Origin of the sequence: Pseudoalteromonas sp. Ld20, assembly GCF_045064175.1 — a bacterium.
GTDB classification, from domain to species: Bacteria; Pseudomonadota; Gammaproteobacteria; order Enterobacterales; family Alteromonadaceae; genus Pseudoalteromonas; species Pseudoalteromonas neustonica.
In genome coordinates this window covers 1-230,686 of sequence record NZ_JBISHB010000033.1, presented here as the reverse complement: position 1 = coordinate 230,686, position 230,686 = coordinate 1, and the positions used below count along the sequence as shown (strand labels likewise).

The window sequence follows — 230,686 nt, the reverse complement described above, 5'->3', positions numbered from 1 at the left end:
GGGATGGATAATCATACCGGGATCTTGTAATAACGGATTTAAATCACGGCCTTCAACTGGATAGTAAGGTAAGAGTAGCTCAAATGGACTAGACATTAAGAGCGTATAAAGCATAAAGCCTACCCCTAAAAAGCCTAGCACGCCAAGCACGCGAGCCCTGAGTATCCAAGGTAAAGAACCTGAACGCATCGCCACGACAGCAGTCCAACCAGCTTGCATGACTAACCACAATAAAATTGCGCCTTCATGTCCGCCCCATGTAGAGGTGATTTTATAATACCAAGGTAATGAACTACTTGAATGGTATGCGACATACGCCACAGTAAAATCATCGGTTAAACTTGCATAAATTAATGCTGCAAATGAGATTAAAACAAAAACGAATTGACCAATAGCCAATGAAGGCGCTGCACGCATTAGGCGTAAATTGCCTGTATGCGCACCCCACAATGGAAAAATACACAGTAAAACACTCAGCACCATAGCGAGTGTTAAAGAAAAATAACCGATTTCAGGGATCATATTAATAGTCACTTCCTAAGTTGTACTTCGGTTTCTCGTGTTTAATTCCTTTTACTGCCTCAGCAACTTCAGCTGGCATATACTCTTCGTCATGCTTGGCAAGTACTTCAAAGGCTTCTATCACATTAGGTTCAACTAATAACCCTTGCGCCACAATCCCTTGTCCCTCGCGAAATAAATCCGGCAAAATACCTTGATAACGTATAGTCACTAAAGGCCCAGTATCAATTAGCTTAAAGCTCACTTCTAAGCTCGTTTCATCACGGACCACTGAACCTGGCACTACCATGCCACCGATACGTAATTTTTGGCCTATATACGGCAACTCTTTATTCGGTCCTTTACCTTCTATTAGTTCACTGGGGGTGTAAAATAAATTAATATTCTCTTGCAGTGCATAAAGCACTAATCCAATAACCGCACCTACACCAAATACAATTGCAGTGACTGCTAATAAACGTTTTTTACGTCTTGGGTTCATACTTGCTGCTCCTGTTTAGCCTGTTTTATACGTGCTTCACGGTCAACCTGTTGCTGAACAGACGATAAAATGCGTTTAGTGTCGTTTAACGAGCTGAGTAAAATACCTATTAAAATCAGCGCGCAGGAACCAAAAGATAACCAAACATAAAAGCCATAACCACCCATGGCTATAAAATCAGAAAAAGAATCAAACTGCATAACTAGCCCCTATTTAACAACTGACGAACCCAAGGACGGTGTTTTTCACGTTGTAAAATTTCATTTTTAAGACGCATTAAAGTCACAGTGCCGACGAATGCAGCAAACGCAACAATATTTAACATTAGTGGCCAAAACATACTTGGATCAATGGCATTAGTATTGAATTTAGTAATACTTGCTCCTTGATGTAGTGTGTTCCACCATTCAACTGAGAAATGAATGATCGGTAAATTTATAACTCCTACAATGGCAAGAATAGACGCAGCTCGACCCGCTGCTTTCTTGTCTTCAAAAGCGTGGTACAACGACAGCACACCTAGGTATAAGAATAATAAAATTAACTCTGAGGTTAAACGCGCATCCCACACCCACCAAGCACCCCACATAGGTTTACCCCATGCAGCACCAGTAATAAGTGCGATAGCTGTAACACATGCGCCCACAGGTGCAATTGCAATAACGGCAAGCTCTGCATTACGAAGTTGCCATACAAGTGCCACGATAGCGGCTATGGCCATAGAAGAATATGCTCCCATTGATAAAATTGCTGAAGGAACATGAATAAAAATAATACGATAGCTGTCTTTTTGTTGGTAATCAGCCGGCGCGTACGCCAAACCCCAAACCCAACCAACAATCATACACACAACCGTTATTACGGCAAAATAGGGCAGTAACGTATTACATAATTGATATGCACGATCTGCTTTAGCGTAGGGATGTAACCACTTCCACATATTAACTTACACTCACTTTTAATGCTGACGATATGGCAATTGGTGCGCTTAATATAGCAACGACTAACATCGCACCAAGGATGGCAAGCTGCCCACTATAATCCAGTGACATTGTACTGGTATCAATAGCAGACGTTGCAAAAATCAAAACCGGAATATACAAAGGCAGTACGAGCAAACTCATTAAAATCCCTCCCTTTTGTAATCCGACAGTTAAACCCGCGCCAATAGCGCCAATAAAACTTAATAATGGTGTGCCCAACAATAAAGTGAGCACTGTTGCGATTAACGCATTCGTGTCTAAATTCAGTAATAGCGCAAATAAAGGTGTCATTAGTACCAACGGCAGTCCTGTAATAATCCAATGAGCAACCACTTTTGCTAACACCGTAAGCGGTAGCGGGTAAGATGATGCTATTAACTGCTCAAGACTGCCATCGTGATAATCATCACGAAATAATTTATCCAACCCCAACATAGTAGATAACAGCGCAGCAACCCAAATAATACCAGGAGCTATACGTGCTAGAAGTCCTGGCTCAGGACCAATTGCTAACGGAAATAACGTAATAACTATTAAAAAGAATAATAATGGATTAACAATTTCTGCGCGTTGGCGAAAGGCTAACTGTAAATCTTTTTTACAAACAGCACTAAATAGCTGCCAATAAGAATGCTGGCGTATCATCAGTGTCTATACTCCAACGTGACCGTTTGTAAATCATTAAAGTGGGTTGTTAAATCTTGGTGGGTAGTTAGTAAAATAGCCCCCCCCTGCTCTAGGTGGGTTATAAAGCGTTGCTGTAAAAAGGCAACACCAGCTTTATCTAGCGCAGTAAATGGTTCATCTAAAACCCATAACTTTGCGCTATTTAACCATAATCTAAGTAAGGCAACACGTCGCTGTTGTCCTGCAGACAACATTCGAACGGGGACATCTTCAAGGCCAACTAAACCAATTTTGGCAAGTAACGCATAAAGGTCTTGGGTATCGTTATAGCCTTGTATCTGTAACCAAAACTGTACATTTTCCAATGCGGTCAACTGACTGTTAACGCCCGTTTTATGGCCAATAAATAAAAGCTCACGCGCAAATTCGTCATAGTTCTTAATTATCGACTTACCTTGCCATAAAACATCCCCTTCATCGGGGACTGAAAAACCCGCGATAATTCGCAATAATGATGTTTTACCTGCCCCGTTAGGGCCAGCTAACTGCATAATTTGTCCCGATTTCAAACTGAAATTAAGATCCTCAAACAAACAGCGCTCTTGCTTGATGCAGGTGACGGACTTAATGTGTAACAAGATGACGATTCTCTATCCCCAAAATTAGGTGTTAGTCTACCATAATGATAGGGTAATACGAATAATCCGATGAAACCGATTAATGATAATTTGATTTAAAATAATGAATAAACCTACACAGATATCTTTAGCTAACTCACTGACTGTTAACCAGCCTGCAGTCGGTGCTACGCAGCAAACAATCATCTCAGGTGAACAAACACTCAGCGCGAAAAATATCGTGTTTGCTAAAGGCTCTGTACAGATAGATATACTTGTTGATAAACACTGGCAAACGTTACGCTTAGCAACCACTCAATCTCCTGAGCAGGCGCAAAAGATTTCCAGTGCGCAAGTACAATTAAGTGCTGATGGTAAACAACTCACCATTTTACCAACGCAACTAAATATCCCTTTAACACAACATAAGCAGCTACAAAGTTTATTAAATTTCATAAACACTGGCAGTCAGTTAGACAATAAACCGTTCCCGGTTAATGTGATTACTGCGCCAATTGCAAAATTACTTATTAGCCAATTGCACGCCAGCTTACCGCTTAATAAAGAAGTCGCTCAGTTATTACAGGCAGAGCAACCTTTACAAGCGCTCATTAATGTCCAAGATAAAAACTTTAGGTTAACCGTAATTAATCGCTTTGCCGACAACCTCCATCAGCAACCTATTAGCCAAGGAAAACTAGCAACATGGCTTGCGAGTCTTGTTCCTCTAGCACAATTAAAAACGGTAAATAAAAGCGTACAATTAACTATCCCACAACAAAAAAATGCATTTAACATTCCAGTAAAAACTGAGCATGTACATCAACTCAGCAATACGATGCAAAAAGTCACTCTTGCAGCAGTGAATGAACAACTACAGATTAAAACGCATGTACCCAGTGTTGATCTTGTTTTAAAAAATTCTCTTACTCATACATTTAATTCATTACTCAGTGCTCAGCATTTAGCAAAGACAACTGCACTTTCGCAAGCAAATACGGTTACCTCAAGCCCTTCACTTTCCAGCAATAGCCCTATTAGCTCATGGTTGCAACATAGTTTCGCTGATTTAAAAACACGTATTAAAGATGCTGTGCAATACTTTGAAAATAAGCCGTTTACTAAGCCAAGCCCCTTTTTTAACAAAGACGAAATGAGTCAACCTGCATCATCGCATACAATCAAAAAAATGGAATTGGCAACCCTATTACCTGAGTCATTGCGCAGAATTAACTTAACAGCCCTTGCTAATAATAATCTAGACCCACTACAAGCTGATATCAGTAAAGGGTCTTCGCTACCTAAACATTTTCATTCATCGCCTCCCTTAGTGCAATTTTTCCAACAAGTTAAAGCTGCGCTGAATACGTTAACAACACCAATACAGCCAGCGGTAGCAAACACTCAACATGCTGCCACTGAATTACCACTAAATAAATTAGACTCATTAAAGACTGTAAATACCCAGATGCCAACCTCTTCAACCAGTAACCGGCAAATAGCTGAGACGGGGCTATTTTTAACGCAAACAACCTCTAACTCACAAACAAAAATGGGGCAAGCTAATACGGGCAAGGGATCGCAGATTACACCGACCGAAAAAATTCAGACTCCTGTGCTTAAGGAGCCTTCCATACCGTCTTCTATAAAGGATGACGCGACTGTTCGAATACCGAAAAGTGTGCCTATGAATGAACCTCTGATAACTAATTCAGCACAATCTCGAGATAAGAGTAAAATAAAAACACCTATTAATGAACTCGTTCAGAAACCCCTCCCCATCGACGATAATAAAAATAAATCGACACAAACGAGTTCGCATTACGGCACAGTCAAAAACGTTGAAGTAGTAGAATCAAATAAAGTAACGCTTAAACCTGCTCATGCTCCTATACACAGCTCAATAGACTCAATGAAGCAAAGTCTTACTGCTAACATCAAAACAACACCACAAATGCATAACCCCTCAATACCGACGCTAAAAGCACCACTAGCAGTATCGCCAATAGCAAGTCAATTAAGCCTACCCATTGAGGCAAAACTACTAGCCCCTTTATTAAATATACCGATAGAAAAAACACCTCCTTATACACTATCGCATATATCACACAGTGAAAAAAATTTACTGTCTCGTCAAATACTCTCAGCAAAAATAGAGCAGTTAGCACAACCGAAATTTAGTGATAATGTTGATCTTAACCGCCTTGTTAATCAGGCCTTTAGCCGTATGATTGATAGCCAATCACATCAACCCTTGACCATTCAACGGGAAATCCTAAGTATAATTCAACCACAAAGCCTCCCCGCAAGTGCACTACACACGAGTTTTAGCCAAGCCATTGAGCACTTAACTGTTAGTATTTTAGCCGCACCGGCTTTAAATACGATCAGCGCATTGACGTTTAACGGCCAAAACTCTGTTGATGCATTATTGCAGGTGCTTGTACCAAACTTCAAAGCGGTTAATAGCCAAAAATTACAAGAGCAGCTGCTGCAAGCAAATAGCCAAGTTTTAGCGGCCGACTTGAGTCAAATAAAAACAGCACTAAACCAAGTAACGACAACTCCAATAAACCAACAGCCAGACACCAACCCACTGGTGCAATTTTTACTGCCTATGCGGCTGCCACCAGAAGCAGCACAAACAGAAATATCACTTGGCCAATATAAAAAACCCAGTAAAGATAAGTTAGAGGCCAAGAGTGTCTGGTTTGTACGTTTAAATTTTGACTATGCCACATTAGGTCAATTACAAATTACTGCGGAGTTAATGGATAAAGCATTAGACTGTAAGTTACTCGCATCTAGCCAAGAAATAACGGCTATGGCGCATCCGCATATAGAGAGTCTTCGGCACAAGCTCACAGCGCATGGTTTACAAGTGGGAGAGCTTAACCTTAGCCAAGGTGCGCCACAGCATCAAGCATTTTACCAATCCCACGCCATTATTAATATTAAAGTGTAGTTATGAGGTGTAGTTATGAATGAAGAGCCAAAACAAAAGTCGGCAATAGGCTTACTCTATGAAGCAGGCCGAGCACCTACCGTTAGCAGTAAAGGTTTTGGGGAGCTTGCAGATGAAATAATTAAAGCAGCCCAAGAAAAAGGTATTTTAATACATAAAGACGAAGCGCTGGCAAAAACACTGTCTCATTTAGAGCTTGGTGAAGAAATTCCAAAAGAGCTTTATTACGTTATTGCAGAGCTTATCGCATTTTCATATGTTTTAAGAGGTAAGTTTCCGCCAGGCTGGCAAGACTTCCACGGCAAATTAAATATAAAAGCTTAAAACCCTTTATTCATTGCTGATTGAATTTTCTGTCGCATGCTTGCTATTTAAATATAGCAAAATCTATGTAGTGTGATTACTTCATATAAAAAGGTGATAACACGGTATAACTACCAAACACGCACTGCTTGAACATTTTACTTAAGAGATATTGGCTTCTTGTAGCTCAATTATTACTTAGCCCACAAGTCTCATTCCGTGATTAAGATTGAAAGTTCACTCATTAAAGTATCTGCTGTCCTTAAACTTATATAAATAAAAGGCGCTAACTAGCGCCCTTCTGTTGATGTAACGACATGAGTAACTCAGCTTCAGCACGCGGCAATTCGCATTCTCGAATGATCTCTTCTATATCTGCACCAAGTTCAACCATTTTCACTGCGCGTGAATAAATTTTCGCATCAGGGTCATCGTATTTTTGCGCATCTTGTTGCTGTGCAAGCTCTTGATTACGCTGCTCTACAGTCACCAAGCGCTTACCGATACTAAGCATACCAGTTCGCATTTCTGCAACTTCACTTCGCAAAATATTGGTTTGCTGTAGTACATCGCTCAATTTTTTTTGATGTAGAAATTCAATCTGAGATATTTTTCTATTCATGACATATAAAACAATAAAGCACACTAATATCAAAATTAGTGCGCCACAAACTAAAGAGAGTAACAACATAGTTTATCTGTAAGCGTTAAATATCGCTTAACTCATCCCACTCTTCATCATTTAGTAATTTATTTAAATCAACTAGAATGAGTAACTCACCATCACGGTTGCTTACACCTTGAATAAATTTAGCACTTTCTTCAGTGCCTATATTTGGTGCGCTGTCTATTTCTGAACTTCGAAGGTAAACAACTTCTGCAACGCTATCAGCAAGAATACCAATAACCTGCTCTTCCGCTTCAATAATCAAAACACGTGAGTTATCAGTAGTTTCCGCTGACATCAAACCAAAGCGTGAGCGAGTATCAATAACTGTCACTACGTTACCGCGTAAGTTAATGATCCCCAACACGTAACTTGGCGCACCAGGGACTGGGGCTATTTCAGTGTAACGCAAAATTTCTTGCACCTGCATTACATTGACACCGTAGGTCTCTGATTCAAGTTTGAATGTTACCCACTGCAATACTTCATCATTGCTATCGGCATTTCTACTGCTTGATAATACTCTTTTTTCGCTCATGCTATTACTCCGAATATCGTTACTGCTCACGGCTATCTAAGCCTTGCTCCAGTAATTGATTTAAATTTTCAACATCAATTAAGGCACACATTTTTTCTTTAATAACACCGGCAAGCCAAGGGCGCTTGCCATTTTTTGTCCGCCACTTAACATCTTCACTACGCAGTGTAATATTATTAACTAACTTTTCAGCTAACAACCCCCACTGGCTATCACCTAACGTGATCAGGTATTGGTAATTTAGCTTATCTTCTAATTCTTGTGTATACTTTTCAGGCATTACCCATCGAGCAGTATCCACAACATTTAGGTTTTCCTCACGGTTTAACATGACTCCTTTAAACCATTTTGGTTTCCCAAACAATTGATTCACTTCGCTTAACTGATGTATACCACCTAGCGCTTTTAACGGTACGGCAAGCGTTAAACCCGCCACTTCAAAGAACAACGCTTGAAATTCACCATCAAAATAATCCTCTTGACGTTGAATAGGGGTTTTCGGCTGCGTTGTACTAAGTTTCGGCTCAGTATTTGCTATACCTTTGATCTTAGCTTGGATCTGTGGTTTCTCAAGGACGGGGTTTAATTGTTCAGTAATTTCTTCTTCATGAGGCTTCACATCTTCAAGCGCATCCAACATTATAATTGGTTGTTGCGATGCCTTTGCTGGTAAATCTGTATTCTTTTGAGTTGAAGTAACTTGCTCAAGCAATTTAGCTACAGGCTGTAAATCAGTTGAATCTTCGTCCTCGCACAGTAAAGCCCCCAAATATTGGGTCATAACTTTTTCATTAGCAAATAACTGCTTGCTCATTAATTAACCTTGTTCAATCAAATAATCGAGTAATGCACGATAGGCGTATACACCACGAGATCGTGGACAATACTGAATGGGCACCTGTTGAGCAAGACTCGCATCACGAAATTTAGTATCTACTGGTATTACTCCAGGCCACACTTTTTCTTGATATGTTTGTTGCAGTGTTTTGTATGCTTCAAGAGAAGCATTAGTTCTCTTATCATACATTGTAGGGATAATGGTATATTGATACTGCTTTGATTGCGAGCTTTGCATTAACTCCATAGTTCGCATCATTCTATCCAGCCCTTTTAATGCTAAAAACTCCGTTTGTACCGGAACTAAAATACGCTCACTTGCAGCCAAAGCATTCACCATAAGAACACCAAGTACTGGTGGACAATCTAAAATAGCGTAATCATAATGATCACTAATTTTTGCTAAGGCTTTTTTTAATATCAACCCCATACCTGTTCTATTACCCATACTGCGATCGAGCGTCGCAATTGCCATGGTGGCCGGCAGGATATCTAAATTATCTATATTAGACGGACATAAAGCTTGTAAAATTTCTTCACTTTGCATCGAGTTACCCCGTGCAAAAATATCGTAAACACTGACTTCTAAATCTTCAGAGTCAATTCCAAAATAATAAGTTAATGATGCATGAGGATCAGTATCAATCAATAATACTCGCTTTCCCTGCAGCGCTAAAATACCAGCAAGACTGACAGCAGTGGTTGTTTTACCCACTCCGCCTTTTTGATTTGCCACCGTCCAAATTTTCACATCACACCTTATTTTTTTTCGTTGCGCGTTGTAATTCGTATTCCACCATGTGGTAATTGGATCACTTTAATAGTGTTATCGTCCGATGGCAACTCAATTGATTCAAGTTCGGGCTCTTCGATTGCTGGGCCACCTTCTACTTTCAGTATTTTTGGCGGTAATCCATATTTAGATAAGGCAACAACCACTTTACGATTTTCAGCGCGGCCTTGTTCTGTATCATTATCAGCAAATGGCGAATATTGACCGTAACCCTCAATTGCCATTCTGGCAGGGTTTATACCTAGGACTTCTAACTCGACTAAAATAGAAGTTGCACGAGATACTGATAGCTCCCAATTAGAACGGTAAATTTCGTTCTGTATAGTCTCATTATCCGTATAGCCGCGCACTCTTATATAATTATCAACGGGCGCTATTATATCTTTAACGACACCGATCACCGTTTTCGCACGACTATGTGCGACAGCACTCCCGCTAGAAAATAGCATGCCTGAACTTAACTCAATAATTAACCAATCTTGATGTAATTCTAAACTTGCTTCACCATCACGAATTTCATCAATCAGTGCTGATTGCAATTTAGTTAACAAACTATCTAAGGGTTTGCCTAAATGTTTTTGTTTAATGTTACTAGTCTCACTTTGCCCATCGAGTAATTCAGGCCCAGCTTCTTGTTTTTGTATGCTTTCACCAAACAACAAGTCATTTTCTGGCGTAACGCGGTCAGTCAATAATCCTGTGCCTGTAACACCTTTACCTTCTTGACTATGTTGGCGAGCTGATTGATCAAACACCTGCTCCAATGAATCTGATAGTATTTGAAAGCTTTCATCTTTATTGATTGCTATTGCATACATAACAACAAAAAACGCAAACATAATTGTCATGTAGTCAGCATAAGATACAAGCCAACGCTCAGTGTGCTGATTGCTTGCTGCTGAAGAACGAAGACGACGGCGGATCATAAATATTACTCTTGCATCAAGTTAGGGCGCTCAACGCGATATGCTTCTAGCTTTAATTCAATATTTGCTGGGCTGTCACCTTGGCTCATTGCAATGATGCCTTCAGCTAATAGTTCATGTAAAAGCATTTTTTGTTCAACTTGATATTTTAGCTTATTCGCCATAGGTAAAAATAAAAGATTTGCCAAACCGACACCGTAAATAGTTGCAATAAATGCCGTAGCGACACCTGCGCCAAGTTTTTCCGGTTCGGTAAGAAATGACATTGCCTGAATCAGGCCAAGCACTGCCCCCAGAATACCTATCGTGGGACTGTAGCCCCCTAAAGCCTCATAAACTCGACTTGATTCAAGTAGACGATCTCGCTCTAGTAATAAATCGATTTCAAGTGCATCACGAAGCTTATTCTCGCTTGCACCATCAATGAGCAAACTGAGGCCTTTCGCCGCATAGGGGTCCGGGTGGGTAAGAGCTGCATCCTCAAGAGCTAAATACCCCTCCTGACGAGCTTTATGAGACCATGCTTTTACTTGCTCAATCGCACTATCTATATCGCGTTTTGGCGGGAAAAAAACCCAATGGCTAATTTTTAAGGCTTTAATGAAAGTACTTGCTGGAGATTGCAACATCACAGCACCTAATGTACCACCGAGCACTATAACTAAAGCAGGACCATTGAATAAGGCACTAACAACGCCTCCCTCTAGTACATAACCAAAAGCAATCGCGCCTAACGCGATTGCTAAACCAAAAAAAGATAACTTATCCACAACCTATCTCTCGAACGATTCGCCCTGCTACTTCATCGAGCGCAAGACTTGCAGATGATAGACCTGCATTCGCAACGGCTTGTGGCATACCATAAACAACACTTGTTTTTTCGTCTTGTGCCCAAATAGTTGCCCCTGCTTGTTTAAGCATTCTAGCACCGTCGCGGCCATCAGCTCCCATACCAGTCAACACAACTGCTAATACATCACCTTGGTAAGCTTTTGCAGTACTTGCAAAGGTTACATCTACGCTTGGCTTATAAGTGATCCTAGCACTATCGTCTTCAAATACCTTTAATGTTCGACTGCCACCACGCCCCTCAATCAGCATTTGCTGACCTCCTGGCGCGAGGTAGGCGACACCAGGTAACAGTCTGTCACCTTGTTGTGCTTCTTTTACTTTAATTTGACACAACCCATTTAAACGAGCCGCAAAAGCAGGTGTAAACGCTGCAGGCATATGCTGTATCAGTAAAATAGGATGAGGGAAATTGGCTGGTAACTTTGTTAAAATTGCTTGCAATGCAACGGGTCCACCCGTTGATGTTCCTATCGCGACAATTTGGTATTTTTTTCCTGATGCACGTAAACTATTAGATGACGCTACAGAAGGACTGGCAGGTCTACTGCTAAAAGTACGATCAGGCTGAGGAGTTGTTAACGATCGCGCTGAAACTCCACCGACCCTTGTTGGTGTTGTAGGTGCTGTTGGTCGTGTTTGAGCTGTTGGCCTACTAATACGTGATAGGCGCCTGCGGCTAATTTCTTTTACTTTATTTTGTAATAACTTAACTGCGTCTTCATTATTACGAGCGATATCTTCAAATTTTTTCGGTAAAAAATCCAAAGCTCCAGCATCAAGCGCATCTAATGTTGCTGTTGCACCATCACGGGTTAATGAAGAAAACATTAAAATAGGTGTAGGGTTTGCAGCCATGATTTCTTTCACAGCACTAATACCATCAAGCACAGGCATTTCGATATCCATGGTGATTACATCTGGACGTAACTGACTGGTCTTTTCTACTGCTTCACGGCCATTAACCGCAAAACCAATAACTTCAATATCCTTATCTTGCTCTAGTATTTCACTCACACGGCGACGAAAAAAACTAGAATCATCAACAACTAATACTTTAACTGCCATTGGTATTCTCTTGTTAAGTTTATCAACGGGAGTAATTTAGACTCCCGTATTAAGATAAATATATGGTTATCCTGCGTAATGCTTCAATAGATTAGGAACATCTAAAATCAAGGCGATACCACCGTCTGAGGTAATTGTTGCCCCAGCCATACCAGGTGTCCCTTGCAATAAAGCATCCAATGGCTTGATTACTACTTCTTCTTGGCCTATTAAAGAATCCACCACAAAACCAACTTGCTGAGTTCCGATTTGCACAATAACCACATGGCCTTGTGCTTTTCGTAATGATCTATCAGCCCCTTTGACCAACCAATGCTCTAAATAAAACAGCGGTATCGCTTTCTTACGAACGATAATAGTCAACTGACCATCAACCACATTCGTTTTAGTTAAATCCAAATGAAATATTTCATTTACACCGGCCAAAGGTAAAGCAAATGTTTGCTCACCAACTACCACCATTAATGTGGGTAGAATCGCTAAAGTTAACGGCACTTTGATTTCAAGTATAGTGCCAACACCTAATTCCGATTGGATATTAACGGAGCCATTAAGCTGCGTGATTTTGGTTTTCACCACATCCATTCCAACACCACGCCCTGATATATCTGAAATCTCTTCTTTGGTAGAAAAGCCTGGTGCAAAAATTAAGTTATAGGCTTCAGTATCAGATAATCGACTCGCTTGATCATGATCTAACACGCCTTTATTAATCGCGATCTTTTTAAGTTTCTCTGCATCCATTCCTGCGCCATCATCTTTGATGGTCAGTAAAATATGATCGCCTTCTTGAGAAGCTGAAAGTGTGACTGTACCTGTTCGAGATTTACCACTTGCTTCACGCACGTCTGGCATTTCAATCCCGTGGTCAACAGAGTTACGTACTAAATGCACTAATGGGTCAGCTAAAGCTTCAACTAGATTTTTATCTAGGTCAGTTTCTTCACCAACAAGTAATAAGTTTATATCTTTTTTCAAACTACGCGCTAAATCTCTTACAACTCGTGGGAAACGACCAAACACTTTCTTAATCGGCTGCATTCGGGTTTTCATTACGGCACCTTGTAAATCAGCCGTAACGACATCGAGATTAGAGATAGCTTTACCCATAGTTTCGCTATCAGTATTTGTTGCTAAGCTTACTAAACGATTACGAACCAATACTAATTCACCGACCATATTCATTATTTGGTCAAGGCGCTTAGTATCAACACGAACTGTTGTTTCTGCTTGCGTTGGTGCTGGTTTTTTAGCTACCGCAGCTGGTTTATCAGCAACTTTTGCAGGCTGACTCACTGGTGCTGGCTTAGAAACTGGCGCAGGAGCAGCAGCTTTAGGTGCTGCGGGTGCTACTTTTGGAGTAGCCGCTGCAATAGGTGCTTCTTCTGTCGCTTTTGGAGCACTGCCTTTACCATGTAATTCATCAAGTAATGCTTCAAATTCATCATCACTGATTTCATCATCGGTTTGACTTACCACGGGTTTATTTACCGGTGCTATTGGGTCTTTTGGTGCTTCAGGTTTGCTGACCGGAATATCATTACTAACAGCACCAAAACTACCTACACCATGTAATTCATCCAATAAATTATCAAACTCGTCATCGGTTATATCACTACTATTAGCACTACTTGCCGTCGTACTTGATATTATCGGACTTTGTCCTTTGCCATGAAGTTCATCAAGCAAATTTTCAAATTCATCTTCCGATATATCATCAATTTGTGTATCGGCTTGCGGGCTATCTACTTGTCCATCAAATAACAAATCAAATGCAAATGGATCGTCACCTGAAGCTGACTCATCATTTACTTCAGCTGGTGCTTCTGTAACTTCGATGGCGCTTTCTTCATCAGCTGTGGGCGGTTGCCCCAATCTATGCATTATCGCTAATAATTCAGGATCAGCAGGGGTCGGCTTTTCTCTACTTTGAATTGTAGCGAACATCTCATTTATAGTATCTAATGCTTGTAGGATAACATCCATCAGCTCAGAATTTACTTTTCGAACACCCTGGCGTAACAAATCAAAAACATTCTCTGCACCATGACAAGCATCAACTAACTCGGTCATGCTTAAAAAACCGGCGCCGCCTTTAACCGTATGAAATCCACGGAAAATTGCATTGAGCAACTCGGTATCATCAGGGTTATTTTCAAGTTCTACTAGCTGTTCTGATAAAAGCTCAAGAATTTCTCCAGCTTCAACTAGAAAATCTTGTAAAATATCTTCATCGACTTCAAAGCTCATGCAGTCTTCTCCTCTTAGAAACCCAAGCTTGATAACAAATCATCAACTTCATCTTGTCCTGAGACAACATCATCACGTGATTCTTTATCAATTATTGGCCCTTCAGGACCTGCAAGTGTATCTTCAGCAGGCGGTGTTTCAATGGCTTGTTGTTGTACTTTAGTGTCGCCATCATCATGGGTACCAAATGCAGTAAGCAAATGGATTAAGCTATCTTCAACTTCTCTTACAAGTTCAATAACACGGCGAATTACTTGCCCAGTTAAATCTTGATAATCTTGTGCCATCAATACATTGGTCATTAGACCTTGTAATTCATCAGTCTTAGAATGCGAGTTATTCATAAACTTATCTAAGCTATGGCAGAGCGTTTTAAACTCGCCCAATTCAATTTCACGGTTCATCAAACGATCCCATGTGGGTTTGATATGTGAAATTTCATCTGCTAGTTGCTGAGCTATAGGTAAACTAGCCTCTACCGCATCCATCGTTTTATTAGCAGCACTTTCTGTCATTTCCATAACATAATTGAGCCGCTGTTTAGCATCCGGTAAGGCTTCGGTGGTTAAATCAGCTAGACGTGTATCGAGTTCAAAATTTTTCAGCGCATCATGAAGTTGGCGAGTTAACTTACCAACTTCTGCAAAAAGTTCTGACTGCTCTTTTGACGCCGCATCTAGAATTAGTTGATCAGCTTTGTCTTGTTCACCGTTTTCTAAGTAAACCACAAGCTGACGGGCTTGCTCTAAACTGATCTGAGGCGCAGCAGGTGCTGACATAAGCCTCTCCTCTTTATTTAACCTAAACGCTCAAACACTTTTTCCAATTTGGTTTTTAGTGTTGCTGCAGTAAATGGTTTAACGATGTAGCCGTTAACGCCGGCTTGTGCAGCAGCTACAATTTGTTCTTTTTTAGCTTCTGCGGTTACCATTAACACTGGAATATGCTTAAGCGTATCATCCGCTCTGATTGCTCTTAGCAAATCAATACCTTGCATTCCAGGCATATTCCAGTCTGTCACAACAAAATCAAACTCTTGATTTTGCAGCATCGGCAAAGCTGTTGAGCCATCATCAGCTTCTTGCACATTAGTAAAACCTAAATCCCTTAACAGATTTTTGATAATACGTCTCATCGTCGAAAAGTCATCAACAACAAGAATTTTCATGTTTTTATCCAAAACATCCTCCGGTGAGGTCTGAACCTATATTTACTTACTACTAGTTTATCCAGTCATTGATTTTTGCTTTAAGCTTAATCATCGCCTGACCATGTATCTGACTCACACGCGATTCACTTACATCGAGTATGTGCCCAATTTCTTTTAAATTCATTTCATCATTGTAGTAAAGCGATAGCACTAAACCATCTCGTTCTGGTAAAGACTTTATTGCCTCTAGCAATGATTGATTAAACTTATCATTTTTAACATTATTAAAAGGCTTATCTAGTGCTAAATCATGTCCAACTGGTGTAATTACATCTTCATCAACACCAAGGTCTTCAATGCCTAGTATTTTACTAGAATTCACATCATTAAGAATATGATGGTACTCATCTAGCGTAATATCAAGTTTTTCAGCAACTTCAATATCTTTTGGTTCACGATTAAGTCCACTTTCTAACTCTGATATCGCTTCTGCAACCATACGACTATTGCGATGCACCGATCTTGGAGCCCAATCACCACGCCTCATTTCATCAAGCATAGCACCACGAATACGAATACCTGCAAATGTTTCAAAACTGGCGCCTTTAGTGGCGTCAAAGTTTTTCGAGGCTTCAATTAAACCAATCATTCCTGATTGAATTAAATCATCCAACTGTACACTTGGTGGTAAACGAGCAATTAAATGGCACGCCACTTTTTTGACTAATGAAGCATGGCGCTCAACAATCACATTTAAGTTCTGTGTAGATTGATATCCCATCGCTTTATTCACCGATGCCGTCATAATTAGCCGTTTACTAATTTTTCTATGAAAAATTCTAAATGGCCAGATGGTTGATTAGGTATAGGCCATTTTACTGCTTTTGTCGCGAGTGTTTTAAATGCAATTGCAGCTGGTGAGCTAGGAAACAGCTCTACGATTACTTTTTGACGGCGCGTAGACTTTCGCATATTTTCATCATAAGGCACCGTTGCAACTAGTTCCATCGACACATCTAAAAAACGATCTGTGACTTTAGATAACTTTGCAAATAACTCATGACCTTCACGTATACTGCGTACCATATTAGCGACTATTTTGAACTTGTATACGCCGTGTTCACGACTTAATATTTTAATAAGCGCATAGGCATCAGTAATTGAAGTGGGCTCGTCACATACGACAACCATCACATCTTGTGCGGCGCGCGAAAAACTGAGCACCATATCTGAAATACCGGCTGCAGTATCAACAATTAATATATCAAATTCGGTATTTAGCTCACTAAAGGCACGAATAAGACCGGCATGCTCTGATGGCGATAATTCAACCATACTCTGCGAGCCGGAGGTAGCGGGAACTATTTTTATCCCTGCGGGGCCTTCAACTAAAATTTCATCGAGCTCACATTCACCCGACAATACGTGAGACAAGTTACGCTCAACACGTAATCCTAACATCACATCACAGTTTGCTAGGCCTAAATCGGCATCCAATACTAATACTCTGTTTCCGAGTTGACCCAAAGCAATCGCAGTATTAAGTGAAACGTTTGTTTTACCAACGCCTCCCTTACCACCAGTGACAGCGATAACCTTAACGCCGTTATTATTGTTTTGACTCATTTTACGCAGGCCACTTGCTTGATCTAATACTGTGTTAATCATACATCCCTACTGTGCTTGACGCTACTGCTTGACGTCGCGAATGTTGTGCTTTTGTTCTTTTTAAATACAATTGTTCAGCTTTTTTTACTAATTTCTCTGCATTAGCCACCCGGATGTCCTCAGGAACTCGCTGACCATTAGTAAGATACCCTATTGGGAGGCGATTTTGAATCGCTATACTAATTATCTCACCTAAACTTAGTGATTCATCTAATTTGGTGAAAATACAGCCACTTAATTGTACTTTTTTAAAGTGTCTTACGGTTTCTTGTAAAACGTTAATTTGCGCTGTTGCACTAAGCACCAAGTAATTGCGAATATCAACTCTTTGATTGCGCATTAAGGTGTTTAATTGCTCTGTTAAACGTAAATCACGCTGACTCATTCCCGCCGTATCTATTAATACTAGACGCTTATTTCGTAAATGGTATAAAACTTCAGCTAATTCATTAGCATCTTTAACTTGCTTAACACCACAGCCGATAATACGTCCGTATGTAGCTAGTTGCTCATATGCACCAATACGGTATGTATCAGTTGTGATCAGTGCCACTTTATCAGCACCATACTTTTGTGCACCCAACGCAGCAAGTTTTGCAACTGTCGTCGTCTTACCAACCCCTGTTGGACCTACTAATGCAAATACACCACCTTGACGTAATATTTCATTATTAGTTGTATGCATCTGATTTTCAATCATTTGCAATAAGGCTTGCCATGCTTGTTGACGTGATACATCGTCAGGAATAAAGCATGCCATTTGGTCTGCAACTTCACTATCAATCCCCATACCTATCAAGCGATCTATCATGCATGCTCTTGTTGGGTCACGACGAGCCATATCCTGCTGCATTAAACCTGATACTTGATGCTCTAACAACTGACGCATTGCGGCCATTTCATCACGCATTGCTGTTATCTCATCTGTTTTTGCAACCTCTTTAGTAGGCATTGAGGTATCTAGATCATCAAAATCACGGTCTAAGTCGTCATCAAAACCTAAGCTATGAGCTTGAGTTTGTGGGCGTGACACTGGCGCGGTATCTCGATGATAAAAATCTTGTTTAGGCTTTACTTCACTGTGTTGACGAGCACTGTGTTTTTGTTCTTGGTATTGGCTGCCTGTATCAAATCCAGATTGACTAAACATTGATGCAAGTTCAGGTGAGCGTGGACGTGGTGTTTGACGCTCTAACAATGCTTGCAAGCTATCTGCAACTTTTGCTTGTGGTTCAGGCTGAGAGCGCTGTGGTGCTGGCTTTACAAAGTTTGAATTTGTTTGTGCCTGCGCAATAGCTGGTTTTGCTTCAGGCGCTTTTGGGGCTGCTTTGTCATAATCAACAGCGGCAACGATTTCAACACCGTTCGCAAGTTTTTTATTTGACATAATAACCGCATCAACACCTAGTTCATCTTTTACTTCTTTAAGTGCCGTGCGCATATCTTTAGCAAAAAAACGTTTAATTTTCATAATTCAACCCCTTTAAAATCCGATTATTGGCCTACTGAGCTGACAATCTTGATCTGTCTTTCGTCTGGTACCTCTTGATAAGACATCACCCGTAACCCTGGTATGGTGTACTTAACAAAACGAGATAACACAGTGCGTAACATTCCTGACGTTAGCAATATCGAAGGTTCACCTGCCATTTCTTGATTTTGATGCGCTTCATTTAATGATTGCTGAAGTCGCTCTGCAAGTCCTGGTTCAATTCCGGCACCTTCGTCGCCTGCATTCTGTAGTGACTGATGCAACATCTGTTCCAACTCAGGCGCCAAGGTTATGACAGGGATTTCTGATGACATACCAACAGCGTCCTGAACAATTAATCTACGCAGTGAAATTCGCACTGCAGCCGTTAATACATCAGGGTCTTGGCTACGTGGGCCATACTCTACTAGGGTTTGTACTATTGAACGCATATCGCGTATTGCGACACCTTCATTTAATAAATTTTGTAAAACTTTAACGATTGTTGTCAACGGTAATACATCTGGGACTAAACCTTCAACTAAACGAGGGTGACTCTTAGCTAGCATATCAAGTAAATTTTGTACTTCTTCATGGCCAAGTAGTAAAGCTGCACTATTTGTAAGTAGTTGACTAATATGGGTCGCGACGACAGTGGCAGCATCTACAACGGTGTAACCTAATGATTGCGCTTCATCTTTTTGATCGGGTTTAATCCAAACTGCATCTAAACCAAAAGCAGGGTCTTTCGTAGCAATCCCTTTAATCGCTCCAAACACTTGTCCCGGGTTAATCGCTAACTCGTCACCATGTTTAAGCTCCCCCTCACCACTTGAAACACCCATCAGAGTAATTCTGTATGCGTTTGGATCTAATTCTAAGTTATCGCGAATGTGTACTGGCGGTACCAAAAACCCTAACTCTTGAGAAAGCTTTTTACGTACACCTTTAATTCGATTTAGTAGCTCACCACCTTGTGATTGATCAACGAGCGGAATTAAACGATAGCCCACTTCCAAACCAATTACATCGACTTGCTGAACATCATCCCAGCTAAGTTCTTTTTGCTCTTTTTTATTTGCAACACCTGTTCCTGATGCACCACCATTCGCTGTTTCAGCTTCTTTTTCCGCTGCGGCTTTGATCTTACTTTGTTGAGTGTAATATGCTAAATACCCCAGTAGTGCACCAAGGCTTAAAAATGCAAAGTGTGGCATGCCTGGCACTAAGCCCATTACAATCAAAATGCCTGAGGCGATAAATAGTGACTTTTCATTGCCAAGTTGTTTCTTAAATTGATCACCCATATTGAGCGATTCATTTTGACGGGTTACTACAATGGCCGTACCAATTGAAAGGAGTAATGAAGGTAATTGAGCAACTAGGCCGTCACCAATAGTAAGCAAAGTGTATACTTCCATTGCATTACTAAAACTTAAGTCATGTTGGATCATTCCAACAAATAAACCACCTACAATATTGATAATCAAAATAACGATACCGGCTATGGCATCGCCTTTTACAAACTTACTGGCACCATCCATAGAACCATAGAAATCAGCCTCGCGAGTAACCTCTTCACGACGGTCACGTGCTTGCTCAGCGCTTATAAAGCCTGCGTTCAAATCAGCATCAATTGCCATTTGCTTACCTGGCATTGCATCAAGGGTAAAGCGTGCAGATACTTCTGAGATACGGCCCGCACCCTTAGTGATTACTACAAAGTTGATGATGATCAGAATTAAAAACACCACTAGACCAACTGCGTAATTTCCGCCAATTACTACGGAGCCAAAGGCTTCAATAACTTTACCTGCAGCATCGCCTCCATTATGGCCTTCTAAAAGTACAACTCGAGTGCTGGCAACATTGAGCGCTAAACGCATGATGGTTGCAATAAGAAGTACAGCTGGAAACATGCCAAATTCTACTGGCTTCATGGTGTAAACTGTCACCAATAACACAACTAGTGCTAAAGCTATATTAAACGAAAAAAGAATATCGAGTAAAAATGGCGGTAACGGTAAAATCACCATTCCCAGCGCAGCAAGTACCAGTAAAGGGGTACCTACACCTTTTAAATACTCTTTTTTATCTCTATTAAGTTGTTGTAATACAGCTTTAAATTCCATAACTCTACAATTTCAAAAAATTGACACTACACGGAATTTGCAATAACTATTCCAGTTATTAATTATTTATTAAAATAGGTTAATAACTAAAAATCAATGCTTGTAGGCATCGGGGATGGGGAGGTTTTTATTAAGTTTTGTCGGGCGTTTACCACGGCCTTTTTGAAAGCGCTTAAGCTGAAAGACAAATGCGAGCACTTGCGCTACAGCCGTAAATAATTGATCCGGTATTTGATCGCCCACCTCAGCGGTATGATATAACGCACGCGTAAGCATTGGGGATTCTACAATTGGCACTTCATTACCTAATGCTACTTTTCTAATTTGCATAGCCATCTCATCCACACCTTTAGCAAGCACGATTGGTGCACCTGCACGCTCTGTGTCGTACTTTAATGCAACAGAGTAATGTGTTGGGTTAGTAACAACAACGTCAGCATCGGGCACATCTTGCATCATTCTACGTTGAGACATTTGTCTTTGAGTTTGCCTAATCCGCGCTTTTATTTGCGGATCACCTTCGGAGTTTTTATATTCATCTTTTACTTCCTGTAAAGTCATTTTAAGTTGTTTATGATGAGTATGACTTTGATAAGGAGCGTCTATTGCTGCAATAATTGCCATGGTGCATGTGAGTCCTAAAAACATCCACGCTAAAATTTCTAAAGAATGAAGAATGTTCCCGGGCGCCCCCTCAATACTCAGATGTAGAATTTCATCAAAAAAGGTATTAATCAAAAAAACAGCAAAACCGGCGACCACTGTAAATTTTAAAATAGATTTAATCAATTCAACGCCTGCTTGCGGCCCAAGCATGCGTTTAATACCTTTAGCTGGGGACATTTTACTCGCTTTGGGTGCCGCAGCTTCCCAGCTAAAATTGAAGCCGCCTAACAGTGTATTACCAATAATACCCGCTAAAACAATAATAAAAACAAACATCGCCATTGGAAAAACAAGTGCATCGGCAACTTCAGCCCAAACAGAGAACATCTTTGTTGTATCGTATGTTTCACTGCGATTTAAACTAAGCATTCGGCCCATAATATTATACAGACCTTTACCTATATCAGGGCCGTACATTAATAAGGAGATTGCAGAAAAAATCAGAACGAACATGGTACCCAACTCTTTTGAACGGGCTACTTGGCCTTTCTTTTTCGATTCATCAATTTTTTTACCCGTGGGTTCTTCTGTTTTTTCTTGACCTGAATCTTCAGCCATCACTGCCTCCTATGGGGAACAACCAACTAAAGTACACATTAGCTCAACCATTTTTAACCATTGAAATTCAAATTGAGTCATAAAGTTACCAAGGGTAGCCCAAATAATGACTAAACCGGCCACCAATGTAAACGGAAAACCAATTGAGAAAATATTTAACTGCGGGGCTGCTCGGGTCATCACGCCAAATGACAGGCTTATAACAAGCATTGCAGTTAAAGGTGCAAGTGAAAGAACTAATGCAGTGGTAAACATCCAGCCCCCCCAAGTAACAATATCCCAATAATGATCAACCGCCCACCACGTACCATCTATTGGTAATACTTGAAAACTATGTACCACCATTTGAATCATCATTAAATGACCATTAAAAACAAAAAAGAGTAAGGTGGCTAAGATTAAATAAAATTGCCCTACTGCTGGCACACTCATACCGTTTGAGGGATCAACTACCGACGCAAAACCAAGGCCTGTTTGCATTGCCAATATTTGACCTGCTATTACAAAGGTATTTAGCATAAGCAGCGAAGCAAACCCAATTGCAACCCCAATCAACATTTGTTGGATCACCACAAGAACCATTTCAAATGAAAATAAATTATTGAAACTAGCGGGGGGCAGTACTGGGACAACAAGAAAAGTAGTGACTACAGCAAGACCCATTTTTATACGTGTAGGGACATTTTTTGCACCAATACCCGCCATTACCATGATCATTGAGCTAATGCGTACTAGTGGGAGTAAAAAATCGCTGAGCCATTGAATTATTACTGAAAAAGGAAATTCCATATTAACCTGCAATTTCAGGAATTATCAGCACCATGCGTGTAAAAAAATCCATTAACTCTTGCGTTAACCAATGCCCACCGACGATCAGGGCGCTAATCGTAATTAATAAACGTGGTAAAAAACTTAATGTTTGCTCATTAATTGACGTTGCAGCTTGAAACACGGCAACGACTAAACCTATTATCAGACCAGGTACAACGATTGCCGAAACTAATTTAATAACAAGAAACAAAGCGCCACTTAAAATATCAACAAATACTTCTGGTTCCATACTAGCCTCTTAATATTTAAAAGCGCTTCTATTAATAAACATTGTCATTCGCCAAGACCAAAACTTTTTGCCAATGTCCCCATCACTAAACTCCAGCCATCAACAAGTACAAACAACATTATCTTAAATGGCATGGATACAATCATTGGCGATAACATCATCATACCCATGGCCATTAATACTGATGCAACCACTAAATCAACAATCAAAAAAGGAATGAAGAACATGAAACCGATGATAAATGCAGTCTGTAATTCACTGGTGACAAATGCGGGGATAAGTACTATTAATGGTGTATCTTCGGGTGAATCTAATTTATCGTAACCGGCTATTTTTGCAAACGTTTCAATATCTTTAATACGCACTTGTGACAGCATAAATGCTTTCATTGGTTCTTTTGCAAGCTCAAGGGCTTGTACGGATGTTACTTGCTCATTGAGATAAGGCTCAATCGCTTGCTCGTTCACCTTTTGATAAACCGGCGCCATGATAAAAATACTTAAAAATAGTGACATACCTAAAAGTATTTGGTTTGAAGGCGTTTGCTGCAACCCAATTGCTTGACGCAAAATAGCTAATACAACAATAATACGAGTAAATGAAGTCATCATAATAATTGCCGCTGGAATAAAACTCATGGCGGTCATTATCGCAAGTACTTGCAAAGTCACAGAGTATTCTTGTGAACCATCAGCATTGGTAGTGATGTTCAGGGCTTCAATCCCTTCGGCACTTACAGAGGGCACAAAAACAAGGGTAAGAAGAATAAGCAGCCACTTAGTCATATTATAGATTCTTTTTATTTTGATTCGATTGTGGGTTTAGTAACTTGCCAAAGCGTTGTACTAATGCCGGTAACTCTTTTTCTGTTAGCGGGGTTTCGAGTTTATGTAAGTAATTGATGCTATGAGGAGTTACCCCTAGTAAATGCTGACAATTATCAATTTCAACCACCATTAACCGCTCACGAGTACTAAGTGGCAAACTTCTCACAATTTTAAATTCGTCACTGTTAGCAATATTCGGGTTGAGCTTTTTAACCAAAAAAGCCAGTATCACTATCAATACTAGCACCATGACTAATGACATAACCATCGAGATTAAATCGCCAGAAGCGGCAGCTTTCGGTATGACTGAGCTGCTCGCTGTTGATAATAAAAGCCAACTGCTCATCGCAGTTTTTTAATCCGTTCAACCTGGCTTATTACGTCAGTTAAGCGAATACCAAATTTATCATTTACGACGACAACCTCTCCATGCGCGATCAAGGTACCATTAACGAGTACATCTAATGGTTCACCCGCAACGCGATCTAGTTCAACAACCGAGCCTTGGTTTAGCTGAAGTAAATTACGAATATTAATTTTAGATCGCCCAACTTCCATTGAAATTGTAACGGGTATATCTAAAATAGTATCAAGCTTGCGCTTTTCATCGCTGCTCATTTCATGCTTAGCATCACTTAACTCATCAAGTTCAGCAAGTTGTGCATCGCCGCTATCATCGGTGCCTTCTGCTTCAGCTAACGCAGCAGCCCACTCATCCATTGTATCTTGGTCATCGCTCATACATTTAACCCTATTTCTTTACCAGTCTAAATCTACACCATCTGAAAGGTGTAAGTCATCTTCTAGTTCTGCTAATTCTGCATCTGAATCAAGTTTTTTGCCACCTTTAGTAAAGACGTGCAGTTCTGATTTAACTGATTCAGGACGTTTAATTTTTTCACTGATTTGTAAAGCTACATTATCGCGAGAGCGACCCATTTTCGCCCTATAGGTAGGTAAGTCTTCAACAAATACAGTAATATGTTCAGGCATTTCAACTGGAATTATATCGCCAGCTTTAAGTTCCATAATTTGCGCTAAAGTTAAATCAACTTCAAGTAGTTGCGTTGACATTTCAACTTCTACATCCATTATTTCATCGCGCAGCGCCTTACTCCAGCGAAGATCTGTATCTTCTGTATCTGATTGCACACCGGCATCGAGTAGTTCACGAATAGGTTCAAGCATGGAATATGGAAGTGCAATATGAAAATCCCCGCCGCCGCCATCTAATTCAATGTGGAATGAGCTTATTACCACCACTTCTGTGGGGCTCACAATATTCGCCATAGCAGGGTTTACTTCTGAATCAAGATATTCAAATGAGACATCCATAACCGGCGCCCATGCTTCTTTATAATCTTCAAAGATTATTTTTAGTAGCATTTGCACAATACGTCGTTCGGTGGGAGTAAATTCACGGCCTTCTATTTTTGCATGGTAACGGCCGTCACCACCAAAGAAGTTATCCACTAAAATAAATACTAACCGTGCCTCCATGGTGATCAATCCAGTCCCTTTTAGAGGACGAAAACGCACCATGTTCAAACTTGTTGGCACAAATAAAGTGTGGATATATTCACCAAACTTTATCATTTGCACGCCATTTATGGATACTTCTGCCGTACGTCGCATCATATTAAATAAACTGATCCGCATATGGCGAGCAAAGCGCTCGTTAACAATTTCCAACGTTGGCATGCGGCCACGAACAATACGGTCTTGTGAGGAGAAATCATATTGGAGTGTATTACCACTACCATCTTCACCATCTTGTATATCTTCCTCTTCAACATCATCAACACCATGTAAGAGGGCATCAATTTCGTCTTGGGATAATAAATCGCTCACGCTGACCCCTTATTGCATCACAAAGCCGGTGAATAATACCCGCTCAATAACTTTGCTTCCTTCAACATCAGTGAGCGCCGCTTGCACCTTATCAAGGGCAGCAACGCGAAGCGTTTCTTTACCTTCGCTCGTTCCTAACTCATCAGCTGTAGTGGTTGAAAGTACACCCAAAAGTGTACTTTCAATTAAGGGTATATGTTTTTTAGCTGTTTCTTCATTTACATCACCACGTACTAATAATTGTACTTTTATTTGCACTATGCGGTCTCTGCTAGCTCCTGGGACGTTAAATACAAATGGTCGTGGCATTGCAACATATAAAGCACTGCCAACAGAAGCCCCCGATGTTGAACTTTCAGCTTCTTGAGTTGTAACCGTTTCTTCAGCTAATGTTTCTTCTGGTGAATCAGAGCCAGACATTAAGAAAAATCCAACGGCACCACCGATAACAAGCACTGCAGCAGCAATAATAATTATTAGCTTTTTCTTACTCTTACCGCCATCTTCAATTTCTAAATTTGCTTCTTCTGCCATGATGGTTTCCTCTATGCCTTAATAATGGGCATATTACGAGTATCGTATGCCCATCAAGTTATTTATTCTTATGCTTTTATAATAGCAGGTGTTAGGCGTAGTAATCTATTGATGATGTCGATTGTTGTCCTGACATTCTCGTATTTTGCTCAGCTAATGTACTTTCACTCTCATTTTGCTGCTGATTATTTGCATGCTGACTACTTTGCGATTGCTCATCCGCTCCAGATCCATTTTGGCTATTACCTTGCTCAATACTGCTTTCACCTAATTCAATACCTTGTTGAGCTAACATTTCTCGTAATTTTGGCATTGATTGTTCGAGTGCTTCTTTAGCTTGTTGATTCTGTACTACAAAGTTAATTTGTGCTTGCTCTGCGTCGCTGCGAATACGTATTTGCATGCTGCCCATTTCTGGTGGATCAAGGCGAATCTCAGCTTCTTTATTATTGATACTTAATAAGGCACTCACTCGCTCTTGCAATAATTTTGCGGCATCACTTTTCACTATGTTTAATGCTTGGAGTAATGTTGGATCCAAGTTCACTTGTTTTGTTTGCGACGTTGGGCTTGCCTGTTGAGCTTGTAAAACCTGCATATCTGTAATTTCTTGCTGATAACGCTGCTCACTACTTTCAGCTATTGGCGCTGCAAGTGTTGCGACCTGCCCTGTAATTTGTCCAAATAACTGATTGATACGCCCTACTGCTGACTCTCGCGGTAAAACCTGTTCTTTGTTATGACTTTCAAGCAATGCATCTTTTATCACTGCTTGTTGCGTCTCTGATTTTACTACGGCCTCTTGTGTAACTGACTTAATCAATGCCTCTTGCGAAGTCTGAGCTTTGCTAGCCTCTGGACTTGTTACAATGCTTGCAGCTGTACTATTTAAAACTTGAGCACTTTGGGGGGGGATCACTTTTTCTGATTTTTGAGTGTCCGCGGCCACGTGCAATTGATCAAGTTTATCAATAACCGCCGTCACATTATTTAATGCCGCGCCTTTTGGCTGTGCCGTTGCTAAAAACTGTTGTAATTGAGTCCTCAAGGCCTGCTTATCAGCATTATTTAACTGTCCAATCGCAACATCAAGCTCTTTACTTACTTTTTCTGATTGCGACATTAATAATGGTTTTTCAACTGTATTTTGAGCTACTTTTTCATTTTTGTTTACTAACTCAGTAATATATTGTTTAAAGGTATCAAGTTTAGCCGGCGTCACCCCCTCCTCAACTATCACAGCAGCTTGACTCTGAAGGGTTTTACGCTGTTCATCTGTTAGATTAGCTAATACAGGGTTACTTTTTATCTCTGTCGCTGACTGGCTATTAAGTAGTGCTTTACTTGCTTTTTCTATCTCAATATCACTTGGTAATATATTTGCTGCCTTATCCGCAATAGCTGCTTCCTTAACTAAATACTGTGAAGATGATGCCACCTGATTTTTAATTTCTTGCGCTGTATTTGTAAGATTGTTGCTAGTCATTACGCGTTTATCTAGGTTATCTGTAGATGTGTTATTTAGTCTATCCGCTGCGTTATTATCTTTATTAGGCACTTCAACTTTATTAGGTACTTCAACTTTCTGTGTTTTATCGCTTGGTAATATAGAAGCTGTCTGTGTCGCTTTATTTTCGGATACTAATGACGCTGTACTTTGTAACTTATCAAGAGGTATAGGCTTAGCATCTTCCTTAAGCACTAAACCACTTTTATTGTCAGCAGTGTTAGTCTCAACTTGATTTGAGTTGTGAGTTTTTCTTCGTTCAATCAATTCATCTTTTTCATTACTTACTTGAGCACTGACTGTTGGTGCATCTTTGGTGCCTATTGCTGTTATTTGCGGTTCTGCTTTTGCAGTTTGCGTTGTAGTATTAATTACATTTGCTTCGCCATTATTCACTACACCTTGAGCTGTGTTAACAGGCACGCTTTGCGCTGCATCGCCTTTCTCTTGAATATCGCCAACAATTGGTTCAACAGGTATTGGCGTAACAGTATCACCTGGTCCTTTATTTATCTTTACATTCAACTGCTTATCAATTGCCTCTGAAATGATAGTCTTCCCACTGATTACGGCTAATCTAGGATCAAGTAATTCACTAGTATCGTCAGCGGGTACAGGTTCAATAATAGGTGTAATATCGTCAATCGGGCGAGGCGCTTTAATATAAGGGATTGAAGGATCAAATTTTTCATGTGTTGCGCGATCTAGCAAATTTCCAATCGAGTTTGCATTGGCCACTTTTGGTGAATTAACTCGTGTATCGATGCTATTAGCTGCATTTATATGAGCAAGCATAGCGTCACCAGAACTATCTACTTTATCATCACTTTCAGCGCTGCTCGCTAGTATATCGCTTTCAATTAATGTAAGTTTTTCTTCGGCCGAGTTTGGTTTAGCTTCAACTGAGTCAGCCTTTGTTTCATCTGTCGCTCGACTAGCCTTCACCTTTAACGTATCAGCATGGCCGCTGGCATTTTGCAAAAGACTAAAAAAATCACTTGCTGTACTTTGCGGATCTTTGGCTTCACTGCCCTTTTTAGTTAGCTGGACATCTTGTTCAGTTGAAATGAGTACTGATAGATCACTAATCGCCATAATTCACCTACATAATAAGTGGCAACTTGCCGCCGCAGCTTGCCAGAATAAATACTTCACTGATAAATAAAGCAAGTTATGTGCCTAAGGTAAAAAAAGCAGAAAATAACTTAGCCTCACTATTACTGCACTCGTTATAAAGCGCGGCGCCTTTGATAAAATTGATTTGACGAAAATTCATCTAACATTTTCTGTTCATTTTTTTGAGCAATAACATTTGCTTTAAGTTGCTGTTTTTCTATTAATTTAGCTACTGCCTTAGCTTTAATTTGTTGCTTTAACCATAGGCTTTGTCGCTGTGATACAACTTGTTTTGCTGTATTTACAGTATTTGCTTGTTGGCGTATTGCTTCTTCTATTTTTGCGATAAAGGCATGATACTGACTAAAACCAGCACTGCTTAAACCTGACTGACCTTTTAAGTGAAGTTGTTGCGTATACTCCAACCGAAAGTCATTCAAACCTTGCAGCTTTTGTTGATTACTTTGCAGATGTTGCTGCGCCTGCAGATAATTCATCCTTAGTGATTCTTCTTTCTCAGTTTCTAGTCTAAGCACTAAATCAAGTTTATTTTTCGTCATTATGCTTGTCCTAATAATTGAGCCAGCCCTTGCAGACCTTCGTCATAGCTGATCACATCTTTCATGCCTTGTTGCAAAAAAGCGTTTACTCTTGGCATCATATTAATAGCTTGATCGAGCATCTGGTCCGTACCTTTTTGATATGCTCCTAAAGTGATCATATCTTTATTCTGTTGATACATAGAATAAACTTGTTTAAGTACTCGAGCTTGCTGCATGTGTGGCTCAGACACAACTTGTGGCATCACCCGTGAAATCGATTTTTCAATATCAATGGCAGGATAATGCCCACTGTCAGCGAGCTCTCGCGATAGTACGATATGCCCATCTAAAATCGCGCGCGCAGCATCCGCAATAGGATCTTGCATATCATCGCCTTCACTCAGCACAGTAAAAAATGCAGTGATAGAACCCTGCCCTTCGCCACCATTACCAGCGCGCTCAACCAAGGCAGGTAGTTTCGCAAATACTGATGGTGGGTAACCCTTTGTGGCAGGCGGCTCACCAACCGCTAACGCTATTTCACGCTGAGCCATTGCATAACGCGTAACAGAATCAAGTAATAGCAAAACATTTAACCCTTGGTCGCGAAAATACTCCGCGATTGTGACGGCACTTTCGCACCCTTTTAGACGCATTAAAGGTGACGAGTCGGCTGGCGCTGCAACCACAACTGAGCGCTTTCGTCCCTCGACGCCTAAAATTTCCTCAATAAATTCTTTAACTTCTCGTCCACGCTCACCAACTAAACCAACCACAATCACATCAGCCTCAGACCCTCTGGTCATCATCCCTAGTAATACTGATTTACCGACACCAGAACCTGCAAACAAGCCCATTCGCTGGCCTTGCCCTACTGTAATAATTGAATTTATGGCACGCACCCCCACATCCATCGGTTGACTGATAGGTCTGCGAGATAAAGGGTTTATCGAATTTTGTGCAAATTTAAGATGATGTTCAGCATTGATCGGACCAAGTCCATCTAATGGGCGGCCTAATCCATCGACAACTCGACCAAGTAGACACATTCCAACTGGAAGTCCGGTTTCATTAACTTGAGGTATTACTCGTGCGCCAGGTAACACCCCTGAGATGTGATCATTAGGCATGAGATACAATGTTTGGTCGTTAAAACCCACAATTTCTGCATCAACAAAACCATGCATGGTTTCAATTTTACACTGGCTACCTACTGGCGCGCGCAAGCCTTTTGCTTCTAAAGTTAAACCAACAACACGCGTTAAAATACCTGCGACCGCAGGGACTGGTACGTGAATATGCTTTTGATATTTTTGTAAACGTTCACTTAAAGGGCGCGATTGACTACTCATAGCAAGCCAGTAATATACTTAGATACCACTACTATGCAAAAAGCTATCCAACGTTTCTTTGACGCGGGTTTTGACTGTCATATCAATTGATGATTGTGCTGTTTTAACTTGGCAACCACCACGTTCTAAAGTGGGCTCTGGTATTAGTTGCCAACCACTCACTGCCAATGCCTCTTCTGTGTAACTATTTTTAATAAGCTCTATGTCTTCTGGGTTTAAATGAATACGTATATTCGGTTGCTCTGTACCCAGTGCATCTATGCATTGCTTTAAACTATGAAGAACAATATCTGGTGACGTTTTTATTTCTTGATAAATAAGCGCTTGTGCAAGCATTACTGCTAGTTGCACAAGCTGTTTTTCAGCTGCGTCATCTACTTTAGCTAATGGTTCACTCAAACTATCTAGTAGACTTCGCAAGCTTGTTAATTGCTCTTCAATTAATGGCTTTACTTCCTCTTGACCTTGAGTTTTACCTAACTCTACGCCTTCTTTGTAACCTGCTTCTTTTCCTTCACCGACGCCTTTCTCAAAACCATCAATATAGCCTTGCTCATGACCTTGTTTTAAACCTTCTTCGTAAGCGTCTTGGCGAATACGCTCTAATTCTGCCATCGTTAACGAAGGGAGTTCAGGCTCTTCAGGTTCAACCTCTGGCTCACTCCTTTGTTGCTCTTTACGATACAGATCAGCAAGCGGTGTACCAAAAGCAGTTGAACGTCCATCATATTTACGCGTATCTTGCGTTACATCTGGAATTGGCCAATTTTCTAATAATTCATCAACCGCTTCTCTTGCATGAAGCGGACGACCTTGATTTGAGCGTGAGTTACTCATCGTTTATAGGAACTCCTCGCCACCGCCACCGCCGAGCATGATTTCACCTGAATCAGCCAAACGTCGCGCAGTTGATAATATTTCTTTTTGTGCCGCTTCAACTTCACTTATTCGCACAGGTGCCATCGCTTCTAAATCATCAGCCAGCATTTCTGCCGCACGTTTAGACATGTTACCCAAAATTTTCTCTTTCAGTCCTTCATCTGTGCCTTTAATTGCTTTCATCAATACGTCTTGCTGCACTTCTCGAAGAATGGCTTGGATACCACGATCCTCAACTTCCATTAGATTTTCAAACACAAACATAAGATCTTGGATTTGTTGTGACATTTCTTCATCATGCTCACGTATTGAGTCCATTAACTGACCTTCAACATTCGTATCAAGGTAGTTCATAATATCAGCGGCTGCTTTCAAGCCACCCATTTTCGCAGCTTGCGCGCCAGCTTGACCAGCAAATTGTTTCTCCATAATTTCATTCAATTCTTGCAATGCAGCTGGTTGAACTTCTTCAAGATTAGCAATACGCATGGTTAAATCTAAACGCACCTTTTCAGGGAATTGCGCTAATATCTCAGCCGATTGTTCTGGTTCTAAATACGATAAAACAATGGTTTGAATTTGCGGGTGCTCATTGCGGATAATATTGGCAACTTGCTTAGAGTCCATCCACTTAAGAGAGTCAAGGCCTTTAGCGCCGGATCCCATGACAATCTGGTCAATAAGGCTTGCCGCTTTATCTTCACCTAAGGCTGCTGTTAATGCTTTTTTAATAAAGTCTTCTGATTGGAAGCCTATCGTGCTAAAGCTTTGGATTTGCTCTATAAACAAGTTATGTACTGCGCTGATTTTAGCTTGCGATAGGTCATCTACCGCAGCCATTGCCATACCCACCTTTTGAACTTGCTTAGGTTCAAGATGTTTTAATATTTGCGCAGCATCTTCTTCAGATAAACTCAGCAATAAGATTGCGGCTTTATCTACACCGTCTAATTTATCAACATCAAACGCTGTTGGTAGTTGTTTTTGTTCTTGGTCTTGATCAGTCATCTTCTGTTAACCACGCTTTCACAACTTGTGAGGAGAGTTCAGGTTCATTAGCTACAAGGGCACGTACAGCTTTGAGCAAGTCCTCGTCGCCATGTAGGTCTGGTAACTGTAGTGTACCATCACTTGAGAAGCCAACCGAAGCAGAATCAAAATCTTTATTTAGCATATCCAGCGTATTGTCTCCAATATCTACACCTGAACTAAGTGCGTCATCATCATACTCTTCAAGCGTATCATCTGGGTAGATTAAGCGTTTAAGCATTGGTTTAACAACGGCCATTATAAGCACAACAATGACTAAGAAACCGAGCACTAAACGAACGATCTTCATAAACCAGCTTTGCTCCCAAATTGGTACTTCAATCGCTAACCCCATTTCCTCTCGAACAAAAGGAACGGTCACAACTTCAAGCGCATCACCTCGTTGTAAATCAAAACCTACACCACCTTGCAATAAACGACGAATATTTGACAGCGCTTCGATTGAGCGAGGCACCATGGTCGTTTCACCATTTTCCCCTGCTGTTGCTAAGTAATCTACCGCAACAGAAACACTGATACGACGTATCACACCTGTTTGCTGACGTTTATGAGAAATTGTGGTATCTAATTCGTAATTTCTTGTTGCTTCTTTATGACTACGACTTGGTGAAGTGCCTGAGCCAGCTCCGCCTTGACCTGCTACTTCTGGTATGTCTGAATTTGCAGGAGGTTGGTTTGACAAAGCACCAGGTATGCCGATTGCAAGACCACCGATGTTACTTTCTTCAAATGTTGTTTCACTTCTCACTGCCGGTAAATCAGGATTATAACGTTTTTGGGTTTCTTCAATTGAACTGAAATCCATGCTTAAATCTACTTGCGCAGTATAATTGCCCAAGCCCAGTACCGGAATTAGAATGCTATCAATTTTTTCGAGGTATTCCTGCTCACGTTTGCGCTCTACTTCATATTCTTTACGTGAGCGTGACGCAAGTGAACTTTGTGAACCAGAATTTAATAATCGACCATTTTGATCTGTAACTGTAACTCGTGCAGGTTCCAAGCCTTGAACCGCTGACCCTATAATATCAACAATAGAATCAACTTCTTCACTACTAAGCATACGTCCACGCTTAAGTGTTAGCACAACGGTTGCTGATGGTTTTTTCTCACGACGAGCAAACACATTTTCTTTTGGGATGGCTAGTAATACTTTGGCGCGGGTAACATTTTTTAGTTCTTCAATAGTTCGTGCAAGCTGTTGCTCACGACCGTGCTTTAAACGTTCACGCTCTAAACGTTGGCTTACACCAAAACCCATATCTTGCATGATAATATCAGTACCAGAATTTGGGGATTGCTCTAACCCTTCTCGAGTCATTAATAATTTAATGCTTTGATATTCGCCTTCTTCAACAGAAATAACGTTACCATCGAGCTGATATTCAATTTTTTGTGCATCTAAAAAGTCGAGAGTTTGGATAAGCTCTTCTGTTGGCATTTTTCCAAGTGGTCGCATATCTGGTTGTTTTGCCCAAATAATCACAAAAATTGCAATCGCAAGACAAATAGCTAAAGCAATCAGCAGTGTTGCTTGACGTAATATATCAACACCATTAAGAGCACTTAAATAGCCTGACTTTTGTTCTTGTTGCTCTTCACTATCGTTTTGGTCGATACCGCCACCAGCTAAAGCAAGATCTGTTGATTGATTAGATTGCGCCACAATAATTCTCCACTACCTAGTTAAACAGGCATGTTCATGATTTCTTTGTAAGACTCTACAAGCTTATTACGAACCTGAACGGTCGCTTCAAAAGCGACAGATGATTTCTGTGATGCGATCATCACTTCAGCTAACGAAACACTGCGGTCCCCCATTTCTAAGGCCGTCACCTTTTGTTTCGCTTCTTTTTGATGGCCATCGACCGTATTTAACGCGCTAGTAAGTAAATCACCAAATTGTGCTGATGACGTTGGTTGCGCTTCAGTTGGTATGTTATTTACTTGATTACCACGGCTTGTTTCAAGAGCCATGGATTGCATTTCTTGGAATAATGCACTGTTTTCAATTTTCATAATGATCTCTGACGATACAATTTACTTATAACTAGATAAAGCACAAAACGTGCCACAAAATAGTCATTTAAATACAGTTAGTTACAGTTTAATTTAACTTGTCAGAGTTTTGACGGAAGAACGCTCAGTGAGCACTGAGCGTATATTTATAAAAGTTAGGCTGGTAATGCAATACCTAAGTCACGCATTTGCGCCAATTTATAGCGTAATGTTCGCGGACTGATCCCTAAAGTCTCAGCAACATCTTTTCGCTTACCTTGACAGCGAGAAAGCGTTTCTAAAATAATGCGATGTTCTTTATCTTTTAATTCATCTTTGTAGCTGCCAGAGTCCGTACTAAGCAATGGCTCACTGTGTGTTGCTTTTGCTTTAATTGTCGGCACTTGTACGTCGTAATACGCTTCATTACTCAATGAGCTTGCTGTGTCAGCAGGTAATGGATTGCTAGCTAAAGCGGTGGTTAATGGAGCCGTTGTTAGATTTTCGATAAAAATAGCATTTTCATCGATCACATCACCGTGGCGCAGTATTAATGCGCGCTGGATCACATTATCAAGCTCACGCACATTACCAGGCCAAGCATGTGATAATAATTTATCCTGCGCTGATAGACTAAGTTGTGCCATTGGCTCTTTGCTTTTACTAATATGACGCTCAATTAAATGCTTTGCCAATATAATAATATCACCAGGGCGCTGACAAAGTGGGCGCCACATCAATGGAAACACATTTAAACGGTAATAAAGATCTTCTCTAAATTGATGCTCACTTACGGCCTCTTTTAGGTCACGGTTACTAGTGGCTAATACTCTAACATCCAATTTAATCGTTTTTCGACCACCTAAACGTTCAACTTCACGCTCTTGCAGTACACGTAGTAGCTTAGCTTGCAGGCTTAAATCCATTTCGGTGATTTCATCAAGTAAAATCGTACCACCTTGTGCTTGCTCAAATTTCCCAGGGCAAGCTTGGATTGCACCTGTAAATGCGCCTTTTTCATAACCAAATAAGGTCGCTTCAAGCATATTCTCTGGGATCGCAGCGCAATTTATTGCGACAAAAGGCTGATCTGCACGATCTGATTTATCATGAATAAACCGTGCTAATACTTCTTTACCTGAGCCACTTGGGCCTAACACCATTACACTGGCATCAGATTTAGCAACTTTACAAGCAAGCTCTAATAATTGAATACTGCTCGGATCTGCGACAATTGGGCCATCCGTTTCTTTTTCTGGTTCTGGTAAATAGCGGCTCACCATATTGAGTAACACTTCTGGCGCAAATGGCTTAGCCATATAATCAATCGCACCTAAACGCATTGCCTCAACCGCATCATCGATTGTTGCATATGCTGTCATCATCAATACTGGTAAATCAGGGTGATTTAAATTAATGCTCCGCAATAAATCAAGACCACTCATCGCCCCCATTTGCACATCACTTACGACTAAAGAAAAGCTATCTTTTTTCAATAAAACCATTGCTTGTTCAGCGCTATCAGCCGCAACACAATCAATTCCTGACATTTCTAACGTGTCGATCAAAGCCTCTCGAAGCCCTGCATCATCTTCTACAACTAAAATCGTATTGTTACTCATATGACCTCCACTGACTTTGATTCTGCACAAATAGGCAGCAGCAAGCTAAAGCAAGCACCGCCCTGTGTATTATTAGCAACATCAACTCGCCCTTGGTGAGCAATTGTCACTGAGCTAACCACTGCTAAGCCCAACCCTGTGCCTTGGCTTTTAGTGGTATAAAATGGTTCAAATAACTTATCAGCTTGCGTTAAATCAATACCGGGACCATTATCATTAACACTGATCCGAACAAACTCAGGCTCATCTTCATCACGTTGCGCACTTACGTAAACTTTCGCGCCAGCACCAATAACTTGGATACTATTATGAACAAGGTTTTGAATAGCACTCGCCAACGCCGTTTTATTACCGACAATTTCAACATCAGGATCCGGTAGGCTAACCTCAAGTTCGCAATTGTTTAGTGCAACCATCGCATCAGCACCCATTTTCACTTCTGTTAATAGCTGCTGCATAGACACCTGCTCTACCACTTGCTGATCGCCGCTTTTTGCAAATAACAGCATATCGTTCACCTGCGTTTCGAGATCTTTTAACCGTGACATTAATTTTGTATGAAAACTGCCTCGAGAGCTTTCAGGTAAACGCTTGGATCCTAAATTAGCGGCATATAACATAGCCGCAGATAATGGTGTACGCACTTGATGAGCTAAAGATGCCACCATTTTACCCAGTGCACTCAAACGTTGCATATGTGCAACTCGTGTTTGTAAACGACGCGTTTCAGTTAAGTCTGTCATTAAAATTAACTGTCCAGGCTCTGGTGTCAACGCCGTTATTTCTAATTTAATTAAGCGACCATCTTTGAGAGATACTTCATGACCATCATCCTGCTGAGGTCGAAAAGAGCGCTGGATCACGCTAAACCACTTTTCACCTTCAAGTGGCTCGCCAAGCATATCAATCGCTATTTGATTGGCTTTTGCGATCATGCCTCTGGCATCTAGCACCACAACTCCCGCAGGCATAGTATCAACTAAGTGGCTTAACCAGCTGGCTTGTTGACGCAGCTCACTAAGCTCACCCACATACTCTTCTTGCTGAAGGCATGGGTTATATTGGGTAGCTGTGATAAATTGTGGTTTCAAGACATTAGCTAAGGCCATAATCGATACTCTTATAAATCGTTTCTAACGAGTTAAATGCACGATTCATACCACTATTATTAATGTTTATTTTCATAATGTTAGCTTTAAATTTGCGCGACAAAAAAATGACATCGGTTTTAAAAGAAAGGATTATTCAATGAGTAAAGAAAATGTATGTCGCTGCCCTTGGCTCGATACCAGTAAAGAAGACTATGTTAAATATCACGACGATGAATGGGGCGTGCCACTTTATAATGACCAAAAACTGTTTGAGTTTATTACCCTTGAATCAGCACAAGCAGGATTAAGTTGGTATACAATTTTAAAAAAACGCAGTGGCTATCGTCGTGCTTTTTTAGATTTTGATGTAGAAAAAGTCGCGTTAATGAACGAACACGATATTGAACGATTAATGCTTGATGAAACAATTGTTCGCAACCGGCTAAAAATTGCTGCGACAATAAATAATGCAAAACGTTTTATCGAAATTCAGCAAGAGTTTGGTAGCTTTAGTCACTACCAATGGCAGTTTGTGGGTGGTAAGCCGTTAGTGAGTGATTTAGACAAACTCAGTGACTACCCCGCGATTACCGAGGCATCAACTGCGTTTGCAAAAGATTTAAAAAAACGAGGTTTTAAATTTTTAGGGCCAACCACTGTGTACGCCCATATGCAGGCCTGTGGCATGGTAAACGATCACAGTAATGACTGTTTCCGCAAAGCTGAGATTATTGAGCAATACTAGACGCTAGAGAGTATTGTCTTTGTACAAAATAGCTTTAAGCTATTGAGTAAAAAGAGTTTAAAGAAGAAAACCCTAGGGCGTGTTTTAGCGCGTTAGGTTAATTTTCAACAAGCAAGACATATGAGAAACAAATTTCCGTCTATGGGGTATATACCCAAGCCACCTCAAGATGCAGACTTCAGCGTTTCACAGGGGCTTAATATCAAGGCGTTACTTTGCAACAATGGCAGTCCCTTTTAAGAAGTAACAACGATGAGAGTAAGCGCCTGTGAAACGCCCAATGGGTTGGTTTAAAAGCGATTTATACTGCGTATTGAGGTGACTTGGGTATAGTAGGCTCAGATTTATCACGCGCTTGCTTACGGTTCGCTATGTAAAATCGCAGCTACTGAGTCGAACTTCAGTTACTAAGAAGATGAAAACTACCCCGAATTAATCTCGTGATAAGTTATATTTTTTCATCTTTTCAACTAAGGTTGTACGGCGTACCCCTAAAATTTCGGCTGCACGTGCTACCACATAATCGTAACGCTCTAAGGCTTGAGTGATCAGGCTTATTTCTAATTCTGCCAAATAATCCTTTAACTCAATTCCCTCATTGGGAAGTAAATCAACTGAAGACTGACTAACTTCAACATCAGGTTCATCATCATAATCACTAAAACCTGCGCTAAAGATATCATTAAATGCATCACGTTCCATTAATTCTTCTGGGTACTGTGGTTCGTATGCTTCTACTTCAATATAACGGTATTTGGCTGGTAAATCGGGGATATCAACGACTTTATCAGGGAACATTATGACCATACGTTCCACTAAATTTGCTAGTTCACGAATATTACCTGGCCATGCATGTTCCTTTAAGCTATCAATTGCCCGCTCTGTAAATTTAGCAGTTGTACCACTTTGTTCATTTACACGACGCATTAATTCTTTCAGTAATAATGGGATGTCATCTGCGCGCTCATTAAGCGATGGGTTTTCAATTGGAAATACATTTAAACGATAATATAAATCTTCGCGAAAGCTCCCTTGCTCAATCATCATCTCAAGGTTTCTATGCGTTGCCGCGATTACGCGAACATCAGCTTGAATTGCCTTAGTGCCACCAACCCTTTCGTAACTTCGCTCTTGTAACACACGCAAAAGCTTCACTTGCATTTGCAGCGGCATATCACCAATTTCATCTAAAAAGAGTGTTCCGCATTGAGCAAGTTCAAAACGCCCTTTACGAGCAGAAATAGCCCCCGTAAACGCCCCTTTTTCATGGCCAAACAATTCACTCTCTAATAACTCGGCAGGTATGGCACCACAATTGACTGGTACAAATGGTCCTGAGTTGCGCTTAGAAAGCAAATGTACATTACGAGCCACAACTTCTTTACCTGTGCCTGACTCACCTAATATAAGTACGTTTGCATCAGTTTTCGCCACTTGCTCAATCAAAAAACGCACATCTTTAACAGCTTCTGTTTCACCGACTAACCCATCAAAGGTTTTATGTGGTTTTGCGTGCTTATGTTCATTTGGCAGCATCCGTTGATACTGTTGGCAATCATGCAGTAATTGAGTAGTCACATCATGAGTAAACGGCTCACAGATAAGGCCGACTACATTAGCAATACTTAGTAATGGTTTAAGTGTTTCGCCAATCAATAAAAAGGGAAGTGTCGGGTACTTTTTAATTACAGCTTCATGCTCAAGGTCATTGAGTGCACCAAGAATAACCATGCACTCTTTTTTATCAAAGCTGGAACATATCTGCTCAAAATTTTGTTCATCAAGTAATTGCACCGCTTCACCAATGAAAGTAAGCGCCGCATTTAAGCCTATCGCACGATTATTATTATTATCTAAAATCAAGATCATTATTGGCGAGCCACAATTACTACAAAAAAGATTGATACATTAAATTGTAAGCGACTTTGGGAGGGATGCAAGCACTAAGCGGCAGTTTTTTGACATCAATGCCAAAAAACAGACGCCTAGTTAACTATAAGTAATACTTAATAATTACTGTTTCAATATAACGGTTATAACAAACCTAAAATAGATTCTGCAGATTGGTTTGCTTGCCCACGAAGTGCAATAGATGCTTGCGCTAAAATATCGTTAGATACCTGCTGAGAAATAGCCTGCGCATAATCGGTATCTTGAATTCGACTTTTACTCGCGGCAATATTTTCATTTTGCTCGCCCAGTCCGCGAATGGTACTTGAAAGCGTATTTTCAAATGCACCAAGCTCTGCACGCTGACTATTAATTTCATCTGCAGCTTGATCACTAATATCAATCGCAGCTTGCGCGCCAGCTTGGGTCGAAATGTCAATACCCGCAACCACGCTAGCAATACTCCCATTGCCAGGAGTTACACTTTGCGTAGTATTCGCATCTGGCCCAACTTGAAACGATACTGCCTGACCATCAAATAATGGTTTACCACCAAATGATGCATTCTCAAAGGTGTCTGTTATTTGACTTTGTAATTGCACAACTTCATCTTGTAAAGCTGCGCGATCATTATCATTCAACGCGCCACTACCTGCTTGAATAGAGAGTTCACGAATACGTGACACGGCATCATTAACTCCAGATAAATTAGATTCTGTTGCTTGTGAGTAAGAAATGCCATCATAAGCATTACTCACGGCTTGCCCATACCCATCTTGTTGGGAGGTCAAACGGTCTATAATCTGTAACGCAGCTGCGTCATCTGCCGCAGAGTTTATTTTTTTACCCGTAGCGAGTTGTTCTGCAAGCTTATTTCCAGTTTGCTGTGTTTGGTTTAAAAAACTAGTAGATGGTGATTGAATTTTCATAGCAGGCTCCGACACACTGATTGGTTAAATTATAGCTTAATTTGCCAAATTTTACACTTTGTACCATGGTTAAATTAAATTAACTTGGCATCTTGCTTGCTAACCAACTAAGTTAATAGGTAAAGTACTGAGATGTGTAATGAATTTCACTTTTGCGTATTTAACTTTTATAAACAACTACGCCAATGATAAATAACTTGGGTAACACTATGTTCGATAACAAAACAATTTTAATAACCGGTGGTACCGGATCATTCGGTAAGAAATACGTAAAAACCTTGCTCGAGCGATATAACCCTAAAAAGATTATAATTTTCTCTCGTGATGAGCTAAAACAATTTGAAATGCAACAAGAATTTAATCAACCATGTATGCGATATTTTATCGGCGATGTTCGCGATAAAGATCGCTTAAGAAGAGCCATGCGCGGTGTAAATTATGTTATTCATGCAGCAGCTCTTAAGCAAGTTCCCGCCGCTGAATACAACCCAATGGAATGCATAAAAACAAATATCAACGGCGCTGAGAATGTAATTGATGCAGCGCTGGACAACGATGTTGAAAAAGTTATTGCTCTATCTACCGATAAAGCAGCTAACCCAATTAACTTATACGGCGCCACTAAATTGGCGTCGGATAAGCTATTTGTTGCCGCCAATAATATTGCTGGCGGAAATCGCACCACATTTTCAGTTGTGCGTTACGGTAATGTTGTTTGTTCACGCGGCTCTGTTGTCCCAATTTTTCAAAAGTTTATTGAGCAAGGCCAAGATCACATCCCCATAACACATGAAGAAATGACGCGCTTTTGGATAAGCCTGCAACAAGGTGTAGATTTTGTTTTAACGAACTTTGAACGCATGTTAGGTGGAGAAATATTCGTCCCTAAAATACCGTCAATTCGCATTACCGACTTAGCTAAAGCAATGGCGCCTGACTTACCCGTTAAAATTATCGGTATTCGCCCCGGTGAAAAATTGCATGAAATTATGTGCCCATCTGATTTATGTTTTGATACCTATGAGTTTGATGATCATTTTGTGATTGCTCCTGGTATTAAATTTAGTAGCCGGTGCAATGATTTCGACACCAACGCATTAAATGAACAAGGTAAGAAAGTCGAGGTTGGGTTTGAATATAACTCTTTAAGTAACCCTCATTTCTTAACGATAGAAGAAATAGATGCTTTTAATATTCAGGCACTTATATGATCCAATACGGTAAACAATTTATCGACCAAACTGATATTGATGCGGTAGTCGATGTTTTAAAGTCAGATTGGCTCACTCAAGGCCCTAAAGTGCCAGCATTTGAAGATGCTGTTGCTAGTTATTGTAAGGCAGAGCATGGTGTAGCTGTTAATAGTGCAACATCAGCATTACACATAGCTTGTTTAGCGCTTGACGTTGGTAGTAACGATATAGTGTGGACATCCCCTATTTCATTTGTTGCTTCAGCAAACTGCGCTTTGTATTGCGGAGCTAAAATTGATTTTGTTGATATTGACTTAAACACTGGCAATATGTCAGTTTTTGAGCTTGAAAAAAAATTGCTTCTAGCAGAACAAAACAATTGCTTACCTAAGGTAGTGATCCCCGTTCATTTAGCGGGTCAATCATGCGATATGCAAGCTATTCATAAACTTGCTCTAAAATATGACTTTAAAATTGTTGAAGATGCCTCTCATGCTATAGGTGCTAAGTATTTAGATAAACCCGTAGGCTGTTGTGAGTTTTCAGATATTTGTGTATTTAGCTTTCACCCTGTAAAAATAATCACAAGTGCAGAAGGCGGCATGGCCGTCACCAATAATCAAGAGCTAGCAAAGCGCTTAAGAAAATTAAGAAGCCACGGTATCACATCTGATCCAACCGAAATGACCGAACCAAGTCATGGCCCTTGGTACTACCAACAAGTAGAACTTGGTTTTAATTACCGAATGACTGATTTGCATGCCGCATTAGGTATTAGCCAGCTAAGTAAAGTTGATGAGTTTGTTAACCAGCGCCACTTTTTAGCTCAGATATATGATACACACCTAGATCTTAATCTGATCCGCCCATTACATCAAAGTGATACCTGCTATTCCGCTTATCATTTATATATAGTTCAACTTAAAGATAGCGATATAACTCGACATAAAAACGCTATAACCCAACTTCGGGCTGCCGGGATTATTGGCCATCTGCATTATATCCCAATACATTTACAGCCTTATTATCAAGCTATGGGCTTTAGTGTTGGTGACTTCCCTAATGCTGAAAAGTATTATCAAGGTGCAATCACCCTTCCCTTGCATCCAACGTTGCAAGAACAAGAAGTACATTTTGTACTTAACACCTTACAGCAAATCTTAAATTAAAGTTTTTAACTTTTTTGACGATATAAAACATATCATTTAATGAAACATGAGGCTGCTATGCTACACACTCACCCAACGTTCAAACTCGCTTTTATCGGTGGGGGTAACACGTCTGCGGTTGGATACGTACACTTTTGTGCAGCACACATGGATCATAAGTTTCAAGTTGTTGCTGGTGCTTTTTGTCGTAACCAAGAAAACAACAAAGCGACAGGCATTCATTGGGGTATATCTTCAGATCGTGTCTACGATGATTGGAAATACATGGTCGAAGCTGAAAAAGATCACATTGATGCGTTTGTAGTGCTCACTCCAACACCTCATCATTTAGAAGTTCTACAATACCTATTTGAAAAAAAGCTTCCTGTGATCTGTGAAAAAGCCATGGTTTGCGGCCCGAAAGAAATAGCTGCACTAAGGCCATACTATGACCCTGAAAAGCAATTTTTAGCGGTAACCTTTAACTACAGTGGTTATGCTATGGTGCGGGAGTTAAAGCACCTAATTAATTCAGGAAAGTTAGGGGAAATTCAAAAAATTCATTTAGAAATGCCACAAGAAGGCTTTCGCCGACCTCCTGATATTGCCGGTAAAACGTCGCAACCGCAAGCCTGGCGCCTGCAAGACGCTGAAGTGCCTACAATATGTCTAGATTTAGGTGTACACCTTCACCACCTAAGTAGTTTTTTATTAAATGAAGAACCAAGTCACACACTCGCAGAGTTTAGTAACCACTCTCAATATGCTAATTTAGTCGATGACGTACACATGCTCGTAAAATACGCCAGTGGCATTAAAGGTAGCATGTGGATGTCAAAAACAGCTATTGGTCATCGTAATGGGTTACAAGTTAGAATTTATGGCGATATTGGCAGTGCCAAGTGGCTACAATTAAACCCTGATGAATTAGAACTTAACTTTAACGATGGTAGACGAGAAATCCTCGACCGTGCAGGTCAATGTGATTATGCTCATCAATTTAGATATAACCGAATGAAACCAGGACACCCAACTGGCTTTGTTGAAGCGTTTGCCAATTTATATAGCGATATAGCCCAAGATCTCGTGTCTTTTCAACAAGGTCAAACAAGCAGCAACTCATACGTGTTTGGTTTAGAGCATGCCGCTGATGGCTTAAAGCTATTTGCTGCCGCAAAGCGCTCAACACAAACGTTAAGTTGGGAAGATGTGTAATATTACACTTTACCCTGAAAGTATTTATGTTTGATACTTGGCTTATGAATTTTACCCATTTCAGTTTTCGGTAAAACTGCCATATCAAACAAAATCCGTGGTTGCTGATAGTCAGTTAGTTCTTTTAGTAAATGCATTTGTAATTGGGCTTTTGCATTACTAGGGGCATTTTTACTGCATACAAACGCTAATAAAATAACTTCACCAAATTTATCATCGTCCACCCCAAATGCGGCACACTCATCAACCCAAGGTAAGTAATTAGTCACTAACTCTATATCACTTGGGTAAACATTGATCCCACCTGATTTGATCACTTCTTTAGTACGACCAACATAATAAAGATAACCATCGCCATCAAGATAACCTAGATCGCCTGTGAAAAAATAACCCTCATCATCATAACTTTGGGCAGTTTGCTCTGGTAAATTATAGTACTGTGCAAATGCAGTAGGCGAGCAACAGGCAATTTCACCGATACTTCCTGTAGATAAAAGATGACGTTCAGAGTCACATATTTTTATTCTCAAATTTGGTAAAGGCTTACCTACACTATTAATCGGCACATTAGGTTGAGTTATATCAAAATCACTGATCACACCCATTTCTGATGCCCCGTAACATTCATGGAAATGGCAATTTAAGGCTGATAATAGTAGTTTTTTATCGTCACTTTCAAGGGTTGCAGAAGATGATACAACACATTTCAAGCTTGTTAATTGCGCCTTTTTTAACTCAGGAAGTAAGGCCTTTAATTGGCTTGAAACAGCGAATAAAAAACTAATTTTATGAACTTCAATCGCATCAAGCCAAGCACCTACAGAAAACTTGGGTAATATAACCACACTCGCACCCAACATTAATGGCATAAGCAATGAGCGCTGTGCTAACGAATGATATAAAGGAGTTGAAACTAACACTACATCAGTTTTATCTAATTGGTAATAATGAGCCGTTGCGTCAAACGCGCGGACAATTTTGGTCGCTTGAGTAAATACGATTGGCTTAGGTTGACCCGTTGAACCAGAGGTCATTGTAAGAATAAAAGGAGCGTTAATATCTGCAAGAAAAGAATCACAATGCTCACCAGACAATGACATTAGCGAAGCCATGTCCTTTGCCCCGTCAATATGACCGCCTAACGAAATGATTTTGTCGCTAGGCAATACATCGTTTTTTACTAGTTGATTTGCAACACTTACCCATGCAATCGCGTAACTGCAATCAGCTACCTGTAACGCTTTTGATAATGCATGCCCTTTAAGCGTCAAAGGCAATGGAGCCAATGCTACTCCCAGTTTAGCTGCCGCTAATAGGCAATAAGCAAACTCTAAATTGTTTGGACAAAATAACGCCAACTTATCACCTGATTTTATGCCAAATTGTATTAAACCTGCCGCTAAATGATCTACCTTATCAATTAACTGCTGATAACATATGGATGTATTTTGGTATACGCAGGCTATCTTATCGGGTTGGCTCACTGCATGAGATTGAACTAACTGGTAAATATTATTATTATTATGCATTTGGATCCCACATCACAAAATTAAATTGTTCATCGGCTAAAGGGAATAACTGTTGGGTTGTAGTATATTCAACAGAGTCGATAGGCGTTGACACAAACCCCATATATTTATTGAGCAAATTGACGAATTTATTATCTTTGTGGATCACGGCAAGCCAAATAGCGTTGGGATGACTGGCTTTACAAAAATCAAGCTGCCATTGAAGGGTCAACATAGCCAAATTAAAAGGCACATCATTGCGTGCTGTAAACCAACCACCATATAAATAATCATGCGAGTTTGCAGATACATACTGGTGCCATACATACATAGCAGGAATACCTATTTTCTCAACAACATACGATTTTCTTTCACTTCGAAACCACCATAAGTAATGTTCAAGCCTCGGTATATCTGCGTTAATGGTCATCTTTTGTGAATTACTTGGTAAATTCCTAGCAATTAAGTAATTATTTACATCGCTATCCTCAACCTCGCGTACTGCGTATTGCGTGGTAAGTTGGGCAATGTGGTTTGCGTCCCTTACTTGGCTACTTATGTCAGTTACGTCAAACTCCTGCGCTTGCAAAATTGCAGCAACTCTCTTTACACCTAAACCATCAACAGTAACAATTGCATTATGGCGTAGCTTTTTAATACGAGGTAAACAACAAATAAAGCCACCCAGCTGAGCGCCTAATAAACATGCTTGGGAATCTGTGAATTCATCTAGATGTAAAAAGTGCCCTAATTGCTGTAAGTGAGTTATATCATTTTCTTGATTAGCTGCGATAGAAAATGTAATTGCAGGTACTTTTAATGCAGCCAGTTCGTATAATGATGTACCCAATGCTCCAATAAATAAATCAGTATTGCGATATTCGTTTGCTATAGATAAAGGAGAACATAAAATCGTTATGTTTTTAAATTTCTCCCCAAGGCGAGTAATAACCTGTTTATTTTCAGCTTTAGGACCAACTACAAACGTAAATTGGATCTGACTATGTAGCTCATTAGGTACTGAATTAACTAATGATGCAAAAATGCTAAGATCGCCACCACCACCTAAAGAACAAAGAATATTCGTTTTATTTTTACTTTGTGAAACGTGCGTATTCAAAGTTTGGCTAAATGGGGGGGCTAATAATGAAAAGTCAGGCCCTAAAAAGTGACGAGTTTTTACTGGTGATTTTTTATCATAGCGTTTGTGGGTTAGCTCTCCCACCCACTTAGCATCGAATAAAAAATCACAATCATGATCTCTGCCTAAGTCATCAAATACCGCTAATTTTGCGCCTACACTACCAATTTGTTTTTCATATTCAATATCTAAATCGTAATGATCGAGTATTACCAAATCAGCATTTGAGGTTTTTATTACGCTTAGTAAAGTAGCAATATCTTGTTTGGACGCCGTTTTAACAAAATGTATATCATCACATATCAGCTCTTGTATAAAAGGCGCTATATCAGCTTTTTGAATATCCAAAACCAAAGTGAGGCTAGCTTGAGTATTTGACTGCAACTCAAGCAGCAACCACTTTATACGCATTAAATGGCCAATACCTAAACACGTAGAAACTCGAGCTACAATATTCATTGCTTCCTCAATAGCGTTTCAATCAAACCACCCACAGTTGCATTATTTTCATCCATGAGTTCATCAGGGCTCAGATGAATATTAGTAAGCATCTCAAGCTCCATAATCATGCTAAGAATTTCAAATGAATCAATGCTACCTGAACCAGTAAAATTAAAGTGATTAATATTTTTCTTTGAAATACTAATACCGCGTGCGATTAAAAAATCACAAAAAAAACCTTGTAATAACTCTTCATTTATCATGCTAATTATTCCATATCCTGCCAACATAGCTGTGTACCACGAGGTAAAAATAGGCGCGCCTTCCTACCAATAACATTCGGTAATTCTTTTGGGGCTAACTCACCACCACCCGGTCGAAGATTCGCAACATTATCAACGGTTAAAATCTCTCCTGATTCAATATCTTTAGTCGTGTATAAGCAACGGCGATTAGGTGAAGGTTTAAGGGGATAATGTACTGTTCCAATCGCTTTTTCGACTTGTCGAACACCATATATTAATGCTTTAAGTTCATCTGGTGTCATTGAAAAAAAGCTATCAGCCGTTTCATCATCTTTGCTTAATACAAAATGTTTTTCGATAACATGTGCGCCAAAAGCGACTGATGCTATGGGTACATCATTACCTAAAGTATGATCTGAAAGCCCCACTGGACACTTAAAACTATCCGCTAGATGAGGAATTGTGGCTAAATTTATTGACTCTGCAGGGGCTGGATAAGTACTAGTACATTTTAATACGCACAACTCTTTCACCCCCGCTTGCTCTGCAACTTGAACCGCATCAGTTATTTCAGCAAGGGTTGCACCACCGGTTGACATGATCATCGGTTTTCCAGTTGCTGCGACTTTTCGAATCAGCGCATGATCAATCAACTCAGGTGAAGCAATTTTATATGCCGGTGAATCTAACGATTCCAATAAATCCACAGCAGAGTCATCAAATGGAGAAGAGAAAATTGTTATACCTATTTCATTTGCCAATTGGACCAACGGAGCATGAAAATCCCATGGCATATATGCACCTTCGTAAAGATCATATAAGTATTGCCCTTTCCATGGCCCAGTTGCTTCAAAGTGCGGTAATTTACAATCCATCGTTAAAGTATCTGCACGGTACGTTTGCAACTTGATTGCATCCGCTCCAGCCTCTTTAGCCGCCCTTACCAACGCCTTTGCCTGCTCTAAATCTTGCCCGTGATTAGCTGACATTTCGGCAATAATATACACAGGGTAGCCTGACCCGATAGTTCTACCATTAATGGTAATTTCAGAATTAAACGCCATTTACGATCCCTAAATTGCACTGTCAAAAACCATTACATTTAAGCAAACTTTATACCTAAACCTATTCGACTAGCTTATAAATTAATAAATCACATTGATCCAAAAGGATTTTAACCTTTAAGTTATGTGCAAGAGTGTAATGATTTGCTATATTTATCTCAATAATAATTATGATTACCATTAAACATGTCTGATGTATTAGTAATAATTCAAGCACGTATGACATCAACTCGATTGCCTGCAAAAGTGATGTTACCACTGTGTGGCAAACCCGTTTTACAAGTTATGCTTGAACGCTTACCTAGTTGGCATAAACATATCATTATTGCAACGACGAATGATGGAACTGAACAACCCATTTTAGATTTGTGCGCGCAGTTAAATATAAAAACCTATCAAGGCGACACGCACGACGTGCTAAGTCGTTATTATTTAGCTGCAAAGCATTATGGCGCAAAACCATCAACAACCATAGTCAGGTTAACCAGTGATTGCCCCTTGATTGATGAAGCGCTTTGTACGCAAGTCATTAATGAAAGAACGAGTCAAAATTATGACATGGTTAATTTAGGCCCGCACAGTGGTTACCCTAGAGGGCTAGATTGTTGTGCTTTTTCTTTCAAATTATTAGAAAATACTTATTTAAAAGCCACATCACCCGCCGATCGTGAACATGTGACGTTAGGCATGGCAAAATTTAATACCATAACGACCCACACATTCAGTGCGCATGAAGATTATAGCCACTTTCGCCTAACACTTGATGAACCAGACGATTACAAAGCAATTACCGCTGTTTATGATCATTTTTTGAATAAAGTTGATTTTTCTTATAATGATTTAATAAAAACATTAAAGGAAAACCCTTACCTCACCGATATAAATAAACACGTAGAGCAAAAATCTACTTAAGTTAGGCATAATAATTGTATGTCATTGAACATTATATTTATGACTACCAAAGAATTAGAGAATATTAAATGAATCCAAAAACAATATTAGTTACCGGTGCAACTGGCTATAAAGGAACCGTATTGGTTCCAAAGCTACTGGCTTTAGGCCATCGCGTAATCGCATTTGACACCCAATGGTTTGGTAATTTTTTGCCCTCTCATGACAACCTCTCAGTCATTAAAGGTGACGTACGCGACACTGATACGATTAACTTAGACGGTGTGGATTCTATTATTCATCTTGCTTCTATCGCAAACGATCCCTGTGGTGATTTAAACCCTAAATTAACATGGGAAGTGAGTGCGTTAGCAACTATGCGCTTAGCCGATAAAGCAAAGCGCTCTGGGGTGAAGCAGTTTATTTATGCGTCATCTGGTAGCGTATACGGTATAAAAGATGAAGAACATGTAACTGAAGACTTAACGCTTGAACCTATTTCAGAATACAACAAAACAAAAATGGTTGCAGAGCGTGTTTTACTTAGTTATGCCAGCGATATGGCGGTACAAATTGTTCGCCCAGCAACCGTATGCGGCGTATCTAAACGTATGCGTTTAGATGTTTCTGTTAATATGCTGACAATGCAAGCTCTGAAAAATGGAAAGATTACGGTTTTTGGTGGCGATCAAGTCAGACCAAATATTCATATTGACGATATCACGGATCTCTATATTTATATGTTAGATAATCCAGATAAAGTCTCAGGTGTGTTTAATGCAGGGTTTGAAAATATTTCAATTATGGATATTGCAAAAATGGTGCAGGCTAAAATAGCGTGTGAGATTGATGTAACGCCTTCAAATGACCCTCGTTGTTACCGTATTAACTCAGATAAATTACTCGCAACTGGTTTTACACCCAATAAAAATGTCGACACTGCCATTATCGAAATTATTACAGCTTACAAACAAGGTTTACTAAAAGATGAAGATCATTTTTACAACCTTAAATGGATGCAAAGAGAGGTTCTATGATTAACAACCAGCGAACCCCAGCGGTACCTAATGATTTAGTAGAAGACCTAACAACAAACTATATAGCCAGCCTAACGGCTGTGCTAAAACAGCTAGATAGCAAAAAAATTAAAATCCTTGTTGATGCTTTGCTAACTATGAAAGCAAATAATGGCACGTTGTATTTATGTGGAAATGGTGGTTCGGCTGCAAATGCAATCCACCTAGCAAATGACTTTACATTTGGTATTAGCCCAGAAGGTAATGCACTCAAAGTTGAAGCGTTACCTGCTAACAGCTCTGTTTTAACTTGCTTAGGTAATGATATTGGTTATGAAAATATCTTTGCACATCAGCTAAAAGTTAAAGCGAATAGTCATGATATTTTACTAATTTTATCTGGCAGTGGTAACTCTGAAAATATAATTAGAGCGACTCAACAAGCACTCGATATTGGTATGAAAACAGTCGGTATTTTAGGATTTTGTGGCGGTAAAGTTAAGCCAATGCTTGACCAAGTTTTCCATTTTGAAATCCAGGATATGCAAATATCAGAAGATACCCAAGTTATTGTCGGGCATATTTTAATGAAAGCTCTTTATCTGGAATTACAAAATGACTGACTCACCAATTATTGTTATAGGAAGTAATTCTTTTTCTGGCGCCTCTTTTTGCTCTCACATGCTAAAGCAAGGTAAAAAAATCCTCGCGATCAGCCGCTCTAGTGAACCCGTTAATGCCCTGTTACCTTATAAATGGCAAGATTGCCACACAACGAATCTAGCATTTAAACAACTCGATTTAAATCATCATTTAGATGACATATTAACACATATCAAACAAGAGAATGTTGGCGCAGTTTATAACTTTGCAGCCCAAAGTATGGTAGGACAAAGCTGGGAATACCCAGAGCATTGGTTTATGACCAACGCAGTGTCAACTATCAAATTACACAATGCACTTCGTCAACTCGACAGTTTAGATAAATACATACATATCTCTACACCTGAAGTGTACGGCAGCTGCGAAGGATTGGTTCCTGAGCATAGAAACTACCAACCAAGCACGCCCTATGCTGTATCACGAGCTGCTGCTGATATGAGTCTTCATACATTTTCTGATGTTTATGATTTCCCTGTTGTTTTTACTAGGGCAGCCAACGTGTACGGTGAAGGACAACAACTGTATAGAATAATTCCAAAAACAATACTGTCTATATTATTAGGCAAAAAGCTACCGCTTCATGGTGGCGGCCACTCTACCCGCTCATTTATCCATATTGATGATGTGTCTAGTGCAACACAGTTAATTGGAGAGCAAGGACGTAATGGCGAAATTTATCATATTTCAACAGAGCGTATGATCACAATCCGCGCAATTGTGGAGATGTTATGCAAAATGTTAAACGTCTCATTTGAACAGACATGTGAAATAACAGGTGACCGACTTGGTAAAGACGCTGCTTACCTGCTTGATACTCAAAAAATCAGATCAGAATTACAATGGCAAGACAGTATTTCACTCGAAGACGGCCTTGCCAAAACAATTGATTGGGTCAAAAGCAACCTTGATACTCTAAAAACACAACCACATAACTATATTCATAAAGCCTGAGGTATTCATGCTAGGAAAAGAATTAGATTTATTAAAAAACTACCCTAAATCAAAAAGAGACACCAAGGGAAGAGCCAATGTAATTACCGAAGCTGATAGAGAAATTGCTCGCCAATATGGTAAAGATTTTTTTGATGGTGATCGTACCTATGGATACGGTGGTTTTAGCTACATGTCTCGCTTTTGGCAACCGGTTGTTCCTGATCTTCAATCTCACTTTCAATTAACAAAAGAAAGTTCTTTACTGGATGTAGGTTGCGCCAAAGGCTTCATGCTCTATGACCTGCAACAGCATATCAAAGGTATAAAATTAGCTGGGTTGGATATTTCTAGTTATGCTTTAGAGCATGCCAAAGAAGAAGTTAAACACTTACTTCAACAAGGGGATGCAAAGAGTTTACCTTTCGATGACGATAGCTTTGATGTCGTTATGTCAATCAATACTATCCATAATTTAGATGAAAAAGAATGTGCTATCGCGTTACAAGAAATTGAACGTGTAAGTAAAAGAAAGTCATTTATAACTGTTGATGCCTATCGAAATGATGAAGAAAAAGAACGTATGCTCGAATGGGCATTAACCGCAAAGACCATCATGCATGTTGATGATTGGAAGGTATTCTTTAAAGACCATGGTTACACTGGCGATTTTTACTGGTTCATACCATAGAGATAACTATGAATTTAGAGCAAATAGCAGCAAAAATACGATACACATTATGTGACGTATCGAGTAAAACAAAAACCCCACACTTGGGTAGTTCACTGTCATGTACTGATATATTGACAGCACTTTATTGGCAAGTACTCAATGTAGAACCATCAACACCATCAATGCCAAGCAGGGATTACTTCTTGCTTGGTAAAGGCCATGCTGCAAGTGCACTTTATACCACACTTGCCTATAGGGGTTTTTACCCAGTGGCAGATCTTTATCAACACGGCCAAACCGACTCTGTTTTTGAAGAGCACCCCGGCATAAACTCCCCTAAAGGAGTTGATACCGTTTCGGGATCACTTGGCCATGCGCTTTCACTTGCAACAGGTATGGCATTAACCTGTAAAATTCAAAAAAAAACTAATCGCTTTTATGTCCTCATGGGCGATGGTGAGCTCAATGAAGGAACGATTTGGGAAGCGGCCATGTTTGCAGCCGGTAAACAATTATCCAATCTCGTTGCAATCATTGATTTTAATAAACTTCAAGGCACTGGTGAAAGCTGTGAAATAATGCACCTTGAACCATTAGAAGAAAAATGGCGGGCATTTGGCTGGCACACAATTCGCCTTGATGGTCATGATATTTCGGCTATCAGCGACGCTTTAAAGGATGCGCAATCTTACGACAAACCGGTGTGTATAATCGCTGATACAATTAAAGGAAAAGGTATTTCTTTCATGGAAAACGATAACAACTGGCATTATCGTATACCAACCCAAGATGAAGTTGAAAAAGCAAAACAGGAGTTGGGGCTAAAATGAGAAATGCATTTGCAAATTGTTTGACCGAATTAGCTAAATCCGACACCAGTTTAATGCTTTTCTACGCTGATATCGGTAATCGTTTATTCAATAATCTAAAAGAAGTTGCTCCCGATAGAACAATCAATGCAGGCATCGCCGAAGCAAATATGGCATCAATGGCTGCGGGCTCCGCAATGATGGGCCAAAAACCGTTTATTTATACCATTACGCCATTTACTACAGCGAGAAACTTTGAACAAATAAAAATAGATATCGCTTACCAAAACCAACCCGTTATCATCGTTGGCACGGGCTCAGGCTTATCGTATGCTAATTTAGGGCCCACCCATCATTCGTTTGAAGATATAGCATTAATGCGAAGCTTGCCAAATATGAATATTGTATGCCCTGCCGATTCAGACGAACTCAGCGTATTAATGCCCCAATTAATCAAACTCAACCAGCCGTGTTACTTTAGAATTGGTAAAAAAAATGAGCCAAAGGTTCACAAAATTTTACCTAACCTAAAGTTTGGACATGCATATACAATGCAAGAGGGTCAAACAGTCGCAATATTAGCAACGGGCACGATTATGCCACTCGCGCATGATTTGCTCATTGAACTTCAAAGTAAAGGCATTAACGCCGAGCTTGTTAGTTTTCATACGGTAAAACCACTTGATACTCAATATTTAACCTTAGCCTGTGAGCGCTTTGAACATATAATCACTCTTGAAGAGCACAATGTGAATGGCGGCTTTGGCAGTGCCGTACTTGAATATATTAGTGAACAACCTAAAACACCAAGAGTGCACCGTTTTGGTATCCCAGATAGATTTATTGATCAAGTTCATAGTACTGAAGATGCACGTAAAAAAGCTGGTTTAACTGTTTTAGATATAATAACAACACTAAAAAATAGAGCTGTAATATGATTATCGGTATCGATTTTGATAATACTATTGCTGACTATACAGGTGTGTTTCATCGCGTTGGAGTGATATTAGGCTGGCTTCCAAAAGAAGTGGGACAAACAAAAGAAGATGTGAAAGCATACTTTATTAATGCTGGAAATGAACCAAAGTGGACTGAATTACAAGGTATCGTATATGGGAAAGAAATTAACCAAGCTAAACCTTACCTAGGTTGCCTAGAGGCAATAAAAAGCTTAAAAAAAGAAGGCCATAGTATTTTCATCGTGTCGCATAAGACTAAATACCCAATTATTGGTGATAAAACTAACTTTCATATTGCGGCCACTAATTGGCTAAAAAGTCATGGTTTTACTAATTGTACCGATGGACCTATTGCCTCTGAAAACATATCATTTCATGAAAAACAAGAAATAAAAATAAATCGGATTTCAACTCTCCAATGTGATTTTTTTATTGATGATCTTAGTAGTGTCTTAAATAGCGCTTTATTTCCATTACCAACAGAAAAAATTCTTTTTAATCAAAAGCCACATCCGAGCATTGAGTTAAATACGAGTGATTGGAAGAAAGTTCATCCAATGATTAACTCTTTCATAAATAGGAGGAGTTAAAATGGTGATTTGGCTAACAGGTCGTCAAGGTGCAGGGAAGACAACCTTGGCAAAAATATTGCATAACATATTGGATGAAAAGTTAAACAAAGTAATCCTTCTTGATGGAGATAAACTGCGTGAGGTTTTGGGTAATCAAAATTACGATAACGACTCTCGCTCAGCACTAGCAATGACTTACGCTAGGCTATCAAACATGCTATCTCAACAAGGAGCTACCGTTATTTGTGCAACAGTATCCATGTTTCACAGTGTCAGGGAATGGAACAGGTCAAATAACGCACAATATTTTGAAGTGTATATTAAAGTTGAACCTGACGTATTAATTAAAAGAAACCAAAAACAGCTATATTCCGAAGCTGCGCTAAATAATAAGAATTATCTACATGGGTATGATATTCCTTTTGAAGAACCATTAGCACCGGATTTAATACTTAATAATAACGGTCTAGAAACGCCGCTTGAAGCAGTCAACAAAATTGTAATGGAATTAATAAAATGAAAAAAAAACTTGGTGATTTCACTGGCCTAGCAAAAAATTACTCATTATATAGACCTAGTTACTGCCCTTTAGTATGTAAAGCCATTTTAGGGTTAATCGATAAGAATAATAATGAGATCGATTTTGTAGATGTCGGTGCTGGTACTGGTATTTGGACTCGTATGATCAACCACGCTGGCTTAAATAGTACTGTCGCAATTGAGCCTAATGATGATATGAGAAAGCATGGTATTTTGGACAGTCAAAAAACAAACATCACCTGGGTAAATGGCTCTGGTGAAAATACAACGCTAAATGACAACAGTGCCGATTTACTTTCCATGGCTTCATCATTTCACTGGGTAGATTTTGAAAAAGCAATAAAAGAATTTTCTCGAGTACTACGCCCGGGCGGTTTTTTTACAGCAGTATGGAATCCTCGACATATTGAGTGCAATCCATTACTTGTCGAAATTGAAGAAAAGTTATATGAAATAGCGCCTCATATAAAACGCGTGTCATCTGGGAACTCTGATTTTACCGATACACTAACAGAACGTCTAAGAAATGCCGATGTATTCTCCGATGCTATTTACTTAGAAGGGTTTCATACTATAAAACAAACACCTGAAGAGTATTTAGGCGTCTGGTGGTCAGTGAACGATATTCGAGCACAAGCAGGTGAAGATAAATTTATGCAATTTATGGCTTTTGTCGAAGAAAAAACAAGTAACTTAGATTTTATTGAGACAACTTATAAAACAAGAGCTTGGCTAGCTAGAGTCCGTTAGAATGATTTTTACTACCAAATCGCAAAATCTAATCTCTTTACAGAACATTTTAACAACTGCGAAGATACTCCCGCAATTTTGTTTTACAGCAGAACAATGGAAAAATGAATCTAACGATGTTCTGAATAGTTTTTTTACATTATATAAATGGAGTAATAAAAAGCTAATTGTAAGAAGTAGTGCTGTCTGTGAGGATAGCGCCTTTCAATCATATGCTGGTTATTATGACTCCATACTCAATGTCGAAGGAGTGAAAAAACTAGAAAGTGCGATAGAAAGTGTTTATCAATCATTTGAAAACTACACCCCTAATGATGAAATATTCATTCAACCAATGCTGGAAAATGTAGACATTAGCGGAGTCGCTTTTACAAAAGATCCTTCTAACAATACGCCTTACTATGTTTTAAACTACTCATTGTCCAGTTCAACTGACGCCATAACCGCAGGTACTTCCAATGAGAATGTCAGTTATATATCAAAGCAATTTGATGGATTAGATAAAGAGTCTTGGCAATTTAAATTATGCTCTCTATGTAAAGAACTCGAAAAAATATATGGGCTTGATGCACTAGATATTGAATTTGCAGTTGATAAAAATAAACATTTATACCTATTTCAAGTTAGACCCTTGATAATTAAAAGCCTAGATAATTTTTGCGATCAAGAACATTTTAAAATATTAAAAACGCTAGAAGCAACTATAAGTAGATTCATAAAGCCACACCCTTATTTAAATGGAGAGCGCTCTGTTTTAGGCATTATGCCTGATTGGAATCCAGCCGAAATTATTGGTGTTCGACCTCGCCCACTCGCTCTTTCTTTATATAAAGAGTTAATTACCGATTCAACATGGGCATATCAAAGAAATAATTATGGTTATAAGCAACTAAGAAGCTTTCCTCTTTTACTTTCCTTAGCTGGCTTACCTTATATTGATGTAAGAGTAAGTTTTAATTCATTTATACCTAAAGATACACCTGATAGGCTTGCTGAAAAATTAGTTAATTATTATATAAACGAATTAAAAAATGCCCCCGAAAAGCATGACAAAGTTGAGTTTGATATTATATTTTCTTGCTTTACTTTAGATTTGAACGAGCGTTTAAAACGCTTAAGTGAAGCTGGATTTTCCGAATCTGAATTAATAACATTCACTGAATCACTAAAAAAATTAACAAATAATATAATTAAAAATGATGGCTTATGGAAAAAAGACATCGAAAAGATTAACACACTCCCTAATCGTCGAATAAAAATATTAAGTAGCGACTTATCTAAAGTAGAGAAAATCCACTGGTTGCTGGAAGATTGTAAAAGATATGGCACACTTCCATTTGCAGGGCTTGCGAGAGCTGGTTTTATTGCGGTGCAATTTTTACGCTCAATGGTTGCTAAAAATATAATAACAGAGCAAGACTACAATAAGTTTTTGTCTTCAATTGCGACTGTTAGTTCCACATTAAAACAAGATTTCATTAACCTCCCTCTATCAAGTTTTTTACAGCAGTATGGGCATCTTCGCCCAGGCACATACGACATACTTTCTCCTCGTTATGACAAGGCACCAGAGCGTTACTTTAATCAATCAGATAAAAATGTTAAAGAGCAAACTTTCGATAACTTTACTTTGAGTTTAGAACAGCTTTCCGCTCTTAAAGAGTTATTAGAAAAAAGTGGTATTGAACATGATGTGATATCTCTGTTCTCATTTATAAAAGGTGCAATAGAGGGAAGAGAATATGCCAAGTTTATCTTCACTCATAGCCTAAGTGATGCTCTTGAGCTTATTACAGAGTTAGGACTTGAACATCAGTTAAATACAGATGATATGTCATATGTTGATATATCATCCATACTTAAAACTTATTCAAGTAGCGATGATCTACTAAATATTATTAAAAGCTCTATCGATACTGGGAAAAAAAATCACCTAAAAGCACAGCAGATCACACTCCCGCCACTAATATCGAGTCCATCTGATGCATACTTTTTTAACATGCCTGAAGGTGAACCTAACTATATTACACAAGGTAAAATAACTGCCGAAACAACGATGAATCCAGCTGCATATGAAGAACTGGCAGGAAAAATTGTTTTTATTCCTTCAGCAGATCCTGGATTTGATTGGTTGTTTTCTCATCCAATTGCAGGGCTTATTACTAAATATGGGGGATGTAATAGCCATATGGCGATTAGAGCTGGTGAGCTTAATATACCTTCAGTTATCGGCGCGGGTGAAATTTTATATGCAAAATGGCTTAAAGCCGAAAAATTAGAGCTAGATGCAAACAATAAAAAAGTGATAATTATCAGATGAAATTAATTGGTATAACACAACGAGTTGATATTCATCCAACCTATGGTGAACGTCGTGATGCTTTAGATCAGCGATGGTATCAATTCTTTTTATATTGCGGATTCATACCAATTCTAATCCCTAACTGTATAAAAACTTGTCGTGCTCTGCTTGCTAGAGTCCAGTTAGATGGCTTTGTTTTCACAGGAGGCAATTCGCCAATGCACTATGCTGGGGATGCCCCAGAAAGAGATGATGTAGAGGCTTTTCTAATAGAACATTGCGAAACTGTAGGCTTACCTATTCTAGGCGTATGCAGAGGGATGCAAATGATACAACTTCATTATGGTGGCTCGTTAGACTGTATAAAAGGCCACGTTAATAAGATAATTGAAATAAAAACGGATGAAGAGCAGTTACCTAGATTTGTAAACTCATATCATACTCTAGGGACCACTACAACAAAAAAGCCTTTATTAACAAAAGCTAAAAGTAGTGACAATATAGTCAAAGCAATAGAGCATAGCCGCTATAGTATCTTTGGGATTATGTGGCACCCTGAAAGAAATACCCCCTACTGCGATGAAGATATACAACTTTTCAAGGATATATTTTAAAATGAAAGCCATTATACTTGCCGCAGGTACAGGTTCAAGACTCGAGCATTTAACAACAGATAAGCCAAAGTGCTTAGTGGAGTTATGGCACGAACCATTGCTTAAAAGGCAATTACGCCAACTCAATTCTTTAGGAATAAAAGACACATTAGTCATCACTGGGTTTAAAAGTGAAGCAATATTAGAGTATACAAATAACATTGTGATTAATACTGAATACGATAGCTCGAATATGGTATTTAGCTTAGCTAAGTCAATCGATTGGATTAAAAAACATGCTGACGAAGAATTCATTGTTCTCTATGCAGACATTGCCTACCATACCGATACATTAAAAGAACTAATTAAGCATAAGTCTTCATTCCCTTTAACTGTCCTTGGTAATTTAAAATGGCAAGAACTTTGGGAAATGCGTATGGAAAACCCATATGATGACGCTGAAAGCTTTATATACAATGATCAATTAACATTAACAAATATTGGCAATAAGCTTACAAGTCAATCACAAGCAATGGCCCAATTTATGGGGATGTTTAAAGTAGAAGCAACAGTGCTAATAGAGCAACTGCAACTATTTATTAATGAATCTCATGATTTTAGTGTAAAAAATATGTATATGACTTCGCTTTTACAAAAATTAGCGAACCAATATTTCGTCGACGTACTTTTAATCGACGGTCGCTGGATTGAACTTGATACATTAGCTGATTACACTCTTTATAGTACACAAAATCGCCTTTTCTTTGGCTTAGACTAAGAATAATAAATGTATACAATAATATATGGTATAAGTTCACCGACAGAACTATTTTTAAAATCTTCAATCAATACAGGTAATAATCTATTTGCTTGTACGGATGGTGGAGAGTCCTACAAAGGCACTCAAGCTCTTAGCCTTGAAGATTTGGCGTTAGTCCCTCATGATCAAATTGATAGAATTATTATTTGTTCCATGTTTGTTTCTGAAATATGTAATGGTTTACGTGAAAAAGGCCTGCCATTAGAGCGCACTTATTTTTTTGACCATACAAAGAAAAAACTAATTCATTACAATGCATTATTAGCTAAGCAAGTCAGTAGTGAAGATATCTTATATGCCGTTTACGACCTATCAGTTCATTTAGCATGTTTTGATGTAATTAACTTTGTGGTGTTAGCTGAAATTGCGAGAATAGAGCAACATAAAACACATATTCAATTTATTTTAGTCCACGATCGTTCAACAGTCGGTGAAAACTTTAATACACTTCGATTTCATGATGCTGATGATTACGCATGGCGGATTGAGAAAATAGTCAAAACAGTTTTTACCTGTGTTCCTAGCTACATATCTATTACTGAATTTCCTTTTAAAGAGGACGCTTTTATTTTCCTTGCAACAAAAGAGAACGTCTTCCCTGAATCGTATTATACAAATAAAAAGTCACCCGCTATCAACACTCTCTTACTAAGAAGTGTACCTTTGAAATATGATATGAGCGTCCTCAGCGCACCTTTAGTAGGTAAAAATCTTGCTGCATCTTTTTTAAATTCATTACCCGATAATAAAAAGATCATCGTAATAACACTTCGAGAATACGAAGCGCAGCCAAAAAGAAATAGTGACATTGCTCAGTGGTCTGCATTCCTTGATTCACTTGATTTGACAATATATTGCCCTGTGATTATAAGAGATACATATCAAAGCACTGAAAAACCTGACGACAGGTTAAAAAAATACATCCACTGCCCCCAGGCTTCAATGGACTTTTGTGTCCGTTTAGCACTGTACGAACTAGCCTATATTAATATGGGAGTCTCTAGTGGGCCTAACTACAGTATTAGCTTTGTTAAGGGTGCCCGCTCTATAATTTTCCAAATGATTGATGAAAACAACCCTGCGAGCTCATCTTGGACAGCAAAGCGTTCGGGTTTAGAAATAGGAAAAGATTTTTTCTTTAATGATAGTAAACTTCAAATGACTATTTGGGAAAAAGACGACTTGAATCATCTACAGCACGCTTTCGATCTATTAGTAGCGCGTATTAATAAATTAACAAAAATCAATCCCCAACAAGCAGGTCAGTAATATGAACTTTAAAGTCGCGGTCGGAGTATGCTATGGCAGAGGGGGCTCTTTTTTTCTCCACTCACTCCTTGATGGGCATCCAGAAGTCATTAGCCTCCCCCCTTATATGATGAACTTGGCTCAGCATATTTTTAATACAGCGGATCTTGAAAATAAAGAATTTACCGAACAATTCATCTTAGACTTTAACAATCTATTTGTTGAAAGTTACTCTCAGTGTGTTAGTAACCAGTATATTAACTTTAATAATAATATGGCTAGAACGCAAACAGGGTTACTAAATTTAGATAAGAAAAAGTTTAAAGAAGCGCTTATTTTAGAGTTAGAAAATAAGCCTAAAGCATTCAATATTCGATTTATAGCTATTCATATTATTATATATCAGCTTCTAGGCATTAACACTTCAGATAAAAAAGTTATTTTTTATCAATTACATACTCCTAATTATACTGTAATGAGGAAAATGTATGACGAGTTCAATCACTTATTAGTTTGCCATTCAGTAAGAGATCCTATCGCGTCTTTTATTAGGATGTCTCTTGCTCATTGCAATGACTTGCAAAAGTTACCTGACTATGAAATATCGTTAGGGAGATCTACGGTTGAGTCATGCTTTAGACATTTCTTATATGCTGGAAGCGATCTAACTGGATGTGAAAACAGTAAGAGCCTAGCGATAAAGTTAGAACAACTCCATGCAACCCCTCAACAAACACTTCAACTGGTTACCTCATTTTTACAAATAGGATGGCATGATATTTTACTTGCTGAGACGATTAATCATGGTCAAAATTGGCAAGGGATCATCGGGGATACTACAGGCTTTAATCTTGAAAAAACATTAAACAATAATAGAAAGTATCGCTCTTATGTTGATGAATATGACTTAATTCGATTAGAAAAAATTGCTCGCCAACGTTTTTTAAAATGGGAATACCCTCTGCAATATGAAGATATCACAGAAAAATTAGATTTTGAAAAACCCTATGCTTTCGAGACGTTTTCATTAACTGTATCGAATAAAAATAAAAACCTAACAGATAGAAATGTTGATGCCGATATAACAGTCTGTAGAGGCGAATTACATACAGCCATCCTTAAAACGATCAATTATATGCCAGAGCAATTTGGTGCATTTACCTCAATTTCAACAAATGAGTAATTATTATGGATAACCAAGAACCAACTTATATAGAAGACTACCATGACTTTTTAGACGAAACAGAGCAATCAAAGTTGGGGCTAATGAGTAATGGAACATGGGATCTGGATCCAAGACGCCTCGGTATTATGCTTTCACGATATAAATTTGTATCAAAGATGCTCTCTGGACATAAAAAAACGGTGGAGATTGGTTGTGGTGATGCATTTGGTAGTCGTGTCGTCAGACAAGAAGTTAAGGAACTAACCGTTGCCGATATAGAGCCTCGTTTTATCGAAGATATTATTAAACGTAACTCTGTTAAATGGCCATTAATCCCTGTTGTACATGATATTTTAGAGAAGCCATTTGAGAGCACATTTGATTCGGCCTATTCCTTAGATGTACTTGAACATATTCCAGCAAAATTTGAAGATACATTTATCAATAATATAAAACTATCGCTCAACAATGACGGGGTTGTCATTTTAGGTATGCCATCGTTAGAATCTCAACAATATGCATCACCAGCAAGTAAAGCAGGCCATATCAATTGTAAATCTGGCCATGAATTTAAAGCGCTATGTGATAAGCATTTTAAGCATGTGTTTTTATTTTCTATGAATGATGAAGTTGTCCATACAGGCTTTTATCCTATGGCACACTATTTACTTGCTTTGTGTGTTAAGTAATTAAATGAACGATTTTTTATATAAGCATTTAAAAGCTCCCTGTCATATAAATGAAATTTCAGGCGGTGCAAATAGTCGTGTCTTTAATGTTAAAGATAGTGGAAATGAGTATATATTTAAGCAGTTTTTTACTAAGAACAATGATTATAAAGTTAAGTGTGAGCGAGAATTTTCATTTTTAAAGGCACTAACCCAATATAAAGAAAATAACACAGCTACACCAGTTGCCTGCGATATTGAGTTGGGTTATTTACTTATGTCAAAACTACCTGGTGAGAAAGTAACTCAACCAACAGAACAAAATATAAAAAGTGCATTTAGTTTTATTGTTAATTGTAACTCTCAGCAGCAAAAATTACAGATAATAAATGCAAAAGATGCGGTAAAAAAATTAGCTGACTTTGAATTACTTGTTACTAATCGGTTTTCAATAATTCAAAAGCAAGAAGTTATTTCATCAGCTTTTTTAAGTTTAGTTGAAAATAAAATAATGCCTTTTTTTTATAAAGTACAAAAAGACAACCGTCAACTTAATGGGCAAATGTCGCTTGACTGCAATTACTTATCGCCTTCAGATTTCGGTTTTCATAATATTTTAATAGATCAGAATGAGCTTTATTTTTATGATTTTGAGTATGCTGGCATCGACTCACTTTGGAAACTTACAGCCGATTTTTTCTCTCAACCTCAAATCCCTGTGCCTATTGATAAAATAAGCATTATTAAAGAGTTGCCGTTATTTGGTTTTTTAACTAAAAACAAAAGAGAATTTATAACCGCTTTTCAAATGACTAGAATTAAATGGTGTTTTATTATTGGTAATGTCTTTATTTCAGAAATATATAAAAGAAGGGAATTTGCGGATAAAGCACATATTTTAGATGAAGAAAACACCATAGAAAAAATAGAACGTTATTTAATTGAAACGCATTTTCAAACAAAAATATTAGAAGATATTCTTTAAGGATTATAGCTTGTGAAATGTATCATTTGTAATAATGAAATATCCTCAAGTGTGGATATGTTACATATTAATAAACCAATTGCATCTGATTGTCGAAACGTAAGTTTTACTGCTGATATTTTCCAATGCCAACATTGCCAGCATTATCAAAAGAATATAGATGCTCATTATTTAAATAACATAAATGAAATCTACACTCACTATCGACCTTACTCAGTTCAAAATGGTAAAGAGCAGCTTAATTTTACTGCAGATATCCCCTTTACTCGTTGTAGTGAAATACTAAAAATATCAGAGGAATTTTTGCCTCACGCAAATGCTCAATTTATTGATATAGGTACTGGCAGCGGTGTAATGTTAGAGGCTGTTTCACAGCGTTATTCAAACTGGACTAAAAGTGCATATGATGTATCGGGTGATTACCAGTTAAACTTAACTCAGAAATATAACCTTGCCTCTTTTTATAAAGGCGACTTAAGTAAGATAGATCATCGTTTTGATATAATTACATTGATTCATGTTTTAGAGCATATTACTTCACCACCTCAATTTTTAGATAGTATTAATGCCTTATTGTCTAATAATGGCATAGCCGTAATTCAAGTGCCTAATATTGCCGAGAATGAATGGGACTTTTCTATTTATGATCATGTTTCACATTTCACAAAACATACATTAAAAACACTACTTGATCAGCATTTTAAAAACGTATTCTTTCCTATCAAACAATTAAATAAAGAGATTACTGTTTTAGTATCAAACACCCATACCTTCCCAAAACAAGCGACAAGCCCAATAAAAAATGAGCAGCCACTTTTAGAATCATTTAATCTAAAAATACAGCAGCTGAAAAAATTACCAGCCTGCCACATCTTAGGGACGGGTCCAGCAGCGAGCTTTTGTGCTCATTTTTTAGGTGAAAAATTTCTTGGCTGGGTCGATGAAGATCCTTTAAAAATAGGCAAGGTTATGGCAAATAAAACGATACAAGATGCGAGTGAGCTTCATACATCTCCAATCTTTCTACCTTACCCCTTGTCACAAGTTGAGCAAATAAAAAATCGACTTCCGCAAAATAATTATATTTACTAAATGGAAATACATAAATGAAAGCTGCAGTGTTATTTAAAACAGGAGAGCCTTTAAGAGTGATAGATAACCTCGTTGCTCCTACACTCATAAGAGGGCAAATAAAAGTAGATATTATCTATACTGGGTTATGCCACTCACAACTAATGGAAGCCAAAGGGCTTAGAGGTGAAGATAAATACTTACCTCATTTATTAGGTCACGAAGCTGTCGCAAAAGTAAAAGAAATTGGTCCGCAAGTAAGTAAGGTCGCGATTGGCGATATTGTTGTGCTTGGTTGGATAAAGGGGGAAGGAATAGATGCCCCAGGTGGTATTTATACATACAACGACATTAAAATTAATGCAGGTAGCGTAACCACATTCTCTGAAGAATCCATTGTCTCTGAAAATAGAGTCGTTAAGCTTCCAGAAGGTATGCCATTACAGCTTGCTATACTGCTGGGCTGTGCGTTACCAACAGGTGCAGGGCTAGTTTTAAATCAACTAAAGCCCAAAGAAGACACTAATATTGCCATATTCGGTCTAGGCGGCATTGGCCTAAGTGCACTGATCACAACAACATTATTCAAACCAAATAAACTGATTGCTGTTGATATTGAGCCTGAAAAGCTTGAGTTGGCTAAAGCCTTAGGTGCCACTCACTGCTTTAATGCAAATTCACCAACTTACCTAGAAGAAATTAAAGAGTTAACTTCGGGCGGATGTGATTATACCGTTGAGGCGGGGGGGACATGTCGCTCCATAGAAGCCGCCTTTGAAGTAACAAAAGAGCAAGGAGGTGAATGTATTTTTGCCTCTCACCCTAAAGAAGGTGAAAAGATAAGCTTAGAGCCACACGCCTTTCATCGTGGAAAAAAGATATCTGGTAGCTGGGGTGGTAATTCGTACCCAGACTCTGATATACCCAAACTAGTAAATTTATACAAAGAGCATAATCTACCTCTTGATAAACTACTCTCAGCTAGCTACTCATTAGATGACATAAATAATGCGCTGAACGACCTCGATGAACGAAAAATAACTCGTGCATTAATTTCTATCAACCCACAATTAGATCCAATTAATAACTCATGAATATAGATAACCCAACATTAATAATTGGCGGTGATTCTGTTGTTGGTCGTTATCTACGTGATAAAAATCCCGATTACTTTTATACCTCTAGAAAAGAGAATAGCGAAGCTATTTACTTCGACTTACTCCAGCTAGATAGTTTCAACATAATTGAAAAAGCGATTGTTGAGTATAAAATCAGCACGGTAATTATACTTGCCAGTATAACATCCATTAAACAATGCGAACTGCAGCCTGAACTTACCCTACTCGTAAATGTACAGCGAACTAAATTATTACTTGAAAAAGTGAATAAACTCGGCTGTTTTGTTGTTTTTATATCTACTAATCATGTGTTTGATTGTAAATCAGCTTACAGTGTATGGGATGGGATTAAATCACCCTGCTCAAATTATGGACAGCAAAAGTTTCAGGTTGAAAACTATATCGTCGAAAATAATTTTAATGCGAGTATTATTAGACCATCTAAAATTATTCATCGCCCATACTCTTTAATTGAAAGCATGATCGAATCTCTTAACAAAAAGCAGGTGTTTAATGCATTCAATGACCATTACTTTGCACCAATATCAATTCAGTTTTTTTCAACACTGTTAAAACTGATCATTCAAAATAAAAAGAAAGGGATTTTTCAAATTAGTGGAAAATCAGATCTAAGCTATTATGTTTTTTTAAGAATGCTTGCGAGTAAATTAGACTTAAACTCATCTTTAATCACACCTGTAAGTGCACTCTCAAAAGGTGTTACTCCAAATAAATATGGAACCCTTGAAGCGTATAATACTCTAACCAATACTTTACTATATCAATCTATTGAAGATACCATAAACGATTACTGCCAAGAAAATTAAGGTCATAAAGTGAAAAGAAAAACGGTTTTAGTCATCGGCAATTTCGATATACTCCATCCTGGGCATATTAGGTTGCTAAAGTTCGCTAAAGAATGCGGTGATTACCTTATAGTCGCAGTGAATAATGACAGTAATATGCTAATAAAAAGTAGGGTGTCAGAATTGCATCGCCTTGAAATGGTTCAATCACTTGAGTGTGTGGATGAAGCATTTTTGACTGAACTATGCAGTAATTCTTTAATTGCAAATTATCAGCCTTACGCAGTTGTAAAGGGTAAAGAGTTTGAAGAAAAAGAAAACCCTGAATACAAAGCACTAAAAACATATGGGGGAAAGTTGATTTTTGGCTCTGGTGAGTTTGAATCTAATTCCGAACAATACATTACAAGAACAATAAGCCATGGTCATAACTTTGATTACAAAAAATGTCAAAGTTATGCAACAAGGCACCAGTTTGATTATCAATCAATCAATACGGTATTCTCTCAATTTCGTGAAAACCGTGTTGCTGTAATTGGCGAAATAATCGTTGATGAATATATTCAAGGTACGGCTGTAGGTTTATCTCAAGAAGATCCTACCATTGTAATGACACCAGACAGAACAGATACTTTTCTAGGCGGGGCTGCAATTACAGCTGGCCATATAAAAGGGCTTGGTGCAAAAAATGTAAAGCTTTTTTCTGTACTTGGTAAGGATGATAAGGCTGAGTACGTAAAAAGTCATATTAAAAAGTACAATATTGAAACTGTACTTTTAGATGATAGCAGTCGTCCTACACCATTAAAGTCGCGGTACAGAGCGGGTAATAAAACACTTCTAAGGGTAAACCAAGTTCGCCAACATAAAATTTCTAAAGAAATTCAAACTGACTTATACCACCAACTTCAAAGTAACATTCAGAATTTTGATTTGTTGGTATTTTCTGATTTTAATTATGGATTACTACCTCAAACGCTTGTCGAAAAAATCATTCTATTATGTAAAAAAAATAATGTACGTATTGTCGCTGACAGTCAAACATCATCTCAAGTTGGTGATATCGCGCGTTATAAAGATATGATGCTAGTTACACCAACAGAAAAAGAAGTCCGCGTTGCTTTAAATAATATCGATGATGGCTTGCCCGTTCTAGCACAAAAACTCTGCGAAAAGGCGAATCCAACATATCTAGTTATTACCCTTGCAGGAGAAGGTGTTTTTATTCATCTGCCAGATCAAAACGGTCAATGGGAAAATGATATGCTGCCAGCTATTAACAGTAATGCGGTTGATCCTGCAGGAGCTGGTGATTGTTTCTTAGCGGCTAGCAGCCTTGCTTTATGTTCAGGCGCTACGCCATGGCAAGCATTTTATATTGCCAGTATCGCAGCTGCTTGCCAAGTTGATACTCTCGGAAACCAGCCACTGTCTTTTAACACTCTGCAACAACGTGTTTTGGAGTCATTTAAACTATGAAAGCAATATTATTAGCAGCAGGATTAGGCACTAGACTCAAACCTCTAACCAATACGATTCCAAAATGTTTAGTGCCTATATCTGGCCGCCCTCTTTTATCTTACTGGTTAGAAAAATTAGCTAATTTGGGTATAAATGAAATACTTATTAACGTTCACTATCTCGCTGAGCAAGTAGAAAACTACATAAGCCAATCCCCCTATAGAGATAAAATAACTATCGTTAAAGAAACCGCATTACTTGGCACTGGCGGAACATTAAAAAACAATGCTCAATTTTGGAAAGATGAAGAAGTAATCGTTATTCATGCTGATAATTTTTGCCTCAGTGATTTAAGCGGCCTTATTAATTCACACAACGTTAAACCTGCTCATGTAGATATGTCGCTATTACTATTTACGTCGAATCAACCGACTCAATGCGGCATTGTCGTTATGGATGCTGATAATGTTATCCATGAATTCCATGAAAAAGTGAGTAACCCACCAGGCAACTTAGCAAGTGGAGCGTTGTTTGTTTTTTCTGACTCTGTTTATGAGCGGTATTTTAAAGAATTAAAAGAGCATACCTTTTACGATTTAAGTAAAGATATAGTGCCTAATATGATTGGAAAAATGCAAGGATGGATCGTAGATGATGAGTATATGGATATCGGCACGCCCGAGAGCTATGAGCGTGCCCAAAAACTAATATAAAAAATTTACACGCCTTTATTCATCACTTTAAGTTGTTCGTCATTGAGAAAATCACAGGGCTTTTTGTAATTATCTTCAAAGTAGCTTTTCATATCAATAATATAATCTTGCCAAAGCGAGAAAAGCTCATCAAATTGTTCTAATGTAAATGCTTCATTTTCATAACTATAAAGCAATGTAATTAGTGGGCAGTGATAATATAATAACGAGCCTTTCATCATATGGTAAATATGACCTAATGGTGAATTTTTAAATGAATACACATACCGTTGCTGTCTTTTAAGTAAATCTGCGGCTTCTTTGATTGTTGTATAAGGTTCGTTACTAATAACTAATAAATGGCTGCACATATCAATAAAGCGCTGTATTTCGTAATCTTCATCATTTAATTTATCCAAACTCAGATTTTCAAAGTATCGCTTCTTGATTAACTCTACCAAAGGAGGCTTATCTAAGCTGTTTTCTGAGTCAATTAATTCATCCGCAGCTAATGAAATAGCGCCTTTAATTTTAGCCCCGTTACCAATATTAAATACATCAGCCAAGGGGTTTAACTCTACTAGTTTTTCCAACTGACTATGTGAAATTTTATATAAGTCGTTAGTATAAACAAAACCATCACCTAAATTACCCGGTAGAGTTTTCTCTGTAACAGGCACACACCCAATACCCTCTTCATCGTCTTTATCTTTTTTATAAAAGCTATGATCACTATGATGCTTTCCAGAAGGTAAACTTCCATTATCAACACCAAATAGATAAACATTCTTAAAACCAAAATTTAAGAAAAATGACAGCGCAGTATTAGAGACAAGTGGGTTGCTATATGGAATTAATGGCAATGTTTTAGAGCGATTTTTTAATGATAGAAAATTAATTAAATCAGTCCCCCCCTCATTACCTTTCAGCGCTAACCCAGACCATTCATATAACTCTGTCGTCTTAGGGTGAACCATATTAACGGCTAATAAATTAACTCGTTTATACGCTTCGATTGGTAAGGAGTCAGCGACTATCTTATAATTAGCGTAAGGCCTTTCTACTAACACATGAAAATCAGCTTGAATACCTATTCGCTCTAAAGATACTAGAGCAGACCCTGCAGCTACAACAATCCCTTTATTTTGATTGTTTTTTAAATAGTCAATAGCCTCATCTAACGATGGGCCATTGCCAACTAAAAACACTGGAATATCTAATAACGAAGCCGGTAGTTTGTCTTTATTCGTAAGAAAAAATTGGTTACTTTCAAGGTGAGAAATTGAGTGAGCAAACCCAGTTATTGCATCATTAAAAAAACCATGTCCCATTTGGAAGCGGAAGTAATCCGCAGCCCAGTTGGCTATTAACTCATTAATGTCACGTCCTGGCGTATGTTGGTAACAAAAGCTTCTGACCGCTGAAAACGCCCCTATATCTTCAACTACACTTTCTAAATCTTGAATGAACGTGTTTTTATCTGCTCCCAGATTAAAGAAAAGACAGTTTCCTTGATCATCAATTTTTTCAATAACATCAAACCAATCAATACAAAATAAACTTGCATAAAACTGCTCTAGATCAGGCTCAATAATAAATAAATAATCGAATTCAGTATGCTTTAATAATTCTGGTATGTGATACCCTAATCCTACGCCAAAAATAATACCTGATGGAAAATCACCAGGTAATTGCTCTATTTTTTTCTCGTCAAACTCTCTCAATTTACGCATAAACTGACCAAGTTTGACCATATACTCAGTGTGAAGGCGTTTATCTGAACTGCTATCCGGATACCCTGTATAGTCCGTTAGACTAAGAACAGGATGGGCAATCTGGCGTTTAACTTGCTCTTGGCTCTGCTCAAGCGGGTTCTGAGAATAAAGGGGGGCTGGGGCATTTTCAGGTATTATATTGCCATGACCACTTAGCGTTACGTGAATACAGAAATCATCTCGTAATGTTAAATTAGATAAAGCACCTATAATTTCAGGGTAATACTGTGTGAAGCACTGCCAATTTCTTTCAAAACGTTGATTTGCTTCAGTTGCAAAAATAGCTTCTCGCTCTTGATGTTTAATTGTATCTTCTAGCTTTTCTGATAATAGGTTAAGCTCTTCATTAATATCATTACTATTCATCGTTGCTATTACCTATTTGATACTTTTATAAACATTTATTTTTTTCTGCGTATTTAAGTGAACACCAATCTTTTTTGCAATAACGCCTTTTCTCTGTATTAACTCCTGTACTGTCGTATTTAACCGTGTTGAGAAGTCAGATAAAAAAAGAGTATCATCTTCAGTTAATACTGTCGGGGAATTGAATACATTTTTTAATAAATCATCTAATTGGTTTAATTCACTTTGAGCTGAATCAATATCATCTTCGAGTATGTATTGATTGATTTTTGATAACTTAGGAAGCAATTGTGATAACAGATTAGCCGACATTCGCGTCTATACCATTCTCATTTAGTGTTTGTTGGCGAACATCATGCGGAATTGCATCCCAAGCAGATTTAATCTCTTTTAACAAATTAGAAACCTCATCGACTATTTCAGGATCATTCTTTATAGTTGCATCGACTAAACGGTCAATCATATATGAATAAAGTGCATATAAATTCTCGGTCACTTCGCCACCTACTTCAAAATCTAAGCACCCTCGCAAGGCCTCGATTATGGCGGTTGCCTTAGATAAGTGTTCTGCTTTTGCTTCCATGTGCTTCTTTTCAATGGCTACTTTTGACATTACCATTTTTTCAATAGCACCCGCCATTAACATTTGGATAATTTCATAGCGATCCGCACCTGCAACTCGAGTCTTAAGTGCTTCTTTTTGATAATTTTTTACTTTTGCATTATACATATTAAAACCTTTTAAAATCAAAAATAGTCATTATGATTTGTTTCTTGTAAACCCAGGCAAGCTAGATAGTTGTGCGCTAAGGTAGGTCTGCGTTGATTGCATTTGTGCCAATAAAACATCTAACCCAGAATACTGTTTTCTTAGTCGCCCTTCTAACTCACCCATTCTAAACTCATGATTAATAACATCATCTTCTAAATCATCAATTTGAGTATTTAAGTTTGTTTCACGTTGCTTCATTATTCCATCCGAATCAACGTAATTTCCTAATAATTCCTCAAATTGTTTTGCTAGACCGTTATCACCAGCAAATGCTTTGCCAATGTCGTCAAAATTTTCATCCATAGCAACACTCAGGCTACGCACGAGTGATGACTTTTCTAAGTAACCATCTTTCTTAACACCTAAACCAATATCAAATATACTCTTAAAAGGACCAGAATCTGTTAAGTTAGTCGAAAGTGTATTCACAAGCTGTGAACTTAATGAACGAATTGTCGCGTCACTATTTAGCGGCTTACCGACTCGAGATTGAAACCCTAACTGACCAACTACATTATTATAGTTTGCAATAAATTCATCGATTAGTTTTGTTGGACTCTCACGGTCATAACTAACCGCAAGCTTTGCTGTTTCACCATCAACACTTTGGCGTTTAGCTGTGATCGTCATATCTTGCACTGCATCTTTAAACGTATTGGTGTCGTTTGTTATTGAAATACCATCGACTTTAATTATTGCACTTTGGGCTTGGTTCTCAGCAGCTATACCAATACCACCAGCACCGCCAGCGTTTGCTACGGTTGAAACGTTATCAAGTTCGGCATTGTCATTAGTGATCACAAGATCATTGTTATCGCCAGTTACATTTGATGTTAAAACTAGCTTAGCCTCAGTGCCTGTGTTAATTATATTTGCTGTCACACCAAAGTTATCATCAGAGTCATTTATCGCATCACGTAATTCAGCTAGAGTAGCGCCTGCATCCACAGTTAAATCAAAGCTTTTGTCTGGGCCTGCAGCAAAAGAAAGCGTTCCTCCAGAAGCACTAACCACATCATCAGTGGTTGTAAAAAGCGAGTCATTGGAAACGGCACGGCTGCCCTGAGCGAGCGCTACAACTTCGATTTTAAAGTCGCCAGGCGTAATATCTTTTGTTGGGGTAACTGAAACGAGATCGCCGTCATCACTGGTTGGTTGTGTGATGTTAGCAATTCGTTTATTGAAGTTATCTGGATCCGCTAGTTTCTCTATCGTATCTTGTAACTTAGAAAGTGCGCCTTTTATTTCACCAATAGCAGAAAGCTCTACTTTGAGTGATTCTTCTTTTTTTACAAAGGCATTCATTTTTGGAACATTTTCAGCGGCAACTGATGCGCTAATGATACTTTCGAGATCCAGCCCCGATCCAATACCTGCGGATGTAATTAGTGGCATACTTCTCTCCTACTATCTGTTCCAAAAAGTGTTAGGCGGTTTGATTCAATAGCAAACCTTTGTTAGTAAGTTTATCGGCAAATTCATCTAAAGCTTTAGCTACTTCTCTAAATTCTTTAGTCGGTATTTCACGAATAACCTCTTCGCTTTTCTTATCAAATACTTTGATAATCGGCGGATCACCATCTTCATCAAATTCAAACACTAAATTAGTTGAAGTAACGGGTATATATTTATTTAATTTTTCTAAGTTCTCTTTTACTTCTTCGATCAGCGCTTTTCTTTCACCTTCTGAATCTAGCTCTTTGCCGTCTTCAACAAACGCAGGTTCTCTTCCAGCAATTTTTACGCCACCTTGTTCAACATTTACTTTTTTATTAACTTCATTTAATTCACTTTTATTTGTAAAAGATGAATTAGCAGACAGATTTTCGTTTGATTTGATTATTGCACTTAAATCAGCCATGGTAGGTCTCCTTCAAAACACAAACAAAGTATAAGTCATTATCAAGCAAAAGCTCAATAATGACTTAGAAACCCATTAGCCTAGTAACGACAGCGCTACTTGTGGACGCTGATTTGCTTGACTTAGAATCGATTGGCTTGCCTGTTGAAGTATTTGTGACTTTGTTAGGCTCGCTGTCTCAGCTGCGAAATCAGTATCTTTTATACGTGATTTTGCTGCACTTAAGTTCTCAGAGATATTTGATTGGTTACGGATTGTTGATTGGAATCGGTTTTGTACCGCACCAAGCTCTGCACGTTTTTTATCAACCACAGCAATCATCGCATCCATACCAGCCATTACAGCTTGTGCATTTGCTTGAGAAGATACACTGATCCCCGACGCTGAAAAGACTGATGAGAAAGCAGTTTCATCTGCAGATGCACCCACTTGCGTACTAATTGTACCCGCTGTAGCACTTAAACTTGCACCCGTTACAGCACTCGCAACACTGGCAATACCTGACATAGTAAAGCCGCCGTCAGCTGCAATAGAGTTAGCTGTGCCACCAACATCTTTCATACTAAAGCTAATATTTTGAATCGCATCAGCACCTACTTGAAAGTTGGCAGAAAATGAGCCATCTAATAAGTTTTGACCACCAAACGTAGTATCGGCAGCTACACGGTTTACTTCTGACGATAATGAACGAATTTCTTCTTGGATAGCCAAGCGATCTTCATCAGTATTAGAACCATTTGATGCTTGCTGTGCCAATGTTCGCATACGCTGAAACATAGATGTTGTTTCATCAAGCGCACCTTCAGCAGTTTGTGCAAGTGAAATACCATCATTTGCGTTACGATTACCTTGATCTAGGCCGCTTATTTGGCTAGTCAAACGGTTAGATATTTGCATACCTGCAGCATCATCTTTCGCACTATTAATACGAAAACCTGATGAAAGGCGTTGAAAGGATGTATCTAGTTGGTTGCCAGACTTCATTAACTGGCGTTGTGCGTTCAAAGAACTCACATTAGTATTTACATATAAAGCCATAATAGCCTCCGCTTTATCATTTTAAATAGAATAACAACGGGATACCCCTACCCTGTTACTATTCCAGACTGAGAGTCCTAGATTTTTAGTTCTCTAAGTCAGTTATCGTCAGATAAAACGGAAACTTTAGCTTTATTTATAATTTTTTAACAATTCTATTTTATTTTAGCCCTGTAACAAGCTTAATGCAGCCTGAGGTCGTTGATTCGCTTGACCTAAAATTGTTTGGCTTGCTTGTTGTAATATTTGGTTTTTAGTTAAATTTGCTGTTTCCATGGCGAAGTCTGCATCTTTAATACGTGACTTAGCAGAGGCTAAGTTTTCAGAAATATTAGCTTGGTTTCGTATTGTAGACTGAAACCGATTTTGAACTGCACCGAGTTCAGCACGCTTTTTATCTACAACGGCAATAAGTGAATCCATTCCAGCCAAAACAGCTTGCGCGTTTACTTGTGACGACACACTAATACCCGCGGCTGTAAATACAGCAGAAAAATCTAAAGTTGTCGATGCCGTTGCACCATCAACAGAACTGACATTTGCTGCAAGTGTTGAAAGCGCCTTTCCACCTACTGCAGATGCTACACCTGCAACACCTGAAATAGTGAAACCACCATTAGCCGCTAATGAATTGGCCGTATCACCAACTGATTGCATACTAAACCCAATTGTTTGCACAGCATCAGCGCCGACTTGAAAGCTTGCAGAGTAAGAACCATCTAGTAAATTTTGGCCGCCGAATGTGGTATCACTGGCGATTCGATTAACTTCATCTGATAGCTGCCTGATCTCTTCTTGGATCGCAAGCCTATCTTCATCAGTATTAGAGCCGTTTGCTGATTGCTGTGCCAATGTTCGAATACGCTGAAATGTTGATGTAATTTCATCAAGTGCACCTTCGGCAGTTTGTGCTAAAGAAATGCCATCATTCGCATTACGATTGCCTTGGTTTAAGCCTAGGATTTGCGACTGTAAACGATCCGATATTTGTAAACCAGCGGCATCATCAGCAGCACTATTAATACGCAACCCAGATGATAAACGTTTAAATGATGTATCTAAGTCGTTTCCAGTTCTTTCTAGCTGTCTTTGTGCATTTAACGCACTGACATTCGTGTTTACAAATAAAGCCATAATAAACTCTCTTCTTATCTGTCAAATTAAAGCCACTTTAATTAAGTGGAATTTTGACAAAGTGACTAGTTACAGCAGCCAAGATATATTGGCCCGGGGCAATAAACTGCCACTTTGCAGGTTAATTTAAAAACTTAATAAGTATTGAGCAATCTTTAGGCCAACTTTATGATTATTTATTGACCTCATAAAAAAAGGGCCTTTAAAAGGCCCTTGAAAGATAAGTTTGAGAGTAGGTTTAAAACAAAAACATTGGCATAGTTTATGCTTTGTATATTATGTTCTTACAAATGTGAGAACACTTCAGGATTTTTAAGCGCCTCCGCTTTATCAATCCGTTTCAGCGCCTTTGTTAATACCCCATTAGACAAAGGCGCTACATTCTTAGTCAATTAATTGACGTCGCTTCAAAATTAATAAATCAGTTATTAACCTAGAAGACTTAATGCTGCCTGTGGACGCTGATTAGCCTGGCTAAGAATTGTTTGGCTTGCCTGTTGTAGAATCTGCATTTTAGTTAAGTTAGCAGTTTCTTGTGCAAAGTCAGTATCTTTAATACGTGATTTTGCAGCACTTAAATTTTCAGAAATATTCGATTGGTTACGAATAGTTGACTGGAACCTGTTTTGAACAGCACCTAGCTCCGCACGTTTTTTATCTACTACCGCGATAAGCGAATCCATACCCGCCATTACCGCTTGTGCATTGGCCTGTGACGATACACTGATACCACCAGCAGTAAACACTGATGAAAATGCTGTTTCATCTGCTGATGCGCCTACTTGCGAACTAATCGTTCCAGCTGTAGCACTTAAGCTAGCACCGGTTACCGCACTGGCAACACCTGCAATGCCTGACATGGTGAAACCACCATTATCCGCTATAGAGTTAGCCGTTCCACCAACTGATGCCATACTAAAGCTGATATTCTGAACAGCGTCAGCGCCTACTTGGAAGTTAGCTGAGAAAGAGCCATCTAATAGGTTTTGACCACCAAACGTTGTATCTGCAGCAACACGATTCACTTCTGATGATAATGAACGAATCTCTTCTTGAATTGCTAAGCGATCTTCATCTGTGTTTGAACCATTCGCTGCTTGTTGTGCAAGTGTACGCATACGTTGAAACATTGAAGTTGTTTCGTCTAGTGCACCCTCAGCAGTTTGAGCTAATGAAATACCATCGTTTGCGTTACGGTTACCTTGGTTAAGGCCATTAATTTGTGACGTTAAACGGTCAGAAATTTGTAGACCCGCTGCATCATCTTTCGCACTGTTGATACGAAAACCTGATGATAAACGTTGAAATGATGTATCTAGTGCATTACCAGAATTGTTTAATTGTCTTTGTGCGTTTAACGCGCTAACATTTGTATTTACATATAAAGCCATGATATCTCTCCCGAAGTAAACTTATCATTTACTCTCAAACTTACTGGATTAAGCAGTGGTTGTTATTTTCAACGCTTTGCTTGGTTAATTAAGTTATCGGTCTACTCAAAAAATCCTTTAGCTTTTTTTTAAGTTTTTTTAATAAAAAACATTAATCCATTGTAATTTAATAACTTTTAAATTAAATACAATTGATTTCAATGGTCAAATAATGCAGAGATCACAACTGCTATTTTTTACTAAGATAATATTTTAGGAAGCTATAAGTGTCTAAATATAAAAGATATAAGTTTAAAGGAAGGAAAAAATAAGAGTAAGGCAACAGATTGCCTTACTCTTTATACTTTATAGATAATCGAACAGTGATAAATTAGCTAAGCGGCCAAATGTTGCCTGCGAGGCTTGTAATGCAGTTTCTTGTTTGGTGAGTTCAGTTATGGCTTCGGCCATATCGAGTTCAACTAAGTCAGCTCGCGATGCTTTATTATTCACATCACGATCGCTGTTAGAGTCTGTTACCTTTTCCGTTGTATTAAGTCGCCCACCCAAACCGGCTTGCGTCAAAGAGACATTATTTTTTGCATTATCAATTTGAGTCATTGCATCAGCTAATACTTGCTCATAATCATCTTGGTTAATTGTGGTGTCAGTCAAGCCTGCGATTAAATCACTTAATGTATTTAAAATATTCTCTTTTTGAGGGGCTTCTAATGTAAAATCCACTTGCCCACTCGCTACAGGACTAATGTCAATTTCCATTCCTGCAAAGTTGATTGTTCCGTTATCAAAGCTACCTGATTCAATAATGTTCCCCCCCTGCTCTACTTGATATGTATTAGGGGTCCCCGCGGTCGTTATCACATTATATGTATTTGCGCCTGCGACTGCATTTGGATCTGCGTTATAACTCGCTTTGTGAAACGCATCAAACTCAGCCTGTTCTTTTACATAAACTTTGGCGCTTGTGATCCCACCGCTTGCAACACCATCATTGGATGTGAGGTTTAAGCGCGCATTTACTTTTTCAAACACATCAAAACCATTGTCGCTGGATTTTATTTCTACACCTTCAGCTACTTTGATCTTATGTTGGCCTTGATCACCGCCGTACTCATACTTACTCGACGTAGAATTAAAGCTGTAAGTTTGCGTGTTATCTTGGTAACCAGAAAAAATATACTTATTGTCTTCTGTTTTAGCATTCATTAAATCATGTACATTACTTTGAATTGATTTGATTTCTTCTGCAATACCTTGACGATCTATATCGCTATATGCACCATTACCAGCCTGAATAGCTAATGTATGTGCTTTTTCAAGTGAAAGTTTGATATTTTCAAGCACACTTTCTTGAATATTTAAACGACTGGTCAACATAGTAATATTTTTACTAAACTGTTCATTTGTTTGAATTTTATCTGTATATAGTAATGCACGTGCAGTCGCTGAGGGGTCATCTGAAGCAGTTAAAACACGTTTTTGAGTATTAACTTGCTCTTGTGCTTTATTGACATTTTGTTGGTTTTTCAAAATAGAATTCACACTACTTTGATACATTAAATTGTTTGATAAACGCATAATTACCTCGTAGCACCAAGTAAAGTGTCAAAAATAGTACGGGATGTCGCAAGCACCTGAGCTGACGCTGCATAAGATTGCTGAAAGCGCAGTAAATTGGCCGCCTCTTCATCAAGATTAACCCCTGATAATGATTCATACCAAGCCTCTGATTGCTTTGCCAACGCTTCAAAGGCTGCACCATTTGTTTTTGCTTGGTTAGTTACAACGCCTACATCTGTTACTAAAGCCCCATAAGCTTGATTAAAGGTCTTATGATTATCTGCTGTCGCTGTGGTGACAACATTTTGACGCACTAACTCACCATTTTGTAACTCAGCTAGTTTTAACCCATTACGGTTATCATCAAAGCCACCTGTATTAAACTCTAATGTAAAGGTATCACCTGTTGCTGGCGTGCCTTCAATATTAAAATCAAAACCATAACCATCAAACGGAGCGCCTGCTTGAGCTAAAATATTCTCAGCCGGTGGCGTTATTGTAAATGTACTCGTACCGCTGCCGTCTGTAATTGTATACTCGTTTAAATTCGCTGTTTTAACTAAACTAACATCACCATTAGTCAGCCCTGGCGGTGTTGCTGTAAAACCACCGGAGTCAATACTCGTCACATCACCTACAGATATACTCGCTTCACTGGTGTTATTAATATCATTTGCGGTACGAATTGGAGCAGCTAATGCTAAATCTTCTGGCCTATTCGTTGCCATTTCTAAGCTAGATGCAGCCTGAGCATTCAGTTTTATCTGAAATTGATCATCAACGTTTCCCGTACCAGAGACATTAATCTGCAAACCAAACGATTCACCACTGGTAATCGTTGATGAATCAACAATACCGCCAACAATATTAGCCGTAGAGGCACTGCCGAGTGGCTCACCTTTATTATCAACAGGCTGAATTTCAACTGTCGTTGCACTGGTATAAGTAATAACAAAGTCACTTGCAGGTATTTCGCTGCCTTTGCCAGGCTCTAATGTGGCAGTCATTGCCGCTGTACCTGTATTAGCTTGGTATGCAAACCCACCGGTTGTAGGTATAGTAAAAATATCGCCACCTAGCTCACCATTACCATCCATTCCAAGCCTATTTTGCTGATTAAATGCATCTGCAATCGCAAGTCCCATTTGCCCTAACTGGTTTTGTGCTGGTACTAATACATCATCACGAAATGCCAGCAGTCCACCAATTTTACCTTTTAGTTTACCTACATCAACTTCAAGCGGCACAGCTTTGCCGTCGTTTATATCTAGGTGAAGTTCTTTAAAGTTAGGATCAGGGTCACCGCGCATTGAAAATAAATTAAATGAACCACTTTGCATTACAAGTGCTTCTCCTGTGCCCATAAACACCAGTTTTTCACCATTAGGGCCGTCTAACGTTTCAATATCAACCAACTCTGATAACTCGCGTATTGCTTGATCACGTTCGTTAAACATGGAACTTGCATCAGCAGCATTTCGCGTCCCATTAACAGCTGCGACTTGTTTGTTAAGCTTGCTGATATTCTGTACTAACGTATTCGCTTCCCCAGAAAATATTTCAAGCTGCTCGTTCACAATATTTTTTTGATCAAATACGATCCCAGATAAACGCTCCATTTGACTAATTAAATTTTGCGCATCAGTCATTACTAGCGAGCGGGCAACCGTTGAAGAGGGCTGATTTAAACTCTCCTGCACATTATTAAAAAGGGAGTTTATACTGGTAGATAAGCTATTAGACTCTTGAGAGAATAATGTATCTACTCGGCCAGCTTCGCTAACAAATTGATCAAAGAATGCTTTATTTGAAGTATCGCGATTTAGTTGTTTTTGTGCGAACTCATTAAGTAATCTGTACGTATCACCACGACCAACTTGATTGTCGATCATAGTCATGTGCTCTGTACGCTCGCGCACATAGCCCACTGTATTTACATTGGCAATATTCTTGCTGGTCGTTTGCAGTAATTCTGTATTAGCACGTACACCAGAATTAGCAATGTCTAACAAATTAAACGACATTTTAATTTACTCCTTGGCGAACCAATGTTGCCGCCAATGTTTTAAGCTCAGTGCGATTAAGTACCTGCTTAATTTTATCGGCATAATTGGGGTCGGTTGCATACCCCGCTTTTTGTAATGAATCTAAAAAAGCGGCGGGTTTTGCGGTATTTTGTAAGGCTTCTTGATAACGTGGGTTTTGCGTCAAAAATTCAACAAAGTCATTTACACTGTCTTTGATTGAGTCATAGGCTCTAAAGCTAGCCTGTTTTTTAACAGGCATACCTTCTTCAAATTCAAGTGTAACTTTACTGGCTTTATCACCTTGCCAGCTTCTATCTGACTTAATATTGAATAAATTAAATGAGCTATTACCATCACTTTTATTAATAATGTGTTTCCCCCAGCCAGTCTCAAGTGCAGCTTGTGCAACCATTACAGCTGGGTTTAACCCTATTTTTTCTGCGGCTGTTTTAGCGTGCTCCCACACACTTGAGATAAACTCTTCAGCATTTTCAAACTGTGGTTTTTGCTGCTTTTGCGCTTTACTGGCAGAGGCTGAGTCAACGCTAGCATCAGTACTTTTACCGTTTGCACGGTTATCACTTGAAAACTCATTAACTGAGCGCAGTACAGACCCTGGCATAAAGTTTTTAGTATCTGGGGAGAGTTGTTGAACAATAATATCAGCCAAACCTAGCGAGCCTTTTGAAGAAAGCTCAACGGATAGTTGCTGGTCATGCATTTCTTCAAAGAACTTTACACCGCTTGAATTAAATGGACTTTCTTTATCCTCAAAGGCTTCATTTGCTTTGCGCATACTTTTAAGTAACATTTGCGTAAAGATAGATTCAAATTGTGCCGCTGCTTTTTTCAGCGCTTCTTTAGACGCTTCAGGCGAAGCCCCGCCCTTTAAGGCCTCTTGACGAAGTGAGTCAAGATTCCCTAGATCAAAGAAGTTTTGTTTATCGAGATGATTAGTATCCATCAGCAATTTGACACAATAGTTAATAATACTACTAACAATGCAATAATTGAGCCAAATATCATGTTGGCGTGTTGGCGTGTTGGCGTGTTGGCGTGAAAGTAAAACAAGTATGCTAGGTGGTTACAAAGTAAAGTTAGCCTCGGCTAGATTTTTTATCCAGTAAACAAATGTCTACAATGTCGCGAAGGCGGTAATGTAGACATTCGTGAATGTCGCTAATAGATCACATGTTAAATCACAACAAGCTGTCCATTTATTGCCCCTGCTTCTTTTAGTGCTTCTAAAATGGCCATTAAATCACCAGGTGCTGCGCCCACTTCATTAATAGCACGCACTAAGTCATCAAGGCTTACACCTGGATTAAAAACAAAAGCACGCGAATCATCTTCGTTCACATCTATTATACTTTGATTAGTAACGACCGTTTCCCCTTCAGCCAGTGGGTTTGGCTGCGCCACATTTTGCTGCTCTGCAATTGTTACCGTTAAACCACCATGAGTAATTGCCGCAGGTTGTAATTTTACATTTTTGCCAATCACAATCGTACCAGTGCGCGAATTAACAATGATTTTTGCGGCGGTATCAGCAGGCTTAAACTCTAAATTTTCAAGTGTTGATAAGTAAGAAACACGTTGCGATACATCTCTTGGAGCAATTACACGTATTGATGCGGCATCTATCGCTGTTGCGCTATTTGGCCCGACCAGATCATTTATCACCTGCTCTAAACGTTTTGCCGTTGTAAAGTCAGGGCGATTTAAATTAAATGTAATATAGTCGCCTTGCATAAAAGGGCTTTTAATCGCACGCTCCACAGTCGCACCATTTGGAATACGCCCCACTGTGGGTGTATTTATAACAACACGGCTACCATCGGCTCCTTCAGCGCCAAGTCCACCAACAATTAAACTCCCTTGCGCTATTGCATACGTATTACCATCAACCCCTTTTAGAAAGGTTTGAATTAAGGTACCACCACGTAAACTACCCGCGCTGCCAATTGAAGAAACGGTAATATCAATTCTTTGTCCTGGTTTTCTAAATGCGGGCAATTCTGCATGGACTGCAACAGCAGCCACATTTTTAATTTTTGGTTTTAAAGTAGCTGGTAATGTAATACCAAAACTATTTAACATACCTTTAAAGCTTTGTTCAGTGAATCTGCTTTGCTCACCAGTGCCAGGTAAACCTACAACCAAACCATACCCTACGAGTTGATTTGAACGAACACCTTCAACCATTGATACATCTTTAATACGCTCTGCAAAAACATTGGCGTGCCAACCTAATAAGCAAAGAGTAATTAATACTTTAAAGCCATTCATAATAACGATCCTTTAAAAAGGGAACAGTGCACTACTGAAGAACTGCGTTAACCAACCCGCACTTTGAGACTCTTGTAATTGCCCTTTGCCTGAATATTGAATTCTCGCATTAGCAATGCGATTAGAGGTAACTGTATTATCTGCAGTAACATCTTGTGGACGCACAAGCCCTTCGAGTCGAATAAACTCTTCACCTGTATTCAACGTCAGCCACTTTTCACCACGAATCACTAAATTTCCATTTGGTAACACACGCATTACGTTTACTGAAATATCACCAAATAAACTATTTGATTGGTTTGATTTTAAATCGCCATTAAAAGACGAGCCACTGCCAATGCCAAATTGAATGCTATCGCCACCAATATTAACCGGCAACCCCCCTAACCCAACAACAGGATCAAGACTTGCGTCACTTGTTTTATCAGTTTGAGTTTTTGCAGCTTTTGATGACTGTGTTGACTCTTGCAGTTTCACCGTAATAATATCGCCTGTGCGCAGTGCTTTTTTATCTGAATAAAGATCATTCGATAAATAACTATCAAATAGTGAACCTGTCGCTACAACTTGCTCTGTTGCAGGCTCTGGATACATAGGCGCATAGTAAGGGTCATCCTGAACCACATCAGTATTTTGGCTTGTCATACAGCCACTTAAAAATAATACACCCGTTAAGGTTATGGTAAAATTACGCATCACTTTGCCCCTAATCATTAAAGTTGCTGATTGATATAACTCATCATTTCATCCACAGCTGAAATAACTTTTGAGTTCATTTCATAAATACGCTGCGTCTCAATCAAGTTAACCAATTCTTCGGTCACATTAACATTAGACGTTTCTAATGCGCCTTGTACCACAGAACCTAAGCCTTCTAGACCTGGATTACCTTGCACTGGAGCACCACTGACGGCAGTCTCTGTATATAAGTTTTGACCAACAGGCTCTAAACCCGATGGATTAATAAAATCACTAATTGTTAGCTGCCCAATCACGACATTCTCAGCCTGCCCTGCAACACGTACAGATACTTCGCCGTCTTGCGAAATTGTGATGGACTGTGCATCATCAGGTACATTCATTTCAGGTTGAACCGGAAAACCTGCACCAGCGGTTACAATTCGACCATCTTCATCTGTCGTAAATTGGCCGTTTCGCGAATAGGCAATATTGCCATCTGGTTGTAGTATTTCGAAAAAACCAGGACCCGAAATCATCCAATCTAAGGAGTTTTCAGTGGTCAACATATTACCTTGAGAAAAGTTCTTTTGATTGGCAACAACCTTAGCACCCGCACCAAGCATTAAACCTGATGGCATTTCTGTATCTTGCGATGAACGACCACCCGGCTGGTTAATATTTTGATAAAGTAAGTCTTCAAACACCGCTCGGCTCTTTTTATAACCGACAGTACTGGCATTGGCTAAGTTATTTGAGATCACCGAAATATCGGTTTGTTGGGCATCTAAGCCTGTTTTACTGATCCACAATGCAGGATTCATTTTTGTGTCCTCTCAATAAGGTTAAACAATGCGCATCAACTGAGTTTGACGTTCGTCAATTTCTTCAGCTGTTTTCATTAACTTAACTTGTAATTCAAATTGGCGTTGATGGCTTATCATATCCACCATCTCATGTACGGGGTTCACGTTTGACATCTCTAACATACCGCTCATCACTTTAACGTTTGGTGAGATATCACAAAACCCACATAAATCATCAATGAGTAACTCAGGCTTTGGTCTAAACAGGCCATCATTGCCTTTTTCAAGTTCAGAGTTATTTGCCTTAATGACCTTAAGGCGATCAACCACCTCTAAGAAGTTTGCTGGCGCACCTTGCGGGCGAACCTGAATCGCTCCGTCTTCACTAAACTCTAATTTTTCAATTGGTAACGGCAAAATGATCGGGCCACCCTCACCTATTACCTGACGACCATGACTCGTTATTAAAGCACCATCAGGGGTGATATTTAGTGTACCAACTTTAGTATAAGCTTCTTTGCCTGATGCATCTTGAACACTTAGCCAACCTTTATCGCTCAAAGCAATATCTAAATCACGGCCCGTTTCAACGATACCGCCTGAGGTCATGTTTGAACCTGGTCGCTCTTGCATTGAGAAAACGCGGGTAGGTAAACCTTCTCCAAAAGCTTGCATCGAACGAGCTTGTGCAAAGTCCGCTTTAAATCCAGTCGTATTGGCATTTGCTAAATTGTTTGCTTTGAGCGCGAGGCCCCGCATACTTTGCTTAGCCCCAGACGCTGCAATGTAGACCATCTTGTCCATAACATCGACTCACGTTAAAATTCTATAACGTAATAAATGCAAGATAAGTGCCACAATAAATTGACGCTAATTTAAGCTAAGGCCCACGGGCAAAGAATAAGAATAAATTAGGCAAAGCAGTAATCAAATCGGGGGATTAAAAAAGGCCGCCAATTGCAGGCAGCCTAGGTGTCGGATCGTAAATAAGAACCTTACAGTATTAACTCTTAACTTAAGTTCAAGTTAATGATTAACGGATCTGCAAGATTGCTTGTTGTAATGTAGAGTTAACTTCAAGTGCACGTGAATTTGCTTGGAAGTTACGTTGTGCACTGATCAAATCAACCAATTCATTGGTTAAGTTTACATTTGACTGCTCTAGAGCAGATGAGTTAATTGAACCCAATGTACCTGATCCTGGCTCACCAGCAATTGGCTCACCCGATGTTAAGCTCTTTTTCCATGAAGTATCACCTGCTTGCTGTAGGCCTTGTGAGTTTGAAAAGCGAACCATAGCCACTTGGCCTAAGAATGAGGTATCACCATTGCTGTATGACGCAACGACCTTACCATCTGTACCAATATCAATCCCCGCTAAACGCCCCACTGTCGCACCATCTTGCTCAAGTGCTTTAACTTCAAAACGACTTGCGTATTGAGTCGGTACTTTATTACTCGTACCTGCAGAGTCACGCCAATTTACCGTAATTTCGTTCGGAAATTGTGCGCCATTACTCAATAAAGTGCTTAAACCTGCCGCAGCACCTGATGGCAATACTACATCAGGAAAAGTTGTTTCTGGCGCTGCTACATCAGGTAAACCTGCGGCAGTAAATTGCAATGAATCAATCGGGGTATGTGCTCCAGTTGCTGTTGCAGCACCCGTTATATCAAACGGTTGTTTATCCATCGTGGCATAAACACTCCAGCTATTTGCATTGGTCGCAGGATCTTGCTTTACAAAAAATAACTGCGCAACGTGAGGTTGACCTAACGAATCATAAATTGTTGTAGACGTTGACGAGTTATAACTCGTGCTATCGGTAGGATCAAATGTAGAAGTAGTAGGCACATCTGAACGCGAATCTAAATTCATTGAACTATAAATATTGCTCGTATGACGCGGTGCTCCTGATGCATCAGGGATCTGAATCGGTGAAGTCGTACTTAAACTTACAGATGTTGTATTGCCTGTAGAAGGGTCAACAGGGAAGCCTTGCAAGTAATTACCACGTGCATCAACAACAAAGTTATCTTTATTGAGCTTAAAAGCACCTGCACGAGAATATGAAAAATCTTGCGATGCTATATCTTCACTCATTGCAAAATAACCTTCACCCGTGATTGCTAAATCTAATGAGTTTTGAGTAAACTTAAGTGAACCTTGGTGGAATTGTTGCGCCACCATGGTGGTTTGTACACCATCACCATTTTTTGTTTTGCCCGAGCTAAAAACTGACGATGCATACACATCAGCAAATTCAGCGCGCGACTCTTTAAAACCGGTCGTATTTACGTTAGCAATATTATTTGCAGTTACATCCAAATCTTTTTGTGCGGCTGCAATGCCAGTTAATGCAATATTGAAGCTCATAATTCACCTCTAATCTGTCAATGTTTAGCCGAAAGAAGGCTAACTAATTATTAAAATTTCTACGCGATTTCTGCAACGTCAGTTAGCCTAACCGCACCTTCTTTTGTGTTAACGATAATGCCATTAGCACCATTAATATTCACACTTTCGATATTCTTAAAAGTTGCAACAGGTAAACTTGTAAACTCACCATTAAGCTGCCCTTCTGCTTTAATTTTGTACTCACCTGGAGGTAAACGTTCCCCATCGGCATTTTTACCATCCCATGCAAAACGCACAGCACCCGCTGGTTGAGCCCCCATATCAATGGTACGTACCAACTGCCCTGAAGAATCTTCGATTCGTAGCATCAAGCTTTCAACGGGGCCTTCAGCAACAGCAGTCCCGCGAGCATCACCAGTGTCATTCAAATCTAACTTATCAGACTCTAATAACGCCTGCTTACCCACTAGAGTTGAGGCTTGTAATGCTGAATTCGATGTCATTGACGCTGCCAGTGACTGAAAGTTGCTATTTAAATTCGAGATCCCTTCAGCCATAGTAAAACTGGTCATCTGTGCGATCATCTGATCATTGTCGGCCGGCTTACTAGGATCTTGAAATGACAACTGTTGAGTTAGCAGCGAGAAAAAATCTTCTTGCGTTAACTCATCGCTTTTTTGCTCACTCGCTACCTGTTTATCTTGCCACTTGAGCGAATCTAAATAGGTTGACGATGCTGTGCTGATATCGTTACTCATAACCTTTCCTCAATTACCGCTGCCCAAGCAACAGTGTTTTGCTTAACATTTGCTTTGCTGCATCAGCAACTTGCACATTTGTTTGATAAGAGCGTGAGGCAGAAATCATATTAGCCATTTCTTCAACAACGTTAACATTAGGTTTGTAGATATAACCATTTTCATCCGCACTTGGATGGTTCGGGTTATATTCTATTTGCAGTGGCTTATTACTCTCCACGATCCCTAACACTTTTACGCCAACAGACGACCCCTGTTTGTTGCCGTGCGATTCCGAGGCTTTACTCAACTCCGCAGCAAACACAGCGTGGCGTGCTCGATAAGTCTTGTCTTGGCTTGAGCTAATAGTATTGGCATTAGAAATATTACTGGCTGTGGTATTTAAGCGTACATTCTGTGCACTCATACCTGTACCTGAAATATCGAAAACGTTATATAAACTCATGCTTAGGCTCCTTGACTACCGAGGGCTTTTTTAAGGCCTTTAATTTTACCGCTCATAAACTGCAGGCTTGCCTGATACTCTAATGAGTTCTTTGTATACAAGTTTCGTTCCACTTGTATATCCACTGAGTTACCATCACCTGTATCTGTTTGATTTGGCGAGCGAAACATTTCACTATTACCTACATAACGACTGCCGCCGGCAATGTGTTTAGCGTTGGTTGTTACCATGCTGTTGCCGCTTTGCTGGTGGCTTTTTGCCGTTTTAAGTGCAGACGCAAAATCGATATCTTTCGCTTTATAGCCTGGCGTATCAGCATTAGCGATATTGGTTGCTAATAACTCTGCTCGCTGCGAACGGATCAACATTGCGTGAGGATGCACCCCAAATGCTTTATCAAAACTGATAGCCATAACCATCTCCAAAAAATTGACTTAAGTTGATTAATGCAAAAGACGAGCCAGTTTAATGAACACAATAAAGGAAGGATTAACTTATTAATTATAAAGAAAAACGGTGCTTATACGGCACCGTTTTTTTAGGAGTAGCTAGAAGTGAATTAGTTATTTTTTTTGATAAATAATTCCAGGGTTGCACCTAACCATATCAAACTCATCACTGAGTCCCGACATTGACTCTGACGCTCCTAAAAACAAAAAGCCCTTAGGGTTAAGCGCTTGAGCAAATTGGGCAATAATTTTTGCTTTCACTTCAGGTGAAAAATAAATCAATACGTTACGGCAAAAAATAATATCAAACTTCCCCATCAGCGCATACGAGTCCAATAAATTTAGGTGTCTAAAACTAACCAGTTTTTTAATAGGATCAACAACCTGCGCCATGCCATTGCCGCTGTCTTTAAAAAACTTTTTACGGCGCTCTACTGACAAACCACGAGCTAAAGCGAGTGAATCATATTCTGCATGTTTACACATATCTAGCATCGTATTAGAAATATCAGTGCCAATTATCTGAGCACCCATTTTTAATACACCAGGCTGCTTAGCCTGAAATTCAGCAACCGACATTGCAATTGAGTAAGGCTCCTGCCCAGAAGAGCTCGCCGCAGACCATATTTTTAATGGCCTACGTAACTCTTTATGCTCAGGAAACAATTTAGATTGCAATAACTCAAAAGGATATTGATCCCTGAACCAAAGTGTTTCATTTGTTGTCATTGCATCAACAACTGCAGCGCGTAACTGACGCTCATGTGGGCTGAGTGTTTTACTAACCAATTGCGAAAGCGATTCAACTTTAAAGCGCACCATTAAAGGCGCAAGTCTGCTTTTAACTAAATAAAGCTTATTATCGCCTAACACAATGCCGCATTGTTGCTCTAAAAAAGAACGAAATTGATTATACTCGCCTTGCTCTAAATGCTTATTTTCCAAAGTAACACCACCTATCAGAATTAGTCACAATGAACCCATTTTTTTACTGCTGTTGCCAATTCATCTGGGTTAAATTTTGCAATAAAGTCATCAGCACCGACTTTTTCAATCATTGCTTGATTAAACACACCACTAAGCGATGTATGTAAAATAACATGTAACGGCGCAAGTTTTGGATCAGCTTTAATTTCAGCGGTAAGAGTATAGCCGTCCATTTCAGGCATTTCTACATCTGAAATCAACAAACCAACACGTTCAGTAATATCATGTTTGCAATCAAGTTCTGCAATTTCACGAAGACGAATTAATGCCTCTTTACCATTTTTAGCGAGTTCAGTTTGAACACCTAAGGGTTCCAGAGCACGTTTTACTTGGTTACGCGCAACGGCTGAGTCATCAGCAATAAAGACGATACGCTCACCTAAGTCTTTTTGAATTTCACCATCACTAGCGATTTCGGCGCTAACTTCTGTATTTACAGGGCAGATTTCATTCAAGATTTTTTCTACATCAAGAATTTCAACCAACTCATTTTCAATTTCGGTCACTGCCGTTAAATATGAATATCGACCAGCCCCAGATGGCGGCGGCATTATTTTTTCCCAATTCATATTAACAATACGTTCAACACCACCCACTAAAAACCCTTGAACGGAGCGGTTATATTCAGCAATGATGATAAAACTATCTTTTATATTTTCGATTGCAGGGCCACCAACGGCCATAGATAAATCAATAACAGAAATTGTCTGCCCACGTATATGTGCAACACCTCGAATATACGCATTTGATTTTGGCATATTGGTTAAAGGAGGGCATTGTAGTACTTCTCTCACTTTAAACACGTTTATACCAAAGCGCTGCCGCCCTCTTAGCTTGAATAATAATAATTCAAGGCGGTTTTGCCCAACCAACTGAGTACGTTGGTTCACTGAGTCTAAAATGCCTGCCATTTCAATCTCCTAAAGAAAGCGAATAATAACGGAACAATAATTGCTTTCTTTCTTTAAAGCTACATAACATCGCGGGAGCGTCTATTCTTTGACGCTAAATATATATACCCTGTTTTCAACAATAAGCATAGTCGAAACATTATGAGTTTGTTAAAAAAAAGCCGAAGATACAGTGTTTTTTATTTTCTTGCTAGCCAATTTCTAGTATCACCTCTATACGCTCAATCTTACAGCAAGGAAGAATTACAAGAACTTGCGGTTTCGTATGTGGCTGATCAGTTAGGCCCTTCGCACCCAGAAACTCGCCAACTTAACGCACTCACCTTGGATAGCAGAATCCCTGATCGCAGTTGTCAAAGTCAACCTATACTAACGATTCCAACAGAACCGCCCTTTAATCGTCAGGTCACAGTTCAAGTTAAATGTGATGATACGAATAGCTGGAGCCAATATGTTCACGTACGTGTCGTTGAGCTTTCTGCAGTAGTGGTCGCCAGTGAAAACCTCGCCAGAGGCGAAGTTATTCAAGATCATCATTTAAGTTTAATTATGAAGCCTAAACATTTTGTTAGAGTTCAGCATCTCCAAGACACACAGTTACTGATTGGCAGTCGTAGTAAACGAAATATACGCAGTGGTTTTCCTATTTCTATGAACCAAATATGTATGGTTTGCAAAGGCGACAACGTCACTATTTTTGCTGTGATCCGAGGGTTAAAAATTAAAGCTTCAGGTTTAGCCCTTGAAGATGGTACTTTAGGAGAGCAGATAAAAGTTAAGAATAAAAAATCAGGGAAAATTTTAAATGCCCGTGTTGACGGTGTAGAGTCTGTGCAGGTAAATATTTAAATTTCCATATTTATGCTAAAGTAACTAACATATATGCCGATAACTAGGCATCAGTTGGGTAATGTATAGGTTAAAATCATGGTAAGCCAAGTAAATAAAGGTCAACAACAGGCTAATGTGTTGGCCAATGCTAAACAGCAAAAAGTTGATTTACAAAATAATAGTTCACAAACAGCAGTGCAAACGGCGGCTCCTAAAGCTGCAACTGACTCTGTTAGCTTAACACCTCAAGCTCAGCAGCTTAAATCACTGCAAGAAAAAACACAGCAGTCATCTGGCTTTGATAGTAAAAAAGTTGAAGAGCTGAAAAAAGCAATCAGCGAAGGTAAATATCAAGTTGATACTGAAAAGTTAGCAAAAAGCATAGCTTCATTTGAGTTTGATGTGTATGGCTGATCATAATTCTTTAATATGCTCTAAGCTCACAATGCAGTTAAATTGCTTAACCTCATTGGCCAGTATTTTAGATGATGAATTAACAGCCATTGCATCTCGCCGTGGTGAAGGATTAAAAGATCTTGCCCAACAGAAGCTTAGTTTTTTAAGTAAAATTCAAACGCTCGATAAAGAACTAAAAACCTTAATGACGACTAATGATGAGCAATCAGCTGAACTCCCTGAACTTATTCATAATGTCCGAAAGCAACTAGAGTTTTGTAAGAAAAAAAACGACGTTAATGCTCATGCTGCTCATCAAGCAAATTTAACAGTTAGACAATTGAAAGATATATTAATTGGCGCGCCAACATCTATGACTTATGACCAAGGCGGCAGTGCTGTTCATGGTAATAATGAATTAGTTAGAAATCTAAAAGCATAAGCTTCTTCGTAACCAACACTTAAGATTATATTAAGCCTTCCCTACTGCATCCAAATTTTAATGAAAGTGGCCTGTCATTTCGTTTAAAAAAGTCATACTTAGCACATATCAATAAAAATATAGCGCCTCGGGCATTGCATAACAAACTCTTAGTAATACGTTACTTTTTTAACTTCTCTTGGCTTAATTTCACCAATATATAAATCATGTACCCGCTTCATATCAAGATGCAACTCTGTAGCGTAGGTGTCGCCAACAGCATATGTTTTAACGACCTGCGCGCCTTTAATCACCCCTTGAACTTGACTTTGTAGCCGATCATTTTGCGCAATACTGCCTTGCACTGTTGTACCAGCGGTAATTTTTTGCCCATACACTTGCTCAGCAAGCTCACGGTAAGCTTCAAGCTTAGATGCTTTAATTGCCATGAGTGAACGTTGTGACTGGTTTTCCCCCTGTTGAGCGCTTATGGGGGCATACCCTATTGCTTTTAATATTGGGTAGTTATCTGGCTCTACATACTTATATTCCACATGTTTATCAAAAATACTACTACAGCCAGCTAAGCTCAGGCTTGCTAAAGTACAAAACAAAATTACAGTACGCATGGCATTTTCACGCTTTTAAAGAGTCATAATCGTCAGATTAATGCACAATTAATGCCAAGGTTAGTGTGTAATTCTGTTTTAAAAGCCTATAATTAAACAACTGGTACAGTCCTTGCTCTGTTATTCATAATAGCAAATGTAGGTATGGGGTTAGGAAAATGAAACGCGTGTTATCAATTATAGTGATCATCACTAGCTGGCTAAGCATTAGCTTTTTCTCTGTAAATGCATTTGCGCAATGGTACGAATCAACCGGCCACGCCAGTATTAAAAATAACGATATTAGCGGCGCTAAGTCAGCGGCTATAAAAGATGCGATCACGCAGGCATTAGTGTTCTCTGGTGCACGCGTTACGTCAATGCAAACCTTAGTTGACGGCGTGCTAATGCAAGATCAGTTAAAAATAAAAAGCCACGGTGAAATTCAAAAAATAGAGATGATCAGCGAAGACCGAAGATCTGACCAGCTCGCGATTACGTTGCGTTTAGATATTTTCCCACAACAAGAGCACTGCCCGGCAAGCCAATTTAATAAATTTGTTGCGATCACTCAAACCCAATTAGTCAATCGTGAACAAGCAATGATGGGTCAAATTTTTGACATTGACAAAGCCACCAGCGAATCTCTCTATAAGACTTTAAATAAGTCGGCCATGAACGCTAAGCCCACCGCCTACTTTAATTTTCCTATTCGCGTTGGTGAGTTTTTTAATCAGCAATACGATTACAGTAACGCCCTATTAGAAGAAATTGCTACGCGCAGCAATTCGCAATACGTGTTATTAAGCCAAATGGTCGACATTTCAAATAGCGACAAACTTAATAGCGACTATGCCTTTTGGCAAGATGAAACATACCAACGTTCATACAAGGTCGACTTTGCACTATTTGATGGCACCACCTATGAGCGATTATGGCAAAAAAGCTATCGTAGCCAAGCTATTTGGCCTTTTGAAAAAACCGAGATTATTGATGTATTTAGCGAAAAATTTTGGGGCTCTGATTATGGTAAAAGCATCGAAGAAATAAACCAAACAGCGAGTTACGACTTACAAGCAGCAATGGCGTGCCTTGAAACACAAGGTAAGATTTTACATATTGAAAACGATAAATTAATTATTAATTTAGGGAAAGCGCACGGCCTAGAAAAAGGCCAGTTATTAAGTATTGCCCACCATAACTATTTAACAGACGCTGCGGGTAATAAAATGCCACACCTGATCACGACATTAAACACAGTACAAGTAAATCAGGTATACCAGCAAAGCGCAGTTGCGGTCAGTGTGAATCAGCAACCTTTACCCAACATTCAAATTAATGATGTAGTACAGTTAATTAACGTAGAGCCTTAGTCAATTATCGAGGTTGGTATTGGTATCGTGCGCAGCACAATTAAATACCATTACCGCCCCAAAAAAAAGTGCAGTTTTACGCTTATAGTCCTTCATATTCAGCCTTCCTTGGTTTTAAAATTTGCTTTCTACAGTCAACCATATCCCAACAATCCGTTTCAGGTACGCCGTAATACCAGGCTCTAAAAATAGGTTGATACTTTTCAATAACCCGTTGTTGCATACGTTTTGAAAAATGAGGTAAGTAAAAAGTTTTTATCACCGTAATGTGCCTTGTGATCGTATTTCCTAAATTAAAGCGCGCTTGGCGATACCGAATGTCTGCTTTTTTATATTCTCTGCTCTCAGGTGTAAAGTTTTGCATGTCTTGTTTAGGGCCAGTCGCCCACCCAGCTACTTTATTCATTTGTTCAGCAAACGGCTTAACGGTAAACGTGATATGTATGGGGTCATCAGCATCGGTGGGCCCAAAGCCTCGCGGAAATCCGCCTTGGTGATAATTAGGATGGGTAACCGTAAACTCAATCGATGCATAGGCATTGGGCTGTAATAAATCCAAACGCTCGCGTGGGAAGGTGACTGGCTCATTAGCATAGGCAGCTTTAAAATATTTATAACCAAATTCAATACCACAACTACTGTGGCCACACGACTCTGAATAGGCCGACTTTATCAAAAAAGGAAATTCTGGCACTGAGCCATCTTCTGTTTCAATCGTCACAACAATAGGCCCGCGATAACCATGCACTTTATCAAATAAAAAATCACAGCCTGATGTCAAAAAACACGCCAGTAGCATACAGTAAAATTGCAGTGCAGTTTTACGCTTATAATCCTTCATACTCAGCTTCCCTTGGCTTTAAAATATGTTCTTGGCAAGTCATTTTGTTCCAACAATCTGTTTCGGGTACACCGTAATACCAGGCTCTAAAAATCGGTTGATACTTTTCAATCACACGTTGTTGCATACGTTTTGAAAAATGGGGTAAGTAAAAAGTTTTGATCACCGTAATGTGCCTTTTAATCGTCTGTCCTAAATTAAAGCGCGCTTGGCGATACCTAATGTCTGCTTTTTTATATTCCCTGCTATCAGGTGTAAAGTTTTGCATGTCTTGTTTAGGGCCAGTCGCCCAGCCAGCTACTTTATTCATTTGTTCAGCAAACGGCTTAACGGTAAACGTGATATGAATCGGGTCATCAGCATCGGTGGGCCCAAAGCCTCGCGTAAATACATTGTAGTGATAATTAGGATGAGTAACCTTAAAAAGAATTGTTGCATAGGCATTGGGTTGTAATAAATCCACACGCTCCCGTGGGAAGGTAACTGGCTCGTTAGCATAGGCAGTTTTAAAGTATCTATAACCGGAGTCTATGCCACAACTACTATGACCACATGACTCTGTGTACACAGACTCTATCAAAAAAGGGAATTCTGGCACTGAGCCATCTTCTGTTTCAATCGTCACAACAATAGGCCCACGATAACCATGCGCTTTATCAAATAAAAAATCACAGCCTGATGTCAAAAAACACGCCAGTAGCACACAGTAAAATTGCAGTGCGGTTTTACGCTTATAGTCCTTCATACTCAGCCTTCCTTGGTTTTAAAATTTGCTTTCTACATTTAACCATACTCCAACAATCCGTTTCAGGTACACCGTAATACCAGGCTCTAAAAATCGGTTGATACTTTTCAATCACCCGTTGTTGCATACTTGGTGAAAAATGAGGTAAGTAAAAAGTTTTGATCACCGTAATGTGCCTTTTAATCGTCTTTCCTAAATTAAAGCGCTCTTGCCAAAGCTGCATTTTTCCATTGAAATGCTCATTACTATCTGGTGCCGCGTTCTGCATCATCACTTTGCCCTGCTCGGCCCAGCCAGCTACTTTTTTCATTTGTTCAGCAAACGGCTTAACGGTAAATGTACTATGGATGGGGTCATCGGCATCGGTGGGCGCAAAGCCTCGCGTAAATACATTGTAGTGATAATTAGGATGGGTAACCTTAAAAAGAATTGTTGCATAGGCATTGGGCTGTAATAAATCCAAACGCTCGCGTGGGAAGGTGACTGGCTCATTAGCATAGGCAGCTTTAAAATATTTATAACCAAATTCAATACCACAACTACTGTGGCCACACGACTCTGAATAGGCCGACTTTATCAAAAAAGGGAATTCTGGCACTGAGCCATCTTCTGTTTCAATCGTCACAACAATAGGCCCGCGATAACCATGCGCTTTATCAAATAAAAAATCACAGCCCGATGTCAAAAAACACGCCAGCACTACACTACTCATGGTCATTACTAAATTTTTCACACTATTAACCTTCTATTTTAATAATTATTTAGCGCTAATTAGACTCAACCTTTTTACCTGACTGCGCGACAATTGTGCAATTAAAGAATCTATAGCATTTACTCTTGAAGCTGCTGTGACTACCAAAAGTGACGTTTTTTTCAAAAGAGGAAGGAGTGAGATTAACGGTGAGAAAATATGAATATTCGCTTTATTATAATCACTTCCATATGATGAAAATAAAAAGCAGAGCTTAACTCTGCCTTTAAAAACAACTTTACATTAATATCACCCAGCCGTTTCAAAAAACCTATATAAACAAACAAAAAAGGTATTTAATAATTAGGCTAAAAATAAAAAACCATAACAAAAAACTAGAATAATCACGTTTGAATAAAATGGGTATTAACGTAGAGCCTTAACCAATTGTTGACCAAGGCTTGGGTGTTCACTGAGCCATAGAGCTAATTTATCTACCCCAGCCAAATGGGGGTAATGTTTACGACTCGCAAGCACAATGCTACGTTGTTGAGGCGGAAATATCGGTAAATAACTAATGCCAGCGCGCTCAACGCATGCCAGCTTTGGCACAAACGTTACACCATCATCCATAGCTACTAGCGCAAGTAATGTCTCAAGGCTGTTCCCTAAATATTCATTTGAGACATCGACCCCTGCGGCAAAACAAAACTGCTGCGCTTGATCTTTAAAGCAGTGCCCATCGCTAAGCATTAATAAGCTACATGAGCGTAGTTCGTCTAAGGCAATTTTATCGCGCTGTGCTAATGTATTTTGCTCAGACATTGCCACTAAAAAATCTTCTTTGTATAAATTAACCGTATGATAAAGTTTAAGTTCAGGCACATCTGCTAGTATAGCGATGTCGAGTTCGCCGTTATCAAGCGCATTTAATAATGTGGCGGTTTGCATTTCAACAAAGGCAAATTGACTCTGCGCAAACGCTTCTTTCATCGATGTGAGTAAAGTAGGTAATAAATACGGTGCAATTGTTGGAATAATGCCTATTCTTACTTTACCTTGTAGTGGCGCCGATGAGGTGGCCGCTAGCTCTTTTAATATTTGGGTTTGCTCTAAGATCACTTTGATCTGCGTTAACAAACGTTCACCCTGCGTGGTTAAAGTAACGTGCTTGGTAGAGCGGTCAAATAGTGTGACTCCTAGCTCGTGTTCTAATTTTTTTATTTGACCACTCAGGGTGGGTTGACTGACATAACAGGCATCGGCTGCTTTACGAAAATGCTTAAAGTGCGCAACTGCTTTTACATATTCTAAGTCTTTTAAATTCATTGCAAACTCACTACTAATCGGTATTACCTATCACTATAATACAAACAAACGATTGGAACTATTGTTAATTTACACGCATAATGGCTATCAACAAATCAAGAGGAACAAAAAACATGTTAAAGAATATTGAAGGTCAAACAATCCCACAAGTTACATTCGCAACGCGTCAAAACGACGAGTGGAAATCAGTGACTACTGATGAAATTTTTAAAGGTAAAACAGTTGTTGTGTTTTCACTACCGGGTGCATTTACACCAACGTGTTCATCTACACACTTACCACGCTATAACGAGTTAGCGGGTGTGCTTAAACAAAATGGCGTAGATGAAATTGTATGTTTATCAGTAAACGACACCTTTGTAATGAACGCATGGTCCGCTGACCAAGAAGCACAAAACATCACTGTATTACCTGACGGTAACGGCGAATTCACTGACGGCATGGGCATGTTAGTTGATAAAAGCGAGATAGGTTTTGGCAAACGTAGCTGGCGCTATTCAATGCTGGTTAAAGATGGCGTGATTGACAAAATGTTTATCGAACCAGATTTACCAGGTGACCCGTTTGAAGTATCAGACGCAGACACAATGCTTGAGTACATCAACCCAGAGCAAGTTAAGCCTCAAGCAGTAAGCTTATTTACTAAACCTGGCTGCCCATTTTGTAAAAAAGCGAAAGCATTATTGACTGAGAAAGGTCTTGTGTATGAAGAGATCATTATGGGTGCAGGCGCATCACTAACGAGCCTTAAAGCAATCTCTGGCCGTGAAACTGTGCCACAAGTATTTATCGGCGGAAAGCACATTGGTGGCTCTGACGATTTAGAAAAATATTTTGCTTAATATTTAACACCCCTCGCATAATTAATATTAGGGGCTAACAGCCCCTTTTTTTTGCCAAATATTCGCAAACAGGATACCACTATGAAAGAACTGCAAACCGACGTTGTTGTAATTGGTGCTGGCACCGCAGGCTTAAGCGCATACCGCAACGCAAAACAACACACAGCTAACGTATTAATGATTGAAGCAGGCCCATACGGTACAACCTGTGCGCGTGTTGGTTGTATGCCGAGTAAGTTATTAATTGCCGCAGCAGAAGCCGCACACGCTATTGAAGCGGCACCTGCGTTTGGTGTGCATAGCTCAAAGCCTACGATTAACGGTAAAGAAGTTATGGCACGAGTGCGCAGCGAACGTGACCGTTTTGCAGGATTTGTAGTAGAAGCCGTAGATGAAATACCCGCTGATGATAAAATTCGTGGTTATGCTAAGTTTTTAGATACAAATCGTGTGCAAATTGACGACCACACAATTATTACAGCCAAACGTTTTGTTATTGCCACCGGTTCGCGACCTGCATACCCAGGCGTATTTAATAACTTTGGCGACAGACTCATTATTAACGACGACGTGTTCGATTGGCAGGATCTACCGGAATCAGTTGCCGTATTTGGCCCCGGCGTTATTGGCCTTGAAATAGGGCAAGCTTTGCACCGTTTAGGCGTTAACGTTAAACTATTTGGTGTAGGTGGCGCGATTGGCCCAGTGACTGATCCAGTTATTAAAGATTACGCAAATACCGTATTCGCGGAAGAGTTTTATGTTGATACCGATTCCAATGTCTCTGATATGAAACACGTTGGTGATAAAGCACAACTTACCTATGTAGACAAAAACGGTGAAAAACAAACAGAGCAATTTGATTATGTGCTAGCAGCCACAGGTCGCGTGCCAAATACCGATAAACTAGGCCTTGAAAACACAGGTATTGAGCTTGATGAACGCGGCGTGCCGCTTGCCAATAAATACACCATGCAATGTGGCGATTCAAACATATTTATCGCAGGGGATGCCAGTAACATGATCCCTCTATTACATGAAGCCAGCGATCAAGGTACTATCGCAGGGCAAAATGCAGGACGATTCCCTAATGTACAATCCGGCCTGCGCCGTGCACCTATTGCCGCAGTATTTAGCGACCCACAAATTGCCATGGTGGGTGAAAGCTACAAGCAAATAACCGCCCGCTTTGGTGAGTGCGGTTGTTTTGAAATTGGTGAAGTCAGCTTTGAAAACCAAGGCCGAAGCCGCGTAATGCTGAAAAACAAAGGCCACATGCGTTTATACGCAGAGCAAGGCACTGGCTTGTTTTTAGGTGCTGAGTTTATCGGTCCACAAGCCGAGCATATCGCCCACTTACTGGCATGGGCTGTACAAAACAAAATGACCGTGCCGCAAATGCTCGACATGCCATTTTATCACCCAGTAATTGAAGAAGGCCTACGTACCGCCCTGCGTGATTTAAATGCCAAACTTAAATTTGGCCCAGACATTATCAACCAATGTATGGAATGTGGCCCGGGGAATTAGGGGGTAGGTTACTAAAGGAGGCCTAGGCCTCCTTTGTACTATTTAAAACAATTAATAAAAGTCCAACAAAATAAACTTTTCAATTTAAGTTCGCAGTTGCTAAGGTTGCTGCGCAGTTTATGTGTAAGTTTTCGCTATAGCTGCTGTGTTGCCATGCATCACCCTATATATTTTTCACACAAATTAAACATTAGTAAAAATATGAAAATACAAACTTTATGATGAGTGTCATTTTTATTTAATATCTTCGCGATCCCTTAAAAGCGACTGTACAACAAGGTAAAACATCACCGTTTAAAATGGCAGTAAATTTAATTCATACAACACAACCACATTTATTCGCGCATAAAAACGTGGGGAAACATCATTTATTCGCGCATAAAAGTGTAAAAACTTGCATTTGTTCGCGCAATAAAGTGTAATTAATCATCTAATGAGTAATGCGAGACCTGCCATGCAACGATTAATTTTAGAAAAGTTATTAGGTTGGAAATCTAAACCTACACGAAAACCATTATTAATTGATGGCGCTCGCCAAACAGGTAAAACTTATTTATTACAAACTCTATTAGGCAGTACCTTTGCAAACGTGATTCGAATCGATTTTTTAGAATCCCCACAAATGAGCGAAGCATTCGCTGATTCGTTATCGCCCGATGACGTACTATCTAATATTGAGCTACTTACAGGAAAAACGTTTGACCCTAATACAGATCTACTGATCCTTGATGAAATAGGCGAATGCCCTAAAGCAGTCACATCCCTCAAATACTTTGCTGAACAAGCGCCGCATATGCACATTGCTGCCAGTGGTTCTAATATCGGTTTATTAAACTCCTTCCCGGTTGGTAAGGTGGAACAGCATAATCTACGCCCTCTCACATTTCGTGAATTCCTGATCGCCTCAAAAGAAACCGCTCTAATTAAGGCATTTGCAGCGCAAACAAACTCAAGTGCAGCACATAGTAAATTATTTTCAAAACTCACTGATTATTACTTTACTGGTGGTATGCCAGAAGCTGTAAATACATGGTTTGATTTATCTGCTCACAGTATCATTGACCGCGTTCAAGCTGTAACAGATATTCATAAAAATTTAGTACTGGGGTATCAACGAGACTTCGGAAAATACTCAGGAAAAGTAGATGCAGGTTTAATCGAAGCTGTATTTAACAATGTTCCAGCACAGTTATCTTCAGTTATGGATGAATCGGTTAATCGCTTTAAATTTAAAGGAGTGCACGATAAAAAATCTCGCTATGGTGATTTTGAAAGCGCTATTTCTTGGTTAAACAAGTGCCGCTTGATACTCAAAAACCACCCTATTGATAGCACACCTAAAAGCCCATTAGCAGCATATAAAAAAGACAACATCGTTAAATTATTTCTTTTTGATGTGGGCTTATTAAATCATATGCTAAACATTGGGTATAAAGAAATAAAACAACAAGGCTATGAATACAAAGGCTTTGTGGCCGAAAACTTTGTACAACAGGAACTTGCTGCACAAGGCATTGACCCAACATATTCATGGGGTGATGCAAGAGCGGAGATCGAATTTGTGCTCTCTGATGACGAAGGCAACATACTGCCTATCGAAGTAAAAAGTGGTAAACGCACCAAAGCAAAATCACTGCAATCGTACATAAATAAATGCCAGCCAATCAAAACAATTAAACTCACAGGCACGCAAGGCTCATCATCACTGGAAAAGGAATATATTGTCCTCCCGCTCTACTACAGTGAATATGTAGTAAGCAAACACCTGAGGCTGATGAATTTAATTTGATGATGAATTTAATTTGACACCCATCTTAATTATTTACCGAAAGCAAAAAAGCAAGCGCATCGATTGAAATCAGCAGTAAGTGTACATTTCCAACATAATCACGATTTCGCCCTCCTTAGCTCAGTTCATAAGCGCAGCCCCCTAAATTACAGACATAAAATTTTTTGCCTTAAGGCAATAGTCGACGTTTTAATTATGCTAAAAATTACGCCAGTAGCTTTTCGCAGTTGCTAAGGTTACTGCGCCGTTTTCTACTTAAGTTTTCGCTATAGCTGGTGTGTGATGTTGGCCTGCCTACTGCGCCATGAAATACGCACGCGTAAATTGCGTGGTCAGTTTTAACCAGTTTTCTGGGGAGATATTTACTCTTTCTAATAAGAGTAAGTGTGTACTTTCAATATACCCACGCTTACCTTCTCGTATACAGCGCCCTGTTAAACATTAGGATGAGTGTCATCAACGTTGTTTCTTTTTAGGCACACATTAACCGTGGTGTCGGCGGATATGCTTTACTAAACCTGATTCGTTAAACTCTAATGAAACAATATTAGTTTTACTATATTCAATGGTTTTATCTAAATGCGCAGGCTTAACTTTCCCCCTTTCAGTCATTTTTATAAAAACAACATTAGCCCCTACCATAATTTCGTTTATCTCAATATTGCTATTTATAACTTCATCTTTTAGTTTACCAACCATATCTGAACGGAGTTTCGATTTATCAGTATACGTGAACTTGAATTTAACATGTTCATCGATGAAGTTATCAGATAATAGCGATATATAATGATCTATTTCTTTAGTGGTTGTATTTGGTTGTTGGCGAGCATTTTTGGCTGATACAAATGCCTTTGCTTTCTCGATTAATTGATCTGCCGTGAACTTGTCATTTGCAAAACTTGAAAAAGATAAAATAAGGGATATAAATACTAAAGTTAATTTTTTCACTGAACTCTCCTTGTATGCCAAACAAGCCTGTAGAATAACTCGTATTTAATATATTTTTATTAATGGTTCAACCATAGCTGAGTTCCTATTTTGGTTCAATAACTTTACGATGGGTGTCAACGTTGTTTATGATTCTTGCTCGGAGTCAGGTTTGATGCGTTTGTTATAAGTTACCCACTCATACCACTTTTTCGTAATATATCTTGCGGTCTAGCTTTCCATGTTGATAGTAGCCAAGAAAGAAGTAGTAAGTAAAAAGGACAAAATTTAGCAGCTCTCCTGTCGAGGGTAACCGAATCATTCTTTTTTCCACACTATTAGTTACAGAACTTAGAATTGAGTTGATTTGAAGGAATTTTGGGTAAATATAGGCAAAGCTAGATCATCACTTTGTTTAATAAGGTGTTTTTTAAACAAACCAATAAAGATGCAACTGTTCAGCCTGCGCCTTTGTACCATTTTACATCGTTGCTGGCGGCTTGCTGCTTTAACCGTTGTTTGCTGCCTGCAAAATTTGAGTACTGCTGCCTGAAACGTTGAATGGATTCAAGCCATTGCGGTTCTTCTATATTCAACGTTAGGAGCACTTTTGGAATGCTTTTGTTGATATGCCCTTTTTTCTTTGGATCTATCTGGCGGCCACTCCAGTCGACTAATTCAATGTAATCCAGTAAGGCAAAGGGGATCGTGCCTTTAATATGATTACCACCAAATGGCTTTAACTGCGCTGGTTGACTTTCATGTTGAACAGTATCTTTTTGTTTGAGGGGGTTATTTGATTTGACCGTGTCTGTGGTAAAGGCTTTGAAATGTGCTATACGCTCTTGAATTGAGGTAAAATCACTGTCTTCAAGCGTATCGGCTATGTTTGCTCTGATAGGATTCAAATCAACGTAGGCCATGCAACTGAGTACTGCGGTTTCACTTAATAATGCCTGTGACTTATAGCGCCCTTCCCAGTACTTGCCCGTGCAGTTATCTTCTTTATTGGCTTCGCGGGCAATGTACTCATTGAGGTTTTTCATATACCAGCTGATGTCATAAAGCCTTGCGCGCCATTTAGCGATGATCTCATTGAAAAAGAGCAAACTCGGCTTATCTAACTGCTCACCATTTAAATGGCGGTCGACTAAAACATGGCCGTTATAAAGTTGATACCAGCGTTCAATTACTTCATCATCTGACCAATCAAGTGCTTGACGTCTATTGACGTTCACAACAAGGTGGTAGTGATTGCTCATAATCGCGTAGGCGGCAATCTCAATAGCGAACACGCTACTTAATAACTTAATTCGCTCTACCAACCACGCCCTACGGTGATCAAAGTTTTTACCTGTGTATTTATCATCACCACACAAGAATGCACGTCTCACGCATCGTGAGATTAAGTGATAATAAGATGTCGATGCTAAATCAATCAGCTTTTTTCTTGCGCGAGTCATAAAATATCAACCTTAGTTGAACTGTATGTAATAACAGTAGTTGATACTATGGTTTTTGCAAAAAAAATTGTGCCTGTCCTGTTTTATTCTGTTTTATTCCGTATAAGGGTAAACCCGAAGGAACAGAAAGTCCTGCACCTGATAAGATAACTACTTTCATAATTTGAATACACTATTGTTCATTCGAATTACCAATCCTCGGTTATTATCCTCATATCCATTAAAAAATACCACAACAGACAATTACGGTATTGGTAAACAATTATGCATCAAAGGCTTATAAATTTCCAATAAGCTAAATAAGACTTCAAGTAGAAAAACTATTAACTTTACATCTATGCAGATGAACTCAACCAGCTACTTTTGCATTTATTAGATGCTTATAAATTAAATCACGATACAAAATTATCGGGGTATTAAGAAGGTATAAATAGCCTCTCTAAAATTATAATAATTCAATTTAGATTGCTATAAATGTACTATAAAAAATAAGCTCCACAACATGAGGCAGGCATAACTCATTGATTTAATTGGTAGCCCCTGCAGGAATCGAACCTGCAACTGCCCCTTAGGAGGGGGCCGTTATATCCATTTAACTAAGAGGCCACATTCTAGCTTTGCGCTGCTGATAGCTGATAGCTGATAGCTGATAAGAAATTATAACGGTTTATCCCATTTACAATCAAGCAGTTAAATTGATTCTTTAATTAAGTTAGTTAACACTTGCTCGTTGCAGGTTTATATCTGCGTTACTTAATACAAAATAAGGTAGAATTTTTTGGCTGCTGGCAACCACGCGCTTGCTGTTTACGTCGATTATGCGGGTGTTTACTTCAACGCCGTTACCACGGTAGATTAATGTTCCTGACAGTACATGGCTGGCAAGGTGTCTGCGGGCTAGCTTTTCAATATCGCGTGAAAAAACAAAATCGCCACGTTTGTTTACTAAAACATGGTCAGTGGTTTTAAAGTCCACCACACCGTAACCAAATTTTTGTAATTGGTGAATAAAGCTCTCTGACAACTGGTTGCCTAATTGGCTGCTGTTGTTTAAATGTGCATCTAAATCTACAAACGACGCGACCCCGATTGAAATATCTTCATCAGTGAGCATGGTATCAACCAAATCAAGGGCTATTTGTTCTACATAGTTCACCAAGGTTTTATGGTGTTTAAGAGGTGTGAATTGCGTTGAGTCTTGGTACGCTTCGCCCTCTTTCTCCTCTGCTTGACTGATCCGTTGATCTAAGTGGTCGTTTTGTGTCGGCTGCGCTTTGGCTGAGCCGTCAAACAGGTTACAGCCTGCAAGTAATAGTGTTGCTACACTTGTGCTAATAAACGCTATACGCTTGATGAGTGTTGTCATTATAACCTCACTTATTCACTTGTTTTAGCATGACACCATCTGTGCGGTAGCTACTATCGAGTGCGTCCACGACTGATTGCGGAATAAATCCTTGGGCTGAGCCTACAACTGCTTTGCTTGTTAAACCAATAATACGCGCATTAATTAATACTCCACCTTGGTGATTTACCATGGTGCCAGCTAATACATAATTAAAGTTTTGATCTTGGCTTAGCTCTAAGTAATCACGGCTAAATACAAAGTCGCCATTGGGAGTAACACGCATATAGTCGGTGGTTTTAAAGTCAATAACTGGCACGCCAAAGTTATGCAGTTCGTGCATAAAGCTTTCGGCAATCTGATTGCCTAGTAATGTGCCGTCGTTGTAATCGTCATCTAAAAATATAAAGCTGGATACTGCCAACGGTGTTTTGGTGTTCACGTATTGTAGGTTTTCAGCCATGTCTTGCATTATACCGCGCACGTAATGATTAATGTTCTTACGTGTTGGTACATTGATATGGCTGTTGTCGTTCATAACGGCTGTGTTTTGATACAAGGCACTGCTATCGCCGGGCGCTGCAACGCCGCGCTCTTGATTAGCTAATTGAGGGGGGCCTTTTTTTGCAGTGGTGTCGTTGTCATTCATTATGTGCGAACAACCAAAACCCAGCGGCAAGCATAAAGTTAATATTAAGCGTTTCATGATGGGCTCCTAATTAGTATTCGCTGCGATAGATAAACCCATCGCGCTGCTGAATTTTTTCATCTCCCCACATTACGTTAATAGGGATCTCGGTACTTGCTGCTGATACAACGGCGCTGTCATGTGTATTGACCATGCGGGCATTAACAATATAGGCATGTTGTTGCCGTGTTAGCGTGCCGGTGATCACAAAGTCAATATTCTGACGTTTACGTAGTTTGGTTATATCGCGACTTAACATACCATCTGCTATGGGCGATAAGTTAAGGTTATTCTCAAGGCGATACTCAATGATGTTGTAGCCTAGTTGCGTAAATTGCGTTAGTAGGCTTTCTTGTATTTGCTGGCTAAGGCCATCCCCCTGCCCTTGCGCAAGCTCTGAATCAAGCCCATCGGCAAAGTAAAAGCTAGTCACCGCAATACGTGCAGAGCTTTTAAAAGGCCCTTTGATATGGCTTAGCTGTGCGCTCAAATCACCAACATATTGATGAACAGTAAACGGCGCCATTGCTGACTTGGGTGCTACTGTACTACGAGCTGGCGGCTTCTCTGGCGTTAAGCTGCAGGCCGTTAAGCTCAGCAATAAAAAACATAATAAAAGGCGCATAATTGCCATCCTCTATAAACATAACAAATACAAAGCAATTATTATGCCTATTTATATAAAGGCTAGACCGTTTCTTATTTACTCTGATAATCAAAGGGTTTATTTGTATAGTTACTAACTAGGCAATCAACTTGATAGTGCTTAAAAGTTTGGCAATCCGCGAGTGCATTTTTATAGTATTTGTAGGCTCCAAACTTAAGCCTATAGACATTCGTATTTTTAACCAGCGCGGTTTCAACATTGGCAATTACACTGCCTTGAAACAAGTTTGGCGCTTTACTTTTTAACGACGCTAAAGTGGTCATTAAGTTAGATTTTTTATTAACCGATGCGATTTGCAGTGAAAATCGCCATTGGATTGGCTTTTGTACAAAAAGCTCTTTTTTTTCTAGCATTAAGGCCGCTGGCCCTATTAAAGCATCCAAGACCTTATTTTTATGTATATATTCAGCGCTATCTGTTGGAATATATAAATAAGATAAATTACTCATTTCAGTAAAAGATGCATAACTGCGACTAAATTTTGGAATTACCTTCGTTGGTGCACTTATTTTTGGTTGAGTGTTATCAGTGTTTTTTTTGGGCTGATAATGACAGCTTGATATTGATAAACCAACCCATAAAAGGCCGATAAAAGAAAAGCAATGAGTTGTATTGTGCATAAAAGTTCCTGTATGTTGAACATACAATTTCCATGACATTCAATTGCATGGTTTTTTGCTAAGCGTTTACTCCTTTTAACAGCTAAAAATTTTAATTACAGGTATTTCAATACCTTTTCACTAATTTACATTAGTGAAATGTTAATAACCATACGTGAGGTGCAAAAACAGCAATTATCACTATCAGATAAAAAAGAACATAATAATAAAGTTGCTATGACGCATCCATTTATCAGCAAAAACAAGCTTAAAACGTAACAATAGAGGGAAGTTGGCATAGTCAGCCAGAAATAGGATTAAGTTAGTAACTCAATTTAGCGCTTAATAATGAATTTTAAACACCGCTGTTACACTACCCAGCTCGTTAACATGAGCAATATTCAATAAAAATAATGACTTGGCAACTTTTTATCACATTAGTTTAAGAATACAAAAGTGCTTTATACTCTCAAACCGACAATAGGCTTATTACTTATAATTTATACCAATCGATTTAAATATTTAACCATTCTAGCGAGTTAAATCAAGCGCTAACTGCGTTATAAATGGTCAGTAACTTAACACGATTGGTATTAGGTTATTTTTAGTTAAGGAAAGGATGCTTATAATGTAACTGATGATTTATAAAAAGTGCCAATGACACTTTTTATAAATAACTACTCGCTTGTCGTTTAAACCGAAAACGGGTATTTAATTGCGTCATGGCATTGGTAGCCATGCACTTCAAAGTCATCACGGGTAACCCATGTTTCTATGTCTTCAAGTGATTTAATATCAGGGTTAATAGTTAATGTGGGTGATTCAAACGGTTCACGTTTAAGCTGCACATCACGCATCAACTCGAGTTGATTTTCATAAATGTGTGCATTAACAATTTTATGATAGGCCTTACCTGCTTTGTGGCCAGTAATTTGTGCAACTAAAGCGAGTAATACAAAACATTGTATTTGATTAAAGTTTAGGCCAAGTGGTACATCGCAGCTACGCTGATACGAGGTTAAATACAAGGTATCACCCAGCAACGAGAATGTATGCGTGTGCATACATGGGCGAAGGCAGCCTAAATCAAACTCACCAGGGTTGAAAAAGGTAACGATCTCACCTCTATCATCAATGCCATTTTTAAGGTTATCAATCACTTTTTTAAGCTGATCCAGTGGCGTACCGTCAGGGCGTTTCCAATCTCGGGCCTGTACGCCATAAACGCGGCCCATGTCGTCATCACCTTTGCGATTTGGATTGTTTAGCCATGCTTGGTTGTCATTGGCATTGGCATCCCATGTCATACACCCAATATCACGAAACTGAGCGGCACTGCTATATCCACGTAAATAACCTAAAAGCTCTGCTATTGCTGCTTTATAGTAGCTTTTACGCGTTGTGATCATTGGAAATTTATTATTCGCAACGTCGTATTCAAGTTCAGCATTAATCACAGTTAAACAGCGTGTACCTGTGCGCTTATTTTCAACCCACACACCTTCGTCAACAATACGCTGACATAACTCTAAATATTGTTTCATTCTTCGCTTCTTTTATTAGGGTCTGTTGACCTTTCAAGGTTGAATTTTCAGCAGCCTGTTTGGTATTTAAGCAAGGCAGCGCCTATGTCGTGTGGTTATTCCCCATAAATAGGTAATAACGCAGCATCAATGCAAACAGGCGCTGCCCTTTGGGTCTGCCTCGGGCCGATTTACTCTTTGTTGCCTACATAGATGTAGGTAAGGGGCGTGGGCAGGACGCACAAGCTTTGCTCGGTTTTAACTTAGCTCACTCGATTCCAAACCTCGCGTCGCGATTAAACCGCCCCGAGCTTGAACAAATTTTAATCCACAAAGACCCTAAGCTTTGCTAGCAACAGTTGGCTGTGGCTTTTTATACGCCCATATTATCAAACCTAGGCCACCGATGACCATTGGCAATGACAATATTTGCCCCATTGAGATAAACCCACCAAATAAACCTAAGTGCGCATCAGGCTCTCTAAAGTATTCAATACCAAAGCGGAATACGCCGTAACCTAATAAAAATAAGCCTCCTACACTGCCCGCAGGGCGCGACTTTTTAGTAAATAGGTAAAGGATAATAAACAGTACTAAGCCTTCAAAAAATGCTTCATAAAGCTGCGATGGATGACGAGCAAGTGGCCCACCTGTTGGAAACACCATAGCCCATGGCACATCGGTTGTTCGTCCCCAGAGTTCGCCATTAATAAAGTTACCTATGCGCCCAGCTAATAAGCCTACAGGAACTAAGGGCGCTACAAAGTCACCCACTTCTAGCAACTGCTTTTTACGGCTCCAAGCAAAAATACAAATCGCGGTGATCACACCTAGTGTACCGCCATGAAAAGACATGCCACCCTGATCTATTCTAAATAAATACAGTGGGTTTTCTAAAAAGTAGCTAAACTGGTAAAACAGTACATACCCGATCCGACCACCAAGAATAACCCCTAACATGCCATAAAAAAGTAGATCGCCGACCTCCTCTTTTGTCCAACCTGAGTTTGGTTTTGCAGCTTGGCGATTTGCCCACCACATTGCAAAAGCAAAACCTATTAAATACATTAAACCGTACCAACGTACGCTTAACGGGCCGACTGTGAAAATGATCGGATCGATTTGTGGAAACTCAAGAGCCATAAAAATTAAACCTTAACTAAAAACCATTTGAAGTGCGATGATGACTAATAATACTGCGAACGCTTTTTTAATCGTTGCAACGGGTAAATAATGTGTCGCTTTTGCACCAATTGGTGCCATAAACCACGACGTAATAACTATACCTAATAATGCGGGTAAATAAACAAAACCTGCAAAACCATGTTCTAAATCGGTTACTTGCCACCCAGCAGACACATACCCAACTGAGCCAAATAGGGCTATGACGATACCACACGCGGCGGCGCAGCCAATTGCTTTTTTAATATCAACGGAAAAATAATTAAGTAACGGAACAATAAGTGCTCCTCCGCCAATCCCTATTAATCCTGATAGTCCGCCCATTATGGCACTTAACGAGCCAATAACAGGACCGCTTGGCATGGGCTTTTCACTCTGTGTTTTACTACGAGTAGATAGCACCATACGTGCTGCTATAAATACCACGCTGGTTGCAAACACTACGCGCAATAGTTGCTCTGGGATATAGCTTGCGGCAAAACCACTGATCAATGCGCCAAGCCCTACACCTGACATAACCCAAGGTGCAATATTCCACGGAACATTATTATTTTTATGATGCGCTAATGCGGAAGATGTCGAAGTAAATAAAATAGAGGCTAAGGATGTCGCGATTGCGATTACTAACACATGATCAACCGATGCCACATTAAATTTAACAAGTAAAAGGCTTAAAACAGGCACAATGATTAACCCGCCACCAATTCCGAGCAACCCAGCTAAAAACCCTACAATACTACCTAATATTGCACAGCTGATAATCAGTATGGCTAAATCCTGCATAGTACACTCTTAAATATAAATTTGTTATATACATATACTAATAGATTATATTGCATGTTCACAGCAAAAAATGACACGGGATATTAACGGTTTTTAGGGGTATAAAATAATTCAGCCAGATTATGCTCAATCATAAAGCTGCGTGTTAGCCTTAGTACCTGTTTAGCTGTTGATTGCGCTAAACATTCAGCAAGTAATATTTCCATATCACTTACCTTTAAACGCCTTAAAACCCACTTCACTTTACTCAATGAGGAGCTATTCATACTTAAACGACGATAACCCATTGCAATCAGTAGGATTGCCCCCTCAGGTTCACCACCTAATTCACCACACAAACTAAATGGGAGTTCGTATTGTTGGCATTCTGTCGCCACTTTTTGTAGCACTCTTAAAACGGCGGGGTGATAAGGATTAAATAGCTCTGCCACACGTGCATTAGAACGATCGACTGCGAGTAAATATTGCGTTAAATCATTACTGCCTACTGAACAAAAATCTACTTTTTTAGACCACTCGGGCAACATAAAAACACTGGAGGGAACTTCTAGCATTAGGCCTATTTCTGGGCGTTCAATAACGTGTTCTGGAAACTGCTCTTCCAGCTCAAAGTAAGCTTGCTCAAGCAATGCAAAAGACTCATCTACCTCTTCAATACCGCTTATCATTGGCAGCATGATCTTTAAATTACCTAAGCCTATATTGGCTTTGATCATCGCTTTGAGTTGATCTAAAAATAGCTCTGGGTGATCGAGCGTTACGCGTATTCCCCGCCAGCCTAAAAATGGGTTTTCTTCTATGATATCAAAGTAATCGAGTACTTTGTCACCGCCTATATCAAGCGTACGCATGACCACTGGCTCAGGGTGATAACTGGCGAGCACTTCTCTATACCAGTTTTCTTGTTCCGTTTGTGATGGAAACTGGCCTTTTTGCATAAACCATGCCTCGGTTCGATATAACCCGACACCATCACATACTTTGGTATTTGCTTTTTCGGTATTAAGATCAAGCCCTGCATTAAGCAATAGACTGATGTGCTCGCCGTCTAAAGTGATCGCGTCACATTCTTGTTCCGCTACAAACTTATCATTTAATAAATTTTCTTGGTGCTTTAATTGGCGATATTCATCTTGCAGCATTTGCGAAGGAGAAATATATAAACGCCCAGCGTAAGCATCTAGAATCATCAACTTGCCGTCAAACTGCAACAGCGGTAAATCTTCAATCCCCCAAATTGCTGGGATCCCCATTGCGCGTGTTAAAATTGACGCATGGCTATTGGCTGCGCCATTAACACTGACAACCCCAGCTAAATGCCCTTTAGGAACTTCAGCAAGCATTGCTGGCGTAAGTGTGTTTGCGATCAACACCGTATTTTTAGGGTAATTTTTTACTGCATGCTCAGTATTAACTAAATGATGTAAAACCCGTAAACCAATATCTTTAACGTCAACTGCTCGCTCTTTTATATAAGGGTCTTGCATGGCATTAAATTGAGCTATTAGTCGTTCTATTACGATTTTTAACGCACTTTTAGCACACCAACCTTCTTGCAGTTGTGCTTCAACATTTTGCCCTAAGCTTTTTGCATCAAGTAACTGCTGGTAAACATCAAATACCGCCAGTGCTTCTTTAGGAATTGAATCACTTAAAGTCATTGATAGCGTATTAAACTCTTTTCGTGTTGCCGCAACCGCTTGGGTAAATAAACGACGTTGCTCTGTGCTGTTATCGTCTTTTTTTACTTCTATCGATTTAAAGTCTAGCTTTGGTAAAGTAACAAATGCATGCCCTATAGCAATCCCAGGTGCGCCTGAGACCCCTTTCAATACCGACGTTTGGTGAGAAAATTCATCTTGTCGCAGTACTTCTTTAATTTCAGCATGCGCTAATTGTGATGCTAGCTGAGCTGATAAAGTTATTAAAAACGATTCTTCATCTTGGCTAAATAACCGCGCACTTTTTTGCTGCACCACGATAACGCCCAACACTTTTTTTTGGTGTACAACAGGCACTGATAAAAATGCGTTATAACCTTCTTCGTTTACTTCTGGGGAGAGCTTAAAGCGAGGATGCGATTTAGCAAATGCAATATTAATAGGCTCTTCACGTTGCGCAACTAGGCCAACTAAACCTTCTGTGAAGCCAATTCTAAACTTACCAACAGCTTTGGGATTGAGCCCACGAGTAGCCATTAGTACAAAGTTATCTTGACTGTAATCAGCAAAATAAATGGAGCAGCACTGGGTATTCATGGCATCTTTCACCATTTCGACAAAACATGCTAATGCACTCTCTAAACTCGCTTGATGCGAGACAGATTCGGCAATAGCTCTGAGTGTAGCCAGCATAATACTGCTCCTTTATATTTTTACCTTTTATGACGCCACGTGTCTTTGGTTTGTTCACGCTTGTTAAATGGCATTGCAAATGGAGCAAACTCTTTCATTACTCGCCTATAAACATCCCGTTTAAAAGACACCACTTGCCTAACTGGGTACCAATAACTCACCCAGCGCCAATCATCAAACTCAGGGTGATGTGTTTTAAGTAAGTCTACATCTTCGTCTTTACAGCGAAGTTTCAGTAAGAACCATTTTTGTTTTTGCCCAATACACACCGGACTTGAGTCGCGGCGTATCAAACGCTTGGGTAATTTATAACGTAACCAATGTTTTGAACTTGCGACAATTTCTACATCTTCCGGACGCAAGCCGACTTCTTCGTGTAATTCACGGAACATGGTCTGCTCTGGCGTTTCACCACTGTCGACACCTCCTTGCGGAAATTGCCAAGAATGTTGACCATAACGTCGAGCCCAAAAGACTTGTCCTTGATTATTGCAAATTACAATTCCGACATTGGCACGAAAACCTTCGGCATCAATCACCTTAGTGCCTCATTTGTAAGTCGATTTTTAATGATTGTTCCACATTAGCTGCAATACGGCAAACACTATTATACCCAAGTCACTTCAAGACGTAGAATTGAGCATTCCATAGGGACTGAGTATCAAGGTGTTACTTTACAATAAGGGTATTCTCTTTTAAAAAATAACAACATAGGGAGTTAGTTTCAGTGAAACGTCTTACGGGTTGGTTTAAAAGCGATTTATACTGCGTTATTGATTTTAACAAGGGAGCAACCATTATTTGCAATCAATGCCTTGTCTAAATCACTTTTAATTCCAACTGAAACTGTATCTTGAGGTGGCTTGGGTGTAGGTACACTATGACTACAATCAACCCGTTACCTCAAACCTCCTATTTTGAGAAAGCGAGGTATACACCTTTTACGCACCTTACCCACAGCTTGTGCATAACTTTAGTTTATACAGCTCATTTAGCAAACAAGTCCACAATGAACGATCTAAAATACAGCCTTTTCCACAGATTCTGTGGATAACATTGTTTATAGTTCTGTATTTATCCCCGCAACTATTCAGAACACAACGTGCCACCTATAGGCAATTAGTATAAAAGCTATAAAATTCAGTATATTAAACTTTAAAACCCGCAATAAAAAACGTTCAAAAACACGCCAAACCACGACAGTACAAAAAACACACAAAACCAAAGATATCCACGGTTAGTCACTTTTGCTATCATGACCGATGAGTTTATACAATAGAATAAAGCGGTTATGCGAGTAATAAAGCCACATTCAATCAATGAATTAATGCGACGTGTTAATAATATTGCTGGTATGACGTTAGGCCAGTTAGCACAACAATATCAATTTAAAACCCCCGAAGACTTATTACGCGAAAAAGGCTGGGCTGGGCAGTTAATTGAGTATGTATTAGGGGCTACTGCGGGCTCAAAACCAGTGCCTGATTTTGAGGATCTTGGAATAGAACTCAAAACATTACCTATTTCATTTAAAGGTAAGCCACTTGAAACCACTTTTGTTTCGGTTACCCCTCTTTTAAATGTCACTGGCATGACGTGGCAACAAAGCAATGTACGTAAAAAACTGGCTCATGTGCTATGGCTACCCATTTTAGGTGAGCGAGAAATAACTCCATTTGATAGAACCATCGGCAGTGGCTTTTTATGGCAACCAAGTGCTATTCAAGACGCGCAACTACAACGCGATTGGGAAGAACAAATGGAGCTCATCGCATTAGGACGCGTTGATGAAATATCGGGGCACTTAGGGGATGCTATGCAAATTCGCCCAAAAGCGGCGAATAGTCGCATTGTTACAGATGCCATCGGGCCAAATGGGCAAATTATAAAAACCCTACCTCGTGGTTTTTACTTGAAAACCAGTTTTACCGGTGAGATTTTAAAACAGCAGTTTCAGCTTTAAAATACCTTTAAATAATGCGCGAGGTAAACTTGCGCCTTCTACGCATGTTTAATAATTTTTCTATTTAAAACTCGGTTAATAATCACGGCTAAAGCGGGTTCCTACGGGTGTCAGAATAATTTATATCGGTGGGGCTTTATGCTGCGAAAATTAAGATTTAACAAAAAAATCCTCACCGAAGCGAGGATTTCCTAAGAGTAAAAACCAGATTCTAATAAAAGAATTACTGACCTTTAACCTCTTTAAGACCGTTGTACGGTGCTTTAGCGCCTAACTGCTCTTCAATACGAAGAAGTTGGTTGTACTTAGCAACACGATCAGAACGGCTTAATGAACCCGTTTTAATTTGGCCTGCAGCAGTACCAACAGCTAGATCTGCAATTGTAGAATCTTCTGTTTCACCAGAGCGGTGTGATATAACAACTGTAAAACCAGCATCTTTAGCCATTTTGATTGCCGCTAACGTTTCAGTTAGTGAACCAATTTGGTTAAATTTGATTAAGATTGAGTTAGCAATACCGTTATCAATACCACGCTTTAAGATTTTCGTGTTTGTAACAAATAAATCGTCGCCCACTAATTGGATTTTATCACCCATTAGTTTAGTTTGATGCGCAAAGCCGTCCCAATCAGATTCATCAAGACCATCTTCAATAGATACGATTGGATATTGCTCTGTAAGGTCTTTTAGGAAGAAGTTAAATTCTTCAGACGTGAATTTTTTACCTTCACCTTTAAGGTCGTAAATGTTTGCTTCTTTGTCATAAAACTCAGATGCAGCACAATCTAGCGCAAGTGTTACGTCTTTACCTAACTCATAACCTGCATTTGCAACTGCAACTTTAATTGCCGCAAGTGCAGCTTCGTTTGAAGCAAGGTTAGGTGCAAAACCACCTTCATCACCCACAGCTGTAGAGTGACCATCAGCTTTAAGTACTTTTGCAAGGCTATGGAATATTTCAGCGCCCATACGTAGTGCTTCGCGGAAGTTAGTAGCGCCAACAGGTTGAACCATGAACTCTTGAATATCTACCGAGTTATCAGCGTGCTCACCACCGTTGATGATATTCATCATTGGTAATGGCATAGAGTACACACCAGGCGTGCCGTTTAGATCAGCAATGTGCTCATAAAGCTCTACTTTTTTAGATTGTGCAGCCGCTTTTGCAGTTGCTAATGACACAGCTAAGATTGCATTGGCACCTAATTTTTCTTTATTTTCAGTGCCATCTAAATCTAGCATTACTTGGTCAACAGTGCTTTGCTCTAATGCGTTTTGCCCTGCTAATGCGCCTGCGATTTCATTATTAATAAAACCAACAGCCTTTAATACGCCTTTACCTAAATAACGTGCTTTATCACCATCACGTAATTCCAATGCTTCGCGTGTACCTGTTGATGCACCTGATGGTGCAGCTGCGCGACCCCATGAACCGTCAGCTAGATGTACATCCGCTTCTACAGTTGGGTTACCACGCGAATCCATAATTTCGCGACCGATCACTTTTACGATATTTGACATCTTGATTCCTCTTTTCCCAAAATGGTGAGCATATTCCGACTTTATTAATTTTCCTTAACGCAGTCGGTTTTAAAACAAAAAAGCCGTGCAACTAGCACGGCTTAATAATTATTACGACGACGCTTTTTGATAGGCGTGTGCTGCGGCCACAAACCCTTCAAATAGCGGATGACCATCGCGAGGTGTTGAAGTAAATTCCGGATGGAATTGAGCTGCAATAAACCACGGGTGATCTTTATTTTCGATGATCTCTACTAATTTCTTATCTTCTGATAAGCCAGTAAAGCTCAAACCTGCTTGCTCAAGTTTTTCAACAAAGTTGTTGTTAACTTCATAACGGTGACGATGACGTTCTACAATTTCATCACTGCCATACACTTCATGTACTTTAGAGCCAGGTGTTAAATGACATTTTTGTGCGCCTAAACGCATAGTGCCACCTAAATCAGATTTTTCGCTACGTGTTTCAACGTTACCTTCTGCATCTAACCACTCAGTGATTAAACCTACAACAGGGCTTGCTGAATTAGCATTAAACTCTGTTGAGTTTGCGTCTTCAAGGCCTGCTACATTACGTGCGTACTCGATAAGCGCAACTTGCATACCTAAACAGATACCAAGGTAAGGTACTTTATTTTCACGGGCATATTTTGCCGCTAAAATTTTACCTTCAACACCACGACTACCAAAGCCACCAGGGACTAAGATTGCATCAAGGTTAGCAAGTAACTCTGTTCCTTTGCTTTCAACATCTTGTGAATCAACGTATTGAATATTTACAGTTAAGCGGTTTTTAAGGCCAGCATGTTTAAGTGCTTCGTTAACTGATTTGTATGCATCAGGGAGTTCAATATATTTACCAACCATGCCAATAGTCACTTCACCTGTTGGGTTAGACTCTTGGTATAACACTTGTTCCCATTCAACTAAATCAGCTTCAGGGCAATCAAGGTGGAAGCGACGACATACAAAGTTATCAAGCTCTTGCGACTTTAATAGCGCAGGAATTTTATAAATGCTGTCTACATCTGGTAATGAAATAACCGCTTTTTCTTCAACGTTAGTGAAAAGAGCAATCTTTGCACGTTCATTGTTTGGTAATTTACGATCTGAACGACAGATAAGAATATCTGGTTGAATACCAATTGAGCGTAACTCTTTAACTGAGTGCTGTGTTGGTTTTGTTTTCACTTCTCCCGCAGGGCCTAAGAATGGCACTAACGTTAAGTGAATAAACAATGCGCGCTCACGGCCAATTTCTGTGCCAAGCTGACGAATTGCTTCTAAAAATGGTTGTGATTCAATATCACCTACGGTTCCACCAATTTCAACGATAGCCACATCATGGCCTACAGCACCGTCATATACACGTTGCTTAATGTCGTTAGTTATATGTGGAATAACCTGAATTGTTGCACCAAGGTACTCGCCACGACGTTCACGACGTAGTACATCTTCATATACACGGCCTTGTGTGAAGTTGTTACGGCTTGTCATTTTGGTACGGATAAAACGCTCATAGTGACCTAAATCAAGGTCAGTTTCAGCACCGTCTTCGGTGACAAATACTTCACCATGTTGAATTGGGCTCATTGTGCCTGGGTCAACGTTGATGTAAGGATCCAGCTTTAAAATGGTTACATTTAAACCACGGGCTTCTAAAATAGCTGCCAACGATGCTGCTGCAATACCTTTACCCAACGAAGAAACAACTCCGCCAGTAACGAAGATAAATTTTGTACTCATGCGAACCCTAGAATATCAGGAATTAAAAGGAATATAATACCCAAACAAGTGATTTTGGAATATGATCAAGACGGGGCGAAATTATAGCAAAGGCACTGCCATCAATCCAGTGAAAGTTAGTATTTCCCTGCACAAAAAACGCACTCGGAGTTTCGTATTATTTACTTCTGCTTTTTTATTGCATCCCACGCGGCGTCCATTTCAACAAGGCTTGCTGTATCAAGCGACTGCCCACGTTGGTGCAAATAAGTTTGCACTTTTTCAAATCGCGCTGAAAATTTATCATTCGCGCTGCGTAACAACTGCTCGGGATCACGCTTGATATGCCGCGCAACATTGACGGTGGCAAAAAGTAAGTCGCCAACTTCTTCAGCACTGTGCGCAGAAAGTGGATCAACCGCTAATGCTTCTTTTACTTCATCCACTTCTTCGATTACCTTATCTAACGCACCATGATAATTTGGCCAATCGAAGCCTAACCCTGAAACACGCTCTTGAATCTTTTTGGCTTTGCTTAAACTCGGTAAATTTGCCGGAATATCTTGCCAAATTGATGCGCTTTGTGGGGTTGTTTTTATGGCGCGCTCTTGGGCTTTAATTACTTGCCACTGCTCACTGAGTTGTTCATCGGTTAATGCTTGTTGCTCAGTAAATACATGAGGGTGACGACGAACCAACTTGTCATTTAATCCAGCCATTACATCACTAAAATCAAACAGACCTTGCTCTTGTGCTAATTGCGCATAAAAAACCACTTGGAAAAGTAAATCGCCGAGTTCACTTTTAAGCTCACCTAAATCACCTTTTTCGATGCAATCAGCCACTTCATAAGCCTCTTCTAAGGTATGTGGCACAATTGATTTAAAGTCTTGCTTTATATCCCACGGACAGCCTGTTTTAGGATCACGTAATTTGGCCATAATAGCTAATAGCTCAGTTAAAGCATTTGTTGAGGTACTAGTTGTTTGGCTCATTTAATTTCCTAGTTGCGATATTAGTGACTGCGCTTGGTTTCATGCACACCTTCGATTTGATCTAACTTTGATAAAAGCCTGTTAGTACTGGACAGATCATGCACTTCCACTTGCATGGTAAAGAGCGCTAGTTGACGCGCATCGACCATTTCCATGTTCATACTCAACACGTTAACTTTTTCATTCGCTAACACAGAGCTAATATCACGAATAAGCCCTGCTCTATCGCTGGCTTCTATCTTAATTGCTAATGCGTAAGAGCCATGAATTTCATCTGACCAACTTACAGCTATGACGCGCTCTGGATGCTGTGTTTTTAAATTGGTGAACGAATCACAGTCATCACGATGAACACCAATGCCACGCCCTTGTGTTATATAACCAATAATTTGATCACCAGGAACTGGGCGGCAACATTTGGCCATATGACTCATTAAGCTGCCGACACCGTCAACCACGATCCCATTTTTGTCACCGCTAACTTTGCTAGGCGTTTTAAACCGAATAACGGGTTCATCATCGGTTCTGTCGGTTATAAAATTAAGTAATTGATTTAAACGCACATCGCCTGCGCCAATCGCGACCATTAAGTCATCTAACTCTTTAAAATTAAAGCGCTTAATTGCCGGTTCAAGATGTTTGTAGTTTAAATCAAGCTTTTGCAATTCATTATCGAGAATTTCTTTACCTGCACTGAGGTTTTTATCGCGATCGAGCTGCTTAAACCAATGGTGTATTTTTGCTCTTGCACGCGATGATTTAATATAACCTAACGATGGGTTTAACCAGTCTCGGCTGGGGTTAGGTTGTTTTTGAGTTAATATTTCAACCTGATCACCGGTGTGTAATTGATGAGTGAATGGCACTATTTTGCCAAATACTTTTGCACCAATACAACGATGCCCCACATTTGAATGAATGTAATATGCAAAATCTAAAGGGGTCGCGCCCAGTGGTAAATCAAAAATATCGCCACGCGGTGTAAATATATACACGCGATCTTCGACCACTTGATTTTTTAGCTCATCCGCTAGGTCACTGCCATCAACGACTTCTTCTTGCCATTGCAATAATTTACGTAACCAGCTAATTTTTTGCTCATAGCCAGAGCCACGCCCAGGCAATGCACCTTCTTTATACATCCAGTGAGCGGCAACTCCTAGCTCAGCATCTTGATGCATGGCATGGGTACGAATTTGAATTTCAACCGTTTTACCTTCAGGGCCAAACACCACGGTATGAATTGACTGGTAACCATTTTGTTTTGGTGTTGCTACATAGTCATCAAATTCTTTATTAAGATGACGCCAATTAGTGTGCACAATACCAAGTGCACCGTAACAATCTTGTAATTCATCAACAACAATTCGCATTGCGCGAATATCAAACAGCTGGTCAAACTCGTAGTTCTTTTGCGCCATTTTTTTGTAGATGCTGTAAATATGTTTTGGCCGACCATATACTTCAGCCTTGATACCCACTTGCTCTAGCTTTGTTTTTACCTGCTCGACCATATCAGCCATATACGCTTCACGGCCAAGGCGCTTATCGTCTAATTGCTTGGCAATGCTCTTGTATAAATCTGGGTGTAGGTAGCGAAATGAAAGATCTTCAAGCTCCCACTTAAGTTGACCTATTCCTAACCTGTTCGCTAGCGGCGCAAAAATATCAGCCGTGGCTTTTGCGGCAATAACACGCTCTTCTTCAGTGGCGTTTTTAACTTCGCGCAAGTAGCACACCTGCTCAGCAAGCTTAATTACAACGGCACGTACGTCTTCAACCATCGCCAATAACATACGCCGTATTTTATCAACTTGTACTGTCCCAGTTCCTTGATGCGCCAAAGTGCTAATGGTCGCCATTTGCGAAACCCCCGTTAGCAGTGAAGCTACATGACTGCCCATTACTTCACTAATGGTGTCTATTTCAATGAGGTTAGCTAAAAAACACGGTGTAATATAGGCCGTTACTAGCGTGTCTGAATCGAGGTTCATCTCCACTAAAATTTCAACCATTTCCATGGCCATATTTTGCTGGTGATGATTTTGAAGCTCTGCACAAAGGGTATTTGCTTTATTTAACTGGTCGCGTTTTTCTTGCGTTAAATTAAGTAAATCAAGTCGTGTATTAAAATCACCCTGTGTATCGTGTTGGTGTGATTGCCGAGTAGCTACCATAATGCGCTCTACCTCCTTTGAAATAACGCCATTGTTTCAATATGCCCTGTGTGCGGGAACATATTCATTAGCCCTATTTTTTCGAGTGAAAATGCCGCTTGCGTAATAATCGCGCTGTCACGGGCTAAAGTAACAGGATCGCAAGACACATATAAAATTGTTTTAAACTGCTTAAGTGGCAGTTGCTCTAAAATAGCCATAGCACCGGTACGAGAAGGGTCAAGCACCAATATATCTAAGTCTTTACTAAACCACGGCGCTTGTTGCATTGCCTGAGTTAAATCAAAACAATGAAATTGAGCATTTGTAATTTGGTTAGTTTGCGCATTTTGCGCCGCTATTGCAACCGCCGATGAAACACCTTCTACACCAATCACACTTTTTGCGTAGTTTGCAATCGCCAATGAGAAATTTCCAATGCCGCAAAACAAATCTAAAACCTGCTCTGTGCCTTTTAAATCAAGCCATTTTACGGCTTGCAATAGCATAGCCTGATTTACTTGCGCGTTAACCTGAATAAAGTTATCAAGGCCAAACTCAAATTTTAAGTCTAATTCAGGTAAATGATAAAATGGCATAGGTAAATGGCTATGCTCAATATGTTGGCTTTCACCTTGAAAAATAACACGCCACTTATGCATCAAACCAAGTTCTACAATTGTATTTTTTAACGCCTCACTAATGTTTTTTGTATGGCGAAGTACAACAAAATTATGTTTGTCAGCTTGGCATAATTGAATATGACTCACACTTCTAAGCTCGCCATTTTGATTTAGTACTGTATCAAAAACACTAAAAATATCGCGGTACACATCGCTTAACACTTCACATTGTTTAACCGACACGATTTGCTTTGAGCCTTGAGCACGGTAACCAACGCGCATTTTCTTCGCTGTTTTGTCGTACATAACAGCTAAGCGTGCACTGCGACGGTAATGCGTTGGCGCGCTAAGTAAAGGCACTTGCCAATTCATGCCATCTAACTTGGCAAACTTTGTAAACAACTGGCTCACAGCAACTTGCTTTTCAACTAATTGTTGATCAAGGCGTAAGTGTTGCAACTGACACCCGCCACACTGTTGGTAATGCTCACAAAAAGGTTTTTCTCGTGATTCACTGGCGCTAATGACTTTGATCGTATTTGCCGCGCTGTAGCGGGCTTTATCTTCTGTTAGTTTAACTTTAACGGTTTCGCCCGGCAGTGCTCCATTTACAAAACACACTTTGTTATGGTGCTTTGCGACCCCTCGCCCCTGATGATCCATACCTGTGATAGCCAATGTTAATGACTCTTGCGTGAGGGTTTTCTTTTTTGCTTGGAAAAACTGCGCCATCGGGCAACACCTTAAATATTGATTCTACGTGAGTGATTGATTACTAGCTTATAAGTATATACTCTTTAACTAACTAATAATGATAACAACGTTCACTTATGACTAAACTTGGTTTGCGCGACTCAGTTTTAACGCTAACACTTATTCCCACAGTGCTTATTGGGTTGTTACTTGGCGGCTATTTTACAATAAATCGTTACATTGAGCTTGATGAAATTTTATATCAGCAAGGCAGCACTATTTCTGAGCCTCTTTCAATTGCAATTGAACAACCCCTATTGGCAAAAAACAAACAACTGCTAAACCGTTTGATCAGTCATGCTCATAATAAACACTCCCCTTCAATTAAGACCATTGCCATTTTTGATGAACGCAATGAACTCGTGCTAACAAGTAACTATCATCGTGACTTTGATGATCTTATGCATGACGAAAATTTAAAAAATACCAAAACAACAAAAGTTTTAGACAATAATCACCTTATTACCTTTTTTACTCCCATCATTAATCATTCAACACCCGATTCACAATGGGACAGCGCAGCATTTCAAGCATCGCTTGGCACGGTTGTGGTACAACTAAATAAAAGTCAGGCCATTATTGGCCAACAACGCGCGTTATTAGTTACCGGTATTATTATTATTCTGGCTTTAGTACTTGCTGCGATATTGGCGATTCGTTTAAGTCATATGTTTATGACGCCTTTAAACAGACTTGTTTTAGCAACAGATAAATTAATAGAAGGTAAAAGAGACACTGGTTTAGTGCAGCCTATGGTTGGCGAATTTGAATTATTACGCCAAGGCCTAAATACAATTTCAGATACCATGGTGGGTCAAAAAGATGAGATGCAAAAACACATTGACCAAGCCACCAGCGATTTACGTGAATCATTAGAGCTTTATGAAACACAAAATATTCAACTCAGCATTGCCAAAACAGATGCGCAAGACGCTAACCGTGTTAAATCTGACTTTTTAGCAAAAATGAGTCATGAATTACGAACGCCTCTTAACGGTGTAATTGGTTTTACTCGGCAGTTACATAAAACACCGCTTAATAAACATCAAAAAGATTACCTCGATACCATTGAGTTATCAGCCAATAGTTTAATGACTATCATTAGTGATATTTTAGATTTTTCTAAATTAGAAGCTGGTGCAATGGAACTTGAATCAATTCAATTCCAGCTACGCGATAACGTTAACGAAGTGCTCACTTTACTAGCCCCAAGTGCTGATGAAAAACAGCTCGAACTATCGATTTATATTAATTCACAAGTACCTGATAACATTACCGGTGACCCAACTCGCTTTAAGCAAGTGTTAATCAATTTGATCAGCAACGCCATTAAGTTTACTGAAAAAGGCGCAATCAAAATTGATATAGGCCATCGACTGCTTGATGAAGAGCGCGCCTCTGTTTTAGTCTCAGTTACTGATACGGGCGTTGGCATTCCAATGGATAAGCAAGATGCATTGTTTACCCCTTTTGGCCAAGCGGACTCAAGCATTACACGTAAGTTTGGGGGTACTGGTTTAGGTTTGATTATTACTAAGCATATCGTTGAAGCGATGGGCGGTCGAATAACCCTCAATTCAGCGCCGGGCCAAGGTACGTGCTTTACCTTTAATGGTGTATTTAGAATCCCTAATCATAGTTACAATAGTGATTTGCCGAGTAAATCACTTGCTAACAAACGCATTTTATATCTTGAGCCGCATGAGCATACTCACCATGCTGTATTGTCATTATTAAATGAATGGCAAACTCAAGTGACGGGCTGCTTTACAGAAGAAAGCTTTTTAGCAGAGATAAACAAAGAGTTTAATTACGACATTTGTATTATCGGCCATGTTGCTGCAGTCGATGAAATGCAGCGTTTAAAAGGCTATATTAAAGCCGCTAGAGACTCTACCGATTACTTATATTTAATGCTCAATACCGTCTCTCATAATATGCGAGAAGCCTATATAGGCTGCGGTGCAGATGCATGCCTTAGTAAACCACTCAACCATCGCAAATTATGTGAAGTACTTGCAGCACCGTATCGCCTTGATCACCCTGTTCATAACATTGAAGAAAACACCGAAAAGCTACTGCCGCTTAAAGTCCTTGTGGTTGATGACAACGATGCTAATTTAAAACTCATTTGCACATTACTTGAAGAGCAAATAGAGCACATAGATACCGCTCATAACGGATCCCAAGCTTATAGCATTTGTAAGAGCAATAAATACGATATTATTTTTATGGACATTCAAATGCCCATAATGGATGGTATTACTGCCTGCAAATTAATTTTAGAATCCTCATTAAATGAAGACACGCCTATTATTGCTGTCACCGCCCATGCGCTTGCTGGTGAAAAAGAACAACTCATTAAAGACGGTTTTAAAGGCTATTTAACCAAGCCAATTGATGAGGATATGCTAAAACAAATTATTAGTGATCATAGTCCACAATCGCCTCTTAAACGTGACAAAAATCGGAATATCCAAGCATACATTGAGCCTCCTTTTGTTAGCACATCGCTAGATTGGCCATTGGCATTGCAACGTGCCGGAAGTAAAAATGAGCTCGCCCTTGAAATGCTCAACATGTTACTACTGAGTGTGCCAGAAACATTGCGCCTACTTGATGAGGCCACCACTAGCCAAGATTGTGAGCATGTTTTAAGTATTATTCATAAATTTCATGGTGCGTGTTGTTATACGGGAGTGCCAAAGTTAAAGGCTCTTTCAGAAACTATTGAAACTTCGCTTAAAAATGACTGCGAACTAGAGCAAATAGAACCTGAACTGTTTGAATTACAAGATGAGCTTGAAAACCTTATGAAAGATGCCGGTTTAAGAGGTGACTAACTGTAATAACTTTAAACTCGAGTGAATGCCACTGCTATTCACTCGAATTTAAAACGGCTACTTTCAAGGATTAAATTATTAACGTTTATAGACTTGCTCACCGTCTAGCAATGTCATCATCACCTTCACCGATGTAATTTCGTCTGGTTTAATGTTGAATAGGTTTTTATCAAGTACGACGAGATCAGCGTGTTTACCCACTTCAATACTGCCTACTAAATCATCTTGTCGCATCGCATACGCACTATTAATGGTGTACGCTGCAATGGCTTGCTCTAAAGTAATTGCCTGTGGTGCACGGGTAACTGCATGCATTAACCCTACTAAAGGATCAAACGTACTGACATTCCAATCACTACTAAGTGTTAGCCTTGCTCCTGCCGTTACCAGGCTTTTTATTGGTACTAAATCTTGCGCTCGCTCGGTGCCAATAAACTCAGCGACTTCAGGCCAATGCGCCGGGTTAGTAAACTCTCCCGCAACTTGCGCATCAGCAATTACATTAAGCTGTGCAAAGCGTTTATAGTCATCAGGATCTATGACTTCTAAATGGGTAATTCGGTGACGAGATTTACCCATAGACGCATTACCTATCGCATTGAGCGCTTCGCTGATCCCTCTATCACCAATGGCATGGATATTAAAATCAAACCCTTGGTTTTCCAGTGCTGTCAGATACTTTTCAATACGCGCTTGAGAAAAGTAATTAAGCCCTTTATTACCATATAAATCGAGCCAATTAATGGCATAAGGTTCATGCATTGCGGCGGTCGTATTAACTAAAATACCATCCATATAAAACTTTACTTGGTTTACTTTTAACAAGCTATTTTGGTCTGACTGGTACAAGCTTTTTAGCTTAGCAATTTGTTTTTCGTCATTCATTTGCGGATATGCCCACAACCCTAAATTAACTCGTAAACTTAATTTATCTTCGTCAGCAACCCGTTGCCACGTTTCTATGTGCCCGCGCTGCCAATACGTACGCGCATCGCTGATTGACGTTATGCCTGCCTTGTTCAGTTCGGGCATAGTGTATTCAATTAACCCTAAGTAATCTTGTTGCTGTGCATCTGGTAAAGACTGCATAGCAAGCTCCATCACCTGATTACCTGCGTTATCATATAAAATACCGTCAAGGTAGCCTTCTTCATCGCGACCAATCACCCCACCAATTGGATCTTTACTTTGGCTAGTAATTCCTGCCAGTTCAAGTGCTTTACTATTGACCCACATAGAGTGCGATGTTTGTTCCATGATGATCACAGGTCTATCTTTAACGGCTTCATTTATTACAGAAAGTGGCGAGTCACGCATAGCGAGTAAAGTCGCTATTTCATGCCCATAACCTATTAGCCATGTCGCATCTGGATTTTGTACCGAGGCATTATAAATAGCATCAATGTACTCATTGGCTGTAGCATAACTCGGGATACTAAATTGCGTCGCTGTAGAAGCAGATTCTAGTGGGTGCATATGCACATCGTGAAACCCTGGCAGCACCATTTTACCTTCTAAATTGAGCACGCTTGTAGTTGCCCCAATAAAATCTTGAACGTCATCGTTAGAGCCAACAAATACTATTTTGTTATCCTGCAAAGCGACTGCCTCTGCCCACGGTTGTTGACCGTTAACCGTATACACATCCGCATTATAAAGAACTTTAGTCGCCACATGCGCGTTAGAATTATTGTTATCGGTTTGTTTTTCAGATGCTTGTGGTGGCGTATCACCGCAGCCAGACAGCATACAGCTGAGAGCAAAAACACTCGTTGCTAAATTCATTTTAATAGTACCCATTGTTGTCTCCAAATATTTAGCGCTACACTAACAAAGTAATGGTAACTTAAAGGTAACAGTATAGAAGCAGTTGACTTTTTATGATTAAAATACGTTCAATAAAGGGGCTGTTTTATCACCCCGCGTCAGAGTACAAAGGGCAGCGCATGTTTAGCATTTATGCTACGTTATCGCCTATTTATGGGGAGTAACCACACACCACAGGCTCTACATGACTGAAAATAAACTCATTACTGTAAATTTACCCTCTAAAAATAAGCAGGCCCTAGAACACCATGATTATATTATTAGTTGAGGACGACGCAATTCTTGCACAACAAGCTATTACCTTTTTAGAAAATGAAGGTATTGAGGTGGACTATGCCCGCTCTTTAGCGCAAGCAAAAGGGATCTGTGTTGGGCAACATTATGATGCCATTATCCTTGATATCAACTTACCCGATGGCACTGGTTTATCATTAGCACAACAATGGCGTGATACTAACACCGCGCCTATTTTATTCCTCACTGCACGCAGTGCGCTTGAAGATAAACTCGCCGCATTTGCAGCAGGGGCACTTGATTATTTAACCAAGCCATTTGCACTTGAAGAATTAGTTATAAGAATAAAATTACTTGCAAAAAAACATAGCTGTGAAGCCACACACTTTAATCTTGATACCCTGAGTATCGATCTAGAAGCTAAAATTATAAAACGAGCGCAGCGCACTATTATTTTATCACCTCAACAATGGACTTTAGTCGCTTTATTACTAAGGCATAGCCCTGCTCCAGTGAGTAAAGAGATGATAATAAATACAGTTTGGCCAGATCAAGATGTAAATAACAACATGTATAAGTCACTACTTACGCGACTAAGAACGAACCTCACTAAAGATGACGAGGTGGAGCTACTGCATACGTTAAAAAAACAAGGCGTAGCGCTTAGGTTGGCAAATGACTAAAGTAAAACAACATTCAATCAGCCAATTTTTAGTATTACGTACAGCCATTACACTACTCACGATTATAGTGATTTGGATAGCTATCGTATTAAATAGCTATCACTATGCATTAGATGATACCGCCGCACATTACCTGTTTTATGATGCGGAGCAATTAGCTGAAAACCATTTGGCGCAGCCTTACATTGATGATTTTAAAATTGTTACTAAAAACATAAACGACTTACCAGCTTGGATCATTGACTTATGGCAGCAACAGCAACTAGAGCTTAACGAGGTATCGCTATTACAACACAATCGTGATGATGTTTATATTTTGCCATACAGCACAAACACCACTCCAATATTTGTAGTTCATTATTTTGCCCAAGCAGAGTCCCTCTCTTTACTCCCTTGGTTAGCGCTTATAGCTGGGATACTCACTGTCGTTATTATTGTTATCAACATAAATAGTTCGAAAAAAATCATCACTGAAACTTTAAAGCTACATGCCACTGTCCATGATAAGAAAATTCGTACTTTTTATTTTGATGAATTTGATACTGTTGCAATTCAGTTGAGGTCAATTAGAGCGAAAGAGCAAGATGCACAACAAAAAGAGCGTTTACTGTCCGCTTTTTTAAGCCATGAAGTGCGAACACCATTGAGCCAAATAAACCATTGTTTGTCTTTATTCGCCCAGCAAGATGATTTACCACTTGCGGCTCTACCTATAATAGATCAACTGTCTCATGCACACAAAAACCTCACCACAAGTAGTGATGCTATTTTAGCATTATGGCAATTAGAAGAATGCCACTTACACGAGGTAAACTTAACTACCTACCTTAAAAATTGGCAAACTAATTTAGCGAACAAAGGTGTGTGCATTGTTCTTAAAATGAGTATAAAAACTTTAAAAATCAAAACTTACAAGCCATTACTGAATTTAATGTTAGAACAAATCAGTAGAAATTATCAACATTATGCAAATGGCGATTTACAGGTAACTCTTTGTGAAACTGGCATTACATTTACTAATACTACGAATAAAGACATTACCCAAAAAGGCAATGGACTTGGCTTTATGATCATCAACCAAGCCTGTAAACAACTAAACTGGCACTATAATGTTACCCAGCAAGCAGATATGTTTACTGTGCGCTTAACATTCAATTATTAACTTAAACATAGATTGCTCAGTTACAGATTCTTACTAATGGTTTGTTGGTTTTAAGGCTCGTAATTTGCCAGTTTATCTCGTTGCTATCTTTACTTTCAGTAATGCTAACTTGGGCAATATCGCTAAACATATAGTCGCCGGGTGCATTTAAACGAGTTAAATTAGCAGCTAACTTTTGTTGGCAAAACTCACCGGTGTCGCCATGAATGACAAGTACAGGTTTTTCCACCGATTGGGCGAACTGCGCTAGTGCATCACGATAGATTTTAAAGCCATCACAATTGGCAGTAACCAACTCACTGCATGCAGCTTGCTCCGTTTTATGAGTATAAATATCTGCCTGAAAAGCTATAACATAGGCTTTGGCTTTTGGGTCTGCTTGCGCTAACCAGCTTAGGTTATTGCTATCTCTTAAGTCTGCGTGGTGATAAGCCATTTGCTTATCACTTTTTAATACTTGCCGACGACCATTATGAGTCCCCGCTATATGCAGCGTCATAAATTCAACGTCAGCGAACTGCCAACGCGCATTTTCTGTCATACTCGTTTGGCGTTTAAAGCCCGTCAGTGTAGTCACTTTTTCAAGGTAAGCCTTATCAAACATCAATTCTTTTATAAAAGCCAAACGCTCTAGCTCATCATAACGAGGGGTTAAGTTTTCACGGTCGCAGTCGGTCCAATCATTATCCCCTGGTGTAAATACAAATGGCTGCTCTGTTAAAGTACTAAGCAGTTGCTTATGTGTTGTAAGTAACTTATCAGTGCATGGCTCTGCGCCCGCTTTCATATCACCTAAGTGCATTAAAAAACCATGAGGAGTTTGCGCTATTTTTTTACCTAAAAGACCTGTGGGGGCTAAGTTTTTATGATCAATAATTGTATAAGGCATGTCTGCCATAACCAAAAAATCTGTCACCGGTTTTGCTTCTATTGGGCTAGCACTGAGTGAGCTTGCACTTACCAACACAATGATCGAACTCATTAAACCAAACATATTACCCATCATAAAGCGTCATTATTTTGTTTAACATCTCATAATGAAAGCCAAAAGAAACGGCTTTTTTTAATTAAGCTTGCTAAAATAGCGCAACTGTTAGAATCAATAGTAAAACTATGTTATTCACTACAAGCTACACCCTTGATAAACCTTATTTTTATGAATGTTTTGATGAATCATTGCCCTATAGTGGACAAGCAAAACCTAAATATGCTTTTTTAGCATTGCTGGTAAGCCTTGGGCTGATTGCAATATATGTAATGGATAAGCACTATTTAGGCAACTTTATGATCATGGCTGCTGTATTGGAGTGTGTTGCTTTTTACTACCGTAGACCTTGGTGGGTAACGCGTCAAATGCTCAGTCGTGCATCAGGTTCAGAAGCGACCCTAACGATTGATAAAGAAGGGTTTAAAAGCGTTAATCCGTATAAAAGCTATCAACTTGAATGGCAAAACATTGATGAAGTGATCTTTACTAATCAAGGCATTGTTTTAAAAAGTAGTAAAGGTATGCAATATATTTCAAACAGCGTACTCACTGATGACGTTATTCAATACATAAAAAAAAGAGCCACTTAATAAGCGGCTCTTTCATATCAATTCAATTGGCTAATTAATCGTTGCCCGGATTCGGGTTAGACTTTTCAGCTTGGATACGCATGTAAATTTCTTCACGGTGTACCGATACGTCTTTAGGTGCATTAACACCAATACGTACTTGATTTCCTTTAACACCTAGTACAGTGACTGTTACTTCGTCACCAATCATTAGGGTTTCACCTACTCGACGAGTTAGTATTAGCATTCTCTTGCTCCCATTATTCCAATAAATTAAAAGATTCCGCGTTCGTATCTTAAAGAAAATAAGCCTTAAAAGTAAGTAAAAACTCTAAATCGATTCATTTTCCGTTAAAAAAACCTTATGTAATGCACGTACTGCCAATTCTAAGTATTTTTCATCTATTAAAACTGAGATTTTAATCTCAGATGTTGATACTAATAACACTTGAATATTCTCTTTTGCTAATGCATCAAAAAATAAACTTGCCACACCTGAGTGTGATTTCATACCTACACCAACGGCTGATACTTTAGCTACTGAGCTACAACCTGAAACATCATCACTGTTAATACAGTGGGGATTATTACGTAATACTTCAAGCGATTGATCAAAATCATTAGTGTGTACTGTAAAAGCATAGTCTATTTTTTCAAAGTTATGATTAACTTGATTAATCATATCTATTTCGATGCCATTTTCTGAAAAAAGTTTCAATATTGACGCTAAATACTCAGTGCCACTAGGCACACCATTAACGTTAATAAGACTTTCGTCACGATTAAAAGCAATACCAGAGACCACATTACTTTTCATATCGGTTTCCTCAAAGCTAATTAGTGTGCCTTGATCTGGGTTAAAACTCGACAACACCCTTATCGGTAAATTATATTTACCAGCGGCTTCTACACAGCGAATATGCAATACCTTTGCACCGAGGCTAGCCATTTCTAACATTTCTTCAAAAGTGACATGACTCATACGCCGCGCTTTAGGCTCAATACGAGGATCGGTTGTATAGACTCCGTCAACATCTGTGTAGATTTGACATTCATCGGCACCTATTGCACCTGCAATCTCAACTGCAGAGGTATCTGTACCGCCACGACCAAGCGTTGTAATATTACCTTCAACATCACGCCCCTGAAATCCAGCTATAATTGCAATGCGATTATGCTCAAGTTCATGTTTTAGCCTTGTTGCTGCTACGTCTTCAATACGCGCTTTACCAAACATATTATCAGTACGAATATTCACTTGATCTGCTAATAAGCTCACCGCAGAATGGCCACGCTTTATAATAGCCATAGCAAGTAGTGCTACAGAAACTTGTTCACCCGTTGTTAGAAGTACATCGAGTTCACGGCTGCTCGGACGAGCATCGATTTGTTTGGCAAGATTGATGAGGCGGTTAGTCTCTCCAGACATTGCAGAGAGCACCACCACCACTTGATGTCCTTGTTGCTTAGTTTTCACAACAAGGTCGGCAACAGCTTCTATACGCTCAATAGAGCCTACCGAAGTGCCACCGAACTTTTGAACAATAAGCGCCACTTAAGCTTAAGTACGCTCAGTTAACCAAGCTGTAACACTATCAAGTGCTGCGCTTAAATGTTGTGGCTGCGAACCACCGGCTTGTGCCATATCAGGGCGACCGCCGCCCTTACCGCCAACTTGAGACGCCATGTGGTTCACAAGCTCACCCGCTTTAACTTTACCGATTAAGTCTTTCGTAACACCAGCAATCAGGCTTACTTTGTCACCATCAGCAACGCCTAAAGCAATAACACCTGAGCCAATCTTATTTTTAAGATCATCAACCATGCCGCGTAACGCTTTTGATTCAGTGCCTTCAACGTTTGCCACAAGTAGCTTAATGCCATTAATTTCAACGATTGAATCAAGTAAAGATGCACCCGCTGCGCTTGCTAACTTATCGCTTAACTGTGCAATTTGTTTCTCAAGGCCTTTTGATTTTTCAAGCAAAGCGGTTACTTTTTCAAGCACTGAGGCGCTATCGCCTTTTACCAGTGCCGCTACATCGTTTAAATGCTGCTCTTGCGTGCTCACGTAAGCTATGGCATCAGCGCCTGTTACCGCTTCAATACGACGTACACCAGCAGCAATACCACTTTCAGATACGATTTTGAATAAACCGATATCACCGGCACGATTTACGTGAGTACCACCACACAGCTCAATCGAGTAATCGCCAATGGTGACTACGCGAACTTCGTCATCGTATTTTTCACCAAATAACGCCATTGCGCCTTTTTCTTTGGCCTCATCGATTGCCATCAACTCAGTGTTAAGGGCAAAGTTACGACGAATTTCGTCGTTTACTACACGCTCAATTTCACGTAGCTCAGCTTTAGTAACCGCTTCAAAATGCGAGAAATCAAAACGTAAACGTTCAGGGTCTACTAATGAGCCTTTTTGCGATACGTGGTCGCCTAATAACTGACGCAGTGCTTCGTGTAGAATATGCGTAGCAGTATGGTTCTTTTTAACGCGATCGCGACGCGCATCATTAATGTTTGCATCTACTTTGTCGTTCACACCAATACGACCCATCACTGTTCCGTGATGTGCAAAAGCATTACCAAGCTTGGTTGTATTAGTAACAGTAAATTCACCACCGGCAACTGTTAGCGTGCCTGTGTCGCCAACTTGGCCACCTGATTCAGCGTAGAATGGTGTACGGTCCAGCACTACAATACCTTGTTGGCCATCCTCAAGTACTGATACCGTTTCACCTTGTGCGAACATTTCGATTACAGTACCGCTATAATGTGTTGCAGTGTAGCCTTTAAAGTCTGTGTGTTTATCAGATTTTAATTGTTGGTTGTAATCTGCACCAAATTTACCCGCTTGCTGGGCAGTCTTACGCTGCACAGCCATGCACTCTTGGAAGCCTTGCTCATCAATACTCATAAAGCGCTCACGGGCAACGTCAGCGGTTAAATCAGCAGGGAAACCGTATGTATCATAAAGTTTAAAGACTAATTCACCAGGGATCACATCACCGGTCAAACTCGTTAAGCTATCTTCTAAAATAGCTAAACCACGCTCAAGTGTTTTACCAAACTGCTCTTCTTCGATACGCAGTACTTTTTCAATAATTTCTTGTTGTTTTGCAAGCTCAGGGTACGCTTGACCCATTTGCTCGATTAACGCCGCTACTAATTTATAAAAGAAAGAACCTTGTGCGCCTAGTTTGTTGCCGTGGCGAACCGCGCGGCGAATAATGCGGCGCAGTACATAACCACGACCTTCATTTGATGGCATTACACCATCTGAGATCAAAAATGCACATGAACGAATATGATCCGCGACTACGCGCAGTGATTTATCATCCATATCTTGTGCATTGGTCACTTCTGCAGCTGCTTTAATCAAGCCTTGGAATAAATCTATTTCGTAATTTGAATGTACGCCTTGTAAAATAGCGGCAATACGCTCAAGACCCATGCCCGTATCAACAGACTGCTTAGGAAGCGGCTCCATCGCACCGTCGCTTTGACGGTTATACTGCATGAATACCAAGTTCCAAATTTCAATGAAACGGTCGCCATCTTCTTCAGGCGAGCCTGGAGGGCCGCCCCAAATATGTTCGCCATGATCATAAAAAATTTCAGAACATGGGCCACATGGACCAGTGTCACCCATTGACCAAAAGTTATCTGAGGTAGCAATACGAATAATACGCTCTTCAGGCAAACCAATTTCGTTAGCCCAATAACCAAATGCTTCTTCATCGTCATGATAAATAGTAACAAGCAGTTTTTCTTTAGGTAGTTTTACTACGTCGGTTAAAAATTCCCAAGCAAACTTAATCGCGTCTTGCTTAAAGTAATCACCAAAACTAAAGTTACCTAACATTTCAAAGAATGTATGGTGACGGGCTGTGTAGCCTACATTTTCTAAATCGTTATGCTTACCACCGGCACGCACACAACGTTGTGAGCTTGTTGCGCGGTTATAAGGGCGACTTTCTGCGCCTAAAAATACGTCTTTAAATTGTACCATGCCGGCATTATTAAATAATAATGTCGCATCGTTACCCGGAATAAGCGAGCTTGATGGAACAATTTGATGTTGTTTACTGGCAAAAAAGTCTAAAAACTGTTGCCTGATCTGTGCGGTAGTCATGTGCTGCATGTGAACGTCTCACCCATTTTTACTGTGCTTGCATTGCAAAATCTATTTGTTCGTAACTGAACCCTCGATACATTAAGTAGCGCACGCGCTTAGCTTTTTCTTTGTGATCGAAGTCGTCCTGTGAATTTGAATATTTCTTTAAATACGCATCCTGCGCTAACTCAAACCAATCTATTTCAAATGATTCAATAACACTTTCTAAAAGTGTTCGGTCAATCCTTTTTCCCATGGCTTCGCTTTGTATACGCTTTAAACCATGTTTTTTAGCAATATGACGACGAACAAACCCTTCAATATAACGCTGCTCATTAATAAAATTGTGCTCTTCGCACCAATCTAATAAAGCCTCGATAAATTCAGGCGTTGCCTCTTTTTGCTGTAATTTTTGGGTTAACTCTCGACGCGAATATTCTTGGCGTCCGAGTAACCAAAGTACATAATTCTTTAGCTTTTTTTGTAAAGCTTCATCCATTTCATCAGCCATTACGCGTCAAAACGACCGCTGTCATCATTATACTGCTGCGCCACAGGCTTTTCATCTGCTGGCGGTACAATCGGCATAAAAATAGCTTGATAAGAAACAAAAAAACTAATGTAACAAATCGGCATTAAAACCAACAGAGGCAAGAATGATAAGAACATTGAAAACATCATCAAACCCGCTGCAATTGCGCCGTATATACTCAGTGGAGCCATGTTGTGATAAAACACCATAAATGAGCTTTTTAGCACTTCAAATATATGTTTTTGTTTATTAAAATAAACCAGTGGTACAGCGTACGCAAACGCGGTTAAATAAACCGACAAAGCAATTAAAAACAAAGCCACATTCGCCATCGAAATACTGTTAATGACTTGCTGCAATGCGATATTTGGATCTACATTTGGATTACTCATAATTTCAACCGCTTCACCAAATAAACCACTGGCTAATAGTGCCATCAGTATACCCGCTGCCATTTGGTACAATGCCAAACGTAATAGCCCCATTCGATTACCTTTAGCCGTGAAAGGCTTAAGAATATCGGCCAGCATAATTTTTCCGCCTTGCTGCTTAGTAATTACCGCTTGGTAAAAACCAGCCGTTAAAAATGGCGTTGCAAGCGCGGCTAATATTTGCAAAAAAGGCAAAAATAGCGACAGTAAGCCGACAATACCTATAAATAAGTGCATAAAAATAAAGGTAAATGGCTGTGTTTTAAAAATATGCCACCCAGCTTTAAACCATTTCAGCCCAGCATCGGCTTTAAATACTCGTAATTCAATTGACATACTAGCTCTTAAATTAGCAACAAAACACGCCGAGTATAACTCGGCGCAAGGTGGGATCACAGAGTTGAAAGCTCAAAACTATGGTTTTTTAATCTTCTTTATATCTAACATGTGCGCGCCGTGCTTAATTTTAGTTTCTAAATAAGCACGATTCCCCACGACACCCGCTTTAATATGAGCGTGAGTGCCTACAACTGAATCAACCTCAATCCCAGCATCTCGCAGTGCATTTAATTTATTTGGGTTATTTGTCATTAATTTAACATGATTTAACCCCATCGCTTCAAGCATCAAAACGGCGTCTGAGAAGTCACGTAAATCATCAGCAAACCCTAAATGGTTATTTGCTTCATAGGTATTCATACCTTGTGATTGCAATACATAAGCATCGATTTTGTTATATAAACCAATGCCGCGCCCTTCTTGGCGTAAATAGAGCAAAATACCACCCTGTTGGTTCATCATCTCAATACATTCATTGAGTTGTTCGCCACAATCACAGCGAGATGAATGAAATACATCGCCTGTTAAACACTCAGAATGCATACGGATAAGTGGTACAGATTGCTCTGTATCTGCACGGTTAAATACCAATGCAACATGCTCTTGACCATCTTTTAAACCGCTGAATGAGATTATTTCTGCGGGAATATCACTGTTTTTGCCAACATTAAGCTGGACTCTAGCTCTTACTTGCGCCACGACAAATCCAAATTTTAAGAATAAATGCGATGTTATAAAGTGTGATATTATCACGAGGTGTACTTGTATTTAAAATAATGCAACATCGCAATAAGTAATCACTATATTGAGGCAATTACCAACAATTCAAGCATTATACCTCAGATAGCGCATAGGCTAAATCGCCAATTTAACTTACCTATAATACCTTACGGCTGAGATATAAAATAAAAACTTTAAATCAGTGAGGTACCTTCGATAACTGCAACTACACTCTTTGGTAACTTTCGATAAGCTAATACAATCGAGCGCATTATAGGGTTATTTAAGACAATCGGAATATACTTTAAATCACATTCTTTTTGAATGTATGATTCAGGTATAACAGCAACTCCGAAACCTAACTTTACAAGGCCTTGAAGCTGAAAGTCATGGATAGCTTTGCCTTGATAAGTGATTGATATGTTTTCATCACTAATAAGTCTTTCAAATGCTTTTCGATTAGTGCAGTAAGGCCTTTCAATAAAGGCTAACCCTTGCAACTCATTCAAACCCACTGTTTTATTTTTCGCTAAGGGGTGATCTTTATGTACGATCAGCTTATAGCCTTCTTGATTTAGCCCTTTAAATTTAAACTGTGGTGGTAATAATTGCTCATCAATCAGCGCTATTTGCGCTTGTTCAATAACATCAACGATGAATAAGTTAACATTTATAGGTGTATTTTTTATCAGTTCTAGAATATTAGCGTAGCGCTCGATATTTATATCCGGCTGCACATATAGATTTAACTCGTGCACATTGCTAGGTATAAAAGCGGCCTCTAACTGCTGGTTTTGTAACAGTAAATCACTCGCAAGTTTGTAAAGTTTATGGCCATCAGCGGTGGGTTTTATACCTCGTTTACTGCGTTCAAATAACTTAACACCTAAACTTATTTCCAGAGTTTTAATAGCATGAGTAACTGAAGGCTGAGCAATGAAACATCGCGATGCCGCTGCAGTGATTGATCCTTCCTCATATGCTGAGATGAAGTAAGTTAATGGCCTAACCTCTATCACATAATTTACCTATAGATTGATAATATAAACAATATTATACCTATAGCTATGAATTTGCTAATTTCAACTGAGAAAACAATACAATTAACCAAAAGGACTAAAAAATGATTGAACGCTATAGTGATATTGCAATTCATAAAGTTTTAAATTTATTCGAAAAAGGAAATATGGCATTACTAGATTTAATTGCTGACGATATTGATCTGCGTATAGAGCATTACAAAGATGATGCGCAAACCAGTTGGCAACAATGCAATGACAAAGCTGGCTTTATAACTTTATTAACTCGTCTAAGTACTGATATTTTTCCTAAAGGAACCCTTATTACAAGCATGGGATCTCAAGCTTTAGGGGATGGCTGGCATATAACAACCTTTGATCAATCATTTTGGTATGGTGAAGCAAAAAAAGACGTTAGCAGCCGTACTTATATTATTTCTCATGAGTTGGCAGGTAAAGTGGATTATTTTCGCGAAACTGTGAGTACGATAAGATACTGAATAAAAGAATGTGAAATGTATTAAAAATGCAGAGGTTATTTTAAATAATAATATTAATGGGTTATTGCTAACCCATTAAATTGTATGCAATTAGATGCAAACGATGTTTTCAGCTTGTGGACCTTTTTGACCTTGAGTAACAGTAAACTGTACACGTTGGCCTTCAGCAAGAGTTTTGAAACCGTCGCCTGAGATTGCACTGAAATGAGCAAAAACGTCAGGACCTGACTCTTGTTCGATAAAACCGAAACCTTTTGCTTCGTTGAAAAATTTAACTGTACCAGTTGTAGTGTTAGACATAATAGATATCCTAAAAATTAATAAAAGTGTGCCATAAAGAGGCGATTGAGCTGGAAAAAACAAATATTTAACTGAGGATAACGCGTAGAATTATTACTAATAACAACGTGGTACGTACAAATAAACAATCTTTCTTTCAAACTTCTAAACATTAATGGGTTATTGCTAACCCATTAAATAAGGCAATTAGATGCAAACGATGTTTTCAGCTTGCGGGCCTTTTTGACCTTGAGTAACAGTAAACTGTACTCGTTGGCCTTCAGCAAGGGTTTTAAAACCATCGCCAGAGATAGCACTGAAATGAGCAAAAACGTCAGGACCTGACTCTTGTTCGATAAAACCGAAACCTTTTGCTTCATTAAAGAATTTAACTGTACCAGTTGTTGTAGTAGACATAATAGATATCCTAAATATAGTAAATGTGTGTCTGTAATTCAGACGATTGAGCCGGAAAAAATATTTAACTGAGGACAGCGCGTATAATTATTACTAATAACAACGTGGTACGTACAAATAAACAATTTTTTTTCAAACTTATATATTGACGGGTTAGTAATAACCCATCAATTTAAACAATTTAGATGCAAACGATATTTTCAGCTTGCGGGCCTTTTTGACCTTGAGTAACAGTAAACTGTACACGTTGGCCTTCAGCTAGAGTTTTAAAGCCATCACTTGTGATTGCGCTGAAATGAGCAAAAACATCAGGGCCTGACTCTTGTTCAATAAAACCAAAACCTTTAGCTTCGTTAAACCATTTTACTGAACCAGTAGTTGTAGTAGACATAATAGTATCCTAAGAATTAATAAAAGTGCGCCTTTAAAATAGGCAATTTAACAAGGAAGAAAACGAATATTTAACTGAGGATAACGCGAAGGATTATTACTAATAACAACGTGGTACTTACAAATAAACAGGGCTTTCTATCAACCCGATGCGAAGAAGGATAACAGTAAATCCGACCATAGAACAAGTTTTATTTAATTTTATTTATATATTAACACGAAAAAAACTATCAAACGGTCGTGTTATTGATACTTTCAAAAGCTCTTCCCCTTGTTAACATTGTCCTGCAGCAAGATCCCACTTTATTAATAATTATTAACGATGTTGACAACTTTAATAATTATTAATAAGTGCAATGTTTATTTTTAAGCTAAACGCGTCCAATTATTTCTATTTAAATAATGCGTTCACTATTATTTAGCTGAAAGTTTTTCTAATAATTCGTCAATTTCAGTTTTTAGCTCTTTATCTGCGATTTTATTCGCGCTTACTTTAGCGTTTTCAAGACTTGTAATTGCAGCCTCAATTTGGCCTAGCTCTATTTGCATAGTCGCTATTGAGTAAGCGATTGATGACATGTAATCCTTCGCGTTAATTTCTACCGCTTTTGCTAATGCCTTTTCATACAATAATACTGCATCTTCAAACTCGTCAGTAAAATCTGCTAACGTTTCCCACTGAACGGGATGGTCTTTATCGGTGCTTTCGTTTTCAATACACAATGCTTTTAGCTCAGCGTAAAGAGCATCAAACCTAGTTTGGTTTTTTCTTTGTGCTGCATCTACAAGCTCGCCAGCTAAATTTAAAACTATTTTATAAAGCTTAGTATTCATCATTGTTCATTGCCTTTTTTGTAAAAATAAAACCCATACTTAATCATATTATTGTGTACTAAAAATAGTGCCTCGAAAAATAAAAAAAAGACCGAGCAAGCATTAAATTAAGAAATAAAATGATAACACAGCAACTACGCTTATTTCATTTACTCCACTTTTTATTGCACGTTTCATGCAACTTTAAGATAAAGATGACCCTGTCTTAGTAAAAGCATGTTTAGTGCTTACTTGTTATATACCCCTTTAAAAATAAATATCTCCCCCAAGCTCTATTGTTACGCGAGTAATTTAGCGATTCATTTATAACGAAAGGAGTTAACAATGGGCAAAACATTAATCATAGGTGCAAGTGGCCAAATAGGTAAAATGACGACACAATTACTACTTAATGATCAGCAGCATGTTATCGCGCTTGTTCGCGATAAAAATAAGTTAAGCGATTTAAGTAGTAGCTACTTGGATATTATCGAGCAGGATCTTGAAAGTGACTTTAGCCAAGCGTTTGATGGCTGTGAGCAAGTAATCTTTGCCGCAGGTTCAGGTGGTAGTACGGGTGATGATAAAACGTTATTAATTGATTTATGGGCGGCAACTAAAGCCGTAAATTATGCAAAACAATATGGCATTAAGCGCTTTATCATGGTCAGTTCAATTGGTGCAGATAACCCGGATGCAATCCAAAGCGATTTAAAACCTTATTTAGTGGCAAAACACATGGCTGATAAGCATTTAATAAATAGTGGCTTAAATTATACAATCGTACGCCCAGGCTCACTCACCGACGAAGATGCTTCACTAAAAATTACCACACAACAACCCAGCGAGCGAAATGAGGCTAAAATCAGTCGAGAAAACGTTGCGAATGCGCTATTACAAATAGCCAACCATTCAACAAACGAAAATAGCATCTTTGAGTTATTCGATGGCGATAAGCCAATCACTTCACTTTAATCGCATTCCATATTAAAAGCGGCTCAACGGCCGCTTTTAATATGTTTTTAAGGTTTTTAAACTTACAAACCAAATACTACTTTTTCGCTTTTAAGCATACGGCTACTTAAATAACTAAATACGCCAAACAATATAATTGTAATCAATGTTGATAGCACTAATTGTGGCACCGGTATTGGGTTGCCTTTAATAAACTCCATGAGTGCAAATTGCTGCGCAGCAATAGGTAACCATTGCACAATATCTGTCGCAATACCGTAAGTCGTTACCATGCTTAATGCCATCGGAATAAATAACACCATCGTCACGTATGATTGCGCCTCTTTAAATGATTTTGCCGTAAACGAAACAAACACCTGTAAACTGGCTGACATAAATGCAATTGGCAAACAAACTACGGCACAAAAAAGCATAAATGACGGTGTAATGGTTACGCTAAACCCTAGCTGCTGCCACGGCACCATACCGTAAGAAAACTTCGACACCACTAGAATGATCGCTAATCCCAGCATAGAGAATGTCGCTATCGCCGCCGATTTTGCTAATACAATGTGTAAGCTACTTAATGGGTGACTTAACAATAATGATAAAGAATTACGTTCACGCTCCCCGGCACTGGTATCTATTGCTAGGTTCATTGCAGCATAAAATACAGTTAAAATCATTGATAGAGTTGCAATCCCCAAGAACATACCACCTTTAGAATCAGGTGTTGCTTGATCATTGACCTCAACCGCAAGCACTCTCATTAGTTGAGGGTCGACACCCCGTGTAATTAACCTTAAGCTAGCCACTTCAGAATTATACAAAGCAAGCGTTTTTTCCACGCGTTGAATATGTTTACGTAGCTTATCATCTGATTTATCTGCAATGAGTGTTACAGTCGCTGGGCGACCTTCGCGCATATTCTTCTGATAATCATCACTTATTTGCAATATAATTGGCTTTAATTTGCTATCCGTATTATCCGTTCCCATTGCGATATCATTGTTTTTTAAATGAGCGACTAAGTTAGGTGCTGAAAGACTATTTTCAATCGTTATTTTTAATGCATCAGGTGATGAAAGCTGTTGTAATAGCAATGTAAAAAGTATGCATATGCCAAGCGGGGCACCAATTGCATAATAAAGTCCTGCCATTACTGAACGTTTGTCACGACTGGCATCCATGACTTCTTTTTTATATAACACTTTTAATAAATTAATCATGCTGCAATTCCTTCGTCACTGCCTATCAAGTCTATGAATGCTTCTTCTAAACTGTCTTTACCTGTTCGCTCACATAACGACTCTACTGAGCCCTCTGCAACCACTTTACCATTGGCCATAATCACCACGTGGTCGCACAATGCAGCCACTTCTTGCATAACATGCGATGAAAACAGTACGCAGTGCCCTTGCGCTTTAAGTAGCAATAATAACTCTCTTAAAATACGTGTACTCATAACATCCAAACCACGTGTTGGTTCATCTAAAATAATGTTTGATGGGTTATGCACAACAGCTTGAGCCAGTGCTGTTTTCATACGCTGCCCCTGTGAAAACCCTTGGCAACGACGATCTGCAATATCATCCATGCTTAATTTTTCGAGCACTTTTGCTGTCGCTTCTTTTGCCGCAACCTCTGACATGCCGCTCAACTGCGCAAAAAAGGTTATATATTCTCTGGGCGTTAATCTCTCATACAATCCGCAAGGATCAGGAAACAATCCCAAATTTTGTTTAGCTGCCATTGGATTTTTTGCAACATCAATACCATCAATCTCAGCTGTACCTTTATCTGCTTTTAGCAAACCAAACACCGTTCTTAAACACGTTGTTTTGCCCGCACCATTGGGGCCAAGTAAACCCGTTATTTTACCATTTTGTGCGCTAAAGCTAAGATCGTTTAACGCATTAACATCACCAATTTTCTTTGTTAAGTTAGTTACTTTAATCATGGTTTACTCCTTGTCTTGTGCGTTTAAAGTTGCGGTCTGAGTATGCATTGGTGCAACACCATTGATATTCATAAAGAACTGTTTATCGTTTTTATCTTTGATACAGTCGGTATCAATATCTTGCATATTTTTTTGATCAATAAACTGGGCGATTATTTTAGGCGCACACGTTTGCGAGCCGATCCCATGAGTTGCCGTGGGTGATACCAAATGCGTTGCTTCACTCATGCTTACCATAGCAAGTTCAGCCCAACTTGGCGGTGTTGCTGGGTCGCGCTCACCAGATAACAGTAACGTAGGTGTTGAGCTGTTAAGGGGTTGATAAAATGATTTATCTACAGCTGTTACATTTAATATTGGGCACATAATATCGAGCCCCTCTATCATCAAGCTGCCCACATACGTTTTATTATATTGCTGACGGGTTTGAACATTTAATTGTGGCCAGTCTTCGCCACAAACGATGGCGTTATGCATACCCATGGCGAGCATTTCTGACATATCAGCCCCAGCCATTAAGCCCGCCAATGCTGCATAATTTCCTTGTGCAGTTTGTGTAATAACCAGTGGCACAATCGCACGACGTGAATGACTGTACAAAGCCATACGTATTGCCCCGAAAAACTTTGTTTTTGTAACAGCGAGTGTAATAGTCTCATGTGTACGCGGATGTAAAACCTGCACCTCGACTGGTTGAGCATCGAGTTTAGCCAATAAAGCTGTAAACTCAGTTTTCAAATCAGGGTATTGCTGAGCACACTGTGCGTTGGCTTCACAACGACTAAATAGGGCTGCAAGCGAGCTATCAATAGCCTCACCAATGGCAGCTAAACTTTGTTGCATAGGTACAACACCATCAAGCGTGCTGGTGATCACTGAACTTGGAAATTGACGCGTATATTCCTGCGCTATTCGCGTGCCGTAGGACACCCCATATAGATGAAACCCTTTGTAGCCAAGCGCTTTTCGTACCGCTTCAAAATCTTTAGCGGCAACGGGTGTAGTGAAATGACTTAAATCAATATTGAGCTTATCTTTACACTTTTGCGTGTCTTGCGCGCCCAGAGCAGGTAAATCAGCAAAAGCTTCATTAAATGCAAACTGCGTTTGCAAGTCATCACTGTCACACTGCAACTTATTTGAATAACCCGTGCCACGCTGATCAATCAATACAATATCGCGTGTTTCACGGGCAAATTGTAAGTTTCTATTAAAGATAGCTGCGAGATCAATTGCGCCTTGCCCTGGACCTCCGGCAAAACCAAGAATGGCTTCGTCAGGGTAACTTGGTTTAATAGCTGGAATTACAGCAAAGTGGATATCAATATTACCATCCGCCGGATTTTGCGATAAAGACTGGCTAATACTGCCACACATCAACCTATCAGCAAGCCCTTCCATGTAGCAAGGTGTGAGTAATGGTTGGTTTTTTTTATTATTATCAGCTAATACAGCTGTTGAGCCGGCCAATAATATTGGTAATATTGTAAGCTTTATCAGGCTTTTACGTAAATTAAACATGATTTTCATTAATCTTTCCCTTGTTGCATTTTACACTCAATATGATAACTTAACCTTAGTGTATCGGTGTATTAATGTATTAATACAGTAGAGAAAGAGTAATGCTAGAATTTATTAATGTCAACCCTAATAATGGCGATCCAATCTATAAACAATTGCATGAGCAAATTGTGCGCTTGATTGTGGGCGGGCAATTATTAACCGGTGAAGAGCTGCCATCAGTGCGTAAAATAGCAGATCACTTTGCTGTAAACCCGATGACGGTATCACGTGCAATCGGTCAATTGGTCGATCAAGGCTGGTTAGAGCGTCGTCGCGGTCAAGCCACCCGTGTGGCACAAAAAACATCGCAACAACCTGATCAACAAGACACCTTGCTTTTTAAGGCTATCGATCAACTCGTTCAACAAACAAAACAGCTTGATGTATCGCAAGAAGCGCTCGTCGAGCTTATAAAAAAACGATGGAAATTATAAACATGGAACAGCCCCTTCTTAGCTACAATAATATTTATAAAAGCTATGACCAACGCAGTGTATTAAACAATGTTTCGCTTGTTCTAGAGCCTGGTATGGTCATTGGTTTACTGGGTAAAAATGGTGCAGGTAAAACGACATTATTACGCAGTGCGCTTGGGTTGATAGCACCTGATCAAGGTGAGATACGTGTTTTTGGTGAACCCAGTGATAAGCTCAGCGCACAAAGTAAAGCCCAAATAGGTTATGTGCCACAACAAACATTTGGTTATGAAGGCTTTAAGGTCGCTGATGCTTTGGCACTACACCGCAGCTTTTACCCTACATGGGATCTGCAATTAGAAGCTAAATGGCTCAAACGGTTTGAGCTGGCGACTGATGCTGCAATTAACGACTTATCTATCGGCCAACGTCAAACTTTAGCGCTGATCATGGCTATGGCTTATCATCCCAAATTACTTATTTTAGATGAACCAGTAGCCAGTTTGGATCCAATAGCACGACGCGAGTTTATGGGCGACTTGTTCGACTTAGCATTAGACTCAGGCTCTGGTATTTTATTTTCCTCACATATCACATCCGATATAGAACGTGTAGCCAGTCATATAGCCCTAATAAAAGACGCCGAGCTTATCTTGATTGACGAATTAGATGTCGTACGCGATACCATTAGAAGAGTCAATTTTACAGAGCAAAACATCGATCTAAGTGCCTACCGCGTGCTTAATTTGCAAGCAAACTCAGCCATTATTTATGGCTACCAAGGAGAGCCTATTCCGGGCGCACTTGCCATCAACCATTTATCATTAGAGCAACTATTTGTGGAGCTGCATGGATGATGAATGCAGTAAAACGACCTTGGTATCAGGGTAGCCTCAATTTTTGGTTTAAAGATTTGGGCTGTGCCAGCTACTTAATTCAGGCTATTTTAGCCACAGCCGCATGTATCATTTTCATTCGTGTGGAATCGTTATCAACTATGATGATGATACTTGCTGTTGTGTGTACTTATTGTGCGCTTGCATGGCAAAGTATCCGAATGCAAGCAACTGAATGGCAATGCTTAGTCGCTGATTACTGCAAACATGTAATGTTTCAAGGTAAAGTCTTTATTGCCTTAATAAACCTCATTCTGCTGTGTAGTATTGCCCTATCGCCTAGCTTAAATAACATCAACATGCTGTTACTAGCAAACATCTTGGGCTTAAGTATTTGGTTTATTTGCCGCGTTACAAGCCACTTATTTACAACATGTTGTTATTTGGCATTCACATTCGCAATTATTATACCCACCTTTTTTGAACACTTACCTTTGTGGTTAATACCATGCTCTTTGCTGGTTTTAAGTCTAATTTTACTATGTAAGAACAAATTAGGTATGCCCTATATATGGCAAGCCGATGCACTTATAAATTACCGCCAAGGACTACAGTCAGGTTGGTCGCCCGTACCAAGTGGACTTTTATCAAATTACGGCACAGCCATAAATAAACAACTATTCCCATTGAGTTATTTTGTTGGCTCAAGTTTATCGCAATACATTATTTTATTAGTGCTCTTTTCTATCATTGCAATAGTGATAAACTTTTTTTATAACATTGCAGAGCATGTATTATTCGCTTTAACATTAATGCTGTTAGCTGCAGTTACGTTATGCCAATGGGCAAAAGCACAACGTTCACAATCGTGGGAATTACTCACCACTTTACCTATTTATAATGGGAGTCACGCAGTTAAAGTTGCCCTTAGTAACAGTGCACTTAAATTTTCATTGTTAATTGGCGTTCTGTGCTTCGTTAGTGCATCTATATTGCTACTGACCCATCAACAATGGCAACTTCTAAATGTTGCAAGTTATGCGATAGCCTGTATAGCAGCTACACTGACAAGCTTTGTTCTTGGTAATGTATTTAAAAATATAAACGTACTGAGTGTTTTATTATGTTTATCGTGTGGCGTGAGTATGGGAACTGTCAATGTAATGATTGAACATGGCGATAGCATATTGAAGCTTTTACTTATTTCACTTTATGCCAGTGTTTTGGCTGTTTTGAACCGCTTTACAATAAAATACTTATAAACTACTTCAAAAACCCTGTGCCTTTAGCGATGCTTAGTTTAGCGGGTGTTTATCAAAAAGATTTAACACCCGCTATTCCACACTCTAAATCTATAACTACTTATTGCTTTTTAAGGGTATGTATCATCTTTTGTGCATTTGAATTTTGTGGGTTCAATTGCAAAGATTGCTCATAGTTTGCTATCGCATTAACAGTATCTCCAAAGAGCATGTACGCTTCTGCTAAACTATCAAATGCATTTGCATCATCAGGATATAGATGGCTATAAACCCTAAAAAGCGTTATAGCTACTTGGTAGTCCTTGTTACCTAACGCATTATATCCGGCATTATTAATTGCATTAGCTGAAAGAAATTTTGAATCAGGATAGTTTTTTCCCCATGCTTTATATGCCTTTAATGTGCTTATAAAATCAGCGTGTTTTGCTACTTCAAAAGGAAGTTGTTCATCTTTTTCAAGTTTGCGCATCGCACGCTCAGTTAAACCACTCCCGACATTATTTAGTACTAAAAAATATTTATTAGATAAAGGGTTCATTACAACACTTATCTGATTAGGGTTATTATCTACAGCAAACATCCCACCTCCTTGATAATGCATTTTAACGCCTTTTTTGTTTTGAAGGGGATCTTCATATATCAAGTCGTTACCGGATTTTGATAATGTAATCGTCACTATTTGATCAAACTGAGATAAATACCTGCCGAGCATTTTCTCTATTTGATGCTTGGGGGGTTTTGCTGTTGCTGAAATTACACGTGCCCATTTCATTTTTTTTATCGTACTGTCAATAAACGCATCTATTGCAGGGTTTCTGTGCTCTGTTGTCGCATTCATAAAAACCATAATGCCTTTACCACCTTGCATTGTTGACATAATATGCCCGCCAGTACCAGTGTTTGAGCCTCCATGCGAGAACCACTCTAAATTACCTTTGGCCTCAAATCTCATCCAACCCGGTGACCACCCACCTATTTTTTTAAGCGTGTGAATATCTGTAGTGGTACGTGCTACGAATGTTGAAATAACCGACGTTACTTTACCTGCTAACGCCTTTTGATATTCAATTGTGAATTTGGCCATGTCTTGTGGCGTACTCCATAGCCCAGATGGTGCTATTTGCGGACAAATTGGTATGCCATCTCTTATAACCTGCTGCTGACGATCATGAACCTTCGCAACATTAGTTAAAAATTGTTTATCTCCATTTTGATACATCGTTGTATTTTTCATACCTAATGGATCAAATAGCATCTTTTGAGCTAATGCTTGCAATGGTTTACCGGTTATATCTTCAATCGCAACTTGTACTATTACATACCCTCCGCCACTGTATTGCCAATCAGTGTCAGGGGCAAATAGCATCGAAATCGGACGTTTATATCGTGGTAGCTTTTTACCCTCAAGCACATCTATAAGGGTTGGAATATCATCCCCTAAATGAAAGTCAGCATACCCGCCTTGGCTCATCCCTGCGGTATGCGACAACAACTGCCGAATAGAAAGGTTTTTTGATGACTCAAACACTGATGAAGGCAACGCCCAACGTTTTAAATAGTTACTCACAGGTGTATCTAAATCTAATTTACCTTGCTCTGCGAGCATTGCTGCAATTGTTGCAGTGACAGGTTTTGCAATAGATGCCGTTGAGAAAGCAGTAAATTGATCAATTTTCTGCTTACTTTTAGTATCTTTAACGCCTGCAAAATTAGTATAAATCACTTTATAATCATCAATAACAGCAAAACTTAGCCCAGGTATTTTGTAGTTATCAATAAACTGCTGATAACTATATTCTTCACCTACCGGTGACCTAAAAGTAGTTAATTGATGTGTATTACCAGTTATAGATAGTTGCGTTTTTTGAGTGTTAGCGACACACACACTAGCCACAATTAAACTTAGCGCTGCGCAACATTTACTCAAAGTCATGATAGTTTTTTTAATAGCCATAGGAGCATCTCGTTCTGTAAATTAAACCTCAGTGTGGCGCATTAGCCGCCTTAAATAAGCAACTTATGCATGAACGGCTCGTATAATTCCTCAACACCTCGAATGTTTTCCTTTTTTATTGCTAAGATGGGGAATATAAAAGAGGGAACACAATGCTTAAGTATCAGCTCATATTCGTTTTATTTTTTACAAGCTTCGCTACCTATGCGCAAGAGCCTGATGCTACCTTTGCCGAGCACTATTATTTAATTGATGATGACGATATTGCTTATTCATTACCTATCGTAAACCGCTCTGTGTGGCAAAAAAATACATTTCACGGTATTAAAAATTCAAAAAATATTCGATGGGTGCAAATGGACTTTAATTTTGAAAAAAAGCCTTCGTCTTCGCTAGGTTTGTTTATTAGTATTTTGGGATCGTTTGAGGCTTATTGGGATGGTGTTTTAATAGGTAAAAATGGCCTTGTAGGTGATTCTCAACACACTGAAGTTGCGGGCCTGATCGATAAAATAATGCTGTTGCCTAATACTGCAACTGATAAAGGCACACATACTTTAAGTTTACGTATTTCTAATCAGCGCGTTTCTTCTGAGGTAGATTATGTATCGTTTACAAGTGCGATAACAGAATATGACTATTTAATACAGCTGCCTTATAAAAAAGCCAGTTTACCGTTGATAATGACCAGCGCCTTACTCTTAATTGCTTTGTACTCATTGATTGTATTTATTACTAGTTACCGCCAACCCAGCTACTTAATATTTAGCATATTATGCTTAAGTATTTTGGTTCTTATTTTTGTAGAATCATGGCGTGGTCTTATGCCTTACCCTTACGATTGGCAAATCCCTCGCTTACAAATAGTTTTAGCATTATCGTGCTTAATTTCACTGCTTTTCACCTGTTTTTTTGCATGGTTTTTTAAATTATCAAAAACAAATCGTACAACATGGCTAGCACTTGTTATTTGCTTGCAAACTGTGTTGTTAATCACGATTGATGGTTATGATAATAGAAGCTTATATGTATTTTTAGTGGGCGTTTTTAGTGCTGTGTGCATTTGTATCAAAGCTATCATTACGCAACAAGCCAATGCAAAATTAATGGTTTTGGGTTTAGCTCTATTCATTGCACCTATTTTTATAAATAGTTATTCATACATGGATCAGTACTTTTTTCTCTCTTTTGCTGGGTTAATCTTTTTAATGCTCTATACCCTTGCACAAACCATGAGTGCTAATACCAAACAACTTGAACAAAGTAAAATTAATGCAAGTCGCCTTGAGCTTGAATTAGTCAAACGTAATCTACAACCTCACTTTATCTTAAACACATTAACAGCTGTTGAAGAGTGGATTGAAGACTCACCTGCAACAGCGGTAAAATTTATCCACGCCTTAGCGGATGAGTTTAGATTTATGGCGCAACTGTCTGCAAAAAAAATAATCAATCTCCAAGATGAAATCGACTTATGCCGTTCCCATTTAAAAGTTATGACATATCGCTCAAATATAAATTACTCCCTAAGAGTGGATATATCTCACCCGAATAACTGCATTCCACCGGGTATTATTTTAACATTAATAGAAAACGCAATTTCGCATAACCATTATCAACAAGGCCATATTACCTTCTTTTTTGAGCAAAAAATAATGAATAACACGCAGTATTTAACGTTTATCGTCCCTATAAATGCGATTACTCATAATTCAAACAAAAATGCTACACAAGAACGTACACAGAATAAAATAGGCGCTGGTATTGGTAATAAATACATAGCAGCAAGGTTAAATGAAAGCTTTTCTAATCAATGGTCTTTATTGCAGGATATTGAAAAACAACAATGGGTTACAAAGATTTCAACGCCGTTAATAGATTATGACGATCACCGTGCTAATAATAGCAACCTCAAGGATCCCCTATGAAAAAAGTATTAATGGTTGAAGATGAATTTATGGTAGCAAAAAGATTAAAGCGCTTTATTGAGAACGCCTTTGATGAACAAAAAATCGAATTGCATATTTGTACTAATCTTGACGACGCCTACGATTACTTAGCCGATCACCCTATTGATGTTTTGTTTTTAGATTTAAACCTGCAAGGTAAAGATGGTTTTGAGTTATTAAAGCACACCCTCTGTGAGAGCTTCCACACAATTATTGTTTCTGCTAATAGCGATCGAGCGATTGACGCGTTTGATATTGGCGTACTCGATTTTGTAGCGAAGCCATTTACTCAAGAGCGTATTAAAAAGGCAATAAACCGGTTACAACAGCAGCATAATGGGGCTAGCAAATACTTAACCTATAAATATTTAGGAAAAATCGAATTACTTCCAATAGAAGATATTCTCTATATCAAAGCTGACGGCCATTACAGTGTGATTGTAACTAAAGCCCAGCAAAACAGAGGCACTAAACAAATTTTACACGATAAGAATTTAGATAAATTACTCACGTTATTGAGCCCAGACTTTATCCGGATACACCGCTCGTATGTATTGCCAATATCTAACATTAAGGCATTACTCAGTGAAGAAGGCAGCAAATATAACGTGCAACTTCATACCGGTGAACAGCTCCCTATAGGCCGTACCAGACTTAGTACCTTAAAGGCTAAAATAAATGGTGAATAACAAAACAGAAACCAAGCTTACAAGAAAGCACATAAAACTGCTCTAAAAGCAGTTTAATGCGCTTTCTTATGATTCTAAAATACTGTTTTATAGCGAGAAAGTACGGCCTATAGACAATACAATACGCTCATCAGCAGTATCGATATCTAAGCTGGTGTTTTCAGCAGCTACTTCAATATCAAAACCTTCAAAGCTGGTTTGATAAGCAAGACGATAATGGTTGTAAGATTTACCATCCGTATCCCAAGCAAACTTATCACCATCGAGTGAGTTTGAAATATCAAAGCTCGCACGTAATGCATGATTAGGCGCAAGTTCAATCGTATGCGCAACCATAGATATTACATGTCCAGCACCTGTGCCAAAGTAATCCCAGCTATACCAAAAATTAAGCTCTGTTTGGCCTAAGTCGCTTGCATAACCAAATTTAGTGTAGGCTTCAAAGTAATTACCTTCGCTTGAGCTACTTTGTCCGTGGTAGCTATAATAGGCTATACCGTAGTCAACGCTCAGCGCATCATTTAACTGCGCATATCGGCCAAAGTACGCATCCCATTCAATGTTTGTATCGTCACCAAAATCAACATTTGATGCCCAAGTACCCGCATACATGCCCGTATCACCAAATGAATAATCAAGGCTACCTTGAAGTGCAGGATCATTTTTCGTTTGGCTTACGCCGTTAAACGTATAATCAGATGCACCTGTTACAGTCGCTGACCAATCAGCTAATACTGATGTTGAAAAAAGGGCAAATGGTAGTGCCACTGCTAGTACTATTTTTTGTGTTGTCATGTTAATTCCTTCGCATATTTTTAAACGGCTGCTTAGTTAATATTAGTCAGCGGTTTCAATTTTTGTATAATCAATTTTGTTGTCTTTCGGCGAGCTGTCTATATTACTCACAGTCTTAACTTTGCTGTACGCAATAAACGCAGCACAACCAAAGAACAAACCAATCACTAATGCGCCAACCCACTGAATTTGTAAAAAGTTTAGCTTGAATAACAGGGTTAACAACGATAAAGCCACAACGTTGAATGCTATATATTTAAATTTACCTAAACGTTTCACGGTCAAGTTCATATTGTCTGTGTATAAACGTATTAATGAATCAAGCGAATTGATCACAAACACAACACCTACAAACGCCATAGCAAAGTTTTTCAATCCTGCTGTTGGAATGCCTGCTTCGTGGTACTGATACAGAACACTAAACCACACCGCAATCGGAATTGAAGGGAAAATAAGCATAGCGCCGAGTACTTGGTACGTTTTTAATCCACCGACAAAGCGCGAAGTAAATTGACCAATCATAATGCTCCATGCAAACCACCAAAATAAGTAAAACTCATGGTAATCGTTCAGTGGTAATACAAACTCGTGAATATTGCTAAAGTAGCTACCAATTAATACAAGGTTATCTGTAAACGCAGCTGTTTGAACATCACTGCCCATAAACGCGCCAACCCACATAAAGGCAATTAAGGCGATAAATAACCAAGACGTTGCAATACTTAAAAAACGTACATACTTAATATCGGTGCTTGAATACACCGCAAAGCAAATAGCGGCAAATACAATTAAGTAGAAGGTTGGAATAATGGATTCGCCATCCCCCAGCGCAGGTAAATACCATGGTAGGTTAGAGAGCAATAAAAAGGCTGTAAACGCACAAGTACCAATAATGACAACATTATTGATTAATTTCACCCAAGGAATTTCGAAAAATTTAACCTTAGGTTCTATTACACAGAAATAAAAGCACGTAAGAAAGTAAAATCCCCAGATCAGAAAGCCCCAATAACCAAACTCAATGGCCAATGGATTGGCAAACGCATACTCTGGGCTTGCTTTTATGTCTGCATAACCTGCAAACTCAGTAAGTGGAAACATAATCAAGCCAACGTCTAAGCCTGATGTAAATAAAATGGCGATAAAGGTAAAGGTTCTTACGGGGGTAACCCCAACACACTGTACATTTCCCCATTTAACTAAAATTGCAACAATTGCTAATAGAGTGAAAATAATGCCAGCACTAAGCCATAAGGTCATAATTTCCTCCCCAAAATAAATGATAATACGTCATTCTTACTCCGTGTTTTTAGCCTCGCATTAACGCACCACAAACAACTTATGGTGCGCGCCACTGCAAGCCCCAAAGTGCAACATGCACTCAAGGTGACATTGATACCCAAACCACCTCAAGCAGCGAGCATCGTTGGAGTTAAAAGCGATTTAGGCAAGGCATTGATTGCAAGTAATAGTGGTTCTATTATTAAAATCAATCCCTTATAAAAGTAACCCAGTATAAATCGCTTTTAAACCAACCCGTAGGGCGTTTCACAGGCACTTACTTTCATCGTTGTTACTTCTTAAAAGGGACTGCCATTGTTGCAAAGTAACGCCTTGATATTAAGCCCCTGTGAAACGCTGAATTCAGCTTCTTGAGGTAGTTTGGGTATTTATTAAATCTCCGAGCTACGCTGCACAGTTTGCCATTGTGATTCAATAACAACTTTTGCATGCGATTTACTAAGGGGTGGCTTACCTAAAATTAGGTCTGCCGCTTTTTCTGCCACCATAATAGTTGGCGCATTTAAATTACCATTTGGGACGGTTGGGAAGATTGACGAATCCACCACTCGTAACCCTTTGATACCGTGTACTTGGGTATTTGAGTTAACAACTGCCAGCTCATCTTCGCCCATTTTGCATGAACATGAAGGATGATAAGCACTCTCAACAGCTTGACGCACAAACGCATCTATTTGCTCATCTGTTTGAATATCTTTACCGGGTTGAATTTCATCATCTCGGTAGTCATCAAATGCATTTTGTTCGATGATTTCTCGCGTTAGGCGAACACACGCTCTAAACCCTTCAATATCATCTTGGTGCTGTAGATAGTTAAATTGAATTTTTGGTGCGACAGTGGGATCGGCTGACTTAATCGTCACTTCACCACGGCTTTTAGGCTTGTTATGACCTACGTGTACTTGAAAACCATGCCCAGCAAATGCACTTTGCCCATCGTAGCGAATTGCAGCAGGTAAAAAGTGATACTGAATATCAGGCCATTCAACACCCGCTTTTGAGCGAATAAATGCACATGATTCAAAATGATTAGTCGCGCCAAGACCACTGCGATTTAATAACCAACGCGCACCAATCAAGCCTTTTGAAATTAAACCTAACTTGCCATTTAAAGTGATTGGCTGTTTACACTTATATTGAAAATAAAACTCTAAATGATCTTGTAGGTTTTGACCCACGCCCGGCAAGTGATGCTTAACCTCAACACCCGCGGCTTTAAGTGTTTCACTATCACCAATACCTGAAAGCTGTAATATATGGGGTGACCCTATTGGCCCCGCACTTAAGATGACCTCTTTACTCGCTTTGGCTTTAACTTTATGACCATTAACACTGTATTGAACGCCTGTGGCTTTTTTACCATCAAGCAATACTTTTTCCGCTAATGCACCCGTTATCACCACTAAGTTTTTACGTGATTTAACCGGATCTAAATACTCTCGACTTGCAGAGCTGCGCACGCCATCTTTTACCGTCATGTGCATAGGGCCAAAACCCTCTTGCTGTGAGGCGTTATAATCGTCCGTTTTGGCGTAACCAGCTTGCTGGCCTGCTTTTATAAACGCTTTATAAAGCGGGTTAGCCATTTCGTTACCGTTATTAACACCCAGCGGGCCGTTATCACCACGGTAACCATTTTTTCCTAAATAAAAGGACTCTGCTTTTTGAAAATACGGTAAACACGACTGATAATCCCAGCCTTGCGCGCCATGTTGCTGCCATTCGTCAAAGTCTTTAGCGTGACCACGTACATACACCATGCCATTTATAGACGACGAGCCGCCTAATACTTTACCGCGAGGGCAATGCATTGTGCGGTTATCTAAAAATGGTTCTGCGTCGGTATGAAACTGCCACGCGTATTTATCTGAGTTCATAGGGATAGAAAGTGCTGTAGGCATTTTAATAAAAATACTCTTATCGCTGCCGCCAGTTTCAAGCAGTAAAACGCGTTTAGATTTATCTTCAGATAAACGATTAGCCAGCACACAGCCTGCAGAACCTGCACCCACTATGATGTAATCATATGTTTGTGCAGTCATTAAAACGGGCTCTCTATATCAGTCATACCTACGTAAATAGATTTAGTTTGCGTATAGTGATCAAGTGTTTCAATACCATTCTCGCGGCCAATACCTGATTGCTTATAGCCACCAACAGGCATTTCTGCCGGTGAGTTACCGTAGCTGTTAATCCAACAAATACCCGCTTGCATTTGATGAATAACACGGTGTGCGCGTTTAATATCTTTGGTAAACACGCCAGCTGCTAAGCCTAAGTGCGTGTCGTTAGCGCGGCGAATAACGTCGTCTTCATCTTCAAAGACAAGCACGCTCATTACGGGGCCAAAAATTTCTTCTTTAACAATTGTCATATCGTCGGTGCAATCGGTAAAGACTGTCGGCGCAACAAAGTAACCATTTGGCGCAGACTCAGGCCTAAGTGCCTTGCCGCCAGTTAATAGCGTTGCACCTTCATTGATGCCTTTCTCAATATAACCCATCACTAAGTTGTGATGATTTTTTGAAATAAGCGCACCAAAATTAACGCTAGGATCGAGTGGATCACCGGCAACAATGTTTTGCTCAGTACGGGTTTTTAGCTCATCAATAAATTGTTGATAAACACTCTTGTGCACATAAATACGCGTACAGTTAGTACAAATTTCACCTTGCGTATAAAAATTGCCTAGCATAGCAGCGCTCACTGCTTGTGATATATCAGCATCTTCAAATACTAATAATGGCGACTTACCACCAAGCTCCATGGTTACATCTTTAAGTGTACCTGCTGCACTAGCTACAACCTTTTTACCTGTGCCCACTTCGCCAGTAAACGAGACTTTTTCAATATCAGGGCTGTGCGTTAACCATTGACCAACTTCTGCTGCACCTTGCACAACATTAAATACGCCTGCGGGTACGCCTGCTTCTGTAAATATTTCAGCCAATTTAATCGCGCCAAGTGGTGTTTCTTCAGATGGCTTAAAAATAAGTGCGTTACCAGCAGCAAGTGCCGGCCCTGACTTCCAACATGCAATTTGAAGCGGGTAATTCCACGCACCAATACCTGCGCAAATACCTAATGGCTCTTTACGGGTGTAAAAAAAGTCCTCGCCCACCATTTGTTGCTGACCGACTTGTGCGGGTGCTAGCCCTGCAAAATATTCAATGACATCGGCACCTGTTTGCACATCAACACATTCAGCCTCTTGCCAAGGTTTACCCGTATCCAGCACTTCAATTTTTGCAAGTAAATCATTGCGCTCACGTAGTAAAGCAACTGCTTTTAATAAAATGCGACTACGTTCAATGGGTGCCATGGCTGACCAAACAGCAAACCCTTGCTTAGCGCTTTCAATCGCGGCGTTTTGTACAAAACTATCAGCGACTTCTACATGATAAATTACTTCATCAGTTGCAGGGTTTTTAACCGCGAATGTTTCACCGCTTTGGTTTTTTAAGAAATCACCGTTAATAAAATTTTGGTAAACTGGCGTTGTCACATTAAGCTCCATACTGCTTGATTAGTGAACGTACAAAGTTTTTAGCTAAGTGCTCACAATGTTCAAATTGATCTTGATCAGACTTACTTAGTACAGCTCGTAACCATAAGCCATCAATCATGGCAGCACTTAGTTCAGCTGCTAATTTGGCGTCGTCAATACTCATTAACTGTTTAAATGAGCTGGTTAAATTACTAAAAAGTCGTCGGCTATTTACATTCTGTAAACGATGTAATTCAACATCGTGCATTGATTGCGCCCAAAAACTTAACCACGTTTTGGTGGTGTCGCTTTGCTGCTGTAAGCGCGCAAAGTTGGCTTCGATGATAAGCATCAGCCTTTGTTCGGGCGTCGTTGTAGATGTTAACCGTTCAATTAATACCTGCTTTAAGTTAGTTAACAAGTAGCGCACAGTTGCTTCAATCAGGCCCTGTTTACCACCAAAGTAATGGCTAATAATACCCGACGACAAACCGGCTTTTTGGCTTATGCTATTAATCGTCGTTGCTTGTAATCCACGCTCAGCAACAGACTCTATTGTGGCGTCTATTAACTGTTGACGACGAACAGGTTCCATTCCAACTTTAGGCATATTTTTTATTAATTGAACGTTCAATAAAAATAAAGGTTAAAGTAATAGAACTGATAATTCAAGGTTGACAAGCTGTGAATGAACAAAGGGTGGTATAGGAAAGTTAAGCTAAGTCACTGTATTAGCATTTATAAATCGACTTAGAAAAAAGGTTTAAAAAAGTCAAAAATAATTGCTATTTTTATTAATATGTCGCGAAATGCAGCAATAATGCTCATAGTGCAAGTAACCCGAGTTCTGGTTAAATAAATTCACACCAGGAGTTTGATAACGTCTGCTTGTGATAAATTTATAATGATTTTCATCGTATTGCTATTGTAGTGGTGAATTGTAGTGGTGAATTGTAGTGGTGAATTGTAGTGGTGAATTGTAGTGGTGAATTGTAGTGGAGATAGAGTGTACGAAAAGATCACTCGCGTTGTGCTTTAAATGAATTTTCCTTGAGTTTATTTAATATCATTTCCATTGTAGGTATTTGTTAGGTTCTAACATCTGTGGTTCGCGGACACTTTCACATATCGCCAGCATAAACAGAGCAATATGATGTTTGTGCCCTTATGCAAAAATGTTATTAGAGCGTGTTGACCTTTGTGGATTGAAATTTGTTCAATCTAGGGGCGATTTAATCGCGGCGCGAGGTTTGCAATCGAGTGGGCTCGATAGCTGCTCCTGCGTTATTCTACTGGCTCACACCCATGTGAGAATAAGTAAAAACCGAGCAAAACACAGTTACCTCGCTTGATGACGGCCGCAACCACTATTTTTACAGCTTCACAATCCATAGCCCACTCTTTGTATTAGTTATTAATAACAGCTTTTAGCTTATTAAGTGCTGAAACTGAAAACCCACGGTCATAAAAATAAATAATTGTTCCATCGCTATCCAGTAGCACTACTCGAGTATTATTTGGGTTTTCGTTACCCGTGAAAGCTTGTACTGCATCTCCATCTTTATAAATTGTGATAACTCCACCCCACAATTCTTTTGGGATACCCTTTCTCATACCGTTATCTATCAGTGTGCTAAACATGCGCGGCGCCATACCTTGAATTGTTGGTAACTCATAAGTAGGTATTGTTACACCAGTCATATCAAGACCTATTAACCAGCGGTCAATATCAAACTGACTATCTTGTTTATAGCCTATCAATAGTAAACTAAGTTGTTCGTTAAAATCAGTGGGGATCGTTATCCGCTTCTGCTCTAAATTTTCACCGTTTACAATTGGGAACTGTTGACCACTCACGTCTTGGTTTGGGTATTGACTTGAGCAGCCAGTCAATACCATGAATACAAAAGTAATAATTAATAATCTAAACATATGCACGTCTCTTTTTGTTTATTATTTAACCTGTAATTTTAAGGCGTTTAAGTGATAATTTTTATACATATACGCTAAAGCAACAATAAAAGATTCATTATCCTTCAATCAACGTTGTGATTTGTAATACTTTGCTAAAATCGCATCAGCCAATTCATTGTGTATCAATCGCATAGGTATTATTCAAAGCAGTGACTAGCTGGCCGCTTTCTATTGTTACCTTACGACTTTAATAAAATGCTAAAACAGGTGATTATTGTGTTAAATAAATGCTACATTCAAACTTAGTTAATAGCACTTATAGCTTAAGATAATTTTTAAAGAGAGAGTATTTACTTATGCCACTGCGTTCATCTGTGCGTTTTAAACACATAAAAATTGCATTGTTGTTTTTAATTAGCTCGGTGTGTGTCACATTTACTCTACATGCCAAGGCACAAATTGTGATTGGTATCGTCGGGAAAACAAAAAATGACAGCTTTTATATACAATCATTTAAGGGTTGTCTAAAGTTTGCAGAATCAATGCCTGATGTTACCTGCGTATATGATGGCCCTGACGATTATCAAGATATTCGAACGCAATCACTCATTATTCAGGACTTAGTAAAAGATGAGATCGACGGTTTACTCTTAGCAACGACGGATTCGGATTACTTAGTAAGCAGGGTATTAAAGGATCTTGATAGACAAAATATCCCCGTGATCACTTTTGACTCAGATCTACTGCCTAAAGATCATCAATATAGGCTTGCGTATGTTGGTACAAACAATTTTGAGTTTGGTGTTGCACTTGGTAATCAAATTAAATTATTTGCGAAAGATTCTCCCCTAAATACCGTGTGTATTCAATCTGGCCATCAAACAACACCTAATCTCAATGAGCGGATCGCTGGTGTAAGATTTGCACTTTCAGGCAAAAGTGAGAAACGACTATCAGGTGAAAATGGTTGGGATGAATTTAGCCGCTGCCCTTTATACAGTTTAGGAAAAAGGGGGACTTCCTTGGAGCAGTTAAAAAACGTATTAAAAATGAAGCACCCCCCTCTTTTCTTGGCTGTTGCAGGGTTTGCTCAGTTCAACTCTGATTACATTAAATCAGTACAATCGCATAAAAGCAGGATAGAATCTGGTAATGTCGTCATTATTTCAGCAGATACTGAAGAGGTGCAGTTACGAGCTTTAAAGCAAGGTCTATCGCAATCTAATATTGGTCAAAACCCGTTTGAAATGGGTCGCTTAAGCGCAGAGTTAATGTACAACTTTATTGTGAATGATAAGAAACCTGAAAAGCCTTTCTACTACTTAGATTTTCACTATTGCACTAAGAGAAATGTAGATACTTGCACTAAAAATTATTAAACACTCAAACAGAAGACTTTTAAAATGAAACGTATTTTTACGTAAAAACAGCATCTAGATTGCAAATTATTATTTATAAACCACACAATTACGGCCTTTTTCTTTTGCTAAATAAAGATTTACATCTGCCGCTTTTAAAAGTTCAGAAAGACTAGAATCAGTTGATGTCGAAACACCAATACTCACTGTAACATGGATGTTATCTTTGCCATGGGTAACGTATTCGGCCGCTACTTTCGATCTAATTTCCTCAGCCTTAATAACAGCAAGTTCAGGTGTTACATTTTCCATTAAAATACAAAATTCTTCTCCTCCAATTCTAAATACACTATTTCGATTTGTAGCTGAGGTCAAGCCCTGCGCTATTTTCTTCAACACTTCATCACCAAATGGGTGACCGTATGAGTCATTAACATTTTTAAAATAATCAATATCCAAAAGCGCTAAACTAACTGGTTGGCTTTTATTTAATTGGGAGTACGTTTTGGTTAAACTAAGTCGATTAAAAGCCCCTGTTAACGGGTCTTTTAATGCTAGTGTACGCAGCGCTTTCTCTGAGTTTGCGCGTGATGTCTCATATGTATGAGAAATCCCCCAAACAAGAAGGTAACTAAAAGCAAAGTTCAATAACGGTGATGTGTAAAACGTCTCTGTTTTAAAATAGATAATAGTGATTTGAGCAACAAAGTAAAAACCACTTAAAACAATCCCAAAACGCTTACCTAATAAAAGATAAAACACAATCGGCAGAGCGAGCGCCCACATTAAAAGGTATGACATTAGTGGTGCCATATGTGCGCCACTTGCAATAAGCCCAACGAGTGAATACACATACAGCTGCTTTGACCAGTGCAAGCTGTCTGTTTTACTCGCGTTTAAATATAAACCAAGTGAAAAAAAGGCGTAAAGACATTGCATACCCCCATAGATAAAATGTTGGCCGATAAAGATATTAAGGAGCCCCAAACCCAAAGCGAGCAATAAAGTGACACTTGTCATACCCCTTATTACTTTAAGTCTGAGCCTTAACGTGTAATCAAGATCAAACGTATCCATAACAGCCATTTTTAACATTCTTTATAGTCATTGTATTAATAAAGTAATTAGATAACATAGGGACAAAACAATCCAGAAAATAATAGGATAACTTACATGTGTACGCGTATTTTTAACAGTCTAAACCCAGATTTTCCAGTAACAGCTAGAAATATGGATTGGTTTGCAGGCGTAAATGCTTTTTTATACACTTTTCCGGTCGGATTAAAACGTATCGGCTTCATACCTGAAGATACGGATCAATTTAAAGTACCCCAAAGGCAAATACTCAAGTGGAAATCTCATTACTCAAGTATTGCAACTGTAATGGGTGATAAACGAATGGGCACAGCTGATGGCATTAATTCGGCAGGCCTCGTGGTCAATGCTTTATACGATACAGGAGCAGATTACATACCTATACGCGCAGACAATAGTTCGCCTTTGCTGAATAAACGCCAAACTGAGCACTCCCCTCTTGAAGAAAGTAAAAAAGTATTAAGTGTGCTCAGCTGGGCGCAGTTCACACTCGATAAATTCGGATGTGTCAAAGCTGCTGCAAAGTACTTCAGAAAACAAAAAATTCAAATTGTAGAAGAGAATGTTCCTGATGGTTTAGGGAAATCAACCCCCGCAACACTTCACCTTTGTTTATCAGACAAAACCGGAAACTCCGCCATAATTGAAGTCAATAATAACGCATTCGTTGTGTATGAAAGCGAAAAATTTAGAGTTGCCACTAATGAACCTAATTACAAAACCCAACTAGAAATAAATCAGTATTGGCAGTACATGTGGGGCAAGGCTGAGACACCCAACTCTCGACCTCTTTACACCGTGCCTGGTGGCGTTTCTTCAACCCAAAACTTTGAGCGAGCTTCTTTTTACATATCACTTAGCGAACCCGTTAATTCAACAATAAAAGCCGTATCACAAACACGCTCAATGGTTGCAGCCTGCGCTGTACCACATGGATTTAATCCAAGAAGTGCAAGTATTAGCTCAAGCACTATTTGGTCAAACGTTAGTGATCAAGCAAGTGGCACCTATTATTTCTTAAATATGTGTAACATGGCACAAGTTTGGCTAGATTTTTCCACTGAAATTACAACATGTCAGCGAGTCCAAGTAATGACACTTGAAGGTGAAGAGCTTATTGAGCAGCCGCCTATTTTTGGCAACTTAAATGACAAATGCACAGTAACAAACGATCCATACGCAAGGGCTAAAAAAGCCTAGGGCGTGTTGACCTTTCGTAATTAATTTTGCAGCAGTCTATTTGGTAGTTAGGCAAGGCAGAGCCTATGGTGTGTGGTTGTTCCCCATAAATAGGCGAAACGCAGTATAAATGCCAAACATGCGTTACCCAAAGGGCTCTTCCTAGGGGCAATTAACTCTTTGTTACCTACACGGATGTAGGAAAGGGCCGTAAGAAGGGCGCACAAGCTTTGCTCGGTTTTTACTTATTCTCACATGGATGTGAGCCAGTAGAATAACGCAGGAGCAGTTATCGAGCCCACTCGATTGCAAACCTCGCGCCGCGATTAAATCCCCCCTAGCTTGAACGAATTTCAATCTACAAAGGTCACCCAGCATTAAATACACCATATATAACAAAGAGTTAACTACAACATCATTTCGTTCATGCTTAACACTGGCTACAGGCAACAACCTTATTACGCCCTCTATTTTTAGCTAAATATAAATTCGCATCGCACTGTTTTAACCAATCTTTCCTGTGTTTATTACAAACAAGTTCGCATACACCAATACTGACCGTTAATTCGCCCTCAGGAAGTAATTTACTCTTTTGCACATGGCTGCGTATCTGTTCTGCCGCTTGTATTGCTTGGTTTTCATCCGCACTGTGCAATAAAATTAGAAACTCTTCACCTCCTAAGCGAAATAATATATCGTTGCTGTTCGAGTTTGCTTTCATTATAGCTGCAAAGCCTTTTAAAACTTCATCACCTACGTCATGTCCATATTGATCATTTACCTTTTTAAAATGGTCAAGATCCAACATTAAAATTGACATAGGGGCTTTCTCGCATTGATTTATAAAGATGGCATTTTCTAAAGAGTCACTAAGTAAAAAGCGATTGTTTAGACCCGTTAATACATCTGTTATAGATAACCTATGTAGCTGAGCATGCTGTAGGGCGATTTCTTTAAGAGTTAAATAAGCAAAAATACTAATGCTAATTAACACAGCATAAAAACGCGCAAATACATCAGGTGATAAATTATACCAACCGAATGGCAAAATTATGGCTAAATAAACAATGTTCGCTAATCGCGCTAAATACAGCGGCAAAACAAAATAACAAGTTAAAACAGCTGGGTATGCCCAAAACGATGCTGTGACACCCCATACATTAATTGCAGCAAGTGAACAGCCTGCCATTATTGGCATCGTCGCAAATAAGTTTAATGGCAGGCTATAGGTCCCTTTAAAACACAATACGGCATTAAAAGTGCAAAATAAAATAGCAATAACCCCCAGAAAACCCATGCCATTTTTAATCACATAAAAATCATACACAGTAAAAGGGGCTATTGCTATTACACTAACGAGGGACACATTTAAGGCTGACTTCAAGAGAAATTCAGGGTCCTTAGAGGTATGATTTACTTTCTTCATCCGGGATATATCCTAATAAAAAATATGTACCCAAAAACTTAAATTCAGGAAGACAAACTTCATGCTTATTCTAAATTGTATTTTTTTAGAATTACTGCCAATTTCCCTGACTTTTTAATATTTAAAAATGCCTTTTCAAATTTTTTTATTTGTAACTTTGACACCGATGTTTTACTAAATGCAAAATAAACAGGCTCAGAATTAATTACAAATGGGCTAATTGTCACTTTCATAAAATCTGGATTGTTTTGCACTTGATAAACGATGTTATATTTTTCTTCTAAAAAGCCAGAAATACGCCCATGGCGTAACAAATCCAGTTTTAATTGGTTATCTGGTACGTAAATAAATCGCTCATCGGTATCTTGCTCTTCTATAAAACGTTTTTCAAATGTACTACCGTAGTAAGCACCACGTTGAATTGCTATTGGTGCATCAAGTTCAAATAAACTACTTACAGTATTTATGCTGTAAGAACGTTCTGCATTCATAGCAAATACAATATTCTCCTGCTTTTGAGGGCCTATAAAATAAGCAAAACGCATACGTTGCGCCGTTTTAGACACGCTAAGCATTAGGTCCACTTCGCCATTTTCGAGCATTTTTAATGAACGCCCCCAAGGAATACTTACAAAGCGATACTCACAGCCAGCCTCATCAAGCAATGCTTTTGCAAAATCAACATCAAGTCCATGCCAGGTTAAGTCTTCATTTTGATGCGATTGTGCGGCATAATTTTCAAAGCGAACAATAATCTGGCACGTGTTCTCAGCTGAATAACTTACATTACTAAACATCGCACAGGACAACACAGCAATAATTAAATACTTCACATAATATGCTCTCAAAGAAGCGATATGATAAGTTTAGTTTATTTAATCAGCATCGCCACTACATACTTTGCTATCTAGTTTATAATTGCTTAAATGTTTACTGGCCTAAAAAGCGACTTTTTAAGTGCTATTTAAGTGCTGTAAAAAACACGTATTAATTTTTATCATCCCTAAAAATTCGGATAATAAGAGACAACCAATTACCGCTTATTATTCCTAACAAAAAGCATTAAATTTTAAACTCTTTTAACTAAATAAAAAGTACTTGAAGGCTCTGTTTTTAACTTGCTATCAAACCAATACACTTCTATAGTCTGCAGATTATCACTCCCTAATTTTTGAACTGCTTTGTCTAAAAAATCTCACGTACCTGCTAGCCCTTTTGGAGAGCTATTAGGCTATGCACTTGGTAATGTTGCTGTTTATTCGTCTGACTACGACAGTGCTGATGAAACAGCCTACCCAAATAGGAATGCCTACAGAAGTTATCTCGATGGCATTTACATGGGCTATAAATGGCAATGTGTTGAATTTGCGCGCCGCTGGGTGTATCTCAATCACGGCTATATATTTGATGACATTGCAATGGCTTATGATATTTTTGAGCTACGCTCGGTGCGTGATATAAACAGCCAAACTAGACTTCCTTTGCATGCATTTCGTAATGGTGCAAAACACCACCCAACAGTGGGAAGTTTACTCATTTGGGAAGAAGGCGGAGAGTTTGAAGAAACAGGTCATGTTGCTGTTATAGTTGAAGTCCATACAGATAAAATTCGCCTAGCAGAACAAAATGTTGGCCATCAAGTATGGCCGCAGGGCCAGCAATGGTGCCGTGAGCTCAAAGCTAAAATCACACAGCAAGGTGACTACTGGATTGAGTGTTCTTACAGCGATGCCACTATTTTAGGCTGGATGACACAAACTGATCAGAGCGAATTTAGCGAGCCAACGCCTGAAGTAAGTACAGATCTATTTGCTATCAAACCTCAACATGCAACTGACTCTGGACAGGCCAAAAAGTCATGGCTTAACATTGCTAATGACGACGAAGCCGCCTACGTAGATATGATGCAAGGCCATAAACTAACTTCAGTAAGTGCAGATCAACATCATTACTTTGCTATATCAAATACTGCACAACAAACGATTGAACATGCCACCAATGAGTTACATGGCTTATTTATGCATGCTACAGATTATGTGTTGCAGCACCCTGAATTATTAAAAAAGTTTAATTTACCTGATGTCGTACTCAATAAAATTCGCCAATCATGGGATAATCGCTTAAACCAACTGATCACCAGCCGGTTTGATTTTGCACTCACACCTGCCGGATTAAAAGTATATGAATACAACTGTGACTCCGCGTCATGCTATATGGAAAGCGGTAAAATACAGGGTAAATGGGCTAAACATTTTGGTGTTAAAACAGGTGTTGATGCAGGCCATGATCTCTTTAAAGATTTAGTTAAAGCATGGCGAAAAAGTGAAGTAAAAGGCCTTATACATATTTTACAAGATGACGAACCAGAAGAGCATTATCACGCGTTATTTATGAAAGAAACTATTGAAGCTGCTGGTTTTGAATGCAAAGTAATTATTGGTTTAAAGAGTTTACGCTGGGATGATTCCGGCAATATAGTTGATGCTGATGGTGAAAAGCTCAACTTTGTCTGGAAAACATGGTCATGGGAAACTGCATTAGATCAAATTAGGCAAGAGTGTGAAGCAGATCAATCCCAAGGGGATGATTTTGAACCTCAGTGGCAAGCGGGTAAAGCGCCACGTTTAGTTGATGTACTGCTGCGTAAAAACGTCATGGTGTTTGAGCCACTTTGGACCTTGATCCCAAGTAATAAAGCGATTTTACCTGTGTTATGGAGCTTGTTTCCAAACCATCGGTTTTTACTCAATACTGCATTTGCTCTAAATGATGAATTATTACAAACAGGTTATGTAGTTAAACCGATCGTTGGCCGATGCGGTGCTAATATTCAACTCGTTGATGAACAACAGCAAGTCATAGAAAAAACCGTGGGTCATTTTGCCGCACAAGATCAAATATACCAGCAACTATTTGCACTGCCTAAAGTTGGTGACTACTTTGTACAGATATGTAGTTTTACCGCCGCAGGGAAATACGCAGGTGCTGGGGTACGCGTTGATAAAAGTATGATTATAAATGGCCAGAGCGATTGTATGGCACTACGTGTTAGTGATGATAGCCTTTATATCTCGTAAACAATTAAAGTTCGTAACCCTCAAGTACACAAAAGAGCATCAGGTAAAGTCCCCCTGATACTCTTTTAATTAACGGGTTCGTTTAATACTCATTGTTAATAGCAATAATCCACTAGCAATAGCCAAAAAGTAATAAGGCATTCCTGCATCCCAACTCGACTGACTGTTCACGCCTAAAAAGTCTAAATATAATCCAGCTTGCAGAGGCCCTATATACCAAATAACTAAAAACACGACTTCAAACATTCGCTTTGTTTGCGTAAATGCACCGCAAAAATAGGCTAATGAAACCATAAACGAAATAGCCACAAACAATTGTACCAGCAGCAACCACTCCGCCATTACTACGTACCGCGCAATACTACCTAAACACGCTAATGCTAACAGTCCCCAGCCAGCACTAAAACTCGCCATATTTTGCAATAATGGGGATTGCTTACTGTAAGCCATAATTTCAAAGGTATTTGTTTGCCTCTCTAGCTGCCCTAATGGTGATATAACCAATACACACCACAGCAATGAGATAGGTAAAAAAAGGCTCAATAACAGATCCTGATCAACAAAAGCTTGGCATATATTCAAAGTGACCAACCCGATGAACCACAGATTTGTTTGCCCTTTGAGCATTAACTTAAACTCTAATCGTAATAAACATGTAAAAGCGAATGACTTTGTTGCGCCAGCAAATAATCTATCGAGTATTCCTGTGACTTTTTCAATTACGCTGACTATTCGCCATGGCTTTTTAGCCTCTTTCAGTGAGCCATTACTGAAACGATCAAAAAATAAAAATGCTAAACTCAAACCTATTAAGCTGATCATCAACAAAGGCAGCATTCCTAAGAGGTGCACAACACTTGGCTCAAACCCATGCCAAACAAATGTGCTTACAGATTCACTCGCTGTTATGCCAACATTGGTGCCACCTTGCTCTGCTGGAAAACGCGCAGCAACCTCCATATCTAAACTTTCAAGCACCGCACCAATGCCTGACACTCCTGCAATGCTTTGCGTTATCGAGCCAATCCACAAGAAAAAATACGCCACATTACCAAAACCACCTTTGAGCCACGTTATCGACTCAAACAAAATAGCAATTGATGCAATTGCTAATAACAGCGGTAAAACAAACACTAATTGCGGCCAAACAAGTGCCCACATATCAATCTGGTAGCTTTCGCCATAATAAAGTTGGATCAATACACTACTGAGCAACATCGCCAATACAATTGAAAGTAAAATCAGTACATTTACTCCCCACTTAGCGAATAAAAAAGCCTGTTTGCTAATCGACGTTGCTGCAATAAGCTCACACGTTTTTGATTGCCTATCTAACTCAAGTGCATTTTTAACTAAGTAAAAACAAATAATGGGTAAGAACATGACATTCAGCATCGCTAAACATACGCCAATCCACGCGCTGTTATAAATCCCGCGGTAGCCATTAATAACCAAAGTTTGGTACTGCGCATCAGGGGATGGAAAATACAATAACGTTAATACAGACATAGCCAACAAGGTCACCATATAACTTTGTTGGCGTGTGCGTTGTTTAAAGTCAGCTACCATACATTGCCAAATCTGTTTCATTAACGAATCCTCACTGCGCTGTGAGATGCTGATTGCTCGCTGGTAAAATACAAGTAAGCATCCTCAAGTGATGCCGCCCGTTCCGTAGCTTTAGAGTCAGGGCAATGATCCGCAACAAGGTTTAATTCAAGCTTTCCTTCTTTTCGAATGCTGTGGCTAACAATATACTCATGCTGGATCTGTTTCAGCTCCGATGGTTCAACCGTTAGTGTCCAGCATTTATCAGCCACTTTTTGCTGTAATACATCTGCTGTTGCTGATTGGATAAGCGTGCCACCGCGCATAATTACAATGCGATCCGCAATCGATTCAACATCTGACACAATATGTGTAGAGAAGATAATGCAACGATCCGCCGCAAGCTCGGTCAATAACTGTCTAAAGTTGGCGCGTTCATGCGGATCAAGACCAACTGTCGGCTCGTCAATGATCAATAATTTAGGATCATTTAATAACGCCTGCGCAATTCCAATGCGTTGTTTCATACCGCCAGAGTAGCCTTTTAGCGGCTGATGCGCGGCGTGAGTTAAATTAAGTTTATTCAGTAAATCATCAATAACACTCTTGGCATGGGAACTTTCAAGCCCTTTAAGCCCTGCCATGTATTGCAAAAACTCAATACCCGACAGCTGTTCATACACGCCAAAATATTGAGGTAAATAGCCCAGCTCTTTGCGTAACAATTGTGGTGATTTAACAATATCTTGGCCTTGCCATAAAATGACACCTTGTGTTGGCTTAGTAATGGTAGCCAGAATTCTCATCAAACTAGATTTTCCTGCTCCATTAGGGCCTAACAAGGCTAAAATACCAGGTTCAACTTGCAACGATAATGTATTAATTGCGCATTTTGCATCTTTGCTTTTATTATATTGATGACGTAATGATTGAATATCTAATAGCATGAGTGTCTATTCCTAATTAAGTTACACTCATTCAGCAAATATTAAGCCATATAAATAGCAATTAATAATCAACAACTTAAATTTTAAAACTTTTAAATAAACAATATTGAATAACAACTCTCACCAAATAATGGCGAAAAGCATCAACGTGATAAGTTAGGATCTTTCTCACCCGCTGATGCATGTAACTTATTCAGCCTAACCACTGTAAAAACTAAAACAAACTTTGATACTGATCTATTAGATAATCTGTGTAAACAATATCGCCACGATAACGCGATAAATGCGTGGTATCACGGTACATTTGCGGGGTTATTTGCGGTATATTTTGATGGTTTTTCAGCTGAATACCAGTAGCTTGTTCTATTTGCGTAATTACCGCAGCTAAACGTTTTTCAGCCTCTGGTGTTGTTTTTATCCACTTGCTGTTTTTTGGCAGCATGATCACTTCAACGTTATCAGATACACGTTGAAAGTTTTTTACAATGTTAATAAAGTGATCAACTAATAATGGCTCAAAATGAAGCTGCTCTATATCGGCACTACTAATGCGACTGAGGCGGTCATTTCTCATTGCGTTATCGGTTTGCGTAACGCGGTAATAGTCGTTAAATATGGCTAATGTTTCTGCTGAACGCTCTTGTGGAATAGTCCCGCCACCTTGCCATTCATAGCTCCATTCTACCGGCTTATGATCAGGGTATTCTTCATCAAACTTCTGACCAAGCAATCGCCCTAAGCGACGACGTTGCGCAATAGTTTCATCATCATCTTTAAACGTTTGATGTGACTGAGGAGGAAACATCCCTCGGCCAAAAAAGCTGGTGATCATTTCAGCTGATATATTACCGCGCAAATACTTTATATTGAATAACCGTACGCCACGAGTAAGATCATTTTTTGCAATTTCCATTAACTCCTCGTCATTGGCAAGCAACGTTAAAAACGAGTCTAAAACTGGCGCAGCTCTATCCCAGCGTGTTTGCGTGGTTTGAAACGGATTAAACTCAATCATGGTTAGCTTTATTTTGCGATCTTCTTCGATAAATTCATCCGCAATACGCCGTGACAAAAAATCTTGAAAATATGGGTTTAGCCCACCAAAGCCATAATTAAACGATTTAACCTGCTTACCCCGCTGCGCTAAATCAGCATCAAATTTTCGCGGCGAAAACCCAGCTCGCGCCATTGATGAACCAAAAAACATCACAACATCGTTTGGTTCTTTCACTATTTGTGGCAAAGCCGCCCGTGACTCAGTGACCCTGCCTAATACGCCTTGTGAATTTGCCCCCATCCCATGCAAAATAAGATGAATACTGATAAGTGCGAAAGCCATACATAAGCCAATAACAAGAATCGACTTTCCATATAATTTTTGTGATGTCATTGTTGCTGTACCTTGATGATTAGAATTGGAAATAGATAAACTCATTACTTGGCTCCCCGATAAATAAACACACGCCTTGCCCTAACATCATTAACAGCCAAAATAGCCAGGGTTTATTTTCCAGCTTGTCAGCGCCCTTTATTACGTAAAAATCCATAATATGTACAAGTAGCATCCATACACTGGTCATTACAAAAATAGTCATTGCGTTGCTTCCTGCTGCTATTGTTGAATTAAATACATGTAAATTAGTAATAATATCTATGGCAGAAGTTAAGTCGTTGGCTGCAAAAAATACCCAACCTATAAGGACTAAATAAAACGTGATAGCCCACTTAATAAAAGTAACAAGCAGCGCGTTGGATTGATTAAAACGTGCAAATATTTTCAACCCTGCTAAATAGTGCGTGACAGTAATAATAGCGCCATGAAATGCGCCCCACGCAACAAAGGTCCACGCCGCACCATGCCATAAACCACCCAATAACATAGTTAAAAACACATTACGGGTACGGTTATTATTTCTGTTTCCACCTAATGAGATATATAAATAATCGCGTAACCATGTAGAGAGGGAGATATGCCAACGGCGCCAAAAATCAACCGGAGAAAGCGCAAAATAAGGCACTCTAAAGTTCAATGGAATACTAAAACCAAGTATCAGCGCAATACCAATTGCTATATCGGTATAGCCCGAAAAATCGCCATAGATTTGCCCTGCAAATGCCAGTACTCCAGTCCAAAGTTCAAGCGTGCTAATAGGGCCTTTTGCTTCAAAAGCATGTTGCGCTGGGATAGCTAATATATCAGCCCCCGTTTTCTTGATAAGCCCAACAGTGATCAGTAAAAAGCCATGTTTTACAGCAGTATATTTAGGTAATGCGATGGCGTGCATTTGTGGCAATATATGGCTTGCACGAAGAATAGGCCCTGCAACCAATTGAGGAAAAAACGATAACGCAGCAACAAATTCAACTAAGCCTTTACGTGGCTTCATGTCGCCACGATAAACATCAATGGTGTAACTTAAACTTTGAAAAGTATAAAAAGAAATACCAACGGGCAGCACCCAACCTAATGTTTCAATAGAGGCATTGTAACCAAGCGAAGATAACAACTCAGACACAGAGTTAAGTGCAAAATCGGCATATTTAAACACTGCAAGTAAACCTAAATTAAGCACCACAGATAAAATCACCCATTGTTTTTTACGTTGCAGCGTTGATGCTTTATAAATAGCTTGGGCAATAAAGTAATCGGCTACCCCACTGCCTACCAACAATGGAATAAAACTATAATTCCACGCGCCGTAAAACACTAAGCTACCAACTAAAATTAAGTACACTTTGGGTTTTTGTTTTAAAAACACAAACCCGTAAAACAAAATAAAAATGGCAAAAAACCAAAAGAATATGGGGGTATTAAAGATCATGGTGTCACCTTCGTTGTTATTTCTTGTGTGATATGTGTTCTTTAATAAGGAATATTTGGGTATAAACATACTATTTCCTTTATTTAGAACGAGTTTGGCTAACCCACTAAAAGTAGGGTGAAAATCAATCAACAATTAATTGAAGTAATTTAAATAAACGTGATGCAGGCTAAATAAAGCCAACCGACTTAAAGCACGCTAAGGTGGTAAGTGAAGTAAGATATAGATCATTCGCGTGCGCCATTAGCTATTAATAGCGCTTTAATTGACTCAGTACGCGCACGATTTAGAGGCGAGCGTCGCTGATAACCATCAGAAACCCCTGTCGTAACCGCTAAGTTAACATCAGCTCCGCGTGCAACTAGTAATTGGCTCATGTCGTAAAAACCAAAATACGCTGCATTGATAAGCGGTGTTTCATCTCGCGGCACAATTGCATTTATATCAGCGCCGTTATCTAACAATAGCGTTGCCAGTTCAATATTATTACTCATCGCAGCGACTATCAGCGGGTTACCATCACCACTTGATGACTGATTTACATCAGCGCCTAAGTCAATCAATGCCTGTGTCATTGCTTTGTTGTTTTGTTTCACCGCAATCATCAACGCAGTGCCATCGCCAATAACTGGCACGTTAATATCAACCCCATCATTTTTCAGTGCTTTAATTGCGCCAATGTCATTACGAGTAACGGCATCAATCAGTAAGGTACTTTCAAATTGCGGTAATAGTGAGTAATGTCGAGCATCAACGACGGTGTGTTTAATACTGACTTTAGGTGAAAAGGCCTGTGTAGCTTGAATTGTGGTGACTGTTAGCCCTGCACATACCAGCATAATAATCGTGATACGTGGCTTTTTAAATTGCTTGTTTTCTAAAACCGCGCCGATACGATAATTCAGCTCTTTTTTCTTACTAAATAGTCCCATTGCCAACACGCTCCGCTGCTCCATCACCATTAATTTTGCACAATCAATCAGTGACTGCGCGTATTGCTGCGTATTTTTAATTTCGTTCACTGCGCGTAAATCACACGCTATTTCACGCTCTACATGAATTTGCTTATTAAGCAGGCGGATCACTGGGCTCCACCAAAATAAGATAGCAATGATCTCCTGAAATAAGCCAAACCAGTTATCTTTACGTTTTATATGCGCGTTTTCGTGGAGCACTATCGCCAGTAATTGCTCATGCTTGAGTTGTTCAGTAATGCTTTTTGGAAGGATGATTTTAGGTTGCTTAAACCCAATAACCAAAGGCGAGGATACTTTGCTTGAAGTATAAACATCTGTATTAATATGGGCCGATAAGTGCGGCGCTTTTTCTATCGTAGAGCGAAGCAAGTTTCGTGTTTGTACATATGACGATAACACCGTAAATCCACGCCATATACTACCTATAAACCAAAGTAGGACACCAATACTGAGTAAAAAAGAGAAGTTAAATACAATCTCACTGGGTAAATGCCAGTTACTCTCCTGATCACTCATAGCGACTTTATTATCAGTTGCTGAAAAGCTATCTTCTATTTTTAAATCAACCGATTGCGCAACTGAATTTATAACGCTTGAAGTTTTATCTGCATCCATTGTGATCAAAGTGAAGGGGATGACTGTTGCGACAATAAATGCCGTCATCCATAACCAACTGCGCAGCTCCGCACTCGATGGTACACACTTATTAATCAACGCAATTCCCAATAAAAGGATAAAACCAATAATTAGGTGGTGAAATGCCAACGTTGTTAATAAAGTATATTCAATCATCATAGCCTTGGCGTCCTTATCTTGGTTTGTTAGTCTTTACTTTGGTCGACTTTACGTTGCAGCGCTTCTAGATCATCAAGGTCTATGTCGGTCTCTTGCATTAAGTGTTGCGCCAACACCTTGGGTGAGCCACCAAAAAACTTGTTTAACATTGAGGTTAATGCACTTTGTCGGGCCTCTTTTTGAGTGATTTTAGGGATATAAATAAACGCTTTACCCTCTTTTCTAAAATCAGCATAGCCTTTTTCAGCAAGGATCTTACACAGGGTTTGTGTTGTGGTGTAAGCCGTTTGCTTCTCTTTTGATAGTTCATCCGTTATGTCGCGCACAGATGCTTCACCATTTTTCCAAAGCACTTCCATAATACTTTGCTCACCATCGGTAAGCTGGTTTGATTTATTTCTAGCCATCGTATTTAACCCTTTCTTTTAATCTACTAATTAATTAGTTTTAAATACTATAGCGCGCATAATTCCATCTATCAACTAATTAATTAGTTTTTAAACAAGCGACCACTTAACAACCATTGAAGATGCTAGGGCGTGTTGACCTTTGTGGATTGAAATTTGTTCAATCTAGGGGCGATTTAATCGCGGCGCGAGGTTTGTAACCTAGCGGGCTAAGTCAAAACCGAGCAACAAAGAGTCAATCGCCCCTAGGAAGAACCCTTTGGGCAGCGCATGTTTGGCATTTATACTGCGTTATCGCCTATTTATGGGGAACAACCACACTGCATAGGCGCTGCCTTGCCTAAATACCAAACATACTGCTGCAAAATCAATCACGAAAGGTCAACACGCCCTAATAGCAAGCTACAAATAATTAGTTGATGATTTGTAAATAATACATCTATGTTCTAAACCTAAAGAGTACCTATCAAATGGAGCACTTTTATGCCGACAACAAATACGGTTGATAAAAACACAGAGTTTGCCCGCTGTTTGCAATGCAATAAGGTAAATACATTCGCTGCATTTCATTGGCTTGCTCTTGCGTTTAAAGATATGACGCGAGCACCAATACTGAGCTTAATTTACGGATTAATTTTTACTATTATTCCTTTAGCTATTGTTTACACCGCCGTATTTGCAGGAACTTATATTGTGATTATTCCTGCAACCGTCGCGTTTGCTCTAATTGGGCCTGCATTTGCTGTTGGCTTATATGATGTAGCATGGGAGCTTGAAAAAGGGCATAAACCCACACTTACACATTCGTTAAAATCAATGTTTAGGAATCCTGTTGGGGAATGGGGTTTTGCAATTTTGTTGATGGTTATTATGATTGTTTGGATGCGCCTTGCAGCCTTAGTACATGCACTTTACCCAAGCCATGCTAACCCTACCTTTGAAGAATTATCAGCATTTTTAACCTTAGGCTCCATTATTGGCGGGGTTTTGTTAGTCACTGTATTTGCAATTTCAGCGTTTACGCCGCAAATAATGATGGAAAGACGGGTCGATATTATGACCGCTGTCATGTCGTCCATGCACGCTGTTAAAACTAATTTCTCTGCAATGGTGGTGTGGTCTATCTGTATTTTTGTACTTGTGGCGCTGGGTTTTGCAACCGGAGCAACAGGGTTTATTGTGATTATGCCGCTACTTAGTTACGCCAGCTGGCATGGCTATATTGCGATAATCAAAACTAAAAAGGCCAGAGGGTATGAGTAAATAAATAGAGGGCGAGTCAACGCTAGCCCTTTGTTACTTAATTGTAATTTGACTTTTATTTTCACTAAATAAAAAACAGATCAAAACAACAATTGGAATATTCTTAGTAATTGGCCCAAACGGATGCAGCCAAAAGCTTGCATCTATCAACGTTAGCAGCGCAGTATAAGTAATGATTACCGCCACTTGAACAAGACAGCAAACTTGGGTTTTAAAAGATGTGACGAGCCAAAGCCCAAGTGCTATATCTAACATACCACCAGCGTAAATTGCAGCTTTAGCTGGTAGACCTACAATATTGGCGCCCGCAAGAATTTCATAGCCAACGTCAGGTGCAAAATATACGGAGGTTAAACCGGTAAAAATCCACAAAAATGCCAATGCGTATTTTGTAGCATACAGCAATGTTGCTTGCTTAAAGTTATACATACCCAAGCCACCTCACACAAGCGAAAATGGTTTAAACACCATTAACCAAAATATCCCTAAAATAGCGGCAAAAGCGGGAATTCCTAATAAAGTCCACGTTTTCATCAATGATTTAAACTCTGCTGTAACTTGATTTAACTCTACCGATAATTTAGCAAGCTCACGTAATTTGTATTGAATACGCAACACAGGCAACCAACACACACCTATAAAAGTAAATAACCCAACAACCCAATAAAACCAAGGGGCTGAAAACGAGTACCCTAACTTGCCCATCAACATTATGCCCGTGACAATTTGAATAATGACTGCTGGGGTTGTAAAAATCCAGTCTGCTAAAATAACGTGCTTAGCCGTAATATAAATAACCTGTGGATTGTTGGAACGATTTGCCATAAACATAAAAAAAGCAATACCGCCGCCAGTTCCCGTTACCACAACTGCAGCAAGAATATGAAGTAACTTTAAGAGCAAATAATATTCCATTATATGTACTGCACTTGATTATCTAACGACATTTCTTGTTGATATGTGATACCGAGCGTATCAAAATAATGACTAAAATCATCAAGCTCAAATAACCCTGCGCATGGTATTGCACCCACGCCCTGCTTTGCAATAAACGCCTCACTGCTCAACAATTTTTTGGCTAATACAATACTTGAAAGCGTTGGAATATATGGACCATTACCTTTTGGTGCGTATAGTGTCCATTTAATTTGTTTTGTTTTATTACTATGATCTTGCCCACTAATGAGTACTTCCATTGCACCATCTTGTGTGCCAAATGGTAAAAAAAGATTACTCGTGCTCACAATGGCTTTCGCTAACGGCGCCCAACTTTTCACAATGCCAATTTTTGATAAGTAAGCCATCCCCACCATCGTCCAATGCAATATGCCCAACTCTAAACCCGCTTGAAAACTCACTTGCTGTGATACGTTATAGCGATTCGGGAAAAGCTCTAAATCGGGCACATCCACATTGGCTAAACAACGCTTACCAACAAAGCTGCCAAAATCATTTACCCTTGAGTCCATCCAACCATAGACATCTTGCCAATGACCGCTTTTAAACACACTTAGCGGATGTCCGGTATAAGATAATATTGCAGCAACGGTAGCCACACCTCGCTCCGCTTTATTGCCTGGCGCAATCGCTAAATTAATTGATTCAATAGTACTAAATTGATTTTGATAATGATCGACAACCGCAGAAGATAAACCCGGCACAGAGCTGGCACCACTAACTATAAGTACGCCCTTTTCTTTAGCTTTGCTATCCAACTGATTAATATCGCAAACAAACCTGCGATCATCAGCTAAATCAATATAATGTGATCCACACTCAATGCACGCATTGGGTACTCTATAATCTTGCCCTTGAAAAGGCCCACTAGTATGAATAACCAAAAATGGCGCAAGGCTTGTTAATCTAGCTTTAAAATCATCAGCAAAAATATCAATAACTAAAGGCGCTAAAATAGCGGCTACTTTCGGTTGTAAATGCTTAGCAAGTGCAATTGCTTTATCGTTATTCCTACCTGCAATAAGTATTGTTATTCCTGCTGTTTTTGCTAGATTTTCAACAATTCTTTTACCAAAGTTACCATATCCGCCTAACACAACGACCGTCTTCATTTAGCTACTCCTTCTAACTACGGGCTAAAATATGACAGCATTAATAAGCTAAGCAAAGCTTTAAAATACTATCAGCTAAATAAATAAGCCAAATCGTAAGCCATTAACCTCATACGCTGTGCAATTTCAATTTATACCACCACAGCTTTAACTATTAAGCTCGACTAACGCCGAGCTTAATTTCGTGGTGTTAATCCTTGCGCTTATAAACCATTAATAGCAAAGCTGGTAATACGGTTAAACTTACAACCGTTGAAACAGCAATGCCACATAGGACAATGATCCCGACTCCACGATATAACTCAGAGCCTTCACCGGGTATAAATACCAATGGCGCTAAGCCACATAAGGTCGTCATTGTTGACATAACGATTGGTTTTAATCGCGTTTCCAGTGCACCAATAACAGCTTGATAAGCCTCAAGCCCTGCGGCTAAATTACGACGGCTTTGATCAACAATTAAAATTGGGTTATTCACCACTGTGCCCAGTAAAATCAAAAAGCCGAGCATAGTGATCATATCAAACGGTTGATAAAACCCACCAAATACAGAACCTACAGCGTTAATTGCATTTAATCCAAGTAGGCCACCAGCCATGCCTAAAGGCACCGTTGCCATAATAAATAAAGGCTGTCCCCAGTGTTTAAAAATTGCCACTAAAAGCAAATAACACAAGGCTAAAGCCACTATAAAGTTACTGCTTAATGCATTGCGTGTTTTTTCAAGCTGATCTGCAGCGCCACCAATACTTATATTTACCCCAGGTAATAAATCGCCCTGCTTTTGCAGTTGTGGCAATAGTTTTTCTCGGACCATTTGTTGGGCACGCTCTAGAGCTACATCCCTCGGTGGAATAATATAAACAGTTACTGTACGGCGTCCATCTACTCGGCGTAGACTGTCACTGTCGGCTTTTTCGCTTAAATTAGCCAAGGCGTTTAACGGCAACAAACCTTGCGATGTTACGACGGGTGCTTGCTCAAGCCCCTCTAAGCTTTGCTTGTTACCTGCCTCTGAGAATATAAACACATCCACTTTATCATCACCTAAAATTAATTCATCAACATAGGCCCCGTCGCTAAGTGCTGCAACGGTATAGCCCAGCTCATCGGCGGTCATGCCCACCTCAGCAAGACGCTGCCAACGAGGTTGAATTTCAATTAATGGCTGATCAAGCGTTAGTGAAGACGGCTCAGAGTCAACTTGTGGATTATCAAACACCTCACTCGCAAGGCGGTATACAGCATCGGCAGCACGGTATAAGTCCACTTGCTCTGTACCACTAATATCTAGTGCTACCGCGCGCGTACCACCGTCGTTACTAGAGATAATCGAGCCTCGTGATGAAAATGCTCGCATTCCTGGGTAACTTTTAAATTTAGCGGTTATCGCCGCCATCATTTCGTCAATATGCTCTGGATTATTCGGCTCACTTAAAAACCAAATATTGCCCACCCCAACCGATAACGAATAATACTTTAATGATGGTAAATCGGTTTTCCCCTGCGCAAAGTCACTGCTTGGTGCATTTAAATGATTATTAAAATAGGTCAATAACTCATCACCAATTTTTTGCATATGGCTCAAGTTATATCCTGGGGGTGCTATCATCATTGAAAACGCTTTTGGTTCTTCACCTTCAGGAAGGTATTCGGCTTCCGGCATAAATAACCAAGCGCCACCAATTAAACCGATTACAGCCACAACAACACACACTGAACGCTGAACTTTAGAGGCTAAAAATGCAGGAATAAACTGAGGTAGTCGCATTTTCGATGTCATTGTGCCATTAGACTTTGTTACACAAGCAAACCGTGCAGAAGCCGCGGGTACAACTAATAACGCGACCAGCATAGAAGCTATAATGGCCCCAGAAATGGCAATCGCAACATCTGAGTACAACTGGCCAGCTTCTTGTGTAATAAATAAAATAGGTGCAAACACCAATACTGTGGTCATTGTTGAAGCTAAAACCGCAGGCCATACTTCTTGCACGCCAGCAATAGCGGCTGCTAATTTTGACAGACCACGTTGTTTAGCTTGCTCAATATTTTCAAGTACCACAATGGTATTATCAACCGTCATGCCAATCGCAAAGGCAACCCCCGCTAATGAAATAACATTAATGGTTCGCTCAAAGAGTAATAAACCTAAAAATGCGGCAATCGTACAAATTGGTACACCCATTACACCAATCAACGTAGAACGCGGGCTTTTTAAAAACCAGAACATCACTAAAGTTGCCAGTAACGCCCCAATAGCTAAGTTAGTCCATACATTTTTAACTGAGCCTTTTACATAACGCACGTCGTCACTGAGTAGGGTTAATTGCAGGCCATTTTGCGCTAATAAATCACGGTTAATACGCTGTACAACTTGCGTCATTTCGTCTTTAATTGCCATTACATTTGAGCCACTTTCGCGGCGTACCGATAGCATTAAATTACGCTCGCCATCGTTATAAGAAATGTTTCTCAGTTCATAATGGTCTAATTTTATTTTCGCAACATCTTTAAGACGTACAGTGCGGTCTTCATGCTGAGCAATGACTAACTCTTCTAGTTCTTGCGCCGATTGAAAGCGCCCAACCATACGCAGTAAGTAACGGCGTTTTCCGCTATCTATATCACCCGCTGAAGCATCTTGATTGCGGCTACGTATCGCATTTCGCACTGCTATCAAACTAATATTTCGACTTGCAAGCTTTTGCTGATCGATCAATATCTGTATTTGATACAACGCCCCGCCTCGAACGCTAACCTGTGATACACCAGCCACACGTTCCATTTCTGGACGTACGTTATCTTGGGCAAAATCACGTAGCATGTCGATATCGATATTAAGCGGATTACCCGCCTGCGGTTTTAATGAAAAAAACATAAAAGCATTGGATGAAAATGAGCTACTGTAGAGCACGGGTTGATCGACGTTTTCTGGGTAATCAGGCACTTGTGCTAATGCGTTACTAACATTGATAAGCGCCTCATTAACATCAACGCCAAATGGGAACTCGAGTTCAACCTCAGCTTCGCCGGTATTAGCATAACTCGACATACGCTTTAAATTTGGGAGCGAGCGTAAATAGCGTTCTTGCTCTATGAGTATTTCTTTTTCAACATCTTGTGGTGTAGCACCTGGCCATTGGGTCACTACAGTGATAGTGCGAACATCTAAATCAGGGATCATCTGAACAGGAATTTTAAACGCGGCTACTAATCCTAAAATACATGCAATAAGTACCGCAACCGTCACCAATGTTGCATGTTTAACTGCGCCTTCGAGCATTATTGAATCCCCGTTGGCGATATCGCCTTAACTGCTTGACCATCTTGTAATAATTCATTGCCTTGAGTTACCACCCATTGCCCAGCTTTTAGACCTTCAATTACTTCTACTTGGCTATTCATACGCGCGCCTACTTGAACACTTTGCCTTACAGCGACTCCTTCAAGCACAGTAAAAACACTAAAGCCTCCATCAGGGTGGCGTAACAGCGCATCTCTATCGATAACAACACTGGCTTTAGCCGTTGGCTTTAATGACACTGCTGCACTTGCCGATAAACCAACTTGTAAGTCACCCGTATTATTAAGTTGTAAACGCAATAAAAAACTACGATGAGTGATATTTATCACAGGTACTTTCGCAATGACTGTTGCTGTAAATGCTTCATTTGGCCGTGAAGCTAAATACACTTCAACTATGGTTTCAATATCTATTGCTGCAAAGTGCTCTTGAGGCATATATAAATCAAGCCACAGCTTGTCATTGTTCACTAATTCAAAGGCGCTTTGACCACGGGTAACCCACTCCCCTACATTCACCATACGCTTAGCAATAATGCCACTAAAAGGAGCAACTAGCTGATGACGCACTAAAAGCTGTTGTTGGTAAGTTTCGTTCGCTTGGGCTTCAAGTAAACTTGCTTGAGCACCTTTAACGGCTGCGTAGCGCTGCGCAAGTTCGGTCTCTGCAAATAATTTTTGTTTGGATAAAGATTGCGCTTCAGTATAACGACGCTTAGCATCATCAACGGTTACTTGCGCACGAGCTACAGCCGCTTTATTGGCTTGTAATTGTGCTTTAATTAATGCGGAATCTAACGCGAGTAAAGGTTCGCCTTGTTTTAGGTATTGACCTGCCTCAGCATAAATATCGGTGACTACCCCTTCAGCAAGTACCGAAAGTTGCGCATGACGCTGCGCTTTTAATGACCCCGTAAGCGTCACTTTAGGAGCAAGTTGCTGCTGCTCAACTTGCTGGGTAACAACATTAACGGTCTCAGCCGCAGAGCTAAATGCACTAAAAAGCATCAAGCATACATACCAACAATACTTATAAATATTCAAAATAACTCCCTTTTCTATCCTATTAACACCGCATGAGTGCTTGGATAAAATTTCGATTAACGCCAACAAGTAACAACATGCATGAGCAACTTGATAAGAATGTGCCTAATATAAAGCAATCACTCCACCGTAAACAAGAATCATTTGCAAAATAGTCATTTTAACAGCAGAATTACGTGTAACAATAAACAAATCTAGATTTTGCGACTTTCAACGCCAGGAATTTTTATGAGGCAGCAAGCCCTTCACGATGCAAAAACGTTAGTATTCACAAAAAGTAGTGGGGTTATGTCGACCCTTTCTCATAACTTAAGAGGATACCCTTTTGGCTCCGTCGCCCCTTATATGTGCGACGAGCAAGGCCGTATTTACTTTTTTATTAGCAATATCGCCCAGCATACCAAAAACCTACAACATGATAGCCGCATGAGTTTAACGGTATTTGATGCCGCCGAGCAAGGCGATCAAAATGAGCATGGCCGTGTAACAATTGTGGGTGATGGCCGTTTAGTTGACACCGATAAAGCTGAATCGTTAATCGACAAATACATAGTCCTTTACCCAGAAGCACAAAGCTATCGTAACGCTCATGATTTTAATCTTTGGCAATTAGATGCAATACGCGTGCGTTATATCGGGGGCTTTGGAAAAATATTTTGGTTAGAACAAGATGAGTGGCTACAACCCTCTAAGCCGTGGGATGAAGAACAAGAACAACATATGATTGAGCATATGAACGGCGATCATCTAGATGCCATGAGCTTAATTTTAAAACAACACTGCAATGTAAATGACCCATCACCCATTATGAGCGGCCTATTACCACAGGGGTTTTACCTGCAAAGCCAACAACGTAACTATTACATTGCATTTAATGTGCTTTGTGACAGCCCAATGGCTGTGCGTAAGGCATTAGTTAAATTAACAAAAGCTGCCCGTGGAGAAAGTGAGTAGTTAGCTCAAAAGTCGGATTTATAAACGCTTAAGCTGTCGCTTTATCAAAAAAGTACCTTCGTTCAAAAATTAACGCAGGTACTTTAATGGCTAAATTAATCGCAGATAAATTAGCTTCTACGCCCGCTCATCTTTAGGTGAATCCATCACAACATGAGAGGTTATTGTACGCACTTGTGGTATTGACCCTAGCACATCCGCATGAAACGCTTTATAAGATTTAATATCTGCGGTTTCTATTCGTAATAAATACTCAAATGCACCGGTCACATTGTGACATTCTTTTACTTCATCAATAAACTCCAGCGCTTGCTCAAAAGTACGTTGTGATTTAGTAGAATGCTCATTTAAGCCCACACCAACATATGCAACAAACCCCAGCCCAAACGCATGATTATTTATCACTGCACGATACCCCGTGATCACACCTATTTTTTCTAATTCTTGCACACGGCGCAAACAAGCTGATGGCGATAAACCAACTCGCTCTGCAAGCTCAGCATTTGCAATTCGGCCATTGAGCTTTAGCTCTTGCAATATTCTGTCGTTTATTCGATCTTTTTTCATTTTAAATTGTCAAAAATAATTTTAGTTGCATTAATAAGCGCAAAAATTGCGAGGTAATAAACATATAATTGCATAAATACAAGCAACTAAGTGAGCATTAAATATGAATATTGAATTATTATCAGCATTGGCGCTATTTGCGCTTGTTTCTTCTGTCACGCCTGGGCCTAATAACTTAATGCTGATGAACTCTGGCGCTAACTTTGGTTTTAGGCGCACTTTGCCACACTTATTGGGCGTAACAATTGGCTTTGTGATAATGCTCGTGCTGGTTGGTTTAGGAGTAATGCAATTATTTGATGTTTTTCCGTTAAGTTATCAACTATTAAAAGTGCTTTGTATTGCTTATTTACTTTATCTTGCTTATAAAATTGCCAGTAATAAAACACCTGTTGGCGCTGAAAATGGCGATACTAAACCCTTTACCTTTGTCCAAGCGGCTTTATTTCAATGGGTAAACCCGAAAGCGTGGACCATGGCATTAAGCGCAGTGAGTGTATATGCGCCTTCTAAAGGCATCGGGGCGGTCGTGATTGTCGGTGTTATTTTTGGCTTGGTAAATTTGCCTTGTGTCAGCGCGTGGACATTACTTGGGCAAAAATTACAAATATGCCTAAACCGCCCTGAACGTCTACAAGCGTTCAATATTTTTATGGCGATACTGCTCGTCGCTTCTGTACTTTTTAGTATGCTCTAAATTTTTTAATTAAAGCGATCCCAATAACGACACACCGCGCCTTTTTATCAGTCCCATTATCGACACACTGTGACTTTACTCTGTGCAAAATAAAAATTAGTCAATTGATAATTAAAGGTTATTTTTATTGGCATTGAAACTGCTATATCTAGTTATGATCAGCATTTTTAAGTTACTTTAAATGGATATAATCCGAAAAAAACAAAAAGCAGCAAACAAGAAACCTTATATTATTGCTGGGATATGCTTAGTATTAGTGATGGTGATTTGGCAAATATCACGCTCAAATGTCAGTAATATAATTGCCACTAAAGACACCTTGTTAATCGATACCGTAAAACGGGGGCAATTTGAGGTGACCGTTCGTGGTATCGGAGTGCTTGTACCCAAAGATATTCGCTGGGTAGCCACCAATATCAGTGGTCGTGTTGAAGCTATTTATGCTAAAGCCGGTGCCAGCGTAAAAGTTGACGATATCTTAATGGTTTTAAGTAACCCGGAGCTTGAGCAACAACTTGAAGAAAGCCAGTGGGAATTAGAAGAAATGAAGGCGCAACTTCATGCTCAAAAAATTGCCCTTGAGTCACAAGTATTTGATCAAGAAGCTTTAGTGATCAATAGCCAATTAAATTATGAACGTGCCCTACTAACACTTAATGCGCAAGAATCTTTAATTGCACAAGATATCGTCGCGGTATCAAAAATAGCTCATGAAGAAGTAAAAATTGATGTAAACCAATTTAAGCAGCGTTGGCTACTAGAACAAAAGCGTTTACTAAAAAGCCGCGAAAACATGCAAGCACAAATAAAAGCATTTTCAGCGCGATCAAAACGCATGCAGCATATAGTCAGCAGAATGCAAAGCCAAGTGGACGGCTTAACGGTTAAAGCAACGATTGATAGTATTGTACAAGAAATGCCGCTGGAGCTTGGCCAACGTGTAAATGCAGGCACTAATCTAGCCCGCCTTGCCAAAAGTGGCGAATTTTTAGCTGAACTACGCGTTCCCGAAAAACAAGTCAGCCATGTTGCTCTAGGTCAACACGTCACCATCGACACCCGCGCAAATATCACAACAGGCATTGTCAAACGCATTGATCCTGCGGTGATCAATGGCTCTGTACAAGTCGATGTTGAATTAGTCGGTGACATTCCAAAAGAAGCACGCCCTGAACTGTCTGTTGACGGCATTATTGAAATAGCAAAACTCGATGATGTGTTATTTGTAAAACGTCCCATGTTTGCTAAAGCAAACAGCACAGGCACCATTTACGCATTAGATACAGCCAACGAATATGCCCAATCAACAACAGTCGAATTTGGACAAATGTCAGCAACCCATATTGAAATAAAACAAGGATTAGCGACAGGCAACAACATTGTCGTCTCAGATGTCTCCGCGTGGGATGGTCATCAACAAATAAAAATTAATTAGGAAGCACTATGAAAACGCACTCAAACCCTGTACTAGTCGAACTCAAACAACTGAAAAAAATTTTTGTTGCTGATGACATTGAAACCCATGCCTTAAATGACATAAACCTGTTGATTAACCAAGGTGAATACATTGCAATAACAGGCCCGTCAGGCTGTGGAAAATCTACGTTACTTTCTTTATTGGGTTTATTAGATAACCTTTCGCAAGGACATTATTTATTAGCTAATCACGACGTGTCAAACCTTGATCGTGATGAGCGCGCACATATTCGCAATGAAAAAATTGGTTTTATATTTCAGGCCTTTAACTTAATTAGTGATTTAACCGTTGCCGAAAATGTTGAGCTACCATTAACCTATCGTAAAGACATTAGCAAAGAGCAACGTAAAACCATGGTTGCTGATGCTTTAGCCAAAGTTGACATGGCTCACCGAGTTAATCACTTTCCTTCTCAGTTATCAGGTGGGCAGCAGCAACGCGTTGCCGTAGCCAGAGCGATAGCAGGCAACCCGTCGATTATTTTAGCCGATGAGCCCACTGGTAACCTTGATTCAAAAAATGCGCAAGCGGTGATGAACTTACTCGACCAACTTCACCAAGAAGGCGCGACTATTTGCATGGTTACTCATGATCCGCGTGGCGCGAGTCGTGCAAAACGCACAATTGAAATATTCGATGGCAAGATTGTTGCCGATCACGAAAACAATCAGCAGTCAGCTGCAATTACGGTATAAAAGGACAAAATGATGTCATTAGCTATCGAGTTAAAATATACCGCACGAATGTTACTAAAAAAGCCAATGTTTACTGCTTTAACCATCTTGATTGTCTCAATTGGCCTTGGTTTAACACTTTACGCCTATTCAATTTTAAATAATTTGGTGTTTAAACCCATGACCATGAATGGCGACACGCCACTTGTCGCCATTGAAGCTAAATATAATTATAACCATCAATACCGAATGCAAGCAGATCCTTTTCATTTACTGCAATTAGACCAACAACTAGGGTTATTTACAGATGTTGCCTATTATTATGAAGGAACGACTATTGCAGGAGGCGCAAAATCAACCAATAGTAAGCTCCAACAAGCAAAAAAATATAATGCAACTTACACCAGTTGGAATATTTTTGAAATTGCCGGTGTACAACCCATACTGGGGCGAGGGTTCGCACCTGAGGATTTTTATGACGGTGCGGAGTCTGTATTTATACTCAGTTACGAAATATGGCAACGAGACTTTAATAGCGACGCTAAAATAGTTGGCCAAACAGTATCACTTGATGCCATGCCCTCACGTGTAATTGGTGTTATGCCTGAAGGCTTTTCATTTCCACAATATGCACAAATATGGCAACCTTTGGGTCCTGATTACTTAAACCCAATTGAAGCAACCAGAAACAGCGCTTTTGGTATTGCTCGCCTAAAACCAGATGCCACATTCGCACAAGTCGAAGCCGGGGTTGCCTCTTTCAATACGCAAATTGAGCCTGAGTTAATGAAGGATTTTCGTTGGAGACTCAGCGATAACGGCGAATACCTAATTGCAAAACCCTACAAACACGCCAGTATTGTGCAGTATTACACTATTTTTGTTGCTTTGTTTGTTGTGGTATTTCTTATATTAGCGCTTGCCTGCATCAATGTAAGTAACTTACTCCTTGCACGTGTAAACGAACGTCTAAAAGAGGTCGCGATCCGTGTTGCTCTCGGTATTCCTAGAAAACGTTTAATTTTACAAATGCTGTGGGAAAGCGTCTTTATATGCTGTACTGGTGGACTGTTTGCATTGTTATTTGCCGCTTACGGATTAGAAGTCAGTAACGAAATACTTAACGCCAATTTTACTGTCGAAAATAAAAAGCCATTTTGGTGGGATCTATCACTTGAGCCAAGCGCTATAGTGCTATTAATCGTCTCAGTGGTGTTAATGATTGCAATCACTGGCCTGCTCCCTGCGATTCGCTCGTTATCAAATGATTTTAATGCAGTAATACGAGATGGCACACGAGGTGCTTTAAGTAAAAAAGCAGCTAAAGCTGGCAGAGTGTTAGTCATTTCTGAGATTTTACTGTCCTGTGTTGTATTAGTCATTGCCACTATTTTACTTGTCACAGGTTACTCTGCAGGCACCGCTGATTACGGTGTTGATACCGACAAGCGCCTTACAGCACAAGTACAACTGTCACCTGAAAAATACCCTGTAAGATACGATACTGAGTTTGAATACCAAGACCGTATAAATCGTTCTGATATGTACTATAAATTAAAGGAAACACTTGAAGCCATGCCAAGCATAGAAGCCGTCTCTTTCATGTCACAACTACCTGGTCGAGGGGAAGGCACCAGTTATTTTGAAATTGAAGGACGCGCCGCACAAGTTTGGAATGAAAACCCTTACAGTAATAATGAGCTCGTTGCCCATGATTCATGGCGAGCCATTGGCATGGAAATAATTCAAGGTCGTGCTTTTGATTACCGAGACCGAGAAGACGGTGCGCTTAGCATTATGATTAATCAAACCATCGCCAAGCAGTTTTTTCCAGAAAATGATGCCATTGGCCAGCGTGTAAGGCGTGTTAATGCAAGGGGCGCATCTGACGATTGGTATACAATTGTTGGCGTTGTATCTGATACCTTTCATGGTTCAACTATGCGATCCTCTAGTGCCTCTTATAACTCCTATCATTCAATGGATAACATTGGTCCATGGCGGCTATATGTCGCATTACATTATCAAGGCAATGAAGCAGCTATCAAGCAAGCCCTAATGGATGCTGTAAATACTGTTGACCCTGATCTTGGTATTTATCATATACAAAATTATGACGATCTAATTAATCAACCAATGTTACTGGTGCTGTCAGTGAGTAAAATATTTTTACTGTGCGGGGTAATCGCTGCATTTTTGGCAGCCAGTGGCATTTACGCAATGGCTGCAAATAGCATTACTCAGCGCACTCAAGAAATTGGTATTCGCAGAGCCCTAGGCTCACCTGATAATGACATTATTAGATTATTTATGAATCAAGCCATTAAGCAGTTAGCTATCGGCCTTGCAATCGGTGTTTGTCTGTCGCTATTATTAGTCAGTACCATGACTAATACATTAGTGATAAGTAACACCAGTTATGTATTAAGTCTAATTTGTGTCCCATTATTAATAACAGCAATGGTCTTATTAGCTACCTTTATACCCGCTAAAAAAGTGATCAAAATGGAGCCCAGTGACGCATTACATCACGATTAATGCTTAATATTTCTTTTATGCGAACAGCTCTAAATAAGTTGTTCGCTGTTAAAATGGTAAACTAATGACACCAAATACCCCATCGATACTCGTCGCTGATGACGATGCTAACGTACTCATCGCTTTAAAAATGCTACTTAAATCAGAAGGTTTTGAAGTAACCACCGTTGAAAAGCCGTTTGATGTATTACAGCTATTAAAACGAAAAGACTTTGCCTGTGTATTAATGGATTTAAATTATCACCGCGATACCACATCCGGACACGAAGGATTTGAGCTACTTACTGCAATTAGAGAGCTTGACGAACAAGTCCCAGTCATCGTTATGACCGGGTTTAGTAGCATTGATATTGCCGTTGCATCAATGCAATTAGGGGCTGTCGATTTCATACAGAAACCGTGGAAAAATAACGACCTAATTACCAAGGTTAACGCACAAATCAAACTCAGTACTTTAACCCGCCAAGGACAACGTTTAACCCAAGAAAACGCCTTACTTAAACAAGAATCACAACTACCAAAAAGCCAAATAATAAGCCAATCTTCTGCAATGCAGTCGATCATCAACCAGCTTGAACGCTTAGCTCTCAGTGATATGAATATTATTTTTACTGGCGAAAATGGTACAGGTAAAAGTATGCTCGCTAATTATTTACATCAATGTTCTGCCCGTGCCCAACAAGCATTTTTGTCCGTCAATATGGGGGCTATTAGCGAAAACTTATTTGAAAGTGAAATGTTTGGTCATATAAAAGGCGCCTTTACTGACTCCAAAGAAACCCGTATTGGCCGTTTTGAAATGGCTGATAACGGCACTATTTTCTTAGATGAAATAGCCAACATTCCATTATCGCAACAAGCAAAATTATTAAGGGTGCTTGAAGAGCGACAATTTGAAAAAGTGGGGAGCTCTAAAACCCAAAAAATTAATGTTCGCCTAGTCTCAGCAACCAACGCTGATTTACCTAGTTTGATTGAACAAGGACAATTTAGGCAAGATTTGCTATACCGACTCAATACTGCCGAAATACGCATTCCTGCACTGCGTGATCGCACTGCTGATATACTTCCTTTAGCCCATTATTTTCAAACACAGTTTTGTGAAAAATACCGCTTATCGTGCAAACCGTTTTCAAAAGGTGCCATTAAAGCATTGCATAGCTATCATTGGCCCGGCAATATCAGAGAATTAAGCCATATTATTGAACGCGCATTATTTTTAGCCCAGCACGATGAGATACAAGTCAGTGATTTAGGCCTAGCAACACAAGATAAGCCCGAAGCATTCGCGTTTGATGAAGCAACATTAGACGATATCGAATCACATGTAATTAAAAAGCGCCTTGCTTTGTTTGATAATAAAGCCCACGAAACAGCGCTATCTTTAGGTTTAAGTCGCAGCGCATACTACCGACGTTTAGATAAATATAAGTTACTATATGACGAAAATTAAACGCAAAATAGTAAAGAGCTACGAAGGCGATATTATACGTTTAGTGTTACTAGCAACTGCTTTACCAAGTGCTTTGTTATTTTATTTTGTCATATCAGCAGGTATATCAATTTACTTAAAAATACTGATTATACTTTTTGTAGTTATTGTTACCGGCTATAGCTGCTTCAGTATCTGGCAAAAAATAACTTACCAATTACGCACATCTATAAACATTATCGAATCCGTTATTTTTGGCGATGGCACGACGCGCCCTGTTAGTCGATACAAACAAGGTGCGCTTGCTGAGTTTAACCACACCCTTACAGGTTTATCGTCGGCGATTAGTACACACAAACAAGAGCTAAAAGAACAACAGCTACTATTAACAAAAATCATCAATCAAATCGATGTTGCCATTATTACCACTGATCATAATAACGCGATTGTTTTAATGAACCCCAGCGCTGAAAAGCTTTTTGCCTGTCGTTTTGAAGCCGTTATCGGTGGGCCAATTAATCAGTTAGGTTTGCAAGATGCGTTAAACGTGGATGGTCAAAAGGTGGTTGAATTTCAATTAAAGCAGCACCGTAAAAAAGTGTATCTGCACGTTGATAAGTATTTAGTTAATACCCAAACACATAATTTGATATTTATCACGGATATTCAGCAACTGCTGCGCGAAGAAGAGCGAATTGCATGGCAACGCTTAGTGAGAGTATTAAGCCATGAAATTAATAATTCATTAGCGCCGATAGCCTCAATAAGCGAGTCTTTAGCAAAGCTCACGAGGGCCGATTTAACCCAAGCAGACAATAAAGCAGATTTACATCAAGGCTTATGCGTTATTTCAGAGCGCGCGCATTCGCTCAATACATTTATTAAAAGCTATCAGCAATTATCTACCCTTCCGCCACCAGTAAAGTCTCTTATGTCTGTCGCTGATTTTATCCACAGCACCACGGCCCTTTACCCGCAAATAAACTGGCAGTTACCTAAAAGCCCAGACATCTCCTTTTTTGTTGACTGCCAACAATTACAACAAGCGTTGGTAAACTTGATCACTAATGCAATTGAAGCTTCAAACACAAACCAATCAGCCAGCAATAAAGAACCGATTAGCTTAACGTTGCAATGGAAAATTAGTGAGGGAAAGCTATTAATACAACTACTGGATTCAGGCGTTGGAATAGCGAATATTGATAACTTATTTGTGCCATTTTACACCACTAAAACCCAAGGTAGTGGTATAGGGTTAGTACTCAGTCGGCAAATAGCCATGAACCATGATGGCGATCTACACATAGAAAATCGTGATACTCAGCGCGGCGTACAAGCCACGATTGTTCTACCTACACGTTAATATAATTATCTTGTGAAGTTTGCAGATTTTACAAATGCCTGCAAACTTTTCATAAAAAAATTATATAAAAACAATCACAGTGATAAGTTAAAGTTCCAACCAATTGTATTTAAATAGATTTAATTTAAACTCACCCTCGGCATGACCATTGCTTCATATCCTATAGATTATTTAAAGCATCAATTTATTTAAGCAGGAGAAATTATGAGTAATAGTAAAGTTGCTGAATTTACAGCTCCCGGTATGACTAGCGAATCTGCAACACGCACCATTGATCTACTCGATAACCGCATGGTGGCCCTGATTGATTTACAACTGACTTTAAAGCATATTCATTGGAACGTAGTAGGTCCTAACTTTATTGGCGTACATGAAATGCTTGATCCGCAAGTGGAGGTAGTTCGAGAAATGACCGACACCATCGCTGAGCGAATTGCCACGCTAGGTGGTGTGCCAATCGGTACTCCTAAATCCATTGTTGATCGCCGCTCATGGGAAGATTATTCAATTGGCAAAGGCTTGGTAAAAGATCACCTAGTAGCACTTGATAAAGTATATAACGGCATTAATGGTGATCACCGCAAAGCTCTTGAAAAGTTATCTGAATTAGATCCTGTGTCTGAAGACATGATCATCGCACAACTTGCTGACCTTGAGCAGTTTCAATGGTTTGTTCGTGCGCACTTAGAGTCGTCAACTGGGGAACTAAAAACCAAATAACCCCCATAATACCCAGACAACCCTGCCCGTAGTGCAGGGTTTTTGTCGCTATTTTTTACCTACGCGCTCAGCTTCTTTATAAAAATAATAATCGTCTTCGCAGTCATATTTATCATAGTCTCGATGACTTATAGTAAACGTTTTAGGGTCAGCTCCAAGTACTTTTTTCTCGTGCCAATACACGGCATCAGCATCTTTTAGCAGCTTATCTCGATTAACAACTTCCATGCTATCAAGATCTACCCTATGTATTTTATGGTGACCAAAATACACTGTTTTTCCGTCACAGCCATACATAGCAAACCGCTCTAATAGCGCAAACTCCTGTACATCAACAGATTCCAATTGCGTGCCTTGATAGTAAACCGCATCAGTCGTTTTTAAAAAATCATTGTTGCTTAGCTCTACTCGCTCGTCGCTATAAGGACCAATAAGCTGTTGTTTAAAATATAGATGATTTTTATCGCTGGAGTAATTTCCGGATGGAGATAATAATGTAAAATGTTCAGGCACTACTTTTTCTAGTGGTTTAGCTAAGTAAAAAACCTGCTGTGAGTCACACCCAAATGCAAAATTACTTAATAGCTCAAACTCATTAGCTTTGGCATTGGGTAATTCCTCAGCCCCTAAATACACTTTACTATCAATAATAAAGTAATCGTCGTCGAGCACTTTTAGTGTATTAATATCTTTGTATGGCACGCATTCAAGCCATGTTGTTGTATTAAAAGAACCATCAATATCCTGCTCATATTTGCCTTGATGCCAATATAAGTGGTTATCGTCGTATATGTAGCGCTCATCAAATGCTTTTACTCCAACGCCACTGACAGCCGTTCTATTAAACGTATCATCGCATTTAATAAACACGCTATGTTGATCTTTCACTATAGACTCAGTTAAATGTGAAAACGTGTCGTAACCGATATTCTGGCGTACAAAGTTATAATAATGGTGGTTGCAGTCTTTTGCCCAAAAATCATTCATTAAGATAAATGTGGCAGGATCTGCACCACCTAGAATGATGAACTGTTGTTCTGGTCTTAATTGACTCGCCATGGCAAAAGACACGCTGCGCTTATGAATAAAAACATGGTATTTATCGCGAATAACATCGTGCTCTATAATTTCAAAGCTATCGTAATCCACTTGACCTGAAATAACATGGCAACCGTAATAAAGCTGATACTTATCTTTTGCAAAGTTACGCGCGATGACTTCAAATGAATCAATATCAGCGCCTTCAACTAAGCTATTACCGAGTGAAAACCAGTTTCCCATTGGAGAAAAACGGATCTGCTTTTTATTGACCGAGTAATAATATGAATCCGAGCGTTCACTATCAACAGGCCCTGAAAAAACCATTGAAGGGCTTACTAAAAAATTAAACAACGTACTCTTATTTTTAAGCGTAGGAAATAGTGAGTTCAAAAGTTGTAGCACGGCAAAAAAAGCAAACAATACAAAAATACAGGTCCAAAAATCCATTTTAATATCTCTATCCATAGGGGAGTAAGCATCTTAACTCAAATTATATTTAAGCTAAACTTTCGTCAGCCAATCAATCATTTCCTGCTTACATAAAAAAGGTTATTTTATATAACCTAAGTTATAGCTATTAAGTAAAAAACAGACTCTGCGCTATACTGATTAGATTAAATTTACTATCAAAGTATAAAAAGGAAGCTATTCTGATCTCTCGTTTATATGATTTTATGCCCGGCTTAAATACGTTACTTCACTATGAACGAAAATGGTTTGCTGATGATGTAAGAGCTGCACTCTCTGTCGCAGCGGTGGCATTACCAGTTGCGATTGCCTATGCACAACTCACCGGTGTTAACGCTGCGGTAGGTTTATACTCTTGTATTTTACCGATGATCCTTTACGCATTATTTGGCACTTCAAGACAGCTCATCGTCGGACCTGACGCAGCAACTTGCGCTGTTATTGCAGCAGTCGTTACACCACTGGCAGCTGGTGATAGTTTCAAGCATTGGCAACTTGTTGTCACCATGACTGCAATGACCGGCTTTTGGTGCTTTATTGCAAGCCGCTTTAAGTTGGGAGTATTAGCTGACTTTTTATCTAAGCCGATTCTTATGGGTTTATTAAATGGTGTCGCGATTACTATTATTGTTGGTCAATTTTCAAAAATACTTGGCTTCACTTTTGATGAAAAGTATTTATTGGAGCGTTTAGCCGCAATACCAACATACTTATCCCATACTCATATTCCAACTCTTTTAATGACCTTCTTTACAATTGCTGTTTATTTTACAATGAAACGCCTAAAGCCCACCTGGCCTGCATCTATGTTCGCCATAGCATTTGGCGCAATACTCGTATGGCTGTTTAATTTAAAACAGTTTGATATAAACACTATTGGTACTGTTACAGGTGGATTACCGGTATTTCACCTCCCGGTATATGATTTTGGGATTATTCGTGAGCTGGTGGTGCCTGCACTTAATTTAGCTATTGTTAGCTTTGTAAGTATGATGCTTACTGCGCGCAGTTTTGCCGCAAAAAATGGTTACGACATAGATGCTGATAAAGAATTTAGAGCACTGGGTATTGCTAATATTGGCTCAGCTTTATCACAAGGCTTTGCTGTCAGTGGCGCAGACTCACGCACTGCTGTTAACGACGACTCTGGCGGTAAAACACAGTTAGTGTCAATCATTGCAGCTGGCATAATCGCTATCATTGCACTGTTTTTAACAGCCCCCCTTGAGTTTATTCCCAGCGCAGCTTTAGGTGTGGTGCTTATTATTGCCTCTATTCATTTATTAGATTTAAAAGCTGTATGGCAATTAAAACGCAAAGACAAACACGCATTTTACCTTGCCTTAGCAACCTTGTTCGCCGTGCTCTTTATTGGTGTAATACCGGGGATCACACTTGCTGTACTATTAGGTTTATTTCAATTTATTCGAACTGTAATGCGCCCAACAGACAATGTGCTCGGCGTTGATGTAAAAGGCGTAGTAAGAAGTTTAGACACCACAGATAAAGCAAAAGCCGTACAAGGTGTATTTATTTATCGGTTTAATTCTCCTCTAACCTACTTTAATGCAGGCTATTTTAAACGCAGGCTTCTTGAGCAATACGCACGACAAAAAGACGACACACAGACACAATGCGTGATTATTGATGCTGTGCCCTGTTTTACGCACTTAGATTTAAGTGTCATGGCAATGCTAGCCGATTTAGATGTGATTTTTAAAAAGCGCGATATTCGTTTAGAGCTTGCAGGCAGAAAGCGCCAGCTACTTACGTGGTTTGAAATCGCAGGCATGACAACTGGCAAAGAAGGGATCTACATCCACTCAGACCTATATGTTGCCCTGCGAAAAAACAGCGTCAGTCAGCCTATTAAACAAGTCGACTTATTTGGAGAAAATCAAATAGCGCCTTAGTAATAATAAAAACACACTGCTTAATGGATGAAAAATACTCATCCCATTAAACTCAACAATAAAATTATTTGAGTGGTGGGTATAGCGCTATATCAACATTAAATAATAGTTTTTGCCAACGGTGGCCTTTTATCTTTATTGAGTAAAACAAACCAATCAAGTCAACACCTTAAATTGTATGATTTTCATTCGGCTATATGAAAACTATTCAATATTAAAGCCAAACTCACAGTGCTAAGTTTTTATTACCCAACAGGGTAAACAATCAATAGGAAATAATAATGAAGAGATTTATAACATTGAGCCTCGCTTTTGCAGTGACACTAGTTACTACAACTAGCTTTGATAGTGAAGCCGCGAATAAATATACAACGTGTAAATATCAAAAAGTTGCCGGTGCCCCTCACGAGCCAAATACAAGAACCAAATATTTTTCAGGTCATGTTCAATGCCCTGCAAACTTAACAACAGGCGAGGGTTATCATAGATTAGTATCACAAGTGCATAACAACTAAACTTAATTCTTGAATTCAAAAAAGATAATATATTGATTATAAAATAAAAGGTCAGATATTAGCCTGACCTTTTATTTATTTGGAAGTATGCTCTACTTTAATCTTTCCATAAGATAAACATAGCTTAAACTACTCACCATCGCGCTTTGCTCATTATTAGCAGCGCCAGCATGACCACCTTCCATATTTTCAAAGTAAAGAACTTCAAGACCCATGCCTTGCATTTTTGCTACCATTTTACGTGCATGTGCAGGGTGTACACGGTCATCACGTGTAGAAGTAGTAAAAAACACTTTTGGATAGTCTGTTTCCTTTTTCAAATTATGGTAAGGCGAATACGTTTTAATATAATTCCATTCACTTGCAACATCAGGGTTTCCGTACTCCCCCATCCAACTAGCACCAGCTAATAACTTATTGAAACGTTTCATATCAAGTAATGGGACTTGGCAAATAACCGCATTATATAAATCAGGTCGACGTGTAAATGCAGCCCCAACTAATAAACCACCGTTGCTACCACCTTGAATTCCTAAGTGTTTTGGTGACGTTATTTTTCGAGCAATCAAATCCTCTGCAATAGCTTCAAAATCTTCAAAAGCTTTATGACGATTCTCTTTTTGTGCACTTTGGTGCCAGCTTGGTCCATACTCTCCGCCACCGCGAATATTCGACAATACATATACACCATCATTAGCCAACCAGTTCTTTCCTAAACTTGCTGAATAATAAGGCTGCATTGATACCTCAAAACCGCCATAGCCGTATAACAAGGTAGGATTTTTACCATCGAGCTTTAGATTTTTGCTATGAACAATAAAGTAAGGAACTTTAGTACCATCTTTTGACGTTGCAAAATGTTGTTTCGATTCATACTTACTTGCATCAAAGTGAGACTTTGCACTTTTTATTACTTTCGGACTGAGGCTTTTACCATCAACTAAATACAAACTTGAAGGTGTTAAAAAGTCAGTGTAGTTTACGAAGAAATCATCTTTATCTGGATCTGTATTGAAGACCGAGATACTTCCCGTCGTAGGAAAATCGACTTGCTCTATTTTCCATTCATCATTTTTAGCTGGGGTATAATGATAGAGTTTGTTTTTTACATCTTCCATTACAGTGACTAAAATAGCTGACTTTGTAAAACGAAGGCTTTCAATTGAAACGCGCTCAGTAGGTTTAATAAAACTGATAAACTCAGCTTTGTCGGCAATTAAAGAGTTGACGTCAGTATAAATAACCTCCGCTTGCACAAATTTTTTCCATGGCGATTTTAGCTGTACAAACACTTTATCGTTATTTAATCCGACTACAGACGCATCATTAGGAAGATTAAGCTTAACGAGTTTATCTTTTGCTAAAACATACATGTCACGCGTATAAAAACTTGTACCATCATAAATCAAATGATGCGTTTTATCGCCGTCATAAGCCGTATATCCCCCTGCTGATACAGAACTTTTACTCGCAGTAAATACTGTTTTTGCGGACTCTAATTTGGTGCCTCGCTTCCACAACTTTACTACCCCTGGATAACCAGAGTCAGTCATTGAACCTTCGCCAAAATTAGTACCAACAAATACTGTATTTTCGTCATACCAAGAAATAGATGATTTTGCTTCTGGTAAACTAAAACCATCTTTAACAAATGACTTAGTGCTAATATCAAACTCTCTTACAACGGTTGCATCCGCACCGCCACGAGATAATGATAATAAACAGCGCTGATAGCGAGGGTAATGGCAATTCATACCTTTATATACCCAGTTTTCATTTTCTTGCTCAGCTAATTCATCTAGATTTAAAACCGTTTCCCACTTTGGTGAATCTTTTTGATATTCAGCAAATGTAGTACGGCGATAAACACCACGAACATGTGTTTCATCACGCCAAAAATTATAATAATAACCCGCACGTTCTGCGGCATATGGTATCCGCTCTTTGTCATTTAAAATCGCTAACGTATTATCAAATGTTGCTTGATAGCTTTTCTGGGATTTAAGGTGCGTTAAAGATTCATCGTTTTGTTTTTTAACCCAGTCAAGAGCTTGTTTACTTTCAACCTCTTCAAGCCATAGAAAAGGGTCTTCTGTGGCAAAAGTATTCGTTATTATTAACGAAGAAGCGATCAGTGCAGTACGCAATATATTTTTTCTTTTCACGTCATTTCCTTCTGATTAAAAAACCACTTTATAGCAACCAGTACCTGCAATCAACACAATTGCGAATGCCAAATATCATACTTTGGCCTATACACCCAAGTCACCTCAAAATGCGAACATCGGTGGCATTAGGAACATAAAACAACTATTTCGAAATCGCTTAGCTGTAAAAATTACACAGCAAGGGATAATATAATTACTTTAATAATCACATATCATAGGCTCTGCCTTGTCTAAAAACCTAACATGCTGCTGCAAACTCAACCTCGAAAGATAAACAGGCCCTACGCTTTTTTCACAAACTTAGCCGTTATCATCATTTCGCCTACCCCATCGACCTTACAATCGAGCTGATGGTCTTTCGTATCTTTAATCCAACGGATCACCGCTTTGGTGCCAATTTTAATAACGAGCGAGCTGGCTTTAATTTTTAGATCTTTAACCACAGTTACTTTATCGCCCTCGGCTAATAAAGTGCCATTGGCATCTTTAACGTTAACTGCATCTTCTAAGGCATCACTGACAGGATCCCATTCATGTGAACACTCAGGGCAAATCAATAAAGTGTGATCTTGGTATACATATTCAGATTGGCATTTTGGGCAAAGGGGTAAAGACATAAGTAAGCACGCGTAAATAAATTTTCAATTATAATAATCACTCACACTGAATTTGTCTATTTGTAGACATTACGTGCAAAACTCTTGGAAAACACTTTTGCTTACTCACCACTTACTTAGCTTTTTACCTGGGAAAAATGGCATATCCACCTTTTGAATAGGCTGTTAGCGTTGAAAATAGCCATTGTAGAGAGGTTTATTATCCAGAGTTTTGGTTAATTACAATACAACCCTAAGTAGCTTTTATTGCGTCGTAAAAGCCTTACATGTACCCTTACCTGACTTTTAGAATAAGTAACTATTATGTATAAGCGTAAACTTTTTTATTTTGGCCTAACAACCGCCTTCTTTTTATTTTTGGCCCTGCTTAGCACCGCAATATCGTCGCATTTAACACGTGAAAATTTATTACAAAGTAATATAGCGCACTCATTACTTGTAGAGCATGAAAAGCTATCAAGTATTTCATACCGACTTTTTAAACAACTGACCGATGAAATAATTTTTGGCCAAAATGCCAACCAAGCTTACGTACGTAAAAAACAAAATTTAATTCAGCAGTCACTCAATCAAATTAAAAAGCTCGAAATTGAACAACGAAAAGCACTTGGTATATCTTTTACCAAAGGAAGCATCGAAGATACAGATGAGCTTGTACGGATGATTGATGAAATCACCATTGAATTTAGAGCGGTTGTGAGCAGCGGAAATAAAGCACCGTTAAATCAACAGGCACAACTAAAGCGCTTATTAGAAGTAACCATTGATGATCAGTTTAGAGAGGCTATCAATTCAGCCGTGGCTCGCCAAACCCGTGTTGTTACAGCAATTAATGCCAAAATGGATATGCTCAACACCACTATATTATGGTTTGCTATTGGCCTAGGCGCTCTTTCTATTCCACTAATATTATATGGCTGCTATTGGCTTTTTAACCAGCTTTATCAACCTCTTATACTAATTGCTAACGCAACAAATTCTATTGCGCTGGGCCACTACCAAAAACCTATATCTGTAAAACTAGATGATGAGTTTGAAGAACTGGCCACCTCGATAAATCAACTCGCTCTGCGCCTTCAAGAGCATGAAAACAATGCAATACAATCTAGAAAACAATTAGAACAAGAAGTAAAACAACGTACCAGTGAACTCACTGAAGCCAACCTTTTATTAACTAAAATTGACTCAAGGCGTCGTCAATTTATTGCCGATGTTTCACATGAATTACGCACACCATTAACGATAATCAGAGGTGAAGCACAAGTAACACTGAGAATGCAGTCTGTATCGGTTGATGACTTTAACCAAACACTAACCTCAATACTCGGACAAGCCGTGGGTCTAAGCCGTTTAGTTGACGACCTACTACTGTTAACACGCGCAGAGATGAACCAAATAGGCTTAGAGGTTTTACCAACCCAAATAATGCCATTAATAAGAACTGAAGTTGCTAAATGGCAAAAACTGAACCTAAGTCGCAGCATTGCATGCGTAACTCACTCAGATCTAGACGATTTAGTCGTAACAATAGACACCCAAAGAATACAGCAAGTGCTAGCAATTTTATTCGACAACGCCATTAAATACTCAAAATCAGATCAACCCATCGACATCAGTCTACATAAAACAGAGTCACTTATTACGATTACCATAAAAGATCATGGTGAAGGGATCTCTGCTGCTGAAGTTGATAATATTTTTGAACGTTTTGTGCGCTTTAGTAAACACAGTGAAGGCTTAGGTTTAGGGCTACCAATCGCAAAAGCCATTATTGAAGCTCACGATGGCAGCATTAGCGTTATATCTACCCAAGGACAGGGATCTGTATTTTCAATCTCTTTACCTTTAGGACATGTATGATGAATATATTACTCGCAGACGATGAATTACCTCTATTAAATTTTTTATCGCGAGGTTTACGGGCTGAAGGCTATGAATGTACAAACCTAAATGAACTACACGAAGTGCTCCCGTTTATTAAAAAGCACTCCCCTCAACTAGTGATCCTCGATAGGCTATTTGGTTCACAAGATAGTTTATCAATACTCGAAGCTATAAAAGCCTTACCAACCCCCCCCATGATTTTGATGTTAACTGCACTGGATGAAGTATCTGAACGCGTTAAAGGACTCGAAATGGGCGCTGATGACTACCTATGTAAACCTTTTGATTTTGATGAGCTATTAGCCCGTGTACTCGCATTAAAACGACGCATGAATACATCGCAACAGCATAATCAAACAACACAAAACATCGGTTCACTCGCTTTACTGATCCAACAACGTATAGCGTTACTCAATGATAAAGAGTTACCGCTGACAAAAATTGAGTTTGAGTTATTGCTTTATTTTGTTGAAAATCAAGACAAAGTACTATCTCGAGAGCGAATATTGAGCCGTGTATGGCAAACCTATAATGAGCCAAATACTAATATTGTTGATGTTTATGTTAGTAAATTAAGAAAGAAAATAGAAAGCGAACCTGATTTAACTATCCAAACATTGCGCGGAAATGGTTATAGAATGAGTCTAAAATAGCGCGAGCGGGTCACTCGCGCTTTAATTATATTAAAGTGAAATAGGCGATAACAACTTAGGGTTTTGCACTAAGTTTCGCACAGCGTGGGCATGATCTTCTTTAAATACATTATCATTACACCACTTACCAACACTGTTAATATCAACCATTGCAACATTAGGTCGGACGCTCCAGCTCACCTGTAACGGTGACGCTTTTTCATTATATGATGGGCCAGTAGTCGATCCTAGGTATTCAACAGGCACCCCCATATTAGTTGGTATATTAGGCGCTTGGTAATAGCCATTTACTTTTTCAACATCAGTAAGTTGTGAAAAGTTAAGCGCATTTTTATCATTCGCTAAAACAATCACCTGCCCTTCAACTCTCAAGCCCGGATTCATCGTACTTTCAGCTAAACACGCGCCTAATGTTGGCCCTGGTGTAACTTGTGCTGATGAATAAACAAAGTGCACTTCTAGCGTATCACCTACGTTTAATGAATCCCCCTTTGCAGAACAAATATTACTATTAACGGGTTTTAACTGGGCTGCTGATAATTTACCATCATAGATATAACCGGTGTGATGACCTTTCCCATCACCGTTGCCTGCAAAAGAGGTGAACTCGCCACCTTTATGCTCTGCATTTTTATGAAAATGAATATTACATAAATTAAGATAGCTACGGCTAGGCGCAGTACCAAAGCTACGTAAATTAGTTCCGTAACCTTGATCTATATCACGTGGTGATTGTGGCCCAAAGCCTTTGCCATTCGTGTTTTTTTCAAGTGCTACGCGCTGCTCTGCAATCACACTATCACTCACTGTTTTTGCACCAGCCATAGCACTCGTTAAAGTAAATGCCGACAAGCTAATAATACATGCACATTTTGCAATCATTGTTTTTTTCATTTTTTTCACTTTCATTTATGCCTTTTGTTAAAGTTCATAAACTCATGTTATTGAAAGTATCTAAAAAAAACTTATAGGGAACATTAAAATTAGATTAAAACTAAGAGAGTAATCGCACCAACATCGCAGCGATTAATAATTGAAAATGAAATGGTAACCTGACTTGATATTCAAGCTACCTGAAAAAACAGTTCGGCCCATTAATGTGATTTTTTAGGCCCTCGGCGAACCAAATCTTTCCCATTTTCAAATACATCCTGTGTTACCCAGCGACCTAATAACAACTTATGCTGATCATCAAGCACAGCGACAAACGGGCGACCATTTGTATTATTAGTGGCCAATGCCACACCTGTTACATTTTTTAAACCCAAGCCGCCGTTATCAATTAAAAATAAAAAAGCTTCAAGTTCGTCAAGTGTATCTATTACATCATTATCGTTAATCATGTTCATTGCTCATTACTTATTAATGGACATAGAATAACAGTTATGGGAAAGAGGATAAATAATAACAAGCTTTAACGCCTGCAAAGAAGAGCATTAATTAATCAAAAAAGACTTCTGAATAATCAATTTTTAAATTAATTATACAAATTTACCCATATACTATATCGACTAGCAGAACTGTCATAATTTTCAATTAAAGGTCCAAAATTTCACCTGAAAATTATTAATACAAAATAACTTGATCAGCGTAATCAACTAGAGGATGTTTGAAGGGTAATAGCAAAATAAATAGGGTAAAACATGTCTAAACTAAATAGTGCGCTGTTCATTGATTTCGATAATATATTCATTTGCGCTAGCTATGAAGAGATCGGACATTTGTTTATTGATAAAATATCCTCATGGCTCAAAGAGCTCAGTCAAACCCGACATTTTAATGTTAAACAAGTCTACATGAACCCTATCTCATTCTCTCAATATCGACAGCCATTTTTAGAGCATGGATTTAAAGTAATCGACTGCCCACCCGTTACGACTCTTGGTAAAACAGCAACGGATCAAGAAATAGCGGTCGATGCAACTATGTGCTTGATAACGCAGCCTCATATAGAGGAATACTTTATCATGAGTGCCGATGCCGATTTCACACCGGTTTTACGTAATGCCCGTGCACTTGGTAAACAAACCGGTATCAGCTTTGCAGGAAAAGCTAGTAAGTGCTACCTATCAGTTGCAGACTCCGTTTATAAACTCAATGAGCTTATTGGCTATACACAAAATGATCTACATTTAGAGCTAACACACACTCCACCGCTTCCCAAATCAGTAAAGCATAAATTAGAAAGTAAGTTAGTGTCCTACTTAGCAACAATTAAAAAACCGATTTACATCGGTAATATTACAACTAATGGTGCACTAGAGGATATCGAAATTCCAAAACATCGCTGGGGGTTTAAAAATTTTACGCAGTTGCTCAAACACCTTAATTTGCACCCTTATAAATCTGATTCCTCCTATCTATATGACCCTGCTTATCATGCTATAAAAGGTAACTATCCAGATGCGCAAATTATTACGCTAACACCATCTAATAAATTAAATAATACAACCAAACTAGTCTTGTGTGACACTGATAAATCCAATATAGCTGATTGGTTAAACACTCAGATTACACTAACGAATAAGCCTATTCATGTATCTAATTGCATACATAACACCCCATTATCTGAGTTTATTGCAGCAAGAAAACAATATGGCTTTAAGACAATATCTTTGCTTATTGCTAGCTTGAAACTAGATGAATTATGCTATCATAGCGGTTATATTTTTCATCCCAAAAAACATCTCATCACGGGTGCTCACCCCAACTGTGTGATTATTAATTTGCCTCATGATGAGACATCAAATTCACAAGCTTTAAATGAGCAACCTGTGACTTCGTTAAACGATAAATTACAAAAAGTACTTGATAGATTAGAAATTCCTTTATTTAATAATAACGTGTTTACGCGCATTTTTTCTGTTTTGTCTAAAGGTATTGCGTTAAGCCTTTATTGCCCAAAAGCACTGTCAAATTTTGTCACTGAGGAAGTCGTTAAGTCAGGTAATACTGTAAAAACGAAACACATTGAAAATATCATTACCCACTTGCAGAATTCGGGTCATTATTTTTCTGATAATGACTGTACTAAAACACTCACAAATGCGTTTTTAAAATATTTACGCGAACAGTGCCAAGCTTTAAATATTCCACTCACCATCAAAGAGCAAGTACAAGTAAAAAGCTTTTTTATAGCGGATAAGCTGTAATTAAAGAGGTAAATACAGGCGTATAAAAAGACGAACTTATTTTCAAAAAAACGATATGGCTGTTCTATCTTTCATTTCAGTTGCAAAAATAACAAAGGCCACGAGAACGGCCTTTGTTATTTTTATTTTTATTTTTATTTTTATATTAGTCTAGCTGTGCACTCATAAATAAATACACATAATTACTAAACTCAGGTTTAGTTATATGCCCACCTTCAGCTATCGTATCTAATAATTTTGCATAGCTTTGAGCATCAGTCGCATTGCCACCATAACCATATAGCAATAAAGTTAACTCTTCCAACACCACTTGGTCTACAGGTTCAGGAAAAACACTGCCAAAAGACAAGTTAGGGATTTGCCCTGAAACACCGCCACTGATATCCCAATCAAATCGAGTTTCAGCGGCATCACTCACCAAAAAGCTATAGCCCCAGCGCGCTCTAGCAAACCTCTCATCGACATTACTAAAATCAAAGTTTAACTGCGAATCGTTTGCAAACTGCATTAAATCGAAGCCCAACCCCGATGATATCTCTGGTAAATCTGTAGGTATATAACTGCCATCAGCATTGACACTGCTTCGAGCGTAGCTGTTGAAGCTCACTTCTACATTATTCGCATTACTTTTTTGTGAGTTAACTTGAACATAAAAGTTATGCTCAGTAACTGTTGGGAATACGAATAAAGAATCATCACCACTAAAAGATACGAACTGTACAAACTGATATTTACTCGCCTCTTCGATATAACCTCTTGTGCTAGAATAGCCATTTTCTTGAGTTTGCTGTACGGCCACTTCTACGCCTTCATGGCTAAAATCAGCTTCGGTCAATTTGATAACTTTGGAATCTTGAGGTATTGCTATTACGGCTGCTTTAGCTTCAACAGCAGATTCAGTAATTGCCGTTAAATAGAGTTTTTCTTCACCTGGGCAAATATATACTGTATCTGTAAGCTCATTCCCTGCTTTGTATACTTTATAGTAAGCTGCAATATCACCTAGGTTTATTGTATCCACCCTATATTCCTCACAACCACAATTTTGATTGTAGTTTTCGAAATAAAACTTACCTAGGTTGTTTCTATTTTCAATATCAAGCTCTGTTAATATCTGTGTGTATTCTTCTTGCTGATAGTCCGTCACATCACCTAATACTGAAAGATGCTTAGTGCCAGTGGGTAATTCACCAGAAAATAGGCCTTGTTCATCCGTTTTTGCTGAACCTATTGAGTTACCATCTTGATTATGAAAAACGATGTCAGCTTGGTAAGGCGTATCAATCTCGCATTGATAAGAAAGCGCTTGTAGTGAAATAGTCTGTGCTTGATTAGAATTCCCACCATTAGAACCAGGTGTTGTAGGGGTCGTATTATCACTATTAGATGATGACCCGCCACATGCTGTTAATGCTACTGTAAGTGCAGCCACAAGCGGCGTAAGTATATATTTATTCATTATTAATCCATTCAGTTTTTATGCTATTTTTATTATCTCAGCTAAGAGCGTGCTATAACAGGTTGAAAGTTAAAGAATTGCAATAAATTGTAAACAAAAGCGAAAATAAAGTTACTCAAAAACTTACCCATTACTGACATTAACCTATACGCAGCATAATACGCCTTCACTTAATTATTAGATCAGTCAAAAAGCAATCTGTGCATATTATTTTCATCGCAGCTCGTTTGATTAACCCCACCAACCCCACCATTAAGCACCAATAGCTTTTTAGCTTTAGCTACTTAAAACTTTACCTTTTACACACCAACCTATTCCTTCTTGATTTATGATAGTTTTCTAACGGAGCTCATTACTAAATTTGCCTAAGCTAGTACAAAGGTATACCAACTCTGCATATGCTCACTTCCCATCTTGGCTTGTATTAACCGGCACTCAGCGATTTTATTTGCACCAGCAACGCATTAATAAGATAGTAAGTCTAATAAATAGCGCTAACCGCATAGGACCTCCATGATCAAACAACTATTAGCCACTAGCTTAATGCTATCTTCTTTTTCTACCTTGAGCGCTAACTTAACAGTTGAAGAGTTACGCCTTGAAAAAGCCGCAACAGCAATGCCACAGGTTTTAGCTGCATTTTCTGATGATTTAACGCAATTTGAACACAGCTGGAAAAGCCTAAAAAACTTCAAGCAAGCAACAGACTTAATACATGATTACTCAAGCCAACTTTGGCAAGACGCTAAAACCCGTATTGTAACCAGTAAAAGTTACGATGATCGCGAACTATACTGGGCTCGCTTACTTTCGAGCAAAGTAATTCGCACCACAAAAACTGAATTCCCCTTAACTCCAGCACAGCAGAGTACCCTGTTAACTATGTTAGAAAACGGCAGCCGTGGTCGCACCGATCTTGCCTACTCTAAAAGCACCGCAAAGAAGATTTTACTGACTGGTTTTGACCCATTCTTACTTGATCGAAACATCAACCAAAGTAATCCATCTGGCGTAGCCGCATTATTATTAGACGGACAAGTGATCACTTATAAAGGCATTAGCGCAGAAATAAATACCGTGATGGTGCCTGTGCGCTACGAAGATTTTGATCAAGGCATTATTGAAGCCCTACTTGCACCTTACTACGCACTAAATAATGTCGATATGATAGTAACTGTAAGTATGGGGGGTAAAGACTTTGACCTTGAGCGCTTTCCGGGCAAACGCCGCAGCGTCACCGCTCCAGACAACGCCAATATTGTTTATGGTGGCACAGCAACAGCCCCTAAAATACCAAGCTTAAACGAGCGCCCGCTACCGGGTAACGAATTTGTAGAATTCAGCCTACCCGTTACACAAATACAACAAGCTAAAGGGCCATTTACCATAAATGATAACCACAAAGTCATTACACTTGAAAAAGCATTTGAACCCAACAGTTTGAATAAACTAAAAAATGCCATTGCAGTAAAAGGCGGTGGTGGTGGCTACCTATCGAATGAAATTTCGTATCGCAGTATTCGCCTGCGTAACGAGTTAAATTCAAGCATTCCCACAGGGCATATCCATACTCCACGCATTGCACAATTTGAACCAGAAACAGAAGCAAAGATAGTTAAACAAATTCAAGCAATGTTAGAAAAAAGCTTAAAAGCATTATAAAGAGAATCATAAACCACTATTAGCTTTACCAAGCTGGTAGTGGTTCAATCAAATTCCCCACGCCCCCCTAAACGAATAAATAAAAATACCTATTAAGTAAACTTTGTTAAACTAAAATTCGTATAGGCATTAGTAAAGTTATAAGTTGGATAACATGGAAAAGATTTTTCAAAATAGTCGATTTTTAGTCATCATAGCCGTAATCACCGCAGCATTATCAGCACTGCTGGTTTACGTGTCATGCATTAATATTGTGTTTAATATAGTAAAAATAACTATATTCAATTTGCCTGACTCGGCTAAAGGTGGAAAAGAACTCATAGTAGAGTTACTTAAAATTCTCGATTTACTCTTAATCGGGATCACATTACAAGTTATCGCCATCAGTTTGTATCGTCTATTTATAGCGCCCCCTAAGTCAAATGAGATTCAATTTTTAGCCGCATTCCACATCAAGGACTTTCATGACTTAAAAATAACTCTCGTGCAAGTCACTTCTGTCGTACTGGTTATCGTATTTTTAGAGCATGCAGTTGAATTTGGCGGCGCCTTAGAGACTCTTTATTTAGGTATTGCTACCGCCGTTGTAATCGCCGCTTCTACATTTGCATGGCGCTCAATGAAGTAGCTCATATACCCAAACCACCTAAAGATGCGAGCGTCGTTGGAATTTAAAGCGATTTAGGCAAGGCATTGATTGCTAGTAATAATGGTTCTATTTTTAAAATCAATCCCTTATAAAAGTAACCTAGTATAAATCGCTTTAAAACCAACCCGCGGGGCGTTTAACTGGGACTTACTCTCATCATTGTTACTTCTTAAAAGGGATTGCCATTGTTGCAAAGTAACGCTGATATTAAGCCACTGTGAAACGCTGAATTCTGCATTTTGAGGTGGCTTGGGTATGTAATATCAAATTAACGACATAAAACAGGTCGAAACAACACTTTCGACCTGCTCTTTTATAGACAGGTTATTAATTGTTTGGCCATATTTGCACACCATCCACTTCAACTTGAGTGTGATTTAACGAACTGCAATAACCTTTTTCACTCGCAGCAAAATACACATCGCCTAATACGGGATAATTTTTACTATTAACTTGCTGCTGCGCTTTAGCCGAAGTTGCCATTCCCCACAGAGTAAAATAATTGCTTAAATTAAGCGACGTCACCTCTGACAATGCAATCAGTAACCAATCATTATTAGTTATCAACTTTGCCTCTGCGAGTGTGTAGTCATTAAAGCCCAATGCATTTTTTTGCGCTTGCCAATTACTCTCATTGTTATCGGCTTGGCTAAAAGCACGTTCTATAATGTGTAGTCGTGGATATAAATGCCAACCATTTTCAAGTTTGTTATATGCTTGTGCCGCCATCATAATTTGTAGGTAAATGGCATGACTTTGTGACCATTCGGACATAGCCAACCCTTGCATGTAAGCAAATGGATCAGGCTGCTTTTTACTATGTTGTAAATGGTTAAATAAACTTTCAAACGGTAAACTTTGGCAGTTTGCTGAATTACCTGTCTCATCTTCAAAAAGCGATTTAGTGTAATAAGAATAAAAGTTTGTATTTGAATGACCGCCAAACCCATCTATACGAAAACGCCCTTTTTCTAACCCATGGCCAAGCTCATGAATATCACCATGACCAACAGGGTTAAAATTCCAACCTGCATCATATGGATTACCAGAACACCCCCAACCGCATGTAGGTTGATCTGCATTCATGTGCTTTACAATATCAATTGTTTGCACTTCAAGATTACGGCTAGTGGCAAAGTCATGGATCTCATTAATCACAGAAATACCAGGACCTTTAAAGCCCGCTAACACATGAGGGTAATTATGCGTATAACGCACAACCGCATTAGCAAAGTCAGAAGCGATTGGCCAGTAACCTTCATTAATCGATTGTCGCATTTTCTCAAGTTTTGAATGTATTTCAAAGCCATCCGTTGCCACTTCAGCCCAATCGAAATCGCCTTTTTCTAGTTGCTCTGCAAAAAGCACATCATCAACGGGGCTTCGCCAATATGGATGCTGCCCTACACTTTCAAACTTAAAACTGACCGATATATTATTTTTATCAAACTCAACTTGGATAGGCCCACCATAAGGTGACGTAAAATATACCGTTTCATTGCTAGCAACTGGAACATGAATCGATTGTAATTTAGACGGTCGGTTATAACCATTTTCGCTCATAAAATGAGTGGCACCATCGCGTAGTGAATTAACAAATATTTTGGTAGATACCGCTTGATTATCAGTGCGAGTAATAGAAAACGTTTGCCCAGGTAAAGCATATACCCCAGCAGAGCGAAATTTGGGTTTGCTTACCATAGTCACGGTTACCACTTTAGGCGTTACATGGCTAAAATCGCTGCGGCTAAAATTTCCCATGTCGGTTTGCTTTGGGTTCACTTTTCGTAGATTCACAACCGAATGATCAGCAAATAATGATTTAAAAAAAGCATTCGTATCACTACTTAGTTTATCCATCGGAAATATGACTGTTTGGCGATAGTGATCGCCTAATAACGCTAGTAACTTATGAAAACGATGCCCCTCACTTTCAAATATCATACGTTTATTAAGATCAAACTCTCTTAAGTCATTTTTGATAATTTCTGCGGCATCAGCAAACTGTTGTTGGTACTGGCTTTGATCTGGGCAACTGCGTGTATCACAGCTCGAAAGGTCGACAGTGAAGCTATCGTTTTTAAATCGTAACAGTAGATCTTTAACTACTTGAGCCGCTGCGGGTAAAGTGTTGTTAAGTCCGTTTGAATCCCAATCTTTCAGCTCTAGTCGATGCCAGTAATTATCTGCAATAACATTTATATTCATAAGCTCAAACAAGGCTTGTCCTAACGGTGTTTGACTACCATCTCGTTGAATATAAAGTACCGCTATATCTCGTGCTAGAGCTTGTTTTACCGCTGCTGCTATTATCTCAGTGTTATGTTCTGTACGCAGGTGCTGCGAAATAATTAATACATCAATGTCGTCAGTTAAGCAGCCTGTTAGCGCTGTATTATCACATGCGCCAGCTTCGTTATAACTCACTTTGTCGGCAAAGTGGGTATCGAACCATAAACGTGTTTGACTTTGATCTTTAAAGTAATAACTCTCATCAAGTTGCGCCATAACTAATTTAAGCGGCTCAGCCAAATTAATGTTGCGCCCTGCTAACCATGTAGAGCCATTACCCAAAAATGTCTGCATTTGTTGGTTAATTTCAGTGCGAAATGGGTTACTACCAAAAACTAAATAACGTCCGCTGTTATCTTTATTATTGCCTGCAATAGCTAAAGGCTGCTCTTTACTTTCATACCCTTGTTGCCAACTATTGTTTGTATAGAGCACAGTTTGATTAAACGGATACTTTGCTTTTAATAAGGTTGCATCCCATGTTGGGTTCCAACTTAGTGCCGTTAATGGGCTCTGTGAATCATATTGAAACAATGCTTGTTTGATGGTTTGAAAGCGCAAACTATGTGCATCAACTTCAGCTAACGCTGCGTCTAATAATAGCTCACTGTTTGGTACATCTAACGCATTACCAGAAACCAAAGCCGTTTCAACATAACTAGGTGAAATGGTGATAATTAATTGTTTAACTGTTGTCACACGAGCATCTGATAAAGACACATTTAACGTTAACTCAGCAACATCAGCGTCTGTTGCTATCCCAGTTAGCTCAAAAGAACGGCTATTAAAAGACAGCCAATTAGGCAGTTCAGCAATAGATACACTAACTGGATCTGAGTTTACATCACTTACTTGCAGAGTTAATGAAAATGCTTCACCCGCTCTGGCGGCAGCCTTTGTCGTTATTAAAATTGGTGGTGTATTTGCTCGTTCTTGTACTTTAAAAACTTGCTGTTTTGTTTGCTGGTTTTCACTATCACTAAACTGAAACGTAATAATGTGCTCACCCACATCTTTATAAGCAGGTATTCCTGAGAATGTTTGCGTCGTAGCATCAAATACTAACCAGTCTGGCTGCAAACTAGGTGTAACAGTAACTAGGTCGTTTTCAGGATCTTTAAAAGTTAATGAATAACGATACATCAGCCCTTCATGCGCATCCAAAGGCGCTGACAATAAAATTGGCGTTTGATTTATTACTTCTGTGATTGGCGGATCAATAATAGGAGACTTATGCTCATCACTCCCCCCACATCCGCTCAAAAAGGAAAGTAAAAAAGCAGTTATAAGCGATGACTTGAGGTTGGGGCACATTTTTATCATTATCAACTAAAGTTACAGACGATCATTACTGGTATTATAATCTCATATGCAAAACTAATAACTAGCAATAAACACTTATATTCACCCCAATCAAACCAGATCTTTTTGCCACTGATAAATTCAATAAAGCTAAATAACACCAATAATAAAGCGCAGTAAAGGCAAGCCAGTACTCACTTTATATTGAATTATATTCACCTATTGCTGTTTTTAATTTATGCTTGAGTAAATTGCAGCTAGGCATCATTATAAATGAAACATAAATACCCTCCCCTTCACCTGTTAAGTATTTTTGAAGCCGCTGGACGTCTAGAAAACTTTAAAGCCGCCAGTGAAGAATTATTCATTACTCCATCAGCTGTTAGCCACCAAATAAAAGCGCTTGAAGGGCATTTAGGGTTTGCTTTGTTTCAACGAAAAAGCCGTGGTGTAGCACTCAATGCAGCAGGCGAAATGTATTTAAAATATGTGCAGCGAGGGCTAAACCAGTTTGAAGATGGTACTAAAAAGTTGCAGCACCACTTTTCGTCCCCTGCCCTTAAAATATCTTGTTTCACTTCCTTAGCCAGTAACATTATTATCCCACAACTTGGTGCATTTCAAGCTGCCCATCCAGATATAGAAATCAAAATAGAAATAGGGAATAAGCTGTCGGACTTGCGCTACGATGATATCGACTTAGCGATTAGGCTAGGTGATGGTAATTGGCCTAATACTATGACGCAAAAACTCGTTGATATTCAAGTGGCAGCAGTATGCTCACCCACCTTTGCCAAACAACACCAACCTCAATTATTAACAGATATTAGTCAATTACCGTTAATTGACTTTACCTATATTGACGACGCATGGCAGCAATGGGCAAAAGCCATGGGGGTAACACTCAACAGTAGCAAACGCTCACTTACATTTAATGATTACGAGTCTGCAATGAATGCAGCCACACAAGGATTAGGTATGACGCTTGCCATGTTTCCTATTGAAAACACGTCACTGAGTCATGGGATGATTGTCGCACCATTTAATGAATTTATGCCCTACCCAAAATCACTGTATGCAGTTTATCGACAAGAAGATGCTGAACGCCACGATATTCAATGTTTTATCAATTGGCTAAAAAAGTCAGACCTACTGCTACAAAATAGATGAATGCTGCTCACCCATCGAGTGAATATTATCCTTTTGTGCCGCTAACCATTTGTTTCTAAAATAGCCCATATATTAGCAAACACAATGAATAGCCCATGCTCAATAAAGCCTTACTGATCTGTTATCGCATCATCGCCACTGTGATTATCCTGATGCCGTTGATACTCAACGTCGTTATGCGAGGTGACGTAGTAGCCTCGTTTATTTATGTACCATTACTTGCCCTTGTACTGCTACTTATTGCTGTTTACTGTGATGATAAGCTGGTGCGATTTATCACTTAGGGCAAAAGGTCTGGTTTTATCAAAACAACCACCTGGATCATAGTGTTTATATTTGCGTTGTAGCTGTTTTATATACCCAAGCCACCTCAAGATGCAGAATTCAGCGTTTCACAGGGGTTTAATATCAAGGCGTTACTTTGCAACAATGGCTATCCCTTTTAAGAAGTAATAACGCTGAGAGTAAGTGCCTGTGAAACGCCCAAAGGGTTGGTTTAAATAAAAACCTAACAACGTTATAACCTTGATTTAATTAGTTAAATTGTTCAAATATTTTTGCCGATTGGTATTATCACATCCTCTACATTGTGGAGCTAATTTGTCGTGATAAATATCGAACTGCAATAGGCTCGTGTTAAACCGCAAGTTCGGCTTCAACCCAAAAGCACGAGATTTGAAGTTGCAAATAGATTTATTTCATACACCTTTTTTCATAATAAATCACAGTAAATTAGCCACCAATTCGCAAGTTCTGCACCTACAACAAATAGCCCATATGACTTAGCTTTTGGATAAGATTTAGCTTAACTCTTGCTTAAAGTTGTTGGCACTCTGCAAGCTCGGTTATAATCCACCTATCTGGCTGCATTTTTAGCCTCTAATTGGATTAAAACGATGAAAAAACTTTCTGCAGTGCAAATAAAACAACAAGCAGTGGTAATAAAAACTGCTGATACACTTGAAGAACAAGCCCGTACTGAAATCCCTGGCATGTTACAATGCTGGTTTGATGTGCAATATCACTTATTTCCAAGTTCTTTGCTACTGTGCTTCCAGTTTGAAGATCAGCAATCGTTAGAAGCGGCAGAACCCGATCTATTAAAATGGCAAAAACGCTTAAGTGGCGCGATGTTAAAAAAAGGCGTTATTTTAAAAGACATGCGTAGGCATTTAGTTTTCACGTTAAAAGGGCCTGATGAGTAAGCCAGGTTTAGCCATCAATCAAGACGATTTTAGCGGAATTATTTTTTATTTAGGTCAAAATTAATTCCGCCAAGCGATACCTCTATATCACATAACTTTCAGGCTAAAGCCTGACCTACATTAAAAACCATTTACGTTACCATCTTAAGCTCCCTCAAGAGCGCATTGATTCACATGCTTAATCAACTCAGGGAAGAATGCTAAAAAAATAGCATCTAATTCAGTGTAATAACGGGTAATATCTTCAGCAGCGCCAGTAAAGGTGTTAGTAAAACGAATCCGCGCAGCAACATTATCAAGCGCCAGCCCCACCCCATCGACAGTTTCGTACTCTTTAAACCAATCGTTTTCTGTCATGCTGGTTACTACGCGTTGCATTCGCGCTGGCATAACGGGTATACGTTTACCCAAAAGCCCATAACTGGTTTGCTTAAAGTCATTTAGTGGTTGTTGATTAAAAGTATGCCAATGCTGAATAAGAAAATGATCAAACAACACATCAATCGCAACCCCTGCGAAGCGCCTACGCTTAGGAGAAAAATACTGTTTCGCTTCTTTTACAAAAGGGTGTGAATCAGTGAATTTATCGACTAAATAATGATTATCTAGCGCATTTTTAACCGTGGTGGGTATCTGTGTTAACTGCCGTTGGCCACCAAAATCTCCCAGTAAATTCCCAAAATGTGAGTCGGCAGTAGGTTTTGCTAAATAAAGGTGGGCTAAATAATTCAAAACAGTCCTACGATAGTTAATACAACCTAATGCATATTACTAAGAATCAATAAGTATCTACTCAACCAGCCCTGCAAGGATCGGACTTTGATAGTCACTATTTTGTTTTCGATATTCATTAGGAATACTCCCTACGATAGCTTTAAACACCCGATTAAAGGTCGCCAGAGACGAAAAGCCGCTCTCAAGTGCAATACTCAAAATACTCCACTCTTTAGCTTGCTCACTTGTTAATAACGCTTTCGCATAATTTACACGGTATTGGTTAATAAACAGGTTAAAGTTAGCTACTTTATAGTGAAAGCGAATCGCCCGGCTAATTTTATATTCAGGCACCATCAGCGCTTGAGCAAAATCTGAAATTTTAAGATTCGTTTGTAAAAATAGCTTTTTTTTGTTTATGAGTTCAGAAATACCAGCTATCAACTCAGTCGGTACTTGCTCTTGATGATGAGTGCTATTGCTAAGATGCTTTACTTCATCGCTATCAAAACCAACCTCACTCTCATAATTTTGAGGTGATGTTTGCTTGTTGGAGATACTTGCTTGAAGTGCCATGACTGCTTGCATCGCTAATACAATTAACAGCGCAGATGAAGTAATAATTATGGGGTTATAAAGCTCAATTTCAGCTGGGCTAAATATAAATACAGGTAATATACTGGCATTAAAAACAGCTAAAAAGTACGCACTAGCAAAAATCACTGATTGCACTTTTTGAGCGTGCGTTTTGCTATTAAAGCCTCTCATCGACTCCCAAAAAGAAAGCACTAAAATGCACGATGAAAGTAAACCTGTTATTTCATTCATGCCTTGTTTTAACCGCCACATTACATGACTGCTAGAAAGTGCTTGCGGATCAAGGCTAACTAAATAGTGCCATGTTTGATTAAACATGATCAACAGCGCGATGGTTACAGCAACTGCCACATGTCTGCGTGAAATAGGGTTATGCTCACGGAATAAAGCCCGTGATATTAACCATGATGCATTACATGTTGCACAAGTAAATAAGCCAATAAAATACTGATATTCCCCCAAGCTTGGTGCACTAATTTTTTGAGCCCCCACCATACAAAGGGAGCCACAAAATACCACAAATAAATAATGAACCAGCTGCTTATCTTTTTTCAACGCATTTAAAAACATTAACCCCATACAAACAAAAAGAAGAAGATAATAAGGGGAATAATTTTGCATAATAGCGTGCTCTTAAAATGACGTTTTAACAAACAACGTGGGCTGAATTACATAGTACAAATTAACATACATATTGGCAAAAAAACTTTGTTAGTGAATATGTCTATACCGCCCTCGATAATTGCAAAAATTTATCAATATATCGTTGCTCAAATTCCGAATTTGATAAGAAACCGCCCTACAAGCCCTTTATATTGGTGTCATCTGTATCATTGATAAAAAGAAAACACCAATGCCTAAAATTAAAATAACACCAAATACACTGCTCAATAACAGTAAAAAAATATGGTTCACGTGCCTATTGATGGCACAAATCTGCTTTGTTACTTACCTCGCCTTAGGGTACGGGCTCACGGGGATCACTACGGGAATATCTGGCTGGAGTCGTCTAAATAGCACCGCCTATGTTGCCAGCGACCCCATCGGTAATTCAATGTATGCGGTACATGTATTACTCGCCACCGTGATGATAATTGGCGGTAGCTTACAGCTCATACCCGCAATAAGAGCAAAGTATACTAAGTTTCATCGCTATAATGGCCGCGTGTTCGTATTGTTAGCCTGTACCATCTCTGTAGCAGGTATGTACCTTATGATAGCCAGAGGAACCGTCGGCAACACCTTAATGCAAGGACTAACTATATTTGGTGGTTGCGTGGTTATTTTATCAAGCATATTAGCTGTTAGAGCCGCCAAGAAACGTAATATTAGCCTTCATAAAATATGGGCAATACGCTTATACCTCGCAGCTAATGGTGTACTGTTTTTTCGTTTGATGATTTTTGCTTGGTTCTTACTATTTGGTACTTTAGGAGTTGATACCACAACATTTACCGGTCCAACCGTGCTAGCTGTAAGTATTTGCTCTTATGTGATCCCTTTACTAATTGCTGAGCTGGTAAGGCATGCCGAAACTACAACTAATAAAATTATTACAATCGCCACAGCAAGCTTAATGGTGTTGATATCCATTATATTCTTGGTGGGTTTATTTGGAATTGTGCTAGCCGAATGGTATCCGGCGATAGTTGGTTAGTAGATGGTAATTCGATGAGTGAAAAATATAACGCTGCTAATTGGATTAACAACCCTGACTTTATTTATATAAATGAAGTCAGGTTTAACCTTCGTAATTTTCACCCTCGTATTGAGCTAAATATTCACCACTTAGCTTAGCTGTTGTACTTTATTGAGTGAGCGCATCACCAAAACGATTTGCCTTCTGCTTACCTTTCGCAAAACCTAAGTAAATATACCCAAGCCACCTCAAGATGCAGTTTCAGTTGGAGTTAAAAGCGATTCAGGCAAGGCATTGATTGCAAATAATGGTTGTTCCCTTGTTAAAATCAATAACGCAGTATGAATCGCTTTTAAACCAACCCGTTGGGCGTTTCACAGGCGCTTACTCTCATAGTTGTTACTTCTTAAAAGGGACTGCCATTATTGCAAAGTAACGCCTTGATATTAAACACCTGTGAAACGCTGAAGTCTGCATCTTGAGGTGGTTTGGGTATAATACAGCTAATCGAACCGATAAAAGGAATTAAAAAGCATAACGTCATCCAGCCAGATATATTAAGGTCATGCCAACGCTTAATTGTCACCATAAGATTTATCCAAATCAAGCAGCCTAATGCTACTTTCATGGCTCAAAGTATTAAAGAAAAGGGGTCACTCATTGACCCCTTTAACCTTCGCTATTTAACAACTGCGGTTATTCCTAAATACTGATCTTCCACACTTGTATTTTTTGTTACATCAACGGTGAACCAAGTTTTTTCATCAAGATTAAATGAGAAAGCTCTTCGAGAAATAGAAGGTTGTGTAAAGCTGCTATCTGAAACAATCCCCATAATAACGCCTTGCTCAGGTTCTGTAATAAAACCATTTGCACTAGTTATCGTTTCATTTAAAGTAAAGTCAGCTAGCACGGTTACTGTGCTGTTATTTGGATTAAAAAGCATTAATTTAGCGTTATTTGTTAAATAATAAAATAAACCATCAGATGCTTGGAACAAAGGTGTCCCTGGTAAGTCAGTTAATCCGTCTTTAGGTCCTGACACTACCGTGGAAATTGATATTTCAGAAGAAATTAACTCGCCTAACACAGCCTTATGAATGCGAACTTCAGTATCATTTTCAATTGCAGTAGTCATAACATAAAAATCGCCCGACTCATTATCAGCAGCGGCAGCAAAGGGGATCTTCCATGCGCCAGCAGCAACACTGCTTGCTTCAGGCGAAAATAAAATAAAATTACTATCTGGCCGACCGTTTGCATCTCTATTATTAACATCCACAAACCATAATCGCTGGCCTTTTGCACCGTTATCTTCTACTCGCAGTGCTGGGGTAATAAAGCTTAGTTTATCATCATGTGCAACTGCGCCAGTAAAGTCTGCATCAAGAATGCTTTCACTCTCACCAAATAAATACAATTCACCACTCGGCTGACCTGTTTTTGCATCAAACGAGAGTAGCCCTGCAACATATGGATAATACTCAGCACCAGCAATAAAGGGCGAGATTGGATCAAATATCTCGTAAACGACTGTGCCCCAAATTTGACCGTTTTTTGTTTTAGCAAACCCTTTTGGAGGGTTCACCGCACGAGTGTACCAGCGCCCATCGTTTCGTTCAGAATCGGTATCTGGTAGTGCAAAATCTTGTATTTTTTTTGTCGTAATATCTAAAGTCCATACCCCAACATTGCTGCGCTGTGGATTCACCCCTGAGTTGACTCGATTTAACGTCCCCCCTAGAACAACACCGCTTTCTAGCTGCAAGGGCTTGCCTAAAGGAAACCCTGCGGTGGCGTTACCTAAGGGAACACTTACCACTTCAGCAGTCACACGGTCATACTTTATAATTGCACCATGACCATGCTTACCACCTAGTGTAGCCAGACTCACTACATAGCGGTCTGCCCTTGGCTCAGCTGGCAAACCACCTATGGCAGGCACACCATTAATCAAATAACCATCATTTACACTTCCATTGAATAAATTTTTACGTGCCAAACCATTGTAGTCATAGCGATCAATGAGTGATGGCATCACTCCTGCGTCTTGTAAAAGTGATTCAAGGCTAGTATCTAAAAACTCAGAATTGCTTGTTACGGGCAAATTATCAATGTCACCCCAAAATTTACTCACAATGTAATTATCAAATTGGTTTGCGCCAATAGTAGACGTTGCATTAACAAAGTGATAACCCGTTGTTCGGCTTGAAGATAAACCAACTGGTACTCGGCGTTCACTTTTGCCAGTCCAGTAAGCGCTTAGCCTTGCACGATCTAATAGTTGGTCTGTATTTGTAATTTCAAAAAAAGCTGCCGCATCGAGTTCCGGCGCAATATTTGGCCCATCCCCTGCTGTAAGTAAATAATAATCAGACCCATACTGCCTAATTATTGCAACCGGATTTTTTGCGCCTCGGCTACTATTTAATACACCAATATCAACGCTATTTACCGCGACAGCAGGGCCATCTTTTTGATAGATCCAGGTATTATCTGGCGCTTGCTCTGTAGCAAACACAAACTCATTGCGCGTAATGTCATAGCTAGCCTGAGGAGCTGGCTGACCAAGTACTGCATTGACATCATCATCATCTATATTATTGCTATTTATATCAACAAGACCCCATGGCTTCGACCAATCTAACGTATTACTTGGTGCAATCGCAAAAGCCTTGGCAGGAACATCATAATTCAATTGCGTATTATTTTTTACGCTATAAGCACTGGCAGTAAAATTTGATACCAAAAAAATCACATCCCCTATCGGCGTGCTCGCAAGAAGAGGTACCATAGATACTTTATTTATTCTTTGTTTGTAGTCTTTATTTTGACCAAATTCATACATTCCATAAACCGGCGTGAATTGCCCATAACCATCACTGCTCACATCAATATTAAGATGGACTAATGCCCCCGATGTCACCTGGCTACTGTCTACAGGAGGCTGCGGTAAATTCGGACCTCCCGATTGTGCAATCATCATTAAAGAACGGCCATCAGGACTTATAGCTGGTGCAGTAAAGTATTGCGATAAAGGCTTACTAGCATCGGCAATATAAATAGGTGGAATTGTTGCAACATGCTCTAGGCTATCTTTCTTTGGATCAAATACAACAACATCACCACGTAATCTATTCGGTATAATCCCGTAAAACAAACCTGTAACAGAATTAAAAGCAAACCCCGCCTGGGCATCAATTACTCCCATATCTAAGGGGACAGAGCTTGGTATGGGTCCTCCTTCAGCTGTTACAACATCCTTTACGCTTACGGAGCTTGAATCAAATGTGGTCCAACTTCCTATCCCTTTACTCCCACCTGTAGTACTTGTAATTAGCAAAGAAGTGATTGGATCTTTTACAGGATCCGTTACCGATGTAGGGGGCTCATTGACCTTATTATTCTTTTCATTACTATTATTACAAGCACTTAAAATAAATATTACACTCAATAACCCAATAACTGATCGTTTCATAAATTAAACTCATCAAAAAAGTAGTTAATATAGGTATAGCTTTGTTTTAATGGAGTGTCTAACATGCAGGGCAGGATCATACTTTGTAAACATTTATAATTTATGATCTAATACTATAAATTTCATCGCTTTATATTCCTTACGTCCTTATTCTCCCATTTAGAACTTGTAAAAGATAACCGCTCAACTATCAACCAACATCATAACCTTGTCGATGTGCTTTTTCCTTATTATTAGTGCTGTAACATCTGGATGTGAAGGATGGCAAGATATTGAAGTATATGCTGTAAGGGCTCGACTGCAGAAAGGGGTCCAGAAAGGGAGCAAATCTTGACATCAGATATCAAAGCACTTTCGAGTTTTTCAAATAGTAATTTAACATTTTTATCTTCGATCATTAAGGCATTCATCCTTCCCACCGTTTTAGATATTGCAGAATAATGCTGAACATTAAAAATATATTCTAACGCCTGCAAATTTAATCCCGTTAAATCTTGGCACAATTTAATGGCAAACCAACGGGGTAAGTTTTTCTCTTTTCGCCCCTTTTTAACCATTACTATATCATCTACTTCAACACTAAAGTATTGAGCTAGGTAAGCAATTACATCATCTGCTGAGTACTTTTTAACAACAAGCTTACTTTCACTATTTGGTGATGCGATATAGTCCTTTTATGTTTTCAATAAAATCCTCACAGCCCAGAACCAACAATAACTTTTTAGCACGATAAAAAGCGCTTATTTCTTCCCTGTTTTCAAATTCCACAAACTGCTTATAAGCTGCATATTTACGCTTTTTGCCTTGGAGCGAAAATATAAAATCTCGAACGAGCCATTTGGGCGTCGCTGCCCTTCTAATGAAAGCTTAATAGCTAGACCACTTATATTTAACAAGCTCTTCTACCAAGGGTATACTCGTTTCAATTGGGTTACGGTTGTAGATATCCATTATATTCTTGGTGGGTTTATTTGGGATTGTGCTAGCCGAATGGTATCCGGCGATAATTGGTTAGTAGATGCTAATTCGATGAGTGAAAAATATAACGCTGCTAATTGGATTAACAACCCTGACTTTATTTATATAAATGAAGTCAGGTTTAACCTTCGTAATTTTCACCCTCGTATTGAGCAAAATACTCACCACTTAGCTTAGCTGTTGTACTTTATTGAGTGAGCGCTTCACCAAAACGATTTGCCTTCTGCTTACCTTTCGCAAAACCTAAGTAAATAATACAACTAATCGAGCCGATAAAAGGTATTAAAAAGCATAACGTCATCCAGCCAGATATATTAAGGTCATGCCAACGCTTAATTGTCACCATAAGATTTATCCAAATCAAGCCCCCTAATACTACAAACAAGGTTAAGTACATAAGCCCTGTAGAGAACCACGTTTCTTCCATAGGGTAATCCCCCATATTAGATAGTCCATGAATAATTGATATAAACAAAACGGTATTAGACACAGCAACAAACCAATAAATACTTCGCGTTACTCGACCTCGCCATGATAAAAGAATGCTCGCAGCAGAAGTATTAAGCACTTTGCTACTCCATAAATTAAATAAAAATGCAGGCAGTAATATAAAAACACTAAAGTTGTATATTAAACGAGCGGTTAGTAGATATGCTTGATAATATTCAATGGAGAAAGGAAGAAAGCTCCCCGCAAGGGGATACATGTTATAAAAAGCTGATGAGACTAAACAGCAAACGAGAAAGCTCACCAACCAATAGCGCCCTGGTATATTTTTTAAAGACAGGCTAATAGCTAAAAAACAAATATAAAAAAGAGGCTCAGATAAATAATAAGCAATGTTGATTGAATCATGAAGACAATCGAGTTCGGTATTACAAAACATTACAGTCCTTGTAGTGTGCATATTAAAGTGAAATGTAGGCTACCCGACTCAAATTTTTTGTCAACAATATGAAACGGTACAAAGGCGCAGGCTGAACAGCTGTGCCTTCATTAAATTATTAAAAAAACATATTATTAAACAAAGTGCCCGCCTAGTTTAGCTTTTTTGCCTAAAACCCCTTCCAAGCTGCACAATTCCAAGTCCTGTAATTAACAGTGTGCAAATAATAAGGATAAATTTACTGACAAAATATGTGCCTGCCCTTTTTTATGCTCACTCATAAAAGTGTGTGCGTTTGAGGTGAACAAAATAGGCTATACACAAACTTATTTAAAACCAGCGAGTGTGATTTTAAAATTAAAGTCTCTTTTGCAAAAAAAGTTATTGTTCTTCACATCTATTTCACACCTGCGTTGTTACCGTTTAACCAATAAAACAAAACAGGTTTACCTTATGCCATTCATTAAAAATAACATTCTTCGTTACACGCTTATTACAGCCATAATTATATTACTTGCAGGCGGGAAGAAAAGAAAAGGAAGAAAAGAAAAGGGTCAAATCTTGACTTCACACATCAAACAATCTCGAAGTTTTTCGTATTGTAATTTAACCTTCTTATCTTCAAGCATTAATGCATTCAACCTGCCGACAGTTTTGGATATAGCTGAATAATGCTGAACATTAAAGATACCTGCTAATGCCTGCAAATTTAATCCCGTTAAATCTTGGCACAATTTAATGGCAAACCAACGGGGTAAGTTTTTCTCTTTTCGCCCCTTTTTAACCATTACTATATCATCTACTTCAACACTAAAAAGAAAAGGGTCAAATCTTGACTTCACACATCAAACAATCTCGAAGTTTTTCGTATTGTAATTTAACCTTCTTATCTTCAAGCATTAATGCATTCAACCTGCCGACAGTTTTGGATATAGCTGAATAATGCTGAACATTAAAGATACCTGCTAATGCCTGCAAATTTAATCCCGTTAAATCTTGGCACAATTTAATGGCAAACCAACGGGGTAAGTTTTTCTCTTTTCGCCCCATTTTAACCATTACTATATCATCTACTTCAACACTAAAATGTTTAGCTAGGTAAGCAATTACATCATCTGCTGAGTACTTTTTAACAACAAGCTTACTTTCACTACTTGGTGATGCGATATGGTCTTTTATATTTTCAATAAAGTCCTCACAGCCCAGAACCGACAATAACTTTTTAGCATTATAAAAAGCGCTTATTTTTTCACTGTTTTCAAACTCCACAAACTGCTTATAAGCTGCATATTTACGCTTTTTGCCTTGGAGCGAAAATATAAAATCTCGAACGAGCCATTTAGGCACCGCTACCCTTTTAATGAAAGCGGAATAGCTAGACCATTGATACTTAGCAAGGTCATCTACCAGCGGGGTGCTCGTTTCAATTGGATTACGATGAATATACCGACTAACATGCAACAAGTAGTTATCAGCATCCACCAAAACCGCTTTATATCGCCCTCTAAACAGCGCACCGTCTGTGTTATGAGTTCGATTAAAGTATTGAGTATAAAGGCCATTAATATGCTTCATGGCTCTACCTAAATTAGCATCGGGGGTTTTGATTAGCAGGTGGTAATGATTAGTCATTAAACAATATGAATGCACTTCAATATTAAAGCGAAGGCTTGCTTGCTCAATGCAATATAAAAAATACTTAAAGTCGTCATCGTTTAAAAAGGTATTTTCACGGCCTCTTCCACGATTCATTACATGATAAAACGCATTCTCATACTCTATTCGCAGCGGCCTAGACATAGTAATCAATTCAATAAGTAGTAAATTATAAATTTAGCCCACCAATGTCCGAAGTCAAGATTTGACCCCTTTGGTTTCCTTGTTTAATGTATTGCATAAAACTGATGCTTGCTTTATGCAACACAATTCAAATATCTATGGTTTAACACCAAAGTTGATTACAATATGGACTATTATTCGATCTTCCGTACTTCCATCTATCTCAACATAATTGTGCCCCACTTTAAGTACTGACTTATCTGTGTACATACGAGTTAGATCTCTAAAGCCATCAAAATTTTTCTGATATTTGTCCCAAAAACTATCGAAGTTATTAACTTTTGCATAGGTGATTAAAAAGTCGAATGGGTTACCTTGTGTATTATAGTTATTAATAAGCTTGTCAAAGTGAGTTTTAATTGTCTTTTTTACTACACTGTTCAAGCACATGGCTTCTATAAGTGTAGCTTGTTGACCAAATTGATTCATCATGACTAAATCACGTTCACCAACCCTCACTCCACTACCACTAAAACCACCCCTTGACTGATCCTTTATAGAATAACCACTGGAAATTAAAGACTCTCTCAACCTATCATTTATATCATCCTCTTTTTCTTTAATTATTTTAGATCTAAAGTCAGTAAGTCTAAGAAGAACGTTTATAATGACATGACTTAAGCTCTGGATACTGTAAGAAAGCTCAGGTGTTTTATATAACCCAAGAAGTTGATCTACTTCAACATCAATATCATCAACCTCCCCAGTTTCAGGATAATTAACTTCAACTTCAATAGTCTTTTTTCCTTTTTTATGAGCACGTTCAACTTTTTCGTAAGCCACATAACCTATAGGCGTTATAAAGTTATTACCATAGATCGTTATCTCTTCTTTGTAAGGGAGTGCATTATTATCATTTGCTTGTATTTGTGAATGCTCTATCTTTTGTAGATTCGATCGTAACCATTGCAATAAAGATCTCGCATCTTCATTTCTTGTTGATAAATAAACATCGATACATTGATTGGGTTCATCCGAAATAATTACACCTTGGCATTCACCGTGGGCCAAAAATAAACCATGTCTCCAATACTTAGTTGTGTTCTCGTCAACATATGAATGCATTCGGACTATAAGTTGAGGTAATACATTTGATTTTAATAAACCAACCCTATGGTAATTAAACCTTATATTTAATCCTTGTTTATAACGCGTTTTGTCAAATTCAGGCATTACAGAAGGAAGTCTCATTGGTATTAACAAGTCAGAGCTTGATGATAAACGAAAGCCTAATTCGAACTTAATTAATAAATCAATAAGCCATTGCTGCTGGGGATGTGAATAACCTTCTTTTAAAATTTCACTAATAGCTTCCTCGGTATAAAGCCCTGGATTTTCAGCAGGGCTTCGGACTATTTTATAAACCGCATTTGTCACCCATTCAGGCTTCAATATTTGAGTGAGTTTTAACCGAAAGTCATTTGGATAAGCAATTACAGTTCCTATACTGTTTAAAATTTTAAGTAATGCAGTTTGCAAAGGAGAGCCCAATACACCTGCTTTTTGACACTCATCCTCATAAATGTTTTTTTCAATAACGTTATGTGTCTCTTTAAATGTTTCCATTGCACTTTTTACAATGTGCCAACTCTCAGGTATCTGCCTTTCAATACCTGGAAGTTTTGGTAACTGCTTTGAAATAGATTTATTTAACTTATCTATTGAATCGCCTATTTTGTGCTTAACGTCCTCGGACAGAGAATTTAAATTACACGCACTTGTATAAATTACATCTACCACTTGAAAAGTATTTTGATACCTTTGAAGATCAAACTGATAGTTTAAATTTTGGTCGCAATGATTCACTACTACAATTATTGGGGAGTTTTCACTATAGCTTTTTATTGTATTAAACCAGTGTAAATCTCTGGCTTGATTATCTTCTTTTTGAGCATCTATTACATAAAGGTATAGACTACGTTCGGTCAAAAAAAACTGATGAGTTTGATGAGTAAGCTCTTGACCTGCAAAATCCCAGATATGAGCTTTATACTCGTTAAAGTCTAAGCTTGAAATATCAATTCCCTGTGTAGAGGTTTGGTTCTCATTATGTTGATTACCAAGCAGCCTATTTATAATTGATGTTTTGCCCACTCTCTCATCACCAACAACTAAAACCTTTGCCTGTTTCAACGGAGATGATTTACTGTTTTGGATAGCTAATAAAGTTTGTATTTTTTCACTAGGTTCAAGGTCGTGAAAAGAAAGATCTGGTATGGGTAATAAATTATCTTCAATATCAAACATAAACAGGCGTTCTAATTTTAGTAAACTATCAGGTACCTTTATAATCCTGTTACTTGACAAATTTAAAAACTCTAACTTATCAGAATATCCAATCGCCTCAGGTAAAGCATTTATACTGTTATTATTAGCCGCTAAAATAACTAATTTTTTTAGTTCAAAAATTTCAGTCGGTAATGCTGATAAGCGATTAAAGCTTACATCCAGTAAGGCAAGTTTTTTCAGACAAGCGATACCGGAAGGGATTAATTCAATACTATTATTACTTAAACTTAACCCCCCCAGGTTAAAAAAGTTGAAAATCACTTCAGGAAAAAGAGTAAACTTATTATTATCTAAAGTTATTTTTTTTAAATTTATTAGATTTGATGTATTTTTTGGTAATTCAAATATTTCATTGTTAGAAACATCTAAAGATTCTAATGACGTTAAATTACAAATATTGTCTGGTATTTCTTTTATTTTTAGATTAATAAGTTTTAAGGCAGTTAATTCGGTAATGGTTAACACTTCTTCTGGTACATAGCCTAGATTAAAACCCTCTAAATGCAATACCTGTAAATATTTGCATTCTAAGAGAAGATTCCAGTCTACATTGCTCTCTTCTATCGGCTTTATTAATAAACTAGTAAGTTCCCCTTTATCATCAACTGAAAAGACACCGCCTTTATCGTTAAGAAAACGACGAAGATCATAATCAAGAGCTTCTGCTGAATCACTTAATTGCATAAAACCTCTTACCAAAGGTAAAAGACCATTTTTTATTTTAGGTAGATTTTCTTTGCTATTTGATTTTTTAAGCATATCTTTGCCGTCCTTAGTTTTCAGGTTTTGAATATATCAGAACAATTAAAAAGAAACTATCAGTTAAACAATTACTTACTACTTATCCATAAGTTGACACATTTATCACCCAAACCTATAAACTCCCTCGCCTGTATACCATAATCTAAGTAATTAAACCAAAGGCTCAGGTCTTGCTTCTTTCCAAAAGTAACCCAAAACCCCTTTAACAACTAATTAGCCCATAACCCCCATAAAAGATCAAAGTCATGAAAGAATTTCTCTCGCCAATAAAAGCCGAGCTTTGAAGCATTTAGATTAGTGCTAAAAACCGCATCAGTGGTAGCCCCACCTTTTTTAATAACCCATAATTCCTAACACCTTGTATCTTGAAACTTTCCCGTTTATATCTATAAACTCCCTCGCCTGTATGCCATAATCTAAATAATTCATGAATTTAGTAACTTGGCGGTATTTCAACCGTTGCAAGCTAACTTAAAGGGTTTTTAAATGGCTTATCAAGAGTAAACCAAAGGGTCACCCATTAGAGAGTTCCGGTCAAGCAGGCAGCTGTGTTTTCTTGATCTCTTTATTCAAAAAACCAAGTGTTGTTACTTTTTAAACTCACTTTAAATATGACTATGCATCCAGTAATGACGT

The 230,686-nt window shown here is 39.1% G+C and carries 209 protein-coding genes, 1 tRNA gene and 2 pseudogenes (1 of these 212 cut by a window edge); 71 read left to right on the top strand and 141 right to left on the bottom strand.

What is annotated here, in order from left to right; translation table 11 throughout:
• The 6 genes in view from ACJJVX_RS09670 to ccmA are tightly spaced (at most 2 nt apart) and all read right to left on the bottom strand, a layout consistent with a single transcriptional unit that may run on beyond the window.
• Positions 1 to 522 carry the start of a heme lyase CcmF/NrfE family subunit gene (locus tag ACJJVX_RS09670; RefSeq protein WP_405631229.1) on the bottom strand. It extends 1,449 nt beyond the left edge of the window, so the window shows 522 of its 1,971 coding nt (coding positions 1-522); the start codon lies at positions 520 to 522; the stop codon falls past the left edge of the window.
• A 1-nt stretch (position 523) separates the two neighbouring features.
• Entirely contained in the window at positions 524 to 1,003 is a 480-nt protein-coding gene (ccmE, locus tag ACJJVX_RS09665; RefSeq protein ID WP_054203282.1) for a cytochrome c maturation protein CcmE, read from the bottom strand.
• Positions 1,000 to 1,203, bottom strand: coding sequence for a heme exporter protein CcmD (gene ccmD / locus ACJJVX_RS09660; protein ID WP_054453897.1), 204 nt, complete (start codon positions 1,201 to 1,203; stop codon positions 1,000 to 1,002). The genes ccmE and ccmD overlap by 4 nt, the downstream gene beginning before the upstream one ends.
• A 2-nt stretch (positions 1,204 to 1,205) precedes the next feature.
• Positions 1,206 to 1,943 carry a heme ABC transporter permease gene (locus ACJJVX_RS09655; RefSeq protein ID WP_054203284.1) on the bottom strand — a complete coding sequence of 246 codons (738 nt, stop codon included), beginning with the start codon at positions 1,941 to 1,943 and terminating at the stop codon, positions 1,206 to 1,208.
• Between the two features lies 1 nt (position 1,944).
• Positions 1,945 to 2,631, bottom strand: a complete 687-nt coding sequence (gene ccmB, locus ACJJVX_RS09650; protein ID WP_054453895.1) for a heme exporter protein CcmB — start codon at positions 2,629 to 2,631, stop codon at positions 1,945 to 1,947.
• Complete coding sequence (gene ccmA, locus ACJJVX_RS09645; RefSeq protein ID WP_082355638.1) at positions 2,631 to 3,251, bottom strand: cytochrome c biogenesis heme-transporting ATPase CcmA; 621 nt, start codon at positions 3,249 to 3,251, stop codon at positions 2,631 to 2,633. The genes ccmB and ccmA overlap by 1 nt, the downstream gene beginning before the upstream one ends.
• A gap of 103 nt (positions 3,252 to 3,354) precedes the next feature.
• Here ccmA and ACJJVX_RS09640 point away from each other — a divergent pair, with 103 nt between their 5' ends.
• Positions 3,355 to 6,195, top strand: coding sequence for a flagellar hook-length control protein FliK (locus ACJJVX_RS09640; RefSeq protein ID WP_405631224.1), 2,841 nt, complete (start codon positions 3,355 to 3,357; stop codon positions 6,193 to 6,195).
• 15 nt (positions 6,196 to 6,210) lie between these two features.
• Positions 6,211 to 6,519: an EscU/YscU/HrcU family type III secretion system export apparatus switch protein gene (locus tag ACJJVX_RS09635; RefSeq protein ID WP_054203288.1), complete on the top strand. Its 309-nt coding sequence runs from the start codon at positions 6,211 to 6,213 to the stop codon at positions 6,517 to 6,519.
• Positions 6,520 to 6,784: 265 nt separating this feature from the next.
• On the opposite strand, the gene ACJJVX_RS09630 is transcribed toward ACJJVX_RS09635, so the two are convergent.
• The 31 genes from ACJJVX_RS09630 to ACJJVX_RS09480 all read right to left on the bottom strand — a co-directional run bounded on the left by ACJJVX_RS09630 (position 6,785) and on the right by ACJJVX_RS09480 (position 37,518).
• Positions 6,785 to 7,120 (bottom strand): DUF2802 domain-containing protein, encoded by a 336-nt coding sequence (locus tag ACJJVX_RS09630; protein ID WP_405631221.1) that lies wholly within the window; start codon positions 7,118 to 7,120, stop codon positions 6,785 to 6,787.
• Between the two features lie 85 nt (positions 7,121 to 7,205).
• The gene (locus ACJJVX_RS09625; protein WP_054453890.1) at positions 7,206 to 7,703 is read right to left on the bottom strand and encodes a chemotaxis protein CheW; all 498 of its coding nucleotides are present in this window, start codon (positions 7,701 to 7,703) and stop codon (positions 7,206 to 7,208) included.
• A gap of 19 nt (positions 7,704 to 7,722) precedes the next feature.
• Positions 7,723 to 8,517 (bottom strand): chemotaxis protein CheW, encoded by a 795-nt coding sequence (locus ACJJVX_RS09620; RefSeq protein ID WP_054203291.1) that lies wholly within the window; start codon positions 8,515 to 8,517, stop codon positions 7,723 to 7,725.
• Between the two features lie 3 nt (positions 8,518 to 8,520).
• On the bottom strand, positions 8,521 to 9,291 hold the full coding sequence (locus tag ACJJVX_RS09615) for a ParA family protein (RefSeq protein ID WP_054203292.1): 771 nt from the start codon (positions 9,289 to 9,291) through the stop codon (positions 8,521 to 8,523).
• Positions 9,292 to 9,299: 8 nt separating this feature from the next.
• Complete coding sequence (locus ACJJVX_RS09610) at positions 9,300 to 10,259, bottom strand: flagellar motor protein MotB (protein ID WP_405631217.1); 960 nt, start codon at positions 10,257 to 10,259, stop codon at positions 9,300 to 9,302.
• A 5-nt stretch (positions 10,260 to 10,264) separates the two neighbouring features.
• On the bottom strand, positions 10,265 to 11,029 hold the full coding sequence (locus tag ACJJVX_RS09605; RefSeq protein ID WP_405631215.1) for a flagellar motor protein: 765 nt from the start codon (positions 11,027 to 11,029) through the stop codon (positions 10,265 to 10,267).
• Positions 11,022 to 12,176: a chemotaxis response regulator protein-glutamate methylesterase gene (locus ACJJVX_RS09600; RefSeq protein WP_054203295.1), complete on the bottom strand. Its 1,155-nt coding sequence runs from the start codon at positions 12,174 to 12,176 to the stop codon at positions 11,022 to 11,024. Before ACJJVX_RS09600 ends, ACJJVX_RS09605 begins: the two co-directional genes overlap by 8 nt.
• 66 nt (positions 12,177 to 12,242) lie before the next feature.
• Positions 12,243 to 14,426, bottom strand: a complete 2,184-nt coding sequence (locus ACJJVX_RS09595) for a chemotaxis protein CheA (protein WP_054203296.1) — start codon at positions 14,424 to 14,426, stop codon at positions 12,243 to 12,245.
• A gap of 14 nt (positions 14,427 to 14,440) precedes the next feature.
• Complete coding sequence (locus ACJJVX_RS09590; RefSeq protein ID WP_054203297.1) at positions 14,441 to 15,205, bottom strand: protein phosphatase CheZ; 765 nt, start codon at positions 15,203 to 15,205, stop codon at positions 14,441 to 14,443.
• A 17-nt stretch (positions 15,206 to 15,222) separates the two neighbouring features.
• Entirely contained in the window at positions 15,223 to 15,606 is a 384-nt protein-coding gene (gene cheY, locus ACJJVX_RS09585; protein ID WP_054203298.1) for a chemotaxis response regulator CheY, read from the bottom strand.
• 40 nt (positions 15,607 to 15,646) lie between these two features.
• Complete coding sequence (locus ACJJVX_RS09580; RefSeq protein WP_054203478.1) at positions 15,647 to 16,357, bottom strand: RNA polymerase sigma factor FliA; 711 nt, start codon at positions 16,355 to 16,357, stop codon at positions 15,647 to 15,649.
• 26 nt (positions 16,358 to 16,383) lie between these two features.
• Positions 16,384 to 17,244 (bottom strand): MinD/ParA family protein, encoded by an 861-nt coding sequence (locus ACJJVX_RS09575; protein WP_054203299.1) that lies wholly within the window; start codon positions 17,242 to 17,244, stop codon positions 16,384 to 16,386.
• Positions 17,237 to 18,715 (bottom strand): flagellar biosynthesis protein FlhF, encoded by a 1,479-nt coding sequence (gene flhF, locus ACJJVX_RS09570; RefSeq protein ID WP_054203300.1) that lies wholly within the window; start codon positions 18,713 to 18,715, stop codon positions 17,237 to 17,239. The genes ACJJVX_RS09575 and flhF overlap by 8 nt, the downstream gene beginning before the upstream one ends.
• 23 nt (positions 18,716 to 18,738) lie before the next feature.
• On the bottom strand, positions 18,739 to 20,847 hold the full coding sequence (gene flhA, locus ACJJVX_RS09565) for a flagellar biosynthesis protein FlhA (RefSeq protein ID WP_064435374.1): 2,109 nt from the start codon (positions 20,845 to 20,847) through the stop codon (positions 18,739 to 18,741).
• A 93-nt stretch (positions 20,848 to 20,940) separates the two neighbouring features.
• Positions 20,941 to 22,071, bottom strand: a complete 1,131-nt coding sequence (gene flhB / locus ACJJVX_RS09560) for a flagellar biosynthesis protein FlhB (RefSeq protein WP_054203302.1) — start codon at positions 22,069 to 22,071, stop codon at positions 20,941 to 20,943.
• A 9-nt stretch (positions 22,072 to 22,080) separates the two neighbouring features.
• Positions 22,081 to 22,860, bottom strand: coding sequence for a flagellar biosynthetic protein FliR (fliR, locus tag ACJJVX_RS09555; RefSeq protein ID WP_054203303.1), 780 nt, complete (start codon positions 22,858 to 22,860; stop codon positions 22,081 to 22,083).
• 1 nt (position 22,861) lies between these two features.
• Positions 22,862 to 23,131, bottom strand: a complete 270-nt coding sequence (locus tag ACJJVX_RS09550; protein WP_054203304.1) for a flagellar biosynthetic protein FliQ — start codon at positions 23,129 to 23,131, stop codon at positions 22,862 to 22,864.
• A 44-nt stretch (positions 23,132 to 23,175) separates the two neighbouring features.
• Entirely contained in the window at positions 23,176 to 23,916 is a 741-nt protein-coding gene (gene fliP / locus ACJJVX_RS09545) for a flagellar type III secretion system pore protein FliP (RefSeq protein ID WP_054203305.1), read from the bottom strand.
• Position 23,917: 1 nt separating this feature from the next.
• Entirely contained in the window at positions 23,918 to 24,304 is a 387-nt protein-coding gene (fliO, locus tag ACJJVX_RS09540) for a flagellar biosynthetic protein FliO (RefSeq protein WP_169327112.1), read from the bottom strand.
• Entirely contained in the window at positions 24,301 to 24,699 is a 399-nt protein-coding gene (fliN, locus tag ACJJVX_RS09535) for a flagellar motor switch protein FliN (protein WP_054203307.1), read from the bottom strand. The genes fliO and fliN overlap by 4 nt, the downstream gene beginning before the upstream one ends.
• An 18-nt stretch (positions 24,700 to 24,717) precedes the next feature.
• Positions 24,718 to 25,809, bottom strand: a complete 1,092-nt coding sequence (gene fliM / locus ACJJVX_RS09530) for a flagellar motor switch protein FliM (protein ID WP_054203308.1) — start codon at positions 25,807 to 25,809, stop codon at positions 24,718 to 24,720.
• Between the two features lie 9 nt (positions 25,810 to 25,818).
• Positions 25,819 to 26,343: a flagellar basal body-associated protein FliL gene (gene fliL / locus ACJJVX_RS09525; RefSeq protein ID WP_054203309.1), complete on the bottom strand. Its 525-nt coding sequence runs from the start codon at positions 26,341 to 26,343 to the stop codon at positions 25,819 to 25,821.
• Positions 26,344 to 26,434: 91 nt separating this feature from the next.
• Complete coding sequence (locus ACJJVX_RS09520; protein ID WP_405631210.1) at positions 26,435 to 28,945, bottom strand: flagellar hook-length control protein FliK; 2,511 nt, start codon at positions 28,943 to 28,945, stop codon at positions 26,435 to 26,437.
• A gap of 134 nt (positions 28,946 to 29,079) precedes the next feature.
• Positions 29,080 to 29,526, bottom strand: a complete 447-nt coding sequence (gene fliJ / locus ACJJVX_RS09515; protein WP_054203311.1) for a flagellar export protein FliJ — start codon at positions 29,524 to 29,526, stop codon at positions 29,080 to 29,082.
• Positions 29,526 to 30,860: a flagellar protein export ATPase FliI gene (fliI, locus tag ACJJVX_RS09510; protein WP_054203312.1), complete on the bottom strand. Its 1,335-nt coding sequence runs from the start codon at positions 30,858 to 30,860 to the stop codon at positions 29,526 to 29,528. The genes fliJ and fliI overlap by 1 nt, the downstream gene beginning before the upstream one ends.
• Before the next feature lie 18 nt (positions 30,861 to 30,878).
• On the bottom strand, positions 30,879 to 31,697 hold the full coding sequence (gene fliH / locus ACJJVX_RS09505) for a flagellar assembly protein FliH (protein ID WP_054453884.1): 819 nt from the start codon (positions 31,695 to 31,697) through the stop codon (positions 30,879 to 30,881).
• Between the two features lie 3 nt (positions 31,698 to 31,700).
• Positions 31,701 to 32,747: a flagellar motor switch protein FliG gene (fliG, locus tag ACJJVX_RS09500; RefSeq protein WP_054203314.1), complete on the bottom strand. Its 1,047-nt coding sequence runs from the start codon at positions 32,745 to 32,747 to the stop codon at positions 31,701 to 31,703.
• Positions 32,740 to 34,455 carry a flagellar basal-body MS-ring/collar protein FliF gene (gene fliF / locus ACJJVX_RS09495; protein WP_054203315.1) on the bottom strand — a complete coding sequence of 572 codons (1,716 nt, stop codon included), beginning with the start codon at positions 34,453 to 34,455 and terminating at the stop codon, positions 32,740 to 32,742. The genes fliG and fliF overlap by 8 nt, the downstream gene beginning before the upstream one ends.
• 20 nt (positions 34,456 to 34,475) lie before the next feature.
• Positions 34,476 to 34,808: a flagellar hook-basal body complex protein FliE gene (fliE, locus tag ACJJVX_RS09490; protein WP_054203316.1), complete on the bottom strand. Its 333-nt coding sequence runs from the start codon at positions 34,806 to 34,808 to the stop codon at positions 34,476 to 34,478.
• Between the two features lie 155 nt (positions 34,809 to 34,963).
• A complete protein-coding gene (locus ACJJVX_RS09485) occupies positions 34,964 to 36,409 on the bottom strand; it encodes a sigma-54 dependent transcriptional regulator (protein ID WP_054203317.1) in 1,446 nt (481 codons plus the stop codon).
• On the bottom strand, positions 36,406 to 37,518 hold the full coding sequence (locus ACJJVX_RS09480; protein ID WP_054203318.1) for a PAS domain-containing sensor histidine kinase: 1,113 nt from the start codon (positions 37,516 to 37,518) through the stop codon (positions 36,406 to 36,408). Before ACJJVX_RS09480 ends, ACJJVX_RS09485 begins: the two co-directional genes overlap by 4 nt.
• Positions 37,519 to 37,657: 139 nt before the next feature.
• Here ACJJVX_RS09480 and ACJJVX_RS09475 point away from each other — a divergent pair, with 139 nt between their 5' ends.
• A complete protein-coding gene (locus ACJJVX_RS09475) occupies positions 37,658 to 38,245 on the top strand; it encodes a DNA-3-methyladenine glycosylase I (RefSeq protein WP_054203319.1) in 588 nt (195 codons plus the stop codon).
• A 432-nt stretch (positions 38,246 to 38,677) separates the two neighbouring features.
• Here ACJJVX_RS09475 and ACJJVX_RS09470 read toward each other — a convergent pair whose 3' ends face one another.
• Together ACJJVX_RS09470 and ACJJVX_RS09465 are read right to left on the bottom strand one after the other, a co-directional pair.
• Complete coding sequence (locus ACJJVX_RS09470; RefSeq protein ID WP_054203320.1) at positions 38,678 to 40,114, bottom strand: sigma-54-dependent Fis family transcriptional regulator; 1,437 nt, start codon at positions 40,112 to 40,114, stop codon at positions 38,678 to 38,680.
• 164 nt (positions 40,115 to 40,278) lie between these two features.
• The gene (locus ACJJVX_RS09465; RefSeq protein WP_054453880.1) at positions 40,279 to 41,064 is read right to left on the bottom strand and encodes a flagellin; all 786 of its coding nucleotides are present in this window, start codon (positions 41,062 to 41,064) and stop codon (positions 40,279 to 40,281) included.
• A 209-nt stretch (positions 41,065 to 41,273) separates the two neighbouring features.
• Here ACJJVX_RS09465 and pseB point away from each other — a divergent pair, with 209 nt between their 5' ends.
• From pseB to ACJJVX_RS09450, 3 genes are read left to right on the top strand one after another with little or no spacing between them, the layout of a single operon-like run.
• Positions 41,274 to 42,275, top strand: coding sequence for a UDP-N-acetylglucosamine 4,6-dehydratase (inverting) (gene pseB / locus ACJJVX_RS09460; RefSeq protein ID WP_054203322.1), 1,002 nt, complete (start codon positions 41,274 to 41,276; stop codon positions 42,273 to 42,275).
• Positions 42,272 to 43,426, top strand: coding sequence for a UDP-4-amino-4,6-dideoxy-N-acetyl-beta-L-altrosamine transaminase (gene pseC, locus ACJJVX_RS09455; protein WP_405631207.1), 1,155 nt, complete (start codon positions 42,272 to 42,274; stop codon positions 43,424 to 43,426). The genes pseB and pseC overlap by 4 nt, the downstream gene beginning before the upstream one ends.
• Positions 43,427 to 43,465: 39 nt before the next feature.
• The gene (locus ACJJVX_RS09450; protein WP_405631205.1) at positions 43,466 to 44,620 is read left to right on the top strand and encodes a Gfo/Idh/MocA family protein; all 1,155 of its coding nucleotides are present in this window, start codon (positions 43,466 to 43,468) and stop codon (positions 44,618 to 44,620) included.
• Positions 44,621 to 44,622: 2 nt separating this feature from the next.
• Here the strand turns inward: ACJJVX_RS09450 and ACJJVX_RS09445 are convergent, their stop codons facing one another.
• The 4 genes from ACJJVX_RS09445 to pseI are packed head-to-tail and all read right to left on the bottom strand — an operon-like array spanning position 44,623 to position 49,019.
• Positions 44,623 to 46,149, bottom strand: coding sequence for a class I adenylate-forming enzyme family protein (locus ACJJVX_RS09445; RefSeq protein WP_405631204.1), 1,527 nt, complete (start codon positions 46,147 to 46,149; stop codon positions 44,623 to 44,625).
• Positions 46,142 to 47,728 (bottom strand): UDP-2,4-diacetamido-2,4,6-trideoxy-beta-L-altropyranose hydrolase, encoded by a 1,587-nt coding sequence (gene pseG / locus ACJJVX_RS09440; RefSeq protein WP_054203325.1) that lies wholly within the window; start codon positions 47,726 to 47,728, stop codon positions 46,142 to 46,144. Before pseG ends, ACJJVX_RS09445 begins: the two co-directional genes overlap by 8 nt.
• Positions 47,725 to 47,973, bottom strand: coding sequence for a hypothetical protein (locus ACJJVX_RS09435; RefSeq protein ID WP_054203326.1), 249 nt, complete (start codon positions 47,971 to 47,973; stop codon positions 47,725 to 47,727). The genes pseG and ACJJVX_RS09435 overlap by 4 nt, the downstream gene beginning before the upstream one ends.
• A gap of 5 nt (positions 47,974 to 47,978) precedes the next feature.
• Complete coding sequence (pseI, locus tag ACJJVX_RS09430; protein ID WP_054203327.1) at positions 47,979 to 49,019, bottom strand: pseudaminic acid synthase; 1,041 nt, start codon at positions 49,017 to 49,019, stop codon at positions 47,979 to 47,981.
• Between the two features lie 186 nt (positions 49,020 to 49,205).
• Between pseI and ACJJVX_RS09425 the strand changes: the two genes are divergently transcribed.
• The 22 genes from ACJJVX_RS09425 (at position 49,206) to ACJJVX_RS09320 (ending at position 69,772) form a co-directional block, all read left to right on the top strand.
• Positions 49,206 to 49,931 carry a cytidylyltransferase domain-containing protein gene (locus tag ACJJVX_RS09425; RefSeq protein WP_082355637.1) on the top strand — a complete coding sequence of 242 codons (726 nt, stop codon included), beginning with the start codon at positions 49,206 to 49,208 and terminating at the stop codon, positions 49,929 to 49,931.
• 68 nt (positions 49,932 to 49,999) lie between these two features.
• Positions 50,000 to 50,947, top strand: coding sequence for an NAD(P)-dependent oxidoreductase (locus ACJJVX_RS09420; protein WP_170173156.1), 948 nt, complete (start codon positions 50,000 to 50,002; stop codon positions 50,945 to 50,947).
• Positions 50,944 to 51,549 carry an SIS domain-containing protein gene (locus ACJJVX_RS09415; protein WP_405631200.1) on the top strand — a complete coding sequence of 202 codons (606 nt, stop codon included), beginning with the start codon at positions 50,944 to 50,946 and terminating at the stop codon, positions 51,547 to 51,549. The genes ACJJVX_RS09420 and ACJJVX_RS09415 overlap by 4 nt, the downstream gene beginning before the upstream one ends.
• Entirely contained in the window at positions 51,542 to 52,540 is a 999-nt protein-coding gene (locus ACJJVX_RS09410; protein ID WP_405631198.1) for a GDP-mannose 4,6-dehydratase, read from the top strand. Before ACJJVX_RS09415 ends, ACJJVX_RS09410 begins: the two co-directional genes overlap by 8 nt.
• A 7-nt stretch (positions 52,541 to 52,547) precedes the next feature.
• Positions 52,548 to 53,210: a class I SAM-dependent methyltransferase gene (locus ACJJVX_RS09405; RefSeq protein WP_405631196.1), complete on the top strand. Its 663-nt coding sequence runs from the start codon at positions 52,548 to 52,550 to the stop codon at positions 53,208 to 53,210.
• An 8-nt stretch (positions 53,211 to 53,218) separates the two neighbouring features.
• Positions 53,219 to 54,022: a transketolase gene (locus tag ACJJVX_RS09400; RefSeq protein WP_405631193.1), complete on the top strand. Its 804-nt coding sequence runs from the start codon at positions 53,219 to 53,221 to the stop codon at positions 54,020 to 54,022.
• Positions 54,019 to 54,939 carry a transketolase family protein gene (locus ACJJVX_RS09395; protein WP_405631191.1) on the top strand — a complete coding sequence of 307 codons (921 nt, stop codon included), beginning with the start codon at positions 54,019 to 54,021 and terminating at the stop codon, positions 54,937 to 54,939. The genes ACJJVX_RS09400 and ACJJVX_RS09395 overlap by 4 nt, the downstream gene beginning before the upstream one ends.
• Positions 54,936 to 55,550, top strand: a complete 615-nt coding sequence (locus ACJJVX_RS09390; protein ID WP_405631188.1) for an HAD family hydrolase — start codon at positions 54,936 to 54,938, stop codon at positions 55,548 to 55,550. The genes ACJJVX_RS09395 and ACJJVX_RS09390 overlap by 4 nt, the downstream gene beginning before the upstream one ends.
• A gap of 1 nt (position 55,551) precedes the next feature.
• Positions 55,552 to 56,052: an adenylyl-sulfate kinase gene (locus tag ACJJVX_RS09385; protein WP_054203333.1), complete on the top strand. Its 501-nt coding sequence runs from the start codon at positions 55,552 to 55,554 to the stop codon at positions 56,050 to 56,052.
• Complete coding sequence (locus tag ACJJVX_RS09380; RefSeq protein WP_054453866.1) at positions 56,049 to 56,822, top strand: class I SAM-dependent methyltransferase; 774 nt, start codon at positions 56,049 to 56,051, stop codon at positions 56,820 to 56,822. Before ACJJVX_RS09385 ends, ACJJVX_RS09380 begins: the two co-directional genes overlap by 4 nt.
• Position 56,823: 1 nt before the next feature.
• Complete coding sequence (locus ACJJVX_RS09375; RefSeq protein WP_054453864.1) at positions 56,824 to 59,142, top strand: PEP/pyruvate-binding domain-containing protein; 2,319 nt, start codon at positions 56,824 to 56,826, stop codon at positions 59,140 to 59,142.
• Entirely contained in the window at positions 59,139 to 59,738 is a 600-nt protein-coding gene (locus ACJJVX_RS09370) for a gamma-glutamyl-gamma-aminobutyrate hydrolase family protein (RefSeq protein WP_054203336.1), read from the top strand. The genes ACJJVX_RS09375 and ACJJVX_RS09370 overlap by 4 nt, the downstream gene beginning before the upstream one ends.
• A 1-nt stretch (position 59,739) precedes the next feature.
• Complete coding sequence (locus ACJJVX_RS09365) at positions 59,740 to 60,495, top strand: NTP transferase domain-containing protein (RefSeq protein ID WP_054203337.1); 756 nt, start codon at positions 59,740 to 59,742, stop codon at positions 60,493 to 60,495.
• 9 nt (positions 60,496 to 60,504) lie between these two features.
• Positions 60,505 to 61,806, top strand: a complete 1,302-nt coding sequence (locus ACJJVX_RS09360) for a hypothetical protein (protein WP_405631184.1) — start codon at positions 60,505 to 60,507, stop codon at positions 61,804 to 61,806.
• 1 nt (position 61,807) lies between these two features.
• Positions 61,808 to 62,968, top strand: coding sequence for a sulfotransferase (locus tag ACJJVX_RS09355; protein WP_170173150.1), 1,161 nt, complete (start codon positions 61,808 to 61,810; stop codon positions 62,966 to 62,968).
• A gap of 5 nt (positions 62,969 to 62,973) precedes the next feature.
• Positions 62,974 to 63,639 (top strand): bifunctional 2-polyprenyl-6-hydroxyphenol methylase/3-demethylubiquinol 3-O-methyltransferase UbiG, encoded by a 666-nt coding sequence (locus ACJJVX_RS09350; RefSeq protein ID WP_054203340.1) that lies wholly within the window; start codon positions 62,974 to 62,976, stop codon positions 63,637 to 63,639.
• A gap of 4 nt (positions 63,640 to 63,643) precedes the next feature.
• Complete coding sequence (locus ACJJVX_RS09345) at positions 63,644 to 64,603, top strand: phosphotransferase (protein ID WP_054453861.1); 960 nt, start codon at positions 63,644 to 63,646, stop codon at positions 64,601 to 64,603.
• Positions 64,604 to 64,660: 57 nt separating this feature from the next.
• On the top strand, positions 64,661 to 65,695 hold the full coding sequence (locus tag ACJJVX_RS09340) for a class I SAM-dependent methyltransferase (protein ID WP_054203342.1): 1,035 nt from the start codon (positions 64,661 to 64,663) through the stop codon (positions 65,693 to 65,695).
• A 14-nt stretch (positions 65,696 to 65,709) separates the two neighbouring features.
• Positions 65,710 to 66,768, top strand: a complete 1,059-nt coding sequence (locus ACJJVX_RS09335) for a zinc-binding dehydrogenase (RefSeq protein ID WP_054203343.1) — start codon at positions 65,710 to 65,712, stop codon at positions 66,766 to 66,768.
• On the top strand, positions 66,765 to 67,619 hold the full coding sequence (locus ACJJVX_RS09330; protein ID WP_405631179.1) for a sugar nucleotide-binding protein: 855 nt from the start codon (positions 66,765 to 66,767) through the stop codon (positions 67,617 to 67,619). Before ACJJVX_RS09335 ends, ACJJVX_RS09330 begins: the two co-directional genes overlap by 4 nt.
• Positions 67,620 to 67,628: 9 nt before the next feature.
• Positions 67,629 to 69,077, top strand: a complete 1,449-nt coding sequence (locus tag ACJJVX_RS09325) for a PfkB family carbohydrate kinase (RefSeq protein WP_054203345.1) — start codon at positions 67,629 to 67,631, stop codon at positions 69,075 to 69,077.
• Positions 69,074 to 69,772 carry a nucleotidyltransferase family protein gene (locus tag ACJJVX_RS09320; RefSeq protein ID WP_054203346.1) on the top strand — a complete coding sequence of 233 codons (699 nt, stop codon included), beginning with the start codon at positions 69,074 to 69,076 and terminating at the stop codon, positions 69,770 to 69,772. The genes ACJJVX_RS09325 and ACJJVX_RS09320 overlap by 4 nt, the downstream gene beginning before the upstream one ends.
• A 5-nt stretch (positions 69,773 to 69,777) precedes the next feature.
• Here the strand turns inward: ACJJVX_RS09320 and ACJJVX_RS09315 are convergent, their stop codons facing one another.
• The 21 genes from ACJJVX_RS09315 to ACJJVX_RS09215 all read right to left on the bottom strand — a co-directional run bounded on the left by ACJJVX_RS09315 (position 69,778) and on the right by ACJJVX_RS09215 (position 91,357).
• A complete protein-coding gene (locus ACJJVX_RS09315; RefSeq protein WP_054453858.1) occupies positions 69,778 to 71,892 on the bottom strand; it encodes a 6-hydroxymethylpterin diphosphokinase MptE-like protein in 2,115 nt (704 codons plus the stop codon).
• A 12-nt stretch (positions 71,893 to 71,904) separates the two neighbouring features.
• Positions 71,905 to 72,204: a hypothetical protein gene (locus ACJJVX_RS09310; protein WP_064435343.1), complete on the bottom strand. Its 300-nt coding sequence runs from the start codon at positions 72,202 to 72,204 to the stop codon at positions 71,905 to 71,907.
• Positions 72,194 to 72,622, bottom strand: a complete 429-nt coding sequence (gene fliS / locus ACJJVX_RS09305; protein WP_054203349.1) for a flagellar export chaperone FliS — start codon at positions 72,620 to 72,622, stop codon at positions 72,194 to 72,196. Before fliS ends, ACJJVX_RS09310 begins: the two co-directional genes overlap by 11 nt.
• 30 nt (positions 72,623 to 72,652) lie before the next feature.
• Positions 72,653 to 74,059 carry a flagellar filament capping protein FliD gene (gene fliD / locus ACJJVX_RS09300; RefSeq protein ID WP_054203350.1) on the bottom strand — a complete coding sequence of 469 codons (1,407 nt, stop codon included), beginning with the start codon at positions 74,057 to 74,059 and terminating at the stop codon, positions 72,653 to 72,655.
• A gap of 31 nt (positions 74,060 to 74,090) precedes the next feature.
• The gene (locus ACJJVX_RS09295) at positions 74,091 to 74,525 is read right to left on the bottom strand and encodes a flagellar protein FlaG (RefSeq protein WP_054203351.1); all 435 of its coding nucleotides are present in this window, start codon (positions 74,523 to 74,525) and stop codon (positions 74,091 to 74,093) included.
• Between the two features lie 75 nt (positions 74,526 to 74,600).
• Complete coding sequence (locus tag ACJJVX_RS09290; protein WP_054203352.1) at positions 74,601 to 75,563, bottom strand: flagellin; 963 nt, start codon at positions 75,561 to 75,563, stop codon at positions 74,601 to 74,603.
• Between the two features lie 165 nt (positions 75,564 to 75,728).
• Positions 75,729 to 76,697, bottom strand: coding sequence for a flagellin (locus tag ACJJVX_RS09285; RefSeq protein WP_054203353.1), 969 nt, complete (start codon positions 76,695 to 76,697; stop codon positions 75,729 to 75,731).
• Between the two features lie 428 nt (positions 76,698 to 77,125).
• Positions 77,126 to 78,088 (bottom strand): flagellin, encoded by a 963-nt coding sequence (locus ACJJVX_RS09280; RefSeq protein ID WP_054203354.1) that lies wholly within the window; start codon positions 78,086 to 78,088, stop codon positions 77,126 to 77,128.
• A gap of 345 nt (positions 78,089 to 78,433) precedes the next feature.
• Positions 78,434 to 79,666, bottom strand: a complete 1,233-nt coding sequence (flgL, locus tag ACJJVX_RS09275) for a flagellar hook-associated protein FlgL (protein WP_054453854.1) — start codon at positions 79,664 to 79,666, stop codon at positions 78,434 to 78,436.
• Between the two features lie 2 nt (positions 79,667 to 79,668).
• The gene (gene flgK, locus ACJJVX_RS09270; RefSeq protein ID WP_054453851.1) at positions 79,669 to 81,672 is read right to left on the bottom strand and encodes a flagellar hook-associated protein FlgK; all 2,004 of its coding nucleotides are present in this window, start codon (positions 81,670 to 81,672) and stop codon (positions 79,669 to 79,671) included.
• Between the two features lies 1 nt (position 81,673).
• A complete protein-coding gene (flgJ, locus tag ACJJVX_RS09265) occupies positions 81,674 to 82,639 on the bottom strand; it encodes a flagellar assembly peptidoglycan hydrolase FlgJ (protein ID WP_054203357.1) in 966 nt (321 codons plus the stop codon).
• A gap of 230 nt (positions 82,640 to 82,869) precedes the next feature.
• Positions 82,870 to 83,964, bottom strand: coding sequence for a flagellar basal body P-ring protein FlgI (locus ACJJVX_RS09260; protein ID WP_405631170.1), 1,095 nt, complete (start codon positions 83,962 to 83,964; stop codon positions 82,870 to 82,872).
• A 12-nt stretch (positions 83,965 to 83,976) separates the two neighbouring features.
• Positions 83,977 to 84,660, bottom strand: coding sequence for a flagellar basal body L-ring protein FlgH (gene flgH / locus ACJJVX_RS09255; RefSeq protein ID WP_054203359.1), 684 nt, complete (start codon positions 84,658 to 84,660; stop codon positions 83,977 to 83,979).
• Positions 84,661 to 84,677: 17 nt separating this feature from the next.
• The gene (flgG, locus tag ACJJVX_RS09250; protein WP_054203360.1) at positions 84,678 to 85,466 is read right to left on the bottom strand and encodes a flagellar basal-body rod protein FlgG; all 789 of its coding nucleotides are present in this window, start codon (positions 85,464 to 85,466) and stop codon (positions 84,678 to 84,680) included.
• A 21-nt stretch (positions 85,467 to 85,487) separates the two neighbouring features.
• The gene (locus ACJJVX_RS09245) at positions 85,488 to 86,252 is read right to left on the bottom strand and encodes a flagellar basal body rod protein FlgF (RefSeq protein WP_054203361.1); all 765 of its coding nucleotides are present in this window, start codon (positions 86,250 to 86,252) and stop codon (positions 85,488 to 85,490) included.
• Positions 86,253 to 86,481: 229 nt separating this feature from the next.
• Complete coding sequence (flgE, locus tag ACJJVX_RS09240) at positions 86,482 to 87,825, bottom strand: flagellar hook protein FlgE (protein ID WP_054203362.1); 1,344 nt, start codon at positions 87,823 to 87,825, stop codon at positions 86,482 to 86,484.
• A 59-nt stretch (positions 87,826 to 87,884) separates the two neighbouring features.
• Positions 87,885 to 88,565, bottom strand: a complete 681-nt coding sequence (locus ACJJVX_RS09235; RefSeq protein ID WP_054203363.1) for a flagellar hook assembly protein FlgD — start codon at positions 88,563 to 88,565, stop codon at positions 87,885 to 87,887.
• Positions 88,566 to 88,578: 13 nt separating this feature from the next.
• Positions 88,579 to 89,010: a flagellar basal body rod protein FlgC gene (flgC, locus tag ACJJVX_RS09230; RefSeq protein ID WP_054203364.1), complete on the bottom strand. Its 432-nt coding sequence runs from the start codon at positions 89,008 to 89,010 to the stop codon at positions 88,579 to 88,581.
• Positions 89,011 to 89,012: 2 nt separating this feature from the next.
• A complete protein-coding gene (gene flgB / locus ACJJVX_RS09225) occupies positions 89,013 to 89,423 on the bottom strand; it encodes a flagellar basal body rod protein FlgB (RefSeq protein WP_054203365.1) in 411 nt (136 codons plus the stop codon).
• Positions 89,424 to 89,573: 150 nt separating this feature from the next.
• Positions 89,574 to 90,404, bottom strand: coding sequence for a protein-glutamate O-methyltransferase CheR (locus tag ACJJVX_RS09220; RefSeq protein WP_054203366.1), 831 nt, complete (start codon positions 90,402 to 90,404; stop codon positions 89,574 to 89,576).
• Positions 90,405 to 90,424: 20 nt separating this feature from the next.
• Positions 90,425 to 91,357, bottom strand: a complete 933-nt coding sequence (locus ACJJVX_RS09215; protein ID WP_054203367.1) for a chemotaxis protein — start codon at positions 91,355 to 91,357, stop codon at positions 90,425 to 90,427.
• A 141-nt stretch (positions 91,358 to 91,498) separates the two neighbouring features.
• On the opposite strand from ACJJVX_RS09215, the gene flgA reads away from it, so the two are divergent.
• The 3 genes from flgA (at position 91,499) to flgN (ending at position 93,026) form a co-directional block, all read left to right on the top strand.
• Positions 91,499 to 92,206, top strand: a complete 708-nt coding sequence (flgA, locus tag ACJJVX_RS09210; protein WP_170173146.1) for a flagellar basal body P-ring formation chaperone FlgA — start codon at positions 91,499 to 91,501, stop codon at positions 92,204 to 92,206.
• Between the two features lie 78 nt (positions 92,207 to 92,284).
• A complete protein-coding gene (flgM, locus tag ACJJVX_RS09205; protein WP_054203369.1) occupies positions 92,285 to 92,602 on the top strand; it encodes a flagellar biosynthesis anti-sigma factor FlgM in 318 nt (105 codons plus the stop codon).
• Positions 92,595 to 93,026, top strand: a complete 432-nt coding sequence (gene flgN / locus ACJJVX_RS09200) for a flagellar export chaperone FlgN (RefSeq protein WP_054203370.1) — start codon at positions 92,595 to 92,597, stop codon at positions 93,024 to 93,026. The genes flgM and flgN overlap by 8 nt, the downstream gene beginning before the upstream one ends.
• Before the next feature lie 149 nt (positions 93,027 to 93,175).
• On the opposite strand, the gene ACJJVX_RS09195 is transcribed toward flgN, so the two are convergent.
• Entirely contained in the window at positions 93,176 to 93,634 is a 459-nt protein-coding gene (locus ACJJVX_RS09195; RefSeq protein ID WP_054203371.1) for an LPP20 family lipoprotein, read from the bottom strand.
• Between the two features lie 158 nt (positions 93,635 to 93,792).
• Between ACJJVX_RS09195 and ACJJVX_RS09190 the strand changes: the two genes are divergently transcribed.
• The gene (locus ACJJVX_RS09190; RefSeq protein ID WP_342883230.1) at positions 93,793 to 94,986 is read left to right on the top strand and encodes a flagellar assembly protein FlgT; all 1,194 of its coding nucleotides are present in this window, start codon (positions 93,793 to 93,795) and stop codon (positions 94,984 to 94,986) included.
• A gap of 82 nt (positions 94,987 to 95,068) precedes the next feature.
• Here the strand turns inward: ACJJVX_RS09190 and ACJJVX_RS09185 are convergent, their stop codons facing one another.
• From ACJJVX_RS09185 to ACJJVX_RS09170, 4 genes are all read right to left on the bottom strand, one after another.
• Positions 95,069 to 95,827: a hypothetical protein gene (locus ACJJVX_RS09185; RefSeq protein ID WP_405631165.1), complete on the bottom strand. Its 759-nt coding sequence runs from the start codon at positions 95,825 to 95,827 to the stop codon at positions 95,069 to 95,071.
• Positions 95,814 to 96,572, bottom strand: coding sequence for a hypothetical protein (locus ACJJVX_RS09180; RefSeq protein ID WP_405631163.1), 759 nt, complete (start codon positions 96,570 to 96,572; stop codon positions 95,814 to 95,816). Before ACJJVX_RS09180 ends, ACJJVX_RS09185 begins: the two co-directional genes overlap by 14 nt.
• A complete protein-coding gene (locus ACJJVX_RS09175) occupies positions 96,559 to 97,305 on the bottom strand; it encodes a hypothetical protein (RefSeq protein WP_405631161.1) in 747 nt (248 codons plus the stop codon). Before ACJJVX_RS09175 ends, ACJJVX_RS09180 begins: the two co-directional genes overlap by 14 nt.
• Before the next feature lie 384 nt (positions 97,306 to 97,689).
• Complete coding sequence (locus ACJJVX_RS09170; RefSeq protein ID WP_054203377.1) at positions 97,690 to 98,592, bottom strand: LysR substrate-binding domain-containing protein; 903 nt, start codon at positions 98,590 to 98,592, stop codon at positions 97,690 to 97,692.
• A gap of 113 nt (positions 98,593 to 98,705) precedes the next feature.
• On the opposite strand from ACJJVX_RS09170, the gene ACJJVX_RS09165 reads away from it, so the two are divergent.
• The 3 genes from ACJJVX_RS09165 to ACJJVX_RS09155 all read left to right on the top strand — a co-directional run bounded on the left by ACJJVX_RS09165 (position 98,706) and on the right by ACJJVX_RS09155 (position 102,753).
• Positions 98,706 to 99,434 (top strand): glutathione peroxidase, encoded by a 729-nt coding sequence (locus ACJJVX_RS09165; RefSeq protein ID WP_054203378.1) that lies wholly within the window; start codon positions 98,706 to 98,708, stop codon positions 99,432 to 99,434.
• 81 nt (positions 99,435 to 99,515) lie between these two features.
• A complete protein-coding gene (locus ACJJVX_RS09160; RefSeq protein WP_054203379.1) occupies positions 99,516 to 100,964 on the top strand; it encodes a dihydrolipoyl dehydrogenase in 1,449 nt (482 codons plus the stop codon).
• A 454-nt stretch (positions 100,965 to 101,418) separates the two neighbouring features.
• On the top strand, positions 101,419 to 102,753 hold the full coding sequence (locus tag ACJJVX_RS09155) for an ATP-binding protein (RefSeq protein WP_170173144.1): 1,335 nt from the start codon (positions 101,419 to 101,421) through the stop codon (positions 102,751 to 102,753).
• 205 nt (positions 102,754 to 102,958) lie between these two features.
• Here the strand turns inward: ACJJVX_RS09155 and ACJJVX_RS09150 are convergent.
• The 13 genes and pseudogenes from ACJJVX_RS09150 to rppH all read right to left on the bottom strand — a co-directional run.
• Positions 102,959 to 103,191, bottom strand: a pseudogene (locus ACJJVX_RS09150) (hypothetical protein); the annotation flags it as partial.
• Positions 103,192 to 103,236: 45 nt separating this feature from the next.
• Positions 103,237 to 103,701 carry a hypothetical protein gene (locus ACJJVX_RS09145; protein ID WP_054453847.1) on the bottom strand — a complete coding sequence of 155 codons (465 nt, stop codon included), beginning with the start codon at positions 103,699 to 103,701 and terminating at the stop codon, positions 103,237 to 103,239.
• Positions 103,702 to 104,138: 437 nt separating this feature from the next.
• Complete coding sequence (locus ACJJVX_RS09140; protein ID WP_405631158.1) at positions 104,139 to 105,143, bottom strand: transposase; 1,005 nt, start codon at positions 105,141 to 105,143, stop codon at positions 104,139 to 104,141.
• A gap of 531 nt (positions 105,144 to 105,674) precedes the next feature.
• Positions 105,675 to 105,749 (bottom strand) — tRNA-Arg (locus ACJJVX_RS09135).
• 106 nt (positions 105,750 to 105,855) lie between these two features.
• Positions 105,856 to 106,509, bottom strand: coding sequence for a FlgO family outer membrane protein (locus ACJJVX_RS09130; protein ID WP_405631156.1), 654 nt, complete (start codon positions 106,507 to 106,509; stop codon positions 105,856 to 105,858).
• 7 nt (positions 106,510 to 106,516) lie between these two features.
• Positions 106,517 to 107,194: a FlgO family outer membrane protein gene (locus ACJJVX_RS09125; RefSeq protein WP_064435327.1), complete on the bottom strand. Its 678-nt coding sequence runs from the start codon at positions 107,192 to 107,194 to the stop codon at positions 106,517 to 106,519.
• A gap of 13 nt (positions 107,195 to 107,207) precedes the next feature.
• Positions 107,208 to 107,801, bottom strand: a complete 594-nt coding sequence (locus tag ACJJVX_RS09120; RefSeq protein ID WP_054203387.1) for a FlgO family outer membrane protein — start codon at positions 107,799 to 107,801, stop codon at positions 107,208 to 107,210.
• Between the two features lie 74 nt (positions 107,802 to 107,875).
• Entirely contained in the window at positions 107,876 to 108,463 is a 588-nt protein-coding gene (locus tag ACJJVX_RS09115) for an SPOR domain-containing protein (RefSeq protein ID WP_405631153.1), read from the bottom strand.
• Positions 108,464 to 109,134: 671 nt separating this feature from the next.
• Entirely contained in the window at positions 109,135 to 109,986 is an 852-nt protein-coding gene (locus ACJJVX_RS09110; protein ID WP_054203389.1) for a thymidylate synthase, read from the bottom strand.
• A 318-nt stretch (positions 109,987 to 110,304) separates the two neighbouring features.
• Positions 110,305 to 111,108, bottom strand: a complete 804-nt coding sequence (lgt, locus tag ACJJVX_RS09105; protein WP_054203390.1) for a prolipoprotein diacylglyceryl transferase — start codon at positions 111,106 to 111,108, stop codon at positions 110,305 to 110,307.
• A 12-nt stretch (positions 111,109 to 111,120) separates the two neighbouring features.
• Positions 111,121 to 111,930 carry a sulfite exporter TauE/SafE family protein gene (locus ACJJVX_RS09100; RefSeq protein WP_170172993.1) on the bottom strand — a complete coding sequence of 270 codons (810 nt, stop codon included), beginning with the start codon at positions 111,928 to 111,930 and terminating at the stop codon, positions 111,121 to 111,123.
• Between the two features lie 83 nt (positions 111,931 to 112,013).
• Positions 112,014 to 114,284 (bottom strand): phosphoenolpyruvate--protein phosphotransferase, encoded by a 2,271-nt coding sequence (ptsP, locus tag ACJJVX_RS09095; RefSeq protein ID WP_054203392.1) that lies wholly within the window; start codon positions 114,282 to 114,284, stop codon positions 112,014 to 112,016.
• Positions 114,285 to 114,304: 20 nt separating this feature from the next.
• Entirely contained in the window at positions 114,305 to 114,823 is a 519-nt protein-coding gene (gene rppH / locus ACJJVX_RS09090) for an RNA pyrophosphohydrolase (RefSeq protein WP_054203393.1), read from the bottom strand.
• 752 nt (positions 114,824 to 115,575) lie between these two features.
• Here rppH and mutH point away from each other — a divergent pair.
• Positions 115,576 to 116,247, top strand: a complete 672-nt coding sequence (mutH, locus tag ACJJVX_RS09085) for a DNA mismatch repair endonuclease MutH (protein ID WP_064435325.1) — start codon at positions 115,576 to 115,578, stop codon at positions 116,245 to 116,247.
• A 223-nt stretch (positions 116,248 to 116,470) separates the two neighbouring features.
• On the opposite strand, the gene eno is transcribed toward mutH, so the two are convergent.
• The 5 genes from eno to rlmD all read right to left on the bottom strand — a co-directional run bounded on the left by eno (position 116,471) and on the right by rlmD (position 124,000).
• Positions 116,471 to 117,769, bottom strand: coding sequence for a phosphopyruvate hydratase (eno, locus tag ACJJVX_RS09080; RefSeq protein WP_054453824.1), 1,299 nt, complete (start codon positions 117,767 to 117,769; stop codon positions 116,471 to 116,473).
• A 111-nt stretch (positions 117,770 to 117,880) separates the two neighbouring features.
• Entirely contained in the window at positions 117,881 to 119,515 is a 1,635-nt protein-coding gene (locus tag ACJJVX_RS09075) for a CTP synthase (RefSeq protein WP_054203396.1), read from the bottom strand.
• A 161-nt stretch (positions 119,516 to 119,676) separates the two neighbouring features.
• The gene (gene mazG / locus ACJJVX_RS09070; protein ID WP_064435324.1) at positions 119,677 to 120,489 is read right to left on the bottom strand and encodes a nucleoside triphosphate pyrophosphohydrolase; all 813 of its coding nucleotides are present in this window, start codon (positions 120,487 to 120,489) and stop codon (positions 119,677 to 119,679) included.
• A gap of 20 nt (positions 120,490 to 120,509) precedes the next feature.
• On the bottom strand, positions 120,510 to 122,666 hold the full coding sequence (gene relA, locus ACJJVX_RS09065) for a GTP diphosphokinase (protein WP_054203398.1): 2,157 nt from the start codon (positions 122,664 to 122,666) through the stop codon (positions 120,510 to 120,512).
• Positions 122,667 to 122,674: 8 nt separating this feature from the next.
• Positions 122,675 to 124,000: a 23S rRNA (uracil(1939)-C(5))-methyltransferase RlmD gene (gene rlmD, locus ACJJVX_RS09060; RefSeq protein WP_405631145.1), complete on the bottom strand. Its 1,326-nt coding sequence runs from the start codon at positions 123,998 to 124,000 to the stop codon at positions 122,675 to 122,677.
• Between the two features lie 98 nt (positions 124,001 to 124,098).
• Here rlmD and barA point away from each other — a divergent pair, with 98 nt between their 5' ends.
• Positions 124,099 to 126,864 carry a two-component sensor histidine kinase BarA gene (gene barA / locus ACJJVX_RS09055; RefSeq protein WP_054453818.1) on the top strand — a complete coding sequence of 922 codons (2,766 nt, stop codon included), beginning with the start codon at positions 124,099 to 124,101 and terminating at the stop codon, positions 126,862 to 126,864.
• A gap of 78 nt (positions 126,865 to 126,942) precedes the next feature.
• Here barA and ACJJVX_RS09050 read toward each other — a convergent pair whose 3' ends face one another.
• On the bottom strand, positions 126,943 to 128,664 hold the full coding sequence (locus ACJJVX_RS09050; RefSeq protein ID WP_405631142.1) for an amidohydrolase: 1,722 nt from the start codon (positions 128,662 to 128,664) through the stop codon (positions 126,943 to 126,945).
• Between the two features lie 275 nt (positions 128,665 to 128,939).
• On the opposite strand from ACJJVX_RS09050, the gene ACJJVX_RS09045 reads away from it, so the two are divergent.
• Together ACJJVX_RS09045 and ACJJVX_RS09040 are read left to right on the top strand one after the other, a co-directional pair.
• Positions 128,940 to 129,608 carry a response regulator transcription factor gene (locus tag ACJJVX_RS09045; protein ID WP_064435323.1) on the top strand — a complete coding sequence of 223 codons (669 nt, stop codon included), beginning with the start codon at positions 128,940 to 128,942 and terminating at the stop codon, positions 129,606 to 129,608.
• The gene (locus ACJJVX_RS09040; RefSeq protein WP_405631139.1) at positions 129,601 to 130,770 is read left to right on the top strand and encodes a hypothetical protein; all 1,170 of its coding nucleotides are present in this window, start codon (positions 129,601 to 129,603) and stop codon (positions 130,768 to 130,770) included. Before ACJJVX_RS09045 ends, ACJJVX_RS09040 begins: the two co-directional genes overlap by 8 nt.
• Positions 130,771 to 130,786: 16 nt before the next feature.
• Here ACJJVX_RS09040 and ACJJVX_RS09035 read toward each other — a convergent pair whose 3' ends face one another.
• Positions 130,787 to 131,776, bottom strand: coding sequence for a hypothetical protein (locus tag ACJJVX_RS09035; protein WP_405631138.1), 990 nt, complete (start codon positions 131,774 to 131,776; stop codon positions 130,787 to 130,789).
• A gap of 107 nt (positions 131,777 to 131,883) precedes the next feature.
• On the opposite strand from ACJJVX_RS09035, the gene ACJJVX_RS09030 reads away from it, so the two are divergent.
• On the top strand, positions 131,884 to 132,348 hold the full coding sequence (locus ACJJVX_RS09030) for a YcxB family protein (RefSeq protein WP_054203404.1): 465 nt from the start codon (positions 131,884 to 131,886) through the stop codon (positions 132,346 to 132,348).
• A gap of 34 nt (positions 132,349 to 132,382) precedes the next feature.
• On the opposite strand, the gene csrA is transcribed toward ACJJVX_RS09030, so the two are convergent.
• The 7 genes from csrA to ACJJVX_RS08995 form a co-directional block, all read right to left on the bottom strand.
• Positions 132,383 to 132,574, bottom strand: coding sequence for a carbon storage regulator CsrA (csrA, locus tag ACJJVX_RS09025; RefSeq protein WP_054203405.1), 192 nt, complete (start codon positions 132,572 to 132,574; stop codon positions 132,383 to 132,385).
• Between the two features lie 84 nt (positions 132,575 to 132,658).
• Positions 132,659 to 133,882: an aspartate kinase gene (locus ACJJVX_RS09020; protein WP_054203406.1), complete on the bottom strand. Its 1,224-nt coding sequence runs from the start codon at positions 133,880 to 133,882 to the stop codon at positions 132,659 to 132,661.
• A 6-nt stretch (positions 133,883 to 133,888) separates the two neighbouring features.
• Positions 133,889 to 136,489, bottom strand: coding sequence for an alanine--tRNA ligase (alaS, locus tag ACJJVX_RS09015; protein WP_054203407.1), 2,601 nt, complete (start codon positions 136,487 to 136,489; stop codon positions 133,889 to 133,891).
• A gap of 19 nt (positions 136,490 to 136,508) precedes the next feature.
• Positions 136,509 to 136,961 carry a regulatory protein RecX gene (locus ACJJVX_RS09010; RefSeq protein ID WP_054203484.1) on the bottom strand — a complete coding sequence of 151 codons (453 nt, stop codon included), beginning with the start codon at positions 136,959 to 136,961 and terminating at the stop codon, positions 136,509 to 136,511.
• A gap of 11 nt (positions 136,962 to 136,972) precedes the next feature.
• Entirely contained in the window at positions 136,973 to 137,761 is a 789-nt protein-coding gene (locus ACJJVX_RS09005) for a BPSS1780 family membrane protein (protein ID WP_405631135.1), read from the bottom strand.
• Between the two features lie 78 nt (positions 137,762 to 137,839).
• On the bottom strand, positions 137,840 to 138,463 hold the full coding sequence (gene ribA / locus ACJJVX_RS09000) for a GTP cyclohydrolase II (RefSeq protein ID WP_054203409.1): 624 nt from the start codon (positions 138,461 to 138,463) through the stop codon (positions 137,840 to 137,842).
• A gap of 215 nt (positions 138,464 to 138,678) precedes the next feature.
• The gene (locus tag ACJJVX_RS08995; protein WP_054453810.1) at positions 138,679 to 139,503 is read right to left on the bottom strand and encodes a LysR family transcriptional regulator; all 825 of its coding nucleotides are present in this window, start codon (positions 139,501 to 139,503) and stop codon (positions 138,679 to 138,681) included.
• A 104-nt stretch (positions 139,504 to 139,607) separates the two neighbouring features.
• Between ACJJVX_RS08995 and ACJJVX_RS08990 the strand changes: the two genes are divergently transcribed.
• A complete protein-coding gene (locus tag ACJJVX_RS08990) occupies positions 139,608 to 140,003 on the top strand; it encodes a hypothetical protein (protein WP_054203411.1) in 396 nt (131 codons plus the stop codon).
• Between the two features lie 90 nt (positions 140,004 to 140,093).
• Here ACJJVX_RS08990 and ACJJVX_RS08985 read toward each other — a convergent pair whose 3' ends face one another.
• From ACJJVX_RS08985 to ACJJVX_RS08970, 4 genes are all read right to left on the bottom strand, one after another.
• Positions 140,094 to 140,303: a cold-shock protein gene (locus ACJJVX_RS08985; protein WP_054203412.1), complete on the bottom strand. Its 210-nt coding sequence runs from the start codon at positions 140,301 to 140,303 to the stop codon at positions 140,094 to 140,096.
• Positions 140,304 to 140,489: 186 nt separating this feature from the next.
• On the bottom strand, positions 140,490 to 140,699 hold the full coding sequence (locus ACJJVX_RS08980; protein ID WP_016706518.1) for a cold-shock protein: 210 nt from the start codon (positions 140,697 to 140,699) through the stop codon (positions 140,490 to 140,492).
• Between the two features lie 181 nt (positions 140,700 to 140,880).
• Positions 140,881 to 141,090 (bottom strand): cold-shock protein, encoded by a 210-nt coding sequence (locus ACJJVX_RS08975; protein WP_054203413.1) that lies wholly within the window; start codon positions 141,088 to 141,090, stop codon positions 140,881 to 140,883.
• Positions 141,091 to 141,503: 413 nt separating this feature from the next.
• A complete protein-coding gene (locus tag ACJJVX_RS08970; protein WP_054203414.1) occupies positions 141,504 to 141,926 on the bottom strand; it encodes a hypothetical protein in 423 nt (140 codons plus the stop codon).
• A 321-nt stretch (positions 141,927 to 142,247) separates the two neighbouring features.
• Here ACJJVX_RS08970 and ACJJVX_RS08965 point away from each other — a divergent pair, with 321 nt between their 5' ends.
• On the top strand, positions 142,248 to 142,877 hold the full coding sequence (locus ACJJVX_RS08965; protein WP_054203415.1) for an SDR family oxidoreductase: 630 nt from the start codon (positions 142,248 to 142,250) through the stop codon (positions 142,875 to 142,877).
• A gap of 62 nt (positions 142,878 to 142,939) precedes the next feature.
• Here the strand turns inward: ACJJVX_RS08965 and ACJJVX_RS08960 are convergent, their stop codons facing one another.
• Genes ACJJVX_RS08960 through ACJJVX_RS08950 form a run of 3 tightly spaced genes read right to left on the bottom strand, consistent with a single transcriptional unit; the run spans position 142,940 to position 146,346 of the window.
• Positions 142,940 to 144,085, bottom strand: a complete 1,146-nt coding sequence (locus ACJJVX_RS08960; RefSeq protein ID WP_405631129.1) for an ABC transporter permease — start codon at positions 144,083 to 144,085, stop codon at positions 142,940 to 142,942.
• Positions 144,082 to 144,816, bottom strand: a complete 735-nt coding sequence (locus ACJJVX_RS08955) for an ATP-binding cassette domain-containing protein (protein WP_054203417.1) — start codon at positions 144,814 to 144,816, stop codon at positions 144,082 to 144,084. Before ACJJVX_RS08955 ends, ACJJVX_RS08960 begins: the two co-directional genes overlap by 4 nt.
• 3 nt (positions 144,817 to 144,819) lie before the next feature.
• On the bottom strand, positions 144,820 to 146,346 hold the full coding sequence (locus tag ACJJVX_RS08950) for an alpha/beta fold hydrolase (protein ID WP_054453803.1): 1,527 nt from the start codon (positions 146,344 to 146,346) through the stop codon (positions 144,820 to 144,822).
• A gap of 92 nt (positions 146,347 to 146,438) precedes the next feature.
• On the opposite strand from ACJJVX_RS08950, the gene ACJJVX_RS08945 reads away from it, so the two are divergent.
• The 3 genes from ACJJVX_RS08945 to ACJJVX_RS08935 are packed head-to-tail and all read left to right on the top strand — an operon-like array spanning position 146,439 to position 148,893.
• Entirely contained in the window at positions 146,439 to 146,813 is a 375-nt protein-coding gene (locus ACJJVX_RS08945; RefSeq protein WP_008167164.1) for a GntR family transcriptional regulator, read from the top strand.
• A gap of 2 nt (positions 146,814 to 146,815) precedes the next feature.
• On the top strand, positions 146,816 to 147,652 hold the full coding sequence (locus ACJJVX_RS08940) for an ABC transporter ATP-binding protein (protein WP_054453801.1): 837 nt from the start codon (positions 146,816 to 146,818) through the stop codon (positions 147,650 to 147,652).
• Positions 147,649 to 148,893 carry a hypothetical protein gene (locus ACJJVX_RS08935; protein ID WP_054453799.1) on the top strand — a complete coding sequence of 415 codons (1,245 nt, stop codon included), beginning with the start codon at positions 147,649 to 147,651 and terminating at the stop codon, positions 148,891 to 148,893. Before ACJJVX_RS08940 ends, ACJJVX_RS08935 begins: the two co-directional genes overlap by 4 nt.
• Positions 148,894 to 148,993: 100 nt before the next feature.
• Here ACJJVX_RS08935 and ACJJVX_RS08930 read toward each other — a convergent pair whose 3' ends face one another.
• Positions 148,994 to 150,847: a serine hydrolase gene (locus tag ACJJVX_RS08930; protein WP_342883213.1), complete on the bottom strand. Its 1,854-nt coding sequence runs from the start codon at positions 150,845 to 150,847 to the stop codon at positions 148,994 to 148,996.
• Between the two features lie 152 nt (positions 150,848 to 150,999).
• On the opposite strand from ACJJVX_RS08930, the gene ACJJVX_RS08925 reads away from it, so the two are divergent.
• Both ACJJVX_RS08925 and ACJJVX_RS08920 read left to right on the top strand, forming a co-directional pair.
• A complete protein-coding gene (locus ACJJVX_RS08925) occupies positions 151,000 to 152,775 on the top strand; it encodes a histidine kinase (protein WP_405631125.1) in 1,776 nt (591 codons plus the stop codon).
• Complete coding sequence (locus ACJJVX_RS08920) at positions 152,772 to 153,485, top strand: LytTR family DNA-binding domain-containing protein (RefSeq protein WP_054203423.1); 714 nt, start codon at positions 152,772 to 152,774, stop codon at positions 153,483 to 153,485. Before ACJJVX_RS08925 ends, ACJJVX_RS08920 begins: the two co-directional genes overlap by 4 nt.
• Before the next feature lie 87 nt (positions 153,486 to 153,572).
• On the opposite strand, the gene ACJJVX_RS08915 is transcribed toward ACJJVX_RS08920, so the two are convergent.
• From ACJJVX_RS08915 to ACJJVX_RS08890, 6 genes are all read right to left on the bottom strand, one after another.
• A complete protein-coding gene (locus tag ACJJVX_RS08915) occupies positions 153,573 to 154,280 on the bottom strand; it encodes a TorF family putative porin (RefSeq protein WP_054203424.1) in 708 nt (235 codons plus the stop codon).
• Positions 154,281 to 154,322: 42 nt separating this feature from the next.
• Positions 154,323 to 155,540, bottom strand: a complete 1,218-nt coding sequence (locus tag ACJJVX_RS08910) for a choline transporter (RefSeq protein WP_054203425.1) — start codon at positions 155,538 to 155,540, stop codon at positions 154,323 to 154,325.
• A gap of 413 nt (positions 155,541 to 155,953) precedes the next feature.
• Entirely contained in the window at positions 155,954 to 157,624 is a 1,671-nt protein-coding gene (gene betA / locus ACJJVX_RS08905; protein WP_054453791.1) for a choline dehydrogenase, read from the bottom strand.
• On the bottom strand, positions 157,624 to 159,087 hold the full coding sequence (betB, locus tag ACJJVX_RS08900) for a betaine-aldehyde dehydrogenase (RefSeq protein ID WP_405631122.1): 1,464 nt from the start codon (positions 159,085 to 159,087) through the stop codon (positions 157,624 to 157,626). The genes betA and betB overlap by 1 nt, the downstream gene beginning before the upstream one ends.
• Position 159,088: 1 nt before the next feature.
• The gene (gene betI, locus ACJJVX_RS08895) at positions 159,089 to 159,679 is read right to left on the bottom strand and encodes a transcriptional regulator BetI (RefSeq protein WP_054203427.1); all 591 of its coding nucleotides are present in this window, start codon (positions 159,677 to 159,679) and stop codon (positions 159,089 to 159,091) included.
• A 797-nt stretch (positions 159,680 to 160,476) separates the two neighbouring features.
• A complete protein-coding gene (locus ACJJVX_RS08890) occupies positions 160,477 to 161,001 on the bottom strand; it encodes a hypothetical protein (protein ID WP_342883210.1) in 525 nt (174 codons plus the stop codon).
• A 338-nt stretch (positions 161,002 to 161,339) separates the two neighbouring features.
• On the opposite strand from ACJJVX_RS08890, the gene ACJJVX_RS08885 reads away from it, so the two are divergent.
• Positions 161,340 to 162,362 carry a substrate-binding domain-containing protein gene (locus tag ACJJVX_RS08885; protein WP_405631119.1) on the top strand — a complete coding sequence of 341 codons (1,023 nt, stop codon included), beginning with the start codon at positions 161,340 to 161,342 and terminating at the stop codon, positions 162,360 to 162,362.
• A gap of 69 nt (positions 162,363 to 162,431) precedes the next feature.
• Here the strand turns inward: ACJJVX_RS08885 and ACJJVX_RS08880 are convergent, their stop codons facing one another.
• On the bottom strand, positions 162,432 to 163,427 hold the full coding sequence (locus ACJJVX_RS08880; protein ID WP_054203430.1) for a GGDEF domain-containing protein: 996 nt from the start codon (positions 163,425 to 163,427) through the stop codon (positions 162,432 to 162,434).
• Positions 163,428 to 163,514: 87 nt separating this feature from the next.
• Between ACJJVX_RS08880 and ACJJVX_RS08875 the strand changes: the two genes are divergently transcribed.
• The gene (locus ACJJVX_RS08875) at positions 163,515 to 164,636 is read left to right on the top strand and encodes a linear amide C-N hydrolase (RefSeq protein WP_054453785.1); all 1,122 of its coding nucleotides are present in this window, start codon (positions 163,515 to 163,517) and stop codon (positions 164,634 to 164,636) included.
• Between the two features lie 409 nt (positions 164,637 to 165,045).
• Here the strand turns inward: ACJJVX_RS08875 and ACJJVX_RS08870 are convergent, their stop codons facing one another.
• Both ACJJVX_RS08870 and ACJJVX_RS08865 read right to left on the bottom strand, forming a co-directional pair.
• A complete protein-coding gene (locus ACJJVX_RS08870; RefSeq protein ID WP_405631116.1) occupies positions 165,046 to 166,041 on the bottom strand; it encodes a GGDEF domain-containing protein in 996 nt (331 codons plus the stop codon).
• 65 nt (positions 166,042 to 166,106) lie between these two features.
• Complete coding sequence (locus ACJJVX_RS08865) at positions 166,107 to 166,874, bottom strand: ABC transporter substrate-binding protein (protein WP_231658954.1); 768 nt, start codon at positions 166,872 to 166,874, stop codon at positions 166,107 to 166,109.
• Positions 166,875 to 167,222: 348 nt separating this feature from the next.
• Between ACJJVX_RS08865 and gss the strand changes: the two genes are divergently transcribed.
• Entirely contained in the window at positions 167,223 to 169,118 is a 1,896-nt protein-coding gene (gene gss, locus ACJJVX_RS08860) for a bifunctional glutathionylspermidine amidase/synthase (protein WP_405631113.1), read from the top strand.
• Positions 169,119 to 169,187: 69 nt separating this feature from the next.
• On the opposite strand, the gene ACJJVX_RS08855 is transcribed toward gss, so the two are convergent.
• The 6 genes from ACJJVX_RS08855 to ACJJVX_RS08830 all read right to left on the bottom strand — a co-directional run bounded on the left by ACJJVX_RS08855 (position 169,188) and on the right by ACJJVX_RS08830 (position 176,614).
• The gene (locus ACJJVX_RS08855; protein ID WP_405631112.1) at positions 169,188 to 170,708 is read right to left on the bottom strand and encodes a hypothetical protein; all 1,521 of its coding nucleotides are present in this window, start codon (positions 170,706 to 170,708) and stop codon (positions 169,188 to 169,190) included.
• On the bottom strand, positions 170,708 to 171,613 hold the full coding sequence (locus ACJJVX_RS08850) for an ABC transporter ATP-binding protein (RefSeq protein ID WP_054453778.1): 906 nt from the start codon (positions 171,611 to 171,613) through the stop codon (positions 170,708 to 170,710). Before ACJJVX_RS08850 ends, ACJJVX_RS08855 begins: the two co-directional genes overlap by 1 nt.
• A gap of 214 nt (positions 171,614 to 171,827) precedes the next feature.
• Positions 171,828 to 173,048, bottom strand: coding sequence for a hypothetical protein (locus ACJJVX_RS08845; RefSeq protein ID WP_405631109.1), 1,221 nt, complete (start codon positions 173,046 to 173,048; stop codon positions 171,828 to 171,830).
• Positions 173,023 to 174,435 carry an MBOAT family O-acyltransferase gene (locus ACJJVX_RS08840; RefSeq protein WP_405631108.1) on the bottom strand — a complete coding sequence of 471 codons (1,413 nt, stop codon included), beginning with the start codon at positions 174,433 to 174,435 and terminating at the stop codon, positions 173,023 to 173,025. Before ACJJVX_RS08840 ends, ACJJVX_RS08845 begins: the two co-directional genes overlap by 26 nt.
• 227 nt (positions 174,436 to 174,662) lie before the next feature.
• Entirely contained in the window at positions 174,663 to 176,207 is a 1,545-nt protein-coding gene (locus tag ACJJVX_RS08835; RefSeq protein WP_405631107.1) for a M56 family metallopeptidase, read from the bottom strand.
• A gap of 26 nt (positions 176,208 to 176,233) precedes the next feature.
• Entirely contained in the window at positions 176,234 to 176,614 is a 381-nt protein-coding gene (locus tag ACJJVX_RS08830; RefSeq protein WP_054203440.1) for a BlaI/MecI/CopY family transcriptional regulator, read from the bottom strand.
• A 483-nt stretch (positions 176,615 to 177,097) separates the two neighbouring features.
• Here ACJJVX_RS08830 and ACJJVX_RS08825 point away from each other — a divergent pair, with 483 nt between their 5' ends.
• Positions 177,098 to 177,877: a DUF2189 domain-containing protein gene (locus tag ACJJVX_RS08825; protein WP_054453771.1), complete on the top strand. Its 780-nt coding sequence runs from the start codon at positions 177,098 to 177,100 to the stop codon at positions 177,875 to 177,877.
• A 33-nt stretch (positions 177,878 to 177,910) separates the two neighbouring features.
• Here ACJJVX_RS08825 and ACJJVX_RS08820 read toward each other — a convergent pair whose 3' ends face one another.
• The 5 genes from ACJJVX_RS08820 to ACJJVX_RS08800 all read right to left on the bottom strand — a co-directional run bounded on the left by ACJJVX_RS08820 (position 177,911) and on the right by ACJJVX_RS08800 (position 184,296).
• The gene (locus ACJJVX_RS08820; RefSeq protein WP_054203442.1) at positions 177,911 to 178,306 is read right to left on the bottom strand and encodes a DoxX-like family protein; all 396 of its coding nucleotides are present in this window, start codon (positions 178,304 to 178,306) and stop codon (positions 177,911 to 177,913) included.
• A 12-nt stretch (positions 178,307 to 178,318) separates the two neighbouring features.
• Positions 178,319 to 178,780 (bottom strand): DUF2269 domain-containing protein, encoded by a 462-nt coding sequence (locus ACJJVX_RS08815; RefSeq protein ID WP_235575736.1) that lies wholly within the window; start codon positions 178,778 to 178,780, stop codon positions 178,319 to 178,321.
• An 11-nt stretch (positions 178,781 to 178,791) separates the two neighbouring features.
• Positions 178,792 to 179,946, bottom strand: a complete 1,155-nt coding sequence (locus ACJJVX_RS08810) for a saccharopine dehydrogenase NADP-binding domain-containing protein (RefSeq protein WP_170173012.1) — start codon at positions 179,944 to 179,946, stop codon at positions 178,792 to 178,794.
• 190 nt (positions 179,947 to 180,136) lie between these two features.
• Entirely contained in the window at positions 180,137 to 183,232 is a 3,096-nt protein-coding gene (locus ACJJVX_RS08805; RefSeq protein WP_405631104.1) for an efflux RND transporter permease subunit, read from the bottom strand.
• A complete protein-coding gene (locus ACJJVX_RS08800; protein WP_231658955.1) occupies positions 183,232 to 184,296 on the bottom strand; it encodes an efflux RND transporter periplasmic adaptor subunit in 1,065 nt (354 codons plus the stop codon). The genes ACJJVX_RS08805 and ACJJVX_RS08800 overlap by 1 nt, the downstream gene beginning before the upstream one ends.
• 228 nt (positions 184,297 to 184,524) lie before the next feature.
• Here ACJJVX_RS08800 and ACJJVX_RS08795 point away from each other — a divergent pair, with 228 nt between their 5' ends.
• Positions 184,525 to 185,250 carry a HugZ family protein gene (locus tag ACJJVX_RS08795; protein WP_064435305.1) on the top strand — a complete coding sequence of 242 codons (726 nt, stop codon included), beginning with the start codon at positions 184,525 to 184,527 and terminating at the stop codon, positions 185,248 to 185,250.
• A gap of 117 nt (positions 185,251 to 185,367) precedes the next feature.
• Here the strand turns inward: ACJJVX_RS08795 and ACJJVX_RS08790 are convergent, their stop codons facing one another.
• Positions 185,368 to 185,817, bottom strand: a complete 450-nt coding sequence (locus ACJJVX_RS08790) for an Lrp/AsnC family transcriptional regulator (protein WP_054203447.1) — start codon at positions 185,815 to 185,817, stop codon at positions 185,368 to 185,370.
• Positions 185,818 to 185,920: 103 nt separating this feature from the next.
• On the opposite strand from ACJJVX_RS08790, the gene ACJJVX_RS08785 reads away from it, so the two are divergent.
• The 7 genes from ACJJVX_RS08785 (at position 185,921) to dps (ending at position 194,718) form a co-directional block, all read left to right on the top strand.
• Positions 185,921 to 186,514 (top strand): LysE family translocator, encoded by a 594-nt coding sequence (locus ACJJVX_RS08785; RefSeq protein ID WP_064435304.1) that lies wholly within the window; start codon positions 185,921 to 185,923, stop codon positions 186,512 to 186,514.
• A 181-nt stretch (positions 186,515 to 186,695) separates the two neighbouring features.
• On the top strand, positions 186,696 to 187,949 hold the full coding sequence (locus ACJJVX_RS08780) for an HlyD family secretion protein (RefSeq protein ID WP_054203449.1): 1,254 nt from the start codon (positions 186,696 to 186,698) through the stop codon (positions 187,947 to 187,949).
• An 8-nt stretch (positions 187,950 to 187,957) separates the two neighbouring features.
• On the top strand, positions 187,958 to 188,686 hold the full coding sequence (locus tag ACJJVX_RS08775) for an ABC transporter ATP-binding protein (RefSeq protein ID WP_054203450.1): 729 nt from the start codon (positions 187,958 to 187,960) through the stop codon (positions 188,684 to 188,686).
• 9 nt (positions 188,687 to 188,695) lie between these two features.
• On the top strand, positions 188,696 to 191,203 hold the full coding sequence (locus ACJJVX_RS08770) for an FtsX-like permease family protein (protein ID WP_405631098.1): 2,508 nt from the start codon (positions 188,696 to 188,698) through the stop codon (positions 191,201 to 191,203).
• A 64-nt stretch (positions 191,204 to 191,267) separates the two neighbouring features.
• Positions 191,268 to 192,656, top strand: a complete 1,389-nt coding sequence (locus ACJJVX_RS08765) for a sigma-54 dependent transcriptional regulator (protein ID WP_064435302.1) — start codon at positions 191,268 to 191,270, stop codon at positions 192,654 to 192,656.
• A complete protein-coding gene (locus ACJJVX_RS08760) occupies positions 192,643 to 193,998 on the top strand; it encodes a sensor histidine kinase (protein WP_405631095.1) in 1,356 nt (451 codons plus the stop codon). The genes ACJJVX_RS08765 and ACJJVX_RS08760 overlap by 14 nt, the downstream gene beginning before the upstream one ends.
• A gap of 204 nt (positions 193,999 to 194,202) precedes the next feature.
• A complete protein-coding gene (gene dps, locus ACJJVX_RS08755; RefSeq protein ID WP_054203454.1) occupies positions 194,203 to 194,718 on the top strand; it encodes a DNA starvation/stationary phase protection protein Dps in 516 nt (171 codons plus the stop codon).
• Between the two features lie 48 nt (positions 194,719 to 194,766).
• On the opposite strand, the gene ACJJVX_RS08750 is transcribed toward dps, so the two are convergent.
• Positions 194,767 to 196,206, bottom strand: coding sequence for a DKNYY domain-containing protein (locus ACJJVX_RS08750; RefSeq protein WP_405631092.1), 1,440 nt, complete (start codon positions 196,204 to 196,206; stop codon positions 194,767 to 194,769).
• Positions 196,207 to 196,409: 203 nt separating this feature from the next.
• Between ACJJVX_RS08750 and ACJJVX_RS08745 the strand changes: the two genes are divergently transcribed.
• Together ACJJVX_RS08745 and ACJJVX_RS08740 are read left to right on the top strand one after the other, a co-directional pair.
• Entirely contained in the window at positions 196,410 to 198,140 is a 1,731-nt protein-coding gene (locus ACJJVX_RS08745) for a SulP family inorganic anion transporter (protein ID WP_405631254.1), read from the top strand.
• Positions 198,141 to 198,421: 281 nt separating this feature from the next.
• The gene (locus ACJJVX_RS08740) at positions 198,422 to 198,655 is read left to right on the top strand and encodes a hypothetical protein (RefSeq protein ID WP_054203456.1); all 234 of its coding nucleotides are present in this window, start codon (positions 198,422 to 198,424) and stop codon (positions 198,653 to 198,655) included.
• Positions 198,656 to 198,747: 92 nt separating this feature from the next.
• On the opposite strand, the gene ACJJVX_RS08735 is transcribed toward ACJJVX_RS08740, so the two are convergent.
• Positions 198,748 to 200,805, bottom strand: coding sequence for a prolyl oligopeptidase family protein (locus ACJJVX_RS08735; protein ID WP_054203487.1), 2,058 nt, complete (start codon positions 200,803 to 200,805; stop codon positions 198,748 to 198,750).
• A gap of 299 nt (positions 200,806 to 201,104) precedes the next feature.
• On the bottom strand, positions 201,105 to 201,440 hold the full coding sequence (locus tag ACJJVX_RS08730) for a zinc ribbon domain-containing protein YjdM (RefSeq protein WP_054203488.1): 336 nt from the start codon (positions 201,438 to 201,440) through the stop codon (positions 201,105 to 201,107).
• 303 nt (positions 201,441 to 201,743) lie between these two features.
• Here ACJJVX_RS08730 and ACJJVX_RS08725 point away from each other — a divergent pair, with 303 nt between their 5' ends.
• Together ACJJVX_RS08725 and ACJJVX_RS08720 are read left to right on the top strand one after the other, a co-directional pair.
• Positions 201,744 to 203,300, top strand: a complete 1,557-nt coding sequence (locus ACJJVX_RS08725) for a cell wall metabolism sensor histidine kinase WalK (RefSeq protein WP_054453756.1) — start codon at positions 201,744 to 201,746, stop codon at positions 203,298 to 203,300.
• Positions 203,300 to 203,977: a response regulator transcription factor gene (locus ACJJVX_RS08720; protein ID WP_054453754.1), complete on the top strand. Its 678-nt coding sequence runs from the start codon at positions 203,300 to 203,302 to the stop codon at positions 203,975 to 203,977. The genes ACJJVX_RS08725 and ACJJVX_RS08720 overlap by 1 nt, the downstream gene beginning before the upstream one ends.
• Positions 203,978 to 204,007: 30 nt before the next feature.
• Here the strand turns inward: ACJJVX_RS08720 and ACJJVX_RS08715 are convergent, their stop codons facing one another.
• Both ACJJVX_RS08715 and ACJJVX_RS08710 read right to left on the bottom strand, forming a co-directional pair.
• The gene (locus ACJJVX_RS08715; protein WP_405631087.1) at positions 204,008 to 204,871 is read right to left on the bottom strand and encodes a delta-class carbonic anhydrase; all 864 of its coding nucleotides are present in this window, start codon (positions 204,869 to 204,871) and stop codon (positions 204,008 to 204,010) included.
• 200 nt (positions 204,872 to 205,071) lie between these two features.
• Positions 205,072 to 205,320, bottom strand: a complete 249-nt coding sequence (locus ACJJVX_RS08710; protein WP_054453752.1) for a hypothetical protein — start codon at positions 205,318 to 205,320, stop codon at positions 205,072 to 205,074.
• A 300-nt stretch (positions 205,321 to 205,620) separates the two neighbouring features.
• On the opposite strand from ACJJVX_RS08710, the gene ACJJVX_RS08705 reads away from it, so the two are divergent.
• Positions 205,621 to 207,129, top strand: a complete 1,509-nt coding sequence (locus ACJJVX_RS08705; RefSeq protein ID WP_054453749.1) for an NYN domain-containing protein — start codon at positions 205,621 to 205,623, stop codon at positions 207,127 to 207,129.
• Between the two features lie 145 nt (positions 207,130 to 207,274).
• On the opposite strand, the gene ACJJVX_RS08700 is transcribed toward ACJJVX_RS08705, so the two are convergent.
• Positions 207,275 to 208,588 carry a hypothetical protein gene (locus ACJJVX_RS08700; protein ID WP_054453747.1) on the bottom strand — a complete coding sequence of 438 codons (1,314 nt, stop codon included), beginning with the start codon at positions 208,586 to 208,588 and terminating at the stop codon, positions 207,275 to 207,277.
• Between the two features lie 513 nt (positions 208,589 to 209,101).
• On the opposite strand from ACJJVX_RS08700, the gene ACJJVX_RS08695 reads away from it, so the two are divergent.
• Positions 209,102 to 210,250: a hypothetical protein gene (locus ACJJVX_RS08695; protein WP_054203462.1), complete on the top strand. Its 1,149-nt coding sequence runs from the start codon at positions 209,102 to 209,104 to the stop codon at positions 210,248 to 210,250.
• A gap of 154 nt (positions 210,251 to 210,404) precedes the next feature.
• A complete protein-coding gene (locus ACJJVX_RS08690; protein WP_054203463.1) occupies positions 210,405 to 210,878 on the top strand; it encodes a YqhA family protein in 474 nt (157 codons plus the stop codon).
• A gap of 348 nt (positions 210,879 to 211,226) precedes the next feature.
• Here ACJJVX_RS08690 and ACJJVX_RS08685 read toward each other — a convergent pair whose 3' ends face one another.
• Positions 211,227 to 214,505 carry an ImpA family metalloprotease gene (locus ACJJVX_RS08685; RefSeq protein ID WP_170173026.1) on the bottom strand — a complete coding sequence of 1,093 codons (3,279 nt, stop codon included), beginning with the start codon at positions 214,503 to 214,505 and terminating at the stop codon, positions 211,227 to 211,229.
• Between the two features lie 261 nt (positions 214,506 to 214,766).
• Here ACJJVX_RS08685 and ACJJVX_RS08680 point away from each other — a divergent pair, with 261 nt between their 5' ends.
• The 3 genes from ACJJVX_RS08680 (at position 214,767) to ACJJVX_RS08670 (ending at position 216,868) form a co-directional block, all read left to right on the top strand.
• Positions 214,767 to 215,663 carry a LysR substrate-binding domain-containing protein gene (locus tag ACJJVX_RS08680; protein ID WP_342884311.1) on the top strand — a complete coding sequence of 299 codons (897 nt, stop codon included), beginning with the start codon at positions 214,767 to 214,769 and terminating at the stop codon, positions 215,661 to 215,663.
• A 95-nt stretch (positions 215,664 to 215,758) separates the two neighbouring features.
• Complete coding sequence (locus ACJJVX_RS08675) at positions 215,759 to 215,947, top strand: hypothetical protein (protein ID WP_054203466.1); 189 nt, start codon at positions 215,759 to 215,761, stop codon at positions 215,945 to 215,947.
• A 612-nt stretch (positions 215,948 to 216,559) separates the two neighbouring features.
• Positions 216,560 to 216,868 (top strand): hypothetical protein, encoded by a 309-nt coding sequence (locus ACJJVX_RS08670; RefSeq protein ID WP_054203467.1) that lies wholly within the window; start codon positions 216,560 to 216,562, stop codon positions 216,866 to 216,868.
• Between the two features lie 144 nt (positions 216,869 to 217,012).
• On the opposite strand, the gene ACJJVX_RS08665 is transcribed toward ACJJVX_RS08670, so the two are convergent.
• Both ACJJVX_RS08665 and ACJJVX_RS08660 read right to left on the bottom strand, forming a co-directional pair.
• A complete protein-coding gene (locus tag ACJJVX_RS08665; RefSeq protein WP_405631084.1) occupies positions 217,013 to 217,600 on the bottom strand; it encodes an ACP phosphodiesterase in 588 nt (195 codons plus the stop codon).
• A gap of 57 nt (positions 217,601 to 217,657) precedes the next feature.
• On the bottom strand, positions 217,658 to 218,800 hold the full coding sequence (locus ACJJVX_RS08660) for an AraC family transcriptional regulator (protein ID WP_249365781.1): 1,143 nt from the start codon (positions 218,798 to 218,800) through the stop codon (positions 217,658 to 217,660).
• 232 nt (positions 218,801 to 219,032) lie between these two features.
• On the opposite strand from ACJJVX_RS08660, the gene ACJJVX_RS08655 reads away from it, so the two are divergent.
• Positions 219,033 to 219,836 (top strand): DUF2306 domain-containing protein, encoded by an 804-nt coding sequence (locus ACJJVX_RS08655; RefSeq protein ID WP_170173028.1) that lies wholly within the window; start codon positions 219,033 to 219,035, stop codon positions 219,834 to 219,836.
• Between the two features lie 388 nt (positions 219,837 to 220,224).
• Here ACJJVX_RS08655 and ACJJVX_RS08650 read toward each other — a convergent pair whose 3' ends face one another.
• Both ACJJVX_RS08650 and ACJJVX_RS08645 read right to left on the bottom strand, forming a co-directional pair.
• A complete protein-coding gene (locus ACJJVX_RS08650) occupies positions 220,225 to 220,446 on the bottom strand; it encodes a DUF805 domain-containing protein (protein WP_082355627.1) in 222 nt (73 codons plus the stop codon).
• 51 nt (positions 220,447 to 220,497) lie between these two features.
• Entirely contained in the window at positions 220,498 to 223,296 is a 2,799-nt protein-coding gene (locus ACJJVX_RS08645) for a hypothetical protein (RefSeq protein ID WP_405631081.1), read from the bottom strand.
• Between the two features lie 132 nt (positions 223,297 to 223,428).
• Here ACJJVX_RS08645 and ACJJVX_RS08640 point away from each other — a divergent pair.
• A pseudogene (locus tag ACJJVX_RS08640) lies at positions 223,429 to 223,579 on the top strand (transposase family protein); the annotation flags it as partial.
• On the opposite strand, the gene ACJJVX_RS08635 reads toward ACJJVX_RS08640, so the two are convergent.
• The 5 genes from ACJJVX_RS08635 to ACJJVX_RS08615 all read right to left on the bottom strand — a co-directional run bounded on the left by ACJJVX_RS08635 (position 223,530) and on the right by ACJJVX_RS08615 (position 230,047).
• Positions 223,530 to 223,853 carry a hypothetical protein gene (locus tag ACJJVX_RS08635; protein WP_235575731.1) on the bottom strand — a complete coding sequence of 108 codons (324 nt, stop codon included), beginning with the start codon at positions 223,851 to 223,853 and terminating at the stop codon, positions 223,530 to 223,532. The pseudogene ACJJVX_RS08640 and the gene ACJJVX_RS08635 overlap by 50 nt on opposite strands.
• Positions 223,854 to 224,461: 608 nt before the next feature.
• Entirely contained in the window at positions 224,462 to 225,160 is a 699-nt protein-coding gene (locus ACJJVX_RS08630) for a DUF805 domain-containing protein (RefSeq protein WP_405631079.1), read from the bottom strand.
• Between the two features lie 554 nt (positions 225,161 to 225,714).
• Positions 225,715 to 226,002 carry a hypothetical protein gene (locus ACJJVX_RS08625; protein ID WP_405631077.1) on the bottom strand — a complete coding sequence of 96 codons (288 nt, stop codon included), beginning with the start codon at positions 226,000 to 226,002 and terminating at the stop codon, positions 225,715 to 225,717.
• Positions 225,986 to 226,960 carry a transposase gene (locus ACJJVX_RS08620; protein WP_405631074.1) on the bottom strand — a complete coding sequence of 325 codons (975 nt, stop codon included), beginning with the start codon at positions 226,958 to 226,960 and terminating at the stop codon, positions 225,986 to 225,988. Before ACJJVX_RS08620 ends, ACJJVX_RS08625 begins: the two co-directional genes overlap by 17 nt.
• Positions 226,961 to 227,095: 135 nt before the next feature.
• Complete coding sequence (locus ACJJVX_RS08615; RefSeq protein ID WP_405631071.1) at positions 227,096 to 230,047, bottom strand: COR domain-containing protein; 2,952 nt, start codon at positions 230,045 to 230,047, stop codon at positions 227,096 to 227,098.
• Between the last annotated feature and the right edge of the window lie 639 nt (positions 230,048 to 230,686).

Bases quoted from the DNA above. Each gene is read 5' to 3' on its own strand.
- ccmE (WP_054203282.1), bottom strand. From the start codon at position 1,003: ATGAACCCAAGACGTAAAAAACGTTTATTAGCAGTCACTGCAATTGTA.
- ccmD (WP_054453897.1), bottom strand. From the start codon at position 1,203: ATGCAGTTTGATTCTTTTTCTGATTTTATAGCCATGGGTGGTTATGGC.
- ACJJVX_RS09655 (WP_054203284.1), bottom strand. From the start codon at position 1,943: ATGTGGAAGTGGTTACATCCCTACGCTAAAGCAGATCGTGCATATCAA.
- ccmB (WP_054453895.1), bottom strand. From the start codon at position 2,631: ATGATACGCCAGCATTCTTATTGGCAGCTATTTAGTGCTGTTTGTAAA.
- ACJJVX_RS09640 (WP_405631224.1), top strand. From the start codon at position 3,355: ATGAATAAACCTACACAGATATCTTTAGCTAACTCACTGACTGTTAAC.
- ACJJVX_RS09635 (WP_054203288.1), top strand. From the start codon at position 6,211: ATGAATGAAGAGCCAAAACAAAAGTCGGCAATAGGCTTACTCTATGAA.
- ACJJVX_RS09630 (WP_405631221.1), bottom strand. From the start codon at position 7,120: ATGAATAGAAAAATATCTCAGATTGAATTTCTACATCAAAAAAAATTG.
- ACJJVX_RS09625 (WP_054453890.1), bottom strand. From the start codon at position 7,703: ATGAGCGAAAAAAGAGTATTATCAAGCAGTAGAAATGCCGATAGCAAT.
- ACJJVX_RS09620 (WP_054203291.1), bottom strand. From the start codon at position 8,517: ATGAGCAAGCAGTTATTTGCTAATGAAAAAGTTATGACCCAATATTTG.
- ACJJVX_RS09610 (WP_405631217.1), bottom strand. From the start codon at position 10,259: ATGATCCGCCGTCGTCTTCGTTCTTCAGCAGCAAGCAATCAGCACACT.
- ACJJVX_RS09600 (WP_054203295.1), bottom strand. From the start codon at position 12,176: ATGGCAGTTAAAGTATTAGTTGTTGATGATTCTAGTTTTTTTCGTCGC.
- ACJJVX_RS09595 (WP_054203296.1), bottom strand. From the start codon at position 14,426: ATGAGCTTTGAAGTCGATGAAGATATTTTACAAGATTTTCTAGTTGAA.
- ACJJVX_RS09590 (WP_054203297.1), bottom strand. From the start codon at position 15,205: ATGTCAGCACCTGCTGCGCCTCAGATCAGTTTAGAGCAAGCCCGTCAG.
- ACJJVX_RS09580 (WP_054203478.1), bottom strand. From the start codon at position 16,357: ATGGGATATCAATCTACACAGAACTTAAATGTGATTGTTGAGCGCCAT.
- ACJJVX_RS09575 (WP_054203299.1), bottom strand. From the start codon at position 17,244: ATGATTAACACAGTATTAGATCAAGCAAGTGGCCTGCGTAAAATGAGT.
- flhF (WP_054203300.1), bottom strand. From the start codon at position 18,715: ATGAAAATTAAACGTTTTTTTGCTAAAGATATGCGCACGGCACTTAAA.
- flhA (WP_064435374.1), bottom strand. From the start codon at position 20,847: ATGGAATTTAAAGCTGTATTACAACAACTTAATAGAGATAAAAAAGAG.
- flhB (WP_054203302.1), bottom strand. From the start codon at position 22,071: ATGGCTGAAGATTCAGGTCAAGAAAAAACAGAAGAACCCACGGGTAAA.
- fliR (WP_054203303.1), bottom strand. From the start codon at position 22,860: ATGGAATTTCCTTTTTCAGTAATAATTCAATGGCTCAGCGATTTTTTA.
- ACJJVX_RS09550 (WP_054203304.1), bottom strand. From the start codon at position 23,131: ATGGAACCAGAAGTATTTGTTGATATTTTAAGTGGCGCTTTGTTTCTT.
- fliP (WP_054203305.1), bottom strand. From the start codon at position 23,916: ATGACTAAGTGGCTGCTTATTCTTCTTACCCTTGTTTTTGTGCCCTCT.
- fliO (WP_169327112.1), bottom strand. From the start codon at position 24,304: ATGAGCAGTTGGCTTTTATTATCAACAGCGAGCAGCTCAGTCATACCG.
- fliN (WP_054203307.1), bottom strand. From the start codon at position 24,699: ATGAGCGATGACCAAGATACAATGGATGAGTGGGCTGCTGCGTTAGCT.
- fliL (WP_054203309.1), bottom strand. From the start codon at position 26,343: ATGGCAGAAGAAGCAAATTTAGAAATTGAAGATGGCGGTAAGAGTAAG.
- ACJJVX_RS09520 (WP_405631210.1), bottom strand. From the start codon at position 28,945: ATGGCGATTAGTGATCTATCAGTACTCATTTCAACTGAACAAGATGTC.
- fliJ (WP_054203311.1), bottom strand. From the start codon at position 29,526: ATGACGAAAAATAAACTTGATTTAGTGCTTAGACTAGAAACTGAGAAA.
- fliI (WP_054203312.1), bottom strand. From the start codon at position 30,860: ATGAGTAGTCAATCGCGCCCTTTAAGTGAACGTTTACAAAAATATCAA.
- fliH (WP_054453884.1), bottom strand. From the start codon at position 31,697: ATGAGTAACTCACGCTCAAATCAAGGTCGTCCGCTTCATGCAAGAGAA.
- fliG (WP_054203314.1), bottom strand. From the start codon at position 32,747: ATGACTGATCAAGACCAAGAACAAAAACAACTACCAACAGCGTTTGAT.
- fliE (WP_054203316.1), bottom strand. From the start codon at position 34,808: ATGAAAATTGAAAACAGTGCATTATTCCAAGAAATGCAATCCATGGCT.
- ACJJVX_RS09485 (WP_054203317.1), bottom strand. From the start codon at position 36,409: ATGAGTAACAATACGATTTTAGTTGTAGAAGATGATGCAGGGCTTCGA.
- ACJJVX_RS09480 (WP_054203318.1), bottom strand. From the start codon at position 37,518: ATGGCCTTAGCTAATGTCTTGAAACCACAATTTATCACAGCTACCCAA.
- ACJJVX_RS09475 (WP_054203319.1), top strand. From the start codon at position 37,658: ATGAGTAAAGAAAATGTATGTCGCTGCCCTTGGCTCGATACCAGTAAA.
- ACJJVX_RS09470 (WP_054203320.1), bottom strand. From the start codon at position 40,114: ATGATCTTGATTTTAGATAATAATAATAATCGTGCGATAGGCTTAAAT.
- ACJJVX_RS09465 (WP_054453880.1), bottom strand. From the start codon at position 41,064: ATGAAAATTCAATCACCATCTACTAGTTTTTTAAACCAAACACAGCAA.
- pseB (WP_054203322.1), top strand. From the start codon at position 41,274: ATGTTCGATAACAAAACAATTTTAATAACCGGTGGTACCGGATCATTC.
- pseC (WP_405631207.1), top strand. From the start codon at position 42,272: ATGATCCAATACGGTAAACAATTTATCGACCAAACTGATATTGATGCG.
- ACJJVX_RS09450 (WP_405631205.1), top strand. From the start codon at position 43,466: ATGAAACATGAGGCTGCTATGCTACACACTCACCCAACGTTCAAACTC.
- ACJJVX_RS09445 (WP_405631204.1), bottom strand. From the start codon at position 46,149: ATGCATAATAATAATAATATTTACCAGTTAGTTCAATCTCATGCAGTG.
- pseG (WP_054203325.1), bottom strand. From the start codon at position 47,728: ATGAATATTGTAGCTCGAGTTTCTACGTGTTTAGGTATTGGCCATTTA.
- ACJJVX_RS09435 (WP_054203326.1), bottom strand. From the start codon at position 47,973: ATGATAAATGAAGAGTTATTACAAGGTTTTTTTTGTGATTTTTTAATC.
- pseI (WP_054203327.1), bottom strand. From the start codon at position 49,019: ATGGCGTTTAATTCTGAAATTACCATTAATGGTAGAACTATCGGGTCA.
- ACJJVX_RS09425 (WP_082355637.1), top strand. From the start codon at position 49,206: ATGTCTGATGTATTAGTAATAATTCAAGCACGTATGACATCAACTCGA.
- ACJJVX_RS09420 (WP_170173156.1), top strand. From the start codon at position 50,000: ATGAATCCAAAAACAATATTAGTTACCGGTGCAACTGGCTATAAAGGA.
- ACJJVX_RS09415 (WP_405631200.1), top strand. From the start codon at position 50,944: ATGATTAACAACCAGCGAACCCCAGCGGTACCTAATGATTTAGTAGAA.
- ACJJVX_RS09410 (WP_405631198.1), top strand. From the start codon at position 51,542: ATGACTGACTCACCAATTATTGTTATAGGAAGTAATTCTTTTTCTGGC.
- ACJJVX_RS09405 (WP_405631196.1), top strand. From the start codon at position 52,548: ATGCTAGGAAAAGAATTAGATTTATTAAAAAACTACCCTAAATCAAAA.
- ACJJVX_RS09400 (WP_405631193.1), top strand. From the start codon at position 53,219: ATGAATTTAGAGCAAATAGCAGCAAAAATACGATACACATTATGTGAC.
- ACJJVX_RS09395 (WP_405631191.1), top strand. From the start codon at position 54,019: ATGAGAAATGCATTTGCAAATTGTTTGACCGAATTAGCTAAATCCGAC.
- ACJJVX_RS09390 (WP_405631188.1), top strand. From the start codon at position 54,936: ATGATTATCGGTATCGATTTTGATAATACTATTGCTGACTATACAGGT.
- ACJJVX_RS09385 (WP_054203333.1), top strand. From the start codon at position 55,552: ATGGTGATTTGGCTAACAGGTCGTCAAGGTGCAGGGAAGACAACCTTG.
- ACJJVX_RS09380 (WP_054453866.1), top strand. From the start codon at position 56,049: ATGAAAAAAAAACTTGGTGATTTCACTGGCCTAGCAAAAAATTACTCA.
- ACJJVX_RS09375 (WP_054453864.1), top strand. From the start codon at position 56,824: ATGATTTTTACTACCAAATCGCAAAATCTAATCTCTTTACAGAACATT.
- ACJJVX_RS09370 (WP_054203336.1), top strand. From the start codon at position 59,139: ATGAAATTAATTGGTATAACACAACGAGTTGATATTCATCCAACCTAT.
- ACJJVX_RS09365 (WP_054203337.1), top strand. From the start codon at position 59,740: ATGAAAGCCATTATACTTGCCGCAGGTACAGGTTCAAGACTCGAGCAT.
- ACJJVX_RS09360 (WP_405631184.1), top strand. From the start codon at position 60,505: ATGTATACAATAATATATGGTATAAGTTCACCGACAGAACTATTTTTA.
- ACJJVX_RS09355 (WP_170173150.1), top strand. From the start codon at position 61,808: ATGAACTTTAAAGTCGCGGTCGGAGTATGCTATGGCAGAGGGGGCTCT.
- ACJJVX_RS09350 (WP_054203340.1), top strand. From the start codon at position 62,974: ATGGATAACCAAGAACCAACTTATATAGAAGACTACCATGACTTTTTA.
- ACJJVX_RS09345 (WP_054453861.1), top strand. From the start codon at position 63,644: ATGAACGATTTTTTATATAAGCATTTAAAAGCTCCCTGTCATATAAAT.
- ACJJVX_RS09340 (WP_054203342.1), top strand. From the start codon at position 64,661: ATGTTACATATTAATAAACCAATTGCATCTGATTGTCGAAACGTAAGT.
- ACJJVX_RS09335 (WP_054203343.1), top strand. From the start codon at position 65,710: ATGAAAGCTGCAGTGTTATTTAAAACAGGAGAGCCTTTAAGAGTGATA.
- ACJJVX_RS09330 (WP_405631179.1), top strand. From the start codon at position 66,765: ATGAATATAGATAACCCAACATTAATAATTGGCGGTGATTCTGTTGTT.
- ACJJVX_RS09320 (WP_054203346.1), top strand. From the start codon at position 69,074: ATGAAAGCAATATTATTAGCAGCAGGATTAGGCACTAGACTCAAACCT.
- ACJJVX_RS09315 (WP_054453858.1), bottom strand. From the start codon at position 71,892: ATGAATAGTAATGATATTAATGAAGAGCTTAACCTATTATCAGAAAAG.
- ACJJVX_RS09310 (WP_064435343.1), bottom strand. From the start codon at position 72,204: ATGTCGGCTAATCTGTTATCACAATTGCTTCCTAAGTTATCAAAAATC.
- fliS (WP_054203349.1), bottom strand. From the start codon at position 72,622: ATGTATAATGCAAAAGTAAAAAATTATCAAAAAGAAGCACTTAAGACT.
- fliD (WP_054203350.1), bottom strand. From the start codon at position 74,059: ATGCCACTAATTACATCCGCAGGTATTGGATCGGGGCTGGATCTCGAA.
- ACJJVX_RS09295 (WP_054203351.1), bottom strand. From the start codon at position 74,525: ATGGCTGATTTAAGTGCAATAATCAAATCAAACGAAAATCTGTCTGCT.
- ACJJVX_RS09290 (WP_054203352.1), bottom strand. From the start codon at position 75,563: ATGGCTTTATATGTAAATACTAATGTGAGTTCTTTGAACGCACAACGC.
- ACJJVX_RS09285 (WP_054203353.1), bottom strand. From the start codon at position 76,697: ATGGCTTTATTTGTAAACACGAATGTCAGTGCGTTAAATGCACAAAGA.
- ACJJVX_RS09280 (WP_054203354.1), bottom strand. From the start codon at position 78,088: ATGGCTTTATATGTAAATACAAATGTTAGCGCGTTAAACGCACAAAGA.
- flgL (WP_054453854.1), bottom strand. From the start codon at position 79,666: ATGCGTTTATCAAACAATTTAATGTATCAAAGTAGTGTGAATTCTATT.
- flgK (WP_054453851.1), bottom strand. From the start codon at position 81,672: ATGTCGTTTAATTTGTTAGACATTGCTAATTCTGGTGTACGTGCTAAT.
- flgJ (WP_054203357.1), bottom strand. From the start codon at position 82,639: ATGGATACTAATCATCTCGATAAACAAAACTTCTTTGATCTAGGGAAT.
- ACJJVX_RS09260 (WP_405631170.1), bottom strand. From the start codon at position 83,964: ATGAATGGCTTTAAAGTATTAATTACTCTTTGCTTATTAGGTTGGCAC.
- flgH (WP_054203359.1), bottom strand. From the start codon at position 84,660: ATGCGTAATTTTACCATAACCTTAACGGGTGTATTATTTTTAAGTGGC.
- flgG (WP_054203360.1), bottom strand. From the start codon at position 85,466: ATGAATCCTGCATTGTGGATCAGTAAAACAGGCTTAGATGCCCAACAA.
- ACJJVX_RS09245 (WP_054203361.1), bottom strand. From the start codon at position 86,252: ATGGACAAGATGGTCTACATTGCAGCGTCTGGGGCTAAGCAAAGTATG.
- flgE (WP_054203362.1), bottom strand. From the start codon at position 87,825: ATGAGCTTCAATATTGCATTAACTGGCATTGCAGCCGCACAAAAAGAT.
- ACJJVX_RS09235 (WP_054203363.1), bottom strand. From the start codon at position 88,565: ATGAGTAACGATATCAGCACAGCATCGTCAACCTATTTAGATTCGCTC.
- flgC (WP_054203364.1), bottom strand. From the start codon at position 89,010: ATGAGTTTATATAACGTTTTCGATATTTCAGGTACAGGTATGAGTGCA.
- flgB (WP_054203365.1), bottom strand. From the start codon at position 89,423: ATGGCTATCAGTTTTGATAAAGCATTTGGGGTGCATCCTCACGCAATG.
- ACJJVX_RS09215 (WP_054203367.1), bottom strand. From the start codon at position 91,357: ATGGCAGGCATTTTAGACTCAGTGAACCAACGTACTCAGTTGGTTGGG.
- flgA (WP_170173146.1), top strand. From the start codon at position 91,499: ATGAGTTTGTTAAAAAAAAGCCGAAGATACAGTGTTTTTTATTTTCTT.
- flgM (WP_054203369.1), top strand. From the start codon at position 92,285: ATGGTAAGCCAAGTAAATAAAGGTCAACAACAGGCTAATGTGTTGGCC.
- flgN (WP_054203370.1), top strand. From the start codon at position 92,595: ATGGCTGATCATAATTCTTTAATATGCTCTAAGCTCACAATGCAGTTA.
- ACJJVX_RS09195 (WP_054203371.1), bottom strand. From the start codon at position 93,634: ATGCGTACTGTAATTTTGTTTTGTACTTTAGCAAGCCTGAGCTTAGCT.
- ACJJVX_RS09190 (WP_342883230.1), top strand. From the start codon at position 93,793: ATGAAACGCGTGTTATCAATTATAGTGATCATCACTAGCTGGCTAAGC.
- ACJJVX_RS09185 (WP_405631165.1), bottom strand. From the start codon at position 95,827: ATGAAGGATTATAAGCGTAAAACTGCACTGCAATTTTACTGTATGCTA.
- ACJJVX_RS09180 (WP_405631163.1), bottom strand. From the start codon at position 96,572: ATGAAGGACTATAAGCGTAAAACCGCACTGCAATTTTACTGTGTGCTA.
- ACJJVX_RS09170 (WP_054203377.1), bottom strand. From the start codon at position 98,592: ATGAATTTAAAAGACTTAGAATATGTAAAAGCAGTTGCGCACTTTAAG.
- ACJJVX_RS09165 (WP_054203378.1), top strand. From the start codon at position 98,706: ATGTTAAAGAATATTGAAGGTCAAACAATCCCACAAGTTACATTCGCA.
- ACJJVX_RS09160 (WP_054203379.1), top strand. From the start codon at position 99,516: ATGAAAGAACTGCAAACCGACGTTGTTGTAATTGGTGCTGGCACCGCA.
- ACJJVX_RS09155 (WP_170173144.1), top strand. From the start codon at position 101,419: ATGCAACGATTAATTTTAGAAAAGTTATTAGGTTGGAAATCTAAACCT.
- ACJJVX_RS09140 (WP_405631158.1), bottom strand. From the start codon at position 105,143: ATGACTCGCGCAAGAAAAAAGCTGATTGATTTAGCATCGACATCTTAT.
- ACJJVX_RS09130 (WP_405631156.1), bottom strand. From the start codon at position 106,509: ATGACAACACTCATCAAGCGTATAGCGTTTATTAGCACAAGTGTAGCA.
- ACJJVX_RS09125 (WP_064435327.1), bottom strand. From the start codon at position 107,194: ATGAAACGCTTAATATTAACTTTATGCTTGCCGCTGGGTTTTGGTTGT.
- ACJJVX_RS09120 (WP_054203387.1), bottom strand. From the start codon at position 107,801: ATGCGCCTTTTATTATGTTTTTTATTGCTGAGCTTAACGGCCTGCAGC.
- ACJJVX_RS09115 (WP_405631153.1), bottom strand. From the start codon at position 108,463: ATGCACAATACAACTCATTGCTTTTCTTTTATCGGCCTTTTATGGGTT.
- ACJJVX_RS09110 (WP_054203389.1), bottom strand. From the start codon at position 109,986: ATGAAACAATATTTAGAGTTATGTCAGCGTATTGTTGACGAAGGTGTG.
- lgt (WP_054203390.1), bottom strand. From the start codon at position 111,108: ATGGCTCTTGAGTTTCCACAAATCGATCCGATCATTTTCACAGTCGGC.
- ACJJVX_RS09100 (WP_170172993.1), bottom strand. From the start codon at position 111,930: ATGCAGGATTTAGCCATACTGATTATCAGCTGTGCAATATTAGGTAGT.
- ptsP (WP_054203392.1), bottom strand. From the start codon at position 114,284: ATGCTGGCTACACTCAGAGCTATTGCCGAATCTGTCTCGCATCAAGCG.
- mutH (WP_064435325.1), top strand. From the start codon at position 115,576: ATGCGAGTAATAAAGCCACATTCAATCAATGAATTAATGCGACGTGTT.
- eno (WP_054453824.1), bottom strand. From the start codon at position 117,769: ATGTCAAATATCGTAAAAGTGATCGGTCGCGAAATTATGGATTCGCGT.
- ACJJVX_RS09075 (WP_054203396.1), bottom strand. From the start codon at position 119,515: ATGAGTACAAAATTTATCTTCGTTACTGGCGGAGTTGTTTCTTCGTTG.
- mazG (WP_064435324.1), bottom strand. From the start codon at position 120,489: ATGAGCCAAACAACTAGTACCTCAACAAATGCTTTAACTGAGCTATTA.
- relA (WP_054203398.1), bottom strand. From the start codon at position 122,666: ATGGTAGCTACTCGGCAATCACACCAACACGATACACAGGGTGATTTT.
- rlmD (WP_405631145.1), bottom strand. From the start codon at position 124,000: ATGGCGCAGTTTTTCCAAGCAAAAAAGAAAACCCTCACGCAAGAGTCA.
- barA (WP_054453818.1), top strand. From the start codon at position 124,099: ATGACTAAACTTGGTTTGCGCGACTCAGTTTTAACGCTAACACTTATT.
- ACJJVX_RS09050 (WP_405631142.1), bottom strand. From the start codon at position 128,664: ATGGGTACTATTAAAATGAATTTAGCAACGAGTGTTTTTGCTCTCAGC.
- ACJJVX_RS09045 (WP_064435323.1), top strand. From the start codon at position 128,940: ATGATTATATTATTAGTTGAGGACGACGCAATTCTTGCACAACAAGCT.
- ACJJVX_RS09040 (WP_405631139.1), top strand. From the start codon at position 129,601: ATGACTAAAGTAAAACAACATTCAATCAGCCAATTTTTAGTATTACGT.
- ACJJVX_RS09035 (WP_405631138.1), bottom strand. From the start codon at position 131,776: ATGATGGGTAATATGTTTGGTTTAATGAGTTCGATCATTGTGTTGGTA.
- ACJJVX_RS09030 (WP_054203404.1), top strand. From the start codon at position 131,884: ATGTTATTCACTACAAGCTACACCCTTGATAAACCTTATTTTTATGAA.
- csrA (WP_054203405.1), bottom strand. From the start codon at position 132,574: ATGCTAATACTAACTCGTCGAGTAGGTGAAACCCTAATGATTGGTGAC.
- alaS (WP_054203407.1), bottom strand. From the start codon at position 136,489: ATGCAGCACATGACTACCGCACAGATCAGGCAACAGTTTTTAGACTTT.
- ACJJVX_RS09010 (WP_054203484.1), bottom strand. From the start codon at position 136,961: ATGGATGAAGCTTTACAAAAAAAGCTAAAGAATTATGTACTTTGGTTA.
- ACJJVX_RS09005 (WP_405631135.1), bottom strand. From the start codon at position 137,761: ATGTCAATTGAATTACGAGTATTTAAAGCCGATGCTGGGCTGAAATGG.
- ACJJVX_RS08990 (WP_054203411.1), top strand. From the start codon at position 139,608: ATGATTGAACGCTATAGTGATATTGCAATTCATAAAGTTTTAAATTTA.
- ACJJVX_RS08985 (WP_054203412.1), bottom strand. From the start codon at position 140,303: ATGTCTAACACTACAACTGGTACAGTTAAATTTTTCAACGAAGCAAAA.
- ACJJVX_RS08980 (WP_016706518.1), bottom strand. From the start codon at position 140,699: ATGTCTACTACAACAACTGGTACAGTTAAATTCTTTAATGAAGCAAAA.
- ACJJVX_RS08975 (WP_054203413.1), bottom strand. From the start codon at position 141,090: ATGTCTACTACAACTACTGGTTCAGTAAAATGGTTTAACGAAGCTAAA.
- ACJJVX_RS08970 (WP_054203414.1), bottom strand. From the start codon at position 141,926: ATGATGAATACTAAGCTTTATAAAATAGTTTTAAATTTAGCTGGCGAG.
- ACJJVX_RS08965 (WP_054203415.1), top strand. From the start codon at position 142,248: ATGGGCAAAACATTAATCATAGGTGCAAGTGGCCAAATAGGTAAAATG.
- ACJJVX_RS08960 (WP_405631129.1), bottom strand. From the start codon at position 144,085: ATGATTAATTTATTAAAAGTGTTATATAAAAAAGAAGTCATGGATGCC.
- ACJJVX_RS08955 (WP_054203417.1), bottom strand. From the start codon at position 144,816: ATGATTAAAGTAACTAACTTAACAAAGAAAATTGGTGATGTTAATGCG.
- ACJJVX_RS08950 (WP_054453803.1), bottom strand. From the start codon at position 146,346: ATGAAAATCATGTTTAATTTACGTAAAAGCCTGATAAAGCTTACAATA.
- ACJJVX_RS08945 (WP_008167164.1), top strand. From the start codon at position 146,439: ATGCTAGAATTTATTAATGTCAACCCTAATAATGGCGATCCAATCTAT.
- ACJJVX_RS08940 (WP_054453801.1), top strand. From the start codon at position 146,816: ATGGAACAGCCCCTTCTTAGCTACAATAATATTTATAAAAGCTATGAC.
- ACJJVX_RS08935 (WP_054453799.1), top strand. From the start codon at position 147,649: ATGATGAATGCAGTAAAACGACCTTGGTATCAGGGTAGCCTCAATTTT.
- ACJJVX_RS08930 (WP_342883213.1), bottom strand. From the start codon at position 150,847: ATGGCTATTAAAAAAACTATCATGACTTTGAGTAAATGTTGCGCAGCG.
- ACJJVX_RS08925 (WP_405631125.1), top strand. From the start codon at position 151,000: ATGCTTAAGTATCAGCTCATATTCGTTTTATTTTTTACAAGCTTCGCT.
- ACJJVX_RS08920 (WP_054203423.1), top strand. From the start codon at position 152,772: ATGAAAAAAGTATTAATGGTTGAAGATGAATTTATGGTAGCAAAAAGA.
- ACJJVX_RS08915 (WP_054203424.1), bottom strand. From the start codon at position 154,280: ATGACAACACAAAAAATAGTACTAGCAGTGGCACTACCATTTGCCCTT.
- ACJJVX_RS08910 (WP_054203425.1), bottom strand. From the start codon at position 155,540: ATGACCTTATGGCTTAGTGCTGGCATTATTTTCACTCTATTAGCAATT.
- betA (WP_054453791.1), bottom strand. From the start codon at position 157,624: ATGACTGCACAAACATATGATTACATCATAGTGGGTGCAGGTTCTGCA.
- betI (WP_054203427.1), bottom strand. From the start codon at position 159,679: ATGCCTAAAGTTGGAATGGAACCTGTTCGTCGTCAACAGTTAATAGAC.
- ACJJVX_RS08890 (WP_342883210.1), bottom strand. From the start codon at position 161,001: ATGTTTAGATTATTAATTATTACTTTTGTATTCATGGTATTGACTGGC.
- ACJJVX_RS08885 (WP_405631119.1), top strand. From the start codon at position 161,340: ATGCCACTGCGTTCATCTGTGCGTTTTAAACACATAAAAATTGCATTG.
- ACJJVX_RS08880 (WP_054203430.1), bottom strand. From the start codon at position 163,427: ATGGCTGTTATGGATACGTTTGATCTTGATTACACGTTAAGGCTCAGA.
- ACJJVX_RS08875 (WP_054453785.1), top strand. From the start codon at position 163,515: ATGTGTACGCGTATTTTTAACAGTCTAAACCCAGATTTTCCAGTAACA.
- ACJJVX_RS08870 (WP_405631116.1), bottom strand. From the start codon at position 166,041: ATGAAGAAAGTAAATCATACCTCTAAGGACCCTGAATTTCTCTTGAAG.
- ACJJVX_RS08855 (WP_405631112.1), bottom strand. From the start codon at position 170,708: ATGAAACAGATTTGGCAATGTATGGTAGCTGACTTTAAACAACGCACA.
- ACJJVX_RS08850 (WP_054453778.1), bottom strand. From the start codon at position 171,613: ATGCTATTAGATATTCAATCATTACGTCATCAATATAATAAAAGCAAA.
- ACJJVX_RS08845 (WP_405631109.1), bottom strand. From the start codon at position 173,048: ATGAGTTTATCTATTTCCAATTCTAATCATCAAGGTACAGCAACAATG.
- ACJJVX_RS08840 (WP_405631108.1), bottom strand. From the start codon at position 174,435: ATGATCTTTAATACCCCCATATTCTTTTGGTTTTTTGCCATTTTTATT.
- ACJJVX_RS08835 (WP_405631107.1), bottom strand. From the start codon at position 176,207: ATGATGATTGAATATACTTTATTAACAACGTTGGCATTTCACCACCTA.
- ACJJVX_RS08830 (WP_054203440.1), bottom strand. From the start codon at position 176,614: ATGGCTAGAAATAAATCAAACCAGCTTACCGATGGTGAGCAAAGTATT.
- ACJJVX_RS08825 (WP_054453771.1), top strand. From the start codon at position 177,098: ATGCCGACAACAAATACGGTTGATAAAAACACAGAGTTTGCCCGCTGT.
- ACJJVX_RS08820 (WP_054203442.1), bottom strand. From the start codon at position 178,306: ATGTATAACTTTAAGCAAGCAACATTGCTGTATGCTACAAAATACGCA.
- ACJJVX_RS08810 (WP_170173012.1), bottom strand. From the start codon at position 179,946: ATGAAGACGGTCGTTGTGTTAGGCGGATATGGTAACTTTGGTAAAAGA.
- ACJJVX_RS08805 (WP_405631104.1), bottom strand. From the start codon at position 183,232: ATGCTCGAAGGCGCAGTTAAACATGCAACATTGGTGACGGTTGCGGTA.
- ACJJVX_RS08795 (WP_064435305.1), top strand. From the start codon at position 184,525: ATGAGGCAGCAAGCCCTTCACGATGCAAAAACGTTAGTATTCACAAAA.
- ACJJVX_RS08790 (WP_054203447.1), bottom strand. From the start codon at position 185,817: ATGAAAAAAGATCGAATAAACGACAGAATATTGCAAGAGCTAAAGCTC.
- ACJJVX_RS08785 (WP_064435304.1), top strand. From the start codon at position 185,921: ATGAATATTGAATTATTATCAGCATTGGCGCTATTTGCGCTTGTTTCT.
- ACJJVX_RS08780 (WP_054203449.1), top strand. From the start codon at position 186,696: ATGGATATAATCCGAAAAAAACAAAAAGCAGCAAACAAGAAACCTTAT.
- ACJJVX_RS08775 (WP_054203450.1), top strand. From the start codon at position 187,958: ATGAAAACGCACTCAAACCCTGTACTAGTCGAACTCAAACAACTGAAA.
- ACJJVX_RS08770 (WP_405631098.1), top strand. From the start codon at position 188,696: ATGATGTCATTAGCTATCGAGTTAAAATATACCGCACGAATGTTACTA.
- ACJJVX_RS08765 (WP_064435302.1), top strand. From the start codon at position 191,268: ATGACACCAAATACCCCATCGATACTCGTCGCTGATGACGATGCTAAC.
- ACJJVX_RS08760 (WP_405631095.1), top strand. From the start codon at position 192,643: ATGACGAAAATTAAACGCAAAATAGTAAAGAGCTACGAAGGCGATATT.
- dps (WP_054203454.1), top strand. From the start codon at position 194,203: ATGAGTAATAGTAAAGTTGCTGAATTTACAGCTCCCGGTATGACTAGC.
- ACJJVX_RS08750 (WP_405631092.1), bottom strand. From the start codon at position 196,206: ATGGATTTTTGGACCTGTATTTTTGTATTGTTTGCTTTTTTTGCCGTG.
- ACJJVX_RS08740 (WP_054203456.1), top strand. From the start codon at position 198,422: ATGAAGAGATTTATAACATTGAGCCTCGCTTTTGCAGTGACACTAGTT.
- ACJJVX_RS08730 (WP_054203488.1), bottom strand. From the start codon at position 201,440: ATGTCTTTACCCCTTTGCCCAAAATGCCAATCTGAATATGTATACCAA.
- ACJJVX_RS08725 (WP_054453756.1), top strand. From the start codon at position 201,744: ATGTATAAGCGTAAACTTTTTTATTTTGGCCTAACAACCGCCTTCTTT.
- ACJJVX_RS08720 (WP_054453754.1), top strand. From the start codon at position 203,300: ATGAATATATTACTCGCAGACGATGAATTACCTCTATTAAATTTTTTA.
- ACJJVX_RS08715 (WP_405631087.1), bottom strand. From the start codon at position 204,871: ATGAAAAAAACAATGATTGCAAAATGTGCATGTATTATTAGCTTGTCG.
- ACJJVX_RS08710 (WP_054453752.1), bottom strand. From the start codon at position 205,320: ATGATTAACGATAATGATGTAATAGATACACTTGACGAACTTGAAGCT.
- ACJJVX_RS08705 (WP_054453749.1), top strand. From the start codon at position 205,621: ATGTCTAAACTAAATAGTGCGCTGTTCATTGATTTCGATAATATATTC.
- ACJJVX_RS08700 (WP_054453747.1), bottom strand. From the start codon at position 208,588: ATGAATAAATATATACTTACGCCGCTTGTGGCTGCACTTACAGTAGCA.
- ACJJVX_RS08695 (WP_054203462.1), top strand. From the start codon at position 209,102: ATGATCAAACAACTATTAGCCACTAGCTTAATGCTATCTTCTTTTTCT.
- ACJJVX_RS08690 (WP_054203463.1), top strand. From the start codon at position 210,405: ATGGAAAAGATTTTTCAAAATAGTCGATTTTTAGTCATCATAGCCGTA.
- ACJJVX_RS08685 (WP_170173026.1), bottom strand. From the start codon at position 214,505: ATGTGCCCCAACCTCAAGTCATCGCTTATAACTGCTTTTTTACTTTCC.
- ACJJVX_RS08680 (WP_342884311.1), top strand. From the start codon at position 214,767: ATGAAACATAAATACCCTCCCCTTCACCTGTTAAGTATTTTTGAAGCC.
- ACJJVX_RS08675 (WP_054203466.1), top strand. From the start codon at position 215,759: ATGCTCAATAAAGCCTTACTGATCTGTTATCGCATCATCGCCACTGTG.
- ACJJVX_RS08670 (WP_054203467.1), top strand. From the start codon at position 216,560: ATGAAAAAACTTTCTGCAGTGCAAATAAAACAACAAGCAGTGGTAATA.
- ACJJVX_RS08660 (WP_249365781.1), bottom strand. From the start codon at position 218,800: ATGCAAAATTATTCCCCTTATTATCTTCTTCTTTTTGTTTGTATGGGG.
- ACJJVX_RS08655 (WP_170173028.1), top strand. From the start codon at position 219,033: ATGCCTAAAATTAAAATAACACCAAATACACTGCTCAATAACAGTAAA.
- ACJJVX_RS08650 (WP_082355627.1), bottom strand. From the start codon at position 220,446: ATGAAAGTAGCATTAGGCTGCTTGATTTGGATAAATCTTATGGTGACA.
- ACJJVX_RS08645 (WP_405631081.1), bottom strand. From the start codon at position 223,296: ATGAAACGATCAGTTATTGGGTTATTGAGTGTAATATTTATTTTAAGT.
- ACJJVX_RS08635 (WP_235575731.1), bottom strand. From the start codon at position 223,853: ATGGTTAAAAAGGGGCGAAAAGAGAAAAACTTACCCCGTTGGTTTGCC.
- ACJJVX_RS08630 (WP_405631079.1), bottom strand. From the start codon at position 225,160: ATGTTTTGTAATACCGAACTCGATTGTCTTCATGATTCAATCAACATT.
- ACJJVX_RS08620 (WP_405631074.1), bottom strand. From the start codon at position 226,960: ATGTCTAGGCCGCTGCGAATAGAGTATGAGAATGCGTTTTATCATGTA.
- ACJJVX_RS08615 (WP_405631071.1), bottom strand. From the start codon at position 230,047: ATGCTTAAAAAATCAAATAGCAAAGAAAATCTACCTAAAATAAAAAAT.